Raw genomic sequence first — 229,275 nt, 5'->3', positions numbered from 1 at the left:
CGCAGCGGGACGCCGTGCTCAGAGACGTTCGAGGATGGTGGCGTTCGCCAGACCGCCTGCCTCGCACATGGTTTGCAGGCCGTAGCGGGCGCCGCGCTCCTGCATGGCGTGGACCAGGGTGGTCATCAGGCGGGCGCCGGAGGCGCCGAGCGGATGTCCGATGGCGATGGCGCCGCCATTGACGTTCACCCGGGACAGATCCGCCTCGGTGTCGTGGGCCCATGCCAGCACCACCGGCGAGAACGCCTCGTTGATCTCGACCAGATCGATATCGGAGAGTTGCAAACCGGCGCGCTGCAGTACCTTTCGCGTGGCGGGGATTACCGCGGTCAGCATGAGCAGCGGATCGTCACCGGCCACCGCGAAGCTGCGCAGTCGGGCCAGCGGCTTCAGGCCGAGCTCCTTGGCGCGTTCGCTGGTCATGATCAGCACCGCGGCACTGCCGTCGCTGACCTGGCTCGCGGTCGCCGCGGTGATCTGCCAGCCGATTTCCGGGAAGCGCGCGGCCATGGCCTCGTCGTAGTAGGCGGGGCGCAGTGTGCCGAGGGTCTCCAGGGTGCTGCCGACCCGGATGCCCTCGTCGGTTTCCAGTCCGGCGATCGGTGCGAGCTGATGGGTGAACGAGCCGTTCTTCGTCGCCAGCGCGGCCTTTTCGTGGCTGCCGAGGGCGAATTCGTCGAGCTGGGCGCGGGTCAGCCCCCAGCGCGCCGCGATCAGTTCGGCGCTGATGCCCTGCGGCACCAAACCCTCCGGGTAGCGCTCGGCGAAGCCGACACCGGAGATGTCCTCGGACCCGATCAGGTTGGCGCCCATCGGAATCCGGCCCATCGACTCGACACCCGCCGCGACCACGATGTCGTACGCACCGGCGATCACGCCCTGTGCGGCGAAATGAATGGCCTGCTGGCTGCTGCCGCACTGGCGATCGACCGTGGTCGCGGGAACGGATTCCGGATAGCCCGCGGCCAGCGCGGCGCGCCGGGTCATATTGGCGCCCTGCTCGCCGACCTGGGTGACGATGCCGCCGATCACATCGTCGATGAGCGCCGGATCGATGCCGCTGCGGTCGACGACCGCGCGCAGGCTGTGCGCCAGCAGGTCCACCGCGTTGACGTTATGCAGCGCCCCGTTCGGCTTGCCCTTGCCGATCGGTGTGCGTACCGCTTCGACAATCACCGCGTCTCTCATGGTGGTTCCTTTCGAACCGCGAGCCGGACTCCTTCGTCTGGCTCTATTGGCTTATAGTCAGGTTAACGCCTGGGTATAGTCGACTCAAGCCAGAGATCGCTATGATGTTCGTCATGGCAGCCGTAATGGAAGGACCGTTGGCCGATCTGAGCGCGTGGAAGCCCACGGAATGCTCGATCGCGAAGGCGATGGATATCGTCGGCACCCGCTCGGCGATCCTGATCCTGCGCGAGGCCTACTACGGCACCACGCGCTTCGACGGCTTCGCGGCGCGCGTCGGCATTACCGACGCGGCAGCCTCCGGCCAGCTCCGCAGGCTCACCGAAGCGGGCCTGCTCGCCAAACGGCCGTACCAGGAAGAGGGCAAACGCACCCGACACGAGTACGTGCTCACCGATATGGGCCGTGACCTGCTGCCCGTTGTGCTCGCGCTCATGCAGTGGGGCGACACGTACCTCCAGCCGGGGCCCGCGCCGCTACTGCTGGTCGAGGAGTCGAGCGGCGCGCCGGTTCGTGTTCAGGTCCGCAGTGAAAAGGGACGTGAGATCGACTTGGAAGAACTCGGGGTCAGGCTCAACCCCGACTATGCACGCGCCCGATCAGCGAAGTGATCGCGCGCAGGCCGTTCGAGCGGCCGAGCGGGCGTGGACTCACACCGCTGACCCGCGCCGGTGCCGTGCCGCTGACCGCGTTGGGTGCCGTGCCGCTGACTTGCGTTGGTGCTGTGCCGCCGACCGCAATGGTGCTCTTACAGCTGACTCGCGTTGGTGCCATTCACTGACCGCGTTGGAGCCCCAGCGTCGATCCGCGTTGACGCTGTATCGCTGACCCGCGCTGGTCCCGTACCGCCGGTTGGTGCTGCGCACCCCTGATCCGCTGGCGCTCCAGCGCTGATCGGCCGAGGGCGGCTCAGCCGGTGACAACCGCGTAGTTGATGTCCTCGGTGCCGAGCTTGTTGTAGAGGTGAACCCATAGCAGGACGAGGGGTTCGGTGCTGCGGGCGGTTATGGCGCCGCCGAGGTCGATGATCTGGTCCTCGGTCCAGCCGAAGGATTTCAGTAGGGTGGCGACCTCGGATTTGGCGGATTCGTCATCGCCGCTGAGGAAGACGTTGTGGCGGCCCGGGATTCGAGACGGGTCGACCATGAGTTGATTGTTCATGGTGTTGAGGGTTTTCACCACGCGGGCGTCCGGGAAGGCCTGCTGGATCTGCTCGGCGACGCTGCCCGCCTCGGGGGTCGCCAGCTTCGGCGGGAATCCGGCGGAGAAATCCAGCGCGTTCGACACGTCCACAATGACTTTGCCACTCAGGTTCGCCGCGCCCGCGGCGGTGAGCGCGGCCAGCGAGACGGTGCCGGAGGTCGCATTGATCACCAGTTCGGCATCGGCGGCGGCATCGGCGAAAGTGCCATGGGCGCCACCGGTTTCGCGTGCCCATTCGGTCGCCGCCGCATTATCGGCGGTGCGCGAGCCGAGCGTCACCGCATGTCCGAGTTCGACCAACTTACTCGCCAGCCTGCGCCCGACCTGTCCGGTCCCCAGCACCGCTACCTTCAACGTCCGCTCCTCGCGCCGATTCCCGTTCGAGCGTCGAGTTTACGAATGCGGCGTGGTCTTCGCGTGGCCTTCCGCCGTGGGCGAACGGCCGCCGCCCCGGCGAGAGCGGCGGTGCATGCCGAGCGCCAACACTCCGCAGCGTAGTTCAGGCCAGCCGACGACCGTCGACAGTGGAGAAGAAGTATGTGTGCTCCGCCGTCGCCGTCAACTGCACCCGAACGCCCTTCGCCGGCGGGTTACGCCAATCCGCCCGCGCCACAATGGTTTCGCCAGCGCCGTTCGTCGCGCCTTCGGCGATGGTGCGGCCGTAGATGTACGCGTCGGAGCCCAGCTCCTCCACCACATCGACCTCCATCTGAATGCCCGACTTGTCCAGCGCCGCGCCGATCTCCAGGTGCTCCGGCCGGACGCCGACCACCACCGAACCCTCGGCCGCATCCGCGACCGACCGCGGCACCGGCAGCGCGGCCCCGCCGAGTTCCACCGCGCCGTCGGCGACCGGCAGCGTGAACAGGTTCATCGCGGGCGACCCCATGAATCCGGCGACGAATACATTCGCCGGATTCCGGTACAGATCGCGCGGTGTCGCGCACTGCTGCAGCAGCCCGTCCTTGAGCACCGCGACCCGATCGCCCATGGTCATCGCCTCGACCTGGTCGTGCGTGACGTACACGGTGGTGGTGCCAAGGCGACGCTGCAGCTGCGCGATCTGCGTGCGGGTCTGCACCCGCAGCTTGGCGTCCAGATTCGACAGCGGCTCGTCCATCAGGAATACCTGCGGCTGCCGCACGATCGCCCGGCCCATCGCGACGCGCTGGCGCTGACCACCGGACAGTGCCTTCGGCTTGCGGTCCAGATACGGCTCGAGGTCGAGCAGTTTGGCCGCCTCCAGCACCCGCCGCTCCTTCTCCGCCTTGGCGACCTTGGCGAGTTTGAGCGCGAAGCCCATATTCTCCGCGACGGTCATATGCGGATAGAGCGCGTAGTTCTGGAACACCATCGCGATATCGCGTTCCTTGGGTTCGGCATGCGTGACATCGTTGTCGCCGATCAGAATGCGCCCGTCGTCGACGTCCTCGAGTCCGGCGAGCATTCGCAGCGAGGTCGACTTACCGCAGCCGGACGGACCGACCAGCACGAGGAATTCCCCGTCGGCGATCTCCAGATTCAGCTTGTCGACGGCGGGTTTGGACGAGCCCGGGTACAGCCGGGTCGCGCTATCGAAGGTCACGGTGGCCATGACAGATCACATCCCATCACCGGCAGGAACGTGCCGGACGATCCGAGTAAGGGTTGACCGGCGATACTACTGGATGTGCTCGCTTCGCACACGATGTGCTCGAGTTCGCGCAGGAATTCGGGCTGGATACCGCGTCGACGATGAAATGGTAAGCGCCCGAAGATCGGCGACTTCTTACGGTCGCCGGACGGGGTCAGCCGGTAGCCTCGATCGGGGAACCAGATCGAGCGACGAGGAGCAATCTGATGACCCGACCGGTTCGAATCGGAGTACAGCTACAGCCGCAGCACGCGCCCGACTACGGACTGCTGCGCGACGCGGTGCTGCGGGCGGAGGACGCGGGCGTCGATATCGCCTTCAACTGGGATCACTTCTACCCGCTGACCGGCGATGCCAATGGCGCGCACTTCGAATGCTGGACCATGCTCGGCGCCTGGGCCGAGCAGACCGAACGGATCGAAATCGGCGCGCTGGTCACCGGCGGCGGCTATCGCAATCCCGATCTGCTCGCCGATATGGCGCGCACGGTGGACCACATCAGCGACGGCCGACTCATTCTCGGCATCGGCGCGGGATGGTTCCAGAAGGACTACGACGAATACGGCTATGAATTCGGTACGGCGGGAACCCGGCTGGCGCTGCTGAGGGAGAACATGGCCAGGCTCAGCGCCCGCCTGAAGAAGCTGAATCCGCGCCCGACCCGCGATATCCCGATCCTGATCGGCGGCGGTGGCGAGCGCAAGACGCTGCGGCTGGTCGCGGAATACGCCGATATCTGGCACACCTTCGCCGATCTCGAGGCGATCACGCACAAGAACAAGGTGCTCGCCGACCACTGCGCGGCCGTCGGCGCCGATCAGGCGAGGATCGAGCGCTCGGTGCAGTGGCCAGGTACGGAGCAGGCCGCGACCTTCGTCCAGGCCGGGGTGACCCTGTTCACCGTCGGGGTCAGTGGGCCGAAGTTCGATCTCAGCGAGGTCGAGCGGGCGATCCGGTGGCGTGATGAGGTCAATCCGGAGCCGGTCAGCGGTTTGGCGTAGGCGGCTGGGAACGCCGGTCGATGGTCTGATTCGAATCATCGTGATCCGAATTCCGGGATCGGGCGATGGTGCCGCGTCCGCGCACGCCCCGGCGACTGTGAGCTGGGACGGCGTGCTGCGGTGGCCCGCAAGCGCGCCGGGGTAGCTGTGGATTAGCGCCGATCGGACGCTAGGGTTGGCCGTCATGGCTTGTCTGCCCGCTGTGCGGTCTCGTGCGTTGATCGCCGTGATATTGCTTGCCGTCGGTCTTGCGGCCACGGCCTGCGGTTCCGGCGACGATTCGACCGATCGAAATCAATGCACGCCACCCGGACCGAGTGCCGCATCGGCCGCGCCGACGAATCTGGGCTCGGCCGCCTCGGCGGGTGCGGACAAATACACCACCGCGAGCACCCTGCCACTGTCGGCGATCGATACCAGCAAGCTGCGGCTGATCACGCCCGGCAAACTCACCGTCGGCACGCTTTCGGACGCGCCGCCGAGCATCTGCTTGAATTCGGCGGGCTCGTTCACCGGCTTCGACAATGAGCTGTTGCGCGCGATCGGTGCGAAACTCGGCCTCCAGGTGGAGTTTTCGGGTACCGAATTCGCGCCGTTGCTCTCGCAGGTGTCCGGCGGCCGCTTCGATATCGGCTCGTCGAATATCACCACCACCGCCGAGCGCCGCGAGCGCGTCGGCTTCACCAATGGCTACGACTTCGGCTATTTCTCTCTGGTCGTCCCGAATGGCAGTGCCATCAAGGGCTTTTCGGATCTGGGGCGCGGTACCAGAATCGCCGTCGTGCAGGGCACGGTGCAGGACGACTACGTGGTCAACCAGCTGCATCTGGATCCGGTGAAATTTCCGGACTACGCCACCGCGTACGCGAATCTGAAGTCCGGTCAGGTCGACGCCTGGGTCGCGCCGTCGGCGCAGGCCGAGGGCCAGGTGAAGCCGGGCGACGGCACCTCGATCATCCAGAACACGTTCAGCCTGGACAATTTCGTCGGCTATGCGGTCGCCAAGAACAACCAGCCGCTGATCGACGCGCTCAATAGTGGTCTGGACGCCGTGATCGCCGACGGAACCTACGCCAAGCTCTACACCGACTGGGTGCCGCGGCAGCTGCCGCCCGGGTGGAAGCCCGGCTCGAAAGCCGCACCCGCACCGCAGCTTCCGGATTTCGCCGCCATCGCGGCCGAGAGGAAGCCGACCGACGCGGCGGCGAATGCGCCGAAATCCACACTGACCCAGTTGAAGGAGACCTTCTTCGACTGGTCGCTGTACCGCAAGGCCTTTCCCGACCTGTTCAAGACAGGTCTGCCGAATACCCTGATCTTGGCTGTGGTTTCGGGTGTCCTCGGTACCGTACTCGGCATGCTGCTGGCGGTGGCGGGCATTTCCCGGACCCGCTGGCTGCGCTGGCCCGCCCGCGTCTACACCGACATCTTCCGCGGCCTGCCCGCCGTGGTGATCATCCTGATCATCGGCCTCGGCATCGGCCCGGTGGTCCGAAATATCACCGGCAACAACCCGTATTGGCTCGGCGCCATCGCGCTCGCCCTGCTGGCCTCGGCCTATATCGGTGAAATCTTCCGCTCCGGAATCCAGTCCGTGGAGCCGGGTCAGCTCGAGGCCGCACGCGCCATCGGCTTCGGCTACCGCCAGGCAATGACGTTGGTGGTGATCCCGCAGGGTGTGCGCCGGGTGCTGCCCGCGCTGATGAACCAGTTCATCGCGCTGATCAAGGATTCGTCGCTGATCTACTTCCTCGGCCTGCTCGCCACCCAGCGCGAACTGTTCGCGGTCGGCCGGGATCTCAACGCGCAGACCGGAAATCTCTCGCCGCTGGTCGCCGCGGGCCTGGTCTACCTGCTGCTGACCATTCCGCTCACGCACCTGGTCAACTACATCGACCGCCGCATGCGCACCGGCCGACCCGACCAACCCATCGACCAGGTCGAGGCGGCCACGATCACGGAAGGGCGCGGATAAAGATGAGTGCCTCCCTCACCGGAACCGGTCTGCATCTCACCCTCGGCCACAACCACGTGCTGCGCGGCGTCGAAATCCACGTCGACGCGGGGAAGACCACCACCGTTATCGGGCCATCCGGCTCCGGCAAGTCGACGCTGCTGCGCGTGCTGAACCGCCTGCACGAACCCGATCGGGGCGATGTGCTGCTGGATGGCGAATCGGTGCTCACCGGGGATCCCGATAAGCTGCGCCAGCGCATCGGCATGGTGTTCCAGCACTTCAATCTGTTCCCGCACAAGACGGTCGCCGAGAATGTGGCGCTCGGGCCGCGTAAGTTGCGCGGGCTGTCCAAGGACGCGGCGCGTGCGCTGGCCGTCGAGCAGCTCGAGGTGGTCGGCCTGGCCGAGAAGGCCGATACGCGTCCGGCGAATCTGTCCGGCGGTCAGCAGCAGCGCGTCGCGATTGCCCGCGCGCTGGCCATGCAGCCGGAGATCATGTTCTTCGACGAGGCCACCTCGGCGCTGGATCCGGAATTGGTGAAGGGCATTCTCGCGCTCATGGCCGATCTGGCAACCGAGGGCATGTCGATGATCGTGGTGACCCACGAAATGGGTTTCGCGCGCAGCGTCTCCGACAGTGTGCTGTTCATGGACGCAGGTCAGGTTGTCGAAACCGGCACACCCGACGCGCTGTTCGACAATCCGCAGACCCCACGCCTGCAGCGCTTTCTCTCGCAAGTTCTCTGACGTGCAGCACACTTCTAGTAAACTCGATAGATGCGCACCTGTTAATGGGTCGACGCTTTCGGTGCTACACGTCCAGTGATGGGAACGAGGAGGTCCGATGGCCACAGCGCATAGGGAGCACACCGAACATCAGCACGTCCACGGCCCCGATTGCGGGCATACCAAGGTCGTCCACGGTGACCACGTCGAATACGCCCACGACGGCCACCTGCACCGCGAACACGCAGGCCACTACGACGAATGCGAACCGACCGCTCACGTCGAACACCCAGGTCACGACCACGTCCACGGTCCCAACTGCGGCCACGAAGCCGTACAGCACGGTGACCACGTCGACTACCTGCACGATGGCCATCGCCACGCCGCCCACAACGGCCACTACGACGACCACTGAGTTCGATCGATACACAGCCGAGGATCGGTGTTCGTACGGCTCGCCAGCAGACTCGGGCTCGCGTAGACATGGCGGATGGGTGATTCAGGGCTCCGAGTGCGGCTGCTGACGGCCGACGACTGGTCTGCATTCCGCGGTATTCGGCTGCGTGCCCTGGCCGACGCGCCGCAGGCATTCGCGTCGACGCTGGAGCATGCGCGGGCCAGGACCGAGCAGGATTGGCGGGAGCTGCTGGCCCATCGAGCGCAGTTCCTGGCAAGCGTCGACGGCAGCGATGTCGGGACGGCCGCTGGGCTGGCTGATCCCGAACGGTCAGGGGCGCACCTGATTTCTATGTGGGTTGCCGGGAAGGCGCGGGGCACAGGGGTTTCGGATCGCCTCGTGCGAGCTGTGGTCGACTGGGCGGTCGATGCGGGGCATCGCCAGGTGTGGTTGGAGGTCGCGGCGGGCAACACGGCGGCCGAGCGGCTGTATCTGCGACACGGATTCATGCACACGGGGGTGCACGGGGTGATCGGGCCCGATGATCCACGGCGGGAATTCGAGATGCGGTTGGAGCTGTGATGACACCCCGCCTGAAAACCGGTGCCGCACTGCTTGTTCTGTCGATCTCGTATTACGTCGTCGAGCTGATCGTGGCCGCACGCTGGCCCGCGCCGCATGCCTACAGCTGGTCACACAACATGATCAGCGATCTCGGTGTCCCCGAATGCCTCGGTGAAATGCACCGATACGGCACTGCGCGGGACAGGTTCATCTGCTCGCCGTGGCACGCGCTGATGTCCACGGAATTCGTGGTTCTCGGTATCCTCGTGCTCGCCGCCGCGGTGCTGCTGTCGCCACTGCTGCCGAAAACCGGGCTGGCCAGGTCGATTCCGTATCTCGCCATGATCAACTGCCTCGGCAATGCGTTGGTCGGCGTCTTCCCCGGCAGTGCCAGCGAGGTGCCCGGTGGCAGTCACCTTCGCGCCGTGCTGCATCCCACCGGCGCATACCTGGAACTGTTCTCCGGCATCGCGATCATGGCGATCATCGCCTGGCTGTACCGGTCGCACCGCGGTTACACCGCCTTCACTCTCGCCCTACTGGCCGTGAGCATCTTCGGCATGGTCGCCGCGCTGACCAGCGAGAACTTCGCGCCCGGTGCGGCCGAACGCCTGGCCATCGATCCCTTCGTCGGGTGGCGAATCGGCACCGGTGTCGTGCTGCTCGCGGTGGGTCGCCGTGGCACCGCGCCGACCGCATACGTATAGGGCGGCGAAAAGTACTTATAGATGACTGATTCGGCGCACCCTGCTCTGCCCATAACGTAGTTCCTGTCAGCAGGAACGACAGAGAAACCGCAGATCAGAAGCCTAGGAGGCCATCATGAACGAGCTCGTCGCACAGTACCTGGAAGTCTGGAACACCACCGACGCCGCCGCCCGCAAGGCCGGAATCGAAGCCGTGTTCACCGCCGACGCCACCTACACCGACCCGTTGGCCGCGGTCGCCGGGCACGACCAGCTCGACGCGGCCATCGCCGGAGTCCAGGCCCAGTTCCCGGGTTGGGTGTTCACCCTCGCCGGACCGGTCGACGCCCACCACGACCAGGTGCGATTCACCTGGGAACTCGGCCCCGCGGACGCACCCGCGGTCGTCATCGGCTTCGATGTCGCGGTCGTCGAGGACGGGCGCATCGCCAACGTCTACGGCTTCCTCGACAAGGTTCCCGCCGCCGCCTGACCTGCTCCCCGCCGCTGCCATCGGGTCTACCGGTGGCCGCGGCCCCCGATCATCCGAAATCGTTACCCCAGAAGGAAATACAGCCATGACCACCACCGCCCCCACCTACGTGTCCACCCTGCTCGCCCCCGGCCAGAACCTGCTGCGCGTCGCGCTGCGTCTGGATGCCGTCATCACCGGCGTCAACGGCCTTGCCTACCTGGCGCTTTCGGGCCCACTGGAATCGCTGCTCGGCCTCGACCGGGAGATCGGCATCCCGATCGGCATCTTCTTGACCCTCTACGGCATCGGCGTCGCCCTCGTCGGCATGGCCAAGAGCATCAGTACCAAGGCCGAGGCTGTCGTCGCCGCCGCGAATGCCGCCTGGGTCGTGGTCAGTCTCGCCGCTCTGGTCGAAGGCGTCCTCGAACTGAACCTGGTCGGCTCGATCTGGACCGTCATGCAGGCGGCCACCGTCGGCGGCTTCGCCGCCCTGCAGTACCTCGGCATACGCCAGGCCCGCTGAATCTTGGAACCAACCGACCAACTCCGCGAAACGCGGCATCGGCACCAGCGCCGATGCCGCGTTCGGCGTTTGTGGTCGGTACCGCCCTCTAGAGTCGAGCCCGTGCTCGAGGCAACCACGATACCCACCGAGTTCGGCACCTTCGACGCGTTGACCAGCGGCGCACCCGGTGGCCGCGAAGTCATGCTGCTGCACGGCTTTCCGGAGGCGGCCATCGCATGGGAGTTCCAGCTCACCGCGCTCGGCGGCGGGGGCTGCCATGTCGTGGCACCCGATCAGCGCGGTTATTCGGCCGGCGTGCGGCCCGACAAGGTTGCCGACTATCACTTGCAAGAGTTGATCGGCGATGTCGTCGCCATGGCCGACCAATTGGGCTGGCAGCGTTTCGATCTCGTCGGCCACGACTTGGGCGCGCATGTCGCCTGGGCGGTTGCGGCCGCGTTGCCGGCACGAATCCGCACCCTGACCGCCGTATCGCACCCACACCCCACCGCCTTCCTGCAGGCCATGGCCGAGGACGAGGATCAGGCCCAGCGCGCCCAGCACTTCTCCTACTTCCGCCAGCCCCGCACCCCCGAACGCGCCCTACTCGCCGATGACGCCGCCGCCCTGCGCAAGATCTTCGACTGGAAAATCCCGCAGGAGCGCATCGACGACTACATCCACCGCCTCACCCGCCCCGACGCCCTCACCGGCGCCCTGAACTGGTACCGAGCCCTCCCGCTCGCCGGTCCGACCGCCCCGATCACCGTCCCCACCCTCTACGTCTGGAGCACCGAAGACACCGCCATCGGCTCCACCGCCGCCCTGACCACCGCCAACCAGGTAACCGCCCCCTACCGCTTCGAAATGCTCGAGGACCTCTCCCACTGGATCCCCGAAGAAGCCCCCGAATCCCTGACCCGCCTACTGATGCAACACCTCCTCACTCACCGCTCCTAGGTCCAATTACCGCTACCCGTCCAGCTCGCCGATCGCGCCGAATGTGTAACATGTTGAACATGAGTACACACAGCCTGCGAGACCTTCGGATGCAACTCGGGGCGATTGTGCGCGGGGTCGCCGCGACCGGTGAAGAGGCGATCATTACCGACAGCGGCAGTGAAGTCGCGGTCATCATCTCGATGGCCGATTACGAGCGGCTGCACGAACACGCCGATCTCGTGGACGCACTGCGACTGCGTCAGCTGCGTAGTGAGTCGTACGAGACGATGACGATGTCGGAGATGCTCGATGCTCTGGGTGTGGACCCGGCAACGGTGCTGGCCTCGTGAGAGTCGAATTCCATCCGGATGTTCTGAAACAACTGCAGAAGCTTCCTCGCGAGGTATTCGAGGTCGCATTGCACGCCATTGTCGGGCTGAGTCAGGAACCGCGACCCACCGGCGCGAAAAAGCTTGTCGGAAACCAGGACTGGCGCATTCGTATCGGACAGTACCGCATCGTGTACGGGATCGACGATACCGAGCGGGTGGTGACCGTCTTCACCGTCGCGAAGCGCTCGGACGCCTACCGCTAGCCGCTGGTCACGTTTGGACGGTGGCGAAGGCGGACCAGAGGAGGGGGGAGTGTTCGATGGTGCGTTGGGTGCGCCAGGTGGTGAGGCGGGTGCGTTGCCAGGTGGCGAGGGTGGTTATGGGGTCGGGGTGTTCGTGGGCGGTGTCGATGGCGCAGATGGCGTCTTGTAGGGGGTGGGCTTCGGGGGGCGCTCCGGCCAGGCGTTGGAAGGCGAGGTCGGTGGGGAGGGGCCAGCGGCTGGCGGTGACCAGTTCGGCGCCACCGTTGATCATGGCGGCGACCAGGCCGAGGGCCTCGCTGAAGCGCATATCGCCGCCGCTCTCGCAGGCGATCAGCGCGACCCGGCTGGGGATGGGCCAGAGTTGTGGTCCGGCAGTGGGTTCCGTGGCGAGGGTATGGGTGCCGAGAAGCAGGTCCTTGGCCGAGAGCGGGCGGTGCGCCCGAATGGGGGTGGCGAAGCCGATGGCCTCGGCAGCGCAGGCCAGATGCAGTTCGGAGGCCTCGCTCTGGCCGGATTCGGGGGCTGCCGCGGTCACGTGTCCCACATAGGTGAGGCGGCTGGCGCCGCCGCGCAGCGCCTCGCCCAACCAGCTCCGATCGATATCGGTGCGCCGGAATACTTCGATCGGATCGTCGACCGCGGGCACCAGCCTGCCCTGTGCTCGGTATTCGGCGACACGTTGGGCCAGTGGCGCTTCGGGATCCATCCGCCCGAGCACGGACCCGAGCGCCGAGTCGGCGCGGAAGCCGGGGACGCGCGGGTCGAGGACCGCAACCACCGGCAATTGTCGCGTCGCGGACCAAGTGCGTGCCGTCCGGTCCGGGCCGTGCACAATGCTGGCCGGGGCGAGCAAGCTGATATCGGCGATATCCACCAGGCGCAGATCCGGATCGGGAGCGATGATCTCCCAGGGGATCTGGGCCACTCGGGGCGAGGGCTGCAACCGAATATGCGGGCGTATTCCGCGCACATGCAGGTCGTACAGTTGCGCGCCCAGACCATAGGGCAGCAGTGCGCGGGAAAGCGCCTGCGCGACGAGATATTCCGAGTCATATGACGCGAAAGCGCCCGTGGTCATGGCGCGCTCGAGTCCGCCCGGTTCCGCGGGGTTGGGCAGCGCCGCCGCCAACTGTGCGACGGCCTCGTCGACCGCGGTACCGGGCAGCATACTCGCGCCCTGGTCATAGACGTTTCCGAGCCAGCGCCAGGACATGTACAGATCGCCCGCGTCCGCCATTCGCACGATGACGGTCGGTTGTTCCGGTGCGGTCATGCGGGCAATACCCGGCTGTCGCGCACCCGCTGTCCGTAGCGTCGCTCGGCGGCATCGATATAGGCGGCCAATGCGATATGGCCATCCGGTGCTACGGCCACCCGCGGCGGCGGCGCGACCGGAAGTCCGGCACTGGCCGCGACCTCGGCCAGTGCCGTGCCGAGCTGCGGTGCCGACCCACTCTGCGGTCCGGTCCCGACCTGCACACTCGGCGTCTCCTCGACCGAAACCGCTGGCGGATCGAATAATTCGAGGGGCAACCGGGGCGGCGCACCGGCCGTTGATCTGGCGATATCCAATGTCGTACCCGCGCACTGTGTTTCGATGAGATCCACGATCAGCGGACCATTGCCGGACAGATAGGCGAACCGGAATGCCAGCCGCACCGCCGGATCGGCGATCTGACGGTTCCACTGCTCGCGCTGATTGCCATTGGGCAGCGTGTGCCGCACGGCATCGATGGCCAGCGCCGACGGAACCGCGAGTTCGATCGCCCGCGCCACCAGCGCGCCATCCGGCGTTTCGGCGGCCTCGATGACCGACTCCAGCAGCGCTGCATGCCAGAAATCGATTTGGGCGCAATGCAATCCGAGACCGCGCTCGGCATAGGCGGCGAACGCCTCGGCGATGAGCTCTGCGCCCTCGTCGTAGCGGCCGGTCGCGTAGGCCACCGTGGCCAGGCGCACGCGCACATCGGCGGCATCGAGCACCGCGCCCGATTCGAGGAAGTAGCGCAGGCTGCTGTCGTAGCGCAGCGCCGCCGCGTCGATGTCATCGCGCCTCTCGGCGAGAAAGCCCATGGTCTTCAGGCCGATACCGGCCCGGTAGCCGAGTCCGGCCCGCTCGAAATACTCCTGGCTGGACCGCAGCGGTTGTTCGGCCTCGCCGAACCGGTCCAACCTGACGTACATGACAGCCAGATTCTGTTCCGTCTCGGCGACGGCATTGCGGTCACCCGCCGCGCCGAATGCCGCGAGCGCCTGGCGCATGAAGTCGATGGCCAGTTCGCGCCGTCCGGTCTCGAAATAGATCCCGCCGAGTGTCGAGAGCGGATGTCCGGCCAGATGCGGTGCGAAACGGACCGCGGCGTCCAGTGATTCGGTGGCGAGTTCGATGGCGTAGGCCCAATTCTGGCGATGGAACGCCACGGCGGTCAGTGACAGCAGACAGGCCACGCGCTGCATGCTCTCGTCATTGTGTTCGGTGAGCAGCGCCCGCGCCTGTTCCAGCGCCTGCTGTGCACCGTCGAGATCGCCGACGTGCTGGAGCGCCTGGGAGAGATTGATCAGTGCGGCGGTCCGCTTTTCGATCGCGTCGTCGGGCATCTCCGTGAGCGCCGCGCGGAACATCACGATCGCCGCGGCATGATCGCCGAGTTCATCGCACATGCTCGCGGCATTGACCAGCGCGCTGATCCGCAGGCCGTCCGTGCTGGTCCGAGCTATTTCCTCGAACAGCCGCCTGGCCTCGCCGACATCGCCGCGCTGGTAAGCGGCCGCCCCTTCGGCCAGTCGCGCGCGGCCGTCGTCATCGGACATATCAGAAATCCGAATCCGATGCGGCGGCGGCGATCTCGGCCAACAGTGGCGCGTCGACCGCATCATCGGAACCGGTGGCCCGACGCAACCGCGTCGCCGCGAGTTCGCGGATCCGCCGACGCATTTCCGGGCCGCCCAGCTCCGGATCCGGAATCGCCCCGACGCCGGGCACGTAGACATCCACCGCCGAGACGGAATCCGACGAGGTGGTCGCCGCGCCGGTCCAGAGATCGCCGATCAGGTTCAGCTCGGCCTCCGCGGTACCGACGGGCGTGGTGATGAACGCACGTGGGCGCAGATGTGCCGGTGCCGCCGAACCCAATTGGGGTGCGGCGACGGCGGTAACGCGGACCGTCGTGGTCCCGGAATTCCAGATCGACTCCCAGGACACTGCCCGCTCGGACGCATCGATGAGCCCCGGCGGGCACCGCCGCCAATCCCAGCCACCGGTACCGCGCCCCAGCGACAGTGCTCCGGCGGGACGGTCCGCCCCGCCACCGGCGGCCAGCGCGTAATCCGCTGCGCGAGTGGATACTTCGTCGATTACGGTGATATCCACAGTCTCGTCGTCCGGTGCGGTCTCGTCATCGAGGAGCAGTTCGCACTCCGCGCGCAATGCGGTGATCTCTTGGTCGAGCAGTCGGTCGTCGAGCGGGGTGATGCCGTCGATCGTCGATGCGGGCCACCAGCGTGTGGCCCAATGAGCGAACCCGAGTCGCCAGGCGGCGGTCACGAGTTCGGGCACCGCGGGTTCGGGTGTGAATTCGGCTCCATCGGTGAATCCGGTATCGGCGATGGCCACGGCGATCTGTTCGCCGTACACCGCCCATAGCCAGTCGTGTGCCAGGTCGAGATCGTCGATGACGGCGGCCGGAATCATCTGTCCGGCAAGCAGACTCCAGGACAGATGACCGCCGACCACCTCCAACGCCATGGCATCGATCGCCGCCGCGGCATCGAGTACGGTCGGCGCGCCCTCGGGCACGACGGTCCAGATGCCGTCCGCGGTCCGTCCGATCCGCACGGTCGCGCTCATCAGCTCGCCCTCGATTCCGTCGAATCCGGCTCGGTGACCAGGGAATTCGCACTCAGCGCCTGTTTGACCCGCATCCTGTGGTCCAGCATTACCGAGCGGGCCACGCCATCGAGCAGATCCCACAGCTCGTCCGGCTCGTAGAGGCCGACCTCGCGGACATCGCGGCCGTGCAGCCGGACCCACAGTCGCCGCAGATACGGCCGCCACGGTGTGCGCAGTTCGGCGGCAATGGCGGCCAGCGGGCCATCGAGTAGGTCGATATCGGTGCGCACCGCGAGCCGCCGGGCCTGCAATACATACGCTTCGCGCTGCCAGCGGCCATTGATCAGCCGATGCGCCGCCGTTTCGGCCGCCTCCGCCACGGCCGGGATCGCGCCATTGGTGCTCACACGCGCGGCGATCGGCCGTAACCCGAGTGCGAGCGCGGCTCCGGCCGTCGCCGCGACCCGCAGTGATTCGTCCAAAAGTGCCCATGGCGCACAGCTTCGGGCGATTTCGGTGGTCACCAGTTCCGGAATGGGCGGAAGTTCGGCTCGCTCACTCGACGCCTGCAGCACGGTGAATACGCGCTCATAGATGCTGCGATCGAACGGCAGCCCCAGACTGGCCTTCGAGGCCGAGGCACCGAGCGTGGGTGACTGCGGCAGCGAGTGCGCAGTGAGACCCAGTTGGTGTGCCGTCGGCGCGGATGTGTGGTTCCAGAGCCGAATTCCGCCGTGTGTTCCGGCATGGGTTTCGACCAGTTGATCGAATGTCGGCTGCCCGTCGGCCTGCCCGCCGACGCGGGCCGCCGCGCACGCGTCGAGCAGTGCCGTGAATATTTCGGCATGATCGCCGGTCGGCCCGCCCACCGGACGGCGTCGCCACGCGATATCGATCAACACCGTGAGTTCGGTGATCCGCGCACCCGCGGTGAGGTGCTCCTTGAGCGCCTGCGTGGTGCGTCCCGCCGCGAATTCGTGCACGTCGCGCAGCGTTGCCTCGGCGGTGGCCCGGTCGCGGTGCGGATCCGGCATGCCCGAGGTGGTGGCGAGTTCGAATGACCGCTGGAAGTACAGGTCCTGTGGATTGCCCTCGGTGATCCGCAGCGCCCGCCGGACCTGTTTGAGCAGGGAGAACCAGGCGGCCGTCGCGCGGAGCACATCGGCGGCGGCGTGTATCCGGGTGGCGAGCAGGGTCGCGCCGTCGGCGGTGAGGATCGGGCCCGCACACGTCGGATGCTGAACCGGACGGATCACCAGCGGATCCAGAATGAGTTTCACGGTCCGCCGCAGCGGCCCGCCATGGGGTCCACTGAGCGGTTCGACGCCGTCCAGTCGGCGCCAAACCTCGTCCAGCACCATCGCGCGCGGCCGTCGCATTCGACCAGGTTAACGGAAGTTTGTCCGTTTCAGACTCCGAAAAACCTGGGATCGGTAGGACGCGTTCGATTTCTACCTTTCTCGTATCGGCCCAACACCGGGACCGAACGAAGCAAAGGAACAAGTCATGAACACCAAGTCGGTCCGCATCTCCGCCGCCGCCCTCACCGCCGCTGCCGCCGCTCTCGCCCTGTTCGTCACCGGGTGCAGCGATAACTCCAGCAGCTCGTCGCCCACCTCGGCCAAGCCGGTCACCTCGGCCGCCCCGGCCCCGGCACCGGGCAAGTCCGTCGCCGCGGTCGACGGCAAGGCGCTCGACGGCAAGTTCGAGACCACCTGCGCCAAGCAGGGCGACACCATCGCCCTCGCGCTCAGCGACACCAATAACGCCACCTACGGCACGCTGAGCGTCAGCGCCTCCATCACCGGCACCGATAACGTCCAGGCCGTCGCGGTCGCGGGCAGCAAGGGCGGCAGCAATGGCCTGCCCTACGCCCTGGGCTTCGGCAATGGCATGCCCGGCGGTTCGGCCAAGGTCGTCAAGGACGGCAATACCTACAAGGTCACCGGCGAGGGCGTCGGCGCGCCCGACCTCACCAATCCGACCGCGGGGCCGAAGACCTCGAAATTCGACATCACCTTCGCCTGCTCGACCGTGGTCGGCGGCTGATCCGGACGAACACCCGCGGCCCGCTCACGCCCCCGACTATGGGGTGTGAGCGGGCCAAACGACCCGAACCCGTTCACGCACAAGGGAATACCATGAAGAACATCGCCCGCTCGCTCGCCCTCGCCTTCCTCGCCCTGTCGATCGGCTACTACCTCTGGCACGGCCTCACCTACACCAGCTCGGGCCCCTTCGACGACGGCACCCTGGCCTGGGTCGGACCGCAGATGGCACTGCCGATCATCGCCATCACCATCGTCCCGATGGTCTTCGCCTTCACCGGCGAGGGCATCATGGCGGCCTTCACCGGCACCAACAGCTCGGCCTTCCGCGACGGTCTAGTCGGCATCGGCACCGTCAAGTCCTTCCGGCAGACCGGTCTGACCGTCAATGACCAGCCGCAGATCCGCATCGACTTCAGCGTCGAGGGCGTCGACGGCAAGATCTTCGACTCGTACGCCAAGATGATCGTGCCGCTCACCGAACTCGCCCTGCTGCAACCCGGCGTCGTCCTGCCGGTGCGCTATCTCCCCGATCGCACCGATAAGGTCGAGGTCGACCGTTCCGGCGATATGTCGGCGGCGCAGCACGCCATGAACGAGTCCATGATCCGAAAGGGCTTCACCACCAAGGCCAAACTCGATATCGCCGAGCGCGGTATCACCGCTCAGGCCGTCGTGCAGTCGCTGTCGGTTCCCGGCGAAATTCGCAACGGGCACTCCAAAATCGAGCTCGGGCTCGTCGTAACCCGCCCGGACGGAACGACTTTTACGACCGGTGTGGAGAAATTTCTGCCGCCCGCCAGCGTCGGTCAAGTCCAGGTCGGCCGCATACTCCAGGTGCACTATCTGCCGGAGAACGAACAAGAGGTCGTGATCGCCCTGCAAGTCAATGCCTAGCCCGCGCGGCAAATGTTGCCCTCGTTCATCTGGAACGGGGGCAATGTTCGTTTGTGCACAACCCTAGAAGATCCGATGGCTGAAGAAACTGTGGTGGCAGGTCGGACGCTTGCACATCGCGCCGCCGCCCGCAATGAAGCCGACGCAGGTGGGATGGGTACACCTGTTGCAGCCGCCGTCACCCTCTATGGATAAATCGTCGTGGTCGATCAGCACGAGGCGTGCCTCGTCCATCGCCCCCGCGAGAATCGAATCGAGATAGTCGAGCGCTTCTGGGCTGAGATGGATTTTTCCTGCGGACCGAGTCATCGCACTGCTCCTGACTTGATACCTACTTCCAAGTTATCGATCCTCGGGCCGGAAGCGCAACGAGGCCCGCGTAGCGCTATGTGATCGGTCGGAAATTGAGGGTGACCTAATTGGTCGGACGTTCATCTCAGCGTTTCCTGTGGATTGCCTGAGAGGCTTAGCGTGCGGGCCGTCGGCACTAGTCAGGAGTACATCGTGACCCCCAAGCCCCTCGCCTTGTTCGTGAAGAGGGACGGCCAGCCGAAGCGGTCGGCCATCACCTGCCAGTACAAGTGCGGTAACGCCTGCTTCCACGAGGCACCCAACACCTCGGACAACGAATACTTCGGCGATGTGGTGCGCGCGGCCCTGTCCCGGCGCGGTCTACTCAAAGGCAGCGCGGGGGTGGTGGTCGCGGTCGGCGCGGCCGGTGTGCTCGCGGCCTGCGGTGACGACGATAAGGTCGAGTTGGTGGCGGGCGGCTCGCTGGTCGACGGCGTGCCGGTGGGCACCAACTTCGAGCCGGTCGCGGCGAATTCCGATGACGCGCTGGTCATTCCGAAGGGTTACGAGCACAATGTCGTGATCCGCTGGGGCGACCCGCTTTTCGCGGACGCGCCGAAATTCGACCCGGATAGGCAAACCGCGGCCGCGCAAAGCAAGCAGTTCGGCTTCAACAACGACTTCGCGGCGCTGCTGCCCATCGAAGGCCAGGCGAACACCTATCTGCTGGTGGTGAATCACGAGTACACCACCGAGCCGCAGATGTTCAAGGGCTACGACAAGGCGAACCCGTCACTGGAGCACTACCAGACCGCGCTTGCCGCGCACGGACTCTCGGTGGTCCAGGTCAAGGGTGAATCCGAAACCGGAAAGCTGACACCGGAATTCGGCAAGTACAACCGACGCATCACCGGCACTACCGAGTTCACCGTCACCGGTCCCGCGGCGGGCAGCGCGTTCCTGAAGACGTCCGCCGACCCGACCGGCGCCAAGGTGCTGGGCACCCTGAACAACTGCTCCGGCGGTGTGACCCCCTGGGGCACCGTGCTTTCCGGTGAAGAGAACATCAACCAATACTTCGCGAACGCGGACAAGGTCACCGACGAGGCCGCGAAGGCCGGGCTGAAGCGCTACGGTTTCGCGAATACCTCGGAGCGCAAGTGGGAGATCCACGAGCCCCGCTTCGATCTGGCCAAGGAACCCAACGAGGCCAACCGCTTCGGCTGGGTCGTCGAGGTGAATCCGTGGGATCCCACCGCCGCGCCGATCAAGCACACCGCGCTGGGCCGGTTCAAGCACGAGGCCGCGACCATTCACGTCGCCAAGGACGGCACCGTGGTCGCGTATATGGGCGACGATGAGCGCTTCGACTACATGTACAAATTCGTATCCTCGCGAAAGGTGCAGGCGGGCACCGGCCAGGCGAGCATGCGGCACAATCTGACGATCCTGGACGCGGGCACGCTCTACGTCGCCAAATTCACCGGCGACCACCCGGACAAGATCGACGGCAATGGCACCGTGCCATCGGACAAGGGTTTCACCGGTACCGGCCAATGGATTCCGCTGCTGGTCACCGGCGAAGACGGCAAGGCGACCTCGAAGGTCGACGGCTTCACCGCCGAACAGGTTTCGGTATTCACCCGGTTGGCGGCCGATAAGGTCGGCGCCACCAAGATGGACCGTCCCGAGGACTTCGAGGCGAATCCCAAGTCCGGCAAGGTCTATGTCGCGCTGACCTATAACGAGCAGCGCGGCAAGGAGGGCAAGCCCGGCGTCGACGAGGCGAATCCGCGCAATATCAATAAGTTCGGACAGGTCCTCGAAATCGACGACGACCACGCTGGCACCAAATTCACCTGGAATATCCTGATGCTGTGCGGTGATCCGAAGACCACCGACACCTATTTCGCCGGATTCGACAAGGGCAAGGTCAGCCCGATCGCCGCACCGGACAACCTGGCCTTCGACGACTACGGCAACCTGTGGATCTCCACCGATGCCTCACGCGCCAACGGCGCCAATGACGGCCTGTTCTCGGTGGTGCTCGACGGGCCGAATCGCGGTGAGACCAAACAATTCCTGACCGTCCCGTTCGGCGCGGAGACCTGTGGTCCGACGGTATCGGAGCATCGGGTCACCGTCTGCGTCCAGCACCCGGGCGAGCGCGATGACGCGACCGCCGAAAAGCCCGCCTCGCACTGGCCCGATGGCGGCGATAGTCTGCCCCGGCCCGCCGTCGTTTCGGTGTGGAAGAAGGGTGGCGGCCGGATCGGCACCTAGCCGAGGCCGCGCGGCACACGAAACCGCTACTCGACCTGCAGGGAGTAGCGGTTTCGTGCTGTTCACCTCGGCATATTCGCGTACCGCGCGAAATCGCCTTGGGCGCCGCTGTACACATTGACATCGGTGCCGCCCGCGATACCGGGAATGCTGCCGCCATCGGTCATCTGCCAGAAGGTCCAGGTCGGCCAGCCGCCGGGCACCTCGGGTTGTTCATTGCCGCGGTAGTCGGCGATCCAGAGCGGATACCGGGTGAACTGATTGGTATTCGCCATCGCCGTCTTCCAGAAATTCGGATACGTGTAGACGATCGGCACCCGCCCGGTCAGCGCTTGCACGGTATTCAGATACCGATGTGTCCAGTCGATGAGCCCGGCCGGATTCAGCCCGCCCGTATTCTCCAGATCGAGTACCGGCGGCAGATCCAGCGGCCCGTTCTGTCCGAGCACAACCGTCGCGTACAGCGCCGCCTGCGGCTCGGGCGGCAGATTGGGCCGCGCGTAGTGATACGTCCCGCGCGCGACGCCAGCCGCGCGCATCAGCAAGCTGTCCGGTACGAAATACGGATTGATGTAGCTCAATCCCTCGGTCGCCTTGACCATGGCGAAATCATGTCCCGCCCGTCTCACGGCGAACCAGTCGATGAACCGCCCGTCGACATGCTGCCATGACGACACATCCGGCCCGGTCTGCTCGGCCACTGCCGTTCCGGACGAAGTTGCGGCAAGGATGCTGCCCAAAGTGATCGCGGACAGCGCCGCAGCGCGAGTCGATCTCCAACGAGTGCTATCCATGCCATTCGACGATAGCGACTAGCGCTCTATGTGACCAGTGTTACAAATGTGGCATTTGCGCAGTATTGACCAGATAGCGCTGCTCGACGTCACGTCGGCAGCGCGCGTGCCAAGCCATTGCCGCCGTCCGTGGCCGGGCGAGCGTCCGTCCGCGGACCGTTCCCGGCGTCAGCCGAGCCAGTCCAGCACCGAGGCCGCGGTCCAGGACTGCTGCATGCTGCCGAGCGGTTCGCCGGTGAAGGGTTCGTAGTATTCGGCGAAGCTGCCGTCGCTGGCCTGGCGCAGCCCCTCGGCGCGGAGCATGAAGGAGCGCTCGGCCCAGCCGCGGCGGGCGAAGACCCAGGAGAACAGCCAGCTCATGACCGGCCAGACCGGGCCGCGCCAGTATTCGCGCGGACGGAAGTCCTTGGAGACCGGCGAGGTCGACGGCGGCAGGGCGTAGCGCAGGTCCGGGTGGCCGCAGAAGCGTGGTCCCTCGAACAGGCGCAGCAGACTGCGCTCGGTATCACGGGGCAGGCCGCCGCACAGCAACGGGGCGAACATCGCGAGGGTTTCGGTATTGATCCAGCGCTGCAGGCGCACGTCGAAGTCGCGCGCCGCGCCGGTGCGGGCGTCGGTGGTCGCGACCACGCCGGCGCGGAAGCGCTCCGCCCACGAATACAGGTCGCGGACATCGGCGTGGGGCTGCTTGTACTCCTCGCCGATATTGGCCAGTACCTCACAGGCCAGCGCGAAGATCGCGGTGACGAAGACGTCCTCTACCGCGAAGCTCATGGTCGACGCGAGCACATAGTCGTCGTATCCGGCGCGGCGCATCTGCTCGACCAGCCACAGATAGCGGTCGTATTCGCGATCGCTGGGCCGCTGCGAGGGATCGGAGACGATCAGCACGTCCTCGCGCTGGTACGGCGGCAGGTCGCCGGGGACCACATTCGCATAGGCCCGGTCCCAGCGCGGCGAATTGTCCATCCCGGACTCCCAGCCGTGGTACAGCGTGATCCGGCCGCTCTCCTTGGGGTCGCGGGCATGGGCCAGCCAGCGGTGCCAGCGCACCAGATCCGGCCAGCGCCGGTTCAGGAATTCCTCGGCCACCGCACGGGTGCTGCGGCCGTGGCGGCGGGAATGGTCCAGGATGCGCTGCACTGCGATGGCGTGCACCGGCGGCTGGGTGATGCCGGAGGTGTCCGGACCGTCCGGGGCATTGGCGGCCAGTCTGCGGCACTCCCAGCGGGCCGGGCCAGGGAAGTAGCCGTCCACGCCATTGGCGAAGACGATGTGCGGGATCATCCCGTTCTTCCACTGCGCCGAGAGCAGGGTGTCCAGTTCGATGACCGCGCGCTCGACACTCAGCGGGGCGAGCCCGACCGCGACGAAGGCGGCGTCCCAACTCCACATGTGCGGATACAGTCGGGGCGCGGCACTGGTCATGGTGCCCAGGTCGTTGCCCCGTAGCAGATAGGCGGCGCGCGCCGCGAGCTGTGTTGGGGTGAAACCCGGGTGTGCCATGTCTTTATTCTGCGATGGCACCCGCAGATACGCGCGCTCAGTGACGTCCGTCTCGGGCTGGGTGTCGCGGGCCACCGGCAGATAGTCGGCAGTGGTTTGCGATCGGTTCATCGTCGACTGGTGTGCGGCGGATCTCACTCTGGTATGCCCCGTCCGTGAATCTCTGTGTTCCCGATATGCGTCCATCGCCACCCGCGCTGGTCCTGCTACCGCCCCCGCTGGGTTTCCGAGACGGCCGGATACGGTGAGCCCCATGACCACCGCTGTGACCAGCACACCGAAGCCGACCGCGCTGATCACCGGCGCCAGCCGCGGGCTCGGCGCCGCGATCGCTCGCGAACTCGCACCGACCCACGATCTTTTGCTCGGCGCCCGCTCGACCGAGGCGCTGCGCGCGATATTAGGCGAACTGCCCGGAGCCACCGGATGGCCGGTCGAGTTGACCGACTATTCCGCAGTGGCCGAGGCCGTTTCGCCGATTCAGCGCCTGGATGTGTTGGTACACAATGCCGGTGTGGCCGACCTCGGTTCGATCGCCGAGTCGTCGGTGCGACAGTGGCGAAATACCTTGGAAGCCAACGTAATAGCGGTCGCGGAGTTGACCAGACTGTTGCTGCCCGCCCTGCGTGCGGCCAATGGCCATGTGGTGCTGATCAATTCGGGCGCGGGCTTGCGGGCGAATCCCGGCTGGGCCTCATACGCGGCCAGCAAGTTCGGACTGCGTGCCTTCGGTGACGCGCTGCGGCTGGAGGAGCCGACGCTACGGGTGACCTCGATCCATCCGGGCCGCATCGATACCGATATGCAGCGCGAGATCATCGCGGGCGAGGGCCGCGAATACCGCGCGGAGGAGTTCCTGCGCCCGGAGACCGTCGCGGGTACCGTCCGTGCCGCCATCGACACACCGCGCGACGGCCATCCCACCGAGATCGTGCTGCGACCCTACTGATTCGGCGCACCGTGATTCCGGCCGGTGCGCACCCCGGATAAGACGGCAAGTTGATGTCATTTTGTTGACTTGTTGTTCCGAGGTTCAGCTCGCGGACAGTTTCACTCGGTACAGTGCCGACTGTTACCTGCGCATTACGTCGACGGGGCGGCGGGTGCTGTTCGAGTGAAGTAAAAGGGTTTGGATCGTGGATAGACGTCGGCTGCTGACGCTGCTTGCTACGGGGACCGCGGCGGCATTGACCGGCTGTGTGAAGGCGGAGGGCGAGCCGTTCAACAGTGGTTCGGCGGGCAGCGGGCCCATTCTGCCCGCCCCGGCGCCGCTGCTGCCGCCGCCCCCGATCGGACCGAAGACGCCGATTCCGGCGCAGACGATCACCGCGCTGCCCGGAGCGGGCACCAGCATGGCGCTCACCGTCGACGACGGCGCGAGTCCGGAGGTGGTCGGCGCCTACATCAAGTTCGCCAGGGATACCGGCGCCCGATTCACCTTCTTCGTGACCGCGTACTACGATTCCTGGGCGATTCACCGAGATGCGTTGCGGCCCTTGGTCGATTCCGGTCAGATCCAGCTCGGCAACCACACCTGGGACCACGCCGATCTGACCAAGCAGTCGGCATCGGGCATCTCCTCCCAGCTGGAGCGGGCGAAGTCCTACCTGTGGAACAACTTCGGCGTGGACGGCACGCCGTACTACCGTCCACCCTTCGGCCGCCACAATGCCACGGTCGACAAGGTGGCGGCGGATCTCGGCTACACGGTGCCGACCATGTGGTACGGCTCGCTGTCGGACTCCGGTGTGATCACCGAGGAGTACCTGGTGGAGTGCGCGCGTAAGTATTTCAATCCGCAGACGATCATTATCGGCCATGCGAACGCGCCCGCGGTTACCCATGTCTACGGGCAGCTGGTGGACATCATCAAGGAACGCAATCTGTCCATGGTGACCCTCAACGACGTGCTGCTGCCGCCGCGCTGACCGTTCTCCGGAGCGTCGAAACCGGCGCTCCGGCAGGTCAGAGCCTTGCCCACAGCGCCGCCGCGCTTCGAGACATCTTCGCTCAGAGACACTTTCGCCCGGGCACGATGCCCGGGCGAAGCGTCGATAAGGCTCAGGCGACGATATTGATCAACCGCCCCGGCACCACGATCAGCTTGCGCGGCGCACTGCCACCGAGTGCGGCCGCGATCTTCTCATCGGCCAGCGCCGCCGCCTCGATGGTCGCGTTATCGGCGTCGGCGGGCACCTGAACGCGGCTGCGCACCTTGCCGTTCACCTGGATCGGATACTCCACCGACTCCTCGACCAGCAGCGCCGGATCCGCCACCGGGAACGGACCGTGCGCGAGGGATTGTTCGTGTCCCAGCCGTTCCCACAGTTCCTCGGCGATATGCGGTGCCATCGGGGCCAGCATCAGCACCAGCGGCTCCACCACCGAGCGCGGCGCACCCGTGGGATAGCTCTTGGTCAGATGGTTGGTCAGCTCGATCAGCTTGGCGCCCGCGGTGTTATCGCGCAGCGCGGCGTAATCGTCGTCGACCCCGGCGATCGTCTTGTGCAGCAGGCGCAGTGTCTGCTCCGACGGCTTCTCATCGGTGACCCGCGTCGCGCCGGACTCCTCGTCCACCACCAGTCGCCAGACCCGCTGCAGGAACCGGTGCGCGCCGACGACATCCTTGGTCGCCCACGGCCGTGAGGTGTCGAGCGGCCCCATCGACATCTCGTAGAGGCGGAAGGTATCGGCGCCGTACGTATCGCACATCTCGTCCGGCGAGATGGCGTTCTTCAACGACTTGCCGATCTTGCCGTACTCCTGGAACGCCTCGATCTCGATGCCGGTGGTCGGATCCGGGAAGTAGTGCTTACCGTCGCGCTCGATGATCTCGGCGGCGGGCAGATAGGCACCGCGCGCGTCCTTGTAGGCGTGTGCCTGGATATAGCCCTGGTTGAACAGGCGTCGGTACGGCTCGTAACCGCTCACATCGCCCAGGTCGAACAGCACCTTCTGCCAGAACCGCGCGTACAGCAGGTGCAGCACCGCGTGTTCGACACCGCCGACGTACAGGTCGACACCACCCGGATCGTTCGAGCCGTGCTCCGCGGTGCGCGGGCCGAGCCAGTACTGCTCGTTCTCCTTGGCGCAGAACGCGTCCGGATTGGTCGGGTCGGCGTAGCGCAGCTGGTACCAGGAGCTGCCCGCCCAGTTCGGCATGACATTGGTGTCGCGCCGGTACTGCTTGGGGCCGTCACCCAGATCCAGTTCGACGTGCACCCAGTCGGTCGCCTTGGCCAGCGGCGGCGACGGCTCGGAGTCGGCGTCCTCGGGATCGAAGGTCACCGGCGCGAAGTCGTCCAGTTCCGGAAGTTCGACCGGCAGCATGGATTCCGGCAGCGCGTGCGGTGCGCCGTCCTCGTCGTAGACGATCGGGAACGGCTCGCCCCAGTAGCGCTGCCGGGCGAACAGCCAGTCGCGCAGCTTGTACTGGACGGCGCCCGTACCGTGGCCGTCGGCCTCCAGCCGGGCGATCACCGTCGCCTTGGCCTCCTCGACGGACCGGCCGTTGAGGTAGTCGGAGTTCACCAGCGTGCCGTCGCCGGTGTAGGCCGCGGTCGTAATGTCGCCGCCGGAAATGACTTCCACGATCGGCAGACCGAATACCGAGGCGAATTCCCAGTCGCGCTGATCGTGTCCCGGCACCGCCATGATCGCACCGGTGCCGTATCCGGACAGCACATAGTCCGCGATGAAGACCGGCACCTGGGCGCCGTTCACCGGGTTGGTCGCGTAGGCCCCCAGGAAGACGCCGGACTTCTCCTTGTTCTCCTGACGTTCCAGATCCGATTTGGCCGCGATCGCCTTGCGGTATGCCGCAACGGCTTCCGCGGGATCTCCGGCGTCCTCGAAGGTCCAGCGCGGATCGACGCCGGCGGGCCATTCCGCGGCGGTCAGCCGGTCGACCAGCTCGTGCTCGGGCGCCAGCACCACATAGGTGGAACCGAACAGGGTGTCGGGCCGGGTGGTGAAGACCTCGATGTGCTGACCGTCGGCGGTGAACTTGACCTGCGCGCCACGGGATCGGCCGATCCAGTTGCGCTGCATGGCCTTGACGTTCTCCGGCCAGTCCAGGCGATCCAGATCGTCGACCAGCCGGTCGGAGTAGGCGGTGATGCGCATCATCCACTGCCACAGCCGCTTGCGGAACACCGGGAAGTTGCCGCGCTCGCTGCGGCCGTCGGCGGTGACCTCCTCATTGGACAGCACCGTGCCCAGGCCGGGGCACCAATTGACCACCGAATCGGTCTGGTACACCAGGCGATACGAGTCGAGGACCGCCGCGCGCTGGTCGGCGGGCATATCGTTCCAGGTCCGACCGTTCGGGGTCGGCCGGGCGCCGGAGGCGAACTGCGCCTCCAGTTCGGCGATCGGGCGGGCGCGGTCCAGCTCCTCGTCGTACCAGGCGTTGTAGATGCGCAGGAAGATCCACTGCGTCCACTTGTAGTACTCCGGATCGGTGGTCGCGAACGAGCGCCGACGGTCATGGCCCAGACCCAGCCGGTCCAGCTGGCGTTGCATGGTGGCGATATTCGCCTCGGTGGTCTCGCGCGGATGCGCGCCGGTCTGCACCGCGTACTGTTCGGCGGGCAGGCCGAACGCGTCGTAGCCGAGCGCGTGCAGCACATTGCGTCCGTGCATCCGGTGATAGCGGGCGAAGACATCGGTGGCGATATAGCCGAGCGGATGGCCGACATGCAGACCCGCGCCGGACGGGTACGGGAACATGTCCTGGACGAACAGTTTGTCCGCCGGAGTGGCACCCTCGAGCGGGCCTACCGGGTTCGGCGCGTGGAAGGTTCCGCGCTCATCCCAGGTCCGCTGCCACCGGCGCTCGATGCGGCCGGCGAGGCCAGCGTTGTACCTGTGCTCCGGTACATCGCTTTCGGTTGCACGAGTGTCCGCCACGGTCCTGCCTTCTTGTTCTCGCCGATCCCGTCATAAATGTGTCTATCAGGGTAGAACGTCCGGGCTCGTGCACCGAAAATCGGGCCGGGCTCGACCCCTCGGCGCGGTGCGCTAGCCTTCTTGGGTGTTCGTCGTCGCTCTCACCCTGTTCGTGCTGGCCCTCGTGGCCATCGCAACCGGCGTGCTCGGACTGACCGGCCGTCTTCCCCGCAACCGCTTCGTCGGCGTGCACACCGAAGCGGCACTGCACGACGATGACACCTTCCGCATCGCCAACCGCGTCGCCGCTCCCACCTCCGTGGCCGCGGGCGCACTGCTGTTCGCGGGCGGACTCGTCGCCCTCGCCGCAGGCGGCTTCCCCGCGATAATCGTCGCGGCACTCACCGCCGCCGTCGCCCTGTTCACCCTGGGCGCCGGCGCCAATGCCGCCGCCCGCACGGTCGAGGCCCTCGTCCCGGCCCAGGAGATCGGCGGCTGCGGCTCATCCTGCGGCGCCTGCTCCCTACGCGACACCTGCGCACCAACCAGCTAGGTTGCTCCCGGGTTCGGCCCGATGCGGATCAACAGGATCCGAGCAAACTCGACCTCCGATCCCGAACCACCGATCACCACACACTCACGAAGGCAATCGCCGGGACCCCTGCATGACCGCATTCTCGAGTAGCTCCTGACTGAGCACTGTGCGAGTGCCCAGGCCTCCACGCCCGAGGCACACTCCTGGACCGGCGATCACCATGCACTCACGCAGGAAAATGCCGGGAAGTCCCTGCATGAGCGCATTCTCCAGTAGGTGCTGGGGAGAGGGCGAGTGCTGGGGCGTGCTGACGGCGAGCGAGCCGTCCGCGTTGAGGTGTAGTTCTGGACTGGTGATCACTATGAGCTGATGCAGGGAAGTGCCGGGACTTCCTGTGAGCGCATTCTCGAGCTATTTGTCGGCGCAGCCTGGTGGGGTTATGTGGTGGGAGAGGGGGCTGTTGGTTGGGGTTAGGTAGAGGACGAACAGGGTTACTGGGGTTGGGCCGAGGTTGCGGGCTACGTGGGGGTGGGTGGGGCCGCTGGGTTCGCGGAAGATTCGGCCGGGGCGGTAGGTGACGGGGACGCAGTCAGGGCCGGGGTGGTCGAGGGTGCCCCGGGTGACGAGGACCAAGAGGGTGCCGTCGTGGTAGTGCCAGCCGCTGGTGCCGCCGGGTTCGATGACGGTTTGGCGGGCGATTACGGTGCGGCGGCGGCCCAGGGGGAAGCGGAACAGCACTCGGCTTGCGGTCCGGTATGCCGGTGCCGCGTTCGGTCGAAGTTTCCGATCTCGCCAGCTCACCAGTCCATGGAACCATCGAGATCAGGTGGAAGCCGACCAACCCGGCCGGTCTCCACCTGATCTCGATCCGCTAGCGCAAGGAGCCCAGTGCCTCTAGGACGGCATTGTCCGCTGCTGGGTCTCCGACGGCGATGCGGGCGCTGCCGTCGGGATACGCCTTGGCTGCGATGCCCGCCCGGCGTAGCGCCGTTGCCACGCCCGGCCCGGGCAGGTACAGGAAATTGGCGTAGCTGCGCGGGACCTCGATATGCACGCGCCGCAGTGCGCTGCGCAGGGCCTCGCGCTGGGTGGTGATGCGCAGGATGCGCGCGGCGAGTTCGGGTTCGGCGGCGTAGGACGCGGCGACCGCGGCCACCGCCGCCGAACTCACCCCGAACGGCAGTTGCAGCCTGCGCACCCGCCCGATCAGTTCGGGTCCGCCGAAGGTGTAGCCGATGCGCAGTCCGGCCAGCCCGTACGCCTTCGAAAAGGTACGCAGCACCAGCAGATTCGGATGTCGATCCAGCAGTGCCACGGTGTCGACCCGATCGGTGAGATCGAGAAATTCGGCATACGCCTCATCGAGGATGACCGGCACCCGGCGCGGCACCGAGCACAGGAACGCCTTCAACTCACTGGCCGGGATCACCGTGCCGGTCGGATTGTGCGGACGGCAGACCACCACCAGACCGGTCCGCTTGTCTATGGCCCTTGCCATCGCCCAGAGATCCTGATTGCCCGCCGCATCAAGGGGCACCCGGACGACCTCGAGATCGGCCATCTCCGCCATGATCGGATAACCGTCGAAGGTCGGTGCCCCGTAGACCATTCCGGCCCCGCGCGTGGTCAATGCCTGAATGATCTGCATGGCCACCCCGGTCGCGCCGGACCCGACGACCACCTGATCCGAATGCACGCCGACATGCCCGGCGATGAGCTTGGGCAGCCGCCGCGGCAGGAATTCCGGATAGCGGTTGGCGTGGGCCAGTACACCGTTCACCGCGTGCAGCACCGAAGGCAGTGGCGGAAAAGGGTTTTCGCTCAGGCTCAGATCGAACCGCAGTTGCAGCCGCTGACTCCGGTGTTGCTGCGAGGGCCGCGACTCGTCGGCCAGTCGCACACTCATCCGGCCGCGCCCCAGCGCACCGCCGCGGCTCCGGCGAAGTCACCGGCGTGTGCGAAGGCCGACAGCAGCACGACCGATCCATTGCGCAGCCGACCCGCCCGGTTCTCGGTATCGAGCGTGACCGGAATGCCCGCGGCGAACAGGTTTCCGCACTGGTCGAAGGTGTCGGGATGGCGCTCCGGGGGCAGCTCCAGCGCATCGTGCCAGTTGCGCAGGAACAGCCGGTTCGGCTGATTGGTGACGAAGGTGTCGATATCGCGGCCCTTGACTCCGATCCGCTCGCACACCGCCAAGGCCACCTCGGGCACCAGGCGATTGCCGCGCGCGAACACCTTGGTGATCTTGGATTCGGTGAAGCTGACGCAGCCCTGCCCCTCGCCCGGTTGCCAGTACTTGCGCTCACCGTTGGTCGAGAACTCCATATCCCCGGCGAATTCGGGATAGGTGCGGCATTCGATATCGAGAATCGGCGCGGAATCGTCCTTCACCAGCAGTCCGACACCGCATCCGTCGCCAGGTACCGGGGCCTGGGCGAGCTTGCGGATCTCGGTCTGGGTGAAGACCGGGCCCGCGCAGTTCTGCGATGCCGCGATGAGCGCGGTGCGCGCGTCGGTGGTCTGCAGGATCATCCTGGCCATCGCCATCATGTGCACGAACGCCGCGCAGCCGCCATTGTGCACGTCGTAGACGAATCGGGGCTTCATACCGAGTCGGCGGGCCACCTCGGGACCGCAGCCCATGACCGGATTGTCCGGCAGCTGGGTGTGGGTGATCAGCACATCGATATCGGCGATCGCCTGTGCGCCATGGCGTTCGATCAGTGGCGCGACGGCGCGCTCGACCATATCGACCGCGGTCTCGTCCTCGGCCACGTGGTGACGCGCCTTGGGCGAGCGGAACATGACATTCTTGGCCATCCGATCGGATCGGCTGTACTGCGTGAAGTATTCGGTGCCGACCGGCGCGCCCGGCAGATAGCTCGCCACATCGACCAGGCTGACCGTCGGCAGTCCAGTGGCAGCGGGGTCGGCGGGTCCGTCGTAGTTCGAGATCATGGGTGTGGCCTCACTTCATCCAGTCGGGCTTGATCGGAAGGCCGTGTGCGGCACGGTATTCGCAGATCGCCTTGAGGTTGTCCATCTCGAGCTGGTGCCCGGCGGAGAACATGTCCCAGAAGTCGCCCACCCACACCGGCCGCTTTTCGGGAGCCGTTTCGGGGTAGGGGTTTTCCTCGTAGAACGGGTGACGGCAGTTGACCCACAACACCACCGAACCCGGCTTGTTGAACACCACCTGGGCATCGATCACCCGCAGCAGGTAGATCATCCACAGGTGCTGGCTCTGGTCCCAGGCGCAGTGGTAGTCGACGGTCATGGCCTCGCGGTGCGCGACGGTGCGGGTGAAGATCTTGGTCTCCGGGCCGAGCCGGTCCCAGGCCAGCCACAGCCCAGGTTCCTCGGTTTCGACGAATCCGCGCAGGCTGTAGGTCCATTCCTCCAGGCAGCGGGTATCGGCGAGGTACTCGAACACATCCTGCGGCGGTGCGGCGATATACGCCTGCACCGGACAGTATTCGCCGAAGATCTGGTCGTGCGGATACACCGACCGCAACATGTCCATGATGATGGGGGTGGTGGCGTCCTTATCGGAGTTCTCGATCCGCAGTACTCCGGGGATGACGGCGTCGGGAATATCGCTGAGGGCGGGCAGGGCGCTGATCGTCACTGCATCTTCTCCAATGTCGCGAGGAACGGGATGAACGGTGGAACTTCGTCGGGGTCGACGTCTATCGAAATGAACGACGGCCCTTCGGTTTCGACACATCGCCCCAGTGCGATGGCCAGGTCTTCGGTGGTACGTACGGAGTACGCGGGAAGTTCAGGGAACATCGCGTCGATGCCCGCACCCAGGTGCGCGGGCCGAAAGCGGTTGAAGCTGTAGCGATCCTGGTAGTAGAGCTGTTCGCGGGTGACGCACATGGCGTGGGCGTTGTTGTTGAGCACGATGAACGTGACCGGCAGCTCGTGTTCGATCGCGGTGTGCAATTCCATGCCGTGCATGTAGAACGAGCCGTCACCGGCCACGACAACGGTGCGCCTGGTGCCGGAGGGCCCGCGATGGCGCGCGAATGCCGAACCTATTGCGGCGCCGAAAGCGTAGCCCATTCCGCCCATACCGAGCGCGACCACGAATCGGCCGCCGCGCGGCACCCGCAGGTGGTGCACCACCGCCGCGCCGGTATTGCCCGCATCGGCGAATACGTCTGTGCCCTCCGGCAATAGCGCTTCGATGGTCTCGACCAACGCGCGGTAGCGCACACCGGGACCGGTCGCCTCGGGCACGCTCAGCGGTGTCAACGCGGTATGCGGGTGGTCGTGGCGCGAGATCTCCATATCACCGCTGAATTCATCGGCGAGCGTGGCCAGATCGAGCGCGAGATCGGTGCTGGTGGCGTGGATCGCGGTCACGTACGGCGCGGTAACGCCGATATGCGCGACGGTCCCCTCGGCCAGCAACTCGTCCAACCCGGTGCGCGCGGTGACCGGCATCGGGGTGCCGATGATCAGGCACAGGGCCGCGGAGCGCAGCGCCGCCGAAAGCTCGGCATGCCCCATGCTCCCGGCGACACCGCAGTACGCGGGATCGGCATTGTCATAGGTGTCCTTCGCATCCGGTGCGACGCCGACCGCGGCATCCAATGCCCGTGCCAGCCAGGCGAGTTCGGCACGTGCGTCGTCGCGGGCCACCTGGTCACCCGCGATGATCACGATCTTGCCGACCTTGCGGGCCGCGATCAGCGCCGCGCGCACCCGGGCCAGGCCGCTTTCATCGCGCCGGTACTGCGGCGGTGTCAACCGGAGCGGCGGGATATCGCCGATATCAGTCTGCTGCACATCCTTGGGCAGCAGCAGTACGGCGGGCCCGCCGCGCCGGGCGCCGTCGACCGCCCTGGCCACCATGTCGGGCAGGTCGGCGGCGGTCTCCACACGGGCGCAGAACTGGGTGATCGCGTCGAACATCCGGACCGCGTCGATGGTGCCAGCGAGTCCGCTGGAGTCCTGGAACGCACCGCGCCCTTCCACCGCGGTCGGCGGCTGTCCGACCAGCGCCAGCACCGGCACCCGCGATGCGTACGATTCGGCAAGTCCGGCAACGAGATTCATCGCGCCGCCGCCGGAGGTGGCGGCGACGACGCCGAGCCCGCCGGTCGAGCGGGCATAGCCGTCAGCCATGGTCGCGGCCGAAAACTCGTGTTTGGCAACGATTCCGGTGACGTCGTAGGGCGCGTCGAACAGCGCGTCGTATAGATCCTCGATATTCGCGCCGTCGACTCCGAAGATATGTCGCACGCCTAGGGTCGAAACCGCTCGAACCAGATAATCAACGACCCTGCTCGGCATCGGCACTCCTCTCGTAGCGACCCCGCGGTGCACCGGGCACGGCGTGATCGCACATCGCGTACACGTGAACTACGAGTCGGACTGCGGAGCGGTTCAATGGCTCGCGCAAGATGCACCCCGAAAAATGCCCGTGTGGGCGGCGCTTGCATGTACGTATACATCTACGTATAGTGATGGCATGCCCAACAAGACGATCTATGTTGCCGATGACGATCTACCCCTGTTCCAACGCGCGCAGGAACTGGTCGGCGGCAATCTCTCGGGGGCGGTGACCACCGCGCTGCGGCGGTTCATCGAACTGGAGGAGGGCAGGCTGGAGGGCTACGACGAGGTAGTGCTGCGGGTCGGCCACAACGGCGTGCGTCAGGTCCGCTTCTCCGGCGCCCTGCTCGGCGAACATCGTGACGTGAACGAGGAGCGCATCGAACACGTCCGGGTATATCGCAGTCGGAAGGGCAAATTCGTCATGCACGCCCAGTATTCGAACTGGGACGAATACCCGCAGAACTCCAATTGGATCAAGGATCTGACGAACTGGCGTCGCATGCTCGGCGTCGGCGATCAGGACTGGGGCGACTTCCTCTTCGAGGTCGTCGATTCGCTGGGCGAATTGCAGGGGAAGATTCCGGACAAGCTCTATGAGCGAGTGGCCCAGATCGCCGACCGGCCGCCGGTCGAGGAACTCGACATCTAGCCGAATCCTTCGGCCGGACAACCGAATACCACCATGAATCGCCGCACCGGACTCCGGGAGCGGTGCGGGTAACGCATGCTGTCATTCGCATTATTTTATGAAACTTTCCATGAAAGGAAGACCATGACCAACGGTCATCGCGCCGCCGCCATTTCGGCGCTGGGTCTGCGTAAATCGTTCGGTGAGCAGGTGGTGCTCGATGGCATCGACATCACCGTCCCGGAGGGCACGATCTACTCGCTGCTCGGTCCGAACGGTGCGGGCAAGACCACCACCGTGCAGATCCTCACCACGCTGCTGCGCCCCGATGCGGGCGAGATCCGGGTCGACGGCCATGATCTGGGCACCGAACCCGATGCCGTGCGCGGCGCGATCGGTGTCACCGGCCAGTTCTCCGCGGTCGACGAATTGCTGACCGGTCGCGAAAACCTGGTTCTCATGGGCGATCTGCACCATCTGCCGCGTCGGGAGAGCAAGCGCCTCGCCGCCGAACTGCTCGAGCGCTTCGATCTGGTGGAGGCGGGCGATAAGACCGCGGCCACCTATTCCGGCGGTATGGTCCGGCGGCTGGATCTGGCCATGACGCTGGTCGGCGATCCGCGCATCATCTTCCTCGACGAGCCGACCACCGGCCTGGATCCGCGCAGCAGGCGGGCCATTTGGGAGATGATCCGCACACTGGTCGACGACTACAGCGTGACCGTCTTCCTCACCACCCAGTACCTCGAGGAGGCCGATCAGCTGGCCGACCGGATCGCCGTACTCGATCACGGCCGCATCGTCGCCGAGGGGACGGCCGCCGAATTGAAGCGGCGGGTGCCCGGCGGACATATCCGACTCGAGTTCGCCGATCAGATCGGACTCAGTGCCGCGGCCACGGCATTGGGGCCGCAGGCGCGCGTTGTCGATGACGCGGGCGAGGCGGAGTTCACCCTCGCGGTCCCGAGCGATGGCGGCGTCACATCGCTGCGCGCGGTACTCGACCGGCTCGACTACGAGCAGATCGAGGTCGCCGGCCTTTCGGTGCACACGCCCACCCTCGACGACGTATTCCTCACCCTCACCGGACATCCCACCGCGGAAAAGGAGACCGTGCGATGAGCGCTACGGCCTACGCCCTCGCCGACTCGAAGACGATGTTGCGGCGCAATCTGTTGCATGCGAAGCGGTACCCGAGCATGACCATCAGCATCATCATCATGCCGATCCTGCTGCTGCTCATCTTCAACTTCGTCTTCGGTGGCGCATTGGAGAAGTCGTCCGGCGGTAATTACATCGACTACCTGGCCCCGGGCATGCTGTTGCTGATCCCGGCCTATATGACCGCGGGTGTGGCGGTCTCGGTCTGCACCGATACCACCAAGGGCATTGTGAATCGTTTTCGCACAATGGCGATTTCGCAGCCCTCGTTCCTCGCCGGACATGTGGTGGGCGCATTGATCCAGGCCCTGCTCGGCATCGCCGCGATGGTCGGTGTCGCACTGCTCGTCGGCTTCCGGCCGTCGGCGAATGCGATCGAGTGGATCGCCGCATTCGGACTGCTCGCCATGCTCGTACTCGCGCTCACCTGGCTCGCGGTCGGTATGGGTCTGGTCGCGTCGACTCCGGAGAGCGCGAGCAATATGCCCTTCCCGCTGATCATGCTGCCATTCCTCGGCAGCGGCCTGGTCGGCACCGACACCATGCCGGTCGGCCTGCGTCAGTTCGCCGAATACCAGCCGTTCACGCCGATCACCGAAACCATCCGCGGCCTGCTCATGGGTACCGAGATCGGCAATAGCGCCATCATTTCCGTCGCCTGGTGCATCGGCCTCGGGGTGGTCGGATATTTCTGGTCGACCTCGGTCTTCCGCAAGCAGGGGCAGCGCTGAATCGCGTTGCGCCCGATCACCTTCGATCCCCTCGCCGAGTTCGGCGAGGGGATCGAATCGTGTCAGACCGTGCCGGAGAGCAGCACATCGCCCGTCGACGCCAACCGGATCTGCACCTCCCGGATCTGGTCCGGTGCCTTATCGATGGTCCGGTCGATCGTCAGCTCGGTCCCCGGCCCGGCGGGCCATTCATCGAGTTTGCTCTGACTGCCATCGGTGCCGATGACGTACAGGTTGAGATTCCAGCTGTAGCGCTGCTCGCTCGGCCCATAACTGCACGTCATCACGATCCGCGTCTTGCTGTCGGCGCGAACGACTTTGAAGCTGGCCGTCACCGGATTCGGCTTGACCGGTTGCATACTGCGTTCGGCCACAACCTGTTCGGTGCTCGATGGCTTTTCCGTCGCGGTCATCGAGGTGACCACCGGAATCGCGATGGCCACCGCCGCGGCGGCCGCCGCGATCGCGGCGCCGACGGTAGCCCACCGGCTGCGCCGCCTGCGCCTTTCGGCCACCGCGGCGAGCCGGGGTAGCAGTTGTGCGGGCGGCTCGGGTTCGGCCGCAGGTGCTTCCAGCGGCTCGATCATCGCGAGCGCGGTCTCGGGTTCGACCAGGGCGAGCAGACCGGGGAGTCCGGCGAGATCGGCCACCGCGGCCTGGCAGACCGGGCAGCCGGCCAGATGCTCCTCGTACTCCTGCCGCTCGAGTCGGGTCAGGGAGCCGAGTACATAGGGTGCGTCCCACGTCGAGTAGTCGTCGGCAATATCCGTCATCGGTTCGTCACCCCCATCTCCTGTAGTGCCAGCCGTAGCGCCCGCATGCCGTAGTGCAACCGGGATTTCACCGTGCCCGCCGGGATATCGAGTTCCTCGGCGATCTGGTGCGTGGAAAGACCTCGATAGTAGGCACGCACGATCACCTCGCGGTGATCGGCGCTGAGCCGCCCCAACGCGTCCGCGACCAGCCAGCCGTCCAGGGCCCGATCGGCCTGATCCGGCGCGGCCCGCTCCGGCGGATTGTCGGTGCGGAACTCGCGTCGGCTGCGCGCGCTGCGATGCTCATCCACGGCGAGATTGCGCGCGACGGTGAACAACCACGCCCGCGCCGATGTCGTCGATTGATCGAGCACATTCGGGCGCTGCCAGGCCCGCAACAACGTCTCCTGCACGATGTCCTCGGCCCGACCCGGGTCGCGAACCAAACCGAGCGTGTAGCGCCACAGCGCCGCGGCATGTTCCTGATAGAGCGCCCGCATGAGCTCGGCCTGTTCTTCGGGCATATGTCACCTGCTCCTCCGCTGCCTCGCGCCTTGTGCCGGTTGTGGGGTGTTCGGTTGGCTTCGTAGTCGGCTGGCGGCTGTTGGGGTGATCGGCTGCTGGACGTCCTCGACGAGTTATCCATGTGCTCGCCGGATCAGCTGTCGTGTCGCATGTCGGTATTTCCTCCTCCATGCAGATCACGTAGCTAGTTGCGTTCTAGTTCAATCGGGTGTGTCGCGAGCAGCGACAGGGGAAGCGGCTGGCGGCGCAGGACGTGGGCCCACAGGTCCGGGCGGCCGGTGCTGATCGGATCCGAGGGCAGCGCCGAGAGCACGATCCAATCGTTGTTCTGCAGTTCGCCTTCGAGCTGGCCGAAGGTCCAGCCCGCGTAGCCGGCGAATATGCGCAGACCCTCGATCAGCGGGGTGATCTGTTCCGGATCCGCGTCGAGGTCGACCAGCACCACGCGGCCGTCGATGCGGCGCAGTCCGGAGACACCGGCGATCGAGGCGCCGACCCGTACCGTGCCCAGGCATAGGGCCGCGTCCCGCTTGACCGGGCCGCCGATGAACAGCGTGCGCGGCGGCGCCGCCGCCTCGGTCCAGCGTGGCAGCACGTCGTGCACCGCGGTATCGCTCGGGCGGTTGAGCACCACACCGAGACTGCCCGCCTCGTTGTGCTCGATGATGTAGACGACGGTGCGCCGAAATGTCGGCTCGACCAGGTCGGTCGCCGACACCAGCAGGGTGCCGGCGCGCACCACCTGCTCGCCGTGCCGGGAATCGCGTCGCCTGCGGTCACCCTGTCCGCCGCGAGTCTTCCGATCGTCCGGGTCATCTCCGCGTGCCACCCCGACATCATCGCACCGTCGGGGGCCGTTCGTCGGTCAAGCGGCGTGGCGGATTCCGTTACTGTGTGGCCATGGAACGGCCCGAGGTTCTCCTCGACAATGCGGACACTGTCTACGACTTCTATCGCGAACACCAGCAGAACCGGCTGAAGGCGTGGGGCGCCTACGCCATTCTCGGGCGTCGATACCATCCGAGCGTCGCGTACGCCGAGGGTGCGCGCAAGCTGCTGCACGAGGTGATCGGCCAGCGCAGACCACTGCTCATCGCCATCAACCACCTCTCCGAATCCGATCCGTACACCGTCGCCGCGGCAGCCTGGCGCAGCGAATTGCGCCGGGTGATCGGGCGGGTGCGGGTACTGGCCAAGGATGAGCTGTTCCTCGATGACGACCAGCGTCGCAAGATCGACATGATGGGCGGGATCCCAGTGTTCCGCGGCAAGGACCACGGTCTGCGGGCGGTGAACGCGGCCGGTCAGCGAATGATGGATATCTGTGCCGAACGCATGGCGGATGGCGATGGAATCGCGGTCTTTCCGGAGGGCACCTGCAATGAGATCGATCACACCGAGGTACAGCCGGTGGGCAGCGGAATCGGTCACATCGCGTTCCGGGCGATGAAGTTGGGTGCGCAGCCGGTGCTGGTCAGCATGGCATTGAGCTATGGACCCCGAGCCGATCCGACCGTGCCGGTCACGAAGGAAGAGGCCAAGGCGGCCAGCGTCTATTTCGGGGTTCCGATCACCGAGTTGCCCGCCAAGCCCGCGGAGATCGCCCGGCTGGTGCGCACCGATCTGCAGCAGGCGCTCGACGGGGCCGTCGCCGCGTACTGAACCCCTGCCTACTGGGGCAGGCCGAGCTTCTGGCGCGCCCATTGCGGGACCAGCGCGATGTACTCCGGTCGCGACTCGATGAAGTGATAGACCATCGGGCACATCGGCAGAATGCCGAAACCCTCCCGCCGCGAGGCGTTCAGTGCCGCCTGCACCAGCACCCGGCCATAGCCCTGGCCTTCGTGCTGCGGATAGATCTCGGTGTGGACGAAGGCGCGTTCGGAGGCCGTGTCCTGGTATTCGGTGTATCCGGCGATCGCACTGTCGACATAGATCTCGAAGCGTTCCAGCATGGCGTTGTTACGGACCTCAGTCGACATGGCTCGACGCTACTCGGTATGGGTGGGCGGCGGTGTACCGCAACACTAATCGGCTCCGATCGGTTGCTCGACTTGTCTACCGGTGCCGGGCTGGCAAGAATGCTCTTGGTCGCGCCGAACGCCTCCACCGGGAGTGAGGGGCAGGCCGGGCGGAGGTACGAGACATGATGAGGGCGCTGGGCAGTTCGCGGGTGCTGGGTTTTTCCCGGGTACTGGTCGCGGTGGCCGCCACCACCCTGATCAGCGGATCGATCATCACGGCGGAGGCCGCGGCCACACCCGGTGCCGCCTTCGGCGCCTGCCCGGACTCCTCGGTGACCGAGGGACACGGCGTGCAATGCGCGGTGATCTCCGTCCCGATGAACTACGCCGAACCCGACGGTGCGCGGATCGAACTCACCGTCAGCCGGATCGCCGCCACCGCGCAGCGCCGCGGCGTCATCATCGCCAATCCGGGCGGACCCGGCGCGGACGCGCTGGACTACTGGGCGCGCCGCATCGACTCGCTGCCCGCCGAACTCAACGAGCACTACGACCGGGTCGCGGTGCAGCCGCGCGGACTGCGCTGGGCCACGCCCTTGCGCTGTGATACTCCGGCGGATACCTCGGAATCGGCTGACGGCGAACAGGTTTCGCTCGGCGGCGGTAACCGCGACGATATCAAGAAGGCCTGCGACGCCGCACTGCCCGGCTACCTCGACACCATCACCACCGAGAGCACCGCCCGCGATCTGGACCAGGTGCGCGCCGCGCTCGGCGTCGACCGGATCAGCTATCTCGGCACGTCCTATGGCACCTATCTCGGCGCGGTGTACGCATCGCTGTTCCCGAACCGGGTGGATCGCATGGTGCTGGACTCCAATGTGAATCCCGACTGGGTGTGGACCGAGGAGTTCGCGCAGCAGCAGGTCGCTGGCAAGCAGCGCCTCGATGATCTGTTCGCCTGGATCGCCGAGCACAGCGGCGAATACCGGCTCGGGGATACGGCGTTGCAGGTGTACCAGAATTGGGTGCGGCTGGTCGCGGACCAGGGCGGCGGCTGGTACGCCAATCTGACCCCGCCACCGGCCAGCGTCGCCGATCTGCCCGGCGCGCTGCCCGAACCGCTCGCCGAGATCGCCCGCGACGGCTTCAACGGCAGCGTGGAGCAGGCGGGCAAGGTGCAGAATCTGGTGCGCCTCATGCTCACCGGCGGTGCGTCCGCGCAGGTGCCGCTGGTCGGTGCGACCGCCGTCGCCACCTACACCCGCACGTTCTGGCCGACCTTCGCCAGGGCGATGGCCGATGCCAATATCGACCCGAAGAATGTCCGCCAGCTGCTCGCCATCGAGGGCGCGACCAGCACCGATCCCACCGGTCGGTTCGTCTTCTCCGCCATCACCTGCAATGAGAACGGCGTGCGCGGCAGGCTCGAGCTGATCGGCTCGGCCTTCGCCACCATCGCATCGGGCGGCAATGCCATGGACGCCCGCGCCGATCTGGTCCGCTCCGGAACCGCCTGCGGCAACTGGAAACCGGTGACCAAACCGGTGCCGATCAACGGCAAGGACCTGCGCACCCGCCCGCTGCTGCTGCAGAGCCGCCGCGACGCGCTGACCACCTACGAGGGCGGCCCGGCCATGGCCCGCGCCATCGGCGGCGCGCTGATCACCGTCGAGGGCGGTGACCACGGTGCCTTCGGCCGCGGCAACACCATCGTCGACGAGGCCGTGATGACCTACCTGCGCACCGGCCAGGTCACCATCGACCACGCAGATCAAGCGCCGTTGCGGTAGGCGGTAGAGATCACCCCATCACCCGCGCACTGCGCACTGCCCGACGTGCGCCCATCGGAACCACCCCGGACAATGTGGGGATGACGTCCGCGTTCCGGGTGGTGCTCGCTCCGGATAAGTTCAAGGGCTCGCTGACCGCGCCCGAGGTGGCGGCGGCGCTGGCCGCTGGCATTGCGCGCGCGTGCCCGGAGGCCGAGATCCGGCGGGTGCCGGTCGCGGACGGCGGCGACGGAACCGTCGACGCATTTGTGGCGGCGGGCTGGGAGCGGATCGAGGTCGATGCGCCGGGTCCAACGGGAGTAGCCGATACCGCGGCCTATGCGGTGCAGGGGACCACGGCGGTCATCGAATTGGCCGCAGCGGTCGGACTGACGAAACTACCGGCGGGACAACCCGATCCGCTCGGTGCGCACACCTATGGACTCGGCGTCGTCATCGCACACGCATTGGATCGCGGCGCCACCGATATCGTTCTCGGCCTCGGCGGCAGCGCCTCCACCGACGGCGGTGCGGGCATGCTGCGGGCCCTCGGCGCGCGCATCCTGGACGCCGACGGCAATGAATTGCCCACGGGTGGAGCCGCTTTGGTGCAGGCCGCGCGAGTGGACCGCACCCGATTGCATCCGGGCATTTCGGCTGCGAACTTCACCTTGGCCTGCGATGTCGACAACCCCCTGCTCGGCCCGACCGGCGCGGTCGCGGTGTACGCGCCCCAGAAGGGGGCGACGCCGTCGGATCTGCCCATCCTCGAGGCGGCGCTGACGAACTGGGCGGCCGTCGTCGCACCGGAATTCGCGGCTGTCCCGGGAGCGGGCGCGGCGGGCGGCACCGGCTTCGGCGCCTTGGCGGCGCTCGGCGCGCAGGTGCGCAGTGGCATCGAGGTGGTACTCGAACTTCTCGATTTCCCAGCACTTCTCGACGGTGCCGCCCTCGTCGTCACCGGCGAGGGTTCCCTCGATGCGCAGAGTCTGCACGGCAAGGCCCCGATCGGCGTCTGCGAGGTGGCTGGCAAGGCGGGCGTCGCGGTGGTGGCGGCCGTCGGCCGAACGCGGTTGACGCGCGATGAGATCCGAGCGGCGGGCTTCACCGCCTGCTACGCCCTGGCCGATATGGAGCCGGATCCGGCCCGCTGCATCGCCGACGCGGCACAGTTGCTCGCCCGCGTCGGCGAACGAATAGCGGTGGACAACATCCGAATGTGATCCGCGCGAGCCCTGGATACGGGGGCGGCCGCTAGCCCGCCGCCGCGAGCAGGTTGCCGAGCAGTTCGTCGCGGTGGGCATCGCCCCAGGCCTCGAGCGGGCGCAGGGCCACCGCGAGTTCTGCACCGAGTGGAGTGAGGGAATATTCGACGCGCGGGGGGACTTCGGGGAAGACCTCGCGGTGGACCACACCGCTGGCTTCGAGGTGGCGCAGGTTCTCGGCGAGGACCTTTTCACTGACGCCGGTGAGCAGCTTGCGAATCCGGCCGAAGCGCTGCGGGCCGGCGCCGAGCACCCACATCAGATGCAGCTTCCATTTGCCGCCGACGACATCGATCGCCACCGACATGCCGCACACATCGTGATCTGCGTCACTGCTCATCTCCACCGCACTCCTTCTGAGCTGAATTCGAACCTCGAGGTAAGCAACCACACCTCAACGTTCGGTCTTCCCGACCCTACCTGCGATAACGACCATGGACGTTGGCGCCGACAACCGATCGAACGAGAACCGAAGGGACACACAATGTCCGAACAGACCACCACTGGATCCGTCTCCGTGCTCGGCCTCGGGCCGATGGGCCAGGCCATGGTCCGGGCCTTCCTCGACGCCGGTATCGAGGTGACGGTGTGGAACCGCAGCACCGACAAGGTCGACGCCATGGTCGGACTCGGCGCGAAGCGGGCCGCCACGGTCGCCGAGGCGCTCGACGCCAATGAGGTGACCGTACTCAGCCTCACCCACTATGCCGCCATGTACGACGTGCTCGGCCAGGCGACCGACCACCTGCAGGGCAAGGTGATCGCGAACCTGTCCTCGGATTCTCCGGAAAAGGCCCGCAAGGGTGCGGCCTGGGTGCGCGAGCACGGTGCGGAGTTCATCTCCGGCGGCGTCATGTCGGCGGGGGACAATATCGTCCATCCCGCGTCGTTCATCTTCTACAGCGGTCCCCAGCAGGTCTTCGACGCGCACGCCGAACTGCTGCGTCCGCTGAGCCCACAGGAATACCTCGGTGTGGACGACGGGCTCGCCCAGGTCTTCTACCAGGCCGGACTGATCATCTTCCATCCGTGGATGCTCGCCTTCGACCAGGCGCTCGCGGTGATCGAGAAGTCCGGTCACAGCATCGACCAGTTCCTGCCCTTCGCACTGCGCTCGGCCGCCGCGTACCCGTACTTCATCGAGGACTTCGCGGCCGCGGCGAAGGCGGGCGGCTGGGGCACCCTGGCCAGCCTGAAGATGATGGACGCTGGCGCGCAGCACATTATCGAGGCCAGCGAGGAGGTCGGCGTCGACGCGACACTCTCGCACGCATCGCAGGGGCTGTGGCGGCGTGCCATCGCGGCCAGCGAGCAGGCGGGCAACGTGGTTCCCGTCTACCAGGTATTCACCGGTCGGTGAGCTGGACTGTCGGCGGCACGAGGTGAATCCGCGGCGCACTCCGCCACGCCACGGATCCTCGTCGTCCGCCACCGGTGCCGGTCCATGTGCGGCGGCGACCCCTGCCCGTCAGGGTCGACCGCGGCCATTGGACCGAGGGACGACCAGCCCGGGTCGGACGCGCTAATCCCCTGCGGCGCGGGCTGATTCGACCGGGGAGCCCAGACGAGGGAACGGCGTGGTGGAGAAGATGACCTCCACCGCCACTTCGAAGTATGCCGCGATCCGCAATGCGAGATGCAGGCTCGGACTGTACTCGCCGCGTTCGAGGTAACCGATCGTCTGATAGTGCACGCCGAGCGCCTCGGCCAACTCCCGTCGGGAAATGCCGCGCTCGGCCCGCAACATCGCGATGCGGTTGTAGATGACCTCAGTAGGCACGCTGAATCGCCCTCTCGCGGCGCGCCGCCACGCTCGACCCGGACTCGCGCCGTGCCATCCTACGCAGCACCACCGGGGCCAACAGCAATCCGGCCACCGCCCAGACGCCCAGCACGGCAATGGTTTCCAGATGCCGCCAGGAGTGGCCGAGTTCGACGGCGACCGCATCACCCGGCAGCATTGCCGCGCGCATGCCGATGCCGACCCAGTAGATGGGGAACACCTGCGCAATGCCCTGTAGCCAGCCCGGCATCGAGGTGATCGGGTAGAAGATGCCGGAGATGGCGACAATGCCCATGATCGGCAGCGAGAGGAACCCGATATTGCGGGGATTGCTGAACAGCGATCCGAGCACCGCGCCGGCCGGCATGGTCGCGATCATGCCGAGCGCGACAATGCCGATCAGGCTCAGCCAGGAGCCGACGCTGTCCATTGCCGTGCCGTCGACCAGGAAGAGCCCGGGTATCAATATCACCAGGAACGGGACGACCACCCAACCCGCGGTCGTAACGATCTTGCCGATCAGATAGCCCACCATGCCGTTCGGTGTCGCCTTGGCGCGCAACAGTGTTCCGTCCTCGCGCTCCATGGTGAGCATCTGGGCGATGCCGAACATGCCGTTGAAGGCAACGAGCATGCCGAGGATGCTCGGCAGGGCCAGTGATCCGAGCCCGAGGCCGCTCGCCTGGAATTTCGCATCCCGCATGAAGAACAGCACGATGACCATGGTGACCGGCCAGAACAGCATGCCCCACAGGTCCTGGGGAGTGGTGAGCATTTGGCGCAGCTCGATCAGTCCGCGTCGGGTTCCGGCCCGGGCCGCGGTGTCGATCGGATTCATCGCACGACCTCCTCCAGTGAATGGACCTCGGTTTCGAGCCTGCCGGATTCGTACTGCTGCACGAGCTTCATGTAGGTGTCCTCGAGCGAGGCGCGCCGCACCTCCAGCTCGCCTATCTCCTCGCCGTGCTGCCCGAACAGCTCGTAGACGAATTTGGTCGACTCGGTGGTGGTGTGCACGAATCGCTGTCCATGGTGGGTCCAACGGATTTCGGCCTCGCCCGCGATGCGCCGCGACAGTTCGTCGGCCGAGCCATCGGCGATGATCCGGCCACCGGCCAGGATCATGATGCGGTCGGCGAGCTTCTCGGCCTCGTCGAGATCGTGGGTGGTGAGCAGGATGGTGGTCCGGTCGTCGGCGAGCTGATGGACCAGATCGTGGAATTCCCGTCGGGCCTGTGGATCGAAGCCCGCGGTCGGTTCGTCGAGGAACAGCAGTTCGGGACGGCCGACGATGCCGATCGCGACATCCATGCGGCGACGCTGTCCGCCGGACAGCGATCCGATCTTGCTGTTCGCCTGTTCGGTGAGACCGACGGCGGCAATGAGTTCGTCGGTGTCCCAAGGCCGTTGGATCGTCTCGGTCCGATAGGGCGCGTAATAGGTGCCGAGGTGCGAAAGTAATTCGCGCACACGCCATTTGGCGTGGTCGCGCCACGACTGCAGGACCACGCCGAGCCGGGCCCGCCAGGCCTCGTTACCGTGCGCGGGATCCATGCCGAGCACCTCGACGCGGCCCGCGGAGCGCATGCGGAAGCCCTCCAGAATTTCGATGGTGGTGGTCTTGCCCGCGCCATTCGGTCCGAGCAGTACCAGCACCTCGCCCGGTCGCGCCTGGAACGTCACATTGCGCAGGACGTCGGTCGTGCCGTAGCGCATGCGCAGTTTCTCGACGTCGAGCGCGACGCCGTCACCCAGTGTCATCTCATCCTCCCGTTGTGAGATCGGGATGATTCGTAGCATACCTACTACATACCGCAGCGACAATCTGTTGCCGGCGGTCTTCATTGACATGCAGCCAATCGGATGCCTATCGTTAGATATGCAGCTTGCTGGCTGCATATTTCGAAGAAGGTGGCATGGACGAGGTATTCAAGGCGCTCGCCGACTCGAGCCGCAGAAGGCTGCTCGACAGTCTCAACGCGCGCAACGGGCAAACCCTGCGCGAGCTGTGCGCCGAACTGGATATGGCCCGCCAGTCGGTGAGCAAGCACCTCGCGGTCCTGGAGGCGGCCAATTTGATCACCACCCGCCGCAGTGGCCGCGAAAAACTGCACTACCTCAACGCCGAACCCATCAACGCGATAGCCGACCGCTGGATCACCCGCTACCACCGCGCCCGAGTCCACACCCTCGCCGACCTGAAACGAGTACTGGAGGCAAACCCCATGAGCGACAACGCATTCGTCTACACCACCTACATCAAGACCACCCCCGAAAAGCTCTGGCAAGCACTCACCGACCCCATCTTCACCAACCGCTACTGGGGCGCGAGCTTCGAGACCGATTGGCAGCCCGGTTCGGAAATGGTCTGGCACCAACGGGATTGGACCAGCAAGGACCCCGAACAACTCGTCCTGGAATCGGATCCGTACAGCAAACTGTCCTACACCTGGCACACCTTCGACCCCTCCTTCGCCACGGCCTTCGAAATGAACCCGGACGACGTCGCGTCATGGGCACGCGAACCCCGCTCGAAGGTCACCTTCGAACTCGAACCCGCCGGTACCGAACTCGTGAAGCTGACCGTCATCCACGACGGCTTCCGCTCCGACAGTCAAGTCCTCGAAGGCATCAGCGGCGGCTGGCCCGCCATCCTCTCCAATCTCAAAACCCTCCTCGAAACCGGAAACCCCCTCCCCACTCCCTGACCCCCGGTCTGGACAAGCGATCACCATGCGCCGGTGCAGGCAAACATCGAGAAGACCCCTGCATGAGCGCATTATTCCGGGAAGGGAGAGCAGTGCTCTTGACTTAGGGAAGGGGGCGTGGAACACTGATCTCAATAGAGAGCAGTGCTCACGAAGGAGAGAACAATGGATGCCAGCACTCGGTACATCGGTCCTGCTGGGTTGGATCCGATTATGAATCGGATTGCCAACTGGCTGCCCCGGCTCGGGATCAGTGTTATGGGGTCGCGGTTGTTGGCTGTGCGGGGGCGTAAGAGTGGGGAGTGGCGGACGACGATGGTGAATCTGTTGACCGACGCCGACGGGACTCGGTATCTGGTTGCGCCGCGGGGGCATACGCAGTGGGTGCGGAATTTGCGGGTTGCGGGGAGTGGGGAGTTGCGGTTGGGGCGCAAGGTCGAGGCGTTTACCGCGACCGAGGTGGCGGATGCGGACAAGGTGCCGTTGTTGCGGCTCTACCTGCAGAAGTGGGGTTGGGAGGTGGGGAAGTTCTTCGAAGGGGTTACCAAGGACGCCAGTGATGCCCAGTTGGCCGAGATCGCACCGGGGTTCCCGGTTTTCCGGCTTGCCTAGTGGGTCCGGCCTGACCGCCGCCTAGCGTTTGATCAGGAATTCGATGGCGGCGGCGTAGCCCTGGATGCCCATTCCGGCGACCACCGCGGTGGCGATGGGGGAGATGTAGGAGTGATGCCGAAACTCCTCGCGCGCATGCACATTGCTGATGTGCACCTCGACGATGGGGAGTTCCGGAATCACCAGCGCATCACGCAGCGCCACCGAAGTGTGCGTCAGCCCACCGGGATTGATGACGATGCCGGATTCGATGCCGCGTGCCCGATGGATCCGATCGATCAGCGCTCCTTCGGAATTCGACTGGAACGCATCGATCTCGCGGCCGTACCGGGCGGCGGTCTGCCTGCACAGCTCGACGACATCGTCGAGCGTGGCGGACCCGTAGACCTCCGGTTGGCGGGTGCCGAGCATATTGAGGTTGGGGCCGTTGAGAACCAGGATCGGACCGGGTGTCGACATGGACAAGACCCTAGCCGCAGCGACTGCCAGTAGGTCGCGCGACGAGCCGATCTAGAGCCCCTGCGGACCTTCCGACCGCAGGTCATCTACCTTCCGCATCGCGGTGCGCAACTCCTCGAGCCAGGCCTCGGCATGTTTGCCCGCCAACTTCACCGTCCAGGCCAGCGCATCCGCCCGCGACCGGGCCACACCGGAATCGACGAGTGTGTCGAGCACCTTGCGCTCCGGCTGACGCAACCGGGTCATGACCGGAACGGCCAAGTGCGTGAACATGGTTCGCTCACCATCCACCGAGACGCCCCAGGCGACGCTGCGCCCGTACCGGCGCTGGGCCTCGTCCGCGATCCGCATCCGCGCCGGGCGGGTGGTCTCGCGGAATCGGGCGATGGCGCCCTCCTTTGTCGCGGCCGGCACCGCTTCGGCGGGCGCGTCGGCGTCGGCCTGCTCCGATACCGCCGGCTTCTCCGGCTGCGGGATCGGCAGTTCACCGATCACCACGATTTCGTCGCGGTCGATTTCGATGACGGGCTGTCCGGTGAACCAGTCACTCGGCAACCGTCCGGCGAACCAGTCGGGGGCATCCGCTGGGTCGGGTAGATCGGCCTGCTGCCAGCCGCCCGGTCGTCCGAAACCCCGTCCCCGATGATCGTGCCTCATTTGGGAATCACCTACTTACTGTGCAGTTTGTCTTTCATTGATTACAAGATTACTTCGCAAATGATGTGCATGGTTCCGCTCTGTGCGAACGGTTTCGGGGGAAGGCGGTAGGGGTACGCCCGAGAGAGGGTGTGTGCTGGTCAACGGGCGTCCTTCGCCCCGAAACGCCGACGTACGCCGTTTTCGTCCGACTTTGCGTTCCGGCCGGTACGGTTGCGGCGCCGGGTTCGCAGCGGGACCGGGGAGCGCCTATGATCAGCCCCTCGAAGCAAGGGTTTCGGGCACAATCGGAGATGCTGAGCATGGGTAACGTCCGGGCTGCGGCGGCACGGCGGACAACTAATTTCAGGTACGGTGGTCTTGTTACTGGAGTGACAAGAGTAAAGAGTGGGCGACATGGATGTGTGGGGATCCCGCCGCTATCGCGTCCGGGGCGCAATCGCACTCGCGGGGGCGGCGGCATTGGCTATCACGATCGGATCGTGTGGAACCGACCAGAAACGCAATGAGGCCGAAAGTGTCGTAGACCGCTTCACCGAACTTCTCGACGATCAGAACTATGCCAAGGCGGCGGAGCTGACCTCCTATCCCACGGCTGCTTCAGCAACGCTGAAGCAAATGTTCGCGGGCTTGCAGCCGGGCAAGGTCGACTATCAGAAGACCCAATTCATCGGCCTCGGCCCCGAGGGCGGACTGTTCAGCATGGACGTCGCCTGGAACTTCGGCGAGAACAAGACCTGGAAGTACAGCCTGCAGGGCAATGTGCGGAAGTTGGCGATCGGCTGGCGGATCTCCTGGGATCCCGCCGTCGTCATGCCGCAACTGGACCACAACCGCACGGTTCGCCTCGTGCGCACCACACCCACCCCGCCACCCCGGGTCAGCGATATCGTCGGCGACGCATTGATGACCGAACAGGTCATCAATGTGATCAAGCTCGACCCGGCCAAGACGACCGATCCGGTCGCCTCGACCGATGCACTGGCCAAGGCCATCGCACCGGTCGCGCCGCTGATCACCGGACCGTCGCTGCTGCAGCAACTGTCGAGTTCGCAGGGCAAGCCGATTGTCGCGGTGAATCTACGTGAACCCGATTTCGCGATCCTGGAGCCCGCAATGGCCCGGGTGCCCGGCGTGGTGATGGAGAAGCAGCCGCGGCTCATCTCCGCCGACCGCCGGACCTGGTCGCCGATGCTGGACGCGCTGCGCAAGGTGTGGCAGGACAGTCAGGATCAGCACTCCGGTTGGGGTGTGCAGATTTTCGAACAGGACGGTCGCTTCGTCGGGCAGATCGCCGGTTATCAGGGACCGCCCGGTCCGGATATCGCGGCCACCATGGATCAGCGCCTGCAGCGGGCCGCCGAGGATGCGGTGGTGAGCGTGGGCACGCCCGCCTCGATCGTGGCGATCCAGCCTTCCAGCGGCGCGGTCGTCGCGGTCGCGCAGAACACGCAGGCCAGCGAGCACGGTTCGGTCGCCTTCACCGGGCTGTATCCGGTCGGCACCAATATCGACCTGTTCCGCACGGTCGCCTCGGTCCAGAAGAACAAGGCACCGCAGGACGTTTCGGTGCCGGATGCGGCCGAGGCCGCGCCGAATCTCGGTGTGGGCGTCGATTACAAGGTGCCGGGACTGGATGAGGTCACCGGGCGGGTCGCGGTCGCGGGGCGCAGTGCCGAGCAGGTCCGTCAGGGCGGCGGTACGGATGCGGTGCTGGCCAGCCCCTTCGGCATGGCGATCGCCGCCGCCGCCATCGCGCGCGGACAGGTGCCGGCGCCGATGATCGAGGCCGGCCGGCCGAGCACCACCGACGCCCAGGTCGGCGGCATGTCACCGGAGCTGACCGACCGGCTGCGCGGACTGTTGCGCGAGGGCGCGGGCCGACCGGAATTCGCGCCGCTGCGGCCGTTCCGCGATGTCACGGGATTCGTGGCCACCGCGGGCAATGACGGTTGGCTCATCGCGAATGCGGGAGACCTGGCCTTTGCGATCCACATTAAAGATGCCGACAGCGGTGATGCGACTGCGCGCATGGCGGCCAGGCTGTTCCAGTATTTGGCCACCCCGGAGAAGTAAGTCTCAGTTGATGGCTTTGACGCCTTTGACGGCCGCGCGCCAGCCGAGCAGGAACAGCGCGAGCACACATGCCGCGACAATGATGAAACTGAACGCCGTGCCCTGACCGCTGATCACGCGCAGCACCATGCCGCCGCAGAGCGTGCCGAACCAGACCAGAACTCCGGTCGGCCACAGGGCGGTCCCGTCGAAGTGGCGCGTCCGGCTCGCGACCGCGAGGGCCGCCACCCAGCCGATCGAGAGTCCGACCCCGAACGGCCATACCGTCTTCAGCAGTCCGGTGAGTATCGCCTCATCATGACTGCGCCTGCCGATCGCGCAGAACAGGACCACCAGCAGTGCATCGACCAGCAACGGCACCAGTTTCTTCACGCGGGCCAGCGTAGTAGTGCCCGTTTCGGTCGCTCGGATGCGGCAACCTGCCGGTCGAGCCCGGCTCGGTACTCCCTGAGGTCACAGCGTCCGACGCTGCTCGAATTCCTTCTCGAATTCCGCGTCGTCGGCCTGCGGGGTGCGGAACAGGAAGGCGAAGACGATCCAGCCGATGATCGCGACCAGGATGAAGCTCACCAGGCGGTAGACGAAGGCGGCGGCGACGGCCTGGGAGGCGGGCAGGGTCGCACCCGCGGTGAGACCGTAGATGAGGGTCGCGTCGACGTAGACGATGCCGCCGGGCGCGAACGGGATGGAACCGACGGCCTTGCCCGCGGTGAACGCGATGAGCAGGCCGGCCAACTTCGGATCGGCGCCGACCGCGTAGCAGGCCGCGCCGAGGCAGGCCACATCGGCGAAGCGGTGCACCAGCGCCCAGCCCGCGACCAGGACGCCGTCGCGCTTGCCCAGATCCACCGATTCCAGCTGCGAGAGCATATCGGCGATCTTGCTCATGCCCTGGTCGGCGGGCCTTTTGCGGATTCGATTGAGCAGCGCGAGGCCGCGGCGCAGTACGGCCTCCAGCGCGCCGGGATTCCTCGACAGATGGTTGCCCGCCCACACCAGCGCGATCACACCGGCCACCGACAGAATGAGTTTGAACGGCCCGACCTGGTTGCCGACCAGCAGTGCGCCGCCGACGCCGAGCAGGGCGAGTCCGGCGGTGGCCACCACGCCGGAGATCACCAACTGCCAGGAGGCGACGATCGGATTCGCGCCCCAGCGGCGGGTCTGGCGATAGGTGAACGCGGTGGAAAACACCTGTCCGGCAGGCAGAGTCACCGACATCGCGGTGGCGCCGTAGACGACGGCGACGGATTTGTGCTGGCGGACATCGACGCCGCCCGCGTGCAGCAGTTGTTTCTGAACCCGGCTGAACCCGCTCATCGACAGCGCCGCCATCCAGATACAGGCGGCGACCCAGCCCCAGTGAATTTCGGTGAGCTTATTCCAGGAATCGTGCAATCGTGGCCAGAGGTAGTAGCCCTCGCCGATGAGCAATGCCAGCAATGCCATACCGGCGACCCATTTGACCCACCAGAATCTCCCCCGCTGGCCCGGCTTCGTCGGTCTGTCGGTCGGGTCCTCAGGCGGCGGCGGTGCCGGATCGCCTGCTAGTTCCCCGTTGGCCGTCACGCGGTCAGCCTAACGAACCGATCGTTTCGATGCCTGCATCGACGTGCGGATCCTTCGGCCAGGCCAACCCGGTCTTGCGCCGCCGCCCGCGCAGCTGGACTTCGTCCCCTGTCAGCCAAAAGTCCTGCTCACTTTCATCGGCGAAATACAGCGCGCTGCCGGAGGCGAGTACGCGGCCGGGGCGATCCTTGGCCAGTTCGGTCAGCCGCGATGCCTCGTTCACCGGATCGCCGATCACGGTGTATTCGAATCGGTTTGCGGCGCCGATATTTCCGGCGACCGCCAGACCCGCCGATACCCCGATACCGATATCGAGTCCGGGCACCTCGCGCAGGGCTTCGCGCAGTTCACGCGCGGCAGCCAGGGCGGCGGTCGGTGCGTCCGGCCGGTCCAGCGGAGCACCGAAGATCGCCAGCGCGGCATCGCCCACGAATTTGTTGACGAATCCGTGGTGCCGGTCGATGACGTCGACGACGATGCGGAAGAACTCGTTGAGCAGGCTGACCACCTCGGTCGGCGGGCGCTCCGCCGCGGTCGCGGTGGAGCCGACCATATCGACGAACAGCACGGCCACGAAGCGGGTCTCCCCGCCGAGTTCGGTGCCGTAGTCGAGGGCGCGCTGCGCCACCTCCTCGCCGACATGCTGGCCGAAGAGTTCCTGCAGCTCGCGGCGTTTGGCGGCCTCTTCCATCATGCGGTTGAAGCCGACCTGCAGCAGCCCGATCTCACTGCCGTCGAATACCTCGACCTGCACGTCACGGGCACCCTCCTGCACCCGGTCGATGGCCTGGCTGAGCTGGCGCACCGGATCGGAGATGCTCGATCCGGCCAGCATGGACAGCGCGAGCGCCTGCATGATCACCACACCGCACAGCAGCAGGATGGAGATGGCCAGCGACTGCGCCGAGAACTTCACATCCGACGAGATCTGGGTGACGCACAGCAGCACAATGGCGATGGTGGGGGCGAAGGTGCCCATGCCCCAGGTCATCGCCATTCTGGTGCCGACGCCCGGGGTCAGCGAGCGGTCGAACGAACCCTCGGTCAGTGCCTCGGCGGCGACCGGGCGCAGAATCCGTTCGCCGAGCATGTAGGTGAAGCCGAATACGATCGTCGCGGCCATACATTCGGTGACGATGACCGCGCCCGCCAGTTCCGGCGCGTCCGCGATGATAGTGGCCGCCAGAATGGCGCCGCCGATCAACCACAGCACCAGATGCAGGATCGCCTGTCGCAGCGGCGCGTGCAGTGCGGCCATCTGCTCCTGTCGGCTCGGTGGCCCGCCGCGCATCTGCCAGCGCATGACCGGACGCAGCATCAGCGCGGATGCGGCCAGGCTCAGCAGACCGCCGGTGGTGAAAACCAGACCGGGAATCACCAGGCCAGTGCGTCGCGCACTGGCCGCCTCACCCTCGGGAACCGGGAGTCCATATTGGATGAACGCCCACACCAGGACCGCACCGAAGGCATTGGCCAACAGCATCGATGTCAGGTACAGCGGCCAGCGCGTTCGCATGGTCTGTTTGACCGCTTCCAAAGGCGCTGACACGATGACCAATCTAGCGTTTCGATCATGCGAGCATTTCCGCGGCGGTCCGCGCCCATTAGGCTCGCGGAGGTGACCGACCAGAGGGTAAGTGCTAAGGGGAAAGCCACTGCAGTGCGGTCGGCTGCTGATTCTGTGCACCCGTTCGTCCGGGTTTCCGCGGAGTGGTCGTGGCGGCTACTGGTGATGTTCGCCGCGCTGCTCGCGATCTCGGCGGTGGTGCAGCGGTTGGGGACGGTGGTGATTCCGCTCGCCATCGGGTTGCTGGCCGCCGCACTGCTGGCGCCGCTGGTGGATTGGCTGCAAGGGCTCGGGGTGCCGAGGGCGGTGGGGGTGTTCGTCGCGCTCGTCGGATCGATCGGCGTGGTCGCGGGCATCATGACCTTCGTTGTCGAACAGTTCGTCGAGGGTGTGCCGCAGCTGTCCGACGAAATCACCCACAGCATTCACGAGATTCAGGACTGGCTGATCAATGGTCCGCCGCATCTGAGCAATGAACAGATCCGGAATGCGGGCGACACGATCGTCAAGACGATCCAATCGAACCGGGAGGGACTCACCAGCGGGGCGCTGACCACCGCGACAGTGATCGGGCACGTCCTCACCGGCGCGTTCCTTACGCTGTTCATTCTGATCTTCTTCCTCTACAGCGGCGATCAGATCTGGCACTTCGTCACCCGGATCGTGCCGACACCGCATCGGGAAAAGGTGCGCACCGCAGGGCAACTCGGTTTCGGCACGCTGGTCGGATTCGTCCGCGCCACCGTGGTCGTCGCGCTCGTCGATGCCATCGGCATCGGTGCCGGCCTGGCGATTCTCGGGGTACCGCTGGCGCTGCCGCTGGCCTCGCTGGTGTTCATCAGCGCGTTCATCCCGATCGTCGGTGCTTTCCTGGCCGGGACCATCGCGGTCTTCATCGCGTTGGTGACCAAGGGCTGGGTGACCGCGCTGATCGTGCTCGGCATCATCATCGCGGTGATGCAGCTGGAGAGCCATGTGCTGCAGCCGTTGCTGCTCGGGCGGGCCGTGAGCATCCATCCGCTGGCGGTGGTGCTGGCCATTGCCGCCGGCATCGTGCTCGGCGGGATCGCGGGTGGTTTGCTGGCGGTGCCGTTCGTTGCGGTGATGAACACCGCGATCCGGTCACTGCTGTCCGAGCACCCGGAGGAGACGTTCGAGGACCTGCGCACCGGCGAAGGGCACAGAATGTATTCGGCGGAGCCGGATAAACCGGAACCGGGCCGGTTCGACGTGGAGGCGATATCGGCGCGGGAGGCGGCCAGGGAGCACCCGGGTGGGGACAAGACCGATGACGCGGCCGGACCAGACTGAGGTCCGACCTGCCGAACTGAGCGCGGCCGAAGCGGCGACCGCGCCGCTGTGGCGGGCCGTACAGGCGTTGCGGCTGGTCACACTGCTCTACGCGGTCGGCCAGCAGCTCGCCTCGGTGCAGTACTACCAGCACCAGCAGCTGAGCTGGGTGCTGATCGCGGTGATGGCGGTGTGGTCCGGCGCCTCGGCATTCATGTTGTCGCAGTGGCATTTTCCCGATGTGGCGCGGTTGCGGTGGTGGGTGGTGATCGGCGACCACGTGGTGGTTGTCGCACTCATCGCCTCGACCCGCTTGGTCGCCGATTACAGCTGGTACCACGGGCATCAGACGCTGCCGACCACGCTATGGGTCGCCAATGCCGTGGTCTCGGCGGCGATTCTGCGCGGGCCGCTGGCCGGTGTGCTCTCCGGCCTGCTCATCGCGGCGGTGATCATGACGGTGCGTGAACAATGGGGGCAGGACGTGTGGGCCGATGCGACCGCACCGGTGCTCGTCTCCATCGGTCTTGCGCTCGGACTCGCGGCCAATACCGCGCGGCGCGCCCAAGGCCAGCTGGAACGGGCCGTGCGGCTGACAGCGGCCGCCGCGGAGCGGGAGCGGTTGGCCCGTGAGGTGCACGACGGTGTACTGCAGGTGCTCAGCTACATCAAACGGCGCGGCAACGAGATCGGCGGGCCCACCGAGGAATTGGCACAGCGGGCCGCGGAACAGGAAGTGGCGCTGCGGGTGCTGATTTCCGAACAGGGCAAACACGGGGATATCGGTGGCGCCGATATCGATCTGCGACCGCTGCTCACCGCGCACGCGACGCCATCGGTATTCGTTTCGACACCCGGTGAGCCTGTGCGGGTGGGGCGTTGGACGGCGGGTGAGATCGCGGCGGCGGTGGCGAACGCACTGTCCAATGTCGTGCTGCATGCCGGACCCGAGGCGAAAGCCTATGTGCTGCTGGAGGACACCGGCGACGAGCTGATCATCAGTGTGCGCGATGACGGCGTCGGTATTGCGCCGGGTCGGCTGGCCGAGGCGGAAGCCGAAGGGCGCATGGGTGTTTCGCGTTCCATTGTCGGCCGGATCGAAACGTTGGGCGGGACGGCGGTGCTGCTGACCGAGGAGGCGGGCGGTGTCGGATTCGGCACCGAATGGGAGTTCCGGGTACCACGTACAGGAGGTGCGGTGTGACCGATGCCGATGCGGCCGAGACTATTTCGGTCATGGTGGTCGATGACCATCCCATGTGGCGGGACGGCGTCTCGCGGGATCTGGCCGAGGCCGGATTCGAGGTGGCCGCCACCGCGGACGGGGTCGGATCGGCCACCCGGCGGGCGGCGGCGGTGCGGCCCGCGGTGGTGCTGATGGATATGCAGCTGCCCGATGGGAACGGGGCGCAGGCCACCGCGGAGGTGCTGCGGGTATCGCCGCAGAGTCGGGTGCTCGTGTTGTCGGCCTCGGCCGAGCGCGATGATGTGCTGGACGCGATCAAGGCGGGGGCCTGCGGATATCTGGTGAAGAGCGCGTCGGCCAGCGAGCTGATCGAGGCCGTGCGGGCCACCGCGGCGGGGCAGCCGGTGTTCACACCCGGACTGGCCGGGTTGGTGCTCGGCGAGTACCGGCGAATGGCGACCGCGCCCGCGCAACCGGATGAACCGCATCGGCCCGCACTCACCGAGCGCGAGACCGAGGTCTTGCGGATGGTGGCGAAGGGCTTGTCCGCCAAGCAGATCGCCTCCCGGCTCGGGCTCAGTCACCGGACCGTGGAGAACCATGTGCAGGCGACACTGCGCAAGTTGCAGTTGGCCAATCGCGTCGAGTTGACCCGCTATGCGATCGAGCAGGGGCTCGAATAGCGCGATATCGGCTCGGCGACCGTTAGGAGAGTTCGGCCATTGATTGCGTACTCGCTCCGGCGATTCATGCCGGAAGGGCTCGGGCTACGGACCGTCGGCATCGGATGCCCGTAATGCCCGGACGCGAGATGGGGGCCGGTGGATTCGGGTTGGGTCGGCGCTGGAATCGGGGTTTGCCCTGATGCACCCAGCGCCCGGGGCTCGGTAATCTCGAATTCATGGGCGGCCCCGAATCGGTATCCAATGGCGTCGGCTCCGGTGATGCGGTCGGCGACCGTGAACTGCGCGTCTCCGACGCCGAACGCGAGCACGTCGGCCAACTGCTGCAGCGGGCCGTTGGGCTCGGCATGCTCTCACTCGGGGAGTTCACCGAGCGGATGGATACCGCACTGGCCGCCAAGACGCGCGGTGAGCTCAATGCCGTACTGGTCGATCTGCCCGGTGTCCGGCTCATCGGTCACCCTGCCGCACCGCCGTCGACCTTCGTCAACGCCACGCCCGGCTTCGTGAAGCGGCCGGTATCACCGCCGCCGTCGGTCCCGTCGCATGCCACGCCCGGCAATGTGATCCGCAGCCGCCTGTCCGGCGTCAATCGCCGCGGGCCATGGCAGGTCGCGCCATCGCTGCACCTGAACAACTGGCTGTCCGGCGTCACCCTCGATTTCACCGAGGCGATCATGTCCACGCAGGTCGTCGAAGTGAATGTCGACGACTATCTGAGTTCGCTCACCCTGATCGTCCCCGCCGAGGCCACCGTCGACCTCAATGGCGTCGACCTGATCGGCTCCAGCGTCAACAACAAGGTCCGCACCGGCCCGCCCTTCGGCCCGCTGCACCTGGTCGTCCAGGGCCGGATCCGCTTCGGCTCGGTGACCGCCAAACACACCCTGCGCGCCCAGTGGCGCAAGTTGATGGGCAGCTGATCGTCGGTCTAGTCGTTGACGCCGATGCGGCGGGCGAAGGCGCGCAGCGGGACTCGGCGGTCATGGTCGAGCAGTTCGGAGACGATATGCCTCGGCAGGGTCTGGTATTTGATCCAGTCGGCGCCGCCGACGCGTTCGGCATTGAGTAGTGCGTCGAGGGCGCGCTGGTGCTGGCCGGTGCGAGTCAGGGCGACGGCGGTGTCGGTGAGGTGGCGGGCCCGGGAGGCCTGCGGGAGACCGCAATTCGCGGGCATATCCTTCGCAGCGGCCAGCGCCTCCGGATAGCGTTCGGAGCTGACATTCACATCGACGGTCTGCATGACGACCTGTGAAGGGCCGAAATAGGTTTCGTAGTCGTGCCGATCGGTGCCGATGCGCAGTGCGACCTCACCGGCCGCCTCGACCAGCGACAGCGCTTCGGACACGTCCTGTGCGCGGCCTGCCGCGGTCGCACCCTGCAGTACCAGTGACCCGTAGGCGGACAGATGCGCGAGGGTTTCGTCGCCCTCGGGTTCCAGGCTCGCCGCCGCACGCAGCGCGACCTTGCGCGATTCGTCATAGCGGCCCTGCACCAGCAACTGCCAGGCGACCGAGCCGCGGATGGTGGCCAGCAGCAGCGGGTCGTTGCCTTGTTCGGCGGCGGCCAGTGCCTGCCGGATCGCCAGGAACGCCGGATCGGTCTGGCCGAGGTGCACCAGCGTGCAGCCGGTGACCCAATACATCCGGGCGAGCAGTTCATTCGCGGGGGCGACCGTGCCGTTGCGGGCGGCGTGCACCGTGGCACGCAGCTGGGTGAGCCCCGACGGCAGGATCGAGGTCAGCAGTTCGTAGCGGCCCGTCCAGTAGGCGCCCCACGCGTAATCGACGGCGCGACCGGCCTCGTCGAGGCCGATCGCGTCCTCGTCGGGTAATTCGCCGAGCAGATCGTCGACCGGGGTCAGCGCGCGCCGGATCGCGACGATGCCCGCGTCCGGATTGCCGGAGGGTACGCCGTGCCGCTTGCCCACCAGGTCGGAGATGTCGACATCCAGTGCGCGCGCGAGTTTTTGGAGGCTGGCTATCGATGCGGTCTGGCGGCCACCCTGTTCCAGTTTGCGCACCAGGTCCACGCTGACACCGGCTTGGTCGGCGAGTTGGCGCTGGGTGAGCGCCTTTCCGCGGAAGAGCCGTATCCGCACGCCGATCGAGGAATCGTCCATGTAGCCAAGTCCTTTGTTACATCCTTGTTTCAGCGTACGACGTTAAGTGATTGCGCTCACCCGAAGTGGGACATTACGTACGACTCGTTCACGCTCAGTTGGAATACCGTTGCCTTTCTGCAACTTTGAGAATGCAAAGGGCGGCGGCAATGAACACCATGCCGAATACCACCGTGCGAGCTCTCCGCGCCGATCGCGCGCTCGAGCCGGGTGCACACACCAATAGATTCGCTCGCCGCATCCGGCACGTACGCGAACAGCACGGCCCGCTACGCGCGGGGGGCCGCCCGGTTCGCTGGGGAGGCAAGGGGTAGGCCATGTTCGAGCGCTGTCACTCACCCAATGAAGTCGCGCATTTGCTGCGACATAGGTACGGGTTGCCGGTTCAGCTGCTGGCAGGTCGCCCGATGATCACCACCGGCTCCATCCTCGGCGCCCTGGTGATGCCACCGGACCTGGGCCGTAAGGTCCTCGCCACCCTGGAGCGGAGCTATACCGCCCCCGTGGTCGCCGATCCCGGCGAGCGCACCTGGACCTTCCTCGTCGCACCCCCGGGCCCATCCAGTCCGGTCGAAATCAGCGTGCGCCGCTGCCTGGCCGGACACCATGTGACCGTCATCCCCGGCGGCCGCTACGTCATGCTCCCCACCACCGACTCCCAACTCGGCTGGCACTGGGCAGGCGAACCGGCCCCCGGCGTCCTGCGCATGCCACCCCGCTCAGCGGTGATCAACGCGGTCCACCAGGTCACCACAATGCGGACCCCGACCAGGTAATCCGCGGCGCCCCGGCTGACCCCACCTGCGTCCCCGGTGTGGGTCAGTCGGTGTGTCACGCTGTAGCACCTCGTGCTACCGAAGCGGCAGGCTGAGGTATGTCCGGTCAACCTGAGATCACACAGCGGGACCTGCGGAACAGGTCCAAGGAGATCATGGATGCCGTCGAGCACGGCCAATCGTTCACGGTCACTCGAGACGGGCACCGGATCGGCGAGCTGATTCCGCTCCGGCGGCGTCGGCGCTTTGTCAGCAGAGACGACTTTGCCGCGATGTCGCGCAGCGCCTCCCGCTATTGACCTGGCGGCGTTTCGCGCTGATCAGGATGCCGTGGTCGAGCATGAGATGAGCAGTCCGTATGACCGATGAGGTTCCAGAATTCGGGCTACTGGATACCAACATCCTGATCTTGCGCCGGTATATCGACCCCGCCGAGCTCCCGACGAATATGGCCATCAGTGCCATCACGCTGGCCGAGTTGTCCGCCGGACCGCACGAAGTTCGAAACAACGCCGAGCAGGGTGAGTACGACGAGTACGAGGAGCGCGCGCGTCGGCTGGATGTCCTGCAACGGGCCGAGAGCGAGTTCGACCCGATTCCCTTCGATGTGGAAGCAGCCCGCGTATATGGTCGGGTGTCGGCCGCGGTCGTTGCCGTCGGACGCAAGCCGCGCAGGCGACTTGCTGACTTGATGATCGCCTCGACGGCGATTGCCAGTGAATTACCGCTGTTCACTACCAATCCCAGTCATTTCGTCGGCTTGGAGCGGCTGCTAGCGGTGGTGCCGGTCACGCGACCCGCCGGGTAGCGGTCTGCTGGGCCCTTCGACCGACCCGGCGCTGCAAGTCGGGTAGATATCTGTGGTCCACCGAGGATTTCTACTCATGTCTCGGCGTGGTGCGCGAATCAGCATGGGGGACATGACTACGTCGATCGATCCCGCGCTGATTTCGCGGTTGTCAGGGGAGTTCACCGCGTTGGGGACGCAAATGGGCGTTCTGGGGCGAGACCTGGATCTGCTGCGCTGCCAGATCGTGGCGAGCTCGGTTGCGGCATCTGATGTTTCGAAATATGCGGCGGAGGCACCGACTGCCGTGGATTCGCCGCTCGATTCCGTTCCCGGGGCATCCAGTTCGTCACCGACTGTCCCCGGCGCATCGGCGGCGGTCTCGAGGACCGATGCCGGATCTGGAACTTTGGGGACTGCTGGTAGCCCGGCGGATGTGTCGTCGACGGAATCGTCGGGCGCTTCCCGAACGCAGTCGGCCGAGCCGATGTCCGCACCCGCGGCAGCAGCGCTCTCAGAGTCCGATACTCGGTCCGGAGCCGCAGGAACGGGTGGTTGCCCACAGCAGGTGCCGTCGGGTGCTCCCATAGGGCCGCTGGCCGAACAGGTGCGCAGCGCTACGCCTGCGACGGGTCCTGTCCCCGATGCTCCAGTCGTGCCTACCTCGGGTGAGGTGCCTGGTGCGCCTGCGCTTCGTGCGCCTGCTTCAGCAGCGGGGTCTGCCGCGTACGCGGTGGGGGCGGAGTGGTCCCCATCGGTTCCGGTCACGGGGGTGGGACGAATTCCGGTGCCGCCGGCTGCACCTTCGGGTTGGGGACGGCCTGTGCCCGCATATGGCGGCTATATGCAACCGGCCACTACAGCGGTGTCCGGTTGGGCGGCCGCGACAGCTCCTCCTGGGACGGCGGGAGTTCCGGGTGGGTACGGGCCGACGGGGATGCCGCAGCGTTCGGGGGTGATTCCGCCGGGGATGCGGCCGCCGGGGCGGGGTGGGGCGGGTGCGGTGCGGACGCCGTGGTGGCAGCAGGAGGGGATGATCAGTCGGGTATTGGCGGTGGCCGGGGTGGGGGTGACGTTGATCGGGGTGGTGATGCTGCTGGTGCTCGCGGCGCAGGCCGGATTCTTCGGTCCGGTGCCGAGAGTCGTTGCCGGGGTGGTGTTCTCGGCGGCATTGGTCGGGGCCGGGGTTCGGGTGTTCGGGCGGCCCGGAGGTCGGATCGGCGGAATTTCGTTGGCGGCCACGGGTATTGCGGGGGCATATCTGGATGTGGTTGCGGTTACCGCTATCTACGGGTGGCTGCATCCGGTGGTCGGACTCGGGGTGGCGCTGGCTGTTGCCGCGGGTGGGGTCGGGGTGGCGATGCGCTGGCAGTCGCAGCCGCTCGCGGTGCTGGTGGTCGCGGGCGCGGCGGTGTTGTCGCCGTTCGTGACCTCGGAATTGGTACTGCTCGCCTTCCTGATCGTGCTGCAGTTGACCTGCGTGCCGGTGCAATTGGCACGCGACTGGCCGTTCCTGCACGTGGTGCGCACGGTGCCGGTTGCGTTTGCGACCTCGGTCGCCATTGCGGTGGCCGCGGTCGGTGATCCGACAGCGGGCCGGGTCTACTGGCTGCTCACCGCCGCGGTGGCGATCGCATTGATCGGGCTGGTCGGCGGTGTCCTTATGGTGCGCAAGCGATCCGGGGATATTGTCGCCGCGCTGGCCTTCGCCCTGTCGGCCGTCCCGCTCTTGGCGGCACCCGCGCTGTTCGAGCGGCACTCGGCTGCTGTGGTCGCTGGGATCTATGCGGCGGTGCTTTTGGCCGTTGCGGCATTGTCAATGGTGCCGAAACTGAGCGAGCTGGTGCGGATTCCGAAATCGATCGCACTCGTCGCCGCGATAGCCGGTGCGTTCGCACTGCTCGAAGCCTGCGTCGGGGTTACCAGGGTGTCGACCCTGCCGATCGCGCTGTTCCTGGTCGCGCTGTGCTTCCTGGGGGTGGCGGGTCAGCAACGCTCACGTGTCACGGCCGCCTTCGGTGCGGCCTACACAGTGGTCGGCGCCATGACGTACTTCGTCACCGTGACACCGGAAGCGCTTGCGACACAACGGATCGCGCAGGAGCGCATGGGTATCTCGACCGCATCGGGCGCAGTCCTCGCACTGGCCGTGATCGCCGCGGGCGTCTGGTGCGCCAGGAGACTCCCCGGCATGACCAGGGGTAGCACCGATGAATCGACGCTGTTCGTCGTCGCCAGCATCGCGGGCCTGTATGCCGTGACCGCGGCGACGGTCTCGATCGGCATCGCCACCGGTGCCGCCGACGGTTTCATCGTCGGCCACAGCGCCGCCACCATTATCTGGATGGCCGCAGCCACCGCCGCGCTGCTCTTCGGCCTGCGCAGCCTGTCCGGCTCGGCCGCGGTGGCCAAACTCGCCCTCGGCTCCGGACTCCTCGTCACGGCAGCAGCATTGGCCAAACTGTTCCTGTTCGACCTCGCCACCCTCGACGGCCTCGTCCGAGTGGCCGCCTTCCTGATAGTCGGCGTCCTGCTCCTGCTCGCGGGCACCCGCTACGCCCGAGCCTTCGCCGAAGCCGGTACCCCGAAACGAAATTCAGACGACGCCCCAACCAACTGACAACACACCGCATCCGCGCCTTCTCATGGGCGACCTCTTGGCTACCCAGTCGCTGGATCGTGCATCCCCGCCCGGAATCCGGTCGGCATCACACTCCGCTGCCACAGCTGCGCGGTCCCAACCCAAAGTTGCGCCGCACAGTAGTTCCTGTCGATAGCCGAGGCAATCTCGTGATCCGGTATTGCCGCCACTTGGGCGGCGCGCCGGACTGCTCGAAGCCGACTGGGATGCGCAAACCATCGATATCGCGCCCACCGCAGAGTCTGACGGTTACCACCGACCACATGCGGAGCGGGGTATGGAATTCCAGCCCAACTGCTTCCTGCAGTGGATCGGCCCCGCCGCCCGGCCGAGGTCTGCGCGGCAGCCGAGCGGATCGGTTCCTTCAGCGACTGGATCACGGTATTCCCCGCGCTGGCCCAGCAGGCATGGGGCGTCGGTCGCGTACTTCTGTCGCGCACTACGACTGGGCGGCACTCGATGCCGGTCGACGATCCGCGCCCGAGCCTCTGAATATCGCAGCCCCGGTGTACTTCTCGACGGTCACGCGGAGCCTCTCGACGCGCCGAACGTCGATTCGACGGTCACGCCGAGTCTCTCGACCCGCCGAACGTCGATTACTCGCGACCCCTGCGGCGCAGCAGTTCGTTCACGCTTACGGTGCGGCCATCGCTGCTGTGGTGGCGGCCTTCGTCGGGTTTGCCGATGCCGCGGCGGTTGGAGCGCAATTCGGCCATCCAGTTTTCGATGCTGCTGCGGCTCTGGTCCGGGGCGTCGTCATTCGATTGCGGGGTGGCGGGCTGTTCGGGCGCGGCGTGGTGGGCCGGGTGGTCCGACGACGCCGTTGGCAACGGTGTGGGCTGGGCCGGCGGCGGTGGCGGCATCGGCGCAGGTGTCGGGGGAAACGGATACGTCGGTTCGGACGCCCCCGGAATCCTCGGCAGCGGCCGCGGTCGAATGACCGGATCGGCCACCGGGCGCACGGACGGCGCGGGCTGCACCGAAGGTACGGGAGGCGCAGCCGGATTCGCCCGCGGCCGCGTCGGATCATGCGGCGCGGCGGCCGGCCGGGGCGGCGCCGGCGGATCCGCCGGGATCTTGGTCAGATGCTGCGTCGGCGCCTCGGCCTCGATCTCCTCGATCGTGCGCGGACGGCGCGGGCTGCGGGTTCGGGTCGTGGCGTTATCGGAGAGCGCGGGCATCTGCATCGTCGGCGGATCGGTGATCGGCGTGGTCTTGACCAGGTCGACGACCTCACCGCCACCGGGCCGCTCATCGTCGAGAATCGGCTCGCCGAGTCCGACCTTCTGCTGCACCTTCTTCATCCACGCCGGTGCCCACCAGCAGTCGTCACCGAGCAGCTTCATGGTGGCCGGGACGAGCAGCATGCGCAGGATGGTGGCGTCGATGAACAGCGCCGCGATCATGCCGTAGGCCAGGTACTGCATCATCACCAGATCGGAGAACGCGAACGCGCCGGTGACCACGAGCAGGATGAGCGCCGCGGCGGTGATGATCCGCCCGGTCTGCGCGGTACCGATGCGCACCGCCTCGGTGGTCGATGCCCCCTGGGTGCGCGCCTCGACCATGCGCGACAAGAGGAATACCTCATAGTCGGTCGACAGACCGTAGATGACCGCGATGATCAGCACCAGCACCGGCGACATGATCGGCTGCGGGGTGAAGTTCAGCAGGCTCGCGGCGTGCCCGTCGATGAAGATCCACGTCAGAATGCCGAGCGTGGAACCCAATCCGAGCGCGCTCATCAACGCGGCCTTGATCGGCAGCACCAGTGAGCCGAAGGTCAGGAACATCAGCAGCGTGGTCACGAACAGGACCAGCGCGATCATCCACGGCATCCGATGCAGCAGCGCATCGATGCTGTCCTTCTGGATCGCGGGCTGACCGCCGACATACATCTGCACGTCGTCCGGAATTTCGAGGGAGCGCAGATATTCGATGGTCGGATCCGCGTTCTCCGAATCCGCGAGCGTCGCGCTGGTGCGGAACACTTCCTTGTCCGTGTTGGACTGGGCGGGCACGTCGAAGGTGCCGTTCAAGCCGGGCGCCTGTTTGGCCGCAGCCCACACTTTGCCGACGTTACTGCTGTTGTCGGAGACGAAGACCAGCTGGATCGGATCGGATTTGCGTAGCGGGAAGATCGAGTCGAACTTCGCCTGCGCGAGCCGAGTCGTATTGTCCGGCGGCAGATACCGCTCGTTGATACCGCCGAATGCCAGATTCTTGACCGGAATGATCAACAGCAGCAACAGGATGCAGATCGGGATGGCGATCTTGAGCGGATGCTGCATCACCCAGCGGGTCGACTTGCCCCAGAAGCCGTTCTCGACTTCCTCGGCGGTCTTGGTCTTGCGGAATCGCTTGAGCCCGAGCATATCCACCCGCGACCCCAGAATGCTGAGCATCGCGGGCAGGATGGTGATGGCGGTCAGCGCGGCCAGCGAGACGGTCGCGATGGAGCCGTAGGCAATCGATTTGAGGAAGCCCTGCGGGAACAGCAGCATGCCGCCGAGGCTGGCGATGATCATGGTCGCGGAGAACACGACGGTACGACCCGCGGTCATCACCGAACGGCGCACGGCTGCGCGCGTGTTGTAGCCCTCGGCGAGTTCCTCGCGGAACCGGCTCACGATGAACAGGCCGTAGTCGATGGCCAGACCGAGGCCGATCATCGAAACGACCGGCGAGACAAATGAGTTGACCTCGGTGAACTCGGTGGCGAAGCGCACGATGCCCCAGGCGCCGATCACCGTGAGACCACCGACGATCAGCGGCAGCGCCGCCGCGACCACACCACCGAAGATGAAGAACAGCAGCACCGCGACCGCGGGGATGGCCAGGATCTCCATCCGCTTCTGGTCGGCGGCCATGGTGTCGTTCAGTGTGCCCGCCACCGCCTGCAGACCCGCGACCTGCACATCGACGCCCGGAATGGCGAAGGCGTCCTTCACTTTCCGGAAGTTGCGCACCATATCGGTGTCGTTATCGCCCTTGATGGCGATCGAGGCGAAGGTGTACTTCTTATCCTTCGAACCGAACGTCAACGGTGACGCCGGACCGGTTTCGGTCTGCCAGTAGGCGCCGTTGATCTTGGAGATCTCGTCGGGATGGTTCTTCGGCAGGCTGTTGAGGCTGTCGACAATCTTCTGCCGGAATGTGGGATCGTCGATCGTCTTATCGTTCGGCGCGGTGTACAGCACGATGACATCGCTGTTGTGATCGCGTCCGAACGCCTCATCGGACATCTTCGCCGCTGTGGCCGATTGCGATGTCGGGTCATCCCACCCGCTGGAGCTGAGATGGTCTTCCAGGCCGAGGCCATAGCCGCCAAGTGCCAAGAGTCCGGCCGCGACAATGCCGATGACGGCGAAGCGCAGTCGGTAGACCAGATCGCCCCAGCGTGTGAACACTAAGCGACTCCTTGGGCAGGGCGAGAGGTGAGCAGCGCCGACAGCGGCCGGAACGGCTGCAGCCAGGCACCCTCGTCGGGCAGCGAGTCGAGGCTGACCCTGGGCAGCGGTTCACGGAACACGCCCGGGATGTCCTCGAGGTCGATGAATTCGAGGGTATCGGATGTGACGGCCCAACTCGCATGCTCACGGAAGCCGAGTATCTGAACAGGGATTCCGTTGGCGGCCAATCGTTCGAGTGGTTCACGAAACGCCTGGCCGTCGGCGGAGGCGACCATGATGCCCGCCAGTCCGGCGCCGCGACTGCGTAGCTCGATGTGCGCGAGCATATCCGCGTCGACATCGGAGTCCTCATCGATCTTGGGCTTGGCGAAGACCGCGTAGCCGACATTGCGCAGCGCCTCCACCCACGGCCGCACCACATCCGCGGTGCCCGGCGCGATATTGGTGAAGACGGTGGCTTCCGGCTCGACCCGGGTCACGCTGCCCACCGATAGCTCGGCGGTGCGTGCGAGCAGCCAACGGCCCAGCGCGTCGAAGCGGGGTCGATAGGCGGCGGTCGGACGGCCGCCGAGGATGGCGCCGAGTCCCATATCGAGATTCGGGGCGTCCCAGACCAGCAGCACCCGACGCACATCGGGGCCCGCGGCACCGATCACCTCGGTGCCGGTGCCGTGCATTTCCCCGGCAACATCCACGACGTCACTGATGCTCATGCTTTCGCCTCGCTGGGGCTCGGCTCCGGCATGGCCGTGATGACGGCAGAGCTAATCACTCGCTCGCTGCGCTCGCTCATCATCCGATCTTCCCCCATATGAACTCGTTGATGGCGCTTCCTGCGCGATGTGCCTTGCCCTCGAATTTGGTGACCGGCCTTTCGAAGCCGATCGGCGCGCTGTCGCGATGCTCCGCGCTGTGTCCGCCCGTAGTCTCGTTCAGGCCGATGAGCTGTGGTTCCGCCGCGCCTACCGCGGCGATGAACTCCGCGTAGTCGGCGTGGTCGGTCGCGACGTGCAATACGCCGCCCGGGCGAAGGCGATTCGCGATCAGCGCCACCGTCGACGGCTGCAGCAGCCGTCGCTTGTGGTGCCTTGCCTTCGGCCACGGGTCAGGAAAGAAGACCCGGACACCGGTGAGCGACTGCTCAGCAATCATGTTTTCCAGCACGTCGACGGCATCGCCGCGCAGTAGGCGGATGTTGTCGATGTGCTCGCGCTCGATGCGCTGCACCAGCTGGGCGAGGCCGGGCTGGTAGACCTCGATGCCGATCAGGTTCAAATGGGGTTCGGCCTGTGCCATCGCGGCGGTGGCGGTGCCTGTGCCACAACCGATCTCGATGACCAGCGGGGCCTGGCGGCCGAACCAGGCCGTGGCGTCCAAAGGTTCATCGGCCACATCGCGGCCGATGCGCGGCCAGGTGCGATCCCAGGATTGCTGCTGGGTCGCGGTCAGCGCACCCCGGCGCGAGCGGAAGCTCGTTACTCGGGGGTACAGGCGGGAGCCCGAGCCCTTTCGGGATCCACGGTCCGCCGGAGCCGAAGCTGTGGACGGCGGTCCGGGAACTGACTCGGCAGTGTGGTTCGCGGCGTCGTTCACGCGGTCCATTGTCCAGCATCGGATGATCAGGGCGGCAAGCGGCCGCTGGCGATTGCCTGTAGGTCGCTCGAAAGGCGCCGTCGGCGACCTGCTCGCACGGGCCAGCCAGCTGTTCGCGGCTGGCCCACTCGCCCCGCTCAGGCGGCGCGCACGCGGCGGATTCGCCTCGTCGGCGCGGTCTCCTGGCGCAGCGGTTTGCCCAGTGCCACTTTGAGCGCGGTCCCGATCATCTCCACCAGCCCGCGCACCCCGGCGGGTGAGGCCGCGACCGACCACACCGTGCTGTCGCTTTTTTCGTGCACCGGTTGCCCGGCCAGCCGATCGCTGAGCCAGTCCAGACTGATCGGGGTGGCCAGCGGGAGCAGTGAGAAGTGCTCGCTGAGCCGATCACGCACATAGGTGACCTGTGCGCCGCCCCGCCGATACCGCTCGACCTGGCCGTCGACGCCGTCCATGTGAATGATCTGGTCGTGCACCGGCTGCACGACGAGCAGCGGACAGGTCGGGATGGAGTGGCCGAGCCGCAGATCGGCGAGCATGGCCTGCAGATCGGGTGCGGCGAGCACCTCCTCGAGCGGTCGGGTCAGATGGTGACCGACATCTCTATTGATGAGGCCGAGTATCGCCGCGAACGGTGTCGCCCGTTCGGCGCGTTCGATCAGTCGATGCCCCTCGGCATCGCAGTCGCTGTCGAATACCGCGGCCAGCGCCGGATATAACCGGCGCAGCGCCGCGACCACGATCGCGGGCAATCCGGCGTAGTGCCCGCCGTTCAGCCTGGTGAAGACCTGTCCGGGATCGCCGACCGGCGCACCGAGCACGGCGCCGACGATATCGATTTCCGGTGCGTAGGTCGGCGCCATCTCGACCAGCCAGGAACTGGCCATGCCGCCACCGGAATAGCCCCACACCGCGACCCGGGTGTCGGGCCGCAGACCGAGCGGCCCGAAGCGCAGTGCCGCGCGGATCCCGTCGAGTCCGCGGTAGCCGGGCTCGCGTGGTGCGCCGAAGTTACCGTGCGGACCCTCGTGATCGGCGATGCTCACCGCCCAGCCCCGGCGCAGGGCATTGGCCAGCAGCATCCATTCGAATTGGGTGACCGAGCCGAGCGCATGGGAACCGCGGCGCAATGCGTACGAGGGCGAACATCGCTCGGCGACCGCGTCCATGGCGGTCTGGAAGGCCAGCAGCGGGCGGTCCTCGTCCGGCTCGGCGTCCAGCGGCAACAGCACCGTGGTGATCGCCGCCTCCGGTGCGCCGTGCAGATCGCAGCTGCGGTAGAGCAGCTGCCAAGCCGAGACCTGCTGCGGCACAAGGCCGAACAGTGCGAGTTCGACACGGCGGCTACGCAGGATGGTGCCCGGCGGACGGGACGCGAAGCCCTTCGGCGGCCGCAGGAACGGATCGGCACTGGGTAGCAGCGGTTTGCCGGACGCGTCCGGCTCGCCAGCACCGACGACATCGACGGCCACGGCAACCTCCTCATCAAAACCTGTACGGAACGCGTTCCGCCGGTCGGCAGGCTATTCGATTTGCGGCGCTCCCTGAGGCTTTGCGTGATTATGTAAGTTTTGTTCTTTGGGACCGTCGTTCGTGCCGCTGGCTCGAAAAGTGAAGCCGCACACCGATTGTGGTGACGACCATCAGGTCAGATTAAGTGACCGCGGGTATCTGTGGGAACCCCGAGGTAGGGGGCTTGTCATCGCACTAGACTGCGCGCATGAGCAGACCGACTGTGTTCATTACCGGTGCGGCGGCGGGTATCGGCCGGGCCACGGCCCTACTTTTCGCTGCACAGGGGTACCACGTCGGCGCCTACGACATCGATGAGGTGGGCCTGACCAGGCTCGCCGCCGATATCCACGCCACCGACGGCAGCGTGCGTACCGGGGTGCTGGATGTGACGAACGACACGCACTGGACCGAACGTCTCGCCGAGTTCCATGCCGATGAGCAGCGGCTCGACATCCTCATCAATAACGCGGGCATCCTGCGCGCGGGTCCGTTCGAATCGATCGACCTCGCCACCCACCAGGCGATTGTCGATGTCAATCTCGGCGGGGTGATCGCCGGCACCCATGCGGCGTTCGCCTATCTGCGCGATACGCCGGGTGCGCAGGTGGTGAATCTGTGCTCGGCCTCGGCCATCTACGGTCAGCCGGAACTGGCCAGCTACGGCGCGACCAAATCGGCGGTCAAGAGCCTCACGGAGGCATTGGATCTCGAATGGGAACAGCACGATATCCGGGTGATCGCGGTGTGGCCGCTGTTCGTGTCCACCGCCATGGTGGACGGGGTGGAGACGGCCTCGACCAAATCGCTCGGCGTGCGCCTGACCGCCACGGATGTCGCGAACGGAATCTGGGACGCGACCCGCAAGCGCGGTCGGCTGCCGCGCGTGCACTACGAAATCGGCACGCAGGCAAAGGTACTGGCGACCGCCGCCAAATACGCGCCCAATTGGGCCGTGCGCACCGCGAATAAATACTTCAGCGGCAGCTGATCCTTTCCAGCGATCGGCGACGCGGTCGCCGCGGCGTGCCGACCCGGTCGAGCAGTCGCTGCGTCCGCGCGATACCGCGGCCCTGAGTCTGCAAGAATTGCGCACCGAAAAGGGGGTGCTCAGCTTTGCCGATAGCCACCGAATCCGACGGGCCCCGGATCCGACCGGGGGGACCCGCGCGGGAACTCGACCAACTCGACCAACTGCTCGCCACGCTGCGCTCGGGGGCGGATCCACGGATCGTGGGCCAGGTGGGGGCCGCCATCGCACGATGGCGGCGGCCGCCGCGCATTCAGGTGACCGGCCGCGCGCACGCCGGTCGAACCACCGTGCTGCACGCGCTGGCGCTGATGTCGGCGGTGGAGACCGCGCCGGTGGACGAGCCGGGGGTAGCCGATCCCGATCTCGACGCCGACATCATCGTCTACGTCCTCTCCGGCGCGCCGCAGCCCGCGGACCGGCGGATACTCGCGGAACTGCCGCCCGAGCGCACGGTCGCGGTATTGAACAAGGCCGATGCGATCGGATCCCGGTGGGGCGATGCGGTGGCCGCCGCCGAGCAGTACAGCGGCGGCCTCGGGACCGTCACACTGCCGGTGGTCGCCTCCCTGGCCGTGCGCACCAGGGCCGGTGCGCTGAGCGAGGCCGAGATGGTCACGCTGCGCCGCCTCGCCGAGACCGCGGATCCCGCGCTGACGCTCTCGCCCGATCTGTTCGTCGCGGCCTCGGCCGGTCCCGATGTCGCCGAACGCGAGGAACTGCTACAGCGATGGGACCTCTATGGCATCACCTGTGCGCTGGCCGCGCTGCGCCAGGACCCCGATCTCGGCCCGCACGCGCTGCTGCAGATCATGCACGCGGCCAGCGGTATCGATCCGCTGCACCGCCTGCTGCACCGCCGCTACGACCAGGTCTCCGCGCTGCGCGGCGGCGAATTGCTCGACGAACTGACCCGGCTGGCCGCACGCGCCGTCCCGGTCGACGGCGCGAACACCCGGGACGTGCTGGAGGACTACCTCTTCGGCGATGACGCCCGCTGGCTCGGTCTCTGCGCGGGCCTGGCCTATCCCGAGGTCGCCCATCTCGCCGCCGGATATCGCACGCCGGCACCGGCCGATGCCGACGATGCCCTGGCCCGAGCCGCCCGCTGGCGTGCCGTGGTCTCCAGCGATATGTCGCCCGGCGCCCGCCGCGCCGCCCTGCGCGTCCACAACGGCTACATCCGCCTATGGGAACGGATGAGCAGTGCCGGACTCTGAACAACCGGACGCGGGTGCGCCGGTCGGTGCGCCCGCGGCAGTGACGCCGCCCGATGCGGAGAAGCCGACGCTGACACCGGAGGTCGAGGCGGTCGTCGCGCGGTGGAATCCGCAGGGGACGGCGCTGTTGCGGGCGGTGCGGGGGACGGGGGTGGCGTCAGCGGTCACCTTGATCGGGCCCGATGACGCGAATACCAGCTTGTTGCGCACGGAGTTGGCGCGCTTCGAGCCGCGGATCGCACTGTCGGATCCGGTGCCCGATGCCAGTGCCGCGGTGGAAACCACCTCGCCGTCGGGCACCGCGCCATCGGCGGTCGCGCTCATCCTGTTGGACGCCGGTAGCGCCCTCGGCGCGGACACGCTGCACCTGGTGGATCGCCTGCGGACCGACGGCACCTGGATCCTGCTCGCCATGAACGGCATTCACGCCTATCAGGACTGGCGGGCGGTGCACGCGCACAATCTCGAGCTGCTCGCCGGGCAGGGCATCGACGATCTGGAGGTCGTGCCGGTTTCGGCACGGCTCGCGGTGGCGGGCCGCGCGGCGGGGGACGCGAGTCTGCTCGACCGCTCCGGACTCGGCGCACTGCACGCCGAACTCGTCGCCGCGACGGCGGGCGCCGAATCCGATGACCGCGTCACCGCCGTCACCGCGCGGGTGCTGGCCGATACCCGCAGGCGGGTCGCCGAACAGGTCGCGGTGCTGCGCGCGGGTGCGGCGCCGATCCAGTGGCGCGAGGAGCGCGCGGTCCTGCTCGCCGGGCGCGACGGCGGCCGGGCCACGGCCATGTCCACCTTGCGCAGCCAGCTCCACCTGGCTCGGGTCGATCTGATGACCGATGTCGGGGCCAGGGTGCGGGCACTGCACACCGCCGCCCGCGGCGAACTCGATCGGCTGCGCCGCGCCGAATTCGGTGGCTATCCGGAACGGCTGCAGCAGGCGGTCAACGAGCTGACCACCGCCCTGGACGGCACCATCGACCAGCGGCTCTCGGAACTCTCCTCCCGGCTCGGCGCGGCACCGGAACAAGACCGCGGCATACCACCGCGCTGGCGCGATCCGGCACCCCGCGTCGGCCCGGATCCGGAGCCGAGGCACCGGGGTGTCGAAGATCACCTCATGATCGCGCTCGGCGCGTCCGCCGGAGTCGGCATCGGACGCTTACTGGTCGCCCCGTTCTCGCTGGTGCAGGCGCTGGATTTCGCGACCGTTCCGGTGACGCTGCTGCTCGGAGCCGGTGCGGCGGCCTGGGTGGTGCGTGCCCGCGGTCAGGTGGCCGACCGCGCCCATCTGCGTCAATGGGTCTCCGACGCATTGGTGAACGTGAAGGCCCAGTTGGAGCAGCGCGTGGCCACCGCGCTGGTGGAGTCGGAGACCGCGCTATCTGATCGGGTAATGCGCGCGAGCACCGAGCGAATCGTCGAAATCGACCGTCAGGTGGCCGAATTGGAGGCCAAACTGCGCCGGGCCGCGGCGGAGCAACCCGGACAGCTTGCGGCCTGCGAACGCGACATCACCATCCTCGATCGGTATCGAACATCTTTTGATTAGGTAATTAGTGGGTACTCCTGGGGGAACCCGATTCCGTACTGGTCGTCACATCGCGTTAACCTCTAAAGCAGGAACCTGGGCGTCCGCTCCGTCCTTGTACGCGGTCCAGCCATGGCGCGCTTTCGACTGGTCGTAGCGGGTGCCTTCCCGCCAACGGTGGCGCTCGGTGTGTTCGCGCTGGTCATGGGCCTTACCGTAGCGACTGCTCGCAGGTCGCTCGAAATGGTCAGCCCAGGCGGTGACACCGTGAACCGCCCATCTCAGGAGAGTTTTCATGACCTCAGCGACCATTCCTGGTCTTCGCGATTCCGACGGCAAGCAGCCGACCGAGCACAGCGAACTACTCGCCTGGGTACAGGAAGTCGCAGAACTCACTCAGCCAGAGCGAGTGGTCTGGGCGGACGGTTCCGACGCGGAGTGGGATCGGCTGACCACCCAGCTCGTCGCGGCGGGCACCTTCAAGAAGCTCAACGAGGAGAAGAAGCCGAACTCCTACCTCGCCCTCTCCGATCCCTCCGATGTGGCGCGTGTCGAATCCCGCACCTACATCTGTTCCAAGACCGAGGCCGACGCGGGCCCCACCAACAACTGGGTCGACCCCGCCGAGATGCGCGCCACCATGACCGAGCTGTACCGCGGCTCGATGAAGGGCCGCACCATGTACGTGGTGCCGTTCTGCATGGGCCCGCTCGGTGCCGAGGACCCCAAACTGGGTGTGGAGATCACCGACTCCGAATACGTCGTGGTGTCGATGCGCGTGATGACCCGGATGGGCACCGCCGCGCTGGAGAAGCTCGGCACCGACAAGCCGTTCGTGAAGGCGCTGCACTCCGTCGGCGCGCCGCTGGCCGACGGCCAGGCCGATGTGCCGTGGCCGTGCAACGACACCAAGTACATCACCCACTTCCCCGAGGACCGCGAGATCTGGAGCTACGGCTCCGGCTACGGCGGCAACGCCCTGCTCGGCAAGAAGTGCTACTCGCTGCGCATCGCCTCGGCCATGGCCCATGACGAGGGCTGGCTGGCCGAGCACATGCTGATCCTCAAGCTGATCTCCCCGGAGAACAAGGCGTACTACATCGCCGCGGCCTTCCCGAGCGCCTGCGGTAAGACCAACCTCGCGATGATCCAGCCGACGGTTCCCGGCTGGCGCGCGGAGACCCTCGGCGATGACATCGCCTGGATGCGTTTCGGCAAGGACGGCCGCCTGTACGCGGTGAACCCGGAGTTCGGGTTCTTCGGCGTCGCGCCCGGTACCAACCGCAGCTCCAATCCGAACGCCATCGCGACCGTCGAGGCGGGCAACACCGTCTACACCAATGTCGCGCTCACCGATGACGGCGATATCTGGTGGGAGGGCCTGGAGGGCGAGCACGACCACCTGATCGACTGGAAGGGCAACGACTGGTTCCTGCGGGAGACCGAGACGCTTGCCGCGCACCCGAACTCGCGCTACTGCACGCCGATGTCGCAGTGCCCGATCCTGGCCCCCGAATGGGACGACCCGCAGGGCGTGCCGATTTCGGCGATCCTGTTCGGCGGCCGCCGCAAGACCACGGTTCCGCTGGTGACCGAGTCCTTCGACTGGCAGCACGGCGTTTTTATGGGCGCCACCCTGTCGTCCGAGCAGACCGCCGCGGCCGAGGGCAAGGTCGGCACCGTGCGTCGCGACCCGATGGCCATGCTGCCGTTCATGGGCTACCACGTCGGTGACTACCTGAACCACTGGATCAATGTCGGCAAGAACGCGGATGCGAACAAGCTGCCGAAGATCTTCTACGTCAACTGGTTCCGTCGCGGTGGCGACGGCCGCTTCCTGTGGCCCGGATTCGGCGAGAACTCCCGCGTGCTGGAGTGGATCATCGGCCGGATCGAGGGTTCGGCGCAGGCCGAGCCGACCGCCATCGGCAATGTGCCCACCGCCGCGCAGCTCGACCTCGAGGGTCTGAAGGTCGACCCCGCCGATGTCGACGAGGCGCTGGCCGTCGACGCCGACGAATGGCGCAAGGAGATCCCGCTCATCGAGGAGTGGTTCGAGTTCGTCGGCGATAAGCTGCCCTCCGGAGTGCGCGACGAGTTCGAGGCGCTGAAGGAGCGCCTGGGCTGATAGCGCCCCTGAAACTTATTCGCCCGCACCATTTTCTGAAATGGTGCGGGCGAATTCGTTTATCCAGCAGGTTATTCGGAGTACGGAGCCATCCGGACGAGTTGCAGAAATCCGACACTGTTCAGCAGGGCGGCACGGCCCTTCGGCATCGCCTCGGCCTCGGCTTTGAACGCGGCGACCAGATGCCGCTTGACATCGTGGCGTGGATGCCGCTGTAACAGTTGCGCGACCCAGTCCGGGTCCAGTTCCGGATAGCGCGCCCCCATCACATCCACCGATGCACCCGCCGATACGAATCCGCCGGGATCGCTCAGATCATCGGCGACGCCGGGGGTGATGTGCGCGGCGATCGCGGCCCCGATCGCCTGTGCGCGTTCCGGTTCCGCGCCCTCGCGCACCGCGAACGCCGCTGCCCGTTCGCCACCGGCCACCGCGAAACACCTTCCCGGGGTGGGGCTTTCGAGCTGTAGGTCATGCAGCAGGGAGGCCACATAGACCAATTCGTCGTCGTAGCGAGCGCTGTCGAGTTCGGCGAGCACCCGGCCGAAGAAATAGGTGCGATACGAATGCTCGAGCATATGGATCGACAGCGATTCGCGGGCTTCGGTTTCCGCCGCCTTGGCGAGTTTCGAATCGGGCACCCGCAGTCCCGCGAACTCCAGACGCCCGGTGCCATGTCTTCCGAGCATCCGTTTGAGCTGCGCGCCGCCCAGTTTCGGCAGCGTGCGCGCGACCTCGACCGCCAGTTGCCGGTGCTGCGCGCCGGAGAGCTTCCCTCCGGTCCGCGTCGCCCATTCCCAATCGATGCCAGCAGGCGCACCCACGTCGTTCTCCTTCTCTCGAACGCTGCTCGCTGTTCAGTGAAGCGCCCTGGTCGATCGGCGACGAGTGGCAGATATGCCAGTAACGCTCGGATTTCCGCCAATCCGAGGGGCAGAAGCGCACTTTACCTGGTGCATCCGATTCTCCGGATGGCTGCCAGCCCGAACGGCAGGTTGCCGAGTCGCACCGGGCTCTGCCGGGACGCGGCGGCCGAGATGACTGTTCAGCGGAAGTCGGCCGCGTGGTCTCGTGCCCACTGCGCGAAGGTATGCGCGGGGCGACCGGTGACCTCCTCGATGATGGTCGAGACCTGCGGTGCCGCGGTGCGCCCGGCCTCCCATCCGGCCAGGACGGCATCGACGCCGATCGATGGCATGGTCTTGCCGAGTTCGGCACGCGCCTGTTCGACGGGAATCACCTCGAGGGTGATCTCGCGGCCGATGGCCGTCCCGATGTGCTGGACCTGTTCGCGCAGGGTCAGAGCCTCCGGTCCCCATACCGGGTAGGCGTGGCCTTCGTGCCCCGGTTCGGTCAGTGCGGTCACCGCGAGTGCGGCCAGATCCTTCTCGTGAATGGGTGCCGTGCGGGCGTCGGCATACGGCATCCGGACGATGCCTTCGTCGCGAATCGACCGCTGCCACCACCACAGTGCGTTGGTGGCGAACATGCCCGGCCGGATGAATGTCCAGTCCAGACCGGACTTTTCGATGGCGGACTCGATGACGGCGTGCATCCGGGCAATCGGGTTGTCCGCGGCATCGGCCAGCAGGATGGCCCCGGACGACAGGAATACGACATGCCGCACTCCGGCGGATTCGGCCGCCGCGACGAAACCGTCGATGCCGTCGGGTTTGGCGTAGAGGAATACCCGCTCGGCGCCTTCGAGTGCGGCGGGCAACGTCTCCGGGTGTTCGAGATCGGCCGCGACGACCTCCGCGTCCGGCGGGAAGTCCGCGGCGGCGGGTTCCCTGCTCGTCAGACGGACCTGCTCGCCCCGCGAAATCAGCCCCGCCGCGACGTGGCGGCCGACATTGCCCCTGGCTCCGAAAATGACTGTGATCATGGCGGCAGCGTAGGCCGATGAGCTTACCTCTAGAAAGGACATACCTTAAGGTAAGCTCCGGATATGACGGTACGTTCGCAGGTTCGCCCCGATGCCTGGCCTGACATAAGTGACGCATTTAACAGCGATTGCCCGGCCCGCGAGGTGCTCGACCACATCACGAGCCGCTGGGGAATGCTCATCCTGACCGGCCTCGGCAATGGGCCACTGCGGTTTTCGGAGTTGAACGCCATGATCGGCGGGATCAGCGAGAAGATGCTGTCGCAAACGCTGCGCACGCTGGTGCGGGACGGACTGATCGCACGCACCGTCGAGCCGACCACCCCGCCTCGCGTCAGCTACGAACTGACCGCACTCGGTCAGGGTCTCGCCGAGTCGCTGCAGCAGTTTCTGGGTTGGATCCGGCAGAACACGGTCGAGGTCATGGCCGCCCAGCGCCGCCACGACCGGCAAAAGTGATAGTTTCGCGAATTCGACACTGCCGCAGTCGCTTTCGCGGTTGCCGAGCCGTATCGCCATGAGCGTCCACACCCGCGGTCGAGATCTGTGGCGTAGCGGTACTTCTCGCCGGGTGCGGTGATCTCGGCGAATCGGGAGCCGCCGCCTTCGATCGCGAGTCGGTCCACGCTCAGTAGCAGGACAACAGGCCGATCGTCGAGTGCGTTCGCAGCGTCTCGGGCTCCGCGGTTCGCGGCATAAGAACTGCCTGCGGCAGCGGCTAGCGCACAGGATGTGAGCTGCGTGTTGCCCACCGGCTGCGCGCCTCGGCCGCCAAGGCGTGGCTTGTTCATGGTGGCGAGGGCCGCCTGGCGGGAATAGCAGCAATACTCGGATTCATGCCAGACTGAGGATGTGAAGCAGGTAGTCGCGCTGGCGCTGGACGGGGTAATGACCTACGACCTGGCGTGCGCGGTGCAGGCGTTTCGGCACGGTCCGGGCAAGACCGGTGAGCCGGTGGGGTTCGAGATGCGGACGTGCGGGGTGCGGCCGGGGCCGGTGTGGACGCCGAATGGTTTCGGGCTCGAGGTGGACGACGGACTCGAGGCGCTCGAGAGCGCCGACATCGTGGTGGTGCCGGGGATCGGACTGCCCACTTGGCCGCCGCCCGAGGAGGTGCTGGATGCGCTGCGGGCCGCCGCGGCACGGGGCGCGACAATGGCCAGCATCTGCACCGGCGCATTCATTGTGGCGCGGGCCGGACTGCTCGACGGACGCCCCGCCACCACCCACTGGGCGTATTGCGATGAATTCGCCGAGCTGTTCCCGGCGGTCAAGCTCGACCCCGGCGCGCTATATGTCGACGACGGTGACGTGCTCACCTCGGCGGGTCTGTCCGCGGGGATGGATCTGTGCCTGCACATCGTGCGCCGCGAACTCGGCGCGGGCGCGGCGGCGGAGCTGGCCCGCTGGAATGTGACGCCGCCGCACCGCGAGGGCGGCCAGGCGCAATACATCCCGGATGCCTTGGGCGCCAATGACTTCCCCGGCACGCTTGCCGCCACCATGGCCTGGGCGGCGGCGAATCCGGCACAGGCGCAGGATGTTTCGGCGCTCGCCGGGCATGCGTTGATGAGTGAGCGCACCTTCATTCGCCGCTTCAAGGCCGAGGTCGGCAGCACGCCGCGGCGTTGGCTGGAGGCGCAGCGCACGGTACGCGCTCGGGAATTGCTGGAGACCACCGAATTGCCTGTCGAAGTCGTTGCGGCGCAGTCCGGGTTCGGCAGCGTCACGGCGCTGCGGGTGCATCTGCGCGCGGCCACCGGTACGACGCCCGCCGGATATCGCCGGTCCCTGCGTCGCTAGTCGGGTCGATATCGAGGGTGAGAGCGCAATCGCCGGGCTGCGAGCCGGCAGTGTTCCAGATCGCCGGACCTGGGGCGGCGGGGTGCGCTACCGTTGATTTGCCCGAACAACATTTCGGGGTCGGTGCCGGGGATGCGATGTGTGCCCGGTAGTGGCCTATGCTTTGCGAGTACTCCGTCTCATAACCGACCAGTGCGATTGCTTAACGTTAACTGCGTGACCTGATATCGACTGAACTACTTCCCTTTTCGACTCGTAAACCCGCATCGTCGCGGCCAACGATGAGATCGACGCGCGAGAGGTGGTTGGAGCAATGACCGATCTGGATACCGGCCCATTCGCGATGCCCCAGGTAGCCGAAATCGAGCTGGCGACGGCGAGTACGCCGCTGCGGCGCGCCGCCGGCCGGTTGCAGGCGGTACTGCCGCCCGGCTGGCGCGTCGAAATAGTCGACGCGCCCGGTGCGCGGGGCGTCCACAGTGCACCGGGTAGCGGTCGCCAGCCCGTTCTCCGGGTGGTTATGCCGGATCAGTAGTTACCCGGTCCACCCCAGCGGCATCAGCAGGGACTTCTGTTCGCAGAACGCGTCCAGACCCTCCGGCCCGTTCTCCCGGCCGAGGCCGGAGGTCTTGTATCCGCCGAAGGGGGAGCCGGGATCGAACGCGTACCAGTTGATCGCATAGGTGCCGGTACGCACCCGCGCCGCGATTTCCGCACCGTGCTCGATATCGGTGGTCCAGACCGAACCGGCCAGGCCGTAGACGGAGTCGTTCGCGATGGCCACCGCCTCGTCCTCGGTCTCGTAGGGGATGACCGACAGGACCGGGCCGAAGATCTCTTCCTGTGCGATCGTCGACTTATTGTCGACATCGGCGAAAATGGTCGGCTCGACGAACCAGCCGCGATCCACATCCGCCGGACGTCCGCCGCCGAGTACCAGCCGCGCGCCCTCCTCCTTGCCCTTGGCGATATAGCCCTCGACGCGATCGCGCTGACGTTCGGAGATCAGTGGGCCGAAGGTGGTCGCCGGGTCGGTGGGATCGCCGGTCTTCAGCGTCTTCACGTGTTCGACCAGCGCGTCCAGGATTTCGTCGTAGCGGCTGCGCGGCGCGAGGATGCGGGTCTGCGCGACACAGCCCTGGCCGCTGTTCATCAGGCCGGAGAAGGCGAGCACCGGAATGTTGGCGGCGATATCCATATCGGGCAACAGGATTGCCGCGGACTTGCCACCGAGTTCGAGTGACACGCTCTTGAGCTGACCGGTCGCGATCGCGCCGATCTTGCGGCCGACCTCGGTGCTACCGGTGAAGGTGATCTTGTCGACGCCCGGATGGGAGACGAGGTATTCGGCGGCGTCGGCCTCGGCGGGCAGGATCGACAGCACACCCTCGGGCAGGCCCGCGTCGGTGAAGATATCGGCGATCTTATTGGCGGTCAGCGGGGTCAGCGGCGCGGGCTTGAGCACGATCGTGCACCCGGCGAGCAAGGCGGGCGCGAGCTTATTGGCCGCGAGGAAAAGCGGCACATTCCAGGCGGTAATGGCCGCGACGACACCGCGCGGCTCCCGCGAGACCCGCGAGGTGCCGAACATGCCGGTGCGGGTTTCGTTCCAGGGGAAGGACTTTGCCAGTCCGGCATACGAGTCGAGCGCGGCCACCGCCGGAATCTGGTTGAGCGTCATGGCGATCATCTGCGGTGCGCCCATCTCCGCGGTGAGCGTGGCGAGCAGATCGGCCGAACGCTCCTCGATCAGACGCGCGGCACGCGACAGGACCTGGGCACGTTCTTCGGGCGGGGTGGACGGCCACGGACCGTTGTCGAAGGCGTGCCTGGCGGCGGCGACGGCCGCGTCGACGTCGGCGCGGCCCACCACCGGGACGCTGCCCACCGTCTCGACCGTTGCGGGTGAGATGACCTGGAGGCGCTCGGTGGAGGCTGGCGCGGTCCAGCGGCCGCCGATGAACAAGCTGTCGTAATGCATGAGAACACGTTACAGTTTTGCGGCCCGATTGTCTGTAACCTGTTTCAGTTTTCTGTTCGGACAGCTTTCTGAACAGGGCGAATTCCAACCTGTCGGTTCGCTTTCCAGAGAACGCACTATTGCGTTCTGTTGCTGCAAGGGTCATGCTGTAGCAACAGTTCAGCTCGCTCGATTCGTTACGCAATTGGGGAGTCCGAGTCATGGCGGTGCAAGTAATCGGCCGGTCGCTGATGACCAGTGACCAGACCGAGCATCAGGCTAAAAGCGTCGGCGCGGGCGGGTGGGTGGTCTCCTTCCTGCCGGGCCGTACGCTGACCATCGAGCAGGCAACCGCGGCGATGCAAGCCGCCGAGGCAGTGGCGGTTGTCGGTCTGCTAGCCGATCAAGTCGGACTAACCACCCTGGAGACGGTCGGCCTGGCGATTCAGGAATCGCCTTGGGCCGCAACGGCCAACGCGTGCGGGCGTAGGAGCTGGCGACGGGGCTGGCTGGAAAAGTAGTCGCACCCTACTTGGTTGCCACTACCACCAGATTGCTCACCAGTAACTCTCGCAGTATCGGTACGTGAACCACCCACCAGGCCCACCGCGGATGGTAGCGCGGGAATACGGTGCGCACATCGGCGGAAGTGGTTGCCGCCCAACGCAACCCATCGGCGGCGCCGACCGCGAACAGCGACTTTCCGAAGCGGTTCTTCGGTTCCCGGCCGTTCTTGCGGCGGTACCGGCGCGCGGCGAACTCGCCGCCGAGGTAGTGCCACGGACCGGTTTCGTGACCGCCGAACGGGCCGTGCCACACGGTGTACGACAACACGATCAAACCGCCGGGGCGGGTCACGCGCACCATCTCATCGGCCATGACCCATGGCTGCGGCACATGTTCGGCGACATTCGAGGAGAAGCAGATATCCACGGCGTTGTCGCGAAACGGCAGAGCCATGCCCGAGCCGCGCACCGCGCCGGGCACCGACAGTCCGGCGGCATGCATCTCCGACGGATCGGGTTCGACCGGGATGTAGCGCGCACCGGTCTTGACGAATTCATCCGCGAAGTAGCCGGGGCCGCCACCCACATCGAGGATCGTCGCGCCGTCGAGCCTCCTGCCGGTGATATCGGCATAGAAATCGCCGATCATCGCGGCGCTGTCGGCGGCAATGTCACCGTAGAACACTGCCGGATCGGTCTGCTCGAACCGGAAACTGCCGAGCAGTCGCAGCGACCGGCGCAATGTCGCCCGCCGCGCGAACCGGGACAGGGACGGCCTGGTGCGCCGTGGGGCGTGCGCCGCCACGGCCTCGGCTGGCTCGCTTTCAGCTCTCGGCACGGCGCAGAGTCTCGCACAGAGCCGATGAGCCGCTGCTGTCCCGCCTGCCCCGGGTGGGAATTCCGCATCGTGCGGCGGGTCGATGCGGTGCGAGCTGGCTGGACGGGTGCACGGGTTAGGGTGTACGGCGATATCCGTCGTCCCGGCCGGGACCTGTCGACCGAGAGAAGCTCCACCGTGCGCGAAGTCCTCCTGCTGTGCTGGCGTGACTCCGGGCACCCGCAAGGCGGCGGCAGCGAACGATACCTGGAGCAGGTCGGGGCCCAGCTCGCCGCGCGCGGGGTCAAGGTCACCCTGCGCACCGCCCGCTATCCGGGTGCGCCGAAACGGGAGCGGATCGACGGCATCGAGATCAGCCGGGCGGGCGGGCGATTCTCGGTCTATCCGCGCGCGCTGATCGCGATCGCCCTGGGCCGACTCGGTATCGGGCCGCTGCGCGGGCTGCGCCCGGATGCGGTGATCGACACCCAGAACGGGATCCCCTTCTTCGCTGGCGTCGCGGCCGACGCCCCATCGGTGGTGCTCGTGCATCACGGACATCGGGAGCAGTGGCCGGTCGCCGGACGTTTCGTCGGGCGCATCGGCTGGTGGATCGAATCGCGGCTCTCGCCCCGCGTGCATCGGCACAACCAATACCTGACCGTTTCGCTGCCCTCGGCCGAAGAACTGACCACGCTCGGCGTGGACGGGTCGCGGATCGCGGTGGTCCGCAATGGCGCGGAACCGGTTCCTACCGACGCGCCGACCGGCTGCGCGGAGACCCGCACGGATGATCCGCGCATTGTGGTGCTGTCCCGGCTGGTGCCGCACAAGCAGATCGAAGACGCGCTGAACGTGGTGGCCCGACTCCGGGAGCGGATCCCCGGCCTGCGGCTGGATGTGATCGGTGACGGCTGGTGGGCGGACAATCTGAAGGCCGATGCCCGCGACCTCGGCATCGCCGATGCGGTCACCTTCCACGGCCACGTCGATGAGCGGCGTAAACACGAACTGCTGGCCCGCGCCTGGGTGCATGTGCTGCCCTCGCGCAAAGAGGGCTGGGGTCTCGCGGTGATCGAGGCGGCCCAGCACGGCGTGCCGACCATCGGCTACCGCAGTTCGCGCGGACTCACCGATTCCATTGTCGACGGTGTGACCGGGGTGCTCGTCGACGATGTCGGCCAGCTCGGCGACGCCGTCGGGGAACTGCTCGACGACACCGAGGCGCGTGCCGAGATGGGCGAGAAGGCGCGGGCCCGCGCGCGTGAATTCTCCTGGGAGCAAACGGGCAACGGTGTGTACGAGGTGCTCGCGGCCGCGGCCCGAGGCGAGTACACCTCGGGCCTCACACCGCCGGGACCCTGAGCAGCCGCGGTCCATGATCGCGGCGGTCGGACCGTCGCGGACGACGAATTCGGATCGGATTGCGAGTTCGATGTGCGTGCCAGGGCCGGGCCGTCGCGGATGAGGAATTCGGATCGGCCCGCGAGTTCGATGAGCGTGCCAGCGGCCAGCCGTCGGGAATATCGGCGAATCGGCCCTCGGCACGCGATCTCGGCGATGGTGACGGTGCTCTCGTGCGCGTGTGATCGCCCGCTGCTCCCGTTCGGTGGACAGTGGCGGCGTGTTCCGCTAGGCGGTGGAATTCCGCTGTGCCATTGGCGGATACAGAGTGTCGCAATCCGGGATTGATGCGTGCCAGCGGTTTTCAGGAGGGTGGCCGCAGTAGGGCGGCCAGCAGCAGTCCGCCGACGAGCAGTGCGGCCCAGATGAGGTGGGCGGCATAGGCGATTACCCGCTGGGTGGTGTGCGATTCGGCAGGCCGGTCGGTGGTGCCGGGGACTCGATACAGTGCGAGTCCGGAGTCGGTGTAGACCGTCGTCAATTGGGTGAGTGTTGCTTTCGACTCGTCGAGTGGTCCGGGAGTGGTGCGCTCGACCAGGACCCAGCCGACACCGAGGTCCGCCAGCTGCTGTGCCGAACCCCCGTGCAGCAGTATGGATTCCACTTCCCGGGCTTTGGCTCCTTCACCGGCGACCGTTCGACCGTGCACCGGGAGTTCGCCGGTCTGCAGCACGTCACGAGGCAGCATTCGCGGTGCCGGATCCAATACCGGCGCTCTGCCGCTGTACGGAAATTTCCGGAACATGCCCCCGGGCAGCACCGCGATATCGCCCGGGCCATCGATCCGGTCGGCGACTCGCTGCCAGCTCACTGGATAGTGCACCGGGCGCAGTTGATTGCCCACGCCCCAGGCAAGATCGAACAGCGGCAGTACGAGCAGTGCGATGAACAGCGCTGCGGTCAGCGACATTGCGCTTGTTCGTGAGTTCTGGGCGGGCGGTTCGGTCGACGCGTCTGGGGTGAACCACATGGCAACGGTTCGGCACCCGGCCGCGGCGCACAGCGCGTAGGCGGGCATTGCCAGTGCCACGTACTTCTGTGTGTCACGCAGCAGCCCGGTGCCGGGCACGGTGGTAACGAGCCATTCCATGGCGCTCATGCCCCACGATGTCGCGCCCAAGGTGGGTAGTACGACGGCGACGGCCGCGAGTATCAGCAAGGCGCGGCGAATTCGGATATTCGCGCGATCGGTCGCGGTGGTCTCGCCCCCGAGTTTCGTCGAATGGGCTGTGGCTGATTCGGATCCGACATGGGCGGCGCGGCCGGTCGGGGCTGTGCTGCCGGGTTCGATATCGGTGGGAGATGTGGACCGGGTTCGGGTGTTGTCGCTCGTTGCGGTGTTCGGCTCGGGTTCGGCGGGTGTCGAATGAGTTGTGGCGGTGGCTGATTCGGTATTCGGGGCAGTGGCGGCTGCAGAGTGGGGCGGGATGGTGCCGGTCGTGGACGTCTTCTTGGTCCAGGCGGCGCGGATGCCGGTTGCCACGAGGATCAGGAGTAGGGCGGTGCCGATCAGGGCCAGTGGGGTGGTGCGGGAAATCGGGACCGAGTCGGCGTTCCAGATGCCACCGAGTCCGGCCAGGCTGCCGAGGGTGCCGAGGGCGGGTTCGGCGCGAGCGGCGAAGGCGGCGATTCCGGCCGGGTCGGAGGGTTCGGAGCCGGCGCCGGACAGCGCTGTCGCGGTCAGCCACGGCGCGGATGCGGCCAGCAGGAGGGCGAGTGCGCCGAGGAGGTTTCGACGTCCGATCAGCACGACAGCGGTGCAGCCCGCGAGCAATGCGCCGGTCGGAGTGAGTCCTGCGGCGGCGAAGCATGCGGCCAGTGCGGCCCACGCGGCGGCCGTACTCCTCGTCGTGTCCTTCCTGTTCGCATGGTGGAATCGCGCGCGGCGACCGACCGCAGCTGGTGCGGGAGTGCGATTCCGAGGTGCCGCACCGCCGATTGGGTCGGCGCGGTTTGTGTCGGTCGGCGCGATCGGTTTGTCTGCGTCGGGTTGGTTGAGTGCCGTGTTGCTGGGTGTGGCGTCGGGCGCGTCGGGTTGGTTGAGTGCCGTGTTGCTGGGTGTGGCATCGGGCGCGTTGGGTTTGTCCGCGTCAGGCTGGTTGAGCGCCTCATTGCCGGGCGCGATATTCGGCGCGCTGCGTTGGCGAATTCGGTAGGCGGCCAGCACGGTCCACGGCAGTGCGGCGTAGCCCGTCAGCAGACTCCAGTGGCCTTGCAGCAGACGTTCGGCCACATATGGATTCCACAGGGCGACGGTGACCGCGACCAGTTGCGGTCCGGTCGATACCCGGAGCAATTCGCGGGCCAGCACCGCCGCGCCATATCCCGCCGCCCACAGCGCGACGACCAGGATCGCTTTGACGATCAGTCCGCCGTCGACGATCGGTGACAGCGCGGCGAGCAGCGCGTCCTGCGGCACCGCGCGCGGGGCCGCGGCACCGAGCCCCAGCGCCGAATCCGTCGGATAGGAGCGCGGCGTACTCACCGCATCGCGCAGCAATAGATAGCCCGGCCCGAGCAGTGGACCGGCAATGAGCAGCGACAACACCCCGCTGTACCCGGCCGGCGCGAACCGCACCCACCGTGCGCACCGAGCCGGCCAGTCACTCACGCGTGCACCCTACGTTCCATACCCGAACCCACCCGCCCCCGGGCCATACCCACCCCGGCTCCGGGCCTACGGAAAGTGCGTACCAGCGCGCCGGCCGCCGCTGCGCCGATCGCGGTATTCGGATGCGTCTCCGTGCCTGGATCTCGCACGCGAGAGCCTGTCGGTGGGGGGTGTGAGTGCGGGTGGGTCTGTTGGCGGGGTGTGTGGCCTGGGACTTGCGGGATGCGCCGCTGTTCCGATTGCGGTGTTCGGATGCGTCTCTGTGCCTGGATCTCGTACCCGAGAGCCTGAGGTGGCGGTGTGTGCGGGTGGGTCTGTTGGCGGGGTGTGTGGCCTGGGACTTGCGGGATGCGCCGCTGTTCCGATTGCGGTGTTCGGATGCGTCTCTGTCCTGGATCTCGTACCCGAGAGCCTGAGGTGGCGGTGTGTGCGGGTGGGTCTGTTGGCGGGGTGTGTGGCCTGGGACTTGCGGGATGCGCCGCTGTTCCGATTACCGTGTTCGGATGCGTCTCCGTGCCTGGATCTCGCACGCGAGAGCCTGAGGTGGGGGGTGTGCGCGGGGTGGATCTGTCGGCTGGGGTGTGTGGCCTGGGAGTTGTCGGGATGGGTGTGTGCGGGGCTCGGGGGTGTGGGTGGGACGATTGCGACGTGCCTGCCGTCCGTCGTCTACCTGTTGTGGCGGATCTGACGTTGGTGACGGCTGGGGCGATGACGGCGAATGTGGCGGGGTATCTGCTGCAGATGCTGGCCAGCCGGTGGTTGGGGGTCAGCGGATACAGCGAGTTCGCGAGTCTGCTCGCGGTGCAGTTGCTGTGCGCGGTGCCGGCGCTGGCATTGCAGAATGTGGTCGCCCGGGAATTGGTGCGCGGCGCGAGCGTTTCGGCACTGCGTCGGTTGCAGTGGCGGTGTGCGGTGATCGTCGCGGTGGTCGCCGCGGCGCTGGTCCCGCTGGTGACCGCGGTGCTGAATGTCGGCGTGGTCGCCTGCGCCGCCGCACTCGGCGCGGCCCCCGCCCTTGTGCTGCTCTCCGGCGGACAGGGCATCCTGCAGGGCGGCAGACGCTTTCGCGCATTGGCAATAGTCCTCGGCACGGCCGGTATCGCCCGCGTAACTCCGGCCCTCGTGGTCCTCGCGTTCGGCGGCTCCGCCGCACCCGCCCTCTGGGCCGCAGCACTCGGAATCATCGCCGCCGCCGCCCTCGCCCGCTACACCGCATCCACACCCCCACCCCGCCCTCGCCCCACAGTCGATACGGGAACGGCACCGCCTCCCCACGATGGCTCCGAACCACCGGAATATGGGATCGGTTCCGGCGACGAGCCGACGCATGGGGTTGGCTTTGACAAGCTGAAGCGTGGGGTTGATTCCGGGGAGGTGGCGCGTGGGGTTGGTTCTGGCGAGGTGGCGCGTGGGGTTGGTTCTGGCGAGGTGGCGCGTGGGGTTGGTTCTGGCGAGGCGGCGCATGGGGTTGGCTCTGACGAGCTGAAGCGTGGGGTCGGTTCCGGCGAGGTGATGCGCGGGGCTGGCGCCGGCCGATCGACGCAGGGAGTTGGCCCCGATAGATCGACGCGTGCGATCCGGTCCGAAGGAATGCGTGGCGCCACTCGGTGGGTGGTGCGGTTGTGGGCCTGGGGTGCATCTGCTGCCGCGGATCGGGGCGCCCACGCAGTTGGGGTGGTTCCGGTGTTGCGGGCGGCGCAGGTGCAGGCGGCGTTGATGGCGTTGTCGTCGGCCGATTTGATTGTTGCGCGGGTTGTTTTGGGGGAGGCGGATGCGAGTCGGTATGCGCTGGGGGCGATTGCCGCGAAGATCGCGTTCTGGCTGCCGCAGGCGGTGGGGGTGGTGTTGTATCCGCGGATGGCGCAGCCGACGCATTCGGCGCGGGCGATCCGGGATGCGCTCGCCGTGCTGTCCGGCATCGGGATCGTCGCGGTAGTGGGTGCGGCGGTGGCGGCACCGGTGGCGCCGCTGTTCGCGGGACAGGACTATGCGCCGATCCAGGGCCTGCTGTGGCTGTTCGCACTGCAGGGCGCCATCCTCGCGGTGCTCCAGGGCGCACTGCTCTCGGCGATCGCGGTAGACCGCACCGCCCTCGCCGCACTGACGTGGCTCGGCCTCGCGGTCGAGCTGGTCCTGATGATCTCCTTCGCCCGCTCGGTACCCACCCTGATCACCACCGCCGTCTGCGTCGCGGCCGCCACTACCGTCCTGGTCGCACTCATCGTCCTGCGCACCGCCGACCGCTCCCCATCACCCACCTGACCGCTCGGGTTCGCTTGCGATCAATTGCTCGGGCGCACCGGCCCGCTTACGACCACCCACCCGAGCGCACCGACTCGCGATCACCCGCGGGACCGCATCAGCTCGCCTACGATCACCAGCATGATCACCGCTGTGCACACACTGGTCTATGCGGAGGATCCGGATGCGGCTCGCGCGTTCTTCCGCGACGTTCTCGGTTGGCCGAATGTGGACGCCCACGGTGGGTGGCTGATTTTCGGTACCGGGCCGAGCGAACTCGGGGTGCATCCCGCCGAGGGGCCGCCGCATCACGAGATTTCGCTGATGTGCGATGACATCGAGCAGACCATGGCCGAATTGGCCGGGCGTGGAGCGCGATTCGAGGGCGACGTCGCGGAGCGGAGCTTCGGGCGCTGCATCGATATGAGGATCCCGGGCGCGGGGTCGATGCTGCTGTACCAGCCGTCGCATCCCGTCGCATATTCCTCGGGTCCGTCCGCGACCTGACCGCACGCGAATCGAACCGCCCCGAAACGAACTCGGCTCCCAGGCATAACGCCGGGGAGCCGAGTATCGGAACTGCTGTCAGAGATTCTTCTGGATCCTGATCTGCTGGGTCGGAGCGTCATCCCCGCCCCGGACCGGACCGCCGCGCCGACCGACGCCAGCACCGGCGGATCCACCGCGGATCCCCAGGATCAGACCGCCGACCAGGGCGGCGACACCGAGCACGCCGAGCACGATCGGCATGATCCGGCCGTACAGCGACAGCTTGTCGATGTTCTCCTTGGCCACCGAGAGCTGCGATTCGATGGTGTTCTCATCGAAGACGAGGTGCGATTTCAGCGCGGTGACGTCGGGGTGGTCGGCGCTGCGCGAGTAGTACAGGTGCAGCTGCTCACCGCCCTTGACCACGGTGCCGGTCTGCGGCTCGACCCACAGGTCGCGGGTGTTGGTGTAGAAGCGGGTCATCGTGACCGGCTCGTCACCCTCGAGGCCCCACTTCGCGGCGGGCAGGCTCAGCCGGTTGGTCGGTGCCTGGATCACGTCCCACAGGTTGGTCGCCGGGACCGACATCTGGAAGTGGTAGACCTTCGTGTTGTTGATCTCGGTCTCTTCGATGAACTTGGCGTCGAAGGTCTTGCGCACGTTGAGATCGAAGTACGGGTAGGTCTTCTTCTCGGTGCCGATCGGGAAGCGGTACTGCAGGCCGGTGTGCTGCACCGGGTCGGCGATGCTCTGTAGGTCCTTGTTCACCGTGACGGCAATGGAGCCGTTGGGGTTCTTGGCCACCGGCTCGCCGGACTTGCGGTCGATGGTGACCCGGTCGATGGTCGCGGTCAGCAGGCCGGTGTCGCCCTGCTTATCGATGCGCCGCAGCGTCTGACCGGCCTGGACGGTCATCTCGGTGGCGTCGGAGGGGTCCTCGACGGTGAGGAACCGCTGCGAGACCAGCGGCACATTGGTGTCGATCTTGGCCGCGCCCTCGGGGGCGGTGAGCGACTTGGAGTCCAGGACCAGGCTGTCCTCGCCCGGCTGGTTCGTCGCGATTGTGGTGATCTCGAGATCGAGGGGAGTCTTCGCCAGTCTGCTGACGGTGTAGGTCGGGATCATCACCGCGGCGACGATCAACAACGCACCCAGACCCACGAGCAGGCAGGCCACCGTCCTTCTGGTTCCGGCACTCAGTGCCATGCAAACTCTCCTCGTCATAGAACACGGGTCTGTGCGGCGAGTACTGCGGGCGTGCCGCGGCACTCGTGAGCCCCGACACTAACAGTCCGTTGTCGTACCATGCGGTGCCGAGGCCGGAATCGACCCAGAAATCGCCCGAGTCTAACGCGAAATCTGAAACGTCGGGTTACCAGCTGGTAGGTGTGATTGCTTGCAGGTCGCTCGAACGGACCGGCAGACTGGAGGTCGATGACCGCCACCCTGCCCACGTCGACCACTGCCGCGCCCGCTCGGACGCGCGGTTTCGTGCCCGCCCTGGAAGGTATGCGTGGCATGGCCGCGCTGGGTGTGCTGCTGACCCACGTCGCGTTCCAGACCGGCGCCGCGAATGCGCCGGTGCTGGGGCGGATCTGGGAACGGTTCGATATGGCGGTCGCGGTGTTCTTCGCGCTGTCGGGTTTCCTGCTGTGGCGTCCGCATGCCGCGAAGGCGCGCGGGCTGGGGACCGCGCCCTCGGTCGGCTACTACCTGCGGCACCGAGCGGCGCGCATTCTGCCCGCGTATTGGGTTGTGGTGGCCGCGGTGCTGATCTTGGTGCCGAGTGCGGCCGACACCGCTGGCCTGCGCGTATGGGTTTCGAATCTGGCCTTGACGCAGGTCTTCGTGCCACTGACGCTGACCGATGGACTCACCCAGATGTGGAGCCTGTCCGTCGAGGTGGCGTTCTATCTGGTGCTGCCACTGCTGGCCTTCGCGGTGGTGCGGCTGCGTGGCGACGCCGCCCGCTGGCGCATACCCGCGATCCTCGCGCTCGCGGTGATCAGCCTGAGTTGGAATTTCATTCCGGTACCGACGCCCGACGCCATCCACGCCGATAATTGGCTGCCCGGATATCTGCCGTGGTTCGCGGTGGGCATGTTGCTGGCCGAGCTGATCGACAATAGGGATCAGCTATCACCGCGGCTGCGGTTCCTCGCCAATCAACCGCTGATGTGGACCATCGCACTCATCGCCTTCCTGCTCTCCGCCACCGACCTGGGCGGCCCCGCAGGCCTGACCCGCGCCGAGCCGTGGCAGTACGCGGCCAAGATGGGCTTCGGCGCGATCATCGGATTCGCACTGCTCGCCCCACTGGTACTGCGCCCGCCCGGCGCCCGCCCGCACCGCTGGCTGGAATCCTCGCCCGCCGCCACCATCGGCCGCTGGTCCTACGGCATCTTCCTCTGGCACCTCGCAGTCCTGTCGGTGGTCTTCCCGGTCTTCGGAATCCTCCCGTTCAGCGGCGATTTCACCGAGGTCCTGATCCTGACCATCGCCCTAACCCTCCCGATCGCCGCCGCCAGCTACGCCCTGATAGAAGAACCAGCCCGCCGCTTCACCCGCACCCGCGACCGCACAAAAGAAGCAGCCGCAACCGCATCCACGAGCCACACCCCTGCCGCATAGCTGGTCGGCGCTGGTTAGCGAGCCCCAGCAGCCGCCCTCGATCCGAGAACTCCCCAGTCAACCCCGCCCACCCCAGGCCCTGGTCGTTGTAGCCATCGTGTTCGACGCGTTCGTCGCGACCCATCGGCTCGAGCGCTGGTGCGTCGGCGCGGCGGGCGAGCAGCACGCGTTCCCGTTGTGCGAGTAGGACATCCCGCACATGGCACGCATATTCCAACGGTGACCACACCGCTGGTGCTGGTCGCCGTCGAAGTCGCTGTTCATCCTGACCGAGCAGTGTCGCGTACTCCGCCGCGTGCACCCTGGCCAGCGCCGACACCTCGGGAACCAACGCGGCTTCGTAGTCGAATCCGCACTCCACGCACGCCGTCACACATCCGACGCTAGCAGTGCCGGGAGAGTATTCCGTGTCCGCTAACGGTCTTTGCGCCGTGGCGGGATCGACGGCGATTACGGCCAGTTGGACCCACAACGAGCTGCCCATGTATCCGCCTGCAGCCGCCACGGTCCGGTGGACAGCGCTGCGGAAGCGGTGCCGAGGCCAGCAACGGCAGCATGGACTTTCGACGCGTTAAGGGTCTTCGCGCCGTGCCGGGAGTGCGGCGACGCCGACGGCGATTACGGCCAGTAGTGCGGGTAGTTGGACCCACAGGGAGCCGCCCATGTATCCGCCTGCGGCGCGCCATGGGCCGGTGGAGAGGGCTGCCGCGGCGGTGGCGGTGCCGAGGCCGGCAACGGTGGCAAGGACTTTCGACGTTATCCGTGTGGTGAATCGAGTCGCGGCGAGCACGATTGCGGTGAGCGCGGTGCCGACCGGTCCGGCGATAACCGTCGCGACAGCGCCGATTCCGATCGCGCCGAGGATGCGGTTGCCCCATGTGGTCGGGGGCGGCTCGCTGTCCGCAGTCTGGCCGGCTGTGGCCGCACCGGAGTCAACTGCGTTTGGGGTGGGGGCGGGAACGTTCGCGTGGGGGGCCGCTGCGTTCGCGTTGGGTTGGGCTGCGTCCGGATGGGGGTTGGCTGCATCGGCATCGGAGTCGCCAGTGTTCGAGTTGGGGTCGGGAATGTTCGCGTGGGGGGCCGCTGCGTTCGCGTTGGGTTGGGCTGCGTCCGCATCGGAGTCGACAACGCGCGAATCGGCGCGGCTGGGTGCGCCGGTTGGATTTCGAGTGGCGGCTGCGCTCGTGCGGGAACTCGGGGCCGAGCCGATGGCCGTCGGGGTCCGGCGGGTTCGGGGGATGGCGAGCAGGATCAGCGGGATCAGTAGCAGCAGGCCGCCGAAGATGCTGAGGCGGTACCAGCGGTCGATGGGGAAGGACACGGTGATGGGGCCGGATGGGGTCGATTCCGCGTCCGGTAGCAGCCAGCCCTGTTGCCAGCCGTTGACCACGATCGGTTCGAGTGCACTGCCGTCGGCGGCGGTGGCCCGCCATCCGACATTGGTGCTGAGTGGCAGGGCCAGCAGCTGTTTCGCGTGATCGGATGGCCCGATACCGGCGGGGGCGGAATCGGTGCGGTTCAGGCGAAGTCGGTCGACGAAGAAGAGTGAGGTCGGCGCCACCGTCACATCGGCTCGCCCGGCGGGCACCACGATCTCGTCAGAGTCAGAGTCAGAGGCGAGATCGGGAGGTAGTTCCGAATTCGCGCACACCCGCGCGGAAACCGGTGCACCGGAACGCAATTCACCAGCGGTCGCCGTAACGGTGGTATGTACGAACCGTCCGCCGAGCGCGATCGTCGGCCCCTGTGCGCAGGGGGTGGTGATCAATCGATCCGGTCCGGCGGGCGCGGGATACTCCGGTCCGAGCACCGACACCTCGGCGAGCCCGGGCGGCTGTGTGACGGCGAAACCCAGCGCGGTGCGATCGAGTACCGGCCGCCAACTCTGGATGCTCAGTTCGATGCGATCGGTCACCGTGGGCTGCAATGAGATTCGAGTCGGTTTGCCCGGATCGAGTTCGCGAACCTGGGGGCCATTGCCGAGGTTGATCGCCACCGCGAGCGGTGCGGCGGGCAGTTCACCGAGTGACGGTGTCAGTTCCAGGCCCGTCACCACAGCGGGCTCGGGCAGTTCCAGCTCGAGTGTCGGTTTGCCGCCTGCCAGGTTCCGCACCGAATTCTCCGGCGCCGTCCAACTCGTCCGCGGATCCCCATCGGTTGCCGCGAAGGCCGATCCGCGCAGGTCACCGACATCGGCCTTGCCGCGCGCCACGGGACGCGCGCGGTCGGTGAGCAGCGCCTCCAGTTCGGGACCCTGTCGAGTTCGCACCGTCAACTCCGGCGTGACGGTCATCGGCTCCGGCACCGACAGTGTGCGCTCGAACGCACCGGGCTCCTCCGGCGCAAGCGCGAGTCCCTTACTGCACCGCACCCGGTCCGGTGCATCGAAACAAGCACTGCGACCAGGGAATTCCTGTCCGAGATCCCAGGCATGCACCTGCGCGCCCGCCGGGGTAGGCGGCAGCACGGTCCGATGCCGGATATCGACCCGGACCGGCGCGGTGCGGACGGTGTAATCGTCCAGGGTCAGCTCGCTGATGCCGAATTGTCCGCCCCGCGTGCCGTCTTCGGTACGGATGGCGGTAATGCTGAGCCAGTCGGTCTGCCCTGCGGGCAGGGAAATCGACACCGGCGCACCGGGTTCGGGAATCCGGGCCGAGACACTGCCGTGCGCGGTGCGTACCTCGACCCATTTCACCGGGTCGCCGATGGCCGCCGCGCTGGTGGTCAGTTGCAGCAGTCCGGTGCTGATCGGATGGTCGAGATCGAGCCGAAGCCATTGCCCCAGTGCGTGTTCGGCGCCATTGCTGATCCACGCGGTCGACGGATCGCCGTCGACGACCGCGGCGGTCGAGCTGCCCGGCGCGGATCCGCCCAACTGGGTGGCGTCGGCGGCCGAACTCGACGCGGTGATCGTCGCGCCGGACCATTCCCCGCGGACCAACTCCGCACCGGGGACGGGATAGTCGGGCACCAGATTATGGGTGCGGCGCGCATCGTCCGGTGCGCGCAGCGCCGAATTGTGGTTGTCCACCTTGCCGAAATCGGCCTCCCGCGCCATCGGCGTATCCGTGACGGTCAACGGCCCGGTCGGCAGTCCGGCGGCGGCCGCATCGGATGCGAGCAGCTTCGGCGCGGTATCGCCATCACGATGCAGCCGTTCGAGCACCTCGGGGCCGCCCTGAACCGTTCCAACCGAGGCCAGCGGCACCGTGTAGGCGCCAGGGAACGACGTCGGCGCGCCGGTGCCGCTGTGTATTTCGACGGGCGTGCCCGGTGACCGTGCCTCGACCCGGTATATCTCGACCGCCGGATAGGCGGGCCGCAGATCGCCGTCGGCGACCAGATCATCGGAGATGACGGCCGTCTCGATCGGGTTACCGAATTCGGCGACCTTGTGCAATCCGGGCGAACTGTCGATCGCCTGATGCGCCAGCATCGGCCGGGTCGACCGTGCGGTCTCCGGATCGAGATCATTGCGCAACACCAGGATTCCGATGCCCTGCTCGGTCAGCGTCGCCGCGAGACCGCTCGACGGCCTGCCGTCGGCGATCAACCGCTGCACCGAATCCATCGCGCGGATGGTGCCCGGCGGATTCAGCGGCACCGCGTCGCGGATCGCCCACGGTGTACTCGCCAGCGCCTGCAGCGGCTCATCACGGGTCAGCCCCCACACCTGGCTGCCGAAGGGCGCGCCGGGCACCACCAGGGCCCGGGTGTCGGAGGCATGGTCGGACAACCACTGCGCGGTCTGCTGCCAATACCCGGGCACCTCGTCGTACGCACCGCGCGGCGCCAGTTTCCCGGTCCAGGCCAATGAGGTGGACAGCGCGAGCGCGGTGAGGATCAAAGCGGCGACCGCGACCGACCTATCCCGTTCGGGATGGGCGAAGGCGCCGCGCCACATCGGCATCGGGACCGACGCGGGCAATGGCACCTTGGTCAGCAGCTGGGCCAGGCCGAGCACCAGCGGAATTCGGATCAGCGGCTCCAGCTTGTGCACATTGCGCAGCGGCGCGCCGCCGGAATCCAGGAATACTCGCACCGAATCCGCGAACGGCCCACTCAGCTCACCGACATATCCGGCACAGATCCCGACCAATCCGACCAGCAGGATCAGCGCGAGCCGCCCCCGATACGGCATGGACCGCATCGCCAATCCGGCCATACCCGCCGCCGCGAGCAGTCCGGTGGCCAGCACCGCCGCGGGCTGGGTCACCAGCACCGCGCCCGCGATGCGCTCCGGTGAGACGAACGGTGTCCAACTGTCGGTGCCGCGCAGCACCTCACCCAGGGACGCCCACTGCGTGGTCACCCCCGAGGATTCGATGTAGTCCAGGAACGGCGGGCTGACCTTGCCGAGCACGAGCAACGGCACCGCCCACCAGAACGTGGCCAGCACCAGCAGCGGAATCCAGGCCCGGGTGAATCGCCACCAGCGCCGGTTCGGCCGATACGACGCCCACCACAGCAGTGCGGGCAGGAACGCCGCGACCGTCGCCACCGCATTCACCGCGCCCATGAGTGCCAGCGCCAGCGCACTGCCCGCGGGCGAGGCCGCACCGCCGCGCTTGTGCGTGCGATAGGCGGTGCCCAATGCGGCGGGCGCGAGCAACACCCATGGCGCGAGCACCATCGGCAGCGTCTCCGAGGAGATCGACCCGAGCGTGGTCAGCACCCGCGGTGAGAGCGCGAACGCGGTCGCGGCCACCACCCGGGACCCGCGACTGCCGACGCCGAGCGCTTCACAGAGCCGGACAATGCCCCAGAACCCGGCGAGCAGCAGCAATGCCCACCAGATCCGCTGGGTCACCCAGGCGGGCAGGCCGAGCACATGCCCGGCCGAGAAGAATGCGCCGTGCGGAAAGAAGTATCCGTAGGCCTGGTTCTGCACCTGCCCCATGGGAGCCTGACTGCTCCACAGATGGGCGGCGCGTTCGAGGAAACCGAGCGGATTCTGCGCGAGATCGTATTTGGTGTCGGCGACCGTCAGGCCGGGCGCCTGCAGAAAAGTGAGCAGGAACGCCGCGACCACGGTCCCGACGAACCAGCGCCTGCCGAGCGGGGAACCGTCGAGCCGACGCGCCGTACTACCGCCTCCGCGACGGTCGTCCGAACCGCTGTGGATCAGCGGCTGCCGTACTCAACATTGTTGAGTAGCGAGGAGTTGGAGTCGGAGCGCTCGATATTCGGCCGCGTGTTCTGCTGTACCGCCATCGTGATGACGAACACCGCGACCGCGCCCAGAACGGCGCCAGCGACCGCACTCGCAACACCAGGGACAGCAAACTTCATCGCGGCACTCCAATACATCGATGCAGGCACATTCTGGGCCAACCTAGCAGGACGGCGCCCGATCGCCTACGTTCAGCCCACCTATAGCCGAATCGAATGATCTCAGTCGCTCGGAATCGCGCAGTGCAGACTGCCCAGCAGGGTGCGCAGCTTCGCGGTGGTCTCGTCCAGTTCGGCATGCGGATCCGAGGCGGCCACGATCCCGCCGCCCGCGAAGGCGCGGATCGAGCGACCGTCGGCGGATAGTTCCGCACTTCGGATCGCGACCACCCATTCCCCGTCGCCGTGCGCGTCGCACCAGCCGACCGCGCCACCGTAGAAGCCGCGTTCCTCTTCTATATGGGCGATCGTGTCGAGCGCGAGATCGGTCGGCGTGCCGCAGACCGCGGGGGTGGGGTGCAGCCGGATGGCCAGGTCGAGTGCGGTTGTCGCGGGATCGCGCAGGCGGCCGGTGATCGGGCTGGCCAGATGCCAGACCTCGTGGGTATTGAGCAGTTGCGGGCTGTCCGGGATGGTCAGTTCCGCGCAGACGGGCGCGAGCACCTCCCGGATCCATTCGATGACGAAGGCGTGCTCATCGCGATTTTTGGTGCTGGACAACAACTCTCGCGCCTGCGCGGCATCGGCCTCCGGATCGGCCAGGCGCGGCAGCGTGCCGGCGAGCGGATGTAGCGTGACGGTCGCGCCGTGCCGCGCGACCAACACCTCCGGGGTGGCGCCGACCAGCGTCGCACCGGGGCGACCCGCGGCGGTCAGATCGACCGCGAACACATTCGCGTGTGGATGCCTGGTCAACAGATACCCCGCGACCAGCTCCGGGTCCAGCGCTGTATCGGCTTCGGCCAGTACCGATCTGGCGGCGACGACTTTGCGCAGCGGCTGCACCGGATCCTGCAATTGCTCGACCAGTTTCGTCACCCGCGCGACATGTTCGGCCGGACTGGGTATTTCGGTGATGACCCGAACGGCGGGCAGTTCGGGCAGCGCCGCGGGCCGCCACGGACCGACGGTGCGCTGCGCCTGCTCGGGCACGCTCAGCGCGGCCGGATTCCGCGGATCGAACGGCAATGCCCCGACGATCAGCTCCGCGGCCCCGTCCCGTAGCGCCGCCACTGCCCGCGCCACCTCGTCGAAGGCGACCCGGGTCCCCGAGGCGCGGACCACCCCACCGGGCTGGGCGAGCAAGAATCCGTTCATGATCCCTCGACCCTAACCCCGCAAACCCCGCGCGAAGCTACCCGAGCGACCCAAATCTCAGCGGCGCGGCTCCCTGCCGGGCGGCACCATGAGCACCGGACGGTGACAATGCTTGAGCACGGCGTCGGCAACGCTGCTGTGCATCAGGGCGCGAATGCCGGTGGCGCCGCGGGTGCCCGCCACGATGATGTCGACGTCCAAGTCGTCGGCGGCTTCGACAATGGCGTTCCAGATCGTGGAAGTGCATTCGGCGGTGCGCGCCTCGGCATTGAGCCCGGCGAGTTTGGCGAGGCGGACGCCCTCGGTATTGATATGGCGCGCGTCGACGTAGGCGATGTCCTCGATCTCCTCATCAGGGACCCACTCCGGCTGCATCACACCCGAGAGTCCGGACAGCCGAGCGGCCTGGCGCACCATCGGTTCCCACGCGGTGAGCACCACGGCTCTATTCGCCGACAGGAACCGACCTGCGTATTCGATGGCCCGCTTGGCATTCTCGGAGCCGTCATAGGCAATGAGCATTAGATCGCACGGCACGATGACCTCCTGATGGGAGTCACATGGCTACGCCACAACATTACTCCGGACAAGCGTGCCCCGAGGTGTTGCCGCGCGCGGATAATCTGCGCATATGTTCAATGCGAACGAACTGGTCTTCTTCGGCAGGCATGAGATCGAGCCGCGGACACTGCTGTATTACGAATGGCGGCAGCGGCTCGAATCGGGCTATCTGGTGGCCGAGTTCGAGTTGGATGTGCGCATGCTCGTCACCGCCGAGCATGCCGACCCTGCGGCGTGCTGGACGCTATTCGACCGGCTCGAAACCGCCGAGCGCGATCCCGGTTGGGGCTATGACGAGTCGGATCTGCCCGAACCGACTGCGCCGCAACCATTCGAGTCGGTGGCCTCGGATTTATCCGATGCCGAGTTGTTCGAACGGATTCACGGCGGCTGGCTCGGGCGATGTGTGGGCTGCACGCTCGGTAAACCGCTGGAGAATGGTTTCGTCTGGACGCCCGCGCGAATACGCGGCTATCTCGAACGCGCCCGCGCCTATCCGCTGACCGACTATGTGCCCGCATTATTGCCGCCGTTGACGGAGTATCCGCTGAATCCGAGCTGGCCGGTATCGGTGCAGGGGCGTATCGACGGCGCTCCGCGCGATGACGATATCGATTACACCGTGCTCGGACTGCACCTATTGGAAACGTGTGGAAAGAATTTCACCCGGTCCGATGTCGCGGACGCGTGGCTCGAGCATCTGCCGTTCCTGCAGACCTACACCGCGGAGCGGGTCGCCTATCGCAATCTGATCGACGGCCTCGCCCCGCCGCGAGTGGCTCGGTATCGAAATCCTTATCGCGAGTGGATCGGTGCGATGATTCGCGCCGATATCTTCGGCTATATCAATCCGGGTGATCCGGTTCGCGCTGCCGCACTCGCCGCGCGCGACGCCGGACTCTCGCATGCCGGCAACGGTGTCTACGCGGCGATGTGGGCGGCCGCGCTGGTCGCTGCCGCTTTCACCGCCGACGGCATAGCGTCCGCGCTTTCCCTTGCCCAACAGTGCGTTCCGGAAGGTTCGAGGTTGTCCGCCGCGGTCGCGCAGGTCATCGCGGACCGGGAAGGCGGCATGTCCTGGGAGCAGGCCGTCGCGGCCATCCACCGCCGCCACGACCACTACAACTGGGTGCACGCCATTCCGAACGCCTGCCTCGTCACCGCCGGATTACTCTGGGGCGCAGGCGATTTCACCCGCACGATCGGACTCACCGTGCAAGGCGGTTGCGATACCGACTCCAACGGCGCCACCGCGGGCTCGGTCGCCGGAATCCTCGCCGGGACCGCGATCCCGGCCCACTGGACCGACCCGTTTCACGACCGGCTGCACAGTGCGGTCTTCGGCTACGACGGCAGCCGCATCTCCGACCTGGCCCGCAGGACTCGGCGACTCGCCGCTAGCACTACCTGAGTCGGACCGATCCGAACGCGCCGATTACCGTGGACACATGCGAAAGACGCCTCTCGTCATGCTCGCAATCCTCGCCGCCGTCGCGACCGGCTGCTCCGGCGGCGACTCCAGCTCCGCGCCGTCGCAATCAGCGACCCCCGGCGCCACGACCGGGGCTGCGACGGGCGCCACCACACCCGCCACGACCCCGGTGAAGCGCGGCTGTGATGCCGACTTCCTCGCGAAACTCACGTTGCGCGAGAAGCTGGGGCAGCTCCTGACGGTCGGTGTCACCGGCGCCGACGATGCCACCAATGTGGTGCGCACCTCGCAGGTCGGCGGCATTTTCGTGGGCGGCTGGACCGATAGGTCACTGCTGGGCAATGGGCTGATCGACCAGGTCAAGGCGGTGGCCAAGGTGCCGCTGATGGTGACCATCGATGAGGAGGGCGGCCGCGTCTCCCGGGCCAAGGACCTGATCGGTCCGGCGCCATCGGCGCGGGCGACCGTCCAGACCATGACCGCCGAGCAGTTCCACGACGCCACCGTGACCCGCGGCCGGGCACTGAAGGATCTGGGCGTGACGGTGGACTTCGCACCCGATGTCGATGTGAGCAGCCAGCCCGACGATTCGGTAATCGGTGACCGTTCCTTCTCCGACGACCCCGCGGTGGTCACCGAATACGCCAACGCCTACATCCGCGCCATGAAAGAGGTCGGCGTCGGCACGGTCATGAAGCACTTCCCGGGGCACGGTTCTGGATCGGGCGATTCGCATACCGGCGCCGTGCGCACCCCGGCGCTGGCCGAGCTGCAGAATGTCGACCTGGTTCCGTTCCGCAATCTCGTCGATTCCGGCGCCGCCGTCATGGTCGGCCACCTCGACGTACCCGGCCTGACCACCCCCGATGTGCCCGCCAGCATCAGCCCGCAGGCCATGTCGCTGCTGCGCGACGGCACCGGCTATGGCGCCGCGCCGTTCCAGGGCCCGATCTTCACCGATGACCTCGGCGGTATGGCCGCCATCACCAGCCGGATGAGCATCGAGGATGCCGTCGAGGCCGCGCTGGTCGCCGGTGCGGACAACGCGCTCTGGATCACCACCGATGCGGTGCCTCAGGTGCTGGACCGGTTGGAGCAGGCGGTGTCGAGTGGTCGGCTGAGCACGGCTCGGGTCGACGAGTCGGTGCTGCGGATGGCGCGGTACAAGGGTGCTTTGCAGACCTGCTGAGCTGGTCTTTTGGAGCTCCACTCCAAGCAAGGCGCTGCTGACCCTTTCGGGTGGCCTGCGAGCAGTTGCTGTTGCCCTGTCCGGGTGACCTGCGAGTAGTTGCTGTTGCCCTTTCCGGGTGACCTGCAAGCAGTCGCTGTTGCCCTGTCCGGGTGACCTGCAAGCAGTCGCTGGTGCCTTTCCAGGTGACCTGCAAGCATCGCTGCTGCCTTTCCAGTGGCCAGCAAGTAGCCGCTGCCGCCCCTTTTGAGCGACCGGCAAGCAGTCGCTGCGGCCGTCGTCGTATGTTGTACAGCCGTGTTGTCGGCGGGTGCCCGTAGTATCGCTCTGCTGGACGGTTGAACAGCTGTGTCAGCAAATCCAAGGACATCGCGGTCCGAAGGAAGGAGCTCAGCGTCGCCCAGCGTGGTGAAGTTGCGAACGCGCAATCCGACCCGCCGAACTTACCTTGGAGTAATATAAAAGCTTCACCATGGTAGGAGAGTGAATGGCGGGCGGGACGAAGCGACTTCCTCGCGCGGTTCGTGAGCAGCAGATGCTCGACGCCGCGGTCGAGGTGTTCTCGCGTAAGGGGTTCCACGACACGTCGATGGACGCGATCGCCGCCGAGGCGAAAATCTCCAAGCCGATGTTGTACCTCTACTACGGCTCCAAGGACGAATTGTTCCGTGCCTGCATCCAGCGGGAGGGACTGCGCTTCATCGAATCGGTGGCACCGGCGGGCAACCCCCAGCTGTCCCCACATGAGCAGGTCCGCACGGCCCTCGAGGGTTTCCTCGGCTTCGTCGACCGCAACCGCCACTCCTGGCAGGTCCTCTACCGCCAGGCAATCGGCCAGCAAGCCTTCGCCTCGGAAATCGAGAATGCCCGCGAACGGGTCATCGAACTCACCGCCAAACTCCTCGAATCCAGTGCAAAGCACGCCGAACCCGGCACCAACTTCGACGTGGTCGCGGTAGCCGTAATCGGCGCGGGCGAAGCAATCGCCGACCGAGTAGCCAGCGGCCGCATCGAGGTATCCGAGGCCGTAGACCTCCTCGACGACCTGGCCTGGCGCGGTCTCGCAGGCCGCAAGAAGGCCGAGTAGCACCCGCTGGTGCTGGCGGGGACGGTGCAGACTAGCCGCCGGGGCTCGGTGCGGTAATCGCTGGCCGCGTAGCCAGTGGGCGGATCGAGGTGGCCGGGGCGGTAGACCTCCTCGACGATCTGGCTTGGTGCGGTCTCGCATGCCACAAGGGGGAATGCGACCGGTTGGCCCGAAGCGGGTCCATGGGGCAATGCGTTCACCATCGTGGGCACTGTCCGGCGGCGGCGGATCGACGCCGCGCGCTCGTCGAGTTGTTCACGGGGCCCGTCGTCCGAGGTCTGGCAAATGGCGGTGTGGTGCACAGTATTCGGTGCGGCGTGTTCGGTTGGGCGCAAAGCAGTCTGTCAGCCAGACGCGTGTGTCCTATTGGGGTGCGGGGCTGCTGGTTGCGGGTGGCTCGCGTGGTGGTGGCCGGTCGGGGATGGACAGGTCGGTGCGGGGGTGGCTCGGCTTGCGGCTGTGTTGGTGGGCTGCGAGAGTGCGGGTGGTCAAAGGTATGGACCGGCGGAGTGGTCGGGGAACGGGGCGGAATTGTTCGGGATGTTGCGGCCGTGTTCGCATGGGGCCGAGAAGTATGGGATTGATGCGGCGGAGTGGCGCACTCATATGTGCGGGCTGTGTTTGGGGCTGCGGGATGGGCATGGGCAGTTGGCGCGGGCGGCGACCAATACCGATGCGATTGTGCTGAGTGTGCTGACCGAGGCACAGCTGTCGAGTCCGATGGCGCGGACCACGGCGGGGCCGTGTGCGCTGCGGGGGATGCGCCGGGCCGAGGTGGCGGCGGCGGATTCGCCGGGTGTACTGCTGGCGGCCACGGCGTCACTGTTGTTGGGCTCGGCCAAGATTCGCGATCACGTCGATGACGGTGACAGCTCCGCACTCACCCGCCGTCCGATGACGAAGGTGTCCAGCCGCTGGGCGGACCGCGCACGATCGCAGGCAGCGTTGATCGGGCTGGATGTGGAACCGCTTGTCGTCGCCATCGATTCGCAGGCGCATCTCGAAACTCTGACTCCCACGGTCTCTCTCGACGACCTGACCGCACCGACGCAGATCTGCGCCGCGGAACTGTTCGCCCACACCGCGGTGTTGGCCGATCGTCCGGCGAACATCACCGCATTGCGCGAGGCCGGTAGGCATTTCGGCCGCATCGCGCACCTCGCCGACGCGGTCCAGGACTTCGATGAGGATCAGACGCGCGGTCGCTTCAACCCACTCGCCGCCACCGGCACCACCATGCCGGAGGCCTACGACCTGCTGCGGCAATCCGATTCGCACCTGCGCGAGGCGGTCGCCGAGGCCCAACTGGACCAGATCCCCACCATCCGCTGGATGTTGCTCGACCCACTACACGCATTGGTCCGCCGAGTCGGACGCGGCATCGGTGCCACCGTCCACGCCTGCACCGTGTCCCGCCACACACCCACCGCGCAATACCCGGCCCCACCGCCGGACTTCGAGAAGCGCCCGCCGGTCCGCCGCCCCGGCCTCGGCGAGGCCCTCGCACTGGTCTTGGGTGTCTACTGCACCGGCTACGCCTGCTGTGCCGACCACACCAACCCCTGCAACGGCCAACGCAAGGACGCCTGGATCAAGAACTGCGACTGCGGCGATTGCTGCGATTGCTGTGACTGCGGATGCGACTGCGGCGACTGCTGCTGCGATTGCGGCTGCGACTGCTGATCACTCCCGCCGGAGAGAACACGAATACTGCCCCGCAGCCGTCGCGCATCGAGGCCGATTCCGTCGCAATTCGAGCATCGTGAAACGCGCGGAGCCGCACCCGAAATCGGATGCGGCTCCGCGAGCGATCGAATTCAGCGCAGGGTGGCCGTCAGATGCGGGTAGCCCTTCTGCGGGTGCAGCAATGCCAGATCCCAACCACCTTCGGCCTTGTCGGCGTATACGTTCACCGTGGACGGCAGCAGAATCGGCTTGCCGAATTTGACCGTGTAGGTCGCCTTTTCCGGGATACGCCCCTCGACATTGGCGAGAATATTCGCGGCCGACCACATGCCATGTGCGATCGCCTTCGGGAATCCGAATGCCTTGGCGCCCAGAGCCGAGGTGTGGATCGGATTGTGGTCACCGGAGGCGGCCGCGTACCGGGTGATCGTCTTCTGATCGACCCGGATGGTCCGCATCGGCGGCGGCGGAACCTCTTCCGGCTTCGGCTCTGCCTTCTCACCCGAGAGCGAGGTGCGCTGCTGGTGCAGGAAGGTGGTGACCTGACGCCACACCAGTTCCCGGCCGACGTTCACCTCGGTGATCGCGTCCACGAGCAGCCCCTTCGGGTGCTCACGCAGGTTCTCGATGTGAGTCTTGAAGTCCAGCGGCTCGCTCACCGAGATCTCGCGAGTGCGCTCGATCAGGTTCTGCGCGTGCACCGCACCCACCGCGACGAACGGAAAGTCCCGCGCCACAACCAGTTGCATCGCCAGCGGGAAGCTGAGGATGAACGGGTAGGTCAGCGGCAGCGAATCACTGAACCGCAGCCCGGTTGCCCGGCAGTACGCGGCCAGGTGATCCGGATCCACCCGCACCCCGTCCAGCCGCACGACGCGATCGGGCACGGTCGACTTGCGCGCCGAGATCAGTGGCACCGGTACCGCACCCAGCGCGGCCTTGACGAACAGGCTGCTGTTCTTGGGAGGTTCGGTGAGCGTGATCATTTCCGTCATCATGCTCCGATCAGGCTCTGCCCGCAGACCCGAACCACATTGCCGCTCACCGCATTCGACGCCGGGCTGGCGAAGTAGGCGATGGTCTCGGCAACGTCGACGGTCTGCCCGCCCTGCAGCAGCGAGCTCATCAGACGACCCGCCTCACGGGTGGTCAGCGGAATGGCCGCGGTCATGGCGGTTTCGATGAAGCCGGGCGCGACGGCGTTGATGGTGATGCCCTTCTCGGCCAGCTTCGGCGCCTCGGCATCGACCATGCCGATGACACCGGCCTTGGAGGCGCCGTAGTTGGTCTGGCCGCGGTTGCCCGCGATGCCCGCGATGGAGGAAACGTCGATCACGCGACCGCCCTCCTTCAGCGCGCCACGCGCCACCAGGCCCTCGGTAATGCGGTGCGGTGCGGCGAGATTCACGTTGATGACGGACTTCCAGCGGCCCTCGTCCATATTGGCGAGCAGCTTGTCGCGGGTGATACCGGCGTTGTGCACGATGATGTCGATGCCGCCGAAGCGCTCGGTGGCGAATTCGGCCAACTTCTCCGCGGCGTCCGACGCGGTCACATCGAGTGCGAGCGCGGTGCCGCCGACCTTGTTCGCGGTGGCCGAAAGGGCCTCACCGGCGGCCGGGATATCGGCGACGATCACGGTCGCGCCGTCACGGGCGAATACCTCGGCGATGGTCGCGCCGATGCCGCGCGCGGCACCGGTGACCACGGCGACCTTGCCGTCGAGCGGCTTGTCCCAGGCGGCCGGGGCCACCGCGTCGGCCGAGCCGACCCGGATGACCTGACCGTCGACGAATGCCGACTTGGCCGAAAGCAGGAAGCGCAGTGTGGATTCCAGTCCGGACGCGGTCGCGGACGCCTCCGGGTGCAGGTACACCAGCTGGGCGGTGGCGCCGCGCAGCAGTTCCTTGGCGACGCTGCGGGTGAAGCCCTCGAGCGCGCGCTGGGCGATCTGCTCGTCGACGCTCGCGGTCAGCTCGGGCGTGGTGCCGATGACCACGATGCGACCGGATGCGGCAACGCTGCGCATGGCGGGCTGGAAGAATTCGAACAGCTGCGACAGGTCCTCGATCGAGCCGACGCCGGTCGCGTCGAACACCAGCGCGCCGTACTTCTGCCCGGCGGCGGGCGCGTCGGCGAAGGTGTAGTCCGACAGCAGGGTGCGCACGGGTTCGGCGACCCGACCCTTGCCGCCGAGCAGTACCGGACCGGGCAGCGGCGGCTCACCGGCCTGGTAGCGGCGCAGATTCTCCGGTTGCGGCAACCCGAGCCTGCTCGCCAGGAATTGACCCGGAGCGGAGTGTACGAACGATCCGTAGAGGTTGGGAGCACCCTTGCTCTTGCTGGCTGCCACTGTTTCTCCCTTTTCTGTGTCTCGTGTGTCGTGGTTTCGGCTCGCCGGTGGCTGCGCTACCGAATGGTCTGCTCGCTCACTACATGCCCCGGCGCGAATTTACGCAGACTTCCGGGGGTACGGTGTCGACAATAAACTTACTCCAGAGTAAGTTTAAAGTAAACCAACCGCGACGGGGCGCCGATCTGCGCGGACACTTCCGTGCCGAACGGCCCACCGGGCACCCGACGAGACCTTGGAGACTCGAGTGACAACCAAAGCCCGTTCAGCGAAGAGCACGGCAAAGAAGGCCCCGCGCCCGATCGCCATCGTGGGCGGCAACCGGATTCCGTTCGCCCGCTCCGATAAGGCCTATGCCCACGCCTCGAACCAGGACATGTTCACCGCCGCGCTGGACGGTCTGGTCAGCCGGTTCGGCCTGCAGGGCGAACGCCTCGGCATGGTCGTCGGCGGCGCGGTGCTCAAGCGCGTCGGCGAGCACGGCATGGTCCGCGAGAGCGTGCTCGGCAGCAAGCTGTCCCCGTACACCCCGGCCCACGACCTCCAATTGGCCTGCGGCACCGGCCTGCAGGCGATCGTCACCGTCGGTGACGCGATCGCTGCCGGACGCATCGAAGCCGGTATCGGTGGTGGCACCGACACCACGTCCGATGCCCCCATCGGGGTCAGCGAGGGCATGCGCGAGTGGATGCTCGACGCGAACCGCGCCAAGACCACCAAGGACCGCCTCAAGCTGGTCGGCCAACTGCGCCCCGGCATGCTCGGCATCGAAATCCCGCGCAATGCCGAACCGCGCACCGGCCTGTCCATGGGTGAGCATGCCGCCATTACCGCCAAGGAATTCGGCATTGCGCGCGAGGCCCAGGACGAATTGGCCTACTTGTCGCACAAGAATATGGCCGCCGCCTACGACCGTGGCTTCTTCGACGACCTGATCACCCCGTTCCTCGGCCTGACCCGCGATGACAACCTGCGTCCCGGCTCGACCATCGAGAAGCTGGCCACCCTGAAGCCGGTCTTCGGCGTCAAGGCGGGCGATGCCACCATGACCGCCGGTAACTCCACCCCGCTCACCGACGGCGCCTCCGCGGTCCTGCTGTCCAGCGACGAATGGGCCGCCGAGCACAACCTGCCGGTGCTCGCGCATCTGGTCGACTCCGAGGTCGCCGCCGTCGATTACATCCACGGCCCGGACGGGCTGCTGATGGCGCCGACCTACGCGGTGCCGCGCATGCTGGCCCGAAACGGCCTGACCCTGCAGGACTTCGACTATTACGAGATCCACGAGGCCTTCGCCTCGGTCGTGCTCGCCACCCTGCAGGCGTGGGAGTCGGATCAGTACTGCAAGGAGCGCCTCGGCCTCGACGGCGCGCTCGGTTCGATCGATCGCAGCAAGCTCAATGTCAACGGCTCCTCGCTCGCCGCGGGCCACCCGTTCGCCGCGACCGGCGGCCGCATCGTCGCCTCCGCGGCGAAGATGCTGGCGGAGAAGGGATCCGGCCGCGTACTGATCTCCATCTGTGCCGCTGGCGGCCAGGGCGTCGTCGCGATCCTGGAGCGCTGACCTCGCGCCGAGCGCGAAAACAACTGACCGCGGGTGGTATTCGGTCGTTCCCCTCGACCGACTACCACCCGCAGTCTTTTCAGCGCAATGCGATCAATCGCGCGCCATTGTGGCGCGCTTGTCGACCAGTCCGCGGGTGACCTCGGCGAGCCGGTCCGCGGGAACCTCCACGGCGCCATCGGAATTGATGACGACCACGGTCGGATAGATGCCCCGGGTGAGATCCGGCCCGCCGGTGGCGGTGTCGTCCTCGGCGGCGTCGAAGAGCGATTCGACGGTGATCCGCAGCGCCTCGTCCTCATCGATACCGCGGCTGTAGGTCTTCTTCAGCGAGGACTTCGCGAACAGTGAACCGGAGCCCACCGCGGTGTAGCCGAACCGCTCCTCGCTGCGCCCGCCGACGACATCGTAGGAGAAGATTCGTCCGACCTTCTCCGGATCGGTGGCGCTCAGGTCGTAGCCGACCAGGACCGGGACCACCGCCATATCCTGCAGTGCGGCAGGCAGATTGTCGCGCACCATCTTCGACAGCTTGTTCGCCTTGCCCTCGAATGTCAGCCCGACACCCTCGATCTTCTCGTAGTGTTCGAGTTCGACGGCGAACAGCCGGATCATCTCGATGGCCATGCCCACCGTGCCCGCGAAACCCGCCGCCGAATAGGTGTCGGTGATGAAGACCTTCTCCATATCCCGGCTGGCCAGCAGATTTCCCATGGTGCCGCGCCGATCGCCGGCGAGCAGCACACCGCCGCGGTAGGTGACCGCCACAATCGTGGTGCCGTGTGGCGCGATGTCCTGGCCGTTCACCTTGGCATTGCCGAAATGGCTGCTGGGCAAGAGTTCTGGGGCATACCGGCGCAGGCTCTCGGAGAAGGAAGACGTCGCGAACTCCATATCTTCCACCGTAACGACTTCCCACCGCGGGTGTCAGTGCACCGAACTCCAGGGTGGCGGCGTATGGGACCAGGCCAGGTGCGAGCCGAGTCGGTGTTCGGGTATCGGATCAGTCTGGGTGTGAGTCGAGTCCGTGTTGGGGTGTCGGATCGGGCTTGGTGTGTGCTGAGTCCGCGATGGTCGTCGGACCGGTCCGGGTGTGAGTCGAGTCCGCGATGGTCGTCGGAACGGTCCGGGTGTGAGTCGAGTCCGTGTTCGGGTGTCGGATCAGGGCTTGGTGTGAGCCGACTCCGCCGACGGTCATCGGACTAGTCCGGCTGCGAGCCGAATCTGCGTTCGGCGACAGACAAGGTCCGGCGTGAGCCGCATCGGACTGGCGAAGGCCGGATTCGTGGACAACTTCGGCGAAGTCTTTTCTGTCTGAGACGGATAGTCCGTATGGGGGCGGCTACTTCGAGGGCAGCTCGTTGTGTCCGCCGAAGGCCTTGCGCATGGCCGAGAGCATCTTGTCCGCGTACAGCGCCTCACCGCGCGAGGAGAACCGCGCGAACAGGGCGGCCGAGAGCACCGGTGCGGGGACGCCGGTATCGATCGCGGCGTCGAGGGTCCAGCGTCCCTCGCCGGAGTCCGATACGCGGCCGTCGAAGGACGCGAGGGTCGGATCGGCGTAGAGCTCGCTCGCGGTCAGGTCCAGCAACCAGGAAGCGACCACCGAACCGCGCCGCCACACCTCGGTGACCTCGGGCACGTCGATGTCGTACCGATACCACTCCGGATGTTCGAGCGGGGTCTCCTCGGCCGAGGCCACGGCGTCGTGATCCGCGCCGATATTCGCCTTGTGCAGAATGTTGAGACCCTCGGCGTAGGCGGCCATCGCGCCGTATTCGATGCCGTTGTGCACCATCTTCACAAAATGGCCCGCACCGGCCGGACCGCAGTGCAGATAACCGTGCTCGGCAGGGGAGGGTTCGCCGGTGCGGCCCGGGGTCCGCTCGGCCGCCTCGACCCCCGGTGCGATGGACTTCAGCAGCGGATCCAGATGCGCCACCGGCTCGGCCTCGCCGCCGATCATCAGGCAGAAGCCGCGGGCCAGGCCGAATACGCCGCCCGAGGTGCCGATGTCCACATAGTGGATGCCCTTGGGTTTCAGCGCGGCGGCGCGGGCGATGTCGTCGTGATAGCGGCTGTTGCCGCCGTCGATGATGATGTCGCCGGGTTCGAGCAGGTCAGCGACCTGGTCGATGACCTGGCCGGTCACCGCGGCCGGGATCATCACCCAGACCACCCGCGGCGTCTCCAGCCTGGATATGAAGTCCTTCAGGTCGGTGGTGCCCTGGAAACTGTCGCCGCCCAACTCCTCGGCGAGTGCGACGGTGGTATTCGGTTTGCGTTCGTAGCCGACGGCAGTGTGCCCGTCCTTGACGATCCGGCGCACGATATTGGCGCCCATCCGCCCCAGGCCGATCATTCCCAGCTGCATTCCATCCATCTCCCTCATCGTGTCGGGGCCCTGGTGGTGAGAGTTCTGCTCGATTGTCTCGCGCGGGTGTAACGCGCGCTGCGTTGCACCGATAAACGGGTTGGCTCCGCGTAGTTGCCAGACCCCCGACCCGGCAACTGCGCGGGGCCCTTCCATGTGTGGCGCGGTCCGTTGCACGGGATTTGCTCTTGGACCGTGCTGTGCTGCCGACGTGGGTAGCGACCACTATCGTTGGCGGAGACTCGCACCGTGCGAGCTCCTTTCAATCGAGCGGGGAGGACGGTTCGTGACGGGCGAATCGAGCACTGGGCGACGCGACCGACACGAAAACGGCGAGGTCGGACTGAGACAGCTCCTCGACTCAGCTAGATCCGCTCCCCGTCAGCCCCTACCATCCCGCCCCGATCCCCAGTCATCGGATCCGCAGCAGGCGTCGGGCGTGTACCAGACGGACCCGAGTCAGGGCGGGGATCCGAGCCAGGCGGGAGACCCGAGTCAGGCTGAGGATCCGAATTGGGCGGCAGACCCGCAGGCGGGGGATCCGAATCGGGCAGCCGCACAGCATCAGCCGGCGCGTACGGTCCCGCAGCAGGCACCGGGCTCGCATCCTGCGGCTGCCTCGCATCAATCCTGGTCGCAGTATCAGCCGCAGCCCGAGTCACCCCAGCATCGCCCAGCGCCGCATCGGTCGGCGGAAGCGTACGAGTCAGCACCGGATTACCAGCCCGTGGCCCAACATCATTCGGCCGCGCAGCCCCAGTCAGTGGCCCAAGGTCGCTCGGCGAACGAGTACCGGCCGGTGGACCAACATCATTCAGCGGCTGAGTATCAACCGGTGCCCCAGGATCGGTCGGTGCCCCAACATCATTCGGCGGCCGACCGGCAGTCGGCGGACGCTGATGCGCTTCAGCACGAGTCGCCCCTGTATCGGCCGGTGCCGCATCAGTCAGCGGCGCCATACGATTCGGCGGCCGAGCAGCAGTCCGTGGCGCGACACCAGCCTCCACCCCCACACACGCTTCCGCACCATGCAGCTGGCACGCATGAGGTGGCGGCACAGCATCAGCCAGCGGCGCAACATCACTATCATTCGGCAGCTGAGTATCGCCCGGGGGCCGCGTATCAGTCCCACCCCGGGTCGTTCGGGCACCAGCCGGATCCGCATCCCGAGGCCGGTTCGCACGAGGCGGCGGGACAGCACCAGTCTTCGCCGCAGCGTCAACCGGCGGTCCCATATCAGCCTGATTCGCCCGAGGATCGGACTGTGCCGCACCATTCGGCGGCGCAGTATGGGGCGGCAGCCGAGTATCAATCGACGGCGGAAAATCATTCAGCGGCACAACATCATTCGGCAGCCGAGTATCGCCCGGGGGCCGCGTATCAGTCCCCCCCTGAGTCGTTCGGGCACCAGCCGGATCCGCATCCCGAGGCCGGTCCGCACGAGGTGGCGGGCCAGCAGCAGTCTTTGCCGCAGCGTCAATCGGCGACGGAACATCATTCAGCTGCGCAACATCATTCGGCAGCTGAATACCAATCGGCGGCCGAGTATCAGGCTCACCCCGAGTCGCCTGAGCATCAATCGGAGCGGCACCAGTCGGCGGCGCGGCATCAGCCACCGCCGCCGCGCACGGTTCCGCATCACGAGGTCGGCCAGCATGAGGTGGCTGCTCAGCATCAGTCCCCGCAGCAGCATCAATCGGCGGCGGCATATCAGCAGTCGCCCGAGCAGCAGACTGGGCTGCAGTATTCGGCGGTGCAGTACGAGGCGGCCGCCGAGTATCAATCGGCGGCCGACCATCATTCAGCTGCGCAGCTTCAGGCGGCGGCCGACCATCAGTCGGGGGCCGAGTATCAGCCTCAGTCGACCCCGCATCGGCCTGCGTCGTATCAGTCGATGACCGAGTACGAGTCGGCGGCCGATCAGACAATGGCCCAGCATCATGCGTTGGCCGAACGTCAACCGGCGGCCCCGTATCAGCCTCATTCACCCGAGCAGCAGACCGAGCCGCACCACTCGGCGGCGCGATATGGGGCGGCCGCCGAGTATCAATCGGCTGCGCACCATCATTCGGCAGCTGAGTATCAGTCGGGGGCCGAGCATCGGGCGGGGGACGAAAACCAGCCTCAGCCCGCGGCGGCCCAGCATCGGCCGATGCCGAATCAGCCGGTGGCGGAGTACGGAGCGGCGGCCGATCAGACAGTGGCCCAGCTTCTTTCGTCGAATCAGTCGGTGACGGAGTACGGGGCGCTGGCTGATCAGACAGTGGCCCAGCATCATTCGTTGGCCGAACGGCAGTCGGCGGCGCAGCATCAGATCGAGGTGGGGCAGCGGGCATCGGAGTGGGTTGGTGATTCCATGCCGACTGCGCCGTTGCGGACTGCTCGGCGACCGAAAGTGGGAGCGTCCGAGGGGGACGAGGCTTCGGGGGCGGGTGCGCGTTGGCGGGGGCGGCGGGTGCCGGAGAGGCCGGTGAAGGCGGGTGGGTTGAAATCGCCTCTCGTCAAGCGGATCGGCATCGGCGTTGGTGCATTTGTTGTGCTGGCGGGGCTGGCTTATGTTGCGGACCTGGTGTTTTCGTCGGGACACGTGCCGCGTGGGGTTGTGGTGGCCGGTATTGATATCGGCGGCAAGGACAAGGGGGCGGCGGATGCGGAACTGCACAGCGCGCTCGGTCCGCGCGCTGATCGGGAGCTTCCGCTGCAGATCGGTGATGTGCAGACCAGGCTGACGCCCAAAATCGCTGGTCTGGCGATTGATTGGGATAGCACCTGGGCCAACGTCGGTTCCCAGCCACTCAATCCGATCACCCGGCTGACCTCGCTGTTCACCACGCATACCGTGTCGGTCACGAGCACTGTCGACGACAATGCGCTGGATGCCCAGCTCACCGCGCTGCGCGTGCACGACCGCGCGACGGTCGAGGGCACCATTGCCTTCGATGGCGCGCGCCCGGTCGCGGTGCCGCCGGTGCCGGGCCGCGTCCTCGACGTGCCCGCCGCGCGTACCGCGCTCATCGACAACTGGTATCTCGGTGCGCTGCTCGATCTTCCGGAGACCGCGGCGCCGATCGCCGTGCGCGGGGAGGCGGTCGAGCGGGCCTTGCACGAGGTCGCCGAACCCGCGGTGCGCGCACCGATTGTCTTCGCGGGCAAGAACAATGCGACCGGCAGGCTGGAACCGGAGCAGATCGCGTCCCTGCTGTCCTTCGCGCCCGATGGCCACGGCGGCCTCGCCGCGAGCTTCAAACAGGATGTGGCGCAAGGTGTGCTCGGCCCACAGCTGGCACCGTCGGAAGTCGAGGCCAAGGACGCGACCTTCGCGCTGACCGGGGCGAAACCCACCGTGGTTCCGGCCATTGTCGGCGACAAGATCAATTGGGCGAAGACATTGGAGCAGTTGCCCACTCTGGTGGTCGCGCCACAGGAACGCACAGCGCAGGCCGTCTATGAAAAGGTCGACCCCAAGCTCACTACCGAGGCCGCGAACGCACTCGGCGTCAACGAGATGATGGGGCAGTTCACCACCAGCGGCTTCAGCGGCCCGTCCGGCGTGAACATCCGCGTGGTCGCGCAGAAGGTGAACGGCGCCGTCGTCAAGCCAGGAGAAACCTTCTCGCTCAACGACTTCACCGGCCCCCGCGGCACCGCCGAAGGCTACGTCGAATCCGGCATCATCGACCACGGCCGCCCCAGCACCGCGGTCGGCGGCGGCATCAGCCAATTCGCCACCACCCTCTACAACGCCGCCTATTTCGCGGGCATGGAGGACGCGGGCCACACCGAGCACAGCTACTACATCTCGCGCTATCCCGCGGCACGCGAGGCCACCGTCTTCGACGGCGCCATCGACCTCAAATTCCGCAACACCGGCCAAACCGGCGTCTACATCGAGACGTCGACCACCGACTCCGAGGTCACCGTCCGCCTCTGGGGCACCAAGACCGTCAACGTCGAATCCATCACCGGCGAGAAAACCAAGCCCACCGAACCAACCACCATCAAACTCCCCAAGGGCAAGGACTGCATCGCCACCGAAGGCGCCCCCGGCTTCACCATCTCCGACACCCGAGTCATCACCGACCGCAAAACCGGCCGCGAAATCTCCCGCACCACCCGCACCGTCAAATACGACCCCATCCCAGTCGTCAAGTGCGAGTAATCCTCGCCTAGCCGTCGCATAGCGCGTGACTGCCTCGCATAGCCTGCAATTTGTGCGAGGTAGTCAGTAGATATGCGCCAGGGCAAAGGCACCTTTGCCCGGTTCGGAATCAGCGGGCTGGGGCCGCGTGTGTGGCTGGTCTGGAGGCTGAGAGAATGCCCGGCAGGTGTCCTGTCTTACAAGCGATGTCGAAGTGCGGGTCTCTATCCGCCACCCCGGAGTGCGACGGTGGAATGTCTTTGGGAGGGCGGGGCTTCGTTGCCTACGAGGGGTCGAATTCGCCGTGGTTGATGCCAGCGGTGAAGGCATCCCACTCGTGCGGGGTGAAGATGAGTGCCGGTTCGGTGGGGTTTTTGGAGTCGCGGACGCCGACCTGACCGTTGGCGAGGTGGGCTACCTCCACGCAGTCGCTTCCGCCTGCGCTGCGGCTGCTTTTGAACCACCGGGCCGCAGATAGGTCGATGCTCACGGTGCATACTCCTTCGCTACCCGCCGCAGCAGGTGCTTGCTGTCTGCCACATTCAACGCTACCGGCTGGAGTGCTGTGTGCGCTTCCCGATAGCGGCGCACGCTGTCTGGGCGCTCCAGGTATATATCGCCTGTGTAGCTTTCGACGAAGATAACGGTCGGTTCGAACGGTTGACCCTCTTTGTCGAGCCCGAAGTCCAGAATGGTGAACGGGCCGGTCGAGATGCCGAGAGGAAAGCCAGCGGCGGACGGCAGTACCTGAACGGTGACGTTCGACGGCATGTCCGCCAAGTAGCGCAACTGATCAGCCATGACTCGCGGGCTGCCGACGACCCGGCGCAGAACCGCCTCGTCGAGGATGAGATGTACCGACGCAGGATCGAACCTGCGTCGAATCAAGCTCTGCCGCTTGATCCTTAGCCGGACACGTCGTTCGATCTCGTCGGCGGTTTCGTGCACGAAGTATGCGCGGTCGAGCGCGCGAGCGTAGTCGGCGGTCTGGAACAAACCCGACACCATGTCCGGTCGGTAGATGGCCAACTGCTGTGCGGCTGCTTCCAGCCCGACGTACAGGTTGAAGTACGAGGGAATGAGGTCGCCATATTCGTGCCACCAACTTCGCTCGTTCCCTTGCTGAGCAAGCCCTTTCAGAGCGGGAAGCATCTTCGGCTCGTCGTACAGATGGCACAACGCCTCGATGTCATCGAGCTCGATGCGGTTGGCCTCGCCCGTCTCGAGGCGCTGTAGCGTCCCCGACCCACGCCCGATGGCTCGGGACGCCTGCACGATGGACAGCCCGGTCTGCTGCCGTAGATCCCGCAGATACCGCCCCAACTGACGGCGGGGAAGGTTTCCGGTGACCTTGGCGAAGGGTTCGCCCTTGCTCGGTGTGCCCATGGCTTGCTCCAAAATGTGCGTGGCGCGTAGTCGGGTCGGTGGGTGACGCTTCGTACTCGCGGTGGGTGATCCGCTGGGCAAACGGGAAAACTGTTGTGGATCACCTATATTCGCAGCTCAGAACGGTTCTGCGATGGTGTGCTGATTGTGCACCCGGGACCGGGGTGGCTGCGACGAATCGCCGAAAACTCGGCATCGGATAGCGCGCCCGGTTCCGGCCGCCGAGCAGCGCCGCCAGGTGGCCTCGCCCGCGCCCTGGATCCGAGTGCATCCTGTCCCTTCCAGCCCGAGGTGCGCCGAAATGGTTGCCGCGCATGACCTTCCACCGCTGGATTGCAGCGTTCCGTCCGACGAATCGACCCTCGACGCCGCGCACGAGGAAGCCCTATTGCGCCACCGAACGCAGCGGAAGGCAACTCACCGCGCCGCGCTCACGCATCTATGCGACGGTTCTCTACGCAGTCGTCGCCAGCGCCCGCGAGCAGACGTTCCGTCCGACCCTGGACGCCGCCGAAGTACTCGATTCCATCCTCGGCGGAGCCGAATCAGTCGATCCTGGCGACGTTGTCCCCAACTGATCGAGACCCGCATTGCGAACGCGAACTGACCAGGTGTCGCATCATGAGATACGATCGAGACCAATCGTCAGGTGCGCGTGTATGTTACGCCAAAACCGCGTGAAGATGATCTCAGCTCGATCTGCGAATTGCTGGATAATTACAGTTAGCGACCGATGCACATCGGCTTGGTCACTTCATTCCGTTTGGAATGCTGCACAACAGGATCCGACCCTGTCTGGGCCGGATTCGGCGGTGCCCGACCCGTCGTACCAGGTACGCCGCGGTTACGGCTCGGCGGCTATGTGGCCCGGATGTCGCCACGCTGGTACGGTTTCGGTGAATCGCTCCCATTGGAAGCGTGTTCCGGGGGATATCAATTCGAGTGAACCGCGATCGTTCGGCAAATCAGATCGATCCGCCCACAATCTCAGGGGCTTGTCGCCTCTGCGTGCGGTGATGAAACTTCTTTCGGCTGGTAATAATCGGTTACCGGCTGGATATTTCTCCATGGGTTCAAAGGGAAGTTCTCAATGAGCAAAGTGCGCGTGCTCGGTGTCGCCTTCGCGGCCACCGCGGGCATTCTCCTGGTCGGTTCGGGTATGGCATCGGCTGCCGATCAAGGCATCGTCCTGGAGCCGATCGGAACCATCGCCCCCGGCGAGCCGAACCCGAATGGGACCGGTTCCAGCTCGGCGATTACCGATCTGGTGAAAGTGCTGTCCACCGGCTCGACAGGCGCCAAGACGCAGTAATCGGATGTTGGAAGTGCCTCACCTCGAAATGAGGTGGGGCACTTCGCTTTGCGGACCCACCCGTGCCGCGTCGCGAACCGGTGTGGCCCGAATCCACTCGGCATCCTATAGCGGCGTGCGCATGAGCAGCACGTTGTACTGGTTGTACACCGACAGCAAGAAGTACAGGTCGCTCCCGGTCTGGTACGGGAAGATCATCGGCGCATAAGCACTCGGCAGGGAGGACCCAACGACGAGCACCTGCGGCTCGCCCCACGGCCCCTCCGGCTTCTCTGCACTGCGCATGACCACCGAATTGGTCGAATCCGTTGTGAGCATGACGAATTTGCCGAGATGCTCGTTCCACATGACCGACAGCTCGGCGACCCCGTCGACGATCGGTGCGGCGACCTTGGCGTCCGACTTCCACTCGGTGCCGTCCCAGTACTCGTAACGATCGATATCGGCGATATCGGCTTCCCTTGCGCGCGACACGAATCCGGGATGCTGCCGCCCGGCGGGCGTGCCGTAGCGGTAGACGTAACCGTCGTCCTTCAGGAAGGCGTTCTGCTGAAAGTTCTGATACCCGTCCACATTCGCGCGTCGGGTGGTGGTCAGCGGGGCCCAGCTGCGTCCGCCGTCACCGGAGACGGCGAGGGTGGAGAAGTTGGTTGCCCACTTGCCGTGTTCACCCCAGCTGGCCACCGACATCAGGCTCAGGTACTGCACGCCGCCCACCGAAATGCCCGCTGTCGGGATGAGACTGATCTCGATGCCGGGAATCTTCGGGCTGGGCAGCGGATTGTTGCTCACGACACCGTCGAACGAAATCCCTTGTGACGGATCTTTGGTCGTGCTGCTGAACAGCACCTGGCTGCTCCAAGCCCACACGCTGCCGACGAGCAGATTGGGGAACCCGAGGCCCGCACTGTCGCCGAAGGCGGTGAGCATCCGTCCATTGCCGTCATCCCACATGATGCCGAGGTCGGTGCCGAGCACATTGACGTTCTGGGTGCGATTGGGGCTGTCCATGCCGGTCATCTGGAAGACGGCCTGGGTCACTCCGGGTAAGCGTGGTAGGCCGCGCGGCTGGCCGTTGATGCCGGGGATGGGGTTGATGCCGGGGATCGGGATCACGATATTCGGGTCGGCGACGGCCGGTCCGGCCAGTGCGATCGAGAGTGCGGCGGCGAGGACACCGGCTCTGGTGAGTGCGGACAGCGATCGGTTCATCCGGACGATCCCTTCTAGCGCGCGGTCTGCCCGGCCATTGTGCCCGTTTTCCGGCCCCATGTCCGGACGCGTGTGATGTGGAACCGGACGCCAGCCCGTAGCTACACTGAAGATCATCAGGAGGCGGGGCTAAGGGAGTGGCTGACCTGTCACCGCGGGCGACCATAGGTCGTCCGATACAGCTTCTTCGGCCGCGGGCTCGGTCGCTCGGTTTGTGACGGTTTGCCGCATCGCTCGCGAGGGCACAGCTGTTCCATTACATCCAGCAGGATTGGTGAACGCTAGGCGGTGGCTCATGGGTGATAGTCGCGCAACGCTTCGCAGTTGGTGGCACGATCCGGTGCACTACCGCTGGCTCGTGCGAACGTTGGAATCGCATTTCGCCCTAGGTCCGGTCAAATTCATCATCGGTGCGGGCGGCGCGGTGATGCTGCTGATCAATATGTTGATGTCGCTGTCGCCCGCAGGTCCATCGGGAACGGTCGATCGTGCGATCTTCGCATTCGCGGGGTTCACCGCGGCGGTATGGACGGTGCGCTGGTGGTTGTTTCCGTGGCCGGGTGCGCTCACCTCGTTGGTCCTGTGCACCTGGGCGGATATCGCCATCACCGCGTCGTGTCTGGTGGACCGCAATCGGGTGTACGGAGCGTTGAGCGCGATGCTGCTGGTGGTGACCGGGGCCTACATCACGTTCTTCCACAGCCCGCGGGCGCTGGCCGTGCACGCCGCGTGGTCATTGCTTTCCATCGGCGTCCTCGCCGGTTATGTGGTGACCGATTCCGTGGGTGGCGATGTCGCGCTGGCGGCGGCGATGGTGCTGATCATGATGGCGGCCATCGTCGTGGTGCTGCCCGGACTGCAATTCTGCTACTGGGTGCTGCGCACCGACGTGCTCTCGGATCCGCTGACCATGCTGCTGAATCGACGCGGTCTCGACTACTACCTGTACCGCTCCCGCCATCGGCAGTGTCTATCGGTGATCGCCCTCGATCTGGACCGCTTCAAGGCGGTCAACGACACATTCGGTCATATCGTCGGCGACCAGGTGCTCGCCTCGACGGCTCAACGATTGCGGGCGGTGGTCGAACCCGATGCCATCGTCGCCCGCACCGGCGGCGAGGAATTCGCGGTGGTCGGCGAACTCGATCGCGATGGTGCGCTCGCCACGGCCGAGAGGTTGCGTCGCGCCGTCGAAGCGGCGGCCGGCGTGCCCGTCGCCATCACGGCCAGCATCGGCGTCGCCGTCTGTGAGGGCGGTGCGGACACCGATCGGCCCCAGCTGCTGCTGCGCTGTGCGGATTCCGCGATGTACGAGGCGAAACAGTTGGGCGGCAATGCCGTTGTGCTGGCCGAGCCCCCGATCTACGTTCCGGACACCGCGCCCACCACCCCGCGGCGAGATCTGTCGCGTCGCGGCAAATGACAACGGCGGCCCGGATCGCTCCGGGCCGCCGCTGTTCGTATTCGATTGTGTCCGAACGCTGTCGGATCAGAAGGCCGCTTCGTCCAGCTCCATGATGTCGTTGTCCAGGTTCGACAGGATGGCGCGGGTCGCGGTCAGCTCGGGCAGCACGTTGCGGGCGAAGAACTGCGCGACGCCGACCTTGCCCTTGTAGAACGCCTCATCGGCACCGGTGGCGCCGTTGTCGAGGGCCTTGATGGCGACCTCGGCGCCACGCAGCAGCTGCCAGCCGATCAGCAGGTCGCCGACCGCCATCAGGAAGCGCACCGAGCCGAGACCGACCTTGTACAGCTCCGACGGGTTCTCCTGAGCGCCCATCAGGTGCCCGGTCAGGGTGGCGGCCATGGCCTGCACATCCTCGAGCGCGGTGGCCAGCAGCTTGCGCTCGCCCTTGAGGCGACCGTTGCCGGCCTCGGAGTCGATGAACTTCTGCACCTGACCGGCGACATGGGCCAGTGCGACGCCGCGGTCACGGGCGATCTTGCGGAAGAAGAAGTCCTGGGCCTGGATGGCGGTGGTGCCCTCGTACAGCGAGTCGATCTTCGCGTCGCGGATGTACTGCTCGATCGGGTAGTCCTGCAGGAAGCCCGAGCCACCGAAGGTCTGCAGCGATTCGGTCAGGTACTGGTAGGCCCGCTCGGAACCGACACCCTTGACGATCGGCAGCAGCAGATCGTTGACCCGGAAGGCCACATCCTCATCCGCACCGGAGACCAGCTGCGCGATATCGGCATCCTGGTGCGCGGCGGTGTAGAGGTAGATCGCGCGCAGACCCTCGGCGTAGGCCTTCTGCAGGGCCAGGCTGCGACGCACATCCGGGTGGTGGGTGATGGTGACGCGCGGGGCGGCCTTATCGGTCATCTGGGTCAGGTCCGCACCCTGGACGCGCTGCTTGGCGTAGTCCAGTGCGTTCAGGTAGCCGGTCGACAGGGTCGCGATGGCCTTGGTGCCCACCATCATGCGCGCGTTCTCGATGACGTCGAACATCTGCGCGATGCCGTTGTGCACCTCGCCGACCAGCCAGCCCTTGGCGGGCACGCCATGGCCGCCGAAGGTGACCTCACAGGTGGCCGAGACCTTGATGCCCATCTTGTGCTCGACATTGGTGACGAAGACACCGTTGCGGTCGCCCAGGGTCTGGGTCTCGAAGTCGAAGTGCCACTTCGGCACGTAGAACAGCGACAGGCCCTTGGTGCCGGGGCCGGCGCCCTCGGGGCGGGCCAGCACCAGGTGCATGATGTTCTCGAACAGGTCGTCGGAGTCACCCGAGGTGATGAAGCGCTTGACGCCCTCGATGTGCCAGGAGCCGTCCTCCTGCTCGAGCGCCTTGGTGCGGCCGGCGCCGACGTCGGAGCCGGCATCCGGCTCGGTCAGCACCATGGTGGCGCCCCAGTTGCGGTCGGCGATGGTCTGCGCCCACTTCTTCTGCTCGTCGGTGCCGTTGTTGTAGAAGACCTGCGCGAAACCGGCACCCGCGGCGTACATCTGCGCGGGCGGGTTGGCGCCGAGGATCATCTCGCCGAGCGCCCAGGAGACGGCACTCGGGGCACCCAGGCCGCCCAGTTCCTCGCGGACGGCGACCTTGGCCCAGCCCGCGTCTTCCAGCGCGCGGTAGGACTTCTTGAACGATTCGGGGAGAGTGACCGTGTGGGTCTCGGGATCGAAGGTCGGCGGGTTGCGGTCACCGTCGACGAACGAATCGGCCAGCGGACCCTCGGCCAGGCGACGCACCTCGTTGAGCATCTCCTTGACGGTCTCGGTGTCGAGGTCGCCGTAGGCGTCGCTGTCCAGGATGGTGCTGAGGCCGAGTACCTCGAAGAGGTTGAACTCCAGGTCGCGGACGTTGCTCTTGTAGTGGCCCATGTCAGTACTCACTCTCCGTTGAGTTGGTGCGGTCGGTTGGTTGCCGTTCCCGCCCGTTGTCGTCCACCGAGCCATGCCGGTTTTCCGCATGCTACTCGCGGGTAACTTATGAGCCATATTACCGGTCGGTAATGGGCTCGCAAAGACTCGAGCGGGCAATGTGACGCGGAAAACACCCCACGACGTTGCCGTGTGTCTACGGTTCGCGTAGTAGACGAATTGTTCGGTGGCTGGTGGGTTTTGAGTGACCTGTGTGCGTGGAGTGGCAGGTGTGCGTTCCCTGGCGGCTGTGAGTTCGAGGGGCTGTGCGTCGCCGAACGGGCGAAATACGCACCGGCCCCTCGGAACCTACCCGCCACTCGAAGCGCACCAACCGCGCAGCCGGTTCGGCGTTGCTCGAGCGTGGATGCCTGGGCGTCAGAGGTGCGGGTGTTGCTGGGTGGCCCGTCGGTTGGGGTGCCGGTGGTTTCGGGTTGTCGGTGTGCTCTGAGTGGTGGGTGGGTTTCCTGGTGGCCGGTGTATTCGGTGGAACAGTGTGTGTTCAGCGTGGCGGGTGTGTGCGGGTTGCCGGTGGGTTCCGATGGGCGACGCGGTGCAGGTGGCTGGGGGTTTGGGGGTAGCCGGGGACTACCGTGGGATTGTGCGAATCGAGACGAGCGCCGGGCCCGCGGAGATCGAGCTCGACAAACCGCGCAAGGCGGCGTTTCTGCTGCTGCTCACGCACGGATCCGGTGGTGGCGTGGACGCGAAAGACCTGCTCGCGGTGCGGGACTGCGCTTATGAACTGGGAGGTGCGGTGGCACGGGTGGTGCAGCCGTATCGGGTTGCCGGGCGGCGTGCGCCCGGGTCGGTGGTCAAACAGGACGAGGCCTGGTTGGAAATCGTCGCCGACCTGCGTCGGCGGGTGCGCAAGGTGCCGCTGATCCAGGGCGGCCGCAGCAACGGTGCCCGAGTCGCCTGCCGCACCGCTATCGACGCCGATGCCCGTGGGGTGCTCGCACTGTCGTTTCCGCTGCATCCGCCGGGTAAGCCGGAGAAGACCCGGCGCGAGGAACTGCTCGCCCCGGGCGATATCGATGTCGTCGTGATCAACGGCGCGAACGACCCGTTCGGCATCCCCGACCCCGCCGACGCCGCCGAGGTCCGCGTTATCCCTGGTCAGCCCCACTCCTTCCGCTCCGGATTCGACATCATCGCGGAAACGGTCAAGCCCTGGTTGGAGCGCTGGAGCTAGGCCCTTTTGCGCTATCGGGAGCCGGCCATCTCCGCACCGTCCACGACCACGGCTACCCACGCGACACGATTGTCGACACGACCACGGGAACGCCCGCCGAACTCGCCGTCTGGACCGGAAGTCCATGCCAACGTGCGAGGTGTTGCGGACTGTTCGGATCAGCTCAGTGGGGCGGCAGGTTCGGTGGCTTGTGGGAGTGGGGTGGGTTTGCTGGCGACGACGAGGGCATCGATGGCGTCGCGTTCCTCGGTGGCGCGGTAGACGCGGTCGGCGATGTGGACGCGGATGCGGTCGGTGTCGGGGCCGAGATCGGTGATGATGTCGCTGGGGGTGAAGAGGACCGAAGGATCCTTGGGGCCGCCGAAGCCGTCGGTGAGGTTGGTGCTGTCGTGGCCGAGGACCAGCAGGGTGCCGCCTGGGGCGAGCAGGTCGGGGAGGCGGTGGACGAGCGGGCGACGGTGTTCGGCGGACAGGTGCAGGAAGACCATCAGCACCAGTTCGTATGGTCCGGTGATGCCCGCGGCGTCCAGGTCGGTGACGTCCGCGCACTGCCAGCTGATGCGGTTGCGAACTGAGCGGGACAATCGCGTCGCGATGGTGCGGCCCTTATCGATCCCCACCTGTGAATAGTCCACGGCATGCACCTGCCACCCGTGCGTGGCCAGCCACAAGGCGTTGCGACCTTCACCGCACGCGAGGTCCAGCGCCCGCGGCAGACCGGGCGCTTCGCCCTCGGGCGCCTCCGGCATCAGCGGAGCAACCCGCTCCAGCCCGTACACATGCTCCACCACGGTGCTGTTCGGCGGTGCGCCCCACACCAATTCACTCTGCGCATACCGCGTATCCCAATCGGTCGCGTCCATACCCGCGATTCTATTGACCCCGCACACCCCGCCGGCGCCATCCCATGCGCCGCTGCTGAGCATGCCGCGACTGTCGCGTACTCCGGGCTGCCGCATGCGGCAGCCCGCCGCGCAACCATTGCGCCACCGCTTCGTACTACAGAAGCGCCGCAACACCTGCGGTTCGTAGCCGACAGCCCTAGGCGCTGGCTTCCGGCAGCCAGTGCAGCGGGGAGGTTTCGCGGATGTGGATGAGTACGTCGAATGCGTCGATGAGGGATCGGACCGGGGTGTGGGCGGTGGCGTCCTTGGCGGGGTCGTAGATGCCGCTGATCGTGCGCAGTTTCGCGGGGCGGTGCAGCCACTGCCGAACCGAGTCCGGGGCGGTGTTGTGCAGATCCAGGTAGAAGGCGGGCAGATCCAGTTCGCCCAGGGTGGCGTCGATGAGGTCCGGTAGTGGTTCCGGGGCTTCCGCCATGCCGAGATCTCCGTGGTGGAAGCCGATGGCCACCGATACATATTGTGCGCCGAAGTGTGCGCGCAAATAGCTGCCGGTGCCGCGGAATTCGGAGGTTTCGGCTGGGCCGTCCCCGAGGGGGAGGGCGGCGGTGTGGCCGATACCGTCCCAATAGGCGATCTTCGCGCCGGTGCCACGTTGCCATTCGATGACCCGATCCGCCGCGGGTCGCTCATCGCGCGCGAAACCGCCCTGTCCGGCAACGCTTTTCTCGTGGAAATCGACGATAAGTCGCAAATGTGTCAGTGCTTTGTCGAATTCTGTTGTCGCCGGGAGGTTTTCGAATATCGCGAGGGCGTCACGGGCGTCATCGATGAACGGGCGGCCCGGATGAATTCCTTGATGGCGCTGCACATGTTCATCCACTCGGTGTGCGGTGCGAATCGGAGCGAGGTGAGATTCGATGGCGGCGAAGTGATCCGGCGCTTGCCGGCGCAGGTAGTCCAGCACCACCTCGTAGTCCGATGATTCCGCACGCGGTGGCTCGACGCCGAAGATCCGGACCGGATCGTCGGGATGCTCATGGTTGAACGCGCGAATCCAGGACAGCGTCGCCGCCATTTCGGCCGTCCGGTTCGGCCGCCACGCACCGGCGAGCACTGCTTCTGGATCGCCCGCGCCAGCGCGCACATATGCGTCGAGCCGCTCGCCGGAGCGCGCACTGTCCTGTACCGCGAGCGCCCGGTATCCGTATTCCTCGACCAGCCTTCGGAATACGCGCTCGCGCACTCCGAAGGTCTGCCGGGAGAACCGGGTCGATTCACCGAGGCCCACCACGGTCGCCGATGCGAGTCGATCGGTGAGCGGCGCGAGGTCGCGGCCGGTGCCGTTCGCCTCGGTATCGGAGATCAGCCGCGCATTCGCTCGCAGCCATATCCGCAGATCCGATGCGGCGGTGACTGATTCGCTGGTTGCGGCGGTGCTGCCCATGATTTCTCCCGAAGCTCGACGATCCGACGCGATCAGCTTCATACCTGAAGTGATGTTGAGGTCAAGTCGAACTCGAAAAGTTCAGCGGGGCATGGTCGCCGATACCGCGGGCGTGCCCCGTTGATTCCGGTGAATTCAGAGCGTTGTGCGCATCAGAATCACGTTGTACTGCGAATGCACCGTCGTCAGGAAGTACAGATCACGCCCGGTCTGATAGGGGAAGATCGACGGCGCGTACGCGCTCGGCAGCTCCCGCGTATCGATCAGCACCTCGGGATCGCTCCACGGCCCCTGGGGCGAGGAAGCCCGCCGCATGACCACGGAATTGAACGGATCGGTGGTCAGCGAGATGAACTGACCGAGGTACTCGTTGTACATCACCGACAGCTCGCCGACGCCCCCCATGATGGGCGCCGCCGCATCGACATCGCCTTTCTTGCTCCAGTGCCCGCCGTCCCAGTACTCGTATTCGCCCAGGTTCGCGATATCGCCCTCGCGCACCCGCGCGAGGTACGCCGCCCGATTGCGGCCGGATTGGGTGCCGTACTCGTAGACGTACCCGCCGTTCTTCAGGAATGCGTTCATCTGGAAATTTGCATTGGCGCCCTCATTCGGCCGCCGCGCGTTGGTCAGATCGGCCCAGGTTTCGCCATTGTCACCGGAGGCGGCGAGTCCGGAGAAGTTGGTGGTCCACTGGCCGACATCGTCCCAGGTCCGCACCGACATCATGCTCATGAACTGCACGCCGTTGACCGAAATGCCCGCGGTCGGGATGCGGCTGATCTCCAGGAATGGGATCTTCGGGCTGGGGATCAGGTCGCGCGCCTGGCCGAAGATATCGCGCACGACGGTGTCGAAGTAGATGCCATTGGACGGATCATGGGTGTGGCTGCGCACCAGAATATTGCTGCGCCACGCCCAGGTGCTGCCAGCCAGCAGATTCGGCAGACCGATCCCGGCGGTATCGCCGAACGCGGTCAGCATCTCACCGTCCCCGTTGTCCCACATGATGCCGAGGTCGGTGCCCAGTACGTTATAGCTCTGGGTGTTGTTCGGGCTGGCCAGTCCGGTCATCTGGAATACCGCCCTGGTGCGCCCGCCCAGGTTGGGCAGACCGCTGCTGCCGTTGAGGACCGGGATCGGATTGATCGCGTTTGGGTTTGCCGAGGCAGGGGTAGTCGCTATGAGGAGCACGGCCGATGCTCCTGCCAATGCCGAGAGCAAGGCGGATGCGGACTTGTTCAAAGTCTCTGAGCCCTCCGGTTTCTGGCCGAAGCGGCGCGATGGGCACTACCTACCGTGTGTGTCGCGCCACATTTCGGCGGGCTGGCAAATCGTTCAAGATGCTAACAGCGAAACCGGTGAAATTTGTGGCTTGTGCGATTTGTAGTGAAAGTTGTGAATACTCCGGTATCTAACTTGCCGAAGCTTTGCCACGAGATAAGGCCGCCCGCAGGATCAATGGCAGCTGGGTGGCCCGTTCGATCGCGAAGGTGCGCCGGGCCGATGCGTGCCAGGAGCGATCGAAGAGTTGTTTGGCTCCCGCGACCGCGTGCGGGGAGCGGGTCGCGATGCGATTGGCGAGTTGTTTCGCCGCCGCGACCGGGTCCGCGGTCACCTCGGTGATCAGACCGATGCGCGCGGCATAGGCGGCGTCGACGGTATCGGCGGTCATGGTCAGCAGCAGCGCCTGGTCGACGCCGATGAGGCGGGACAGCGTCGCCGCGCCGGTCATGTCCGGGACCAGGCCGTGCTTGGCCTCCATGACCGAGAACTCGGCGTCGGGGGTCGCGAAGCGGATGTCGGCGGCCAGCGCGAGCTGCAGTCCGCCGCCGAAGCAGCGGCCGTGCACCGCGGCGATCACCGGCACGGGCAGTCGACGCCATGCCCAGCACGCCTCCTGGAAGGTGTTGGTGCCGCGCCAGGGCAGCGGGATGAAGTTGCGCACGACGGTGAGTGGGTCGCTGGTCGCCTTGGCGACATCGAGGCCGCTACTGAAACTCGGGCCGTTGCCGGACAGGATGACCGCGCGGACGTCCTTGCGACCGGCGATGGTGTGCGCGGTGGTGACGAGGTCGCGCAGCATTTCGATGGTGAGGCCGTTGTGCTTGTCCGGCCGGTTCAGCGTGACGTAGGCGCGATCGCCGTCGAATCCAAGCGCGATGTCAGAGCCCATTCTGCAGATCTTACTCGTGAGTCAGTTCGTGTCGAGAGCATTGCCCGCGCACCTGCGCTCTGTTCTAATCGAACGCAAGTTACCGTCAATGCTGACGGTAAAGAGTGGAGGAATGATGCTGCCACCCGGATTGGATCCGCGAACGCCGGTGCTCGTCGGCGTCGGACAGGTCGTGCACCGCGGCGGTGAGCCGGGTCTGCCCGGACCCGTCGAACTCGCCACCGAATCCCTGCGCCGGGCGGGCGCGGACAGCGGCACCGGCGACCGGCTCTTGCGATCGGCCGATCTGATCGCCGCCGCGGCCCCGGTCAGCAGGCCGTATCCGGACCTCGGCGCGCTGGTCGCCGCGGAACTGGGCGCTGCGCCGAAGCGCACCCTGCAATCGGTGCGGTTCGGCGGTGACGCACCGCAACGCCTGGTCAATAACGTCGCGCAGGCCATTGCCGACGGACGCTGCGAGGTCGCGCTGATCACCGGGGCCGAATCGGTCGCGTCCTGGAATGCGGCCACCCGCACCGGCGCCGCACTCGATTGGCCCGAGCAGGCCGAGGAGGTGCGGCCGACCGAGATCATCGGCACCGACCGCGGACCCAATACCGAGATGGAGACCGCGGCGGGACTGTGGGGTCCGGTCTACTTCTACGCGCTGATGGAGACCGCGCTGCGCGGGCGGCTCGGTCTCAGCGAAGTCGCGCATCGGGAGCGGATCGGCGCACTGTGGTCGCGGCTCTCGGCGGTGGCGGCGCGGAATCCGTATGCGTGGCAGCCGAGCGAACAATCCGTCGATGATGTGCTGACGCCGACGCGCGCGAATCGCATGGTGTCGACGCCGTATCCGAAGCTGCTCGTCGCGAACCTATCGGTGGACCAAGGCGCGGGACTCATCCTGTGCAGCGCGGTGGCGGCCGATGCGGCGGGCGTGCCGCGCGACCGCTGGGTCTTTCCGCATGGCGGCGCCACCGCGACCGACGAGTGGTTCGTTTCCGAACGCGCGGATATGTCCACCTCACCCGCCATTGCCGCGGCCGGGCGGGCCGCGCTCTCCGGTGCGGGTATCGGCATCGACGAGGTCGCGCATATCGATCTGTACTCCTGCTTCCCGGTCGCGGTACAGGTCGCGGCCGAGGCGCTCGGTCTGCCGATCGACGATCCGGCGCGGCCGCTGTCGGTCACCGGCGGGCTCACCTTCGCGGGCGGTCCGGGCAATAACTACGCGACGCATTCGATCGCGACACTGGCCGACCGACTGCGCGCCGACCCGTCGGCCTACGGCCTGGCCAGCGCACTCGGCTGGTACATCACCAAACACGGTATCGGCGTCTACTCGGCGCGCCCGCCCGCGCGACTCTTCCGCGCCGTCGAAGCGGAAGTGCCTGCGGCACGGCGTGATACGGATCCGGGGTACAGCGGACCGGTCACCGTTGAGGCGTACACCGTCGCCTATCGCAAGGGCCCCGCGCCGGACCACGCCGATGAACCCGAGGCCGTGGTGATCAGCGCACTGACCCCGGCAGGTGCCCGCATACTGGTCCGGGCGTCCGATGCCGACACCATCGCGGCGTTCACCGATGGCGACCCGATCGGCGCGAGCGCCGATGTGGCCGCCGCCGACAAGCTCACCCTGCTCACCACCGAGAGGACCGTCCAATGAGTACAGCAGCGCAAGGCGATTCCGTCAGCGGTGGGTCCGACCTGGTACTGGTCGAACGGCGCGATGCGATCACCGTGCTGACCGTCAATCGTCCGGACGCCCGCAACGCCATCAACCTCGCCACCGCGCGGGCCATCGAGGCCGCCGTCGACGAATTCGAGGCCGACGCCGATGCACGGGTGCTCGTGCTCACCGGTGCGGGCGGGACCTTCAGTGCCGGAATGGATCTCGTCGCCGCATCGAAGGGCGAGATGCCGATGACCGCCAAGCGCGGCCCGCTCGGCATCGCCGCGAAACCACCTGCCAAGCCGATGATTTCGGCCGTCGAGGGCTTCGCGCTCGCCGGTGGTTTCGAGCTCGCGCTCGCCGGTGATCTCATCGTCGCCGCGAGCAATGCCCAGTTCGGCATTCCGGAGGTGAAGCGCGGCCTGGTCGCCGCGGGCGGCGGTGTGCTGCGGCTGACCCAGCGGCTGCCGCGTCCCATCGCCGCGGAGCTGGCGCTCACCGGCGGGCGCATCGACGCCGAACGGCTCTACCAGCTCGGCCTGATCAACCGGATCACCGAACCCGGTGGTGCGCTGGCGGGTGCGTTGGCCATGGCGGCCGAAATCGTTGCGGCCGCGCCGCTTGCGGTGGCCGCGAGCAAGCGCATCATCGACGAGTCGCCGGATTGGTCGGTCGCCGAGGGCTTCGCCAAGCAGGGCGAAATCGCCTTGCCCGCACTGTTCTCCAAGGATGCCGCCGAGGGTGCGCTGGCCTTCGCACAGAAGCGCGAACCCCAGTGGCAGGGACAGTGACCAATCGAATTCAGCGTCGCAGCGCGACTCCATGAGGGGCGGTGGCCGGGCGACGGGTGGGCGTTCAGCGTCGCCCGGCGACCCCGGTGGCCGGGCGACAGGCGGGGGCGAACGCGTCCGGGAGACCCAGGCGCAGCGCCGCTCGCGCATGCGCACGCGGCTGCTGGACGCGGCGGTGGACAGTCTGGTCGAGGTCGGTTACGCGGGCACCACCACACTCGAGGTGCAGAAGCGGGCCGGGGTGCCGCGCGGCACCCTCCAGCACCACTTCCCGACCAGGGCGGATCTGCTCGCCGGTGCCGTGGAACATCTCGCCGAGCGCCGATTCGCCCAGCTGACAAGGGAATTCGAGGCGATTCCGGCCGAGGCGGACCGGCTCGAAACGGCGGTCGAGCTGACCATGCGCATGTTCACCGGCCCGACATTCTGGGCGGCACTGGAGATGTGGGTCGCCGCGCGCACCGATCCCGAACTGCTCGCGGCATTCCTGCCGCTGGAACATCGGCTGTTCGACCTGATGCACAACAGCATTCGCGACATCTTCCGTCAGGAGTTTCCCGACGACCCGCGGGTACCGACCATTACCGAATTCACCATCGAGATCATGACCGGGCTCGCGCTGCGGGTCCTGCTGACCGGTGACCTCGACCGCAACCGAATCCTGCAGCACCGCTGGCGAAATGCGGTGCGCATCCTGCTCGGCACGGCCGATCCGGCCACCCTGACCGAGCCGCGACCGGTCAGGGATGCGGACTGATCGTGTCGAGCAGAACCTTCGCGCATCCGGCCGGATCATCGAAGAACGGGGTGTGGCCGCTGCCGTGCAGGGTGATGTGGCGGGCGTTCGGGAGCACGGTGCGTGCGCGCGAGCTCTGGGTGACGTAGGTCAGCAGGATGTCGCGGTTGCCCCAGGCGATGGTGACGGGAATATCTGTCAGCGCGCCGATTTCGTGCAGTTTGGCATCGGTGAAGGAGGCGAGGGCGGGTTCGAAGCCGGGTGCGTCGGCGGCGCCGCGCGCGGTGTCGATGGCCACCTGCGTATCGATCGCCCATGGCTTGCCGAAGACCAGGGACAGGAAGGCCGTGCGGCCCGCGGCCGTGCCGAGGACGGCCGACCAGATCGGGCGCAGCGCACGCGCGAGTTGGCGGGACTTGCCAAGTGACTGCTGGCACCACACGCGGCCCGGGGTGCCCCAGAATCCGATCGGGGAGTAGGCGGTGACCGAGCGGGCCAGCCCGCGCGCGCCGAGGTTCAGCGCGATGAGCCCGCCCATAGAATTGCCCGCCAGATGCGGCCGCTCGATGCCCTGTTCGGTGAGGAAGTCGAGCAGCGCCTCGGTGAGGGTGTCGACGGTGGTGTGCGCGATCGGTGCCGAACCGGCGAAGCCGGGCAGATCGACGGCGATGACATCGAAGGATTTGGCGAGGGTGTCGATGATCGGCTCCCACACCTGCCAGCGGCTGCCGACCCCGTGCACCAGCACCAGTGGTTCCCCCGCGCCGACCCGATGGTGGTTCAACGTCGTCATGTTGTGACCGTAACAGCCGTGACCGGTCATCGGACCGAGATTTCCGGCCATGACCTCGACCGGATTTCCGCTGGCAGCCGGCCCAAACGTGGGTACGATAAATGGTATGGCAACGCGTAAGGTCACCCTTTCGCTGGACGAGGCGTCCTGGGCCTTCGCCGAACAGGCGGCGGCCCGCGCGGGGATGTCACCCTCGGCGTGGATATCCAAGGCCGCGCGTCGCGAAGCGGTGCGGACCGGCGTCGGTCCGGTGCGCGATGTGACGGCCCAGGCCGCGGCGGACGAGGCGGAGCTGACCGCCGCCGAGGAGGAGATGCGTGCGCAGGGGTGAACTGTGGATCTATCACCCACACGGTTCGCCGCGGCGCCGTACCGTCGTGCTCATCAGCAGTGATGGCATCAACGAATCACCGCGACAGTGGCTGATCGCCGCCGAGGTCGTCGACGCCGATCCGCAGGACATCCTGGCCGTACCCGTCGAGCGGCACGGATGGGTGCACGCCGGGAATATCGGCCGCATCTATCGCGGCTGGCTGGCCGAGCCCATCGATGAAATGGAATCGGACGCGCTGGAACGGCTGGATACCGCGTTGCGTGCGGCCATGGATCTTTGACCCGCTCGATCCAGCTGTGCGCGAGTGCGCCTCCGGACTGGGAAGACGATCACTCGCCTACCGCCGGGCACCGTACGGCATTATCGTTGCGGCGCCACGCGGTGGCCGTCACATATGCAGACTGAACTGAGAAGAGGAATCAGGTGCGGACCTTCCTTATCGCCGCAGCGCTCGTCGCGCTGCCGGTATTGGCGGCGTGCGGTAACGACAAGGCCGCGGACCAGCCCGCGGTAACCCAGGCCGACCTCGCCAAGTCGCTGCAGGACAAGGGCCTCAAGAGCAAGGCACTGGCCGATTGTGCCGCGAAACTCTATGTGGACCAAGGGATTTCGCAAGAGGGCCTGCGCAAGATGATCAGTGACGAATACGATGCCAAGGCCGCCGACCCGAATAACTACGGCATGAGTCAGTCCGATGCGGACAAGGCCCGTGAGGCCAACTCCAAGATTTTCACCGAATGCCGCGCGAGTTGAGCTGATCACTGCGCGGTGGTGTCGGTCCGTCAGTCTGATGGGCTCCCGTGGCGGCCCGGGGATCTGCCAGCAGCGAGTGCAGGTCGCCGGGCACCGGTCGGTCGCTGGTTGTGTTCGGCTCGTCCGATGGCCACCTCGACTTTCACCGAGCCGAAACCGGCGGCACGTGGTGCGTACTTTTCCTCGATCTCATCCGCGATCGCCTCGGGTACATCGATGAAATGCCATGCGCCCTGGCCATGGTGTTCCCATACCTCCGCCGTGGAAGGAGTATCGCGCGCCGGTCACTCCGCGACTGTAGCGATGGGCACCGACATCGTTGGCGGACCTGGTCAGGCTGGGCAGTGCGCCGAGGGGGTGGGACCGTGAGATCGATGAGGTAGCGGTCGGCGGCGGAGGTGGTGCAGGGGGTGCGGCCTTTCGGCCTCGAGATGTTGCTGTTTCAAATCGTCGGCGGCTGTGTCGATAGTCGTCGCGGTGAAAGGTCGAATCGTTCGGCGAATTCCGACATCTGGTCGTGTTGCTGCGCGGGGTCGGCACCAGCGAAGCCAACGACGATCCGATCCACACCATGCTCGGCGAATTCCTCGACCTGCTCGGGGGACATGTCGGCTGATCCCCAGCGGGTGTACTCGATTTCGGCCGGATCGCGTCCCGCATCGGTGGCGGCCTTGCGGGCCAGTTCGATCTGCCGGTCACGCTCGTGTTCGGTCAGCATGCCGCCGGCGAAATAGCCGCTACCGCGTCGTCCGGCGCGCTGGGCTGCTGCCGCGCTGGAGCCCCCGATGTGGATGGGTAGCGCGGTCGTTTGGTGCGGTTTGGGATAGCTGCACAGATTGTCGAAGGCGAAGAACTCGCCGTGGTGGCTGACGCCGTCCGGGCCGCCCGCCCACAGCAGGCGCAGCACATCGATGGCCTCGTCCGCGCGGCGGCCACGGCTGCGGAAGTCGACGCCCATCGCGTGGGCTTCTCCGGGTAAGGCGCCGAGGCCGACGGTGACGAGCCGCATCCTGCCTCGGGACAGCACGTCGACGGTGGCCAGCCGCTTGGCCAGGACCACCGGATGCCGGTACGGCAGTAGTAACACACCGGTGCCGAGCAGAATCCGATGTGTGGTCGCGGCGACGAAGCTCAGGCAATCCAGCGGATCGAAATACGGCAACGTAGGCGGCAGCTCGCCCGCGCCGTAGTCGGCGCCGGGATACAGCGCGATATGGTCCTGGACATACAGTGCCTCGAACCCGAGGTTTTCCGCGTGCTGGGCGAACGCTACGAGGCGATCGGGATCGGTGCCGTTGAACGCCGTGCCGTAGCTGGTCGCAAACCGCATACGAGAATCCTTCCTGGTACGGATGGGAAGCCGGTCATCGCCGTGCGGGCTCGACCGTAGACAACAGTGCTAGAGGGAGAATTCACACTTCGGGGGCGAGCTGGCCACGGCGCTGATTCGCGCGCTCACGTGTCGCCGCGCAGCGGAGAGCCTGTCGATCGCGTCGTCGATCTCTGCGAGCTTGCGCCGTAGGGACTCGACCGATTCCGGGCATTCGTCGGCGGACCGGTGGCCGTTGCGCAAGCAGGTGACGAACGGACGGGCATCGACCAGGTCGAAACCCAACTCCAGCAATGCCCGGATTTTCCGCACGATCTCGAGCTCGTGCTCGTCGTAGACGCGGTAACCGTTGGCCGAGCGCTGGGGCCGCACGAGTCCGTGCTGCTCGTAGTAGCGCACCGTGCGTGTACTCGTGCCAGCGCGCTCGGCCAGCTCTCCGATCAGCATGTGGCCCTCCTCTCGACACTGCCGCGGCAACCGTAAACCTTGTCGCCGACGTCAAGGCAATACCGCAAACCCACACCCACCCCACTCGGCTCCGCTCTGCCCGAACCCACGCCCTCGGTTGGCCATCGACAACATCCCACCTGCGGCCCGCTCGCCGATGGCCGAGCTGGGCAGCAGCCTATGGCCTCCGCTCAACTCCATGAGGGCGCGGGCACGTGCCTGCCAAATCTCCTCTGCGCGTTCGGGCTGGCTCGCTGCGCGGTGGGCTTCGTCAGCCGACCATGGTGCGGCGTACTGGATCTCGTGCGGGTTGGCGTAGAGCCACAGCAGCAGCGCGACCGCTCGCCCTTCGTCGGTGTAGTGCCGCGAGTATCGGAGGTCGGCCTCGGCGATCGCAGCTGCTCAACTCGGCGACGTGGACGCGCATCTCGGCGGCGGTGAGGCTGTCGCACCATTTCCCAGATGCCAACCGCCCCCGGAGTCTTTGCGGTTGCCGAGCCAGTTGCGGTCGACGCGCACTCCGGTGCGGACGGAGAGCAGCTGCGCCAGCCGCCACGCCTGGCGGGAACGGTTGCCGCTCATCGCTGCCCCCGATGCTCGAATCGGTGGCGTGTCTGGAGGTTTCGGCGATTCCGAAATCGGCTGTTCGAGATGCGTTGCCGCTCTTGGGCAATCGGGCGGCAGCCGATCCGCCGGACAGGACAGAAGCGCGATAGAGGTCCGCACTATTGGCCGCAGTGGCTAGTTGGAAAGGGCTGCCCGATTTGCGCTTCGGTGCTGGTCAGAAGGTGTTTCTGTGTTGAGCCGATGACGGGAATCGAACCCGCGCTGTCTGCTTGGGAAGCAGAAGTTCTACCATTGAACTACATCGGCAGTGCGTTATGCGCGTCCGCGACTCTATCAGACCAGGCACTATGCCGGTCAACTCCCTTGATCCAGAGTCCGGATCGGGCCTGTTCGAGGCCCAGGTCCGGATCTACTCCAGATTTTCAGCTGAGGTCGGCGAAGTCGTCGAGGTGCTTGCGGGCATCGGGGCCTTCGCGAGCAGGTTCGACGTAGTGCCGCCTGGTCGTGACGCTGAACGCCTTTCGACAGAACGGTGCACGACCCTGTCGCGGTAGGTGGCCACTCGTGAAACAAGCTGATCGCCTGAAAGGTGACAACTGGCCTCGTCGAGTCCGAGCGCGATTCCGGACCAGTGCGCGACCTCGCGGTCTATCGGGCGAGGTTGAAGTCCCGGACAGCATTACGTGAGGCGATGCAGGCCAAGAGTGTGCCTGGATGAGCGCGTCGGGTGCGGCGATAGCGCGGAACTCGGCGACCCCCTCCGCACCTGGCACGCGGTCGCCGGACGGACGCTTCGCCCCACCAGGATGGTTCGGCCTGGCCCCCAGGGTTTTTGGATCAGCGGCAAGCTCCCAGGACCGGCAAGGCTCGGCGAGCGCCGGGGCGCATCTCCGTGGAAAATACCGTCCAGTCCACCCTGTTGCGCAAGGAGCGAGTATGCCGCCACAAATTCCGCCCGACGGTGCAGGCGACGGCACACCCACGTTGTACTTCGACCCGGACACCTTCCCGGACACCGTCTCGGGCGTGGCCAGCGCTTGCGATCACATGTCCACGGTGGTGGCGACGAATCCGAAGACGCCCGGCCACTCCCAGGGCGACTTCGGTACCGTCGGGCAGGCGTGGCTGGAGTTCCACCAGGCCTGGGCCGGCGAGGCCGTGTGCGCCATGAAGGCGTTGGGAGCGCTCGTGGGGTTGCTCCCCGCGGCGAGCACCGATTACCAGCACACCGACCACCGCGGCGCAGCGACCATCACCCGCGACCCGATCGGCGACGGGGCGAACACCAACGACCGGTCCGGGCACGATGACAGCATTTCCGGAAATCCGACGACCCCTCCGGGACCCCACCGCCTCGGGCACCGGCCGGACCTATGAGTTCGGACGGGGCCTCAGCCCTAAAGTTGGTGCTGGACCAGCTGGACCAGATATCCGGCGCATACTGCACACCGGCGCATTTGAAAGGGCTGATCAAGGCCGCCCTGCTGGTTCCGGCGCCTGCCGGCAACCGTGGCACGGTCGACAATCAGGCGGCAATCTACAAGGCGGCCATGGGCACTACCCAGACCGCCGCGACGGACCTGATGCATGTGGTCTCGTCGGCGTTGCCCACGGCGTGGCGGGGCGCAGCCGCCGAAACTGCCGCGCAAGCGCTCCGCGCCGTGTCCTTTCAAGGCACGAATATCTTCACCGGGTTCCAGGACGGCCACAACGCGCTGACCACGTGGGCAGGCAAACTGGGTGAAGCCCAGAAGCGCGACGGGGACGGCCGCAAGCAGCTGAACGAAGCCAACGACCTGGTGAAGTCGCTGCCCCCGGCCAACCCCCGCTTCGGGCCATTGCGGCCCCAGGGCTTGATGCAGGCCCTGGGGCAGGCGAAATCAGGCTGTCGCGACATGCTCACCGCCGCAAACCTGGCCCACGGCGCTGCGGACGACGCGATCAAGGCACTGAAGCAGTCCGCCCTGGCGGCACGGGCACGCCAGATCACCGCCCCGGGGGTCGACCCGCTCAGCGCCGTCAGCCTGGCCTACACCGGAGATGGTGCCGGGACCAACGCCGACCCCGGCATTCTGAGTCCGTCCGCGATGGCAAGAGCCTCCCAGCAACTCGCCACCATGTCGCCCGCCGACCGTGCGGCATTCGAGAAGCTCGTGGCCGACGCGCAGTCGCCGGAGGAGGCCGCCTATCTCTGGAAAGCATTGGCCGCGGGCTACAACACCAGCCAGATCGCCGCATTCGACCAGGTCATCCACCCGTTCGGGAACGACCTCCCCTGGTTGACCAAACATCTCAATCCCCAGGTCCACTCTGGCAACACCACTCCGGGATCGGATAATCGAAAGGTGTTGAGCTATGACGGCGTCGACTGGATGCCGGACAAGCCGGGCGCGAACGTGGGTTACAACTTCTACAGTCAGGGCAACTACAACGATTGCGTCGCCGCGTCGACCGTGGTGGCGAAACTGAGCGCCGATCCCGTGCAGATGCTGGGAGTCACGACCGGTCAGGGGCCCGCCGCAGTCGCCGGTGCCCCTGTCGGCGACGACGGCCTCGGCGCTGTGCGCAACCGGTTGCAGAAGCTCTACCTCGACAACTACGAGGTCGGGCAGACCGCCGACGGTGTGGCCCATCCGAACACGACGAATGGCATCGGCGTCAAGGGCCAAGAGGCCCTCGACGGCTCTCTGCTCTCCCCTGCCGCTGGCAGCAGCTACCAGACCCAGTCGCTGGACGACCCGGCGGCCCGTCAGGCCGCCCTGCCCGGCATCCAGGCCGCGGCGAGCGCGGGCAAGCCGGTACCGGTCGACGTATATGGCACAGAAGTAGTCGTGGACCGGTCGATTCCACACCACAGGCCGGAGATTTACTCTCAGACGGCAGCCCACCAGATGGTGATCGTCGGCGCCCACGACGACAAACTGGAGGTCTACAACCCGTGGGGCTACACCCAGTGGGTTACGACACAACAGTTCGTCGATGGGCAAATGGGCGCGCTCACCTCGGCAGACGGCTCCCCCGACGGCGGCATGCCCACTCCCTATGAAGTGCAGGTGCCGCAATGAGCTGGCGCACGGGCCACTCATACGACGAGCTGCGAGGCATCGACGTGGCCGCCGCAATCGTGGCGGGCATGCCCGAACCGGGACCGGCTCGCCGAATCCTCTTCGCCGAGGCCGCCATCGCCGCATCACTGGCGGCCCAGGACCTCGGCGTCGGTCCGCATCCAGTGCGGTTCCTGGCCGGTTGCGTCCGCTCGCTCGGTCTCGACGGCGCGCTGCAGCTCCCCGAGCCGCTCATCGGCGACCAGCCGACCCAGCTGGTGCGGGAATGGATGTCCGCTGCCCACACCGGCCCCGACCCCGACGTCGCCCGCGACGACCTCTTCGCCCGCTGGCTCGAGGCGGTGGCCCTGCTGATCGCGGTGCGTCGGCAGGCGCTACATCCCGGCCAGCCGGGCGACCGGGGCCCTGGTGCACCGGACGAGGGCGGCTAGACAAGCTCCCACCTGGATTCCGGCATCCTTGGTTACGGCGATCTTGGCATTGTCGGTGAAGAAGGTCTGGAACGACTCGGGCGTATCCCATTCGGCGATGACGACGATCTGTTTGCCGTCGGGGACGAACCGATGATGTTGCGCGCCCTGTGCTTTGGCATCGGCCGCGATCTCTCCGAGCAGCGCTTGCTTGCCCCTTGCAGTGATGCGATGGCCTGTGTCACGCCCTACCTGGGCGAATGCCGCGGGGGCACGGCACAGCGGCCGAGCCACGCTCAGGTTTAGACAAATGTCTTGCACAAATGTCTAAATCGCTCTAATGTCATGTGCATGAAGCGAAACGAACTCAGCGTCGACGGCCGCCGGATCTCCTACCTCGATGCGGGCGGCGCCGGTCGTCCGGTGCTGGCTCTGCACGGGCATCTGGAAGAGGGGGCGACCTGGGCCGATCTCGCGGCGGAGCTGGCACCCGACTGGCGGCTCATCGCCCCTGATCAGCGCGGACATGGCGATTCGGAGCGCGCGGGCGAGTACTCGCTCGACGGCTACGTCGCCGATGCCGTCGCGGTACTCGAGCACCTCGACCTCGGTCCGATGCCGGTACTCGGACATTCGGGCCGCGGCATCACGGCCATGCAATTGGCGGCGCGGCATCCGGAGCTGGTCTCGGCGCTGATCGTCGAGGAGATGGGGGCGACGCATGTGAGCACCGGTTCGCTCGACTTCGTGCTGGGCTGGCCGCATGAGATGCCGAGCAGACAAGAATTGCTCGATGCGCTCGGGTTTGCTGCCCCGATGTTCGCAAATGTGTTGCGGCCGAATGCGGATGGCAGCTGGCGGCTGCCGTTCGTGCCGCGGGATATGGTCGATTCCGAAGCCGAGGTGACCGGCGATCATTGGGCCGCGTGGCTCGGCAGCGCTTGCCCTGCCCTATTGATCGCGGGCAGCCGACAGCCGTGCGTCGATCCGGGCCTCGTCGCGGAGATGATCGCCCGGCGGCCGAACTCCACCCTGGTCACGCTCGATACCGATCATTTCGTGCACAAGGGCGACCCGACCGGATTCGCCAAGGCCGTTCGAGAGTTCCTGCGGCAGTACTGAACTACGCGCGGCTCGAACTTGTTCGGGTGGTGTGCGGGGCGGGCGTCTCGACCGGTCACCTTGCGGTGGCTGCGAAGCGTCATCGAGCAGGCGCTACGCTCGTCGGCGTGCTGCTTTCCGATCGTGACATCCGTGCGGAGATCGCCGCTGGGCGTCTCGGCGTCGAGCCGCTGCTGGAAAATCTGATCCAGCCGTCGAGTATCGATGTGCGCTTGGATCGATTCTTCCGTGTATTCGACAACACCCGCTACACACATATCGATCCCGCGCAACGCCAGGACGAGCTGACCAGCCTGGTCGAGCCCACCGACGGTGAGCCGTTTGTGCTGCATCCGGGCGAATTCGTGCTCGGCTCCACGCTCGAGGTGTGCACGCTGCCCAATGATCTGGCCGGGCGGCTGGAGGGCAAGTCGAGCCTCGGCCGGCTCGGTCTGCTCACCCACTCGACAGCGGGGTTCATCGACCCGGGCTTCAGCGGTCACATCACGCTGGAACTGTCGAATGTGGCGAACCTGCCGATCACCCTGTGGCCCGGTATGAAGATCGGCCAGCTGTGCCTGCTGCGCCTGACCAGCCCGGCCGAGCATCCGTACGGCAGCGCCACCGCGGGCTCGAAGTACCAGGGGCAGCGCGGCCCGACCCCCTCCAGGTCCTACCTCAACTTCCCGCTGCCCACCTAGCATCAGGTTCTCGCGGGTCGGAAGTGGCGGCGAGATGCGGCCGGAATCCACAGCAGCGCCAGCACGATCACCGAAAGCGTCCAGCCCGCCAGCAGCGCCGCGTGGGCTCCGCTGGTGTGGAACAAAACCCAGACCACGAACCGGCCGATGAACTGGCCGCCCGGCAGGAACGAGATGGTGACGCGCGCCCAATTCCGCCCGCGCACCACCGGCAGTACCAGTGCCGCATAGACCGGCCCGCTGATCAGGTGGAACACGTGCCGATATGCCAACCGAACGGCGGCCACAACAGCACGATGATGTGATCGATCGCGTGAATGCCGATCCCGAGGGCGGCGATACGCACGGTTATCGGAGTCCCGGACATGTCCGGAACGGCTACGGAGCCGGCGCGGCACGGTATTGGACAAAACGGCCACCGGCGAAGCTGCCACTCGAATGATTCCCGCGTCGGGCTGCCGCAGCGGTGCTGCCTGAAGCGATCGGTCCTCCGGGAGGCAACTGTGGACGAGTCGTCGCGGGGATGCGGGTGCAGTCGCCACCGGGGAGTCGCGGCGGTAGGAGTCCGGCGCGCTATCGCTCACGAATCGGCGCCAGACGAATTGGCAAGGCCGAGTAGGTGCCCGGGTGTTGTTCCGGCGTAGCGCGGGAAGTCTCGGTACAGGTGGGATTGGTCGTAGTATCCGAAATCACTGGTCAGAGTGCCTATTTCGACCGCAGACGAAGTCGTCGGGGCGGCAAACGCACCCGAAAAACGCATCAGTGATCCATAGGTCTTCGGTGGCAGCCCAACATGTTCGGTGAATCGTCTGCGGAAATGCCTTCGACTCCAGCCGGATTCCCACGCAAATCCGCCGCCCTTTCACTGCCCATTGGCCCACGGTAGAACGCTCGAACCGACCCGAAAACACCTGACCGAATCCGCCCCTGTCGACTGCCAGTTGAGGGGCGGACCCGGTAGGTTCGGCGCCGAGCGGCGGCGGGGACCGACGACGCATTCAGTCCCCGCCGCCCGCCCCCACCGCGAGGGCCGTCGTGATGATGACGGATAGCGGTGGGAGCGTGTCGCCGCGACTCGGTGGATTGACCCAGAAGCACCCTTCCCGGGTCCACCGACCGAGCCCGGTCGGCAACATCACGGCACTGCCGATGGCGGGTATGCCCATATCCAGACGGTTCAGCACCTCCAATACCTGCGCGCCCGGCCGACTGTCCGGCTCGGCAAGGAAGCTCCAGCGGATCTGCCGGGCCAGCATGGGGCCCCTCGTCCCCTGCTGTTCCAGTGCGGCCCTTACCTTTTCGGCCCGAGCCGTCGGCAGGTGGACAACGCAGACTCGGCCGGTGATGGGCAGCATCACGAATCCGCCACGTTCGGTTACCGGTAGTCCGAATTCGTGCCGGTAGAAGGCCACCCAATCGTCGACCGTCCTGAGTTTGTCCACATTCACAACCACTCCTTGCCTCCTCCGTCCAAGGGTCCTGTGCGAGACGGCGATTCGGCTATTGCCCACCTGCCCAACTTCTGCTGCCATTCCGCTGCCCCTGATAGCGGAATGCTTTTGGATGTGGCCGCACTCACAAACCGCTCGTACCCTGGGAAGGAGTTCGATCGGAAGGGATGACATCGTGGTCCGGCACTGGTCAGGCAGAGAGGCCCGTGCGCTTCGCGATGCCAGGCGGATGAGTATCCGGGAGTTCGCGGCACATCTGGGAGTGCACGAGCGCCTGGTCTCGAAGTGGGAGGCCGGTGGCGCGCGGGTCCATCCACGGCCGATCAACCAAGCCGCCCTCGATACCTCCCTGGCCAGGTCCGACGATGTTGTGCGGGCACGGTTCGCAGCCATGATCGATCAGCCGGTAGTCGATCGACCGGCCGAGCCCGGATTCGACAGGCGGGCCGACGCATCGGCCCGCGCCAGCTATTCCAGTGACGCGGATCTTTTGGCTCTCATAGACGCCGGTGCGGTGAGAGGTGATGCGTTAGCGGCGATTTCAGAGAGGGATCTGATCATGGCGGCTGCCCACGAGGCGAGCGAGCACGCCGGGAAGGCAGAGAGTACCAATGTGGGTGCCACCACCTTGGAACAGCTCGACGCCGATGTCACGCGCATCGCGAATGATTATGTGCACATCCCACCGGTGCCGATGATGGTGGAGATGCTGCGGGTCCGACGCCGGGTGTACCGGCTGTTGGAAGGACATCAGCGCCCCGCCGACACCAGCCATCTCTACCTGCTGGCGGGCACACTGTCGGGACTACTCGCCAACGCGAGTACCGACCTCGGGTACTTCGATGCCGCGGGCGAGCAGATCAGAGCGGCCTGGGCCTACTCGGAACTGTGCGGTCACAACGGATTGCGCGCTTGGACCCGCGGCATGCACGCGCTCATCGAATACTGGTCGGACCGGCCGCGCCGCGGCGTACTGCTCGCGCAGAGCGGACAGGAGTTCGCCGAATCGGCCACGGCCAAGGTTCGACTATTGAATATCGAGGCCAGAATCTGGTCTCGATTGGGCAGTCATGCCGATGCCGACCGCTGCATTCGGGCCGCGGACGACGCCCGCGAGGCGTCCGAGAGCGACAGCCTGCACGACGAGGTCGGCGGCGTCTTCGGCTTCAATGAGGCGAAGGCCCATTACTACGCGGGCGCGACCTATATCCATCTCGGCCAGGCCGAACCCGCACTGGCCGCGACCCAGCGGACCATCGAGTTGTATGCGAACGGCCCCTCGGAGCAGCGCTCCTACGGCGCCGAGGCGTTGGCCCGGGTGGACAATGCCGCGGCGCATCTGATCAATGGCAGTCTGGACGGCGCGGCCGCCGCCCTGGTTCCGGTGCTCGGGCTCGCCGAGGACAAGCGCATCGCGCAACTCGAAGAACGGCTCATCGGCGTACGGCGGCGGATCGCGGGACCGGCGTTCCGTGATGCGGTGGAGGCACGCTACCTCGATGAACGGATCGAAGAATTCTGCGGATCCACTGCGGCCAAAGGCATCCCACCGGGTAGCTCAACGACCTGAGTGGCGATTGCCGCCGGGCCGCGAACACGCCGCGCCCGCGCGGCCAAAAACACCGTTGCACGGGATGGCACCATAGGACGGGTGAGTCCAAGCCATCTCCCGCATCACCCGCCGCGCACGCTGGAGCAGTCCACCAAGCTGCAGAACGTCCTCTATGAAATTCGTGGACCGGTACACGCGCATGCGGCACGGCTGGAGGCGGAGGGGCATCGCATCCTCAAGCTCAATATCGGCAATCCCGCGCCGTTCGGATTCGAGGCGCCCGATGTGATCATGCGCGACATCATCGCCGCGCTGCCGTACGCCCAGGGCTATTCGGAATCCAAGGGCATCCTCTCGGCCCGGCGCGCCATCGTGACCCGTTACGAACTGGTCCCCGGCTTCCCCGTGCTCGATGTCGACGACGTCTACCTGGGCAATGGTGTCTCCGAGCTGATCACCATCACCATGCAGGCGCTGCTCGACAATGGTGACGAGGTGCTGATCCCGGCGCCCGACTATCCGCTGTGGACCGCCATGACCAGCCTGGCCGGTGGCACCCCCGTGCACTACCTGTGCGACGAGTCCAATGGTTGGCAGCCCGATATTGCCGATATCGAATCCAAGATCACCCCCAAGACCAAGGCGCTGCTGGTCATCAATCCGAACAACCCGACCGGCGCGGTGTACTCCACCGAGGTGCTCCAGCAGCTGGTCGACCTCGCGCGCAAACATCAGCTGCTGCTGCTGGCCGATGAGATCTACGACAAGATCCTCTACGACGACGCCAAGCACATTTCGCTGGCGACGCTCGCGCCCGATCTGCTCTGCCTGACCTTCAACGGACTGTCGAAGGCCTACCGGGTCGCGGGCTACCGCTCCGGGTGGCTGGCGATCACCGGGCCCAAGGAGCATGCGGCCGGTTTCCTCGAGGGTATCGATCTGCTGGCCTCGACCAGGCTTTGCCCGAATGTTCCCGCGCAGCACGCGATTCAGGTGGCGCTCGGTGGACATCAGAGCATCGAGGATCTGATCCTGCCCGGCGGGCGACTGCTGGAGCAGCGCGATGTCGCGTGGGAGCGGTTGAACATCATCCCGGGCGTGTCGTGCGTGAAGCCGAAGGGTGCCCTCTACGCGTTCCCGAAGTTGGATCCGAACGTCTATGAGATCCACGATGATTCGAAGCTGATCCTCGATCTGCTACTGCAGGAGAAGATCTTGATGGTGCAGGGGACCGGATTCAATTGGCCGCATCATGACCATCTGCGGATCGTCACGCTGCCGTGGGCGCGCGACCTCGCGGTCGCGATCGAGCGCTTCGGAAACTTCCTGTCGAGCTATCGGCAATAGGGGAATACCGACCGCTCGGTCGCTAAATGCCCCGGTCTAGCGCGTCTCGAGCAACCGTGCCGCCCTGCTTCAGGGGCCAAAACATACTCTGCGTACGAATAGTTGGGAGTTTTAGTTACTAGCTAGCGCTAAACGAGACTTTTTGTGTACAGTGTCTCTTGGCACTTCGAGTGCCCGGTCAAGTTGTCTACCCCCCCTGGACAACCTGACCTCGGGTTAGGCTGCCTACCCCCCTGGGCGCCAACCTGCGGGCGGCGGAGACATCCCCCTGCTCTCCGCCGCCCCCTCCCGCTTCTTCCATTCGGAAGCTTTACCCCGACGCTGGGTCGTTTGATGTGCGGGCCGCGAAGCCGATCTTGAAAATGAAATCCTTTAAGCTCGCACCCGGGACGACAGACGAAAAGGCAGGAGTCCGGTGAGCCAGCGACCGACAACACCGCGCGTGTCGCGCACTGCGGGGACGAGCGCCGAGGCGGCGTCATGAGTGACCATCACCACCATCACCACGACCATTCGGGTCCCATTGCCATCGGCGCGACCGCCGCCCGCGTTGTAGTCGGGCTGCTCGCCGCGATCGGTGTCGTCGTCGTCATCGCCGCCATCGTCCTGTGGCCGAGCAGCCAGCACGTCGATATCCCGCTGCCGATGCAGAATGCGGGCGGCGGCGCGGTGCAGACCGAGGCCGGAACCGTGGTGCTCCAGGATGTCGGTGCGTGCGGCAGCAATTCGATGGGCAAGGTGTTCATCGATAAACCCGAACAGCCGCGTGCCGCTGGCTACACCTGCCAGCGCAGTCTGATCAGCATCGATTCGGGTCCGCACAAGGGCAATCGCACCCTGTTCGAAATCGCGCCCGGCCCGGGGCAGCCCGATCTGCACGCCGGTGACCACATCCGGATCGTCCGCCAGACCGACCCGAGCGGAATGCCGCTGTATTCGTTCGAGGACTACTCGCGCGGGCTGCCGCTGACGCTGATCGTGCTGGCCTTCGTGGTCGTGGTCATTGTGGTGGCGCGCTGGCGCGGGTTGCGGGCGCTGCTCGGATTGGTGTTCGCCTTCGCGGTGCTGGTGCTGTTCATGCTGCCCGCACTGTTGGACGGCAAGCCCGCGATTCCGGTCGCGCTCGTCGCGGGTGCGCTGATCCTGTATGCCGTGCTCTATCTCGCACACGGTGTGAATCTGCGAACCAGTTCGGCGCTGCTCGGCACCCTGACGTCGATGATCGTGGCGGCGGTGTTGTCCTGGGTGGCCATCAAGATCACGAACCTGACCGGGCTATCCGAAGAACAGAACACCAACGTCGCGACCTACATTCAGCACGTCAGCATTACCGGTCTGCTGCTGGCCGGCTTCATTATCGGCTCGCTCGGTGTGCTCAACGATGTCACCATCACCCAGGCGTCGGCGGCATTCGAACTCGCCGCCATCGACGAGTCCGCCTCGCGCCGTGAAGTTTTCGCCGCCGCCATGCGCGTCGGCCGTGACCATATCGCCAGTACCGTCTACACCCTGGTCCTGGCCTACGCGGGTGGCGCGCTCCCGCTGCTGCTGCTGTTCAGCGTCGCGGGCCGCTCCATCCGCGATGTTCTGACCGGTGACGCGGTCGCCATCGAAATCGCTCGCTCCTCCGTCGGCGGCATCGCGCTGGCTCTGTCGGTTCCGCTGACCACCGCCATTGCCGTCATGCTCGCCCGTCCGTTCGGTCGCAAGCCCGAACCGGTGACCCCCGCCCGCCGCCACTCCAGGCATGCGAAGTCCGAGTCGACGGGACCGGCCCGCCGCTCCGGGGGGTCGTCGCGTTCGTCCGCGGCGTCCACCTCGTCCCGTGCCGCGGTCGCCACCGATACGAGAGATATCGGACGTCAGCGGATCGACGAGTCGGGCACCGGCTCGCACCGGCGGATCTCCTGGGACGAGCAACCGAAACCCCAGGAATACGAACGCAATCGCCGCTACCGCAGCGATCCGCGAGAGTACGAACCCGATTACGACACGGACCCCCGTGGCTATCGCACCCCCGATCCCAGCGGCTACGAAGACCACTGGGGCGACGACAGTTCCGGTCCTCGCAGGTAACCGATCGTCCGCCCTGCCGCACCGGGCTCAGCGCGGCCCGGGCGGCGGGAAGGGGAAGATCTCCGGCGGAATGGTCGGCACCACGATCGGCGGAAGACCTGGCACGACAATGGTATTCGGGCCGGGTGTGGGGGACGGCTCCGTTGTCGACGTCGTCCGGCGCGGCGGCGGTGCGGCCAGCGATTCGCTGGTCTCGGTGGTGCTGCCCGGAGCGACGGCGATCTGCGGGTCGAGGGTGGTGGTGCGCGGCGCGCTGGTCGGGGCGACCGAGGTGGGGTGGTCGCTGCTCTGCGAATCGCGCTCGAGGACCTGCGGGCCGTAGCCGAGTCCGAGTCCGATGGCGGCGACGACGGCCAGTGCGCTGACGGTCAAAACCGCGCCATTGATCTCCCGCTTGCTGCGGCGGCCCTTGGGCGGTGCGGATAGCCAGGCGGGGGAGAGTTCGTCGTCATCGAGCAGCCGACCCGCGACCGGTGCGTGGTGCTGCGGGGTGGCGACGACGGTGCGAATCGGACGGGCCAGCATGGCGGCGCCGCGGGTGACCACGGTCTCCGGGCTGTCGGGGACGATGACCGGTACACCCATCCACCGCTCGAGCACCTTGGCGATCAGCGGAATTCGGGCGCAGCCGCCGATCGCGAGCACACCGTGCACCGGACGGTCGGAGCGCACGATGACATCACGCGCCATGCGTGCCGACGATTCGATCGCCAGCATGATGAGGGCTTCGAAATTCTCCTGGGCGAGCAGCACCAGACCCTGTTCGCTGGGCAGGGCCACCGCGGTATTCGTCGACAGCTGTTCCTTGGCCTCGCGGCACAGCGCGTCCAGGGCGGCCAGTCCCGCCGAATCCGGCGGATGCGCGATCCGGCCGGAGGCGATCTGCTGTTCGCGGATCAGCGAATCGAGGTAGTCGCCGCTGATATCGCTGGTGCGTTCGCTGTGGCGGATCTCGCGGGTCTGGGTGTCGACGACGCTGACCGTCAGTCCGGAGCTGCCGAGGTCGTAGACGACCAGTGAGGAGATGCCGCGAATATCCCCGGTGGACTGGGCGAATTCGAGCGCCGCGACGATTTCGGGCACCAGTTCGTAATTGGTGAGCTGCTGACGTGCCATGGCCGCCCGCAGCGCCCTGGCATGCTGCTCACTGCGGTAGGCGATCGCGGTGGCCGCGATGCCGGGCATGGACTCCAGTGTGACGCCGATCGCCTCGGCCGCCAGCTCCTCCACCTGATGTTCGACAACCGGAATGGTCTGTAGATCAAAGGAATGCGGCGCAACCGGGCCGTGGGGGTTCCCGGCGTGTGGTCGTGCCATACGAACGGCACCGGCCCCCACCGAAACACCCAGAACCGAACTCATCAGCTGCCCATCCCGTTTCACACATCACGACATGCGAGCCTGCGCCGCTCGCCGGTGGATTGGCCCGCCCTCGGGACCATACCGCCGACGTCCGACAGTGCCGAAGGCAGGACCTGGTCGCTCCGGCATCGCCCCCGCGTCGCAGGCAACTCTACGGTGTGCCGAGTCCGGCGTACACCCATCCAGCGGCTCTCCAGGTGGCACGATTGAGACAGTTGCGGCCGTCGATGATCGACCGGTTCCGGACCACCGGATCGAGGTCTTGCGGACGCAATGTGACGAACTCGTCCCACTCGGTCAGCACGAGCACCACATCCGCGCGATCGCAGGCTTCCGTCACCGATGTCGCGTAATTCAAAGTGGGAAAGACCCGTCGCGAGTTCTCCGCTGCCTTCGGGTCGTACACCGTCACCACCGCGCCGTGCAGCTGGATCATTCCGGCCACATTCAGTGCGGGCGAGTCACGGACATCATCGGATTCGGGTTTGAACGCCGCGCCGAGCACCGCGACATTGGCGCCGAGCAGCGATCCGCCGCAGGCCCGGGTGGCCATATCGACCATCTTGGTGCGCCGGCGCATATTGATGTTGTCGACCTCGCGCAGGAATGCCACTGCGTGGTCGGCGCCGAGTTCACCGGAGCGCGCCATGAACGCGCGGATGTCCTTGGGGAGGCAGCCGCCGCCGAAACCCAGGCCGGCATTGAGGAATCGGCGGCCGATGCGCGCGTCGTAGCCGAGTGCGTCGGCCAGCATCGTCACATCCGCACCGGTCGCCTCGCAGACCTCCGAAACCGCGTTGATGAACGAAATCTTGGTCGCGAGAAAGGCATTCGCCGAGACCTTGACCAGTTCGGCGGTGGCCAGATCGGTCAGCAGGAACGGCACCTCGGCCGCGATCAGGTCGGCGTAGATCTCGCGCACCAATTCCTCGACCCAGGCGGCGCTGTCGCGCTCGCCGTCCACGCCGAGTACCAGTCGATCCGGGCGCAGTGTGTCCTTCACCGCGAAGCCCTCACGCAGGAACTCCGGATTCCACGCCACCTCGACCTCGGCGTCGGTGAGCGCCCGCGCCCGCTCGCCCAGTGCGGCCGCGGTCCCGACCGGCACCGTCGACTTCCCGACGATCACCGACGGCCGCTCCAGCAGCGGCGCTAGCGTATCGACCACGGCGTGTACATATTTCAGGTCCGCGGCGTACTCGCCCTTCTTCTGCGGCGTCCCGACCCCGAGGAAATGCACCTGCGCGTGGGCCGCCGCCTCCGCGTACGAGGTGGTGAACCGCAGCCGACCCGCATCGAGGTTGCGCCGCAGCACCTCCTCGAGCCCTGGTTCATAGAACGGCACCACGCCATCGGACAGCTTCGCGACCTTGCCCGGATCGATATCCACGCCGATCACGTCGTGCCCGAGTTCGGCCATGCACGCAGCGTGCGTGGCCCCGAGGTACCCGGTTCCGAAGACTGTGCATCGCATGATCGATTGATAGGACCCGACGATGGCCACCGCTGGTCAGTGAGGCAAGGGTCTCGGCAACAGCAGATGTACAGGTGGCGACGAGAATCGTCGATGGCCCCGCTGACATGCGCGAACTGCTCTGGCGAAGCGCCAGTTACCATCGATCTTGTGCGAGGCCGCCGCAAGAACCGGGCACGCAACGTCTGGTTGGTGCTCGGCGTTGCGTTGGTGGTTCTGATCGCGGGTCTGTGGCCGGTGTACGTCCGACCTCGGGTCGACGCGCCCGCGCAGGCCGATGCGATCCTGGTGCTCGGCGGCGCGCACGACGGGCGCGAAAAGCTGGGGCTGCGGCTGGCCGGCGCGGGTTACGCACCCCGGGTGCTGTTCTCCGATCCGTATGAGGACAGCGCACTGATGAATCGAATCTGCCACAGCCGCTACAGCTTCCAGGTCACCTGCTTCGATCCGTCGCCGCGCACCACCCGCGGCGAGGGGCGTGAACTCGCCCGACTCGCCGCCGCTGAGAACTGGCACCGCGTCATCGTCATCACCTTCACCCCGCATATTTCGCGGGCCCGGTACGTCCTCGGAAAATGCTGGGACGGTGAGCTTCTCATGGTGGACCCGCAACCGCATATCTCGATTCGGCGCTGGGTCTACGACTACGTCTATCAATCCGCCGGTTACCTCAAGGCCTTGTTCGAAGACTGCTAGCGCCGCGTTATCGGGGGTTGCGCGGCTCGTTCGACATGGCTCGGGCATCAAGTGCTGTCGGGTGACTTCAGTTTGATTTCGGAGTGAGACAGTCGTACATTGTGTCTCGTGGGGCGTATGGCCGCACGGATGCGAAGACGCATATCCCTCCGGGAGGGCAGATGGATTACGACTGGTCAGCGGCCGATCTGGCCTTCCGCGACGAGGTTCGCGCATTTCTCGACGAGAAGCTGACACCGGAACTACGGCGGGCCGGGCGCTTGGCGACGAGTGTGTATCCGGACCATGAGGCCAGCATGCGGTGGCAGCACATCCTGCACGAGCGCGGCTGGGCCGCGCCCGCCTGGCCGGTGCGACACGGCGGCTGCGATTGGAGCCTCACCCAGCACTACATCTTCAACCGCGAATCGACGCTCGCCGGTGCGCCGACGCTGTCACCGATGGGGATCCGGATGGTCGCGCCCGCGATCATCGCCTTCGGCACGCCGGAGCAGCAGGACTTCTATCTGCCGCGCATCCTGACCGGGGAAATCTTCTTCTGCCAAGGGTATTCGGAGCCGGAGGCCGGATCGGACCTGGCATCGCTGACCATGGCCGCCGTCGATGACGGCGCGGATTTCGTGTGCACCGGCAGCAAGATCTGGACCACCCATGCGACAGAGGCGAATTGGATCTTCTGCTTGGTGCGGACCTCGCGCGAGGGCAAGAAGCAGCAGGGCATCACCTTCCTGCTGATCGATATGACCACGCCCGGCATCGAGATCCGCCCACTGGTGATGACCTCCGGCGAACAGGTGCAGAACCAGGTCTTCTTCGATAACGTCCGGGTGCCCAAGAGCAATGTGCTCGGTCGCATCGATGACGGTTGGACCGTCGCGAAATATCTGCTGGTCCACGAGCGCGGCGGCGCGGCCTCGCCGATGCTGCAGGTCATGGCCCAGGAGGTGGCGACCGCGGCGGCCGGGCAGACCGGACCCGACGGCAATCCGCTGATCGATGACGCGGCATTCGCGGCAAAATTGGCACAGGCGCGAATTCGCGCCGAGGTGCTCGAAATCCTGGAGTACCGCACGCTTTCGGCGATGGCGCGGGGCAAGAATCCCGGCCCGGCCTCCTCGATGCTGAAAATTCTGGCCACCGAGTTGAGTCAGCAGCTCACCGAATTGGCGCTGGAGGCGGCCGGTCCGCGTGGTCGCGTCTATCAGCCGCATGCCACCGAACCCGGCGGGCCGATCGCCGAATTCACCCCGCCCGCGGATGGCTATCACAGCGGCGAGGACTGGCAGGCGGTCGCACCGCTGCGCTACTTCAACGACCGCGCCGGCTCGATCTACGCGGGCAGCAATGAAATTCAGCGAAATATCCTCGCCAAGGCAGCATTGGGGCTCTGATGGACTTCACCTTCACCGATGAGCAGGAACTTCTCCGCGATGCGGTGGCCGGATTTCTCGGCGCCCGCTACGAATTGGCGAAGAGTCGCAGCGCGGCGAAATCCGATATCGGCTGGCAGCCGGGGGTCTGGCGCGGATTCGCCGAGGAGCTGGGCATTCTCGGGGCCATGCTGCCCGAGCGGGTCGACGGTATGGGCGGCGGTCCGGTCGAGTTGATGATCATCACCGAGGAACTCGGCCGTGCGCTGGTCGTCGAGCCCTTTGTCGACACCGTGGTCGTCGGCGCGGGTCTGCTGAATCGCTGCGGCGGTGAACTCGCCGATTCCGTACTGCGACAGATCGTTTCCGGTGCCGCGCGGATCGCCTTCGCCGCATTGGAGCCGACCTCGGGGCAGACGCTGCACGACATATCGACCACCGCGCGCCGCGATGGTGATTCGTGGCTGATCGACGGCGTCAAGACGGTCGTGACCAGTGCGCCGCTGGCGACCCATCTCCTCATTACCGCGCGCACCGCCGGTGCTCGGCGCGATAAGGACGGCATTTCGCTGTTCCTCACCGAATTCGACGCCGCGAACCCGCCCGCCGGTGTGCAAGTGCATTCCTACCGGACGATCGATGACCGGGTCGGATCCGACATCACCTGCACCGGCTTCCGATTGCCCGCCGCCGCGCTGCTGGGCGACGAGGGCGCGGCGTGGGATGCGATCGATGTCACCGTGGACGAGGCGATCGCGGCGATCGCCTCCGAGGCCGTCGGCTGCATGCGGAAGGTACTGGCGGACACCGTCGAATACACCAAACAGCGCCAGCAGTTCGGCCAGCCGATCGGCAGCTTCCAGGTGCTCCAGCATCGGATGGTCGATATGTACATCGAACTCGAGCAGGCCATCGCCGCGGTGTACCTGGCCGTCTATTCGCTGGGGGCGACCGCGGCGGACCGGGCGCGGGCGGTCTCGGCCGCGAAGGTCACCATCGGCCGGGCCGCGCGATTCATCGGGCAGAACGCGGTGCAATTGCACGGTGCGATGGGTATGACCGAGGAACTGGCGATCGGCCACTACTTCAAGCGCCTGACCGCTATCGAGCACGAATTCGGTTCCAGCGACCAACATCTGGCCCGCTACGCCGCGCTGACGAGGCCATAACCGTGTCCGACGCCGCGGGCTCATCGGTGGCGGTATCGCCGAAGCCGGCGCGCGAGGACGTGATCGACCTCGCGCACCGCTGGTTCCTCGACGGCCGCCGCATCGATATGCGCCAGCTTGCCCGCGAGCTGGGCATCGGCCGTGCCACGCTGTATCGCTGGTGGGGCAGTAGGGAAGTGGTGATCGGCGAGGTGGTGTGGCGGATCATCGAGGAGGCGATCACCCGGGTCGAGGCCCGCGGATACGGTGCGCCTGCCGAACGTTTCGTCCGCAATTTCGGCAGGCTGGCCGATACCGTGCGCACCTTCGAACCGCTGTCCCGATTCGTCGCCGACGATCCGGAGTACGGCCTGCGCGTGCTGACCTCCGGTTACAGCGTCGTCCAGGGCCGGATGATCGACTGGGCCGCGGCACGTTTGGCCGGACTGCCCGATCTCGATCCGCGCATCGAGATCCGCGATCTCGCCTACGCGATTGTGCGTCTCGGCGAGGCCTTCGTCTGGAGCGATGTCATTACCGGCGATCCGCCGCGGTCGGAAAAGGCCACCGCCATGGTCGAGCTGCTCGTCTCGGCCGCATCCGGCAAGCGCTGATTCCGCCGCCCCAACCTTCCAGGAGTCGAATTGTCCTACAACACCATTACCTACCGCGTGACGGACGCGGTCGCGACCATCACCCTGAACCGACCCGACGCCCGCAATGGCTTCACCACCGAAATGGCCGATGAACTGGGCGCCGCCTTCACCGTCGCCGATCGCGACGATGACGTGCGCGCCGTCGTATTCGCCGCGGCGGGAAAGGATTTCTGCGTCGGCATGGATCTCACGGCGGGCGGCTCCGATGAGGATGTCACCGCACCCGGTTGGGTCGAGTGGTCCACCCACGTGGTCCGGCCGATGACCGACCTCGATAAACCGGTGATCGTCGCCATGCAGGGCGCCGCCGTCGGCGTCGGCCTGTCCATGACGCTGGCCGCCGATTTCCGCCTCGCCGCAACGGATTCCCGCTTCGGATTCGTCTTCGCCCGCCGCGGCCTCTTTCCGGAGGGCGGCTCGCTGTGGTTCCTCCCCCGCATTGTCGGCCTGGCGAAGGCCAAGGAATGGATGATCACCGGCCGCGTCTTCGGTGCCGATGAGGCGCTGGCCGCGGGCCTCGTCACCAGTCTGCACGCCCCTGAAGACCTACTTCCCGCCGCGCACGCCCTCGCCACGGAACTGGCCACTCAGGTGGCCCCGGTCTCGATAGCCGCCATCCGGCGCGGTCTGGTCGCCATGTCCGGCGACAAAACCCCCGAGGACGTCTTCACCCTCGACGCCCGCCTCATCTCCTACGCCTTCTCCAGCGCCGACCTGCGCGAAGGCATCATGTCCTTCCTGCAAAAGCGCCCACCCACATTCACCGGCAAGGTCGCCACCGAACTCCCGTCCCTCGACGCCTGGTTGACATAGGACCGGGTTAGGCCACCGCCATGGTCGAACTGCTCGTCTCCGCCGTATGCGGCAGGTATGGCACCCGACGATCACCGGCCGATATCAGAACTAGTTCTGATATCATGAAAACATGAGCGTGACGGCAACCTGGTCGGAGTTCCTACGCGACCCCAACCGGGTCATCGAGGCGATGGAAGAGCACGGAGATGTGGTCCTCGTGCGCCGTTCCGCGCCTCCGGTTCGGCTGTCCGATGCTGCCGCCGCGGCAGCGGAGGAGGCGACGCTCGGGGCGCTTACCCAGTTGCTCGCGATCGCGTTGGACGATGAGACGCTGGAGCGACTGGTCGGTCGACTCACGATCGCTTTCCCGTGGATCGAGCTACTTCCCGCTTCGGAGCGACCTGAGTTCGTTGCGGACTTCCTCAACAACGCCCGCGGTGGTCTCGCTGTTGGCAGGCTTGATCGACTGACGACAACCTTGGCGGCGTGGCGGGACACCGCTGCCGCATATGCGGATCCCAGGATCCGGGTCGACGGCTCGGATCTGCAATATCTGGAAGTGCCTGTGTCGGTGCCACCTCCCGAGGGTGGCGAGTGAGCCGACGACGCGATGCGGTGAGTACAAGTTCACCGATGGCGGGAGACTCTGGTACTTCGTCGAGCCCGGGGAGAAGGGCGGCAAGACGGCCGGGCGGGTCTTGCTCGAACGCTGTTCGACCGGATATCCGAAGGAGACCGAATGACGGCGTTCAGCGCCTGAACAGCGATCGGCCCGGGTGCGCACTGCGCACCCGGGCCGATTGGCTTCCGCTACCCGTCAGTTCTTGCGGCCGGGAGCCTTGGCCCCGGATTTGAAGCCAAGGCCACCGGGCTTGGCGGCCGGGGGCGTGACTTCGGGGGCGCCGTTGCCGGAGGTGCCGTTGGTGGGCTGGTCCGGCTCCGGGGTCGAATCCACGGGGGCCGCAGCGGTTTCCGCGGCGGGTGAGGATTCGACCGGGGTCGACGGTGCGGCCGCGCCGGGAGCCTTCGGGCCGGGGCGCTTGAAGCCGGACTTCATGGCCAGGCCCTTGGCGGGGATGGACGGCTTGGTTTCGGTGGGGGCCGAAACCGGTTCGGCGGCCGGTGCTTGTGCGGCCGGGGCAGGAGCGGCAGTCGCTTCCGCGGGTGCCGGTGCCTTGGCTCCGGGTGCCTTCGCGGCGCCCTTCATCGCCAGGCCCTTACCGCCGGGTGCCTTCGCCGGGCCCTTCATGGCCAGGCCCTTGACCGGGGCCGCGGGCGTGGCCGGTGCCTCGGCGGCCGTGGCCGCTTCGTTCGCGGCAGCGGCGGGGGCCGCCTTGGCGCCGGGGGCTTTCGCGCCACCCTTCATACCGAGACCGCCGGGTGCCTTGGCGGGGCCCTTCATCGCGAGGCCCTTGACCGGTGCGGCCGGAGCCGAAGTCGCCTCCGTGTCCGCGGCCGGTGCCTTGGCTCCGGGTGCCTTCGCGGCTCCCTTCATCCCGAGCCCGCCGCCGGGTGCCTTGACCGCGCCCTTCATGCCGAGACCACCGGGCGCCTTGCCGCCGCCCTTCATCGCGAGGCCGCCACCGGCCGGTGCCGCCTTCGGCTCGGCCGCGGCCTCGGCGACCGGGGTCGGTTCGGGTGCGGCGGCCGGTTCCGGCTCGGGGGCCGTCTTCGGTTCCTGCACCACGGTCAGGTTCTCGGTCAGGGTGGCCGGATCGACGCGGTCGATGGCATCGAGCATGAGCTGGGCGACATCGACGACCTCGACGCCCTGGCCGACCTCGCCGCCGTCCTTGCGTGCGGTGACACCGTCGGTGAGCATGACCCGGCAGAACGGGCAGCCGGTCGCGATCTTGGACGGTTCATTGCCGCCGCCCAGGGTGGACAGGGCTTCGTCGACGCGATCGATATTGATGCGCTTGCCGAGCTGTTCCTCCATCCACATGCGGGCGCCACCGGCGCCACAGCACATGGAGCGCTCGCCGTGGCGCGGCATTTCGACCAGGGTGGACCCGGAGGCCTCCATCAACTCGCGCGGTGCGTTGTAGACCTTGTTGTGGCGGCCCAGGTAGCACGGGTCGTGGTAGGTGACGTTCTGCGATACCGACGCGACCGGGATCAGCTGCTTCTGCCGCACCAGCCGGTTCAGCAGCTGGGTGTGGTGCACCACCTCATAGCTGCCACCGACCTGCGGGTACTCATTGTTCAACGCGTTGAAGCAGTGCGCGCAGGTGACCACGATCTTCTTGCGCGACTGTTCGACGCCTTCGAAAACCGAGTTGAGCAGTTCGATGTTCTGGGCAGCGAGCTGCTGGAACAGGAACTCGTTGCCCGCGCGCCGGGCGGAGTCGCCGGTGCAGGTCTCGTCGGCGCCGAGCACCATGAACTTCACCCCGGCCGTGGCGAGCAGTTCCGCGACCGCCTTGGTGGTGCGCTTGGCGCGATCCTCGTACGCACCCGCACAGCCGACCCAGAACAGGTACTCATAGCCGTCGAAGGAGTCGGCGTCCTGACCGAAGACCGGGATCTGGAAGTCGAGTTCGTTGATCCAGTTCAACCGGTCCTTGGCATTCTGTCCCCAGGGGTTGCCCTTGTTCTCCAGATTCTTGAACAACCCGGCCAGCTCGGAGGGGAACTCCGATTCGATCAGCACCTGGTAGCGGCGCATATCGATGATGTGGTCGACGTGTTCGATATCGACCGGGCACTGCTCGACACATGCACCACAGGTCGTGCACGACCACAGCACTTCCGGATCGATGATGCCGTTGAGATCTTCGCCACCGACCAGCGGACGCTCGGCCTCGGCCTTGGCCGCCGCGGAAATCTTGGCCAGCTTGCGCTCATCGGGCTTGCCGTCGGCATCGACCAGACCGACCTCGTCGCCGCCCATATCCTTGCGGCCACCGGCCAGCAGGTACGGCGCCTTCGCGACGCCGTGGTCTCGCAGCGACATGATCAGCAGCTTGGGCGAGAGCGGCTTACCGGTATTCCAGGCCGGGCACTGCGACTGGCAGCGACCGCATTCGGTGCAGGTGGTGAAGTCCAGCCAGCCCTTCCAGGAGAAGTCCTCGACCCGGCCGGCGCCGAAGGTGTCGACATCCGGGTCGGCGGTCTCCATATCGACCGGCTTGCCCTTGGACATCATCGGCTTGGCGGCGCCGAGTGCGACGCTGCCGTCGTCCTCACGCTTGAAGTAGATGTTGAAGAAGGCCGCGAACCGGTGCCAGGCCACACCCCAGTTGATATTGCGACCGACCAGCAGCAGGAAGGTGCTGCCCGACACCATCTTGATGAACGCGAAGACGGCAACCATCGCCACGCTGGACGGCAGCAGCTTGGCCACCTGCATGGTGAAGAAGTCGGTCCACGCCTCGGAGTGGCCGTAGGTGGCGATCTTGCCCGCCTTGACCATGACCATGCCGATGCCCTCGAGGAAGACGATCGCCTCGATGACATAGGCCGGACCGAATTGCGAACCGCTGAATCGCGACAGCCGCTCCGGCACCCGCGGGTGGTTGAGCTGGCGAATGGCGATCAGCACGAGGATGCCGATCACGGTGCCGATGCCGAGCAGTTCGTCCCACAGGTGGTAGATGCCCCAGCTGCCGAGGATCGGCCAGTGGAATTCGGGATCGAAGGTCTGCCCGTACGCCTCGAAGTACAGGATGAAACCGCCGAGGAAGCCGATCATCACCAGCCAGTGCGCCCAGCCCACCGTGCGGAATTTGTTCATCCGGGTGTGGGCGAGGAATTCGACGATCATCGTCTTGAGCCGAGGGAAGAACGGCCGCCAGCGATCCGGCGCGGGTTGGCCGATCATGATCGCGCGGGTCATCTTGCCGACGCCGCCGACGAATGAAGCCCAACCCAGGAGGCTGAACGCCACACCAATCGTGCCCAGCGTCAGTGTCAGGGCATTCATGTCGCGACCTTTCTTTAGAGGCAACACGAGCGTGGGCGGCGATTCAGCCACCCAGTTGGCTCGTATCCTAACCGCAGGTAAGTTACCCACCGGTAACTTACCTGCCTATCGTACGATCGGCAGTTGGCCAGTGCCCCCTCTTCCTGGGGCTTGACCTGCATTCTGCCTGTGATGGATCTCACGAAGATCCGACAATTCGGATGTGAGTTCGGGCGACAACCACCGTAAACAGTCGGCAATGCCGTTCTGACGCTAAGGACAGGCTTAGTCACGCGGAGATCACAGAATGACCAACGGATCTCGCATCTTCATGTCGGTTGGATTACGCTCACGACGTTCTGTCTGCTGTGCCTGCTCTTCACACTGCTCGGGGAGAATCCGGAGGCCGACCACTCCGGGTTGATGAGCGCTCTCGCGTGTACGGAGGCAGCTCGCAGACAACCTTGATGATGGATTGGATACTGAATGAAACTCCGCAGCACCACCGCGGCTGCCGTTATGGCCATTGGTGCGATGACCATCGGTCTCGGAACCGCGCATGCCGATCCGGCTGCACCGGCTGACCCCGGCGTCACCTATTCCGTCAAGTTGGTGGACAAGACCGTTGTGGCGGCGCTCAAGGGGGGGACCTTCTCGCTGACCGAGGAGCCCGGCGCCACTGTCGACGACCCGAAGACCACGGTCGCGAACGTGCGTGACGGCAAGGGCAACACCCTCGTCTCCTTCCCGCTGAACGTGGACGTCGACGGCAAGCTCGTGCCGGTCAAAGCGGATATGAAGAACGACGGCACCGTGCTCGAGGTCACCCCGGAGAAGCCCGCGGATCTCACGGTGTCGGACAAGCCGGTCGTCGCCAAGCCGGTCGTCGCCAAGGAAGTCGCGTCGCCGATCGAAAACCAGCGCGCGCAGAACGAATTCGCGAGCAACTTCGGCATCGCGACCGCGGTCGGTGGGTTCATCGGCACCGCGATCGGTGCGGTTGTCGGCTGCATCTTCGGGCTTCCGCTGTTCGGCGTCGGCTGCATCGCCGGTCTGCCGATCGGTGCCGGCATCGGCGGCATCCTCGGCACCATCGCCGTCGGTGGTCCGACGCTGGTCGCCGCTGGCATCGACCTGCTCAACACCCTGCAGGCGCCGGACGGCACCACCAAGTGGGCCGAGAAGCCGGTGGCGGCAGCCGCGGCGCCCGCCCCGGCGCAGCAGCCGAACTAGTTCGAACCGAACTCGCAACCGGCCTGTCCTCTCTGGAGGGCAGGCCGGTTGTGCTTTTTCAGGCCTGGCGCTCGCGCAGATCCAGACTGCCGCTGAAGACTTCCTCGCCCTTACCGCGCCCGAACCGCCCGAATGAACGCTCGGCCATTTCGAACGAGCCGTCCTCGCGCACCAGCAATACCGTGCTCGCCCTGGTTCCGTGCAGTGCGCTGGCGATGAATCTGGCCGAGAGCGTGCGCTCGCGGCGCAGCGAGACTCCGGTGCGCGGCAGGAGATCATCGGGCGCCTCGGCGCGATCGGCCAGCACCTCGAAGTAACGGGCCAGATTTCCCGGATCCGATTCGACGACCGTGCGCAGATCGGTGACGCCGCTGCGCACCTTGGGCCACATGGGTTGGGGCGCTCCCAATGCCGCCGCGGAGCCCGGTGCGGCCGATGTTACGAAGGTACCGTTGGACACGCCATGGAAGCCCGGTGTCAGCTCTTGCGGAGGAACCGCGCTGCGGTTGGAGTGCCACCACAGCGATTCGAGGTCCGAGACCATCATGTTGTAGCCGTTGTAGTCATCCGGAGCGGCGGCGACGTCGAGGACGTACTGCTCCGGACCCGGGATATCGTCGCCGGCATCGGTGCCGCGCAGGAAGTCCATCAGCAGCGCCCCGCGTGAACGGGCGTCACCGCGTTCGGCTTTCGGGTTGCGCACATTGGTAACCGTGGCGAATCGATTGCGCCCCTTCGCCTCCCGGGTCAGGCCCAGCCAGGTCCCCGGCGGATCGCCCGCGTGTTTGCCGATCGCCCCCAGATCACGCCCGGCCAGCAGTCCCGGCACCTCGGACCACCATCGCATCGACTCGGTCGGGCGGGAGTAGAACTCATCGCGATTGGCCGCGACGATCAACCGAAATTCCGGATGCACCCGCCAACCGATCAACACCAAACACATGCAGTCCAGGATGCCGGAACAGGGCCGCGCCCCAAAGGGCCTTTCGGGGCGTTAGGGCTGCGCAAGGTCAGTAGATCGCCCACAGTGACAGCAAAAAGGCCGACAGCGTCGCCGCTGCCGGCCTTTTCGAGCCCTTGGCTAGCCGGTACCCACCGGTCGGTTCGGGCTCAGTTGTTGACCTTGAGACCCGGGTTGTCCGAAAGCACCACGCTGACCGGCTGTGCGAACAGCTGCGGTGCATTGCCGGTAAGGGCGCCGATCAGATTCGGGATCTCGCAGATCGGGAAGTCGGCAACCGACGACGCGCTGGAAATGCCGAGCGCCATCCGGCCGGAGACGATCGCGCCGCCGCTGTCACCGGGCAGGGCGCAGATATTGGCGGAGAAGGCCTGGGTCAGCTCCCGTTCGCCGACCTGCACGGTCTGGTCGACGGCGTTGACGATGCCGCAGCTGAAGCCGGTGCGCGCACCGGACTTGCAGACCGGAGCGCCGACCACCGGAACGGCAACGCCCTCGATGGCGACCGGCGCACCCGGCTGGCGCACCAAGTTGTTCGTGAACCGATCCTTGGCCTGGTCGTTGATCCGGATGATCGAGTAGTCCTGCGCGCCCAGCACCGACTTCTGGAAGGTGCCCAGCTGCGCGCCGGGCCGGTCGCCGACCATTTCGAAGACGCCGGAGGCATTCGCCGAACCCGCCGACGCGATGTCGGGGTTGCAGTGGCCCGCGGTGATGTTCACGACATTGCCCGCCCGGTCGGTGCCATTGAAGCCGAACGAGCACCGCAGCGACGTCTTCCCGGCGATCGAGGCATAGGCGTCACCACCGGCCAGCGGGCCGGTCTGCATCGCGCCGGCGACCGGAGTCGTCTGCAGCTGCTCACCGGCGACCGGTGGCGCCATCACGATGACCCGTGACGGATCGATGAAGTTCGGCATCGGCAGACCGGCCTGCTCGACCCGCACCGCGATGCTGTTGTTGACGGTGTCGACGACCACGCCGCGCACCAGCGCGGAAACGGCCTCGGGCTGCCCGTCCAGCCAGCGCTCGAACGCGCTCTTCTCACCACGCAGCGCCGCCTCGCTCTTGGCGACGTTGCGGACCTCGAATCCGGCCGACGTGGCGGCCTTGCGGGCCTCGTCGGCGCCGGAGCCCTGCGCGAGCGCCACCACGGCCTTGCCGCCGTCATCGAGCCACGCGCCACCGAAGACCTGCGGGAACTGGCGCTGCGCTGTGGTGGCGAAGGCCGCGACCTGCTGGGCCAGATCGGCGCGGTGCAGGTACTCCTCGGGGGAGATCTTCAGATCACGCGCGACCGCCGCGATCAGCTCGGCGGGCAGGGCGGGCTGATCGGGTTGCGCGTTCGCTACTGCCGCCGTCGGACCGAACAGCAGAATCGCCGCCGAGGCGGCGATTACTGATTTTCGGACTCGGGTCTGTCGCGCAGCTGATCGGAACTGACCTATACGTGGCAGGAGCATGCCCATACCTTAAGGTGTCCGGCCGGTTATGCCTACTCATGTCGGGATGTTGTGCTGCCCACTGTGGATCCGGCGGACCGCGCCGCGCAGAACCGGTGTCCGGCAACGGGTTACCCGGCGTTCAGCCGGGTCCGCACCGTGATGCCATTGCCGACGCCGCCGCCGGAGGACGCATCGATATCGGCCAGGATCGAGCGGATCGGAATGCCGAGCGTCGCGGTGCCGCCGTACTGCGCGAGCGCGATATTGGCCTCATTGCAGTCGGGTGCGTCGGCGGCGTTGGAACCGCTGGTGATGCCGAGGGCGAGGGTGCCGGAGACGATCGCGCCGCCGCTGTCGCCGCCCAGCGTGCAGGCCGAACTGGCGAAGCCGCGCACCGTCTTGCTCACGCCCTCGGAGGTGTAGAGCTGGGTCTCGACCCGGTCCGCCACCACGAACCCACAGGTGAAGGTGGACGACTGGCCCGATTTGCAGACCGGAGCGCCGGTGACCGGCTCGGCGGTGCCGGTGATGGTCAGGGTGGTGCCATTGGACCCGCGCACCGACGGCTGGTCCATACCCGCGTTGACCGAGCGTTCGTTCAGCTTGATGACGGAGTAGTCGAGCGCGCTCGGGCCGCCCAGGCGCGCCGCGACGAAGTTGCCGAGCTCGATGCTGTTCGGGATGTCACGGATATTGGGCAGGTAGACGGCGGCCTGCTGATCGCTCTTCTCGATATTCGGATCGCAGTGGCCCGCGCTGATATTCAGCGCGTTGCCCGCCGCGTCGACGCTGTTGAAGCCGAACGAGCAGACATCGACGCCGCGCAGCGAGGTGTCCTTCAGCGAGGTCGGCGCGGTGATGTAGGTGTCGCCGCCCATCGGACGGCGCTCGACGGGACCGCCGCTATTGGGCGACAGGATGACCTTGACGTTGGCGATCAGGGTCGGCAGGTTCAGCGCGTGGCCGACCGGCGTATTGGCCACCGACATGATCAGCTGGCTGTTCAGGAAGTCGATCGCGACGGAGTTGATCGACTGGGAGATCTCCTTCGGCAGCGTATTGATCCACTGATTGAGCTGCATCAGTGAGTTCTCCAGGCTGTTCGCCGAGACCGGGGCGAGCCGGGTCTGATAGCCGTCGGCCGCGGCGATCTTGGCGGCATCGACCGAGGTGACCGCGACGACCGGCTTGCCGTCGGTGCCGATCCAGGCGCCCGCGTAGGTATCGGGGCGTTCGCTGCGGAACGAGCGCGCGTAGTCGCTGAGCTGCTGGGCCTTGGCCGAGCGCTCCAGATACTCCGCAGGCGTCATCTTCAGATCGCGGGAGATGGCCTGCACCAGTTCGGGCGGCAGGTTCTCCGCACTCAGCTGCCCTGGTGCTGTCGGTTCTGCCGAAGCGGCGGTGGTGACGAGTAAGGGTGCGATGAATACGGTCGCGGCGAATCCGATCGAGGCCGCCTTGACCGCGGCGCTACGCGCCACCAACTTGCGCATGAAGTCCCTTCGTCGGCACGAGGTGTGCCAGCTACGTCCGTGGGCCATCCGCTTGGCGCACAGTCTTCGTCCAGCAACAGACCTGTTGTTCGCAAATTTTCCGACAACATCGGTCAGCCGATCACTTTAAGGCACAAACCTGTGTCGGGCCCCACTAAATCATCGAGGAGATGGGAAGTCGAACGTGTACTGCGGTTCCCACGGCTGCGGAGTCCAGCCGGGAGCGGTCCACATCGGGAATGGGCGTGTTGTCGTGGTTCGGCTCGGCCGCGTGGTGGTCGGCGATGTCGTCGTGGCGGGCGGCTCGGTGGTGGTGGTCGGCGGCGGCGTCGTGGTCGGCGCCTCGGTGGTCGTCTCCGGCTCGCTGCTGGTGATGACGACGGGCGGTTCGGTGGTGGTGGCCGGCGCGGTCGGGAGGTTGACCGGCGGTTGCGGCGACGGGCTCACCGATACCTGATCGGATTTGGCATCACGCATCGGCGGCACCGGGGTCGCCGGGTCGTGGAAGAGCACCGAGATGCCCAAGCCCCCGAGCACCAAGCCGATGACGGCGGCGACCCCGATCAGCAGTGGGGTGACGCGCGGTGCCTTGGATTTTTCGGCGGCGGCCGCGGCCGCGGGCACCTCGACGGCGGTCGGTGCAAGCGGTTCGCCGACCGGCGCGACGAGCGGTTCGCCGATCGGAATCGCCGCCGAATAGGCCTGCGGCTGGGCATCGGGCGCCGGCACAGCCGGGATGACGTCGGTGACCACGGTCGAATTCTCGGCATTGCTCGGATCCGGCGGTGTCGCGCCGGCGGGTGTCGCCAGCACCGCGGCCAAGGCCGCCCGAGCGGCGTCGTAGGCGTAGGACTGCTCCGGTGCGACGGCGTCGCTGCCGGGTAGGTCACCCTCGCTGACCAGCAATACCGAACGCAGACCGAGGTAGTCGAGGGCTTCGCGCAGCGAGAGCACGTATTGGGACGGCCACTCGGCGGGGTAGGTCGCGTAGAACTCGGCGGCGCCGTTCAAATGTTCGGCGGTGAGATTGATCAGGCAGAACAGTGCCGTCGCGACCAGGTCCTCGGCCCGGTAGGCCTCGCCGTCGTCGACGGAGATACCGGCGGGATCGCCTACCGCGGAGGCGAAACCGGTGATCGAATGCGTATGACCGGCCGGGGCTGGACCGCCGAGGACGGTGTCACCGTCATCGGACATGTGCAGGATCGACTCACGGACTATGAACTGTGGTTCGCCGCTATCGGTCACGATGGCCGCTGTGCAGTTGTCCTCGGCGATGCGCAGGCCCACCCCAGTGGCCATCCTCAAATACCTCGCTTCGGCGTCACAGATCGGCTGGCACCCCGGTCACACCAGCAGCGAGCCGTGTCCCATGGCGCGGAGCATCGACAATAACTCCGAACGGGAACGGGCACCGATCCGGCGTCGGATACGGGCGACATGATGCTCCACGGTCTTCGCCGAAATATACAGACGAGCGCCGATCTCCCGATAGGTCAGACCGAGGAGCACGAGTTCGGCGACCTCGCGTTCGCGGTCGCTGAGGATCGCCGCGTCCGGGACCGGTTCCGGCGGCGGCGTCGGCCCATCGCCGTTGGTCGCGGCGGGTGCGGCCGGGCGGACCGGCTGTTCCTGGGGCCGGGCGTCGGCGCGGACGGTCCTGGCCAGTTTGAGCAGTGCCGTGGCGGTGGCGGAATCGGCGGCCGCGAGTGCGGCTTCGCTCGCCAGCCGGGCGGCGTCCCAGGTCAGGCCGATCTCGCTGAGTCCGGCCACGGCGGCCTGCACCGGGGCCGCGGCGACCTGTCCGCGCAGCACGAGTACCCAGGTGCGGCCCGCGTCGGCGAGGATCGCGGCGTGCCGGTCCCCGGCCTCGGCCGCGGCCTTGAGCAGCCGGGCGTGCGGGAGCAGTTCCTCCGGACTTTCGTGCGCGATCGCGGCCTGCACGCCGTACCAGTGGAAGGCATTGGCCCAGGCGGGCGGTTGGTCCAGCCGGTGCAGCAGTGCCAGGGAGGCATCGACCAGCGGCGCGATCCGGCGTTCATCGCGCAGCCGGATGCCCGCCAGCCACAACTCACCGATCGGCAGCAGCGTGAGCAGGTCGGCATCGACATCGTCGAAGAGCGGATAGGCGGCCTGCCAGGCGCGGGTGAGCGCGGCATGATCACCGCCGCGGCGAGCCAAGCCGACCGCGACGCCGTGTGCGAGCAGGCGGTCGCGGATATCGAGCGAATCCGGTTGCAGCGCGGCGACGGTGGCCGCGGCGGCCTGTTCGTCCCCGCCGAGCATCGCGGCCCATGCGGTGAGCACCTGCAGTTGATGGCAGCGCAGGCCGCTGGTGCCGGCCCGGCGCAGTGCCTCACCGGCGCGGCGCGGTTCACCGGTGCTCAGGCACAGCAGCGTCGCGATGGAGACCGCGGTGCACGGCAGGAACCGATCGCTGCTCGCATCCGCCTGCGCGGCCTGGATGAGTGCGGATACCGCTGCGGCGGTGCCGGTTCGGTGTTCGAGGATGGTGCGGGCGAGCGCGCTGGCGATCAGGCGCGCGTGTGCGGTGGCCTCGGTCGGCGGCCACTGCGTCGAGGATTCGGACAGCTCCGCCGCCGTGGTCACGTCACCGGCGAGGTACTGCACGGTCGCGCCGACCGCCCAATCCGCGCCGACCCGATGCGCGCCGAGCCAGGAATACAGCTGGGCGGCGCGGCCGACCAGACCGCGTCGGGTGAGCACGGCGGCGCAGATCCGCACGGCCGCGGCCAATTCCGCGCCCGAAACACCCGGGCGAGCCAAGAGCGGTTCGGCCAGTCGCATGGCCGTATCGCCGTCGCCGGTATTCGCGGCCGCCTCCGCCCAGCGCAGCGCGATGAGGTCGGGATCGGCGCCGCTGGCCGCCGCGGCGGCGTAGTAGCGGATGGCCTCCCGGCCCGCCTTTTCGGCCGCGGCGCAGAGGAATTCGGCCAGCCGCTGATCGCGGACGCCGGATTCGGCGAGCAGCAGCGCCGTGTGACCGCGCAGCAGGTTCGCATCCAGTCGCGCGTTGAGCAAGCGACGCTGCACCGCCACGAAGCGGCGATCGCCGAGCAGGGTGCGCAGCGGCGTGACGGCGGGCTCGAGCAGCAGATCGGCATCGGTGACCAGGGCACTGGCCCTGGCCCGGTCGATAAGGTCTTGGGCGGCGGGGGAATCCACGCCGAGGACCTCGGTGAGTTCGGTGGAGTCCAGGCCGGTGCCGGTCGTGGCGACCACCAGGGTCTCCAGCAGATCCGGCTCGAGATTGTCCAAAAGGGCACGGGCCCATGCGGCGACGGCATCGTCGACGGCGCTGATCCCGGCATCGAGACGGGCCGAACAGGCGGCGGTCAGCGCGGCGACCACACCGCCACGGCTGCCCGCGGTCTGGCGATGGATGTGCTGGGCGACCGGGCGCGGCACCGCCATGCCGAGTTCGCGGGCGAACGGCGCGATATCGGAGACACCGAGGGCGCGCAGATCGGCCACCCGGCCGCGGCGGGCGACGGTGTCGGCGAGTGTGCGCAGGCGCGGATCGTGCGGACGTGGCTGGGTCGCGACGATGACCGTGTAGCGGCCGGATTCGATGGTCGCGCAGAGAGATTCGAGATCGGCTGCGCTGAGGGTGTGCGCATTGTCGATGACCAGCGCGGGGCGCGGGGCGGTGCCGCGCGGATGGGCGCCGTTGTTGGAGCGAATGCCCGGCCCGGTACTGGGCTTTTCGGCGGTTCGGACCATATGACCGCTGCGGTGGCCGTCGCCGCTGACATGGTCCGCGCTGTTCGCGCGGATGCGGTTGGCGTGCGCATCGGTATCGGTGTGCGGCCGGTTCGGATCGTGGCCGTCCGTTATCGCATGCCCGCCGTCGACCGAGCTGACCCGCGGTGCAAGGTATTCGGTCATCACCGGATCGTCTTGGAACGGAATGCCGTGCGCGCGCAGGCGGGCCCGGATTACCGAAAGCAGGGTGGATTTGCCGGAGCCGGACCGGCCGCGGATGAGATAGACGACCGGTTGCCGGTCGGCGGAGTCCAATTCGCGAAAGATCTCCCGCGCGCAGGGCAGCGTGTCGAAGGCGATGTCACTCATCATCTGCCTCCGGGAATCTTCGGCAGGGCGGATACGACGCCGCCGACGGTGTCGCCCAGGGGTGTGGTGTCGGTCGGCAGGGGCAGGTGCACGGTCGGGACCTGCGGTTGCGGTACGGGCTGCGGTGTCGGCTGTGGCTGCGTTGTCGGCTGTGGCTGTGGCTGCGGTGCCGGTGCCTCCGTCGTCGGTTGTGCGGCGGGTGCCGGCTGACTCTGCGTCGGTTGGCTCTGTGCCGATTGACTCTGGGCGGGCTGGCCATCGGTGGTCTGGACCGGCGCGGACTGACCGTTCGCGGCGGCGGTGTTCGTGGCCGGGGAACTCGGTTGTCCTGCAACAGGTTTCGGCTTATCTGTGGTTCCGGCGGGCGAGTCCTTGGCGGAGGTGGTCGCGGTATCGGAGGTGTTGCCGCTATTGGTCACCGCGACGACCGCTGCGCCCGGCGCGGTCGTCGGGTCGGGGCTCGCGGGTCGGTTCGGCCCCGGCTGCGCGCCGGTTCCGATGGCGACGGTACCGGTGGCGAGTGCGCCGAGTATCAGAGCCGCGCCCGCGATGATGGCGGCGCGCTGGCGGCCGGAGAGCCTGCGGCGGGACCGGTCGCGGCGTTTCGGCAAGGTCTGATTGGGCACCGTCGCGTTGTCGTCGGCGGGGGTGCGGCCGGTCATGCGGGAGCTGGGCGCGGGTGGCTGCACGCGTCGCGGCACCGTCGGAAATTCGGTGGTCTTCGCGATGCCGACGGCCATGGCCGCCCCGGGGGTGCGATCCACCGTCGCCGACAGCAGATCCGCGGCCAGCTCGGCGGCGCCGAGTGCGCTGGTGAACTTCGGCTCCGGCGCCGCGACCACGGGGAGCCCGAATTCGGTCGAGACCAATTCGGCGACCAGTGGGATCGCGCCGCCGCCACCGGTGAGCAGCACCCGGCCGATATCGCCGATATCGAGTCCGGCGCGATGTACCGCGTCGCGAATGAGATCGATCGAGGTCAGCAATGGCCCGCGGAGCAGATCCTCGAGTTCGCCGCGGACCAGTCGGATGTTTTCGGCATGGTGATCGGCCGGGTTCAAACGAACCGGGACGACCGTCGCGGTATTTGTGGAAAGCTCTTCTTTCGCATATCGGCAGCGATCGCGCAATGCCGATAATTCTCGTTCGACGACCGGATCGAACGGATCGAAATCATTTCCGCGCAGGGCATTAGCCAGGACGTAGCGCATGGTCAGCAGATCGAATTCGGCGCCGGCGACATCGGTGGTCCGCAGTGGTGTGCCGAGCACTGCCGCGGCAACGCCGGTACGCACCACCGAGACGGTGAGACCGGATGCGCCGAGGTCGTAGACGACCACCGTGCCGTCACCGAGCGGGCCGTGTGCGGCCTCGAGCCAGCGCGCCGCCGCGGTCGGTTCCGGAACCAAGGTCACCTCGCGCAGGCCCGCGCGATCCAACGCGGCCCGCTGCACATCGACGGTGTGCCGCGACCACCACGCCGGATGGCAGGCGACCGTGGATTGCGCGGCGTCGGCGCCGGTCTCTTCGATCAGACAATCGACCGCGGTGGCCACGAGATCCGCTGCGGAGTGGGCGGTTCCGTCTTCGGCGAGAATATCCACCGGATCGCCGACCCGCGCGAGAAAGCCCTCGAGCACGACGTCATTGGAGTGCCTGCCGGTCGGTCGGGCGCCGTCCCCGAATGCGGGCGCCGCCTCCGGGGTGAGGCGCAACACACTCGGATGGGTTATGACGGTGCCGCCGGAGTGGCCCCTGTCGAAATCGCTGCCGTCCCCCGCAGTCGCCACGGCGACCGAATTCGCCGCTCCGACATTGATGCCGAGCGCCAGACGCTCTGTCATTCGAGAACCCCGTTCGAAAACTGTGTGGCCCGGTAGTCGCTGTTGTAGTTCTGGAAGGGGCGGAGTGGCCCTGCCAACCGCAACACTTCTGTCGGTTGCTGGGCGTCCGCCGTTACTGAGGCGGGGAAGTTGCGGGGAAATTCCCCTAATGGTTCGGGTGCCCCTAACGATGACGTGCGGTGCGCAGTAGGGGTGCGCCCCGTTTCGAAGTAACGCTTGACGTCCCTAGCGTGAAATGCATTCCAACGACCGCGGATCGCGAGGGTCCGCTCATCCAGGGAGATGATTTCGATGACACCGAACGCGATTCTGGAGTTCATCCTCAACCTGCTGCGCGACCATGAGGCAGCGGTGGGTTACTGCGCCAACCCCGGACAGGCACTGGCTGCTGCCGGTTTGCCCGCGGTGACGCCGGAGGACATTGCCGCCGTCGCCCCGATGGTCGCCGAATCGGCCCTGATCGCGGGCGGTTCGCAGCTGTCGGCGATCGTGGCGGCCGGTGGCGCTGGCGCGGCCGACGCGAATGCCGCCGCTGGCGCGAATACCGCCGCGGCGGTCGGTGTCGGCGCGGCCGCCGACGCGGGCGTCGACCTCGGCACCGATATCGATCTCGGCGCCGACCTGGGCGTCGGCACCGGCCTCGACCTGGCCACCGGCCTCAATGGCGCGATCGGCGCCGGCCTGCAGGCCGGCGCCGACCTCGGCGCGGGTGTGGCCACCGGCCTCGGCGGCATTGTCAATGCGGGTGCGGGTCTGACCGCTGGTCTCGGCGGCGTTGTGGATGCTGGTGTACAGGCTGTGACCGGTCTCACGGCTGGACTCGGAGGGGCGCTCGGCGCCGGTGCGCAGGCCGGGGCCGATCTGGCGACCGGGCTGTCGGGCGCGATCGATGCCGGTGCGCAGGTGGGCACCGGCCTGAACGGTGCGCTCGGCGCGGGCCTCAACGGTGCCGTCGGCACCGGTGCGGAGGTGATTTCCGGTTTGGAGACCGGGTTGTCCGGCGGCCTCGGCGCGGGCGGCCAAGTGGGTGCCGACCTCGGTGCCGGGCTGAACGGCGTCATCAACGCAGGTGCCGACCTCGGCGCTGGCCTCAGCGGCGCCATCGGTGCCGGTGCCCAGGCGGGTGCCGACCTCGGCACGAGCTTTTCCACCGGTCTCGGCGGTGTGGTCGATGCCGGCACCCATGCGGCGGCCGGCCTGGAGGCGGGAATCGGCGGCGCGGTCGGTGCGGGCGGTCAGGCCGGTGCGGACCTCGGCGCCGCGCTCGGCGGCGGCCTGTCCACCGGTCTCTCCAGCGCCATCGGCACCACGGCCGACGTGAACACGGACCTGACCACTGGTCTCAGCGGCGCCCTCGGCGGCGCGACACAGATCGGCGGTGATCTCGGCGCTGGCCTGTCCACTGGAATTGGTGGTGCGGTCGACGCCGGTGCCGGTCTTGGCGGTGGTTTGTCGACTGAGCTCGGCGGTGCGGTCGATGCTGGTGCACATGCCGGTAGTGATCTCGGCGCGGGGTTGTCCACCGGAATTGGTGGTGCCGTGGACGCTGGCGCGCAGGCCGGTGCCGGACTTGATGGCGGGCTGTCGACGGGAATCGGTGGTGCGGTTGATGCTGGTGCGCAGGCGGGCGCCGGTCTTGGTGGCGGGCTGTCCACCGGACTCGGCGGAGCCTTCGACGCCGGGACACACGCGGGTGCGGATCTGTCGACCGGAATTGGTGGTGCTGTCGGTGGTGGTGCGCAGGTCGGTAGCGACCTTGGTGCGGGACTGTCCTCGGGGCTGAGTGGCGCGATCGACGCGGGTGGGCAGGCAGCTGGTGGTTTGGAAACCGGGCTGTCCACCGGAATTGGTGGCGCTGTTGATGCTGGTGCTGGACTTGGTGGCGGGCTGTCGAGTGGGCTCGGAGGCGGTGTCGATACTGGTGCCGGGCTGTCCGCGGGAATTGGCGGTGCGGTTGATGCTGGTGCGCAGGCGGCAGGGGGTCTGGAAACCGGGCTGTCGACGGGACTTGGTGGTGCGGTCGGTGGCGGTGCGCACACCGGGGGTGATCTCGGGGCAGGGCTGTCCGCAGGCCTTGGTGGTGCTGTCGACGCTGGTGCGCAGGCGGGGAGCGGTCTGTCCACCGGACTCGGTGGCGGCGCGCAGGCCGGGGGCGGTGTGTCCACGGGTTTGAATGGGGTTGTCGATGCTGGGGCGCAGGCGACCTCGGGGATCGAGAGTGCGTTCGGCGCTGGTGCGCAGGCGGGGTCGGAGCTCGGTGGGGGGCTGGCTACCGGTGTCGGCGGTGTGGTGGATGCCGGTACGGGGCTTGGGGGCGGAGTTTCTTCTGGAGTTTCTTCTGGTGTGTCGTCCGGGGTCGGTGCGGCCGGTCAGGTGACGACCGGGCTGGAGTCGACGTTGGCCACCGGTGCCGCGCTCGGTGCGGGCGCCGATCTCGGTGGCGGATTGTCGACGAGCCTGGGCGGTGGTTTTGACGGCGGCGGACAGGTCGGGTCCGGTCTGGGTGGCGCTGTCGATGCGGGTGCGCATGCGACGACCGGGCTTTCCGGTGCCGCGAACGGCGGGTTGACCACCGGACTCGGTGGCGGTGCCCAGGCGGGTGCCGATCTCGGCGCCGGTTTGTCGTCCGGTTTGAGTGGCGCGCTCAATGGCGGTGCCCAGGCCGGTGCCGATCTCGGCGCGGGTCTGTCGTCCGGTTTGCATGGCGCGTTCGGTGCTGGCGCGCACGCGGGTTCGGAGCTCGGTGCGGGTCTGTCCGGTGGTGTGGGCGGTGCTGTCGATGCCGGGGGCCACGCGGTGACCGGATTGCAGTCGGGTCTGTCCACTGGTGTGGGCGGTGCTGTCGATGCCGGGGGCCACGCGGTGACCGGATTGCAGTCGGGTCTGTCCACCGGGATCGGCGCGGCCACCGGTGTCGGCGGCAGCGTGACGTCCGGTGCGCAGGGTGCGGTCGATGCCGGAACGCATGTGGGCACCGGCCTTTCCACCGGAATCGGCGGTGCCGCCGGTGGCGGTGCGCAGGCCGGGACGGGCTTGGAAACGGGGCTCGGCGGTAGTGCACATGCCGGAACCGGTTTGGCGACCGGGCTCGGCGGCGCCGCGCACGCGGGAACCGGTTTGGAAACCGGACTCGGCGGCGGCATCGACAGCGGCGTGCACGCCGGAACCGGACTTGCCACGGATCTCGGCGGATCGGCGAATGCCGGTCTCGGCGGCGGTCTTTCGTCGGGCGTCGACAGCACGGTGCACTCCGGTGCGGCGGGTTCGGCCGCCGGTGCGGCGCAGGGTGCTGCCAGCGGCGCCGCCGATCTCGGCGGTCACGCCGGTTCCGCGCTGACCGGCGGCGCGTCCTCGACCGTCGGTTCCACCGCGAATACCTGGTCGTCGCTGGATGTTTCGAGTGCCTTCGGTTCCGGGCTCGACAGTTCGGCCGGTTCGCATCTGGACACCTCGGTGACCGGACACAGCGACTCCGGGCTCTTCACCGATTCGCATGCGGGCACCGACCTGAGCGGACACGCGGGCGGCGATCTCGGCGGCGACGCCTTCCTGCACTAAGAAGGTAGCTGCCCCGGCAGATATCCGTACGAAAGAGGTTCGATGGGGACACCCGCAGTGCACGCTCAACCGCCCGCAGTACCGCTGCTGACGGTACTGGGTGAAACCATTGCCGCGGCGCGCGCCGCGGGTCGCGATGATCTGGTCGACCGCCTGGAAATGGCGGCCGACCGGGTCCGTGATCCGCGGCGCCGCATCGTGATCACCGGACAGCTCGGTCAGGGCAAGAGCTGTTTCGTCAATGCGCTGTTGAACCTCGAGATCTGCCCGGTCGGCGACGATGCGACCACCGATGTCCCGACCTTGCTCGCGCACGGTCCGGAACCGCGCGCCGAACTCGTGCTGGCCGGTCCGAGCGGTGCCGAGGAGGCGCGAGTTCCGTTGCCGATGAACGAGATCGGCTCGGTGCACGCACGCGCACCGCAGGCGCACGGCCGTCGCGTGCTGCGCCTCGAGATCCAGCTCCCGAACCCGCTGCTCGCCGACGGCATCGTCCTGGTCGACACCCCCGGCGTCGGCGGACACGCGAGTTCTTATGCGGCAGGCGTTCTCGGCATGGTCGCCACCGCCGACGCGGTGCTGGTGCTCTCCGACGCCTCCACCGAACTCACCGAACCGGAACTCGCCTTCGTCCGGCAGGTCCGCGAACTGTGCCCGACCACCGCACTGCTGCTCACCAAGATCGACCTGTATCCGCATTGGCGCCAGGTGCATCAGGCCGATCTGGACCATCTGGACCGAGCCCGCGTCGATGTCCCGATCATCCCGGTCTCCGCGGTGCTGCGCAGGCACGCGATGCTGCTGCAGGACCAGCAGTTGGGCGTCGAATCCGGCTTCGGCGTGCTGTATCAGTTCCTGCGCGATCAGGTGGTGGCCCGCGATCAGGCCGCGACCCGGCTCGCGGTGGCCCACGATATCCAGTCCGCCGCAGAGCATTTGGCGCTCGCGCTGGGCAGTGAACTGGTCGCGCTGCGCGATCCGCGCCAGGGCGCGATGGCGGTGCGCGAGCTGCAGTTGGCCAAGACCACCGCCGAGGATCTGCACCGGCGCACCTCGGCCTGGCAGCTGACCCTGTCCGACGGCATAACCGATCTGGCCGGCGATATCGATCACGATCTGCGCGAACGCCTGCGCGAGATCGCCAGAACCGGTGAGGAGTGGATCGATAAGCACGATCCGGGCCGACATTGGGACCGGATCGCCGAATGGCTCACCGGCGATATCGACGCCGCGCTCGGCGACAATCTGCTCTGGACCCACACCCGGGCGATCGAACTGGCCGAGCGGGTCGCCGAGCACTTCACCGAACTCGGCGCGGTCGACCTGCCCGATGTCAGCTCTGGACTGCACAGCGCGGACAGCCGCACCGGCACCGGCACCCTTGCCGATCTGGAGCCCGATATCAGCTTCGGCAGCAAGATCCTGGTCGGCATGCGCGGCTCCTACGGTGGTGTGCTGATGGTCGGGCTCGCCACCACCTTCGCCGGGCTCGCGATGCTCAATCCGATCTCCATCGGCGCCGGTGTGCTGGTGGGCGGCAAGGCATTCCGCGATGACAAGCAGGCCAGACTGGCCCGGCGGCGCAACGAGGCCAAGGTCGCCATCCGGCGTTTCGTCGATGATGTCGCCTTCCAAGCGTCGAAAGAGTCCAAGGACCGCATGCACCGCATCCATCGGTCGCTGCGCGATCACTACACCGGCATCGCCGAACGCGCCCTGCGTTCGATCGACGATTCGCTGCGGGCCGCGCAGGAGGCGGCGAATATGGAGACGGCTCGGCGCACCGAGCGTTGCGCGGTGCTCGACCGGCAGCTGCACATGGTCGCCGAGCTGCGGCGCTATGCGGATGCCATGTAACCGGCCATCGCCGCGCCCGGTGCAGGGGCCGCCGGTACGGTAGCTCCGTGAGAAGAGACGTGACCCGGCATGATGCCCGGCAGGCGCCCGGCATCGTCGCCGAGGCGCATCAGCTGGTCGCCGCGGCCAGGCAGGCATTTCCGCGCGAGCCGCGCCCGCGCGCACTGCTGGCCGACTGTGCCCGTCGCCTGGATCAACCGCTGCGGGTGGCGCTGGCCGGTTCGTTGAAGGCGGGTAAGTCGACCCTGCTCAACTCCCTGGTCGGACAGGACATCGCCCCGACCGATGCGACCGAGTGCACGCGTGTGGTCACCTGGTACCGCAATGGCTCGACCCCGAGCGTCACGGCCTACGCACCGGATGGGGCGACGGCGAATGTGGTGGTGCGCCGCGGCAGCGGCACCCACGGACTGACCTTCGATCTGGAACGACTGAACTGGAATGCGCCCGGCCCGCGTCCGGTCGACCATCTCGAGGTCGAGTGGCCCGCCGCCGCGCTGGCGAATACCACCATCATCGACACCCCGGGCACGTCATCGCTGTCGCGGGAGGTGTCCATGCGCACCGCCCGACTGCTCACACCGGGCGATGCGGACGACGACCGGGCAGGGGCGAGTGTTTCGGTCCCCGGCGCGGACGCCGTCGTGTATCTGCTGCGTCGGCTGGACGACGCCGACATTCGGTTCCTCGAACAGGTCGGTGCCGGAGCCGCCGGGGCACAGGGTATTTCGGGACCGCTCGGGGTGATCGGGGTGGTCTCGCGCGCCGATGAGATCGGGGCGGGGCGAATCGACGCACTGCATTCCGCCCGCGACGTCGCCGTGCGTTTCGCGGGGGAGCTGGAGCGAACCGGACTGTGCCAGGCCGTCATTCCCGTTGCCGGTCTGCTCGCCTTTGCCGCGGCGACCCTGCGTCAGCAGGAATTCACCGCGTTCGAGACATTGGCCCGGGTTCCGGTGGACGAGCTGAGCGCCGCGCTGCTTTCGGCGGATCGCTTCGCGCGTCCCGATATCGCGCTCCCGGTCCCGCCGGAACTACGCGCCCAGCTCGCCGAGCGCTTCGGCCTGTTCGGAATTCGCATGGCGGTGACGTTGATTCGGCTCGGTGTGCGCGATTCCGCCACGCTGGCAGCGGAATTGACCAGTCGCAGCGGGGTGGACGAGCTGCGCTCGGTGCTCGATGTGCAGTTCGGCCAGCGCACCGACCAACTCAAGGCGCATTCGGCGCTGACCGCCCTGGCGCGCGTGCTCACCGTGTACCCGGGCACTCAGGCCGACCAACTGCTGCCGCGGGTCCGCACCCTGCTCGCCGATGTCCACGGCTTCGCTGAACTCCGCCTGCTCGGCCGCCTGCGCACCGACGAATTGGCGCTGCCCGCAGCGGATCTCGCCGAACTGCACCGCCTGATCGGCGGCTCCGGCGTGGCCACCCACCTGCGACTGGGCCTGCCCTTCGGCACCGACCCCGCCCTCCAGCGTGCCCAGGCGCTGGCCGCGGTTCGCAAATGGCGCGCCCGCGCCCGGCACCCGCTGGCCGACCAGTTCACCACCACGGCCTGCCTGACCGCCGCGCGCAGTGCCGAGGGGACGCTCAGCCTGCTGCCGGAATGATCCGGTGTGCGCGATCCGGTGCCCAGGGGATCGCCGCCCGCGCCGGGGCGATATGCGACGAACCCGCGCGACCGGTCGCCGGATCATGCGGATCGAAGCCGGCCGCACGCCGCCGCAGGATGCGGAATTCGTCACCGCGGCCGGGCAATCGGAGGGCGGGCGTCGCATCGTGTTTCGTCCGCACACCCGCCGTACGCCGTGGGCAGTCGTGATCAAGGGTGCGCACCGGATGCGCGACCTAGCTGGTGATCCGGCGCAGCGCGTCGGCGAGTTCCCTGCCCGACGGTGCGTGGTCCGGATCGATCAGCACCTGTGCGGCCAGGCCGGTCAGTAGCGCCTGGTAGAAGGAGCCGATGGCGTAGCCGCCCTCGGTATCGGATTCATCGATGCCCTCGAAGAGGCGGGCGAGGCCGTGGCGGGCCTCATCGAGGCCGCTCGCCAGTTGTTCGCGGGTCGTCTCGTCCAGTCCGGATTGGGCGAGGATGTCGAAGGTGGCCGACCAGAGGCCGCGGTGGGCGGCAATGGAGTCGAGCACCGCGGTCCAGTTCGCTTCGAAGCGTTGCAGGGCAGTGGCATTCGGCTCGGCCACGGTGCTCAAACTGCGTTCGAGTTCGTCGCCCCACTCCCGATTCGCCTCCGCCAGTGCGGCATTCATCAATGCCTCTTTGGAGCCGAAGTGGTACCCGATGGCGGCCATGCTGACCCCACCCGCGGCATTCGAGATATCGCGCACGGTGGTGCGCGTATAGCCCTTGTCGAACAGACACCGGCGTGCGCCTGCCAGCAGATCCTCACGATTTCCCATGTTCAGCATGGTAGCGCAAGTGCCTTAGGCATTTGTCTTGCGCAATCGCCTAAGACAAATGTACAGTTGCCGGCATGAGCAGCACGCAGAGCCTGAAGAACCGCACCGTCCTCATCTCCGGGGCGAGCATCGCCGGACCGGCACTCGCCTTTTGGTTGCACCGCTACGGATTCACCCCGACGATCGTCGAGCGCGCACCGCAATTGCGTGCGGGAGGTCAGGCCATCGACGTACTCGGCACCGCGACCGAGGTCGTGCGGCGGATGGGTCTGCTGGAGCGGGTGCACGAGATGAGCACCGGCAAGCGCGGCACCTCCTACGTCGACGCGGCGGGCACGGTGAAGGCGAATATCAGCAGCGAGGTCTTCAATGGCGTCGGGGCCAACGGCGACACCGAGATTCAGCGCGGCGACCTGTCCCAGGTGCTCTACGAGGCGACCAGGGACAACGTCGAATATCTCTTCGGCGACTCGATAGCCGAACTCGCCCAGGATGATTCGGGTGTGCACGTGACGTTCGTCAATGCCGAACCTCGCACCTTCGACCTGGTCATCGGCGCCGACGGCGTGCATTCCAACACTCGCAGGCTGGTCTTCGGTCCCGAATCGGACTTCATCCGGCATATGGGCTACTACATCTCGATCTACACGACTCCGAACCTGCTCGAACTCGACCGCTGGGAGCTGGACTACAACACCCCGGGCACCATCGCGGGCAGCTACAGCGCGCGCAACAACACCGAAGCCAAAGCGGTCTTCGCATTCGACTCCGAACAGCTCGACTACGACTACCGCGATGTCGCGCAGCAGAAGAAGATCCTGGCCGACCGGTTCGCGGGCCAGGGCTGGGAGGTGCCGAGGCTGCTCGCGCATCTCGACGCCGCCGAGGATTTCTATTTCGACGCCATGGCGCAGATCCATATGGACGACTGGTCGAAGGGGCGCGTGGCACTGGTCGGGGATGCGGGTTACTGTGCGTCACCGCTGTCCGGTCAGGGTGCGGACCTGTCGCTGGTCGGCGCATACATTCTGGCCGGTGAACTCGCCGCGGCGGGCGGCGACCACACCGTCGCCTTCGCCCGCTATCGCGCGGAGATGCGACCCATGGTCGAGGCCTGCCAGACCTTCGCCGAGGGGGTCGGCAAATGGTATGCGCCGCCGAGCAATTCGATGATCCGCATGCGCAATCTGAATGTCCGGCTGCTGCCGTACCTGCCGTGGCGCGGTCTCATCGGCGGAGCCCCGCAGAAGGTCGCCCGCACGGTCGCCGCCAAGGAATACGCGGGCATCTGAGTGATGCACCTCACAGCGAAGAACGGGGGCAGTCCGGTCACAGCCGAGGCGAATCCGGTGTCGAAACGGGGTGAAGCAGTTCATCGGAAAGGAACGAACTCACCATGACCACCACCGTCACCCTGAACCCGCAGATCCTCGGCCAGGCCGAGAACGCCCATCGGGCGATGCTCGAGCAGATCCTGCGCGGCACCACAATGACGTACCACCAGTGGGTCGGACTCACCCTCGCCGCGGTCGCGGGCGGCGAAATCCCGATCGACCAGCTCGTATCCCGGCTGACCGGTGCGCTGAAGACCGATGCAGCCACCGCGCGGAACGCGCTGGCCGAATTGGCCGCCGCCGAATTGATCGAGCAGAGCGGCACCATCCGGGTCACCGACCTCGGAAAATCCCGCTTCGGCAGCGTCCGAGCCGATATTGATGGTGCGATGGCGCGGGCCTACGCCGATATCTCCGCCGACGATCTGGCGACCGCCGGGCGCGTGCTCGCTCGGGTGACCACTCAGCTCAACGCGGTATTGGAAACTGCGTGACAACTGGCCTGTGTCGATCTGCCACCCGCGGGTACGCCTGAGTTACCGAGGCAGGGAGAACACAATGACGCAGCGGGATGTGGTGAACGCACTGATGGATCGGGCGGGGACGGGCTATGCGGCCGAGGCCGGAATCGCCTTGGCCGATAAACCCGCCCCGCTGTTCCAACTGCTCATGCTCGCCGAATTGCTCAGCACCAGGATCTCCGCCGATATCGCGGTCGCGGCGGCCAAGGAACTGGTGGGCACCGGGTACCGCACCCCGCAGCGGGTCGCCGATGCCGACTGGCAGGAACTGGTCGATGTGCTCGGCCGCGCCCACTACAAGCGCTATGACGAAAGTACGGCGTCGCGCTTGGGTGCCAATGCGTCTCGCATCCTGGACCGCTACGACGGCGATCTGCGCAAGCTGGCCGATGAAGCCGAACATGATCCGGCCCGGGCCGCCCAACTGCTGCAGCAGTTCCAGGGCATCGGCCCCACCGGCAGCGATATCTTCCTGCGTGAGGTGCAGGACGTGTGGAGCTGGGTCCGGCCGCATTTCGACGAACGCGCACTGCGCGGCGCCGAACGCGTCCAACTACCCACCGATCCGGACCGCCTGGCCGATCTGGCCCCGGCAAACCACACGGCCGAGCTCGCCGCGGCGTTGGTCCGCGTCACCCTGGACAACGAAATCGCCGAACAGGTCCTCGCCGCGACCTGAGGCTCAGGTGATCCGCACCTGCACCCGCATCCCGGCCGCGGAGACCATATTGACCAGTGCGTCCAGGCTGAACAGCTGCGACTTACCGCAGTGCAGATCGGAGATCCGGGCGGCGCTCACTCCGAGCTGCTCGGCGGCGGCTTCCCGGCTCCAGCCGCGGGTGGCGATCCAGTCGGTCAGTTCGAATATCAGCTGCGACCGCAGCCGCAGGTTCTCGTAATCGCGCGGGGTGTCATCGATCGCATCCCACACGATGTCGAAGATCTTCTCGGCCATGCTGTGCCCACCTTCTCGAGCTGTTCGAGCAGTGACGGTGTACAAGTGGAGAGACCGTGCCCATCGTCGCAGCCGGTGATGCCGCACGCAGGGAACTCCGCCGAACACGCCGTAATTCCGGACCGAGCGCAGGAAGGTCGTGAGGTGATGCCGGACCGTGACGAGCAACAATTCGCCCAGGTGAGGCTGGCCGCAGGAGCGCTGTTCGTGCGCGCTGAGGACGTACTGCTCGTATATTCGGCCGAAAGGTGCCACTGGGAGATTCCGGGCGGGATTGTCGCGCCCGGCGAATCACCCGCTGCGGCCTGTCGTCGTGAGGTCCGGGAAGAACTGGGCCTCGACCGTCCGCCCCAGCGGCTGCTGGTGCACGACTGGGCACCGAATGTCGATGACGACAAGATCATCTACATCTTCGACTGCGGTGAGCTCGGCGACGCGTCGGCGGTCGAGTTGTCGGGTGAACTGGAACGTTGGCAGTGGGCGCGCGTCGACACCATCGACACCTTCGCCCGCCCCAGCCTGGCCCGCCGCATCTGGCAGGCCTTTCGCGCTCGCATGGAGGGCCACGCCGTCTATCTCGAACACGGCCAACCCACGCTCGTCCATCCGGGCACCGAGGTGGCGGCTCCCTCGTGGCTGGACCGGCAGGCCGACCGCGACCGCCATCTCGGCTGACCCGTCCGGTCAGGGTGTGGTGGCGCTACTGGCCGGATCGATGAGGATTTTCGCGTGCTCCTCCGGATTCGCCAGGGCGGTGAATGCATTATCGATGCCGTCCAGCCCGACGGTGCCGGTGATCAGCGGAGCCGGGTCGACTTTGCCGTCGGCGAGCATATGCAGCGTGTCACGGAATTCACCCGGGTCGTAGCCGAGGACGAAGCGGACTTCGATCTCCTTATTGATGGCCATCGCGGGTTGGAAGCGGTCGGTCTCCATACAGACGCCGACGACGACCACGCGCGACAGCGGCGGCGCGGCCGTGATGATCTGGTCGATAATGCCCGGCACGCCGACACATTCGAAGATGACCGGACCCGCCGGGGCGGCATTGAGCGTGTGCGCCAAGCGGAAGACGTACCACCACGGCAGATTCGGGATGCGGCGCAGCCGTTCCATGGTGTCGAAACCGAGGCTGAGGATATCGGTGACACCGTTGATCCGGCCGCGTTTCGGCGCTGCGTCCCATGGGGATTCGGCCGCGGGATCGACCACGATATCGGCGCCGCAGCCGAGGGCGAGTGCCCGGCGGCGCGGGGAGAAGTCACTGGCGACGACGGTGCGCACACCAGCCGCCTTCAACATGCTGATGACCGCCAATCCGATGGGGCCGCAGCCGATGACGAACGCGGTCTGCCCCTTGCCGACTCGTCCCTTGCGCACCGCGTGCCAGGCGACGGCCATCGGCTCGGTGAGGGCGGCGTGCTCGGCCGAAAGTCCATTGGGGATCGGCATCGTCATGGACTCCTGGACCACCACCTGCTCGGCGTAGGCGCCGGGCGCCGCCGTGGAGAGGCCGGTCAGCTGCGGTGCGCCGTCGTGGCGCACGATCGGCAGCGCCACCACGGGTGTGCCCGGCCGCCACCGCTTGCGACAGCCCGGTCCGTAATCGACTATCTCGCCGCTGAATTCGTGCCCGAGCACCACACTCTGATCCGAACGCATGAACTGGTCGTATCCGGTGCGCCCGGCCAGCTCCGCCATCTCGTCGGCATGGGTGCGGGCATGTAGATCGGAACCACAGATCCCGCAGTGCGACACATTGATCAGCACCTGCCCGCGGCCGGGCACCGGTGTCGGAAGTTCCTCCACCGCGAACTTGGTATTGGTGACGACGGCGGCCCTCATAAGCGAACTCCTCGGATCGGCTGCAGCCTCCCCTTGCCGCCACTCTACTGCCGCACTCGTCGGACACAACCGAAATCGCGTGACTGGATCAGACAGTCGCGTATTCGAGGGCTCGCGGGCTCGAATCCGAACCCGCCTACGTCGATCGATGCCCTGGCGGACTCAGGTGATCCATGGGTGGCAACTCGGAGCCGGATGTGGAAGGGGCAGCTGATACGAGCATATGACGGCGGTTCCCGCGTGAATGCGGGAACCGCCTTCTGCGTATCACTGACGCTCGAGCGTCGGGATCACCACATCGTTCAGGTATTCCTCGATGCCGCGTCTGCCGCGGCGGGCTTCGTGCACGGTGACTTGCTGTGCCGCCGCCTTTTGCTTCAGTGCCGCACGCGAATCCGATTCCACGCCACCGCCGATGATCAGATCGGTGATCCCGCCGGTATCGAGCACGCGCAGTGCTTCGACGTCGGCGATGGTGCCCACGGCGGCAAAACCATTGGCCTGCAACACTTCGGTGGCGGTGTCGACGACGTTCTGTGAGCGGCCGATCGCTAGTACTTTCATCGGATGGCCGTTGCGCGCAGACCCCAGGCTTCAGCCGTTGGGAGGAGGCTGGCCGGATTCGCGTCCGACAATGCCGGTGCCGAAAACGACGCTGATGCAGATGGTTTCATCGGCTACAACCTAACTTGTTACTGTGTGAGGCATGGGGGAGACGGTGGTGAAGCGGGCGTACAAGTACCGCTTCTATCCGACCGAGCAGCAGGAGCGGGAGCTTGTGCGCACGTTCGGATGTGTCCGCTTGGTCTATAACAAGGCGTTGGAAGCCAGGACTGCCGCGTGGTACAGCGAGCAACGCCGCGTCAACTACAACGAAACCTCCGCGATGCTCACTGCGTGGAAGAAAACTGATGACCTGAAGTTCTTGGGTGAGGTGTCGTCGGTGCCGTTGCAGCAGGCGCTGCGGCACCTGCAGCGCGCGTTCGCCAGCTTCTTCGACAAGCGAGTGCGCTATCCGCGTCTCAAGTCGAGGAAGAACTCTCGCTCGTCGGCGGAGTACACGCGGTCGGCATTCACATATCGTGACGGGCAACTCACCCTCGCGAAGATGGCCGATCCACTGAATATCGTGTGGTCTCGGCCGTTGCCGGAAGGTGCGGAACCGTCCACGGTCACCGTGTCTCGTGACAGCGCGGGCCGCTGGTTCGTGTCCGTGCTCACCGAGACCGCGGTAATGCATCACCCGCGCACCGATAGCGTCGTCGGTGTCGATGTCGGGATCACCTCGCTGCTGGCGTTGTCGACAGGTGAGAAGATCACCAATCCCGAACATCAGCGGCGAGAGCACGCGCGGTTGGTAAAAGCTCAACGCGCCCTTGCCCGCAAGACCAAGGGATCGTTGAATCGGGAGAAGGCTCGCCGGAAGGTGGCACGTATCCACGCCCGTGTCACCGACCGCCGCAGAGACCACCTGCACAAACTCAGTACTCAGCTCGTTCGTGAGAACCAAACGATCGTGATCGAGGACCTGAACGTGGCCGGGATGCTGCGCAATCACAGTCTGGCCCGCGCCATCTCCGATGCCTCGTCGGAGTTGCGTTCCATGCTGGAATACAAAGCCGCTTGGTACGGGCGTGAGGTGATCGCTGTGGACAGATGGTTCCCGTCGAGCAAAATCTGCTCGGTGTGTGGGTCGCTGAACGATGCTATGGCGTTGCATGTGCGGGAATGGGTGTGCCGGTGCGGGGTGACCCACGACCGCGACATCAATGCCGCGAGAAATATTTTGGCCGCCGGGCTGGCGGTTGCTGCCTGTGGAGGCGGTGTAAGACCAACCCGACAGTCGTCGGCGCGGCAGTCGCCCGTGAACCAGGAAACCCGACCTGTGAAGGTCGGAAGCCCCCGCCTTTAGGTGTGGGGAGGAAGTCAACTCAGACTCCTGTCGGTACCAGTTCCAAAGGATCATCGATTTCGTGGTGCTCGAGCCGCGCATCCTTGGGCAGCCCGAGAAAGCCGAGACACATGAGGGCCAGGAGGCCGATCCCGTACCACAGCGTGTAGCGGAAAGTGTTGGCGAAATTGATCGCATTGGCCCGTTCGCCCGCATCGGTGAGTACCTGTGCCACGGCGTAACTGCCCGGATCGGAGCTCTGACAGCTGGCCGGGACTGCCGTCGGATCGACCTGGGCGGATCGATCACGCACGCACGCAAGGAAATTCGCGACGATCTGATCCTGCGCCGGTTCCGGCACGCCGATCGTGGTCAGCTCACTGCGCACCTGCGGTGCGACCACCTCGACGCCGCGCGCCGAATCATGGTCCAGCTGACCGAAGAACACCACGCCGACCAGTGCGACACCGAGTGCGGTGCCGAGCTGCTGCCCGGTATTGACGGTATTGAGCAGTCCGGACGCCGCCCCCGCCTCGCGCGCTGGCACCTGACCGAGCAGTAGGTCGATGGTCGGTGCGACCACCATCCCGAATCCGGCGCCGGTGATGATCAGCGGAATCACCATCTGCCACGAGGCGATCGACGGACCGTAGTGTGCGGCCATCCACCCGTAGAGCCCGAATCCGGCGGCATTGACCACACCACCGGCGACCAGCACTGTGCGGCCGAAGCGCGGCGCGAGCACACTCACCGAGACCCCGGCCCCGATGCCGGCGCCGACCGCGAAGAAGACGGCGGTAAGTCCGGCCCGCATTGCCGACCAGCCGAGACCCGCCTGCATGAACAGCGTCCACACCAGGAAGAACCCGCCGAGACCGATCCAGAACAGCAACCAGCTCGCGAGGCCGACCGTGAACGGCCGGGACCGGAACAGCTCCAGGTCGATCAGCGGGGATCCAACGGTCCGCGCGCGCCGCCGCTCGAAGGCGACGAATACACCGAAGACCGCCGCCGCGGCCGCCATCATCACGAAAGTCCATGTGGGCCAGCCCAATCGGCGACCTTCGGTGAGCGGATAGGCCAGCAGCAGGACCGCGGAGATCGCCAGCGCCATGCCGACCAGATCGAGGCGCAGCGCGGCCGTGGAACGCGAATCCCGCATGACGATGCTCGCCGCGATCAATGCCGCGATCCCGACGGGCACATTGACCAGGAAGATCGGCCGCCAGGCCAGATCGAACAGATCCCATTGCACCAGCAGTCCGCCCAGTGACAGACCGACCGCGGAGGCCGAACCGCCGACGCCGCTGTAGATGGCGATCGCCTTGGCGCGCTCGTCCTTCGGAAAGGTGGCCCGGATGATCGCGAGGATCTGCGGCACCATCAGCGCGGCCATCGCGCCCTGGATGAATCGGGAGGTGATCAGCATGGTCGGATCCGTGCTGAAGCCGCACGCGGCCGAGGCCACCGTGAAACCGGTCATGCCGATCAGGAAGATGCGTTTGCGGCCGTAGATGTCACCGAGTCGGCCGCCGGTGATCAGCGCCGCGGCGAAGGCCAGGACATAGGCCGCGATGATCCATTCGACCTGCGAGTACTGCGCGTCCAGATCGGTCTGAATGCTCGGCACCGCGACATTGACGATGGTGACGTCGAGCAGGTCCATGAATCCCGCGGCCAGCACGACCGCGAAGGCGATCCAGCGGCGCGGGTCGAGATGTGGTGGGGCGGCTGCGTGCGGGGCGATGTCGGTATCCACGGGAGCTCTCTTCGGTCGGTGGGATGTGGCGACTCTTCAAACTATGCACCTGAAGTGATTATCAATCAAGTGTGCAATCATTAAAAGTGCGTTGATTGCGGTATGCTGGGTTGGTGACCGAAGACGATCCGACCTTCGTGCCGCTGTCCGAGCATCCGGCCTTCCTGTTCGGACAGCTGGGCTTTCATGTCGGCTACCGGTTCACTGATCTGCTCGCGCCGCTCGGTATCAGCCCGCGCCACTACGGCACGCTGCGGATATTGCTCGCGAACGACGGCCAATCGCAGCAACAGCTGTGCGAGGCACAGCGGATCCATCGCAATGTGATGGTCGGACTCGTCGATGAACTGGAGAAGCGTGGACTCGTCGAGCGCCGCAAACATCCGACCGACCGGCGGGCGCACGCGGTGTATCTGCTGCCCGCCGCACACGAGCTGCTCGCGCAGGCCGAGGGGATCGTCGCCGGATTGGATGCGGATGTGACGGCGTCGCTCGATCCCGAGGAGCGTGCGACGCTGGTGAAACTCCTACAGCGCACCGCGATGGGGAATGGCCTGATCCCGGATGTTCATCCCGGCCTGTCCAGACCGGATAGTTGCTGAGCTACGGCGTCAGATAAGTACACCGGGATTGAGGATTCCGGCCGGATCCAGCGCGGATTTGGCCGCCCGCAACGCATTCGCGAACGGGTCGGGCCGCTGGCGGTCGTACCACGGTCGGTGGTCCCGGCCCACCGCGTGATGGTGGGTAATGGTCCCGCCCGCGGCCGAGAGTGCCTCGGAGACGGCGGCTTTGATGTCGTCCCACTGCGCGAGCGTGCTGCCCCAGCGCCCTGCGGCATAGATGCCGAAATATGGTGCCGGTCCGTCCGGATACACATGGGTGAAGCGGCAGGTCACCACGCCGGTGGCGCCGACCGACCGGATGGCCGCGTTGGCGGCCTCGGTCACCGCTGCCTTCAGATTGTCGAATTTATCCCAGGTACAGGCGGTTTCGAAGGTTTCGGTGATCATCGATCGGGCCGCGAGGGCATCGCGCTGGTAGGGCATCCGCAGGAATGACGATCGCCAGGTATCGGCCGCGCCCGAACCCGGTTGGCGCGCGGTCGATTCGGTGTAGCGCGCGGGTTCGGGCAGGGTGCCGCCGTGCTCGGCGACCAACTCCAGCGCGCGTTCCATCCAGATGCGCGTCGGGTGATCGGCGGATTCGAATCCGAGTACCAGTACGCCGCCGCTGGTGGCGGCACCGGCATTGAGGAACGCCTCGGCCGGATCGAGCAGTCGGCAATTGCTCGGGTGCAGACCTGACTGTGCGATGGCCCTGGTGGCGGCCACCGCCTTCGCGTAATCGTCGAAGTGCGCGGAAGCCGTTGCGCGCCAACGCGGACGGTTCTGCAGGCGCATCCACGCCTCGGTGATGATGCCGAGTATCCCCTCGGATCCGAGGAACATCCGGTCCGGCGACGGCCCCGCCCCGGATCCGGGCAGCCGCCTCGATTCGCTGATGCCCGTCGGTGTCACCACCCGCATCGACTCGACCAGGTCATCGATATGGGTGTACAGCGTCGCGAAATGCCCACCGGCCCTGGTGGCCAGCCAGCCGCCGAGGGTCGAGAATTCGAACGACTGCGGAAAGTGCCGCAGCGTCAGATCCGCGCCGCGCAGCTGATCCTCCAATGCCGGACCGAAGACTCCGGCTTGTATTCGCGCGGCCCGGCTGGTCCGATCGATCTCCGATACGCGATCCAGCGCACCGAGGTCCAGGCTGATCGCCCCCTCGAATTCGCCTGCCGTCCAGCTGGAATCGCGGTGTGCCCCGGCCGAATCGGTCGACGACCGATAGGACAATCGCGGCTCTACCCCGCCGACCACCGACGTCCCGCCGCCGAACGGGATCACCGCGACATTCGCCCCGGCCGCCCAGTCGAGAACGTCGACGATATCGTCTTCGCCGCGCGGGCGAACGACCAGATCCGGCGCATCGCGCACGGCGCCGAGCAGATTGCGCACCACATCGCGAAATGCCTGACCGTGCGCGTGCGCCGCCCGATCGGCCGGGTCCGTCGACACCAGTGCGGCGAGCGAATCCGGTGCGGTCACCCGCGGTTCGGGCAGTCCGAGTGATTCGACCGATGGCGGCTCGTGTGGAGTCAGATCCGCCCCGGGCAGCACCGCCGCGACCCGCGCTGTCAGCGCGTCCAACTCCGCACCGACGACCGCGTCCTCGACATTGCCCCAACCCCACCACGACCGTGTCTTCATCGCCACGACCACTCCTCCCGACGGTCCGATCGGCCGCACCGCCGCCCGCCATCCTCGTGGAGCACCGACCGCCGGGCAAGCACACGCGATCTTGATCAGGGTTGGTCACAACTGGTGCACGTTCCTGTTCCGCGCCGATCCGGCTGGTGAGAATGGCGGATAGTGCCCCGCCGCGTGGTCCGGGAATAGATCGCGCAGGGCCTCGGTTGAGCTGTTCGACAATGTTGAGTGGGTCCGGCTCAAGTTTGAGTTGACTCCCGGCGGTGATCGGGTGCAGGATTGAGCCGACCACGCTCAGCGTTGCTGGGACCGTGCTCCGTGAGGTGCTCGGTGCGAGGTCTCGCGGCAGCCGATGACGGATGTCGCAGGGCGGGCAGATCGCCCGAAACCCGCGATTACCCAGCACCGACACAAGTAGTTACGTCAACTAGGAGGAACAACCATGGCTCGTGCGGTCGGAATCGACCTCGGGACCACGAACTCGGTCGTCGCCGTTCTCGAAGGCGGCGAGCCGGTCGTCGTCGCGAACTCTGAAGGATCGCGCACTACCCCCTCGATCGTCGCGTTCGCCAAGAACGGAGAGGTTCTGGTCGGCCAGCCCGCCAAGAACCAGGCGGTCACCAACGTCGACCGCACCATCCGCTCGGTCAAGCGGCACATCGGCACCGACTGGTCGGTGGACATCGACGACAAGAAGTACACCGCACAGGAGATCAGCGCACGCGTGCTGATGAAGCTCAAGCGCGACGCCGAGGCCTACCTGGGCGAAGAGATCACCGACGCGGTCATCACCGTGCCCGCGTACTTCGAGGACTCGCAGCGTCAGGCCACCAAGGAGGCCGGTCAGATCGCCGGTCTGAACGTGCTGCGCATCGTCAACGAGCCCACTGCGGCCGCGCTCGCGTACGGCCTGGACAAGGGCGATAAGGAACAGACCATCCTGGTCTTCGACCTCGGTGGCGGCACCTTCGACGTCTCGCTGCTGGAAATCGGCGAGGGCGTCGTCGAGGTCCGCGCCACCTCCGGCGACAACCACCTCGGTGGTGACGACTGGGACGAGCGCGTCGTGACCTGGCTGGTCGACAAGTTCAAGGCCAGCGCGGGCATCGACCTGACCAAGGACAAGATGGCCATGCAGCGCCTGCGTGAGGCGGCTGAGAAGGCCAAGATCGAGCTGAGCTCCTCGCAGAGCACCTCGATCAATCTGCCCTACATCACCGTCGACGCGGACAAGAACCCGCTGTTCCTCGACGAGCAGCTGACCCGCGCCGAATTCCAGAAGATCACCTCGGACCTGCTCGACCGCACCCGCGCGCCGTTCCAGTCCGTGATCAAGGACGCGGGCATCAACGTGGCCGATATCGATCACGTCGTGCTCGTCGGTGGTTCGACCCGTATGCCCGCGGTCAGCGATCTGGTCCGCGAGCTGACCGGCGGCAAGGAGCCCAACAAGGGCGTGAACCCGGACGAGGTCGTCGCCGTCGGCGCCGCCCTGCAGGCCGGTGTGCTCAAGGGCGAGGTCAAGGACGTCCTGCTGCTCGATGTCACCCCGCTGTCGCTGGGCATCGAGACCAAGGGTGGCGTGATGACCAAGCTCATCGAGCGCAACACCACCATCCCGACCAAGCGTTCGGAGACCTTCACCACCGCCGACGACAACCAGCCGTCGGTGCAGATCCAGGTGTTCCAGGGTGAGCGCGAGATCGCCTCGCACAACAAGCTGCTCGGCTCCTTCGAGCTGACCGGCATCCCGCCGGCCCCGCGCGGCGTGCCGCAGATCGAGGTCACCTTCGACATCGACGCCAACGGCATCGTGCACGTGACCGCGAAGGACAAGGGCACCGGCAAGGAGAACACGATCAAGATCCAGGACGGCTCCGGCCTGTCCAAGGAGGAGATCGACCGGATGGTCAAGGACGCCGAGGCGCACGCCGCCGAGGACAAGGCCCGCCGCGAGGAGGCCGAGACCCGCAACCAGGCCGAGTCGCTGGTGCACCAGACCGAGAAGTTCATCAAGGAGAACGAGGACAAGGTCCCCGCGGACGTCAAGACCAAGGTCGAGGCGGCCATCGCCGAGGCGAACGAGGCGCTCAAGGGCACCGATATCGCGGCCGTGAAGTCCGCGGTGGAGAAGCTCGCGACCGAGTCGCAGGCGCTGGGCCAGGCGATCTACGAGGCGTCGGCGGCCGAGTCCGCTGCCTCCGGCAACGGCGCCAGCGCCGCGGCTGGTGACGATCAGGTTGTGGACGCCGAAGTTGTGGACGAGCCGGTCGACACGGAGAAGAAGTGAGCGAGGGAAACTCCGAACAGGAGCCGATCACCTTCGTCGACAATCGCAAGGTTGATCCCGAGACAGGTGAGATTCGGGAACCGGCGGCGGCAGAGCCCGCCGCCGGGCCCGGCCCGGAAGCCGGGAACGGCACCGAACCCCTCCTCGGTAACGATGAGGGTGCCGACGTCCTGGCCGAGACCATCACCAAGGAGCTGGCCGAGCGTACTGCCGATCTGCAGCGGCTGACCGCCGAATACGCCAACTACCGGCGGCGGGTCGAGCGGGACCGGCAGGCGACCATCGATGCGGCCAAGGCCGCCGTGGTCTCCGAATTGCTCGGCGTACTCGATGATCTCGATCGTGCGCGCGCCCACGGCGACCTCGAAACCGGGCCGCTCAAGGCGGTCGCGGACAAGCTCGCCGACGCGCTGCACAAGCAGGGTCTGCAGGAATTCGGTACGGAGGGTGAGCCCTTCGACCCGACCCTGCACGAGGCCGTGCAGCACGAGGGCGACGGACACGATCCGGTGATCGGTGTAGTTATGCGCAAGGGCTATCGGTTCGGCGATCGGGTGCTTCGGCACGCGCTCGTCGGGGTAACCGATGGCGTGGCCGATCTGGTCGAAGAAGAGGCATCCGATGATGCCAATGCGAACAACCAATAAGAATCCGAGAGGAGGAGATGCCCGGTGAGTCAACGGGAGTGGATCGAAAAGGACTTCTACAAGGAGCTGGGTGTCTCCTCCAGCGCCTCGCAGGACGAGATCAAGAAGGCGTATCGCAAGCTCGCTCGTGACTTGCATCCGGATGCCAACCCCGGCGATACCAAGGCCGAGGAGCGGTTCAAAACCGTCAGCGAGGCCCATGCCGTGCTGTCGGATCCGGCCAAGCGCAAGGAATACGACGACACCCGAAAGCTGTTCGCCGGTGGCGGATACGGACGTGGTGGCTTCACTCCCGGTACGGGCGGCGGCTTCTCGCAGGACTTCAATATCGGTGACATCTTCGGCCAGGCGAATGCGGGCGACGGTGGTCTCGGAGACCTGCTGGGTGGGCTGTTCAACCGGGGCGGCACGCGCACCTCGAGCCGCCCGCGCCGCGGCGCTGATGTGGAGACCGAGACGACCCTCGGGTTCCGTGAGGCCGCACAGGGCGTCACCGTTCCGCTGCGGATGACCAGTCCGTCGGCGTGTACCACCTGTCACGGCAGCGGCGCCAAGCCGGGGACCAGTCCGCGAGTCTGTCCCGTCTGCAATGGCAACGGCGTGATCAGCCGCAACCAAGGTGCGTTCGGCTTCAGCGAGCCGTGCGACGAATGCCGTGGTACCGGCTCGATCATCGATGACCCGTGCGTCGACTGCCGCGGCAGCGGCATCCAGAATCGGACCCGCACCATCACGGTGCGGATTCCGCCCGGTGTCAGTGACGGGCAGAAGATCCGGCTGGCCGGACAGGGTGAGGCCGGGCTGCGTGGTGCGCCCTCGGGTGACCTCTATGTGACCGTACACGTCAGCCAGGACAAGGTCTTCGGCCGCAATGGCGACGACCTGACCCTGGTGCTGCCGGTCAGTTACAGTGAATTGGTGCTGGGCACAACGGTTTCCGTGCCCACGCTGGAAGGGCGCGTCGGCGTCAAGGTGCCGCCCGGCACCGCGGACGGCCGCATCCTGCGGGTGCGCGGCCGTGGCGTGCCCAAGCGCGGCCCCGCCGGCGGGGCGGGCGATCTGCTCGTCACCGTCAAGGTGGCCGTGCCACAGAAGCTGGACGACAATGCCACCGAGGCGCTCAAGCGGTTCGCGGAGGCGGAGAAGGCCAGCGGGTTCGATCCGCGTGCGGGATGGGCAGGTGCGTGATGTCCGATAATCCGAAGCAGGCATCCAGTGGGTCGTCACGGGCCGAGTTCTTCATGATCTCGGTCGCGGCCCAGCTGGCGGGTATGCACGCGCAGACGCTGCGCACGTATGACCGCTTGGGACTGGTGACGCCGCAACGGACTTCGGGTGGCGGTCGGCGTTATTCGGCACGGGACGTCGAGCTGCTGCGCGAGGTGCAGCGGCTGTCCCAGGACGAGGGCGTCAACCTGGCGGGCATCAAGCGCATCATCGAACTCACCAATCAGGTCGAGGAACTGCAGCAGCGGGTCGCCGAAATGTCGGCCGAGCTGGATCGGCTGCGCGCGGGGTATCGCCCCGATCTCGCGCCGCCGCAACGCAGTACCGCACTGGTGGTGTGGAAGCCGCGCAATCGGCGCTGAAAAGCGCTACGGCGATAGCAAAGGCCCCGGGATTCGGTGCACAACCGAGCCCGGGGCCTTTGTCGTTTTCGCCGATGGGTAAATGCGTTATGCGGTAACGCGGCACCCATTGCCGCAGTGAATAACTGCTGGCAGTACTCGGGCAAACTCCCGACTCCGGATTTCGGTATCCGGCAGGTTGTTCGCGGGCTGCGCGGCGTCGACCCACGGTCGGTAGGGTTGCCGATGATGTGCCGAGCTGCGAAGTTTGCTGTGGGCGGTGTTTCAGCAAACTATGCGCCGGATCGCCCACGCGATTCCGTTGGTCACCAGCCCGGCTGGTGCGCCGCGTTTGCCCGAGCCGGTAAGCGATTGCGGCGCGCCGATTGCCGAGGGATCGCTCTCGGAGCCGCAATGGGATGAATCTTGCACAACGGATCTTGCGAAACCGCTGGATATGTGACGGATTTCGCCGCCCTGTTCGTTCTTTCGGTTTGTTTTCAAGGGTTTTCGTGGTGCTGACCGCCGTTTCAGCGAAATTACACGCATGATGTTTACTCGACTGATTCCGTAGCTGGCAAACCTCGCCTACACTCGTTCGCATTGGCTGCTGTCGAGTGTCCCGCAGCACCTCACTTGTCGGCCACGGATTGTGTTCGAGCGCAAAAAGGGGTTGTGACACAAATGGATTCGCGGACGGTCGCTTTGATCAGAACAACGTTCAAGGCGGTTGCTGCGGAGGAGGGCGGCCCGGCCAAGCTGGCCAGTTCGTTCTACGCGACCCTTTTCACCAACTACCCCGCCGCCAGGGACTTTTTTCCGGCAGCCATGGATTCGCAGCGTGACCGATTGGTCAAGGCCATCTCCTACGCGCTGGATCGGCTCGAGGAGCCGGACAAACTATTGCCATTCCTCGCCCAACTCGGACGCGATCACCGCAAATACGGTGTACAAGCCGCGCACTACACCGCCGTGGCCACCTCGTTGAAGTCCGCGATGCGGATCTTCGCGGGCACCGAGATGTGGACCGACGAGGTCGACCGGGCCTGGGACGAGGGCCTAAAGATCATCGGCGACACCATGATCGGCGCGGCCGAACAGGAATCGACGCCATCGGTCTGGACCGGAACCGTCGTCGAGCACCGTGAGGTGCTGCGCAATCTCGCCGTCGTCCGGCTGCAATTGGATCAGCCGATGCAGTATGCCGCTGGCCAGTACATCAGCGTGCAGATCCCGGCCCGGCCGCGCATGTGGCGCTATATGTCACCGGCGGTGCCCGCGAATGCGAACGGGGAGATCGAATTCCATATCCGCGGGGTGCTGGGCGGCTGGGTCAGTCCGGCCATCGTCGGCCACACCGCCGTCGGTGACCAGTGGTTACTCGGTTCACCCCTGGGCGGACTCGGCATCCCGCGCAATGTGAAACGCAAAATGCTGATGATCGGCTGCGGTACCGGCATCGCACCCCTGCGCGCCCAGCTCATGGCGATGGCACAGCGGCGCATCAATCCGCGGGTGCACCTGTTCGTCGGTGGACACCATCCCTGTGATCTCTATGATCTGGAGATCCTGAGCCAACTGGCCACCGCCAACAAGTGGCTCACCGTCATCCCGGTCACCGAGAGCGATGAAAACCCGTGGTGGTACCTGGATTCCGGCGAGCGCGAACGCATCTGGCCTGGTCTGGAGGCCCGGGTGACCGGCCAGATCGGCAAGGTCGTCGCCAGTTACGGTTCCTGGGCCGACCGGGATGTACAGATCGTCGGCTCGCCCTCGATGGTGCAGACCACCAAGTTCCGCTTGATGGCCGCCGGTACCCAAACCAAGAACATCCGCCACGACCCGCTGTTCTGAATTCTTGGCCGCGCCTGCGGCGCGCCGCGAACGTCGCTCGTAAGACTCGCTCCGTGGTGGTCGGGTCTACTTCTTACAGTCCCTCGAATTGTATTGCGGCAGCTGGAGTTCCGGTTTCGACAAGACGATCCAGGGTTACTCGGACCATATTCGGTGAGCCACAGACCAGCACCTGATGGTTTTCGAACGCGCCGTGGGAGGCGACCACATCCGCGAGTGTGCCGAAGAGCATGTCATCGAGCGGGAATCCGATATCCACTCGCGAATGCTCGTACCATTCGTCGACCCGCCCCGGGTCCTCCGGGCTCTCGACGACGGGAATCACGGTGAGCCAGGGCAATTCGTTCGCCAGCAGGAACAGCATGTCGTCGGCGTAGAGATCGCGCGGGGAGCGGCCGCCGGTGAACAGATAGGTGGGCGGCGGATCCTCGTGTCGGGCGAGTTCGAGGATCTGTGCGCGCATCGGGGCCAGACCGGTGCCGCCCGCGATCATCACCACCTCGTCGCCGTACGGGTCGACATGGAAAGTGCCCAGGGGGGCCCCGATTTGCCATTCGTCGCCGGGTTTGGTGTCGGTGACGATGCTGCCGCTGCACCAGCCGCCGGGCACCGTGCGCACATGGAATTCCAACTTGCCGTCCAGCGACGGCGGCAGCGCGGGGGAGAATCTGCGGCGCATGCCGGGGTGCTGCGGCACCCGGACCTCAACGGATTGCCCCGCGAGGAACGGGACGTACTCGCCGATCAAGCGGATCACCGCGAGATCGTGGCGCAGCCGATGGTGACCGACCACCGTCGCCTTCCACTCGGGCGCGGAACCATTGCCGAGCGGGCTCGGATCTATTGTCATTGCTTCTCTCACACGGGATCTGAGCTGATTGCCCACTCTGGGGTGCCGACCGCCATGAGGGCGCGGCGGGTATCGGCGATCATGCGGGCCGACCCGGCGATCTGGATCTGGCGGTCGGCCCAGGAACCGAAGCTGGCCACCACCGCGCCCAGATTTCCGATCAGGCGGCGGTGCATGCCGTACGGCTCTTCCTGCGGCGGATGCGGATACCACCACGGGTTGGTCTTCTGTTCGCACACCGGGACCACGGTCAGCCAGGGATTGCTCTGCGAGAGCTGCCACATGTTCTCGACGTCGTACAGATCGCAGGGGTAGCGCCCGCCGATGAAGAAATGCACGCGCGGGTTGATACCGCGCTGGCCCATCTCGATCAGCTGTGCGCGCAATGGGGCGATGCCGGTGCCCGCGCCGATCAGCAGCACATCGCGACCGCTGTCGCGATCGATGTGCAGGCCGCCGAGCGGACCCGCGACCATCCACCGGTCGCCGACCCGGGTCTCATTGACAATGGCCGGGCTCACCCAGCCGCCGCGGATCTTGCGAACATGGAATTCGATCTCACCGTAGGGATTGGCGGGAATGGCGGGCGATAGGTAACGCCACATCTTCGGCCGCTGCGGCAGCGAGATCGGCACATACTGCCCGGCCTGATACGGGATCGGACTATCGGATTGCAACCGCACGATGGCCAGATCCTCGAGCACCCGGCGATGGCCGACGACGGTCGCATCCCAATACGGCTGCGACTTGTCGGAGTTGGCGCCGATGGCCATGGAGGCCGAGATCAGGATGGTGATATCGCGCCAGCCCTCCTCGAGCGCGCGATTCCACATCGGCCCGTTGAACACGCGAAACGCCGCCAGCAGTGCCCGTCCGGCGATATCGTAGTGCGAGGCGATGACACCGAATTTGCGATGATCGCGCGCCAACTGCTCCAGGAACTTCTGGGCTCGTCCCCAGTCCTCGAGATTGTCGAGTACGTAATGGATGGCGGTCACCAGGCGCTTGGCCTGCATCTCCATCGCGGGCGGGAACAACTCCCGCAACTGTGGCTTCTCTGCGAACAGATGACCATAAAAAGCACTGATCAACCGCTCGGGTCCGTTCGGCGATTCGATCACCGAGCGGAAGTTGGCGCGGACCAGCGCTGCCGAACGCGCATCCACGAGGTGGAGCTTCCTTTCCCTCTATGTGCTGCCCAGGGACATGTCCGTAACCGGCGGTCCTCCGCCGTCAAGTATCCCTGAAAATCCCGTGGTCGGGTGGGTATGGCCGATCACGCCCGCGCCAACGGTAATCCGTGGGCAAATCGGGTCTGCTGTGGGCCTGACATGCAGGATAAGCGAAGAGCCTGGCAGGCGGGTTACCGCTGGGTCAACTCGCCACTTGGCGTGCACCGCCGGGGCGACCGATTCGGCATAGCGGCGGACCTGTTCGACGGGATCGCCCGCGGTCGGCCAGCAGATGAACGCATCGATACGCTGGTCGTTTGCGGACAGATCGTCGACCAGCGCCCGGGCGGACCCTCGAGAAAGCCGTGGTCGGTGCCGTCATCGATGGTGGTGCCGGAAAGGTTGTAGACCCGGCGGATGGCGCGCGGTGAGCTGCGGGCGGCTATCGGCCTCCGGAATCAGGAAGGGGCCGAATTCGGTGGACGGGATGGCTCCTCGCGGGTGCTAACGACGACATTTCGACGTTTCAGATGGCTAGTACGGTTTTGCCGCGCGCACCCGCGGCGCCGATGACCGCGGCGGCCTGGGACAGCGGGACGGTGACGTCGATCGGCACCACCACATCGCCCTCCGCGACGCGATCGAGCAGGCGCCGCAATTCCGGTGCGCGGCCGGAGGATTCGATATTGCCGCCCTTGATCCCGCGGTCGCGCAGCGCCTGCTCGTCGGCGGCCCAGATGGTGGAGTAGACCGTGCCGCCGTCGCGCACCAGCGCGGTCAGCTCGGCCAGCGCCTCGGGCGGGCTGACCAGGTCGAAGAGCACGTCGACCCCGTCGGGATGCGCGGCCGCGATCTGCTCGGCGATCGGGCCCCGGGTGTAGTCGACGGTCTCGGCCGCGCCCAGCCGGGTCATCTGGTCGGCGGCCGCGCCGCGGGCGGTCGCGATGACGTGCGCACCCGCCATATTCGCCAACTGCACAAGGAAGGAGCCGACACCGCCGGTCGCGCCGATGATCAAAACCGTCTGATCCGGCTCGATCTTGGTGGCGTCCACGATGTCCTGCGCGGTGACACCCGCGGTCGGCAGGGCCGCTGCCGCCACGGTCGGGACCGCTTCCGGGATCCGGACCAGCGTGGCGTTCTCGGGCAGGACCGAATACTCCGCGAAGCTGCCGTGGCCGACGGGCGGGACCAGGAATTTGCCGACGACACGGTCGCCGACGGCGAATCCGGTGACGCCGGGGCCGACCGAGGACACCGTGCCAGCGCCGTCTACGCCGAGGATCATCGGGAAATCGTGCGGCAGCTTGCCGTCCAGAATGCCATTGGCCATCTTCTGGTCGAAGGGGTTGACGCCTGCCGCCTCCAACTGCACCCGCACCGCGCCCGCGCTCGGTTCGGGCACCGGCAACTCGGCCAATTCGGGTGTTGCTCCGAAGCTTCGTACCACGATCGCGCGCATCCATCCTCCTCGAGTCGGGCTGGATTGTCGTGCATAAACCAACGGCAAAGGCCATCGTAGGCATCCCTATGCCATAGACCCGGTGATTGATGCCATTCGGCAGTGTCGCGGCGTAGCGTTCACTACGAGTCTGTTCAGGTGTCGGGCGAATCTGCGCGGTTCGTTCAAAAAACTAAAGTTGAGCGGAACAGACTCAACCTTTCGGACGTTGAACGGTGCGAAGCGGTGCGAGCCGCGCGGTGGAACCGCGTGGATTCAGGCGAGCTCGATACCGCACATCGACTAGTAGGAAGGTGACTTGTGGACTCGTTCAATCCCACCACCAAGACCCAGGCGGCCCTGACCGCCGCCCTGCAGGCCGCCTCGGCCGCGGGCAATCCGGAGATTCGTCCGGCGCACTTGCTGGTGGCGTTGCTGGATCAAACCGATGGCATCGCCGCCCCCTTGCTCAAGGCCGTAGCGGTGGATCCGGCGGCGATACGACGCGAGGCGCAGGACATTGTCGACCGGCTGCCGCGCGCGACCGGTGCGACCACGACACCGCAGCTCGGCCGGGAGGCACTGGCCGCGATCACCGCCGCCCAGCACCTGGCCACCGAACTCGGCGACGAATACGTCTCGACCGAACACGTCCTGGTCGGCCTGGCCGAGGGCGATTCGGATGTGACCATGCTGCTGAAGAAGTACGGCGCGACACCCGACGCGCTGCGCGAGGCGTTCACCGCGGTGCGCGGCAGCGCACGGGTGACCAGTCCGGATCCGGAGGGCAGCTACCAAGCGCTGGAGAAGTATTCGACCGACCTCACCGCGGCGGCCCGCTCCGGCAAACTCGACCCCGTCATCGGCCGGGATACCGAAATCCGCCGTGTCGTACAGGTTTTGAGCCGTCGCACCAAGAACAATCCGGTGCTCATCGGCGAGCCGGGCGTCGGTAAAACCGCCATCGTCGAGGGTTTGGCCCAGCGCATCGTGGCCGGTGACGTGCCGGAGTCGTTGCGCGGCAAGTCCGTCGTCTCGCTCGACCTCGGTGCGATGGTGGCGGGCGCGAAGTATCGCGGTGAATTCGAGGAGCGGCTCAAGGCCGTACTCGAGGAGATCAAAAGCAGTGCGGGGCAGATCATTACCTTCATCGATGAGCTGCACACCATTGTCGGCGCCGGCGCGACCGGCGAATCCGCCATGGACGCCGGCAATATGATCAAGCCGATGCTCGCCCGCGGTGAACTGCGCCTGGTCGGCGCCACCACACTGGACGAGTACCGCAAGTTCATCGAGAAGGACGCCGCCCTGGAGCGCCGCTTCCAGCAGGTGCTGGTCGGCGAACCGTCGGTGGAGGACACCATCGGCATCCTGCGCGGCATCAAGGAGCGCTACGAGGTGCACCACGGTGTGCGCATCACCGACTCCGCGCTGGTGGCCGCGGCCACCCTCAGCGACCGCTACATCACCTCCCGGTTCCTACCGGATAAGGCGATCGACCTGGTCGACGAGTCGGCGTCGCGGCTGCGCATGGAAATCGATTCGCGACCGGTGGAAATCGATGAGGTCGAGCGCGCGGTGCGCCGCCTCGAGATCGAAGAGGTCGCACTGGAGAAGGAGACCGACGCGGCCTCCAAACAGCGCCTGGACAAGTTGCGTCAGGAACTCGCCGACGACCGCGAGAAGCTCAACCAGCTGATGACCCGCTGGCAGAACGAGAAGAGCGCGATCGATCAGGTCCGAGTCCTCAAGGAGCAGTTGGAATCGCTGCGCGGTGAGTCCGAGCGCGCCGAACGCGATGGTGATCTCGGCAAGGCCGCCGAACTGCGGTACGGGCGGATTCCGGCACTGGAGAAGCAGCTCGCCGAGGCCGAAAAGGCCTCTGCGACAGCCGGTGACGGCGAGGTGATGCTCAAGGAGGAGGTCGGCCCCGACGACATCGCCGAGGTGGTCTCGTCCTGGACCGGCATCCCGGTCGGCCGCATGATGGAGGGCGAAACCCAGAAGCTGCTGCGGATGGAGCAGGAGTTGGGCAAGCGCGTCGTCGGCCAGACCGAGGCGGTGCAGGCGGTCTCCGATGCGGTGCGCCGCGCCCGTGCCGGAGTCGCGGATCCGAACCGGCCGACGGGTTCGTTCATGTTCGTCGGTCCGACCGGTGTCGGTAAGACCGAGCTGGCAAAGGCGTTGGCGGACTTCCTGTTCGACGACGAACGCGCCATGGTCCGCATCGATATGAGCGAGTACAGCGAAAAGCACGCCGTTGCTCGGCTGGTCGGCGCCCCGCCCGGCTACGTCGGTTACGACCAGGGCGGTCAGCTGACCGAGGCGGTGCGGCGCAGGCCGTACACCGTGGTGCTGTTCGACGAGATCGAGAAGGCGCATCCGGATGTCTTCGACATTCTGCTCGCCGTACTCGACGAGGGCCGTCTGACCGACGGCCAGGGCCGCACGGTGGACTTCCGCAACACCATCCTCATCCTCACCTCGAATCTGGGTGCGGGTGGCGATCGGGAGGTCGTCATGTCCGCGGTCCGCGCGGCCTTCAAACCGGAATTCCTGAACCGCCTCGACGATGTGGTCATGTTCCACGCCCTCGACGAGGAGCAGCTGGAATCCATCGTCGACATCCAGCTCGACCAGCTGCAGAAGCGGCTGTCGCAGCGCAGGCTGAAGCTGGACGTCAGCGATTCGGCCCGGTTCTGGCTGGCGGTGCGCGGCTACGACCCGGTCTACGGCGCCCGCCCGCTGCGCCGCCTGATCCAGCAGTCCATCGGCGACACCCTCGCCAAGGAACTGCTCGCCGGTGAGATCACCGACGGCGACACCGTCGCGGTCAACGTCACCCCGAACGGCGAGGGCCTGATAGTCGGCCGCGGCTGACCCACCGCCCGCCCACCCCTGCGGCCCGGCTCGCGATCAACCGCGACCGGGCCGCTGTCGTAACCGCGGCAGAGCCGGTACAGAGCCGGTTATGTGTGCGACGTCGGTGGCTGTCTTGAACCCGCGCGAAGGTTGGGTCATCGACTCAGCAGAGCCGTCGAAGCACCTGCACCGCAGCGCGGCCCACGATCAATCCGCAGCTGGGCCGCTTCCGTAACCACCACGGAGCGAGTCTTACGTGCGACCGTTCGCGGCCCGTCTCGCGTCCGAGCCGTCGAAGCGCATGCGACGAAGGCGCGAGTCTCGACGGCTCGGACGCGAGACAATAGGGGGCCGCGAACACGCCGCGCCGCAGGCGCGGCAAATCGACACAGCCTACCCTGGAGGCCATGACGAATCCCAACGATCCTTGGGCACAGCGACCGGAGGATGCGCCGACGGAACATATCGGTCCGCCGGGGAAGTCGGGGTTCGGGCAGCCGTCGCGGACGACGGAGCACCCCGAGGCGTACGGACAGGGCGGTGCGACGTCGGTTTACCCGTCCACGGAACAATTCGATCCGTGGGCGCCGCCGCCCGCCAACGCCACCAAGGAATTCCCGCCGTACGAGAGCCAGCCGCAGTGGGGCGCGTACGGCGAACCCTGGGCCGGCGGGCAGGATCCGACCCAGGTCGGTGGGTATGCCCAACCGGGCGCGCAGTACCCGCCGGGTCCACCGGGCGCGCCACTGCCGCCCGACCAGCAGCCGCCGCGTAAGCGCAATACCGCCCTGTGGATTGCCCTCGGTCTCGGCGTGGTCCTGTTGATCGGCGCGGTCGCTGTGGTCGCCGGTGTGGTGCTCGGCGGTAAGGATTCCTCGTCGAGCACCGCCGCGAGCACCTCGGCGTTGCCGACCGCGGGCCGCCCGACCGGTACGGCCCCATCGGGTCGGCCGACGCCGACCCAGGTCATCCCGAGTATTCCGGGGCTGGGCGGCATCGATAACCTCGGCGCGACCATGGGCACCATTTCCGCCAACTCCGGCGGCCAGCTGACTCTGGACACCCTCGGCGGCTCCAAGGTCACGGTGCGCACCACCGATAAGACCCAGGTGATCTCGCTGAAAGGCGGCAAGGCGGCCGATCTGCCGGTCGGTGACATGGTCATGGTGCAGGGCGATAAGGCCGCCGACGGCTCGATCGACGCGAAGATCATCATCAGCACCGCATTGCCGGGAGGAACGCGGTGAGACGGCAACGGGGGAAGAATATGGGTGACCCGAGCAACTCCGGGCAACCAGTGACACACAATCGCTCGATCGGCGAATGCCTCGCGTTCGCTCGGCCCGGCGCGGGGCTTATGGCGGACTTCGTCCGACTGCGCATATTAGGGTAGGCGACGATGACGGCAATGTGGTTCGGGTTGGCGGCGATCGCGCTCGTTGGTGCGATCGTGCTGCTCTATTTCGATCGGGTCCAGCGACGGCGGACCGGTCATGCGCGCCAGGTCTGGGCGAAGGCCCAGGGCTATACGTATGTGTCGGTGGAACCGGCGCTCGCATCGACCTGGCGCCGCGGTGCGCTGGCCAAGCTCGGCTATCTGTCCGCGGTGGATGTGGTGTCCGGAATCCGCAAGGGCGAGAAGTTCGTCCTCTTCGATCTCGAGGATGCGGCGACCCTGGTCGCGGTGCGCAGGCAGATCGGCTCGGATATCGATGTGGATATGCGGCTCAAGACCGCCTCGCCACCCAAGGACGCCGATCTGGAGCTACTCGGCGCGATCGGCGACCGGGTGGTGTTCGCGACCAATCCGGAGATCGCCAGGCATGCCGTCGACCAGCGCATGGTCGCCTTCATCGAATCGCTGGCCGATACCGTGCAGATGCTGTGGAGTGAGGGCAATTGGACCCTCGGCATGCTGAATGTCGGTACGGCGGCCAAGGATTGGGAGACCGCCATCGACGCGGTGCTGCGGCTATCGGGTCTGTTGCATGTGCTGCCGCCGGTCAGTGATGTGCGCGGGGTGGATTCGGGTGGTCACGATCCCGGTCGGCCGCATCCGCGCAAATCGCGCTCGGCCGCTTCGGACCAGGCCGATCCTGCGACGGGTGCGACCCGGGGCGCCGCCAAGGCGCCGCGCAAGGGCGACCGCGACGATCCGGAGTACGCCGACTCCGATTCGTCGTACGACGAATCGTCTTATGACGACAGCGATTTCGATCGGCCGACGTATCAGGAGTCGCAGTACTCCGACTACGACGACTACGACGACGAACCGGCCGCCGCGGCTCCCGAACCGCCGCGCCGTCCGAGCCTCGCCGTCGTCCCCGACTCCCGCTCGCGGGCCCGCGATGAACGCTGGGCGGCGGAGTCGGAGGACAACTGGGCGCCGGATGACCGTCCGGCCGCACGCAAACCCGCCCAGCCCGAGTCCATCCGGCCCGAGTCGGACGAGGACGATTGGCCATCCGCCGAGCACGCACCGGAACAGCCCGGCGGTCCGTTCCACCCTGGATTCCGTCCGTATCAGGGACCCGTGCCGCAGTGATGACCGTAGCGATTGCTTGCAGGTCGCTCGAAAAGATCAGCCGTGGGGTCCCTTCGACCTGGATTGTGCAATGAACTCAGCATCGCGTAGCGATTCGATCGGGGGCGGTGGTCGGGTGACGGGCGGGAGTGATAGCCCCGCGCGCCTGCCCGGCGCCATCCGTCCCGTCGCACTGATCACCGGACCGACCTCCGGCATCGGATACGGATTCGCCGAGCGGCTAGCCGCCCTCGGCTACGACATGGTTCTCGTCGCCCGCGACAAGGAGCGGCTGAACGCGCTGGCCGCGGAGCTGGAACGCAAATTCGCCACCCGCTCGGAGGTGCTGGTCGCCGATCTGGCCGAGGCCGCCGATCGGGAGCGGGTGGCGGCGCGCGCCGCCGACGGCATCGAATTCCTGGTCAACAATGCGGGATTCGGGCAGTCGGGGGAGTTCTGGACCCAGTCGCCCGCGGCGGTACAGGCTCAGCTGGACGTCAATGTCACGTCGGTGGTGCAGCTGACCAGGGCCGCGCTACCCGCGATGATCGCGGCCGCCAAGGGTTCGGTCGTCAATGTCGCCAGCGTCGCCGGTCTGATCCCGGGGCGGGGCTCGACCTATTCGGCATCCAAGGCCTACGTCGTATCCTTCACGGAAGGGTTGGCGGGTGGACTGGCCGGAACCGGTGTCCGAGTACAGGCCCTGTGCCCCGGATTCGTGCACACGGAATTCCATGAGCGGGCCGGCATCGAGATGTCGTCGCTGCCCAAGCAGCTGTGGCTGAGCGTCGACCAGGTGGTCGCCGGTTCGCTGCGTGATCTGGAGAAGAACCGGGTGCTCAGCGTGCCCGGAGTGCAGTACAAAGTGCTCACCACCGTCGCCGGAATGATCCCGCGGACCCTGGCGGCCCGACTGAATCGCGGCATGTTCAACGCACGCGGAAGGACTTGATACAGATGATCGACCAGGCAAGCAATGCGGCCGTCGCGACCGACGACCGCGACAGATTGGCCGCGCTGGTGCGTGAACTCGCCGTCGTACACGGCCGGGTCACCCTGTCCTCGGGCAAGGAGGCCGACTACTACGTCGACCTGCGCCGCGCCACCCTGCACCACGGCGCGGGACCGCTGATCGGCAAGCTGCTGCGCGAACTCGTGGCGGATTGGGATTTCGAGGCCGTCGGCGGTCTCACCATGGGCGCGGATCCGGTCGCGCTCGCGGTCATGCACGCGCCGGGTCGCCCGATCGATGCCTTCGTCGTGCGCAAGGCCGCCAAGACCCACGGCATGCAGCGCCAGATCGAGGGCCCGGATATCGTCGGCAAGCGGGTGCTCGTCGTCGAGGACACCACGACCACCGGCAACTCGCCGTTGACCGCCGTGCGCGCGCTGCGCGAGGCGGGCGCCACCGTGGTCGGCGTCGCGACCGTGGTGGACCGGGAGACAGGTGCCGACCAGGTGATCGCGGCCGAGGGACTGGAGTACCGGTCCATCCTCGGATTGAAGGATCTCGCACTGGGCTAAGCTGCGAATGCGGACCCGGGGTCGCTATCGCTGGTGGTCGAAGCTTGCGATCAGCTGAAACGTCGGTGGCGGTACGACCCGATAAGGGGACGCATACGCCGAACGCAGTGAGGCGTTCGGAGACAGTGAAGGGTCGTGTGAGTTACCTGTGGTGAGCATTGCAGTCAATAAGAGCCGTGCGAATGTCGCGATGCTCGGTATCGGTGCTTACCGTCCGAAACGCCTGGTCAGTAATGAAGAGGTGTGCGAGGTACTCGACTCGACGCCGGAGTGGATCTACGAGCGCACCGGCGTGCGCAACCGCCGGTGGATCAGCGGTGACGAGACGCTGCAGTCGATCGCGGCGGCCGCCGGTGAGCGCGCGATCGTCAATAGCGGTATCGACCGGTCCAAGATCGGCGCGCTCATCCTGGCCACCTCGAGCTGGCTGACGCTGACCCCGCACGGCGCCCCGAAGGTCGCCAATGACCTGGGAATGAACGGTATCGCCGCCTTCGACCTGACCTCCGGTTGCGGTGGTTTCGGCTACGGCCTCGGTGTCGCCGCGGATCTGATCCGGGCGGGCTCGGCCGATTACGTGCTGCTCATCGGCGCCGAGACGATGACCGTCGGACTCGATCCGACCGATCGCGGCACCGCGATGATCTTCGGTGACGGCGCGGGCGCGGTGGTGGTCGGCCCGAGCGAGGAGAACGGCATCTCTCCGACGGTCTGGGGCAGCGACGGCGAGAACGCCTCGGCGATCGCGCAGGATGTCGACTTCCTCGAGTACATGGAGAAGGCGCAGGCGCTGCAGGGCACCGATCCGGCCATCGAGCCCATCGGCCGGATGTCGCTGCGGATGGAGGGCCCGCGGGTATTCCGTTGGGCGGCCGTCACATTGCCGCGCGCGCTGGCCTCTGCGCTGGAGGTTTCCGGGGTGTCCAAGGAGGACATCGAGGTATTCATTCCGCATCAGGCCAATGCCCGCATCAACGAGCTGATGAAGAAGAACCTCGGGCTGTCCGATGACATCCCGGTGGCCAATGACATCGAGAACACCGGCAATACCTCCGCCGCGTCCATTCCGCTGGCGATGGAGGAGATGTTGGTGACCGGTAAGGCCAAGGGCGGCCAGACGGCGCTGCTGCTCGGCTTCGGAGCTGGCCTGAGCTATGCGGGCCAAGTCGTCACCCTGCCACCCGCCCCGAAAGAGCCGAGCTTCTGATCATGCGTCCCTTTCGCGCCGGTTTTCTGGCGGCGGCGGCGGTGACCGTGTACGGCGCGGTCACCGGCCGCGACACACTGCAGTGGATCGCCAAACCGCTGATGATGCCGCTATTGGCGGCCGATGTGGCAACCGATCGGGCGGTGCTCGACCCGGTCGACCGGACGGTTCTGCTGGGCGCGCTCGGCGCCGCGACCATCGGCGACGTGCTGCTGATCGAGCCCGATAACGATCGTCGTTTGATCACCGGAGCCACGTCGTTCGCGGTGATGCAGACTGGGTATTCGGCGCTCTGGTGGCGGCGCGGCGGACGGCCGCGTCCGGAGATCGCGCTGCCACGGGTGGCGGCCTGGCTCGGGGCCGCGGCGCTGATGCGGGCCAAGGCGCCGACCGTGGCGGTCCCGCTGACGGCCTATGGTGCGACTCTGGGCAGCGCGGCGGTGCTCGCCTCCGATCCTGGTTTGGCTCCGGAGGCGAAAAACGTTGCCGGGCTCAATATTCCGGGTGTGGATCCGCGCAGTCGACTCGGCCTCGGCGCACTGTTGTTCACCGTCTCGGACGGGTTGATCGTGCTGCGCAGGCTCTTCGCGCGGGGTGCGCGTTCGCGGCGGATCACCGAAGGCGTCATTCTGTCGACCTATGCGGCCGCGCAATACCTGCTCGCCGATCCACGCGCCCATGCGAAGGCCGACCGCTGAGCGTTTCGAGTGTGCGCGAAAGTTATTGTCCCAGAACGAGAATGATCCGATCGCGATTGGCCGGATCGACCCTGATCGAAATCGTCTCGCCGACCACGAGCCGTGGTTTGTCGGCGGGGGTGACATCGAAAACAATAGTGCCGTGGTAACTTTCGGATCCCGGCACCACGAGCTCTAGATCGAATTCGGTCAACTCGGTGTGATGATCGGTGCGCTGGAGCGTGTGCGCGCCCTCGATGGTTGCCCATCCCTCCAGCCCGTGCCGCCACAGCTGCCGATCCGCGCGCGAGGGTCGGGCGGCCAGCAGCATTCCGATACCGCAGCACGAACCGAACAGGCCGACCAGCGCGATGATCTGATAGGGCGCGGTGCCCGGTGGCGTATGCGGTAGCACCCAGCCGAGCCACAATCCGAGCAGCACCAAGTACCCGGCGGTCACCCCGAGCACTGTGCGGAGAATGCGTGCGTGGTCCATACCAGCCTCCACCCCGACTGCCCTGCATCTCCAGAATAGGTCCGCCCGGTCCGGCGTGAATGCGCCTTGACCAGAGCTGTGACCGGCTTGTATCCACTGCACTGTCAGCGCGGTGATCGATCGGTGTCCGCCGACCTGACGGCGGTCCGCCCGCGTCGCCATCGGCGGCTCGGTCGACACCCGTCGACGCCGCCGTGCTGCTCTCGGCGGCGTCGGTGGGCCGACTCAGCCCTTCAACCGCAGGACCGCGAGCACCCGGCGGTGATGGGTATCCGAGGGCGGCAGATCGAGTTTGGTGAAGATATTGCCGATGTGCTTCTCGACGGCGCGTTCGGTGACCGTGAGTGCGGACGCGATCGCGTTATTGGACAGGCCCTGTGCCATGAGTTCGAGTACCTCGCGCTCGCGCGGGGTGAGCCGGGCGAGCGAATCCTGTTGGCGCGAAGCACCCATCAGCTGACTCACCACCTCCGGGTCGAGTGCGGTGCCGCCGGTCGCGACCCGGTCGAGTGCGTCGACGAAGTCGCGTACGTCGGCCACCCGGTCCTTGAGCAGATAGCCGACGCCGCTCGCGCCACCGGCGAGAAGTTCGGTGGCATAGCGGGTCTCGATCCATTGCGAGAACACCAGTACGCCGGTGAGCGGATATTTGCGGCGCAGTTCGATCGCGGCGAGCAGCCCCTCGTCGGTGAAGGTCGGCGGCATCCGGACATCGACGACGGCGACGTCGGGGTTGTGGGTGCCGACCACATCGCTCAGGGTGGTGGCGTCGCCGACCATGGCGACCACCTCGTGGCCGCGCTCGGTCAGCAGCCCGGCCAGACCGTCGCGCAGGATGGCGCTGTCCTCGGCGATGACCACCCGCAACGGTGTGCTCATCGCGGTCCGGCCATCGGCAGCAGGATGGTCACCACGGTCGGGCCGCCGGTCGGACTCTGCACGGTGAGCGTGCCGTCCACCGCGCGGGCCCGCGCTGCCAGCCCCGAGAGTCCGCTGCCCGCGGCATATTCCCCGTCCATCGGCTGCAGCACACCTCCGATTCCGTTGTCGCGCACCGAGACCGCGATGGTACGCGCATCGGTCGGCAGCACCGATACCCATGCGCTGGTGGCATTCGCGTGTTTGACCACATTGGTGAGCAGTTCGGCGACCGAGAAGTAGGCGATCGCCTCGATCGCCGGATTCGGCCGCTGCGGCAGGTGCACCCGCAGCTGCACCGGAACCGCACAGCGCGACGCCAGCGTCTCCAGCGCGGGTTCCAGGCCCAATTCGAGTGCGGGCGGATGGATTCCGCGCACCAGTTCGCGCAATTCGGTCAATCCCTCCTTGGCGTTGGCGTGCGCGTCGGCGATCAGATCGCGGGCATCGTTGCCCGCGGCCAGCCGCTCCTCGGCCCGGCCGAGTGCCATCGCGATGGTGACCAACCGCGCCTGCGTACCGTCGTGCAGATCCCGTTCCACCCGGCGCAGGGTTGCCGCCGAATCCTCCACCGCCGCACGCCTGCTCGCCTGCAACTCGACCAGCTGTCGGTCCCGCGCGGTCGCGGAAAGCAACGCGACGGTGAGCAGTCCGTGGATCCAGCAGACCGCGCGCAGCAGCCACGGCAGGGCGAGGCAGCCGATGATGCCGACCGCCGACATCAGCAAAACCCTTGGCCAGGTTTCGATGTAGAAGGAACCGAACTGGGCGAGTGAATGGTGTTCGACGCCGTTGTCATCGACGTTTATCGGATCGAAGAGCACCCATGGAATGGGCGACAGGGCCGTGAATACGGTGACGACGACCGTGATGAGCACGAAATAGCCGCCGACCACACCGAGTACGGCCTGTGCGAACAGGAACAGGATGGCCCGCCAGCTCGCGCGATCGGTGAACGCGCTCTTCAGGAATCCGAGGAAGCCCGGTTGCGAGACGTAGGGCGGCGGCCCGTCCACCGGTGTATCGAGCAGATCCCGGGCCAGCGCGCGATAGACCTTCCCCCAGATGCGTCCGCCGAGAACCACCAGTGCCAGCACCGGGATACCGATGAGGACGATCGAGGCGTACAGCCCGCCGCCGAAGCCGACGAACAGATAGCCGATGGCGAGTACGCCGATCACGAAAACCGTGAAGATATAGGCGAGTTGCTTCCCGGTGCGAGCCTGCAACGGTGCCCGCAGTACCGCGCGCAGCACATCGCGCGCGTCGGTACCGGACTTGCTGGTCGGCGCGTCGAGCACGAGGGTTTGTGTCTCGGTCATGGGCTCCATGGTTGTCGCGATCGCGGCGGCGTTCGATGGAGCTGACCGCCGAATCCGAGGTGTAGCCAGCTACACCACCAACTACCATCCTGCGCATGAACTACCCGCCGCCACCGCCGTACGGTTCGCCGTACGGCTACCCAGCCTATGGGCCACAGGATCACCCGCAGGCAATCACGATCATGATTCTGGGGATTCTCGGCCTGCTGCTGTGCCAGTTTCTGGGACCGGTCGCGTGGGTGATGGGTAAGAAGGCACTCAACGAGATCGATGCCTCCGGCGGCGCGATCGGCGGTCGCAGCAGCGTGATGGCCGGATATGTCTGTGGCATCATCTCCTCGATGCTGCTGATCCTGACCATTCTGTTCATCATCGGCATGGTGATCCTGGCCGCCGTCGGCGTCCTGGGCAGCTCGTCCTCGACCTACTAGCCGCGCCCGGGGAATTAGCATCGTCGGCGTGAACCACCCGCCGGATACGACCGAACAGCCAGGACCCACCGAATGGGGAGAGCATCCGCACGGGGTCGGGCCATGGGTCGAGGAGCACGACGGGGCGCCGCCGAGCGATCCCCGCTATGACCCCGAGCTACTGGCGGGCGGCGACCGCCGCAATGTCGTGGACGCCTACCGCTACTGGTCGCGCGATGCGATCATCGCCGATATCGACCGGCGCAGGCACCCGTTCCACGTGGCCATCGAGAACTTCGGGCACGACGCCAATATCGGCACCGTGGTACGCACCGCCAACGCCTTCGCCGCGGCGGCCGTGCACATTGTCGGCAGGCGGCGCTGGAATCGGCGCGGCGCCATGGTGACCGATCGCTATCAGCACATCGAACATCACACCGATATCGGCGAGCTCATCGCCTTCGCCGAGCGGGAGCGGCTGACCGTGGTCGCCGTGGACAACGTGCCCGGCGCCGTCCCGCTGGAAACCGTCGAATTGCCACAACGCTGCCTGCTGCTGTTCGGACAGGAGGGGCCCGGCGTCACCGAACATGCGAAGGGTGCGGCCGCACTGACGGTTTCGATCGCGCAGTTCGGTTCGACCCGCAGTATCAATGCCGGAGTCGCTGCCGGTATCGCCATGCACGCGTGGATCCGGCAACATGCCGATTTGACGTCGGCTTGGTAACGAAAAGATCCCTATGAACCGGGTCGAAGCTGGCACCATTGACCCATGACCTCGCGGAGCCCGGAGACCGGGCGCGACGCTGCACCCCCGTCCGCGCTGTGGTCGCAACGGTCGGATATGGCCGAAGCCGCGATCGTCTCCAGGCACCTGCGTGCCCTATGGGGTTGTCCCGGAACCGAATTGGGTGTGGTCGGTTGGCCCGCGACCCGCCGCGAGCGCGTCTTCGCCTCCTGGCACTACTGGTGGCAGGCGCATCTGATCGACTGCGCGGTCGATGCCGCCAACCGGGTGCCGACTCCGCAGCGCCGCAAGCGCATCGCCGCCATCGCGCGTGCGCACCGGATCCGCAATATCACCGGCTGGACCAATAACTACTACGACGATATGGCTTGGCTGGCTATCGCTTTGGAGCGCGCCGAGCGAACCCAGGGCATCACCGAGGTGCGCGGCGGTCTGGTCGCGCTCGAGAAGGAGCTGTACGGGGCATGGGATCCGGCGCGCGGCGGCGGCGTGCCGTGGCGCATCGGCTCGGACTACTTCAACGCACCCGCCAACGGACCGACCGCGATCGCGTTGCTGCGCCTGGGCCGCCACGCCCGCGCGCAGGAGATGGCGGACTGGATCGATGCGACGCTGCGCGATAAGGAATCCGACCTGATCCTCGACGGCATCCATCTGCCCTCCGGTGAGGTCGAGAGCCCGACTTTTACCTACTGCCAGGGTGTGGTGCTGGGCCTGGAGGCCGAACTCGCGGTGCACACCGGCGAGCCGCGCCATACCGAGCGGGTGCACCGGCTGCTCGCCGCGGTCGAGGAGTACATGACCACCGACGGGGTGATCAACGGTGGCGGTGGCGGCGACGGCGGTCTGTTCAACGGCATCCTGGCCCGCTATCTGGCGGTGGTCGCGCTGATGCTGCCCGGCGACGATCAGCAACAGGTGGCCGATCGGCGCGCCGCTGCGGCGATCGTTCGCGCCAGCGCCACGGCGGCCTGGGCCAACCGGCTCGATGTCGAGGGGGAACCGCTGTTCGGGCACGACTGGAACAAGCCAGCACAGCTACCCGGCGGCCGGTCCGGCGCCGGATATCTCACCGCGGGCGGCTCGGTGACCTCGTCACGGGTGCCCGAACGCGATATGTCGGTACAGCTGTCGGGCTGGCTGCTGATGGAGGCGGCGTTCCAGGTCAGCGCCGCCGGACTATAGGAATCAGCACTCCGACTCGACCACGCCGGTCGGCGCGGCTTCGAGATCGAAATCCTCGGCGGGCTTGGCGATCTCCTGCCGGTAATGCCGGATGCCCAGCGCCGTTCCGATGATCAGCCCGACCACCAGCGTCCCGATGACGCCGGGCATCAGCCACGGCACGCGCTCCAGGAAACTGCCCGCGTAGTAGCCGATGAGCAGCAGCACCGGCGCCCAGATGATGGCACCGACCGTGCTGGCCACGGTGTATTTGCGGTGGTCCATCCGCGCCGCGCCCGCGACCATCGGGCACAGCGTGCGCACCCACGGGATCCAGCGCGAAATGAGCACCGCGAGGAAACCGTGCCGCTGCAGCAATTCGGTGACCCGCTGCAGATTGCGGGTGTTGATATAGCGGCCGTTCTTCCTGGCCACCAGGTGATGGCCGGTGCGGTGGCCGATGACATAACCCACCTGGTTGCCCGCGATGGCAGCGATCATCGCGCCCACCGACAGCGCCCAGACATGGGCCTCGCCGGTCGCGTTGGAGGCCATCACGATGCCCGCGGTGATCAGCATCGAGTCACCGGGTAGGAACAGCCCGATGATCAACGCGCATTCGAGGAAGACGAAGGTGAGCACCACCGTCCACACGAGCGCGGGGCCCGCCGAGGTCAGCGGATCGAAACTGCCCACTGCTAGGGGCAACTGCGCGGTGGACACCGGCTCAGTGGGTCGGCTCGTTCGTCGAGGCGGTCAGCGCGGCGTCTTGCTGACCGGCCTCGTCCGCACCGCGGTTCAGGATCTTCTTCGCCACGGTGATGATGCCGGGCAGGATCGAGATCAGGACGATGAGCAGGAAGATCGGCTCGATGTTCTTGCGAATGAATTCGATATTGCCGAGGAAGTAGCCCAGTACAGTGACACCGCCGCCCCACAGGATCGCGCCGACGATATCGAAGGTGACGAACTTGCGGTAATCCATTTTGGACACACCCGCGAGCACCGGCATGAACGTGCGCACGATCGGCACGAAGCGGGCCAGGATGATCGTCTTCGGACCGTGCTTTTCGAAGAAGGCGTGCGTCTCGGTGACGTAATGCTTCTTGAACAACCGGGTGTCTTCCTTGTGGAACAGCGCGGGCCCGATCGCCCTGCCGATCCAATAGGCGCACTGGTCGCCGGCGAAGGCGGTCACCATGACGGCGGGCAAAAGCACCCAGATCGATACCGGCGGATTGTCCGTCGCCGAGAGCAGGCCGCCGGTGAACAGTAGCGAGTCACCGGGCAGGATCGGGAAGAGCAGACCGGTCTCGATGAAGACGATCACCAGGATCGCCGGGAGCACCGCGTTCTTCAGCCACGTCTCCGTAAGCAGGTGCATCGGGTCCAGCAACTGGGTCAATGCGACGTTGCTCGTCACCGATTCTGTCGCTGCCAGCAGAATCACGCGGCCTCCTGTCCCGGGTACGGCTGGCTGCATTGCTTGCCACCGCATCGGAAGCTGCCAGCGCAATTACGCGGCCAACAGTACCGGGTCCAACTGAGAAACCTCTCGCTGTGCGAAAAGTTCGCCTCGTCGGACCGGCCGGTTCGTATGGTCCCGCCGCCGCGCAGGAAGGTCCCCTGACATCGTGCGAAAGCGCGCTGCCCTACTCTGAGGGCTGACAGAATTGTCTTTTTCCGCACAACACGGAGGTCTTCACAGTGCCCATCGCGACTCCGGAGGTCTACGCCGAGATGCTCGGTCGGGCCAAAGCGAACTCCTTTGCCTTCCCGGCCATCAACTGCACCTCCTCGGAAACCGTCAATGCGGCTATCAAGGGCTTCGCCGACGCGGGCAGCGATGGCATCATCCAGTTCTCCACCGGTGGCGCCGAGTTCGGCTCGGGCCAGGGTGTGAAGGACATGGTCGTCGGTGCGGTCGCGCTCGCCGAGTTCGCGCACGTGGTCGCCGCGCGCTACGACGTGACCATCGCACTGCACACCGACCACTGCCCGAAGGACAAGCTGGACACCTTCGTGCGTCCGCTCATCGCCATCTCCCAGGAGCGGGTGAACGCGGGCCGCAACCCGCTGTTCCAGTCGCATATGTGGGACGGCTCCGCGATCCCGATCGGCGAGAACCTCGAGATCGCCAAGGAACTGCTCAAGGCGACCCACGCGGCGAACATCATCCTCGAGGTCGAGATCGGCGTCGTCGGCGGTGAAGAGGACGGTGTCGAGGCCGAGATCAACGAGAAGCTCTACACCTCCTCCGAGGACTTCGAGCGGACGATCGACGCGCTCGGCGCTGGCGAGAACGGCAAGTACCTGCTCGCCGCGACCTTCGGCAATGTGCACGGCGTGTACAAGCCCGGCAATGTGGTGCTCAAGCCCGAGGTGCTGGCCGAGGGCCAGCGCGTCGCGGCGGCCAAGCTCGGCCTGGCGGCCGACGCGCAGCCGTTCGATTTCGTCTTCCACGGCGGTTCGGGCTCGCTGAAGTCGGAGATCGAGGATTCGCTGCGTTTCGGCGTGGTGAAGATGAACGTCGACACCGACACCCAGTACGCGTTCACCCGGCCGGTCGCCGGGCATATGTTCACCAACTACGACGGTGTGCTCAAGATCGATGGTGAGGTCGGTAACAAGAAGACCTACGATCCGCGCAGCTACCTCAAGAAGGCCGAGTCCGCCATGGCGGCACGTGTCGTCGAGGCGTGCAATGATCTGAAGTCCGCGGGTCGCTCGATCAGCGCCTGACCCTTTTACCCTTCGGGGGGCATTGAGCACATGAGTCTGGATGTGCGCGTGCTCGGGCCCGTACGACTGCTGGTCGGTGGTGAACCGGTAGCGGTCGGCGGGCCCAAGCCGCGAGCCTTGCTCGCCGCGCTGACCGTCAATCGACGGCGCGCGGTGGCTTCGGCTGCGCTGGCAGATATGGTGTGGAACGAGGATCCGCCCGATTCCTACGCCGCCAGCCTGCAGGTATTCGTCTCGAATATCCGTAAGGCGCTGCGTAATTCCGGTGTGGACCCGGCCATGGTGCTGCGCACCGAATCATCCGGCTATCGGCTCGAAATCCCGGAGGATGCCTGCGATCTCGGACGCTTCGAGGCGGCCAGGGATGCGGGCGCGCGCGCCGCCGAGGTCGGCGATCACGTGGGTGCGGCGCAGCTGTTCGGGAATGCGTTGCGTGAGTGGAGCGGTCGGGCACTGGCCGATCTGGCCGGATTGCAGTTCGCCGACGGTTTCGCCACCGCGATGGACGAGGAGCGGCTGCAGGCCGCCTCGGCCCGCATCGATGCCGAAATCGCCTGTGGGCGTGCCGCATCGGTGATCGGCGAACTGGTCGCGATGACCAATGAGCATCCGCTGCGCGAGCCGCTATGGGGTCAGCTGATCACCGCGCTGTATCTGTCCGGTCGGCAGGCCGACGCGCTGGACGCGTGCCGCCGGGTGCGCACGGTGCTCGCGGAGGAACTCGGCATCGATCCGGGGCCGGTGCTGGTCGATCTGGAGCAGCGGGTGCTGCGCCAGGAGCCGCTGAGCACAATGGAACTCAAGCGCACCGAGCGGCTTGCCGCGGCGATGACCGAGACCGTCACCGAGATGCCGCGTGCGGTCCGCAGCGGACAGCTGCGCATGCCGGACGGCCGGGTCATGGCAATCGCGCAGGGCGGCATGCGAATCGGCCGGATGACCGATAACGATCTGGTCCTCGACGATCCGAAGGCCAGTCGCTATCACGCGCACATCATGCCGAGCCGGGCCGGACTGCTGATCAAGGATCTGCATTCGGCCAATGGCGTGTACGTCAACGACGGCGCGATCGACAGCGGTGCGCTGCTCGCCGACGGTGACATCATCCGCATCGGCGCGACGGTGCTGGTGTTCCAAGCGGTTCAGTAGCGAGCTGGGTCTGCTCGGTCGCAGGCTCGTGCGGTCTGCCCTCAGTCGCAGGCGATACCGTCGCCGTCCGGATCGAGGTACGGCGCGTAACCGGGCTGGCCACGGTAGAGCGGAAGCTTTCCTTCGGCGCGCACCTGATCGCAATCGGTGTAATACCTCGGCGACTCCTCCTTCGACGTCTCCGGCGGCGGCACATTCGACCCCTTCGGACCCGGTCGATAGCTCGGCACCGGAAGCGAACTATCGGGCCCGGCAACGAATTCGACGGTGGCCGAATCGGCGGCGGCGATCGGCGATGCGATCGCGAGGCCGCCGATCACCAGACAGGCGGCACCGAGCGCGGGCACAGCGTGGCGACAGATCAGTGAAGCTTTCACATGCTCCATCCTGCTCCGCTTTGCGCCCCGATGTCAGTGCCCTTTATTCGCAGGCGATTCCATCGTTGTCGCGGTCCAGGTGGGATGCATATCCCGGGTCGCCGCGATGCGGCGGAGCCTTTGCCGCTCGGCGGGACCGATGAGAACCACCGGAGGCCCTTTGCTCCCCCGGTGGACGGCCACTCACCCCGACTCGAGTTGTCGTGCCGTGGACGGTAGCAGGGTGGTTGCGCTCCGGCATCGAGAATGGAGTAGAAGTTTCCGGTTAATTTCTCGCTGTTGGCGGTGGATGGTGACTCGGTCGGTAAGTCGGACGGAGCAGAGGGGAGACGAAAGGTAGGGTCGGGCGCGCTGGTGCACGGCATCGCGCAGGGCTTCGATGCGGCGCGGTGGCCGGGAGACGGGTGTCCATTTTGCGCGAGATATCGAGGGGTTGCGGATGACTCGGCGGTGGGTGGCGGTGCTCGGTGCGGTCGCGTGCACGGCCGGGGCGCTGACGTACGCGGGTCGACCCGCCGGTGCCACGCCGGAGGAGATCGGCCCGGTGCCCGGTCCATGTGTGAGCGATCCGCCCGCGAAGCATGAGGGTCTGGTGCCCAAGACGGTCGAGGTGCCGGTCCCGTATCCGGTGATCACCGTGCTGCCGCCGGATCGGCCCGAGCCAGCGCCGACGCGGACCGAGATGCAGTTGCCGTCGAATCCGTGCATCAACCCGTGCCCGGATCTGACTGATGCGCCGACACCGCCGCCGAGCCTGGCCAGCCGACTCGGCATTCCGGAAATTCTCTTGAGTCCCAAGCCCTTCCACTTCGCGATCCCCGGACCGGCGCCGGATCCGGGTGCGATGCCGCCGCCCCCGCCGCCGGTGGATCCGCCGACCGAACCCGCCCCGCTGTCCGCGACCCGGTCGACGCCGCGCATCAGTTCGGTCACCGAGGTGGCCAAGCAGACCGGCGCGAATTCGGTGAATCGCACCGATAAGCGTTGGCAGGTGGACGGCACCGACCTCGGGATCATGTGGGAGAGCGCGCCGGGCGAGATCGCCACCGCCTTCGGTGACACCATCGGGCGCGGTTTCCACCCACCCGGCGGAATGGGAATGGATTGGCGCAGTAACGTGCTGGCCTTCAGCACCGACCGCGATCTGTCCGACGGCATGACCTACGACCGGATGGTGACCGACGACCGCTGCCACGCGGCGGAAGTGCTCTCCAGCCGCAAACTCGACAATGTCGAGGTCACCACGATTCCGACCTCCGGATTCGCGCTCGGCGAGCGGCAGTACCTGAGCTATATGTCGATTCGCACCTGGAACAGCTTTCCCGGCACGTTCTTCACCAATTACGGTGGCATCGCCTATTCCGATGACCACGGCCAGACCTGGACCAAGGATCCCTACGCGCGCTGGGACAACATCTTCGGACTCGCGAATTTCCAAGTGAGCGCGATGGTTCCGCAGGGCGATTACGTATACATGTTCGGCACGCCCAATACTCGGCTCGCGGCGGTCGGCCTCGCCCGGGTGCCGAAGGATCAGCTGCTCAACACCACGGCCTATCAGTACTGGCGCGACGGAAACTGGACTCCGGTGGGCGGATTCGGCTCCGCGAGCCCGATCGTCGACGGACCGGTCGGTGAGCTGTCGGTGCGCTTCGACGCCGCCCGAAATGTTTGGCAGATGAGCTATCTCGATACCGCGATGGCGGCTCTGGTCGTCCGCGAATCGAATTCACCGCAGGGGGTGTGGTCCGATGCCGCACCGACGGTGCGGGTGACCGACTACCCGGAGCTGTACGGCGGATTCATCCACCCCTGGTCCTCGGGTTCGGATCTGTACTTCACTATGTCGACCTGGAGCGACTACAACGTGTATCTCATGCACGCGACCATCGAATGAGGTCGCGCCGCTAGGCGAATCGGACCTCGGCGATGGCCCGGCCGAACAGCTTGCGGCCCTCCGAGGTGCCCGCGAGCACGATGGTGGCGGTGCGTCTTCGCGGATCGAGCGATTTGATCTTCCCGCTGAAGTCGACGGTGCTCGGCGCCTCGGACGTCACCGGGACGAATCCGGAGAACCGCACGCTGAACTTCTCGATGGCCGTCGGATCGCCGAGCCAGGAGGTCAAATAGCCACCCGCCAGACTCATGGTCAGCATTCCGTGCGCCACCACCGTCGGGAGTCCGGCCAGTTGGGCCGCACGCTCGCTGAAGTGAATCGGGTTGGGATCGCCGGAAACTCCCGCATAGTTGGCCAGATCGCCGCGCGTCACCTGCGCGGTTCCGGCCGGGAGCTGATCGCCGACGGATAGTTGGTCGAAGTCGGGGATGGTGTGCACGAATTCGCTCGGCACCGCGGGTGCTCCGGGGGCCGGGGCGTCCGCGGCCAAGGCGACCAGTGGCCCGCTGTCGGGGACGGTGATATCACCGACCGTCACCGGGCGCGAGTGCATCATGATGTTCTCGACGGCGTCGGCGATATTCGGGTCGACCTCGACACCGCGGCGCGCCACGATGGTGGTCGAACCCGACTGCACGATCTCGCCGTACTGGTTGGTCAGCGAGAACGTCACCAGGATGAAGTCGTTATCGCCGAACTGCCGGATCGATTCGATCACGACCTCGGTGCTGAGCCGATCGCCCGCCACGATCGGCCGGGTCAGCTCGAAGACCTGGTCGGTCTGCAGGATCTGGGACAGGTCGTAATCGGCCAGCACCGTTTCCAGCAGCGCCCGGGTCGCACTGATGCCGATGACCGAGGCGAATGTCGGGGGCGCGACGATCGTGTCGTAGCCGAACTCGCGCGCATCGTGTTCGAAATGATGCGCGCCGTGCTGGCTCTGCGTTGCGCGGGCGAACTCGCGGACCTTCTCCCGGCCGACCGCATAGTGCTCGCGCACCCGGAACCGGCGTCCCGCCATTGTGTCTGTCTGCACAACTACATCGTTTTCCGGCTGTGCGATTGTCTGCTCCCTGACCATGATCCGGGCCATGCTACTGGCGAATCGGTCCATTGACCAGGTAAGTGTGATGTTCACTACCGGTTAGAGGGCTTGCCTTTTGGTTATGGCGGCGACCGTCTAGGGCGTCCCCGCGGTCGGCGGATCGCAGACCTTCCAGCCGTCGTCGGTCCGCTCCAGATCGAAGGTTCTGGCCGATCGCTTCGACGGATCCGCATCGGTGTAGACGGTGGCCTGTGCGATCGCGGTCTTATCGGTGATCCGGATCGCATCGACGCTCGCCACCACCGGAATGTTCTTGCGATCCAGCGATAGCCGGTGCACGCCCGCGAACTGGTCCTCCGGAATGCCCTGATAGAAGTCGTGCAGCTGTCCGCAGGTGGACTTGCGCAGCGCCGCGAGATCGCCGGACTTCAATGCCTCGGTGTAATCGGTGATGCTGGCGCGCACCTTGGCCTCCGGGGAGTTGTCGCCCCGATTCCCGATCAGTACGACCGCCAGCGTGATCACCGCGATGACGGCGACCGCGGCCGCCCCGAGCACCACGAACAACCGGCGCTTCGACCCGGCCGGTGCTTCGGCAGCGGCGGCATCGGCCGGTTGGGCGGGCGGCGTGATCCGCTGTGGTTGCGCCATCGGCCGTGGCTGCGGCGGCCGCGGCTGGACCGGCTGCGCGGGCCGGGTCAGTTGGGTATCCGCCGGTGACGGCGCCGACGCGACCTGACGCTGGCGAGCCGGCGGGCGCGGGGGCGACGGCGCGGTGTCCTCGACCCCGGGTCCCTGCGGGGGTCCTTGCGCTCCCGCCTGCTTCGGCCCGGCCGCCGGCCGCGGCGTACTCGGCGGCTTGGCGACCGGCCCGGGTCGCGCCGCGGATGGTACGACCCGATCGGTGGTACCGGGCTTCGCATCGGTCCGCATCCGCTGCGTCGCGTCTTTATCGACGGGCCGCTGAATCGGCAGTGCCATGGTCTTCTCGGCATCCAGCCTCGAAACCACCGGCATGGCGACGGTCTTGTCATCGGCCCCGGCCAGATCCGGCTCGTCGCCGCCCGCCTCCTCCGGGGGTGTCGAAGCGGTGGCCGCATCCTTGGTACCCGCCGACGGCTTCACCAGTTCGATCCGCGGCATCACTGTGGTCGCCGCATCCGCTCCCGCGTCATCGACCTGATCCGCACTCGCATCGGCGGATGCCGTGGATCCGCTATTCGAATCACGCCGAATCACAACGGTCTCCGCAGGTCCTGCGGATGGTGTAGCAGCGGATGGGGCTGCGCCGGATTGCGTGGCAGCGCGGCCGGACGATCCGGTGGCGCTGGCGGCAGCCGCGGCGGCACCGCTGGCTGGTTTGGCCGTATCACCGGCCGGGGTGGTGCGGCCCGACGATGCGCCAGCTGAGGTTGCGCCGCTGGCCGGAGCAGGCGTGGCGCCGGACGGAGTGGCGGTCCGGCTCGACGCTGCGGCATCGCCAGCCGGTGCGGCGGTGCTGCCGGACGGCCCCGCCGGGCCTCCCGACTCGGCACCCACCGGAGCACCGGGTTTCGTCGCCGCGGTCGCGGTGGGTTCGTTGGGTGCGGATTTGGCGGCGGCCGGGACGGATCCCTTACCTGCATCGGCCGGTCGACCAGCTGCGGAACCGCCCGTGGCAGCGGATGTCGCTGCCGCGCGTGCGGATCGGACCGCAGGACCGCCCTGCTTGATCGCAGCAGTCGGTGCGTCGGGTCCGGCGCCAGCCTTGGTCGGTCCGTCGGTGGCGCCGCCAGCTGTTGGCGTCGATTTGCCGGAGGGAGCCGCGCCGGTCGGTGCGTTGGTGGGGCTGCCGGTCGCTGGTGTCGGCTTGCCGGTGGGAGGCGCGGCAGGTGCGGTGTTGCTCGCGGCGGGGGGTGTGCCCGGTCGGGCCGCAATGTTGGTCGGTCCGTTGGTGGGGGTGCCAGCTGTTGGTGTCGGCGTGCCGGATGCTGCGGCGGTCGGTGCGTTGCCGGGTGCGCCAGCTGTTGGTGTCGGCTTGTTGGAGGGCGCTGCGGCGGATGCGGCTGTGCTTGCGGGTGCGCCAGCTGTTGGTGTGGGCCTGCCCGAGGGAGCCGCGGTGCCCGCTGTGCCGGGGCGGGCGGCATCGGTGGTCGGTGCGTTGGTAGGGCTGCCGGTCGCTGGTGTCGGCTTGCCGGAGGGGTTCGCGGCGGCTGAGGCGGTGCTCGCGGCGGTAGCTGCCGCAGCCGATTCTTCGGCGGTCGCTTCGGCCTCGGTGACGCCGCGCGGGATCGCGACGGTCTTCGCTTCGGAAGTCGGCTTCGCAGCGGGGGAACCACTCGGAGTGCTACCAGTGGACGGTTTCGTCGCGCTCGGGGCGGGGCGGCCCGGGCCGCCAGCGGATCGGCCTGCCGCTGAAGGCTTGGTGGTGCCGCCACCAGCGGATGTGGGCGGCTGTGCACCGGCGGATCCGGCCGGTTGGCCGGGTGCGGCGGCGGCAGGTGGCGTCGGTCGGGGGGCCGCGGCTTCGGCTGGCTTGCCGAGCGCCGCGATATCACCTGTTGAGGCATCAGGAACGCGCGTCGGCGCGGTACCGGCTGGTTGCTTCGGAGCCGGTGGTGTCGCGATCGGCCGGGTCGGCGCGGCGGCCGCGCGTTCCTCGGTGGCTGCGCCAGATGCCCCAGACGTGCCGGGTTCCGACGATGGCTTCGAACCGGATGGCGTCGAGCCCGACGATGGCGTTGATCCCTGCGACGGTGTCGAACCGGATGAGGCTGTCGATCCCGGCGATGGCTTCGAACCGGACGACGGCGTCGGACTCGACGATGACTTCGAACCGGGCGGGGCCGGAATCGGGCGGGTCGGCGCGGCGGCCGCGCGTTGGTCTGCGGAAGCACCGGGCTGGGACGCGCCGGTCGCCGCGGACGGGTTGGGGTTCGATGCGGGTGTCCGGTCCGCGGGCGCGCCGGGGCGCGCGTTATCGGCCGCTCCGGCGGATCGGCCGGTATCTCGTGCCGGGCTCTTCTCGTCGTTCGGGTCGGACACCTACTACCCCTCGGTCGGGCGGAACAGTTGAACTCGACGGCCAGCCTAATCAGCTATTCGTCCAACTGTGAGGATTCCCCCGCGCCGCGGTCCGGGCGGTCGGTGCACAATGAACCGCATGACCTCGTTCGGTGACTTGCTCGGACCGCAACCGGTACTCCTGCCCGAAGACTCCGAAGCAGAGGAGGCGCTGCTCGGGAAGGCTGATCCGGTGCAGGTCGCGGCCGCGCATCCGGCCGCCTCGATCGCATGGGCCCATCTCGCCGAGGCCGCGTTGGCGCGCGGTGGGGCCGAGGGCGATGCGCAGGTGGTCAACCACGACATCGTCGCCGCATACGCGTTCGCGCGCACCGGCTACCACCGCGGCCTCGATCTCTTGCGGCGCAATGGCTGGAAGGGGTTCGGCCCGGTGCCCTGGAGCCATGAGCCCAATCGCGGTTTCCTGCGCAGCGTCGCCGCGCTCGCGCGCGCGGCCAGAGCGGTCGGCGAGACCGAGGAGTACGCGCGCTGCCTAGATCTGTTGGAGGACTGCGACCCACGCGCAGCTGCGGAGCTCGGGCTCGACTGAGACGACGTGAAAGCAGCATCGCGTAGCGATTCGATGGGGGGTGGCGGTCGGGCGACGGGTGGGCTCGACCCGAATTCGCCCGTTGGTGTTGCCCGCGCCAGCAGTATGGAGAAGCTGCGCAGCTCATGGGCGCGGTTGCGGCTGTCCGCGCTGCCGATTTTGCAGTGCGCGGTCGGTGCGGCGCTGGCCTGGTTCATCGCGCACAAGATAGTCGGGCATACCCAGCCTTTCTTCGCACCGACCGCGGCCGTGGTCTCGATCGGCATTTCATTCGGTGCGCGGCTGCGCAGGTCGGTGGAGTTGGTGGTCGGCGTCGCGGTCGGCATCGGCATCGGCGACCTGTTCATCACGCGTGCGGGCACCGGCGTCTGGCAGATCGCCCTCGTGGTCGCGGTGGCCATGGCGCTCGCGGTATTCCTGGACGGTGGATCGATCATCACCATGCAGGCCGCCGGTTCGGCCGTGCTGGTGGCCACCCTGCTGCCGCCCTCGGCGGGCGGCGGCTTCTCGCGCATGATCGACGCGCTGGTCGGCGGATTGGTCGGTGTGGTCGTGGTCGCCGCGATACCGCTGCATCCGGTGCGCCGGGCCCGCGAGCAGGCCGCGGAAGTGCTTGCGGTGATGGGTAAATCGCTGCACGAGTGCGCCGACGGACTGCTCGAACAGGCCCCGGAGAAGATCCGCCTCGCCCTGACCGCCTCCCGCAAGACCCAGCCGCAGATCGACGGCCTGCGCTCCACCCTGGAGGGCGGTCGCGAGATCAGCCGGATCTCTCCGCTCTACTGGAATTCGCGCGCGCGCCTCGACCGCATCCGCGCCACCGCCGATCCGCTCGATAACGCCGTCCGCAACACCAGGGTGCTGCTGCGCCGTTCGCTGACGCTGGTCCAGGACGACGAAATCCTCGATCCCCGACTCATCGAGGAACTCGAGCGCCTGGCCCAGGCCGTCGATGTGGTGCGCCGAATGATGCTCGCCGATCCCGGCCAGCAGCCGGATCAGGCCGAGGCCGCCAGGGTGCTGCGCGGCGTCGCCAAGGCCGCGCGGCCGGAACTCGTTGACGGCGCGGGACTTTCGGCGCATGTGGTCTTCGCGCAAATGCGTTCCATGCTGGTCGATCTGATGCAGGTCTGCGGTATGCGGCGTATCTCCGCAATGGCGCTGCTGCCCCCGACCGTCCCGAATCCGCATGTGCCGCCCGAGCAATAGCCCGACTACTCAGCGGACTTCAGCCATTTTCCATTGTGCGGACCGCCTGCGCGGTCCCAGACGCGCGAAACGGCGATCATCGCGTAGTCCGCTACTCGTGTTCGCGCATCGCCGCGGTCATAGCCTCTAGAGGTAACCGCGGTAACGAGGGGTAGCGCGGTTCGGCGGCTTCGCACGATGGCGAAACGCCCTACCGGCCATATGGTGTGGTGGCCGGGCGGGTAGGGGCGCAGCGTGGTCGAGCGAAGAGGTCGCCCGGTCCGGGAGGTCGGACCGGGCGACCGGTACCCGCGATTCAGTCCACCGGGGACAGGCGTTCCGGACTGCCGCGCAAGGTGAAGCGGCGGCGATCGAAATCCCACAGCCGATAGATCGGCCATTGCACGGTGTGCCCCAGCCAGGCGAAGCCGGCGTAGACCCGGGTCGCCGGCAGGAGGGGATAGCCCCGATTCGTGATGGCGTTCAGTCCGCGCAACTGATAGGTCCAGAATTCACGGGGATTGGTCCGGCGCCGCCGGGCCGAGATCCGCACCCGCTGTTCCGGGAGCTGCTGAATGCGCAGCCCTTTTATCGACAGGCACAGCGCCAGATCCAGATCCTCGTGGATATCGGTCCGAATGGTGGTGTCGCCCTTGACTTCATCCCATGCGGTGCGGCGGATGGCCATATTCGCGCCGTGCATATTGCCGACCGGGCCGCCGAACATGCCCAGCTTCAGCTTCGCCCAGACACCGATGTTCAGGAAGAACGGGACCGGCGAGTCGTGGTAGGTGAAGATACCGGTCGTCGCGGCGACATCCGGATGTGCGGTGGCATAGTCGCGGATGGCCGCACCCCAGTGCGGTTCGACGAAGGTGTCGGCGTCGATGCGGGCAAGGAAATCACCGCGCGCCTTCGCCAGTCCGGTATTGCGTGCGGGGATCAGGCCCCGCGTCTCCTCGTAGACGAGTTCGACCTTCGGATGTGCGGCCGCGTATTCGCGCACGATCGTGTCGGTGCCGTCGGTGCTGCCGTTGTCGACGACGATGATTTCGCTGATGGCTTCCTGGTCGACGAGTCGGTCCAGGCACCGCAGTATGAGCGCGGCTTCGTCGAGAACAGGGATGACCACCGACAGGGTGATGGGGGATGGCGTGCCAGTCATGGCATAACTCCAAGAGGGTCGAGCACAGCTGGAGATGACGACCGCCTGGTTTTGCGGGCGGTCGGAGGCAGGACAGCGCTGTCTACCGCGGGAATGGCGGCGAGTCGGAGAGTGTCGTCGCCGTGGTGTTCGTCAGGCGAGAGTTGAATGCGCCGCTCGTCGCGATCGACCGGTGAGTTCCTTCTCGCAACCTAACCGCTCAAACTTCTTGAGCGGGTGTCGAGGACGATAGTTGGCACGGATGAACAGCGAGATCCCAACGCTGGGAATAGATCGGACCGACCGGTTCGAAAGTGGCTACGTCCAGAACCGGGTCAGCCAGCTGCCGAACCGCGACCAATCCGCGTCGACCCCGGACAGCTCGTACAGCGAGTAGACGGCGTCGAAGAACACCTTGTTGATCGACGGCGTGAACAGCAGCGCGAACAAGATCAGCATGCCGAAGGGCTTGAATTGATCGAGCGCACGCCGGGTCTGATAGCTCAGCGACGGCTCGATCACGCCGTACCCGTCCAACCCGGGCACCGGCAGAATGTTCAAAAGCGTTGCGGTGATTTGCAGAAACGCCAGAAAGCTCAGGCCGTACCAGAACGCGCGATGCGAAGTGTCGCTGCCGAAGTACCGCACGACCACCAACAGCAGCACCGCGCACACCGCGTTCACCGCGGGACCCGCACCGCTGATGATGCGCTGCATGCGCGGGCTGACGTTATGCGTGTGCACGTACACCGCGCCGCCCGGCAATCCGATACCGCCGAGCGCGATGAACACCATCGGCAACACGATCGACAGCAGCGGATGGCTGTATTTCAGCGGATTCAGCGTGAGATACCCCCGCAATTCCACCTCGCGATCGCCCGCCCGCCAGGCCATGAACGCATGCGCGAACTCGTGCAGACACAGTGTGACGATCCAGCCGAAGACGACGAGCAGAAATACCCCGAACTTCGCCCGCGTGGACTGCACGTCGGCACCCCAGGCCAGCACCCCGCCCGCCACGGAGATCGCGATCACCAGCAGGAACACCGGGCTCGGCCGGACGGCCCCGAGTCCGGAGCGGCTCTTCGGGAATGGAATCGTCATCGAACCAGTAGCCAGTTTTCGTGATGCCGATAGAACGACGAGCGCGGCAGAATCCGCTCATTGGCAATGCCGTCGCGGGTCACCACCGCTCCCGGTGTGCCCAGTTGCGCGGCCCGGCCCGCCAGCCAGCGACGTCTGCGCAGGCCCTTGGGTACGGTGGCCCGCACACCGGGCAGTTCGAGCGTCGGGGAGACGAGCATCGCGTTGACCTTGCCGGAGAACAATTGGGCGTCGTCCACATAGGCTTCACCCTCGAGTTTCTCGCCGCCGGGGCCGGTGATCACGGCCCGTCCGACCAGCACCGTGCCGGTGTCGTCACGGATCAGCGGGACTTCGGCTGCGCGGCCCTCCACCGCCCGCTTGGCGGCGGCATTGCCGGTCCCGGTTTGGTAGACGCGCGAGCCGTAGGTCTTGTCGACGGGCACGTAGCCGATCTCCAGATGGAGTCGTTCGGTGCGCATCAGATGGGTCAGCACCGAGGCCAGGGCGGCGTCGTCGCCGAGCACGATCAGCCGGGGCAGGCTGTCGGCGGCGAGGATGGGCAGTAGCTCATCGATGACGCTGTTGTTCGGGATGGCGGTCGTCCGCGAGATCTGCAGTGACGCGAGGGCGATGGGTACCGGTGCGCCGTCGCAACGGAGAACGTGGGTACTCAAACTGCGGTACACCCTCCTCGGTTCGGCCGACATCCCGTCGGCCACCCTCGCCACTTTCCCGGTCGGACCCCTGCTCGTCCGCCAGTGCCACGCAACCATAGTCCTGCCCGACTGCGGCCACACGGTTGTCGAGCCTACGGTGCGATCCGGTTCGATGCCGCCTCGAACGCTTTGGGTAGACTGTGCTTCCGGCCACCGCCTCAGTACGGCAGGTAGCTGCAGCACAGGTGGTTACCCACCCGGTCGGCCGCGCCGACCGCCATCTCCCGGGTGTTGCGCGTCGAACCGTAGGAGACACGACCATGCCGGCAATCGTCCTGATCGGCGCCCAGTGGGGCGACGAGGGTAAGGGCAAAGCAACCGATCTGCTCGGTGGCAGGTTGCAATGGGTGGTTCGCTACCAAGGCGGCAATAACGCCGGTCACACCGTCGTACTGCCCAATGGCGATAAGTTCGCGCTGCATCTGATCCCGTCCGGCATCCTCACCCCGGGCGTGACGAATGTCATCGGCAATGGTGTCGTGGTCGATCCCGGCGTTCTGCTCGCGGAGCTGGCCGGACTGGAGGAGCGTGGCGTCGACACCTCGGGCCTGCTGCTCTCGGCCGACGCGCACCTGATCATGCCGTACCACGTGGCCATCGATAAGGTCACCGAACGCTTCCTCGGCAATAAGAAGATCGGCACCACCGGCCGCGGTATCGGTCCGTGCTACCAGGACAAGGTCGCCCGGGTGGGCGTGCGCGTCGCCGATGTGCTCGACGAGAAGATCCTGACCCAGAAGGTCGAAGCGGCCCTGGAGTTCAAGAACCAGGTGCTGGTGAAGATCTACAACCGCCGCGCGCTCGATCCGCAGCAGGTGGTCGACGAGGTGCTCGCGCAGGCGGACAGCTTCAAGCACCGCATCGCCGACACCCGGCTGGAGCTGAATCTGGCGCTGGAGCGCGGCGAAACCGTGCTGCTGGAGGGCTCGCAGGGCACTCTGCTCGATGTGGACCACGGCACGTATCCGTATGTGACATCGTCCAATCCGACCTCGGGCGGTGCGGCGGTCGGCGCTGGCATCGGACCCAACAAGATCAACACGGTGCTCGGCATCCTGAAGTGCTACACCACCCGCGTCGGATCGGGTCCGTTCCCGACCGAACTGTTCGACAACTTCGGTGAATACCTGGCCAAGCAGGGCGGCGAGGTCGGTGTGACCACCGGCCGGGCCCGCCGGTGCGGCTGGTTCGATGCGGTCATCGCGCGCTACGCGACCCGGGTCAACGGCGTCACCGATTACTTCCTCACCAAACTGGACGTGCTGTCGAGTCTGGAGCGGGTGCCGATCTGTGTCGCATACGAAATCGATGGCAAGCGGGTCGAGCAGATGCCGACCACGCAGACCGAATTCCACCACGCCAAGCCGATTTACGAGGAGATGCCCGGCTGGTGGGAGGACATCTCGCAGGTGCAGACCTTCGAGGAACTGCCCGCCAACGCGCAGGCCTATGTGCTGCGCCTGGAGGAGCTGTCCGGCGCCCGGATTTCCTGCATCGGCGTCGGACCCGGTCGTGACCAGACGATTGTCCGCCACGACGTACTCGGCTAGGGCCGCGACAGCGGAATCGGTGCGCCCGTTCATCGTTCGTTGTCGTCGATCATGATCCGTGACGAACTAAAGTAAGAGCTATGGCTCGGAACTGGCCGATGATCGAGCGCGAGACCGAGTTCGAAGCGATCCGCGCAGCACTCACCGGTACCGAATATGTCGGTGCTGTACTGACCGGAGACGCCGGTGTCGGAAAGACGACACTGGCCAGACAGGCGACGGCCGCCGTGGGCGGCAATATCCGGTGGGTTGCCGGCACGGAATCGGCCCGCAGCATCCCGCTGGGCGTATTCGCCCATATGGTCGGCGTTTACACCGCACACGATCCGGTGACGTTCATGTCCGCCGCGCGCGAGGCACTGCTCGCCGACGGGCACGCGATCATCGGCGTCGATGACGCGCACCTGCTCGACCAGCTCTCGGCGACACTATTGCTGCAGTTGGCGATTGACAAGGCCGCGCATATCGTCGCGACCGTGCGCAGCGGGGTGCAGGTACCCGATGCGGTCACCTCGCTGTGGAAAGACGGCCACCT

At 66.6% G+C, this 229,275-nt stretch carries 207 protein-coding genes, 1 tRNA gene and 2 pseudogenes (1 of these 210 cut by a window edge); 113 read left to right on the top strand and 97 right to left on the bottom strand.

The window, feature by feature from the left end; genetic code table 11:
• Positions 1-18 precede the first annotated feature (18 nt).
• The gene (locus tag ACQP2D_RS42525; protein ID WP_433681524.1) at positions 19-1,188 is read right to left on the bottom strand and encodes a thiolase family protein; all 1,170 of its coding nucleotides are present in this window, start codon (positions 1,186-1,188) and stop codon (positions 19-21) included.
• Between the two features lie 101 nt (positions 1,189-1,289).
• On the opposite strand from ACQP2D_RS42525, the gene ACQP2D_RS42520 reads away from it, so the two are divergent.
• Positions 1,290-1,799 carry a winged helix-turn-helix transcriptional regulator gene (locus tag ACQP2D_RS42520; protein ID WP_433681523.1) on the top strand — a complete coding sequence of 170 codons (510 nt, stop codon included), beginning with the start codon at positions 1,290-1,292 and terminating at the stop codon, positions 1,797-1,799.
• A 298-nt stretch (positions 1,800-2,097) separates the two neighbouring features.
• On the opposite strand, the gene ACQP2D_RS42515 is transcribed toward ACQP2D_RS42520, so the two are convergent.
• Both ACQP2D_RS42515 and ACQP2D_RS42510 read right to left on the bottom strand, forming a co-directional pair.
• Positions 2,098-2,745: an NADPH-dependent F420 reductase gene (locus tag ACQP2D_RS42515; protein ID WP_433681522.1), complete on the bottom strand. Its 648-nt coding sequence runs from the start codon at positions 2,743-2,745 to the stop codon at positions 2,098-2,100.
• 145 nt (positions 2,746-2,890) lie between these two features.
• A complete protein-coding gene (locus ACQP2D_RS42510; RefSeq protein ID WP_433681521.1) occupies positions 2,891-3,985 on the bottom strand; it encodes an ABC transporter ATP-binding protein in 1,095 nt (364 codons plus the stop codon).
• A gap of 245 nt (positions 3,986-4,230) precedes the next feature.
• Between ACQP2D_RS42510 and ACQP2D_RS42505 the strand changes: the two genes are divergently transcribed.
• The 11 genes from ACQP2D_RS42505 (at position 4,231) to ACQP2D_RS42455 (ending at position 11,871) form a co-directional block, all read left to right on the top strand.
• On the top strand, positions 4,231-5,025 hold the full coding sequence (locus ACQP2D_RS42505; RefSeq protein WP_433681520.1) for an LLM class F420-dependent oxidoreductase: 795 nt from the start codon (positions 4,231-4,233) through the stop codon (positions 5,023-5,025).
• Positions 5,026-5,209: 184 nt separating this feature from the next.
• Positions 5,210-7,000, top strand: coding sequence for an ABC transporter substrate-binding protein/permease (locus tag ACQP2D_RS42500; RefSeq protein ID WP_433681519.1), 1,791 nt, complete (start codon positions 5,210-5,212; stop codon positions 6,998-7,000).
• Positions 7,001-7,002: 2 nt separating this feature from the next.
• Positions 7,003-7,728 carry an amino acid ABC transporter ATP-binding protein gene (locus tag ACQP2D_RS42495; protein WP_433681518.1) on the top strand — a complete coding sequence of 242 codons (726 nt, stop codon included), beginning with the start codon at positions 7,003-7,005 and terminating at the stop codon, positions 7,726-7,728.
• 97 nt (positions 7,729-7,825) lie between these two features.
• Positions 7,826-8,122: a hypothetical protein gene (locus tag ACQP2D_RS42490; protein WP_433681517.1), complete on the top strand. Its 297-nt coding sequence runs from the start codon at positions 7,826-7,828 to the stop codon at positions 8,120-8,122.
• Positions 8,123-8,197: 75 nt separating this feature from the next.
• Positions 8,198-8,686: an N-acetyltransferase family protein gene (locus ACQP2D_RS42485; RefSeq protein WP_433681516.1), complete on the top strand. Its 489-nt coding sequence runs from the start codon at positions 8,198-8,200 to the stop codon at positions 8,684-8,686.
• Entirely contained in the window at positions 8,686-9,375 is a 690-nt protein-coding gene (locus ACQP2D_RS42480) for a hypothetical protein (RefSeq protein ID WP_433681515.1), read from the top strand. Before ACQP2D_RS42485 ends, ACQP2D_RS42480 begins: the two co-directional genes overlap by 1 nt.
• A 115-nt stretch (positions 9,376-9,490) precedes the next feature.
• Positions 9,491-9,847: a nuclear transport factor 2 family protein gene (locus ACQP2D_RS42475; RefSeq protein ID WP_040697384.1), complete on the top strand. Its 357-nt coding sequence runs from the start codon at positions 9,491-9,493 to the stop codon at positions 9,845-9,847.
• An 85-nt stretch (positions 9,848-9,932) separates the two neighbouring features.
• Positions 9,933-10,352 (top strand): hypothetical protein, encoded by a 420-nt coding sequence (locus tag ACQP2D_RS42470; protein ID WP_433681514.1) that lies wholly within the window; start codon positions 9,933-9,935, stop codon positions 10,350-10,352.
• Positions 10,353-10,454: 102 nt separating this feature from the next.
• Complete coding sequence (locus ACQP2D_RS42465) at positions 10,455-11,294, top strand: alpha/beta fold hydrolase (RefSeq protein WP_433681513.1); 840 nt, start codon at positions 10,455-10,457, stop codon at positions 11,292-11,294.
• A 59-nt stretch (positions 11,295-11,353) separates the two neighbouring features.
• Positions 11,354-11,626, top strand: a complete 273-nt coding sequence (locus ACQP2D_RS42460; RefSeq protein ID WP_433681512.1) for a type II toxin-antitoxin system Phd/YefM family antitoxin — start codon at positions 11,354-11,356, stop codon at positions 11,624-11,626.
• On the top strand, positions 11,623-11,871 hold the full coding sequence (locus ACQP2D_RS42455) for a type II toxin-antitoxin system RelE family toxin (protein WP_433681511.1): 249 nt from the start codon (positions 11,623-11,625) through the stop codon (positions 11,869-11,871). The genes ACQP2D_RS42460 and ACQP2D_RS42455 overlap by 4 nt, the downstream gene beginning before the upstream one ends.
• A 7-nt stretch (positions 11,872-11,878) precedes the next feature.
• Here the strand turns inward: ACQP2D_RS42455 and ACQP2D_RS42450 are convergent, their stop codons facing one another.
• From ACQP2D_RS42450 to ACQP2D_RS42435, 4 genes are read right to left on the bottom strand one after another with little or no spacing between them, the layout of a single operon-like run.
• Positions 11,879-13,144, bottom strand: coding sequence for a CHAT domain-containing protein (locus ACQP2D_RS42450; RefSeq protein ID WP_433681510.1), 1,266 nt, complete (start codon positions 13,142-13,144; stop codon positions 11,879-11,881).
• On the bottom strand, positions 13,141-14,682 hold the full coding sequence (locus ACQP2D_RS42445) for a tetratricopeptide repeat protein (protein WP_433681509.1): 1,542 nt from the start codon (positions 14,680-14,682) through the stop codon (positions 13,141-13,143). Before ACQP2D_RS42445 ends, ACQP2D_RS42450 begins: the two co-directional genes overlap by 4 nt.
• A gap of 1 nt (position 14,683) precedes the next feature.
• Positions 14,684-15,718, bottom strand: coding sequence for a hypothetical protein (locus tag ACQP2D_RS42440; protein WP_433681508.1), 1,035 nt, complete (start codon positions 15,716-15,718; stop codon positions 14,684-14,686).
• A complete protein-coding gene (locus ACQP2D_RS42435) occupies positions 15,718-17,061 on the bottom strand; it encodes a hypothetical protein (protein ID WP_433685940.1) in 1,344 nt (447 codons plus the stop codon). Before ACQP2D_RS42435 ends, ACQP2D_RS42440 begins: the two co-directional genes overlap by 1 nt.
• 145 nt (positions 17,062-17,206) lie before the next feature.
• Here ACQP2D_RS42435 and ACQP2D_RS42430 point away from each other — a divergent pair, with 145 nt between their 5' ends.
• Together ACQP2D_RS42430 and ACQP2D_RS42425 are read left to right on the top strand one after the other, a co-directional pair.
• On the top strand, positions 17,207-17,749 hold the full coding sequence (locus ACQP2D_RS42430) for a lipoprotein LpqH (protein WP_433681507.1): 543 nt from the start codon (positions 17,207-17,209) through the stop codon (positions 17,747-17,749).
• Between the two features lie 92 nt (positions 17,750-17,841).
• Positions 17,842-18,645 carry a hypothetical protein gene (locus ACQP2D_RS42425; RefSeq protein WP_433681506.1) on the top strand — a complete coding sequence of 268 codons (804 nt, stop codon included), beginning with the start codon at positions 17,842-17,844 and terminating at the stop codon, positions 18,643-18,645.
• Positions 18,646-18,708: 63 nt separating this feature from the next.
• On the opposite strand, the gene ACQP2D_RS42420 is transcribed toward ACQP2D_RS42425, so the two are convergent.
• Positions 18,709-18,954 carry a hypothetical protein gene (locus ACQP2D_RS42420; RefSeq protein WP_433681505.1) on the bottom strand — a complete coding sequence of 82 codons (246 nt, stop codon included), beginning with the start codon at positions 18,952-18,954 and terminating at the stop codon, positions 18,709-18,711.
• A gap of 195 nt (positions 18,955-19,149) precedes the next feature.
• On the opposite strand from ACQP2D_RS42420, the gene ACQP2D_RS42415 reads away from it, so the two are divergent.
• Positions 19,150-21,219 carry a PhoX family protein gene (locus ACQP2D_RS42415; protein WP_433681504.1) on the top strand — a complete coding sequence of 690 codons (2,070 nt, stop codon included), beginning with the start codon at positions 19,150-19,152 and terminating at the stop codon, positions 21,217-21,219.
• A 62-nt stretch (positions 21,220-21,281) separates the two neighbouring features.
• Here ACQP2D_RS42415 and ACQP2D_RS42410 read toward each other — a convergent pair whose 3' ends face one another.
• Both ACQP2D_RS42410 and ggh read right to left on the bottom strand, forming a co-directional pair.
• Entirely contained in the window at positions 21,282-22,013 is a 732-nt protein-coding gene (locus tag ACQP2D_RS42410) for a glycoside hydrolase family 25 protein (protein WP_433681503.1), read from the bottom strand.
• 168 nt (positions 22,014-22,181) lie between these two features.
• Positions 22,182-23,519: a glucosylglycerate hydrolase gene (gene ggh, locus ACQP2D_RS42405; RefSeq protein ID WP_433685939.1), complete on the bottom strand. Its 1,338-nt coding sequence runs from the start codon at positions 23,517-23,519 to the stop codon at positions 22,182-22,184.
• Positions 23,520-23,772: 253 nt separating this feature from the next.
• Between ggh and ACQP2D_RS42400 the strand changes: the two genes are divergently transcribed.
• Entirely contained in the window at positions 23,773-24,468 is a 696-nt protein-coding gene (locus ACQP2D_RS42400; protein WP_433681502.1) for an SDR family oxidoreductase, read from the top strand.
• A gap of 187 nt (positions 24,469-24,655) precedes the next feature.
• Positions 24,656-25,447, top strand: coding sequence for a polysaccharide deacetylase family protein (locus ACQP2D_RS42395; protein WP_433681501.1), 792 nt, complete (start codon positions 24,656-24,658; stop codon positions 25,445-25,447).
• A gap of 133 nt (positions 25,448-25,580) precedes the next feature.
• Here ACQP2D_RS42395 and leuS read toward each other — a convergent pair whose 3' ends face one another.
• Positions 25,581-28,430, bottom strand: coding sequence for a leucine--tRNA ligase (gene leuS / locus ACQP2D_RS42390; RefSeq protein ID WP_433681500.1), 2,850 nt, complete (start codon positions 28,428-28,430; stop codon positions 25,581-25,583).
• A 124-nt stretch (positions 28,431-28,554) separates the two neighbouring features.
• Here leuS and ACQP2D_RS42385 point away from each other — a divergent pair, with 124 nt between their 5' ends.
• Complete coding sequence (locus ACQP2D_RS42385; protein WP_433681499.1) at positions 28,555-28,962, top strand: SdpI family protein; 408 nt, start codon at positions 28,555-28,557, stop codon at positions 28,960-28,962.
• A gap of 393 nt (positions 28,963-29,355) precedes the next feature.
• Here the strand turns inward: ACQP2D_RS42385 and ACQP2D_RS42380 are convergent, their stop codons facing one another.
• The 5 genes from ACQP2D_RS42380 to ACQP2D_RS42360 form a co-directional block, all read right to left on the bottom strand.
• Positions 29,356-29,745 (bottom strand): cupin domain-containing protein, encoded by a 390-nt coding sequence (locus ACQP2D_RS42380; protein WP_433681498.1) that lies wholly within the window; start codon positions 29,743-29,745, stop codon positions 29,356-29,358.
• Between the two features lie 70 nt (positions 29,746-29,815).
• The gene (locus ACQP2D_RS42375) at positions 29,816-30,850 is read right to left on the bottom strand and encodes an aminotransferase class I/II-fold pyridoxal phosphate-dependent enzyme (RefSeq protein ID WP_433681497.1); all 1,035 of its coding nucleotides are present in this window, start codon (positions 30,848-30,850) and stop codon (positions 29,816-29,818) included.
• Positions 30,847-31,905, bottom strand: coding sequence for a 3-oxoacyl-ACP synthase III family protein (locus ACQP2D_RS42370; protein WP_433681496.1), 1,059 nt, complete (start codon positions 31,903-31,905; stop codon positions 30,847-30,849). The genes ACQP2D_RS42375 and ACQP2D_RS42370 overlap by 4 nt, the downstream gene beginning before the upstream one ends.
• Positions 31,906-31,915: 10 nt before the next feature.
• Positions 31,916-32,575: an SRPBCC family protein gene (locus ACQP2D_RS42365; protein WP_433681495.1), complete on the bottom strand. Its 660-nt coding sequence runs from the start codon at positions 32,573-32,575 to the stop codon at positions 31,916-31,918.
• Entirely contained in the window at positions 32,572-34,251 is a 1,680-nt protein-coding gene (locus tag ACQP2D_RS42360) for a thiamine pyrophosphate-binding protein (RefSeq protein WP_433681494.1), read from the bottom strand. The genes ACQP2D_RS42365 and ACQP2D_RS42360 overlap by 4 nt, the downstream gene beginning before the upstream one ends.
• A gap of 178 nt (positions 34,252-34,429) precedes the next feature.
• On the opposite strand from ACQP2D_RS42360, the gene ACQP2D_RS42355 reads away from it, so the two are divergent.
• From ACQP2D_RS42355 to ACQP2D_RS42345, 3 genes are all read left to right on the top strand, one after another.
• Positions 34,430-34,945, top strand: coding sequence for an EXLDI protein (locus ACQP2D_RS42355; protein WP_433681493.1), 516 nt, complete (start codon positions 34,430-34,432; stop codon positions 34,943-34,945).
• 123 nt (positions 34,946-35,068) lie between these two features.
• Positions 35,069-36,046, top strand: a complete 978-nt coding sequence (locus tag ACQP2D_RS42350) for an ATP-binding cassette domain-containing protein (protein ID WP_433681492.1) — start codon at positions 35,069-35,071, stop codon at positions 36,044-36,046.
• On the top strand, positions 36,043-36,816 hold the full coding sequence (locus ACQP2D_RS42345; RefSeq protein ID WP_433681491.1) for an ABC transporter permease: 774 nt from the start codon (positions 36,043-36,045) through the stop codon (positions 36,814-36,816). Before ACQP2D_RS42350 ends, ACQP2D_RS42345 begins: the two co-directional genes overlap by 4 nt.
• 62 nt (positions 36,817-36,878) lie before the next feature.
• Here ACQP2D_RS42345 and ACQP2D_RS42340 read toward each other — a convergent pair whose 3' ends face one another.
• The 3 genes from ACQP2D_RS42340 to ACQP2D_RS42330 form a co-directional block, all read right to left on the bottom strand.
• Entirely contained in the window at positions 36,879-37,589 is a 711-nt protein-coding gene (locus ACQP2D_RS42340) for an anti-sigma factor family protein (RefSeq protein ID WP_433681490.1), read from the bottom strand.
• Complete coding sequence (locus ACQP2D_RS42335) at positions 37,586-38,095, bottom strand: sigma-70 family RNA polymerase sigma factor (RefSeq protein WP_354960887.1); 510 nt, start codon at positions 38,093-38,095, stop codon at positions 37,586-37,588. Before ACQP2D_RS42335 ends, ACQP2D_RS42340 begins: the two co-directional genes overlap by 4 nt.
• 185 nt (positions 38,096-38,280) lie before the next feature.
• On the bottom strand, positions 38,281-38,925 hold the full coding sequence (locus tag ACQP2D_RS42330) for a YqgE/AlgH family protein (protein WP_433681489.1): 645 nt from the start codon (positions 38,923-38,925) through the stop codon (positions 38,281-38,283).
• Between the two features lie 71 nt (positions 38,926-38,996).
• Between ACQP2D_RS42330 and ACQP2D_RS42325 the strand changes: the two genes are divergently transcribed.
• On the top strand, positions 38,997-39,758 hold the full coding sequence (locus ACQP2D_RS42325; protein WP_433681488.1) for a lysophospholipid acyltransferase family protein: 762 nt from the start codon (positions 38,997-38,999) through the stop codon (positions 39,756-39,758).
• Positions 39,759-39,766: 8 nt separating this feature from the next.
• Here the strand turns inward: ACQP2D_RS42325 and ACQP2D_RS42320 are convergent, their stop codons facing one another.
• A complete protein-coding gene (locus ACQP2D_RS42320; protein ID WP_433681487.1) occupies positions 39,767-40,078 on the bottom strand; it encodes a GNAT family N-acetyltransferase in 312 nt (103 codons plus the stop codon).
• Between the two features lie 164 nt (positions 40,079-40,242).
• Here ACQP2D_RS42320 and ACQP2D_RS42315 point away from each other — a divergent pair, with 164 nt between their 5' ends.
• Together ACQP2D_RS42315 and ACQP2D_RS42310 are read left to right on the top strand one after the other, a co-directional pair.
• A complete protein-coding gene (locus ACQP2D_RS42315; protein ID WP_433681486.1) occupies positions 40,243-41,853 on the top strand; it encodes an alpha/beta hydrolase in 1,611 nt (536 codons plus the stop codon).
• A gap of 80 nt (positions 41,854-41,933) precedes the next feature.
• Complete coding sequence (locus ACQP2D_RS42310; protein WP_433681485.1) at positions 41,934-43,055, top strand: glycerate kinase; 1,122 nt, start codon at positions 41,934-41,936, stop codon at positions 43,053-43,055.
• A 31-nt stretch (positions 43,056-43,086) separates the two neighbouring features.
• On the opposite strand, the gene ACQP2D_RS42305 is transcribed toward ACQP2D_RS42310, so the two are convergent.
• A complete protein-coding gene (locus tag ACQP2D_RS42305; RefSeq protein WP_433681484.1) occupies positions 43,087-43,437 on the bottom strand; it encodes a winged helix-turn-helix transcriptional regulator in 351 nt (116 codons plus the stop codon).
• 144 nt (positions 43,438-43,581) lie between these two features.
• Here ACQP2D_RS42305 and ACQP2D_RS42300 point away from each other — a divergent pair, with 144 nt between their 5' ends.
• Positions 43,582-44,457, top strand: a complete 876-nt coding sequence (locus tag ACQP2D_RS42300) for an NAD(P)-dependent oxidoreductase (protein WP_433681483.1) — start codon at positions 43,582-43,584, stop codon at positions 44,455-44,457.
• A 162-nt stretch (positions 44,458-44,619) separates the two neighbouring features.
• Here ACQP2D_RS42300 and ACQP2D_RS42295 read toward each other — a convergent pair whose 3' ends face one another.
• The 3 genes from ACQP2D_RS42295 to ACQP2D_RS42285 are packed head-to-tail and all read right to left on the bottom strand — an operon-like array spanning position 44,620 to position 46,641.
• Positions 44,620-44,877: a helix-turn-helix transcriptional regulator gene (locus ACQP2D_RS42295; RefSeq protein ID WP_433681482.1), complete on the bottom strand. Its 258-nt coding sequence runs from the start codon at positions 44,875-44,877 to the stop codon at positions 44,620-44,622.
• Positions 44,867-45,718, bottom strand: a complete 852-nt coding sequence (locus ACQP2D_RS42290) for an ABC transporter permease (protein ID WP_433681481.1) — start codon at positions 45,716-45,718, stop codon at positions 44,867-44,869. Before ACQP2D_RS42290 ends, ACQP2D_RS42295 begins: the two co-directional genes overlap by 11 nt.
• Complete coding sequence (locus ACQP2D_RS42285) at positions 45,715-46,641, bottom strand: ABC transporter ATP-binding protein (RefSeq protein WP_433681480.1); 927 nt, start codon at positions 46,639-46,641, stop codon at positions 45,715-45,717. The genes ACQP2D_RS42290 and ACQP2D_RS42285 overlap by 4 nt, the downstream gene beginning before the upstream one ends.
• A 155-nt stretch (positions 46,642-46,796) precedes the next feature.
• Here ACQP2D_RS42285 and ACQP2D_RS42280 point away from each other — a divergent pair, with 155 nt between their 5' ends.
• A complete protein-coding gene (locus ACQP2D_RS42280) occupies positions 46,797-47,588 on the top strand; it encodes an ArsR/SmtB family transcription factor (protein WP_433681479.1) in 792 nt (263 codons plus the stop codon).
• Positions 47,589-47,753: 165 nt separating this feature from the next.
• Positions 47,754-48,200 carry a nitroreductase/quinone reductase family protein gene (locus tag ACQP2D_RS42275; protein ID WP_433681478.1) on the top strand — a complete coding sequence of 149 codons (447 nt, stop codon included), beginning with the start codon at positions 47,754-47,756 and terminating at the stop codon, positions 48,198-48,200.
• A 21-nt stretch (positions 48,201-48,221) separates the two neighbouring features.
• On the opposite strand, the gene aroQ is transcribed toward ACQP2D_RS42275, so the two are convergent.
• Entirely contained in the window at positions 48,222-48,659 is a 438-nt protein-coding gene (aroQ, locus tag ACQP2D_RS42270; protein WP_433681477.1) for a type II 3-dehydroquinate dehydratase, read from the bottom strand.
• 51 nt (positions 48,660-48,710) lie between these two features.
• Complete coding sequence (locus tag ACQP2D_RS42265) at positions 48,711-49,316, bottom strand: hypothetical protein (protein WP_433681476.1); 606 nt, start codon at positions 49,314-49,316, stop codon at positions 48,711-48,713.
• A 396-nt stretch (positions 49,317-49,712) separates the two neighbouring features.
• Between ACQP2D_RS42265 and ACQP2D_RS42260 the strand changes: the two genes are divergently transcribed.
• On the top strand, positions 49,713-51,392 hold the full coding sequence (locus tag ACQP2D_RS42260) for an NTF2-like N-terminal transpeptidase domain-containing protein (RefSeq protein WP_433681475.1): 1,680 nt from the start codon (positions 49,713-49,715) through the stop codon (positions 51,390-51,392).
• Positions 51,393-51,395: 3 nt separating this feature from the next.
• Here ACQP2D_RS42260 and ACQP2D_RS42255 read toward each other — a convergent pair whose 3' ends face one another.
• The 3 genes from ACQP2D_RS42255 to ACQP2D_RS42245 form a co-directional block, all read right to left on the bottom strand.
• Positions 51,396-51,764, bottom strand: a complete 369-nt coding sequence (locus ACQP2D_RS42255) for a DUF3054 domain-containing protein (RefSeq protein WP_433681474.1) — start codon at positions 51,762-51,764, stop codon at positions 51,396-51,398.
• Between the two features lie 81 nt (positions 51,765-51,845).
• Positions 51,846-52,961, bottom strand: a complete 1,116-nt coding sequence (locus ACQP2D_RS42250; protein WP_433681473.1) for a lysylphosphatidylglycerol synthase transmembrane domain-containing protein — start codon at positions 52,959-52,961, stop codon at positions 51,846-51,848.
• 4 nt (positions 52,962-52,965) lie between these two features.
• On the bottom strand, positions 52,966-54,477 hold the full coding sequence (locus ACQP2D_RS42245) for an adenylate/guanylate cyclase domain-containing protein (RefSeq protein WP_433685938.1): 1,512 nt from the start codon (positions 54,475-54,477) through the stop codon (positions 52,966-52,968).
• Positions 54,478-54,642: 165 nt separating this feature from the next.
• Between ACQP2D_RS42245 and ACQP2D_RS42240 the strand changes: the two genes are divergently transcribed.
• The 4 genes from ACQP2D_RS42240 (at position 54,643) to ACQP2D_RS42225 (ending at position 58,610) form a co-directional block, all read left to right on the top strand.
• Positions 54,643-55,839 carry an AI-2E family transporter gene (locus ACQP2D_RS42240; protein ID WP_433681472.1) on the top strand — a complete coding sequence of 399 codons (1,197 nt, stop codon included), beginning with the start codon at positions 54,643-54,645 and terminating at the stop codon, positions 55,837-55,839.
• Complete coding sequence (gene macS, locus ACQP2D_RS42235; protein ID WP_433681471.1) at positions 55,817-57,022, top strand: MacS family sensor histidine kinase; 1,206 nt, start codon at positions 55,817-55,819, stop codon at positions 57,020-57,022. The genes ACQP2D_RS42240 and macS overlap by 23 nt, the downstream gene beginning before the upstream one ends.
• A 32-nt stretch (positions 57,023-57,054) precedes the next feature.
• Positions 57,055-57,687, top strand: coding sequence for a response regulator (locus tag ACQP2D_RS42230; protein ID WP_433685937.1), 633 nt, complete (start codon positions 57,055-57,057; stop codon positions 57,685-57,687).
• A gap of 218 nt (positions 57,688-57,905) precedes the next feature.
• Positions 57,906-58,610, top strand: a complete 705-nt coding sequence (locus ACQP2D_RS42225) for a DUF1707 SHOCT-like domain-containing protein (RefSeq protein ID WP_433681470.1) — start codon at positions 57,906-57,908, stop codon at positions 58,608-58,610.
• 8 nt (positions 58,611-58,618) lie between these two features.
• Here the strand turns inward: ACQP2D_RS42225 and ACQP2D_RS42220 are convergent, their stop codons facing one another.
• Complete coding sequence (locus tag ACQP2D_RS42220; RefSeq protein WP_433681469.1) at positions 58,619-59,809, bottom strand: helix-turn-helix domain-containing protein; 1,191 nt, start codon at positions 59,807-59,809, stop codon at positions 58,619-58,621.
• Between the two features lie 407 nt (positions 59,810-60,216).
• Between ACQP2D_RS42220 and ACQP2D_RS42215 the strand changes: the two genes are divergently transcribed.
• From ACQP2D_RS42215 to ACQP2D_RS42195, 5 genes are all read left to right on the top strand, one after another.
• A complete protein-coding gene (locus ACQP2D_RS42215) occupies positions 60,217-60,585 on the top strand; it encodes a hypothetical protein (protein WP_433681468.1) in 369 nt (122 codons plus the stop codon).
• Positions 60,586-60,740: 155 nt separating this feature from the next.
• Complete coding sequence (locus tag ACQP2D_RS42210) at positions 60,741-60,884, top strand: hypothetical protein (RefSeq protein ID WP_433681467.1); 144 nt, start codon at positions 60,741-60,743, stop codon at positions 60,882-60,884.
• 59 nt (positions 60,885-60,943) lie between these two features.
• A complete protein-coding gene (locus ACQP2D_RS42205; protein ID WP_433681466.1) occupies positions 60,944-61,393 on the top strand; it encodes a type II toxin-antitoxin system VapC family toxin in 450 nt (149 codons plus the stop codon).
• A gap of 934 nt (positions 61,394-62,327) precedes the next feature.
• Complete coding sequence (locus ACQP2D_RS42200) at positions 62,328-63,992, top strand: DUF2339 domain-containing protein (protein WP_433681465.1); 1,665 nt, start codon at positions 62,328-62,330, stop codon at positions 63,990-63,992.
• 327 nt (positions 63,993-64,319) lie between these two features.
• Positions 64,320-64,505 carry a hypothetical protein gene (locus ACQP2D_RS42195; RefSeq protein WP_433681464.1) on the top strand — a complete coding sequence of 62 codons (186 nt, stop codon included), beginning with the start codon at positions 64,320-64,322 and terminating at the stop codon, positions 64,503-64,505.
• A 104-nt stretch (positions 64,506-64,609) separates the two neighbouring features.
• Here the strand turns inward: ACQP2D_RS42195 and ACQP2D_RS42190 are convergent, their stop codons facing one another.
• From ACQP2D_RS42190 to ACQP2D_RS42175, 4 genes are all read right to left on the bottom strand, one after another.
• Complete coding sequence (locus ACQP2D_RS42190; RefSeq protein ID WP_433681463.1) at positions 64,610-67,423, bottom strand: MMPL family transporter; 2,814 nt, start codon at positions 67,421-67,423, stop codon at positions 64,610-64,612.
• On the bottom strand, positions 67,423-68,103 hold the full coding sequence (locus tag ACQP2D_RS42185) for an NYN domain-containing protein (RefSeq protein WP_433685936.1): 681 nt from the start codon (positions 68,101-68,103) through the stop codon (positions 67,423-67,425). Before ACQP2D_RS42185 ends, ACQP2D_RS42190 begins: the two co-directional genes overlap by 1 nt.
• A 115-nt stretch (positions 68,104-68,218) precedes the next feature.
• Entirely contained in the window at positions 68,219-69,028 is an 810-nt protein-coding gene (trmB, locus tag ACQP2D_RS42180; RefSeq protein ID WP_433681462.1) for a tRNA (guanosine(46)-N7)-methyltransferase TrmB, read from the bottom strand.
• 128 nt (positions 69,029-69,156) lie between these two features.
• A complete protein-coding gene (locus ACQP2D_RS42175; protein ID WP_433681461.1) occupies positions 69,157-70,491 on the bottom strand; it encodes a lipase family protein in 1,335 nt (444 codons plus the stop codon).
• Between the two features lie 248 nt (positions 70,492-70,739).
• On the opposite strand from ACQP2D_RS42175, the gene ACQP2D_RS42170 reads away from it, so the two are divergent.
• The 4 genes from ACQP2D_RS42170 to ACQP2D_RS42155 all read left to right on the top strand — a co-directional run bounded on the left by ACQP2D_RS42170 (position 70,740) and on the right by ACQP2D_RS42155 (position 76,440).
• On the top strand, positions 70,740-71,522 hold the full coding sequence (locus ACQP2D_RS42170) for an SDR family oxidoreductase (RefSeq protein ID WP_433681460.1): 783 nt from the start codon (positions 70,740-70,742) through the stop codon (positions 71,520-71,522).
• Between the two features lie 125 nt (positions 71,523-71,647).
• Positions 71,648-72,781: a hypothetical protein gene (locus ACQP2D_RS42165; RefSeq protein WP_433681459.1), complete on the top strand. Its 1,134-nt coding sequence runs from the start codon at positions 71,648-71,650 to the stop codon at positions 72,779-72,781.
• Complete coding sequence (locus ACQP2D_RS42160) at positions 72,768-74,333, top strand: hypothetical protein (RefSeq protein ID WP_433681458.1); 1,566 nt, start codon at positions 72,768-72,770, stop codon at positions 74,331-74,333. The genes ACQP2D_RS42165 and ACQP2D_RS42160 overlap by 14 nt, the downstream gene beginning before the upstream one ends.
• Before the next feature lie 274 nt (positions 74,334-74,607).
• The gene (locus ACQP2D_RS42155; protein ID WP_433681457.1) at positions 74,608-76,440 is read left to right on the top strand and encodes a phosphoenolpyruvate carboxykinase (GTP); all 1,833 of its coding nucleotides are present in this window, start codon (positions 74,608-74,610) and stop codon (positions 76,438-76,440) included.
• A gap of 71 nt (positions 76,441-76,511) precedes the next feature.
• On the opposite strand, the gene ACQP2D_RS42150 is transcribed toward ACQP2D_RS42155, so the two are convergent.
• Positions 76,512-77,264 carry a phosphohydrolase gene (locus ACQP2D_RS42150; RefSeq protein ID WP_433681456.1) on the bottom strand — a complete coding sequence of 251 codons (753 nt, stop codon included), beginning with the start codon at positions 77,262-77,264 and terminating at the stop codon, positions 76,512-76,514.
• Between the two features lie 221 nt (positions 77,265-77,485).
• The gene (locus ACQP2D_RS42145; protein ID WP_433681455.1) at positions 77,486-78,325 is read right to left on the bottom strand and encodes an NAD(P)H-binding protein; all 840 of its coding nucleotides are present in this window, start codon (positions 78,323-78,325) and stop codon (positions 77,486-77,488) included.
• A 63-nt stretch (positions 78,326-78,388) separates the two neighbouring features.
• Between ACQP2D_RS42145 and ACQP2D_RS42140 the strand changes: the two genes are divergently transcribed.
• The 3 genes from ACQP2D_RS42140 (at position 78,389) to ACQP2D_RS42130 (ending at position 80,663) form a co-directional block, all read left to right on the top strand.
• Entirely contained in the window at positions 78,389-78,784 is a 396-nt protein-coding gene (locus tag ACQP2D_RS42140; protein WP_433681454.1) for a winged helix-turn-helix transcriptional regulator, read from the top strand.
• Positions 78,785-79,177: 393 nt separating this feature from the next.
• Complete coding sequence (locus tag ACQP2D_RS42135; protein WP_433681453.1) at positions 79,178-80,128, top strand: GlxA family transcriptional regulator; 951 nt, start codon at positions 79,178-79,180, stop codon at positions 80,126-80,128.
• Positions 80,129-80,441: 313 nt separating this feature from the next.
• Complete coding sequence (locus ACQP2D_RS42130; RefSeq protein WP_433681452.1) at positions 80,442-80,663, top strand: hypothetical protein; 222 nt, start codon at positions 80,442-80,444, stop codon at positions 80,661-80,663.
• Here the strand turns inward: ACQP2D_RS42130 and ACQP2D_RS42125 are convergent, their stop codons facing one another.
• Positions 80,664-82,109, bottom strand: a complete 1,446-nt coding sequence (locus ACQP2D_RS42125) for an aldehyde dehydrogenase (protein ID WP_433681451.1) — start codon at positions 82,107-82,109, stop codon at positions 80,664-80,666. It lies immediately after the preceding gene.
• Positions 82,110-82,309: 200 nt separating this feature from the next.
• Between ACQP2D_RS42125 and ACQP2D_RS42120 the strand changes: the two genes are divergently transcribed.
• Positions 82,310-82,609, top strand: coding sequence for a hypothetical protein (locus tag ACQP2D_RS42120; RefSeq protein WP_354956578.1), 300 nt, complete (start codon positions 82,310-82,312; stop codon positions 82,607-82,609).
• A gap of 7 nt (positions 82,610-82,616) precedes the next feature.
• On the opposite strand, the gene ACQP2D_RS42115 is transcribed toward ACQP2D_RS42120, so the two are convergent.
• Positions 82,617-83,399 (bottom strand): methyltransferase domain-containing protein, encoded by a 783-nt coding sequence (locus ACQP2D_RS42115; RefSeq protein WP_433685935.1) that lies wholly within the window; start codon positions 83,397-83,399, stop codon positions 82,617-82,619.
• Positions 83,400-83,609: 210 nt separating this feature from the next.
• Here ACQP2D_RS42115 and ACQP2D_RS42110 point away from each other — a divergent pair, with 210 nt between their 5' ends.
• A complete protein-coding gene (locus tag ACQP2D_RS42110) occupies positions 83,610-84,776 on the top strand; it encodes a glycosyltransferase family 4 protein (RefSeq protein ID WP_433681450.1) in 1,167 nt (388 codons plus the stop codon).
• A 343-nt stretch (positions 84,777-85,119) separates the two neighbouring features.
• Here ACQP2D_RS42110 and ACQP2D_RS42105 read toward each other — a convergent pair whose 3' ends face one another.
• On the bottom strand, positions 85,120-87,426 hold the full coding sequence (locus tag ACQP2D_RS42105) for a hypothetical protein (protein WP_433681449.1): 2,307 nt from the start codon (positions 87,424-87,426) through the stop codon (positions 85,120-85,122).
• Positions 87,427-88,074: 648 nt separating this feature from the next.
• On the opposite strand from ACQP2D_RS42105, the gene ACQP2D_RS42100 reads away from it, so the two are divergent.
• Together ACQP2D_RS42100 and ACQP2D_RS42095 are read left to right on the top strand one after the other, a co-directional pair.
• On the top strand, positions 88,075-89,688 hold the full coding sequence (locus ACQP2D_RS42100; RefSeq protein WP_433681448.1) for a polysaccharide biosynthesis protein: 1,614 nt from the start codon (positions 88,075-88,077) through the stop codon (positions 89,686-89,688).
• A 120-nt stretch (positions 89,689-89,808) separates the two neighbouring features.
• On the top strand, positions 89,809-90,174 hold the full coding sequence (locus ACQP2D_RS42095; protein ID WP_433681447.1) for a VOC family protein: 366 nt from the start codon (positions 89,809-89,811) through the stop codon (positions 90,172-90,174).
• Between the two features lie 78 nt (positions 90,175-90,252).
• Here the strand turns inward: ACQP2D_RS42095 and ACQP2D_RS42090 are convergent, their stop codons facing one another.
• Positions 90,253-91,362, bottom strand: a complete 1,110-nt coding sequence (locus tag ACQP2D_RS42090; protein ID WP_433681446.1) for a DUF3068 domain-containing protein — start codon at positions 91,360-91,362, stop codon at positions 90,253-90,255.
• A gap of 228 nt (positions 91,363-91,590) precedes the next feature.
• On the opposite strand from ACQP2D_RS42090, the gene ACQP2D_RS42085 reads away from it, so the two are divergent.
• Positions 91,591-92,787: an acyltransferase family protein gene (locus ACQP2D_RS42085; RefSeq protein WP_433681445.1), complete on the top strand. Its 1,197-nt coding sequence runs from the start codon at positions 91,591-91,593 to the stop codon at positions 92,785-92,787.
• 571 nt (positions 92,788-93,358) lie between these two features.
• Here ACQP2D_RS42085 and ACQP2D_RS42080 read toward each other — a convergent pair.
• The 4 genes from ACQP2D_RS42080 to ACQP2D_RS42065 all read right to left on the bottom strand — a co-directional run bounded on the left by ACQP2D_RS42080 (position 93,359) and on the right by ACQP2D_RS42065 (position 99,816).
• Positions 93,359-97,822 carry an alpha-(1->3)-arabinofuranosyltransferase gene (locus ACQP2D_RS42080; protein WP_433681444.1) on the bottom strand — a complete coding sequence of 1,488 codons (4,464 nt, stop codon included), beginning with the start codon at positions 97,820-97,822 and terminating at the stop codon, positions 93,359-93,361.
• Between the two features lie 92 nt (positions 97,823-97,914).
• The gene (locus ACQP2D_RS42075) at positions 97,915-98,082 is read right to left on the bottom strand and encodes a DUF2613 domain-containing protein (protein ID WP_354956594.1); all 168 of its coding nucleotides are present in this window, start codon (positions 98,080-98,082) and stop codon (positions 97,915-97,917) included.
• Positions 98,083-98,184: 102 nt separating this feature from the next.
• Entirely contained in the window at positions 98,185-99,279 is a 1,095-nt protein-coding gene (locus tag ACQP2D_RS42070; RefSeq protein WP_433681443.1) for an isochorismate synthase, read from the bottom strand.
• A gap of 57 nt (positions 99,280-99,336) precedes the next feature.
• Positions 99,337-99,816, bottom strand: coding sequence for a universal stress protein (locus ACQP2D_RS42065; RefSeq protein ID WP_433681442.1), 480 nt, complete (start codon positions 99,814-99,816; stop codon positions 99,337-99,339).
• Positions 99,817-99,910: 94 nt separating this feature from the next.
• On the opposite strand from ACQP2D_RS42065, the gene ACQP2D_RS42060 reads away from it, so the two are divergent.
• The 4 genes from ACQP2D_RS42060 to ACQP2D_RS42045 all read left to right on the top strand — a co-directional run bounded on the left by ACQP2D_RS42060 (position 99,911) and on the right by ACQP2D_RS42045 (position 105,231).
• A complete protein-coding gene (locus ACQP2D_RS42060; RefSeq protein WP_433681441.1) occupies positions 99,911-101,251 on the top strand; it encodes an ADP-ribosylglycohydrolase family protein in 1,341 nt (446 codons plus the stop codon).
• 37 nt (positions 101,252-101,288) lie between these two features.
• On the top strand, positions 101,289-102,461 hold the full coding sequence (locus ACQP2D_RS42055; RefSeq protein WP_433681440.1) for a glycoside hydrolase family 3 N-terminal domain-containing protein: 1,173 nt from the start codon (positions 101,289-101,291) through the stop codon (positions 102,459-102,461).
• 487 nt (positions 102,462-102,948) lie between these two features.
• A complete protein-coding gene (locus ACQP2D_RS42050) occupies positions 102,949-103,548 on the top strand; it encodes a TetR/AcrR family transcriptional regulator (protein ID WP_433681439.1) in 600 nt (199 codons plus the stop codon).
• 540 nt (positions 103,549-104,088) lie between these two features.
• Positions 104,089-105,231: a DUF5685 family protein gene (locus ACQP2D_RS42045; protein WP_433681438.1), complete on the top strand. Its 1,143-nt coding sequence runs from the start codon at positions 104,089-104,091 to the stop codon at positions 105,229-105,231.
• Between the two features lie 134 nt (positions 105,232-105,365).
• Here ACQP2D_RS42045 and ACQP2D_RS42040 read toward each other — a convergent pair whose 3' ends face one another.
• Positions 105,366-106,232, bottom strand: a complete 867-nt coding sequence (locus ACQP2D_RS42040) for a MaoC/PaaZ C-terminal domain-containing protein (protein ID WP_433681437.1) — start codon at positions 106,230-106,232, stop codon at positions 105,366-105,368.
• Positions 106,229-107,587, bottom strand: coding sequence for a 3-oxoacyl-ACP reductase (locus ACQP2D_RS42035; protein ID WP_433681436.1), 1,359 nt, complete (start codon positions 107,585-107,587; stop codon positions 106,229-106,231). Before ACQP2D_RS42035 ends, ACQP2D_RS42040 begins: the two co-directional genes overlap by 4 nt.
• A 247-nt stretch (positions 107,588-107,834) precedes the next feature.
• On the opposite strand from ACQP2D_RS42035, the gene ACQP2D_RS42030 reads away from it, so the two are divergent.
• Positions 107,835-109,151, top strand: coding sequence for an acetyl-CoA C-acetyltransferase (locus tag ACQP2D_RS42030; protein WP_433681435.1), 1,317 nt, complete (start codon positions 107,835-107,837; stop codon positions 109,149-109,151).
• 93 nt (positions 109,152-109,244) lie between these two features.
• Here ACQP2D_RS42030 and prcB read toward each other — a convergent pair whose 3' ends face one another.
• The 3 genes from prcB to ACQP2D_RS42015 all read right to left on the bottom strand — a co-directional run bounded on the left by prcB (position 109,245) and on the right by ACQP2D_RS42015 (position 113,326).
• Complete coding sequence (gene prcB, locus ACQP2D_RS42025; protein WP_433681434.1) at positions 109,245-110,045, bottom strand: proteasome subunit beta; 801 nt, start codon at positions 110,043-110,045, stop codon at positions 109,245-109,247.
• A 448-nt stretch (positions 110,046-110,493) separates the two neighbouring features.
• Positions 110,494-111,525, bottom strand: a complete 1,032-nt coding sequence (gnd, locus tag ACQP2D_RS42020) for a phosphogluconate dehydrogenase (NAD(+)-dependent, decarboxylating) (RefSeq protein ID WP_433685934.1) — start codon at positions 111,523-111,525, stop codon at positions 110,494-110,496.
• 1,498 nt (positions 111,526-113,023) lie between these two features.
• Entirely contained in the window at positions 113,024-113,326 is a 303-nt protein-coding gene (locus ACQP2D_RS42015; protein WP_433681433.1) for a hypothetical protein, read from the bottom strand.
• Between the two features lie 93 nt (positions 113,327-113,419).
• Between ACQP2D_RS42015 and ACQP2D_RS42010 the strand changes: the two genes are divergently transcribed.
• On the top strand, positions 113,420-115,684 hold the full coding sequence (locus tag ACQP2D_RS42010) for a VanW family protein (protein ID WP_433681432.1): 2,265 nt from the start codon (positions 113,420-113,422) through the stop codon (positions 115,682-115,684).
• A gap of 262 nt (positions 115,685-115,946) precedes the next feature.
• Here ACQP2D_RS42010 and ACQP2D_RS42005 read toward each other — a convergent pair whose 3' ends face one another.
• Together ACQP2D_RS42005 and ACQP2D_RS42000 are read right to left on the bottom strand one after the other, a co-directional pair.
• The gene (locus ACQP2D_RS42005; protein ID WP_433681431.1) at positions 115,947-116,153 is read right to left on the bottom strand and encodes a DUF397 domain-containing protein; all 207 of its coding nucleotides are present in this window, start codon (positions 116,151-116,153) and stop codon (positions 115,947-115,949) included.
• Positions 116,150-117,049, bottom strand: a complete 900-nt coding sequence (locus ACQP2D_RS42000; protein WP_433681430.1) for a helix-turn-helix domain-containing protein — start codon at positions 117,047-117,049, stop codon at positions 116,150-116,152. The genes ACQP2D_RS42005 and ACQP2D_RS42000 overlap by 4 nt, the downstream gene beginning before the upstream one ends.
• A 314-nt stretch (positions 117,050-117,363) precedes the next feature.
• Between ACQP2D_RS42000 and ACQP2D_RS41995 the strand changes: the two genes are divergently transcribed.
• Positions 117,364-117,627: a hypothetical protein gene (locus ACQP2D_RS41995; RefSeq protein WP_433681429.1), complete on the top strand. Its 264-nt coding sequence runs from the start codon at positions 117,364-117,366 to the stop codon at positions 117,625-117,627.
• Positions 117,628-118,139: 512 nt separating this feature from the next.
• Entirely contained in the window at positions 118,140-118,361 is a 222-nt protein-coding gene (locus ACQP2D_RS41990) for a hypothetical protein (protein WP_433681428.1), read from the top strand.
• A gap of 105 nt (positions 118,362-118,466) precedes the next feature.
• On the opposite strand, the gene ACQP2D_RS41985 is transcribed toward ACQP2D_RS41990, so the two are convergent.
• Positions 118,467-119,573: a DUF4185 domain-containing protein gene (locus tag ACQP2D_RS41985; RefSeq protein ID WP_433681427.1), complete on the bottom strand. Its 1,107-nt coding sequence runs from the start codon at positions 119,571-119,573 to the stop codon at positions 118,467-118,469.
• A 295-nt stretch (positions 119,574-119,868) separates the two neighbouring features.
• On the opposite strand from ACQP2D_RS41985, the gene ACQP2D_RS41980 reads away from it, so the two are divergent.
• Positions 119,869-120,996: a GGDEF domain-containing protein gene (locus tag ACQP2D_RS41980; protein WP_433681426.1), complete on the top strand. Its 1,128-nt coding sequence runs from the start codon at positions 119,869-119,871 to the stop codon at positions 120,994-120,996.
• 66 nt (positions 120,997-121,062) lie between these two features.
• Here the strand turns inward: ACQP2D_RS41980 and ACQP2D_RS41975 are convergent, their stop codons facing one another.
• The gene (locus tag ACQP2D_RS41975) at positions 121,063-122,898 is read right to left on the bottom strand and encodes an acyl-CoA dehydrogenase (protein ID WP_433685933.1); all 1,836 of its coding nucleotides are present in this window, start codon (positions 122,896-122,898) and stop codon (positions 121,063-121,065) included.
• 640 nt (positions 122,899-123,538) lie between these two features.
• On the opposite strand from ACQP2D_RS41975, the gene ACQP2D_RS41970 reads away from it, so the two are divergent.
• Positions 123,539-124,132 carry an alpha/beta hydrolase family protein gene (locus tag ACQP2D_RS41970; RefSeq protein ID WP_433681425.1) on the top strand — a complete coding sequence of 198 codons (594 nt, stop codon included), beginning with the start codon at positions 123,539-123,541 and terminating at the stop codon, positions 124,130-124,132.
• Positions 124,133-124,290: 158 nt separating this feature from the next.
• Here ACQP2D_RS41970 and ACQP2D_RS41965 read toward each other — a convergent pair whose 3' ends face one another.
• The 4 genes from ACQP2D_RS41965 to ACQP2D_RS41950 form a co-directional block, all read right to left on the bottom strand.
• Positions 124,291-124,995, bottom strand: coding sequence for a class I SAM-dependent methyltransferase (locus ACQP2D_RS41965; RefSeq protein ID WP_433681424.1), 705 nt, complete (start codon positions 124,993-124,995; stop codon positions 124,291-124,293).
• 178 nt (positions 124,996-125,173) lie between these two features.
• On the bottom strand, positions 125,174-126,421 hold the full coding sequence (locus ACQP2D_RS41960; protein WP_433681423.1) for an erythromycin esterase family protein: 1,248 nt from the start codon (positions 126,419-126,421) through the stop codon (positions 125,174-125,176).
• A 135-nt stretch (positions 126,422-126,556) separates the two neighbouring features.
• On the bottom strand, positions 126,557-127,666 hold the full coding sequence (locus ACQP2D_RS41955) for a DUF4185 domain-containing protein (RefSeq protein WP_433681422.1): 1,110 nt from the start codon (positions 127,664-127,666) through the stop codon (positions 126,557-126,559).
• A gap of 169 nt (positions 127,667-127,835) precedes the next feature.
• Positions 127,836-128,585 (bottom strand): crotonase/enoyl-CoA hydratase family protein, encoded by a 750-nt coding sequence (locus ACQP2D_RS41950; protein ID WP_433685932.1) that lies wholly within the window; start codon positions 128,583-128,585, stop codon positions 127,836-127,838.
• 124 nt (positions 128,586-128,709) lie between these two features.
• Here ACQP2D_RS41950 and ACQP2D_RS41945 point away from each other — a divergent pair, with 124 nt between their 5' ends.
• Genes ACQP2D_RS41945 through ACQP2D_RS41935 form a run of 3 tightly spaced genes read left to right on the top strand, consistent with a single transcriptional unit; the run spans position 128,710 to position 131,802 of the window.
• A complete protein-coding gene (locus ACQP2D_RS41945) occupies positions 128,710-130,248 on the top strand; it encodes an acetyl-CoA acetyltransferase (protein WP_433681421.1) in 1,539 nt (512 codons plus the stop codon).
• Positions 130,245-131,045 (top strand): crotonase/enoyl-CoA hydratase family protein, encoded by an 801-nt coding sequence (locus ACQP2D_RS41940; protein WP_433681420.1) that lies wholly within the window; start codon positions 130,245-130,247, stop codon positions 131,043-131,045. Before ACQP2D_RS41945 ends, ACQP2D_RS41940 begins: the two co-directional genes overlap by 4 nt.
• Before the next feature lie 31 nt (positions 131,046-131,076).
• Positions 131,077-131,802, top strand: a complete 726-nt coding sequence (locus ACQP2D_RS41935; protein ID WP_433681419.1) for a TetR/AcrR family transcriptional regulator — start codon at positions 131,077-131,079, stop codon at positions 131,800-131,802.
• On the opposite strand, the gene ACQP2D_RS41930 is transcribed toward ACQP2D_RS41935, so the two are convergent.
• Entirely contained in the window at positions 131,786-132,574 is a 789-nt protein-coding gene (locus ACQP2D_RS41930; RefSeq protein ID WP_433681418.1) for an alpha/beta fold hydrolase, read from the bottom strand. The two genes, ACQP2D_RS41935 and ACQP2D_RS41930, sit on opposite strands and share 17 nt — an antisense overlap.
• A 106-nt stretch (positions 132,575-132,680) precedes the next feature.
• Here ACQP2D_RS41930 and ACQP2D_RS41925 point away from each other — a divergent pair, with 106 nt between their 5' ends.
• From ACQP2D_RS41925 to ACQP2D_RS41915, 3 genes are all read left to right on the top strand, one after another.
• Positions 132,681-132,905 (top strand): hypothetical protein, encoded by a 225-nt coding sequence (locus tag ACQP2D_RS41925; protein WP_354954856.1) that lies wholly within the window; start codon positions 132,681-132,683, stop codon positions 132,903-132,905.
• Positions 132,892-133,188: a hypothetical protein gene (locus tag ACQP2D_RS41920; protein WP_433681417.1), complete on the top strand. Its 297-nt coding sequence runs from the start codon at positions 132,892-132,894 to the stop codon at positions 133,186-133,188. The genes ACQP2D_RS41925 and ACQP2D_RS41920 overlap by 14 nt, the downstream gene beginning before the upstream one ends.
• Before the next feature lie 143 nt (positions 133,189-133,331).
• Positions 133,332-133,661, top strand: a complete 330-nt coding sequence (locus ACQP2D_RS41915; RefSeq protein ID WP_433681416.1) for a hypothetical protein — start codon at positions 133,332-133,334, stop codon at positions 133,659-133,661.
• A 29-nt stretch (positions 133,662-133,690) separates the two neighbouring features.
• On the opposite strand, the gene ACQP2D_RS41910 is transcribed toward ACQP2D_RS41915, so the two are convergent.
• From ACQP2D_RS41910 to ACQP2D_RS41895, 4 genes are all read right to left on the bottom strand, one after another.
• Positions 133,691-133,879 carry a hypothetical protein gene (locus tag ACQP2D_RS41910; RefSeq protein ID WP_433685931.1) on the bottom strand — a complete coding sequence of 63 codons (189 nt, stop codon included), beginning with the start codon at positions 133,877-133,879 and terminating at the stop codon, positions 133,691-133,693.
• A gap of 224 nt (positions 133,880-134,103) precedes the next feature.
• The gene (locus tag ACQP2D_RS41905; protein ID WP_433681415.1) at positions 134,104-134,991 is read right to left on the bottom strand and encodes a TIGR03619 family F420-dependent LLM class oxidoreductase; all 888 of its coding nucleotides are present in this window, start codon (positions 134,989-134,991) and stop codon (positions 134,104-134,106) included.
• 69 nt (positions 134,992-135,060) lie between these two features.
• A complete protein-coding gene (locus ACQP2D_RS41900; protein ID WP_433681414.1) occupies positions 135,061-135,438 on the bottom strand; it encodes a MerR family transcriptional regulator in 378 nt (125 codons plus the stop codon).
• A gap of 802 nt (positions 135,439-136,240) precedes the next feature.
• A tRNA-Gly gene (locus ACQP2D_RS41895) sits at positions 136,241-136,311 on the bottom strand.
• A gap of 630 nt (positions 136,312-136,941) precedes the next feature.
• On the opposite strand from ACQP2D_RS41895, the gene ACQP2D_RS41890 reads away from it, so the two are divergent.
• Genes ACQP2D_RS41890 through ACQP2D_RS41880 form a run of 3 tightly spaced genes read left to right on the top strand, consistent with a single transcriptional unit; the run spans position 136,942 to position 139,501 of the window.
• A complete protein-coding gene (locus ACQP2D_RS41890) occupies positions 136,942-137,382 on the top strand; it encodes a hypothetical protein (protein WP_433681413.1) in 441 nt (146 codons plus the stop codon).
• Between the two features lie 29 nt (positions 137,383-137,411).
• Positions 137,412-139,070 carry a hypothetical protein gene (locus ACQP2D_RS41885; RefSeq protein WP_433681412.1) on the top strand — a complete coding sequence of 553 codons (1,659 nt, stop codon included), beginning with the start codon at positions 137,412-137,414 and terminating at the stop codon, positions 139,068-139,070.
• Positions 139,067-139,501: a hypothetical protein gene (locus tag ACQP2D_RS41880; protein WP_433681411.1), complete on the top strand. Its 435-nt coding sequence runs from the start codon at positions 139,067-139,069 to the stop codon at positions 139,499-139,501. Before ACQP2D_RS41885 ends, ACQP2D_RS41880 begins: the two co-directional genes overlap by 4 nt.
• Here ACQP2D_RS41880 and ACQP2D_RS41875 read toward each other — a convergent pair.
• Entirely contained in the window at positions 139,445-139,774 is a 330-nt protein-coding gene (locus tag ACQP2D_RS41875; protein ID WP_433681410.1) for a hypothetical protein, read from the bottom strand. The genes ACQP2D_RS41880 and ACQP2D_RS41875 overlap by 57 nt on opposite strands.
• Before the next feature lie 57 nt (positions 139,775-139,831).
• Between ACQP2D_RS41875 and ACQP2D_RS41870 the strand changes: the two genes are divergently transcribed.
• Both ACQP2D_RS41870 and dcd read left to right on the top strand, forming a co-directional pair.
• The gene (locus ACQP2D_RS41870) at positions 139,832-140,602 is read left to right on the top strand and encodes an alpha/beta fold hydrolase (protein ID WP_433681409.1); all 771 of its coding nucleotides are present in this window, start codon (positions 139,832-139,834) and stop codon (positions 140,600-140,602) included.
• A gap of 107 nt (positions 140,603-140,709) precedes the next feature.
• Positions 140,710-141,282 (top strand): dCTP deaminase, encoded by a 573-nt coding sequence (dcd, locus tag ACQP2D_RS41865; protein WP_433681408.1) that lies wholly within the window; start codon positions 140,710-140,712, stop codon positions 141,280-141,282.
• 2 nt (positions 141,283-141,284) lie between these two features.
• On the opposite strand, the gene ACQP2D_RS41860 is transcribed toward dcd, so the two are convergent.
• The 3 genes and pseudogenes from ACQP2D_RS41860 to ACQP2D_RS41850 all read right to left on the bottom strand — a co-directional run bounded on the left by ACQP2D_RS41860 (position 141,285) and on the right by ACQP2D_RS41850 (position 142,730).
• A complete protein-coding gene (locus ACQP2D_RS41860; RefSeq protein ID WP_433681407.1) occupies positions 141,285-141,569 on the bottom strand; it encodes a hypothetical protein in 285 nt (94 codons plus the stop codon).
• Between the two features lie 293 nt (positions 141,570-141,862).
• A pseudogene (locus ACQP2D_RS41855) lies at positions 141,863-142,108 on the bottom strand (helix-turn-helix domain-containing protein); the annotation flags it as partial.
• A 172-nt stretch (positions 142,109-142,280) separates the two neighbouring features.
• Entirely contained in the window at positions 142,281-142,730 is a 450-nt protein-coding gene (locus ACQP2D_RS41850; RefSeq protein WP_433681406.1) for a hypothetical protein, read from the bottom strand.
• 232 nt (positions 142,731-142,962) lie between these two features.
• Between ACQP2D_RS41850 and ACQP2D_RS41845 the strand changes: the two genes are divergently transcribed.
• The 3 genes and pseudogenes from ACQP2D_RS41845 to ACQP2D_RS41835 all read left to right on the top strand — a co-directional run.
• Positions 142,963-144,303, top strand: a complete 1,341-nt coding sequence (locus ACQP2D_RS41845) for a helix-turn-helix domain-containing protein (RefSeq protein ID WP_433681405.1) — start codon at positions 142,963-142,965, stop codon at positions 144,301-144,303.
• Between the two features lie 72 nt (positions 144,304-144,375).
• On the top strand, positions 144,376-145,632 hold the full coding sequence (locus tag ACQP2D_RS41840) for a pyridoxal phosphate-dependent aminotransferase (protein ID WP_433685930.1): 1,257 nt from the start codon (positions 144,376-144,378) through the stop codon (positions 145,630-145,632).
• Positions 145,633-146,112: 480 nt separating this feature from the next.
• Positions 146,113-147,381, top strand: a pseudogene (locus tag ACQP2D_RS41835) (YibE/F family protein); the annotation flags it as partial.
• 354 nt (positions 147,382-147,735) lie between these two features.
• Here ACQP2D_RS41835 and ACQP2D_RS41830 read toward each other — a convergent pair.
• Positions 147,736-149,025 carry an Hsp70 family protein gene (locus tag ACQP2D_RS41830; RefSeq protein ID WP_433681404.1) on the bottom strand — a complete coding sequence of 430 codons (1,290 nt, stop codon included), beginning with the start codon at positions 149,023-149,025 and terminating at the stop codon, positions 147,736-147,738.
• 196 nt (positions 149,026-149,221) lie between these two features.
• Complete coding sequence (locus ACQP2D_RS41825) at positions 149,222-150,544, bottom strand: UDP-glucose dehydrogenase family protein (RefSeq protein WP_433681403.1); 1,323 nt, start codon at positions 150,542-150,544, stop codon at positions 149,222-149,224.
• A 150-nt stretch (positions 150,545-150,694) separates the two neighbouring features.
• Between ACQP2D_RS41825 and ACQP2D_RS41820 the strand changes: the two genes are divergently transcribed.
• The 7 genes from ACQP2D_RS41820 to ACQP2D_RS41790 all read left to right on the top strand — a co-directional run bounded on the left by ACQP2D_RS41820 (position 150,695) and on the right by ACQP2D_RS41790 (position 155,952).
• Positions 150,695-151,240 (top strand): YdcF family protein, encoded by a 546-nt coding sequence (locus tag ACQP2D_RS41820; protein WP_433681402.1) that lies wholly within the window; start codon positions 150,695-150,697, stop codon positions 151,238-151,240.
• Between the two features lie 161 nt (positions 151,241-151,401).
• The gene (locus ACQP2D_RS41815; protein ID WP_433681401.1) at positions 151,402-152,631 is read left to right on the top strand and encodes an acyl-CoA dehydrogenase family protein; all 1,230 of its coding nucleotides are present in this window, start codon (positions 151,402-151,404) and stop codon (positions 152,629-152,631) included.
• Positions 152,631-153,779: an acyl-CoA dehydrogenase family protein gene (locus ACQP2D_RS41810; protein WP_433681400.1), complete on the top strand. Its 1,149-nt coding sequence runs from the start codon at positions 152,631-152,633 to the stop codon at positions 153,777-153,779. The genes ACQP2D_RS41815 and ACQP2D_RS41810 overlap by 1 nt, the downstream gene beginning before the upstream one ends.
• A gap of 2 nt (positions 153,780-153,781) precedes the next feature.
• Complete coding sequence (locus tag ACQP2D_RS41805; protein ID WP_433681399.1) at positions 153,782-154,372, top strand: QsdR family transcriptional regulator; 591 nt, start codon at positions 153,782-153,784, stop codon at positions 154,370-154,372.
• A 30-nt stretch (positions 154,373-154,402) separates the two neighbouring features.
• A complete protein-coding gene (locus ACQP2D_RS41800) occupies positions 154,403-155,227 on the top strand; it encodes an enoyl-CoA hydratase-related protein (RefSeq protein WP_433681398.1) in 825 nt (274 codons plus the stop codon).
• A 112-nt stretch (positions 155,228-155,339) separates the two neighbouring features.
• Entirely contained in the window at positions 155,340-155,807 is a 468-nt protein-coding gene (locus tag ACQP2D_RS41795) for a hypothetical protein (RefSeq protein ID WP_433681397.1), read from the top strand.
• Positions 155,797-155,952: a hypothetical protein gene (locus tag ACQP2D_RS41790; protein ID WP_433681396.1), complete on the top strand. Its 156-nt coding sequence runs from the start codon at positions 155,797-155,799 to the stop codon at positions 155,950-155,952. Before ACQP2D_RS41795 ends, ACQP2D_RS41790 begins: the two co-directional genes overlap by 11 nt.
• Positions 155,953-156,026: 74 nt before the next feature.
• On the opposite strand, the gene ACQP2D_RS41785 is transcribed toward ACQP2D_RS41790, so the two are convergent.
• A complete protein-coding gene (locus ACQP2D_RS41785; protein ID WP_433681395.1) occupies positions 156,027-159,134 on the bottom strand; it encodes a heterodisulfide reductase-related iron-sulfur binding cluster in 3,108 nt (1,035 codons plus the stop codon).
• 465 nt (positions 159,135-159,599) lie between these two features.
• Between ACQP2D_RS41785 and ACQP2D_RS41780 the strand changes: the two genes are divergently transcribed.
• Complete coding sequence (locus tag ACQP2D_RS41780) at positions 159,600-160,346, top strand: hypothetical protein (protein WP_433681394.1); 747 nt, start codon at positions 159,600-159,602, stop codon at positions 160,344-160,346.
• Between the two features lie 58 nt (positions 160,347-160,404).
• Here the strand turns inward: ACQP2D_RS41780 and ACQP2D_RS41775 are convergent, their stop codons facing one another.
• From ACQP2D_RS41775 to ACQP2D_RS41750, 6 genes are all read right to left on the bottom strand, one after another.
• Positions 160,405-161,289 carry an NRDE family protein gene (locus tag ACQP2D_RS41775; protein WP_433681393.1) on the bottom strand — a complete coding sequence of 295 codons (885 nt, stop codon included), beginning with the start codon at positions 161,287-161,289 and terminating at the stop codon, positions 160,405-160,407.
• A 167-nt stretch (positions 161,290-161,456) separates the two neighbouring features.
• On the bottom strand, positions 161,457-162,770 hold the full coding sequence (locus ACQP2D_RS41770; protein ID WP_433681392.1) for a S1 family peptidase: 1,314 nt from the start codon (positions 162,768-162,770) through the stop codon (positions 161,457-161,459).
• A gap of 110 nt (positions 162,771-162,880) precedes the next feature.
• Entirely contained in the window at positions 162,881-164,245 is a 1,365-nt protein-coding gene (locus ACQP2D_RS41765; RefSeq protein ID WP_433681391.1) for a S1 family peptidase, read from the bottom strand.
• Positions 164,246-164,404: 159 nt separating this feature from the next.
• Positions 164,405-165,547: a hypothetical protein gene (locus ACQP2D_RS41760; RefSeq protein ID WP_433681390.1), complete on the bottom strand. Its 1,143-nt coding sequence runs from the start codon at positions 165,545-165,547 to the stop codon at positions 164,405-164,407.
• A 45-nt stretch (positions 165,548-165,592) separates the two neighbouring features.
• Positions 165,593-168,340 carry a LuxR C-terminal-related transcriptional regulator gene (locus tag ACQP2D_RS41755; protein ID WP_433681389.1) on the bottom strand — a complete coding sequence of 916 codons (2,748 nt, stop codon included), beginning with the start codon at positions 168,338-168,340 and terminating at the stop codon, positions 165,593-165,595.
• The gene (locus tag ACQP2D_RS41750; protein ID WP_433681388.1) at positions 168,340-170,184 is read right to left on the bottom strand and encodes an Hsp70 family protein; all 1,845 of its coding nucleotides are present in this window, start codon (positions 170,182-170,184) and stop codon (positions 168,340-168,342) included. The genes ACQP2D_RS41755 and ACQP2D_RS41750 overlap by 1 nt, the downstream gene beginning before the upstream one ends.
• Before the next feature lie 291 nt (positions 170,185-170,475).
• On the opposite strand from ACQP2D_RS41750, the gene ACQP2D_RS41745 reads away from it, so the two are divergent.
• The 3 genes from ACQP2D_RS41745 to ACQP2D_RS41735 are packed head-to-tail and all read left to right on the top strand — an operon-like array spanning position 170,476 to position 177,209.
• A complete protein-coding gene (locus tag ACQP2D_RS41745; protein WP_433681387.1) occupies positions 170,476-173,742 on the top strand; it encodes an IniB N-terminal domain-containing protein in 3,267 nt (1,088 codons plus the stop codon).
• Between the two features lie 42 nt (positions 173,743-173,784).
• Positions 173,785-175,599, top strand: coding sequence for a dynamin family protein (locus tag ACQP2D_RS41740; protein ID WP_433681386.1), 1,815 nt, complete (start codon positions 173,785-173,787; stop codon positions 175,597-175,599).
• Between the two features lie 47 nt (positions 175,600-175,646).
• Complete coding sequence (locus tag ACQP2D_RS41735) at positions 175,647-177,209, top strand: dynamin family protein (protein ID WP_433681385.1); 1,563 nt, start codon at positions 175,647-175,649, stop codon at positions 177,207-177,209.
• Here ACQP2D_RS41735 and ACQP2D_RS41730 read toward each other — a convergent pair.
• Positions 177,190-177,435 carry a hypothetical protein gene (locus ACQP2D_RS41730; protein ID WP_433681384.1) on the bottom strand — a complete coding sequence of 82 codons (246 nt, stop codon included), beginning with the start codon at positions 177,433-177,435 and terminating at the stop codon, positions 177,190-177,192. The genes ACQP2D_RS41735 and ACQP2D_RS41730 overlap by 20 nt on opposite strands.
• 12 nt (positions 177,436-177,447) lie before the next feature.
• Entirely contained in the window at positions 177,448-178,014 is a 567-nt protein-coding gene (locus ACQP2D_RS41725) for a TetR/AcrR family transcriptional regulator (RefSeq protein WP_433681383.1), read from the bottom strand.
• A gap of 74 nt (positions 178,015-178,088) precedes the next feature.
• Between ACQP2D_RS41725 and ACQP2D_RS41720 the strand changes: the two genes are divergently transcribed.
• From ACQP2D_RS41720 to ACQP2D_RS41710, 3 genes are all read left to right on the top strand, one after another.
• Entirely contained in the window at positions 178,089-179,306 is a 1,218-nt protein-coding gene (locus ACQP2D_RS41720; RefSeq protein ID WP_433681382.1) for an FAD-dependent monooxygenase, read from the top strand.
• Positions 179,307-179,410: 104 nt separating this feature from the next.
• Positions 179,411-179,842, top strand: a complete 432-nt coding sequence (locus ACQP2D_RS41715) for a hypothetical protein (protein WP_433681381.1) — start codon at positions 179,411-179,413, stop codon at positions 179,840-179,842.
• Positions 179,843-179,906: 64 nt separating this feature from the next.
• Entirely contained in the window at positions 179,907-180,548 is a 642-nt protein-coding gene (locus ACQP2D_RS41710) for an endonuclease (RefSeq protein WP_433681380.1), read from the top strand.
• Between the two features lie 3 nt (positions 180,549-180,551).
• Here the strand turns inward: ACQP2D_RS41710 and ACQP2D_RS41705 are convergent, their stop codons facing one another.
• Complete coding sequence (locus tag ACQP2D_RS41705) at positions 180,552-180,824, bottom strand: helix-turn-helix domain-containing protein (RefSeq protein WP_433681379.1); 273 nt, start codon at positions 180,822-180,824, stop codon at positions 180,552-180,554.
• A 78-nt stretch (positions 180,825-180,902) separates the two neighbouring features.
• Between ACQP2D_RS41705 and ACQP2D_RS41700 the strand changes: the two genes are divergently transcribed.
• Positions 180,903-181,499 carry an NUDIX domain-containing protein gene (locus tag ACQP2D_RS41700; RefSeq protein WP_433685929.1) on the top strand — a complete coding sequence of 199 codons (597 nt, stop codon included), beginning with the start codon at positions 180,903-180,905 and terminating at the stop codon, positions 181,497-181,499.
• Between the two features lie 9 nt (positions 181,500-181,508).
• Here the strand turns inward: ACQP2D_RS41700 and ACQP2D_RS41695 are convergent, their stop codons facing one another.
• Complete coding sequence (locus ACQP2D_RS41695; RefSeq protein WP_433681378.1) at positions 181,509-182,669, bottom strand: zinc-binding dehydrogenase; 1,161 nt, start codon at positions 182,667-182,669, stop codon at positions 181,509-181,511.
• A gap of 267 nt (positions 182,670-182,936) precedes the next feature.
• The gene (locus ACQP2D_RS41690) at positions 182,937-183,233 is read right to left on the bottom strand and encodes a hypothetical protein (RefSeq protein WP_433681377.1); all 297 of its coding nucleotides are present in this window, start codon (positions 183,231-183,233) and stop codon (positions 182,937-182,939) included.
• Between the two features lie 142 nt (positions 183,234-183,375).
• On the opposite strand from ACQP2D_RS41690, the gene ACQP2D_RS41685 reads away from it, so the two are divergent.
• Complete coding sequence (locus ACQP2D_RS41685) at positions 183,376-184,581, top strand: RNA-guided endonuclease InsQ/TnpB family protein (RefSeq protein WP_433681376.1); 1,206 nt, start codon at positions 183,376-183,378, stop codon at positions 184,579-184,581.
• A 19-nt stretch (positions 184,582-184,600) separates the two neighbouring features.
• Here ACQP2D_RS41685 and ACQP2D_RS41680 read toward each other — a convergent pair whose 3' ends face one another.
• The gene (locus ACQP2D_RS41680; protein WP_433681375.1) at positions 184,601-186,319 is read right to left on the bottom strand and encodes an MFS transporter; all 1,719 of its coding nucleotides are present in this window, start codon (positions 186,317-186,319) and stop codon (positions 184,601-184,603) included.
• A 113-nt stretch (positions 186,320-186,432) separates the two neighbouring features.
• On the opposite strand from ACQP2D_RS41680, the gene ACQP2D_RS41675 reads away from it, so the two are divergent.
• Entirely contained in the window at positions 186,433-186,921 is a 489-nt protein-coding gene (locus ACQP2D_RS41675) for a MarR family winged helix-turn-helix transcriptional regulator (RefSeq protein ID WP_433681374.1), read from the top strand.
• A 9-nt stretch (positions 186,922-186,930) separates the two neighbouring features.
• Here the strand turns inward: ACQP2D_RS41675 and ACQP2D_RS41670 are convergent, their stop codons facing one another.
• Positions 186,931-188,580: an FAD-binding oxidoreductase gene (locus ACQP2D_RS41670; protein WP_433685928.1), complete on the bottom strand. Its 1,650-nt coding sequence runs from the start codon at positions 188,578-188,580 to the stop codon at positions 186,931-186,933.
• Between the two features lie 442 nt (positions 188,581-189,022).
• Between ACQP2D_RS41670 and dnaK the strand changes: the two genes are divergently transcribed.
• The 5 genes from dnaK (at position 189,023) to ACQP2D_RS41645 (ending at position 194,939) form a co-directional block, all read left to right on the top strand.
• Positions 189,023-190,870, top strand: a complete 1,848-nt coding sequence (dnaK, locus tag ACQP2D_RS41665) for a molecular chaperone DnaK (RefSeq protein WP_433681373.1) — start codon at positions 189,023-189,025, stop codon at positions 190,868-190,870.
• Positions 190,867-191,517 (top strand): nucleotide exchange factor GrpE, encoded by a 651-nt coding sequence (grpE, locus tag ACQP2D_RS41660; RefSeq protein WP_433681372.1) that lies wholly within the window; start codon positions 190,867-190,869, stop codon positions 191,515-191,517. The genes dnaK and grpE overlap by 4 nt, the downstream gene beginning before the upstream one ends.
• 24 nt (positions 191,518-191,541) lie before the next feature.
• Complete coding sequence (dnaJ, locus tag ACQP2D_RS41655; RefSeq protein WP_433681371.1) at positions 191,542-192,705, top strand: molecular chaperone DnaJ; 1,164 nt, start codon at positions 191,542-191,544, stop codon at positions 192,703-192,705.
• Positions 192,705-193,106, top strand: coding sequence for a heat shock protein transcriptional repressor HspR (locus tag ACQP2D_RS41650; RefSeq protein ID WP_433681370.1), 402 nt, complete (start codon positions 192,705-192,707; stop codon positions 193,104-193,106). Before dnaJ ends, ACQP2D_RS41650 begins: the two co-directional genes overlap by 1 nt.
• Positions 193,107-193,769: 663 nt before the next feature.
• Positions 193,770-194,939 (top strand): globin domain-containing protein, encoded by a 1,170-nt coding sequence (locus ACQP2D_RS41645; protein ID WP_433681369.1) that lies wholly within the window; start codon positions 193,770-193,772, stop codon positions 194,937-194,939.
• Between the two features lie 73 nt (positions 194,940-195,012).
• Here the strand turns inward: ACQP2D_RS41645 and ACQP2D_RS41640 are convergent, their stop codons facing one another.
• From ACQP2D_RS41640 to ACQP2D_RS41630, 3 genes are all read right to left on the bottom strand, one after another.
• A complete protein-coding gene (locus ACQP2D_RS41640; RefSeq protein WP_433681368.1) occupies positions 195,013-195,789 on the bottom strand; it encodes an FAD-binding oxidoreductase in 777 nt (258 codons plus the stop codon).
• Between the two features lie 8 nt (positions 195,790-195,797).
• Positions 195,798-196,955, bottom strand: coding sequence for an FAD-binding oxidoreductase (locus tag ACQP2D_RS41635; RefSeq protein WP_433681367.1), 1,158 nt, complete (start codon positions 196,953-196,955; stop codon positions 195,798-195,800).
• Between the two features lie 532 nt (positions 196,956-197,487).
• Positions 197,488-198,423 (bottom strand): NADP-dependent oxidoreductase, encoded by a 936-nt coding sequence (locus ACQP2D_RS41630; protein ID WP_433681366.1) that lies wholly within the window; start codon positions 198,421-198,423, stop codon positions 197,488-197,490.
• A gap of 300 nt (positions 198,424-198,723) precedes the next feature.
• Here ACQP2D_RS41630 and clpB point away from each other — a divergent pair, with 300 nt between their 5' ends.
• From clpB to ACQP2D_RS41595, 7 genes are all read left to right on the top strand, one after another.
• On the top strand, positions 198,724-201,282 hold the full coding sequence (clpB, locus tag ACQP2D_RS41625; protein WP_433681365.1) for an ATP-dependent chaperone ClpB: 2,559 nt from the start codon (positions 198,724-198,726) through the stop codon (positions 201,280-201,282).
• Between the two features lie 389 nt (positions 201,283-201,671).
• Positions 201,672-202,511 (top strand): DUF5666 domain-containing protein, encoded by an 840-nt coding sequence (locus ACQP2D_RS41620; protein WP_433681364.1) that lies wholly within the window; start codon positions 201,672-201,674, stop codon positions 202,509-202,511.
• 152 nt (positions 202,512-202,663) lie between these two features.
• The gene (locus ACQP2D_RS41615; RefSeq protein WP_433681363.1) at positions 202,664-203,809 is read left to right on the top strand and encodes a hypothetical protein; all 1,146 of its coding nucleotides are present in this window, start codon (positions 202,664-202,666) and stop codon (positions 203,807-203,809) included.
• A gap of 115 nt (positions 203,810-203,924) precedes the next feature.
• Positions 203,925-204,740, top strand: coding sequence for an SDR family NAD(P)-dependent oxidoreductase (locus ACQP2D_RS41610; protein WP_433681362.1), 816 nt, complete (start codon positions 203,925-203,927; stop codon positions 204,738-204,740).
• Positions 204,741-204,745: 5 nt separating this feature from the next.
• Positions 204,746-205,312, top strand: coding sequence for an orotate phosphoribosyltransferase (gene pyrE / locus ACQP2D_RS41605; protein WP_433681361.1), 567 nt, complete (start codon positions 204,746-204,748; stop codon positions 205,310-205,312).
• Between the two features lie 148 nt (positions 205,313-205,460).
• Positions 205,461-206,519: a beta-ketoacyl-ACP synthase 3 gene (locus ACQP2D_RS41600; RefSeq protein ID WP_433681360.1), complete on the top strand. Its 1,059-nt coding sequence runs from the start codon at positions 205,461-205,463 to the stop codon at positions 206,517-206,519.
• 2 nt (positions 206,520-206,521) lie between these two features.
• A complete protein-coding gene (locus ACQP2D_RS41595; RefSeq protein WP_433681359.1) occupies positions 206,522-207,217 on the top strand; it encodes a lysoplasmalogenase in 696 nt (231 codons plus the stop codon).
• A 22-nt stretch (positions 207,218-207,239) separates the two neighbouring features.
• On the opposite strand, the gene ACQP2D_RS41590 is transcribed toward ACQP2D_RS41595, so the two are convergent.
• The 3 genes from ACQP2D_RS41590 to ACQP2D_RS41580 form a co-directional block, all read right to left on the bottom strand.
• Positions 207,240-207,692: a hypothetical protein gene (locus tag ACQP2D_RS41590; RefSeq protein ID WP_433681358.1), complete on the bottom strand. Its 453-nt coding sequence runs from the start codon at positions 207,690-207,692 to the stop codon at positions 207,240-207,242.
• A gap of 225 nt (positions 207,693-207,917) precedes the next feature.
• Positions 207,918-208,571 (bottom strand): LuxR C-terminal-related transcriptional regulator, encoded by a 654-nt coding sequence (locus ACQP2D_RS41585; RefSeq protein ID WP_433681357.1) that lies wholly within the window; start codon positions 208,569-208,571, stop codon positions 207,918-207,920.
• On the bottom strand, positions 208,568-209,932 hold the full coding sequence (locus ACQP2D_RS41580; RefSeq protein WP_433681356.1) for a sensor histidine kinase: 1,365 nt from the start codon (positions 209,930-209,932) through the stop codon (positions 208,568-208,570). Before ACQP2D_RS41580 ends, ACQP2D_RS41585 begins: the two co-directional genes overlap by 4 nt.
• A 95-nt stretch (positions 209,933-210,027) precedes the next feature.
• On the opposite strand from ACQP2D_RS41580, the gene ACQP2D_RS41575 reads away from it, so the two are divergent.
• The 3 genes from ACQP2D_RS41575 to ACQP2D_RS41565 are packed head-to-tail and all read left to right on the top strand — an operon-like array spanning position 210,028 to position 212,275.
• Positions 210,028-210,363 carry a DUF4190 domain-containing protein gene (locus tag ACQP2D_RS41575; protein ID WP_433681355.1) on the top strand — a complete coding sequence of 112 codons (336 nt, stop codon included), beginning with the start codon at positions 210,028-210,030 and terminating at the stop codon, positions 210,361-210,363.
• A gap of 28 nt (positions 210,364-210,391) precedes the next feature.
• Positions 210,392-211,069 (top strand): TrmH family RNA methyltransferase, encoded by a 678-nt coding sequence (locus ACQP2D_RS41570; protein WP_433681354.1) that lies wholly within the window; start codon positions 210,392-210,394, stop codon positions 211,067-211,069.
• Between the two features lie 45 nt (positions 211,070-211,114).
• Entirely contained in the window at positions 211,115-212,275 is a 1,161-nt protein-coding gene (locus ACQP2D_RS41565) for a glycoside hydrolase family 76 protein (RefSeq protein ID WP_433681353.1), read from the top strand.
• Positions 212,276-212,278: 3 nt separating this feature from the next.
• Here the strand turns inward: ACQP2D_RS41565 and ACQP2D_RS41560 are convergent, their stop codons facing one another.
• Together ACQP2D_RS41560 and ACQP2D_RS41555 are read right to left on the bottom strand one after the other, a co-directional pair.
• Positions 212,279-212,962, bottom strand: a complete 684-nt coding sequence (locus ACQP2D_RS41560; protein WP_433685927.1) for a DedA family protein — start codon at positions 212,960-212,962, stop codon at positions 212,279-212,281.
• Between the two features lie 19 nt (positions 212,963-212,981).
• Entirely contained in the window at positions 212,982-213,638 is a 657-nt protein-coding gene (locus ACQP2D_RS41555) for a DedA family protein (protein WP_433685926.1), read from the bottom strand.
• Between the two features lie 323 nt (positions 213,639-213,961).
• Here ACQP2D_RS41555 and fbaA point away from each other — a divergent pair, with 323 nt between their 5' ends.
• The gene (gene fbaA, locus ACQP2D_RS41550) at positions 213,962-214,996 is read left to right on the top strand and encodes a class II fructose-bisphosphate aldolase (protein WP_433681352.1); all 1,035 of its coding nucleotides are present in this window, start codon (positions 213,962-213,964) and stop codon (positions 214,994-214,996) included.
• A gap of 30 nt (positions 214,997-215,026) precedes the next feature.
• On the top strand, positions 215,027-216,145 hold the full coding sequence (locus ACQP2D_RS41545; RefSeq protein WP_433681351.1) for a BTAD domain-containing putative transcriptional regulator: 1,119 nt from the start codon (positions 215,027-215,029) through the stop codon (positions 216,143-216,145).
• Between the two features lie 41 nt (positions 216,146-216,186).
• On the opposite strand, the gene ACQP2D_RS41540 is transcribed toward ACQP2D_RS41545, so the two are convergent.
• Complete coding sequence (locus tag ACQP2D_RS41540; protein WP_433681350.1) at positions 216,187-216,522, bottom strand: excalibur calcium-binding domain-containing protein; 336 nt, start codon at positions 216,520-216,522, stop codon at positions 216,187-216,189.
• Between the two features lie 43 nt (positions 216,523-216,565).
• Positions 216,566-216,763 (bottom strand): excalibur calcium-binding domain-containing protein, encoded by a 198-nt coding sequence (locus ACQP2D_RS41535; protein WP_433681349.1) that lies wholly within the window; start codon positions 216,761-216,763, stop codon positions 216,566-216,568.
• A gap of 198 nt (positions 216,764-216,961) precedes the next feature.
• Here ACQP2D_RS41535 and ACQP2D_RS41530 point away from each other — a divergent pair, with 198 nt between their 5' ends.
• Positions 216,962-218,419 (top strand): DUF4185 domain-containing protein, encoded by a 1,458-nt coding sequence (locus ACQP2D_RS41530; protein ID WP_433681348.1) that lies wholly within the window; start codon positions 216,962-216,964, stop codon positions 218,417-218,419.
• A 10-nt stretch (positions 218,420-218,429) separates the two neighbouring features.
• On the opposite strand, the gene ACQP2D_RS41525 is transcribed toward ACQP2D_RS41530, so the two are convergent.
• Both ACQP2D_RS41525 and ACQP2D_RS41520 read right to left on the bottom strand, forming a co-directional pair.
• Complete coding sequence (locus ACQP2D_RS41525; protein WP_433681347.1) at positions 218,430-219,455, bottom strand: fused (3R)-hydroxyacyl-ACP dehydratase subunits HadA/HadB; 1,026 nt, start codon at positions 219,453-219,455, stop codon at positions 218,430-218,432.
• Positions 219,456-219,599: 144 nt separating this feature from the next.
• Positions 219,600-220,703, bottom strand: coding sequence for an Rv0361 family membrane protein (locus ACQP2D_RS41520; protein ID WP_433681346.1), 1,104 nt, complete (start codon positions 220,701-220,703; stop codon positions 219,600-219,602).
• Positions 220,704-220,761: 58 nt separating this feature from the next.
• On the opposite strand from ACQP2D_RS41520, the gene ACQP2D_RS41515 reads away from it, so the two are divergent.
• The 3 genes from ACQP2D_RS41515 to ACQP2D_RS41505 all read left to right on the top strand — a co-directional run bounded on the left by ACQP2D_RS41515 (position 220,762) and on the right by ACQP2D_RS41505 (position 224,265).
• Positions 220,762-222,519 carry a hypothetical protein gene (locus tag ACQP2D_RS41515; protein WP_433681345.1) on the top strand — a complete coding sequence of 586 codons (1,758 nt, stop codon included), beginning with the start codon at positions 220,762-220,764 and terminating at the stop codon, positions 222,517-222,519.
• Between the two features lie 87 nt (positions 222,520-222,606).
• On the top strand, positions 222,607-223,056 hold the full coding sequence (locus ACQP2D_RS41510; protein ID WP_433681344.1) for a DUF3151 domain-containing protein: 450 nt from the start codon (positions 222,607-222,609) through the stop codon (positions 223,054-223,056).
• Positions 223,057-223,161: 105 nt separating this feature from the next.
• Complete coding sequence (locus ACQP2D_RS41505) at positions 223,162-224,265, top strand: FUSC family protein (protein WP_433685925.1); 1,104 nt, start codon at positions 223,162-223,164, stop codon at positions 224,263-224,265.
• A gap of 295 nt (positions 224,266-224,560) precedes the next feature.
• Here ACQP2D_RS41505 and ACQP2D_RS41500 read toward each other — a convergent pair whose 3' ends face one another.
• The 3 genes from ACQP2D_RS41500 to ACQP2D_RS41490 all read right to left on the bottom strand — a co-directional run bounded on the left by ACQP2D_RS41500 (position 224,561) and on the right by ACQP2D_RS41490 (position 227,148).
• A complete protein-coding gene (locus tag ACQP2D_RS41500; RefSeq protein WP_433681343.1) occupies positions 224,561-225,409 on the bottom strand; it encodes a glycosyltransferase family 2 protein in 849 nt (282 codons plus the stop codon).
• A gap of 297 nt (positions 225,410-225,706) precedes the next feature.
• The gene (locus ACQP2D_RS41495) at positions 225,707-226,492 is read right to left on the bottom strand and encodes a site-2 protease family protein (RefSeq protein ID WP_433681342.1); all 786 of its coding nucleotides are present in this window, start codon (positions 226,490-226,492) and stop codon (positions 225,707-225,709) included.
• A complete protein-coding gene (locus tag ACQP2D_RS41490; RefSeq protein ID WP_433681341.1) occupies positions 226,489-227,148 on the bottom strand; it encodes a hypothetical protein in 660 nt (219 codons plus the stop codon). Before ACQP2D_RS41490 ends, ACQP2D_RS41495 begins: the two co-directional genes overlap by 4 nt.
• A 302-nt stretch (positions 227,149-227,450) precedes the next feature.
• Between ACQP2D_RS41490 and ACQP2D_RS41485 the strand changes: the two genes are divergently transcribed.
• Positions 227,451-228,740 (top strand): adenylosuccinate synthase, encoded by a 1,290-nt coding sequence (locus tag ACQP2D_RS41485; RefSeq protein WP_433681340.1) that lies wholly within the window; start codon positions 227,451-227,453, stop codon positions 228,738-228,740.
• Positions 228,741-228,820: 80 nt separating this feature from the next.
• Positions 228,821-229,275, top strand: the start of a protein-coding gene (locus ACQP2D_RS41480; protein ID WP_433681339.1) for a LuxR C-terminal-related transcriptional regulator. The gene runs 2,155 nt beyond the window's last position; 455 of the gene's 2,610 nt are visible here — the first part of the coding sequence; the start codon lies at positions 228,821-228,823; its stop codon lies beyond the right edge, outside the window.

The sequence above is a fragment of the Nocardia sp. CA-119907 genome, from assembly GCF_050955995.1.
GTDB lineage: Bacteria > Actinomycetota > Actinomycetes > Mycobacteriales > Mycobacteriaceae > Nocardia.
Note: the sequence above shows the minus strand (reverse complement) of the source record. Positions and strands in the feature narration are given on the sequence as shown.

Excerpts from the sequence above, each read along its gene's own strand:
- ACQP2D_RS42525 (WP_433681524.1), bottom strand. The coding sequence starts at position 1,188 with ATGAGAGACGCGGTGATTGTCGAAGCGGTACGCACACCGATCGGCAAG.
- ACQP2D_RS42520 (WP_433681523.1), top strand. The coding sequence starts at position 1,290 with ATGATGTTCGTCATGGCAGCCGTAATGGAAGGACCGTTGGCCGATCTG.
- ACQP2D_RS42510 (WP_433681521.1), bottom strand. The coding sequence starts at position 3,985 with ATGGCCACCGTGACCTTCGATAGCGCGACCCGGCTGTACCCGGGCTCG.
- ACQP2D_RS42505 (WP_433681520.1), top strand. The coding sequence starts at position 4,231 with ATGACCCGACCGGTTCGAATCGGAGTACAGCTACAGCCGCAGCACGCG.
- ACQP2D_RS42500 (WP_433681519.1), top strand. The coding sequence starts at position 5,210 with ATGGCTTGTCTGCCCGCTGTGCGGTCTCGTGCGTTGATCGCCGTGATA.
- ACQP2D_RS42495 (WP_433681518.1), top strand. The coding sequence starts at position 7,003 with ATGAGTGCCTCCCTCACCGGAACCGGTCTGCATCTCACCCTCGGCCAC.
- ACQP2D_RS42490 (WP_433681517.1), top strand. The coding sequence starts at position 7,826 with ATGGCCACAGCGCATAGGGAGCACACCGAACATCAGCACGTCCACGGC.
- ACQP2D_RS42485 (WP_433681516.1), top strand. The coding sequence starts at position 8,198 with ATGGGTGATTCAGGGCTCCGAGTGCGGCTGCTGACGGCCGACGACTGG.
- ACQP2D_RS42480 (WP_433681515.1), top strand. The coding sequence starts at position 8,686 with ATGACACCCCGCCTGAAAACCGGTGCCGCACTGCTTGTTCTGTCGATC.
- ACQP2D_RS42475 (WP_040697384.1), top strand. The coding sequence starts at position 9,491 with ATGAACGAGCTCGTCGCACAGTACCTGGAAGTCTGGAACACCACCGAC.
- ACQP2D_RS42470 (WP_433681514.1), top strand. The coding sequence starts at position 9,933 with ATGACCACCACCGCCCCCACCTACGTGTCCACCCTGCTCGCCCCCGGC.
- ACQP2D_RS42460 (WP_433681512.1), top strand. The coding sequence starts at position 11,354 with ATGAGTACACACAGCCTGCGAGACCTTCGGATGCAACTCGGGGCGATT.
- ACQP2D_RS42450 (WP_433681510.1), bottom strand. The coding sequence starts at position 13,144 with ATGACCGCACCGGAACAACCGACCGTCATCGTGCGAATGGCGGACGCG.
- ACQP2D_RS42445 (WP_433681509.1), bottom strand. The coding sequence starts at position 14,682 with ATGTCCGATGACGACGGCCGCGCGCGACTGGCCGAAGGGGCGGCCGCT.
- ACQP2D_RS42440 (WP_433681508.1), bottom strand. The coding sequence starts at position 15,718 with ATGAGCGCGACCGTGCGGATCGGACGGACCGCGGACGGCATCTGGACC.
- ACQP2D_RS42435 (WP_433685940.1), bottom strand. The coding sequence starts at position 17,061 with ATGGTGCTGGACGAGGTTTGGCGCCGACTGGACGGCGTCGAACCGCTC.
- ACQP2D_RS42430 (WP_433681507.1), top strand. The coding sequence starts at position 17,207 with ATGAACACCAAGTCGGTCCGCATCTCCGCCGCCGCCCTCACCGCCGCT.
- ACQP2D_RS42425 (WP_433681506.1), top strand. The coding sequence starts at position 17,842 with ATGAAGAACATCGCCCGCTCGCTCGCCCTCGCCTTCCTCGCCCTGTCG.
- ACQP2D_RS42420 (WP_433681505.1), bottom strand. The coding sequence starts at position 18,954 with ATGACTCGGTCCGCAGGAAAAATCCATCTCAGCCCAGAAGCGCTCGAC.
- ACQP2D_RS42410 (WP_433681503.1), bottom strand. The coding sequence starts at position 22,013 with ATGGATAGCACTCGTTGGAGATCGACTCGCGCTGCGGCGCTGTCCGCG.
- ggh (WP_433685939.1), bottom strand. The coding sequence starts at position 23,519 with ATGGCACACCCGGGTTTCACCCCAACACAGCTCGCGGCGCGCGCCGCC.
- ACQP2D_RS42400 (WP_433681502.1), top strand. The coding sequence starts at position 23,773 with ATGACCACCGCTGTGACCAGCACACCGAAGCCGACCGCGCTGATCACC.
- ACQP2D_RS42375 (WP_433681497.1), bottom strand. The coding sequence starts at position 30,850 with ATGAGTGTGCGACTGGCCGACGAGTCGCGGCCCTCGCAGCAACACCGG.
- ACQP2D_RS42370 (WP_433681496.1), bottom strand. The coding sequence starts at position 31,905 with ATGATCTCGAACTACGACGGACCCGCCGACCCCGCTGCCACTGGACTG.
- ACQP2D_RS42360 (WP_433681494.1), bottom strand. The coding sequence starts at position 34,251 with ATGCCGAGCAGGGTCGTTGATTATCTGGTTCGAGCGGTTTCGACCCTA.
- ACQP2D_RS42355 (WP_433681493.1), top strand. The coding sequence starts at position 34,430 with ATGCCCAACAAGACGATCTATGTTGCCGATGACGATCTACCCCTGTTC.
- ACQP2D_RS42350 (WP_433681492.1), top strand. The coding sequence starts at position 35,069 with ATGACCAACGGTCATCGCGCCGCCGCCATTTCGGCGCTGGGTCTGCGT.
- ACQP2D_RS42345 (WP_433681491.1), top strand. The coding sequence starts at position 36,043 with ATGAGCGCTACGGCCTACGCCCTCGCCGACTCGAAGACGATGTTGCGG.
- ACQP2D_RS42340 (WP_433681490.1), bottom strand. The coding sequence starts at position 37,589 with ATGACGGATATTGCCGACGACTACTCGACGTGGGACGCACCCTATGTA.
- ACQP2D_RS42335 (WP_354960887.1), bottom strand. The coding sequence starts at position 38,095 with ATGCCCGAAGAACAGGCCGAGCTCATGCGGGCGCTCTATCAGGAACAT.
- ACQP2D_RS42325 (WP_433681488.1), top strand. The coding sequence starts at position 38,997 with ATGGAACGGCCCGAGGTTCTCCTCGACAATGCGGACACTGTCTACGAC.
- ACQP2D_RS42320 (WP_433681487.1), bottom strand. The coding sequence starts at position 40,078 with ATGTCGACTGAGGTCCGTAACAACGCCATGCTGGAACGCTTCGAGATC.
- ACQP2D_RS42315 (WP_433681486.1), top strand. The coding sequence starts at position 40,243 with ATGATGAGGGCGCTGGGCAGTTCGCGGGTGCTGGGTTTTTCCCGGGTA.
- ACQP2D_RS42310 (WP_433681485.1), top strand. The coding sequence starts at position 41,934 with ATGACGTCCGCGTTCCGGGTGGTGCTCGCTCCGGATAAGTTCAAGGGC.
- ACQP2D_RS42305 (WP_433681484.1), bottom strand. The coding sequence starts at position 43,437 with ATGAGCAGTGACGCAGATCACGATGTGTGCGGCATGTCGGTGGCGATC.
- ACQP2D_RS42300 (WP_433681483.1), top strand. The coding sequence starts at position 43,582 with ATGTCCGAACAGACCACCACTGGATCCGTCTCCGTGCTCGGCCTCGGG.
- ACQP2D_RS42290 (WP_433681481.1), bottom strand. The coding sequence starts at position 45,718 with ATGAATCCGATCGACACCGCGGCCCGGGCCGGAACCCGACGCGGACTG.
- ACQP2D_RS42285 (WP_433681480.1), bottom strand. The coding sequence starts at position 46,641 with ATGACACTGGGTGACGGCGTCGCGCTCGACGTCGAGAAACTGCGCATG.
- ACQP2D_RS42280 (WP_433681479.1), top strand. The coding sequence starts at position 46,797 with ATGGACGAGGTATTCAAGGCGCTCGCCGACTCGAGCCGCAGAAGGCTG.
- ACQP2D_RS42275 (WP_433681478.1), top strand. The coding sequence starts at position 47,754 with ATGGATGCCAGCACTCGGTACATCGGTCCTGCTGGGTTGGATCCGATT.
- aroQ (WP_433681477.1), bottom strand. The coding sequence starts at position 48,659 with ATGTCGACACCCGGTCCGATCCTGGTTCTCAACGGCCCCAACCTCAAT.
- ACQP2D_RS42265 (WP_433681476.1), bottom strand. The coding sequence starts at position 49,316 with ATGAGGCACGATCATCGGGGACGGGGTTTCGGACGACCGGGCGGCTGG.
- ACQP2D_RS42260 (WP_433681475.1), top strand. The coding sequence starts at position 49,713 with ATGGATGTGTGGGGATCCCGCCGCTATCGCGTCCGGGGCGCAATCGCA.
- ACQP2D_RS42245 (WP_433685938.1), bottom strand. The coding sequence starts at position 54,477 with ATGCGAACGCGCTGGCCGCTGTACCTGACATCGATGCTGTTGGCCAAT.
- macS (WP_433681471.1), top strand. The coding sequence starts at position 55,817 with ATGACGCGGCCGGACCAGACTGAGGTCCGACCTGCCGAACTGAGCGCG.
- ACQP2D_RS42230 (WP_433685937.1), top strand. The coding sequence starts at position 57,055 with ATGGTGGTCGATGACCATCCCATGTGGCGGGACGGCGTCTCGCGGGAT.
- ACQP2D_RS42225 (WP_433681470.1), top strand. The coding sequence starts at position 57,906 with ATGGGCGGCCCCGAATCGGTATCCAATGGCGTCGGCTCCGGTGATGCG.
- ACQP2D_RS42220 (WP_433681469.1), bottom strand. The coding sequence starts at position 59,809 with ATGGACGATTCCTCGATCGGCGTGCGGATACGGCTCTTCCGCGGAAAG.
- ACQP2D_RS42215 (WP_433681468.1), top strand. The coding sequence starts at position 60,217 with ATGATCACCACCGGCTCCATCCTCGGCGCCCTGGTGATGCCACCGGAC.
- ACQP2D_RS42210 (WP_433681467.1), top strand. The coding sequence starts at position 60,741 with ATGGATGCCGTCGAGCACGGCCAATCGTTCACGGTCACTCGAGACGGG.
- ACQP2D_RS42205 (WP_433681466.1), top strand. The coding sequence starts at position 60,944 with ATGACCGATGAGGTTCCAGAATTCGGGCTACTGGATACCAACATCCTG.
- ACQP2D_RS42185 (WP_433685936.1), bottom strand. The coding sequence starts at position 68,103 with ATGCACGGCACCGGCACCGAGGTGATCGGTGCCGCGGGCCCCGATGTG.
- trmB (WP_433681462.1), bottom strand. The coding sequence starts at position 69,028 with ATGGACCGCGTGAACGACGCCGCGAACCACACTGCCGAGTCAGTTCCC.
- ACQP2D_RS42170 (WP_433681460.1), top strand. The coding sequence starts at position 70,740 with ATGAGCAGACCGACTGTGTTCATTACCGGTGCGGCGGCGGGTATCGGC.
- ACQP2D_RS42155 (WP_433681457.1), top strand. The coding sequence starts at position 74,608 with ATGACCTCAGCGACCATTCCTGGTCTTCGCGATTCCGACGGCAAGCAG.
- ACQP2D_RS42145 (WP_433681455.1), bottom strand. The coding sequence starts at position 78,325 with ATGATCACAGTCATTTTCGGAGCCAGGGGCAATGTCGGCCGCCACGTC.
- ACQP2D_RS42140 (WP_433681454.1), top strand. The coding sequence starts at position 78,389 with ATGACGGTACGTTCGCAGGTTCGCCCCGATGCCTGGCCTGACATAAGT.
- ACQP2D_RS42130 (WP_433681452.1), top strand. The coding sequence starts at position 80,442 with ATGACCGATCTGGATACCGGCCCATTCGCGATGCCCCAGGTAGCCGAA.
- ACQP2D_RS42125 (WP_433681451.1), bottom strand. The coding sequence starts at position 82,109 with ATGCATTACGACAGCTTGTTCATCGGCGGCCGCTGGACCGCGCCAGCC.
- ACQP2D_RS42120 (WP_354956578.1), top strand. The coding sequence starts at position 82,310 with ATGGCGGTGCAAGTAATCGGCCGGTCGCTGATGACCAGTGACCAGACC.
- ACQP2D_RS42095 (WP_433681447.1), top strand. The coding sequence starts at position 89,809 with ATGATCACCGCTGTGCACACACTGGTCTATGCGGAGGATCCGGATGCG.
- ACQP2D_RS42090 (WP_433681446.1), bottom strand. The coding sequence starts at position 91,362 with ATGGCACTGAGTGCCGGAACCAGAAGGACGGTGGCCTGCCTGCTCGTG.
- ACQP2D_RS42085 (WP_433681445.1), top strand. The coding sequence starts at position 91,591 with ATGACCGCCACCCTGCCCACGTCGACCACTGCCGCGCCCGCTCGGACG.
- ACQP2D_RS42075 (WP_354956594.1), bottom strand. The coding sequence starts at position 98,082 with ATGAAGTTTGCTGTCCCTGGTGTTGCGAGTGCGGTCGCTGGCGCCGTT.
- ACQP2D_RS42070 (WP_433681443.1), bottom strand. The coding sequence starts at position 99,279 with ATGAACGGATTCTTGCTCGCCCAGCCCGGTGGGGTGGTCCGCGCCTCG.
- ACQP2D_RS42060 (WP_433681441.1), top strand. The coding sequence starts at position 99,911 with ATGTTCAATGCGAACGAACTGGTCTTCTTCGGCAGGCATGAGATCGAG.
- ACQP2D_RS42055 (WP_433681440.1), top strand. The coding sequence starts at position 101,289 with ATGCGAAAGACGCCTCTCGTCATGCTCGCAATCCTCGCCGCCGTCGCG.
- ACQP2D_RS42050 (WP_433681439.1), top strand. The coding sequence starts at position 102,949 with ATGGCGGGCGGGACGAAGCGACTTCCTCGCGCGGTTCGTGAGCAGCAG.
- ACQP2D_RS42045 (WP_433681438.1), top strand. The coding sequence starts at position 104,089 with ATGTTGCGGCCGTGTTCGCATGGGGCCGAGAAGTATGGGATTGATGCG.
- ACQP2D_RS42040 (WP_433681437.1), bottom strand. The coding sequence starts at position 106,232 with ATGATGACGGAAATGATCACGCTCACCGAACCTCCCAAGAACAGCAGC.
- prcB (WP_433681434.1), bottom strand. The coding sequence starts at position 110,045 with ATGGAGTTCGCGACGTCTTCCTTCTCCGAGAGCCTGCGCCGGTATGCC.
- gnd (WP_433685934.1), bottom strand. The coding sequence starts at position 111,525 with ATGCAGCTGGGAATGATCGGCCTGGGGCGGATGGGCGCCAATATCGTG.
- ACQP2D_RS42015 (WP_433681433.1), bottom strand. The coding sequence starts at position 113,326 with ATGATGGTCGGCCGCCGATTGATACTCGGCGGCCGCCTCGTACTGCAC.
- ACQP2D_RS42010 (WP_433681432.1), top strand. The coding sequence starts at position 113,420 with ATGACCGAGTACGAGTCGGCGGCCGATCAGACAATGGCCCAGCATCAT.
- ACQP2D_RS42000 (WP_433681430.1), bottom strand. The coding sequence starts at position 117,049 with ATGGGCACACCGAGCAAGGGCGAACCCTTCGCCAAGGTCACCGGAAAC.
- ACQP2D_RS41995 (WP_433681429.1), top strand. The coding sequence starts at position 117,364 with ATGACCTTCCACCGCTGGATTGCAGCGTTCCGTCCGACGAATCGACCC.
- ACQP2D_RS41990 (WP_433681428.1), top strand. The coding sequence starts at position 118,140 with ATGAGCAAAGTGCGCGTGCTCGGTGTCGCCTTCGCGGCCACCGCGGGC.
- ACQP2D_RS41985 (WP_433681427.1), bottom strand. The coding sequence starts at position 119,573 with ATGAACCGATCGCTGTCCGCACTCACCAGAGCCGGTGTCCTCGCCGCC.
- ACQP2D_RS41980 (WP_433681426.1), top strand. The coding sequence starts at position 119,869 with ATGGGTGATAGTCGCGCAACGCTTCGCAGTTGGTGGCACGATCCGGTG.
- ACQP2D_RS41975 (WP_433685933.1), bottom strand. The coding sequence starts at position 122,898 with ATGGGCCACTACAAGAGCAACGTCCGCGACCTGGAGTTCAACCTCTTC.
- ACQP2D_RS41965 (WP_433681424.1), bottom strand. The coding sequence starts at position 124,995 with ATGGACGCGACCGATTGGGATACGCGGTATGCGCAGAGTGAATTGGTG.
- ACQP2D_RS41960 (WP_433681423.1), bottom strand. The coding sequence starts at position 126,421 with ATGGGCAGCACCGCCGCAACCAGCGAATCAGTCACCGCCGCATCGGAT.
- ACQP2D_RS41945 (WP_433681421.1), top strand. The coding sequence starts at position 128,710 with ATGATGCTGCCACCCGGATTGGATCCGCGAACGCCGGTGCTCGTCGGC.
- ACQP2D_RS41940 (WP_433681420.1), top strand. The coding sequence starts at position 130,245 with ATGAGTACAGCAGCGCAAGGCGATTCCGTCAGCGGTGGGTCCGACCTG.
- ACQP2D_RS41935 (WP_433681419.1), top strand. The coding sequence starts at position 131,077 with ATGAGGGGCGGTGGCCGGGCGACGGGTGGGCGTTCAGCGTCGCCCGGC.
- ACQP2D_RS41930 (WP_433681418.1), bottom strand. The coding sequence starts at position 132,574 with ATGACGACGTTGAACCACCATCGGGTCGGCGCGGGGGAACCACTGGTG.
- ACQP2D_RS41925 (WP_354954856.1), top strand. The coding sequence starts at position 132,681 with ATGGCAACGCGTAAGGTCACCCTTTCGCTGGACGAGGCGTCCTGGGCC.
- ACQP2D_RS41905 (WP_433681415.1), bottom strand. The coding sequence starts at position 134,991 with ATGCGGTTTGCGACCAGCTACGGCACGGCGTTCAACGGCACCGATCCC.
- ACQP2D_RS41900 (WP_433681414.1), bottom strand. The coding sequence starts at position 135,438 with ATGCTGATCGGAGAGCTGGCCGAGCGCGCTGGCACGAGTACACGCACG.
- ACQP2D_RS41890 (WP_433681413.1), top strand. The coding sequence starts at position 136,942 with ATGCCGCCACAAATTCCGCCCGACGGTGCAGGCGACGGCACACCCACG.
- ACQP2D_RS41880 (WP_433681411.1), top strand. The coding sequence starts at position 139,067 with ATGAGCTGGCGCACGGGCCACTCATACGACGAGCTGCGAGGCATCGAC.
- ACQP2D_RS41870 (WP_433681409.1), top strand. The coding sequence starts at position 139,832 with ATGAAGCGAAACGAACTCAGCGTCGACGGCCGCCGGATCTCCTACCTC.
- ACQP2D_RS41845 (WP_433681405.1), top strand. The coding sequence starts at position 142,963 with ATGAGTATCCGGGAGTTCGCGGCACATCTGGGAGTGCACGAGCGCCTG.
- ACQP2D_RS41830 (WP_433681404.1), bottom strand. The coding sequence starts at position 149,025 with ATGGCACGACCACACGCCGGGAACCCCCACGGCCCGGTTGCGCCGCAT.
- ACQP2D_RS41825 (WP_433681403.1), bottom strand. The coding sequence starts at position 150,544 with ATGCGATGCACAGTCTTCGGAACCGGGTACCTCGGGGCCACGCACGCT.
- ACQP2D_RS41815 (WP_433681401.1), top strand. The coding sequence starts at position 151,402 with ATGGATTACGACTGGTCAGCGGCCGATCTGGCCTTCCGCGACGAGGTT.
- ACQP2D_RS41810 (WP_433681400.1), top strand. The coding sequence starts at position 152,631 with ATGGACTTCACCTTCACCGATGAGCAGGAACTTCTCCGCGATGCGGTG.
- ACQP2D_RS41795 (WP_433681397.1), top strand. The coding sequence starts at position 155,340 with ATGAGCGTGACGGCAACCTGGTCGGAGTTCCTACGCGACCCCAACCGG.
- ACQP2D_RS41785 (WP_433681395.1), bottom strand. The coding sequence starts at position 159,134 with ATGAATGCCCTGACACTGACGCTGGGCACGATTGGTGTGGCGTTCAGC.
- ACQP2D_RS41780 (WP_433681394.1), top strand. The coding sequence starts at position 159,600 with ATGAAACTCCGCAGCACCACCGCGGCTGCCGTTATGGCCATTGGTGCG.
- ACQP2D_RS41775 (WP_433681393.1), bottom strand. The coding sequence starts at position 161,289 with ATGTGTTTGGTGTTGATCGGTTGGCGGGTGCATCCGGAATTTCGGTTG.
- ACQP2D_RS41770 (WP_433681392.1), bottom strand. The coding sequence starts at position 162,770 with ATGCTCCTGCCACGTATAGGTCAGTTCCGATCAGCTGCGCGACAGACC.
- ACQP2D_RS41765 (WP_433681391.1), bottom strand. The coding sequence starts at position 164,245 with ATGCGCAAGTTGGTGGCGCGTAGCGCCGCGGTCAAGGCGGCCTCGATC.
- ACQP2D_RS41760 (WP_433681390.1), bottom strand. The coding sequence starts at position 165,547 with ATGGCCACTGGGGTGGGCCTGCGCATCGCCGAGGACAACTGCACAGCG.
- ACQP2D_RS41755 (WP_433681389.1), bottom strand. The coding sequence starts at position 168,340 with ATGAGTGACATCGCCTTCGACACGCTGCCCTGCGCGCGGGAGATCTTT.
- ACQP2D_RS41750 (WP_433681388.1), bottom strand. The coding sequence starts at position 170,184 with ATGACAGAGCGTCTGGCGCTCGGCATCAATGTCGGAGCGGCGAATTCG.
- ACQP2D_RS41745 (WP_433681387.1), top strand. The coding sequence starts at position 170,476 with ATGACACCGAACGCGATTCTGGAGTTCATCCTCAACCTGCTGCGCGAC.
- ACQP2D_RS41740 (WP_433681386.1), top strand. The coding sequence starts at position 173,785 with ATGGGGACACCCGCAGTGCACGCTCAACCGCCCGCAGTACCGCTGCTG.
- ACQP2D_RS41725 (WP_433681383.1), bottom strand. The coding sequence starts at position 178,014 with ATGGGAAATCGTGAGGATCTGCTGGCAGGCGCACGCCGGTGTCTGTTC.
- ACQP2D_RS41720 (WP_433681382.1), top strand. The coding sequence starts at position 178,089 with ATGAGCAGCACGCAGAGCCTGAAGAACCGCACCGTCCTCATCTCCGGG.
- ACQP2D_RS41715 (WP_433681381.1), top strand. The coding sequence starts at position 179,411 with ATGACCACCACCGTCACCCTGAACCCGCAGATCCTCGGCCAGGCCGAG.
- ACQP2D_RS41710 (WP_433681380.1), top strand. The coding sequence starts at position 179,907 with ATGACGCAGCGGGATGTGGTGAACGCACTGATGGATCGGGCGGGGACG.
- ACQP2D_RS41705 (WP_433681379.1), bottom strand. The coding sequence starts at position 180,824 with ATGGCCGAGAAGATCTTCGACATCGTGTGGGATGCGATCGATGACACC.
- ACQP2D_RS41700 (WP_433685929.1), top strand. The coding sequence starts at position 180,903 with ATGCCGCACGCAGGGAACTCCGCCGAACACGCCGTAATTCCGGACCGA.
- ACQP2D_RS41695 (WP_433681378.1), bottom strand. The coding sequence starts at position 182,669 with ATGAGGGCCGCCGTCGTCACCAATACCAAGTTCGCGGTGGAGGAACTT.
- ACQP2D_RS41690 (WP_433681377.1), bottom strand. The coding sequence starts at position 183,233 with ATGAAAGTACTAGCGATCGGCCGCTCACAGAACGTCGTCGACACCGCC.
- ACQP2D_RS41685 (WP_433681376.1), top strand. The coding sequence starts at position 183,376 with ATGGGGGAGACGGTGGTGAAGCGGGCGTACAAGTACCGCTTCTATCCG.
- ACQP2D_RS41670 (WP_433685928.1), bottom strand. The coding sequence starts at position 188,580 with ATGAAGACACGGTCGTGGTGGGGTTGGGGCAATGTCGAGGACGCGGTC.
- dnaK (WP_433681373.1), top strand. The coding sequence starts at position 189,023 with ATGGCTCGTGCGGTCGGAATCGACCTCGGGACCACGAACTCGGTCGTC.
- ACQP2D_RS41650 (WP_433681370.1), top strand. The coding sequence starts at position 192,705 with ATGTCCGATAATCCGAAGCAGGCATCCAGTGGGTCGTCACGGGCCGAG.
- ACQP2D_RS41645 (WP_433681369.1), top strand. The coding sequence starts at position 193,770 with ATGGATTCGCGGACGGTCGCTTTGATCAGAACAACGTTCAAGGCGGTT.
- ACQP2D_RS41640 (WP_433681368.1), bottom strand. The coding sequence starts at position 195,789 with ATGACAATAGATCCGAGCCCGCTCGGCAATGGTTCCGCGCCCGAGTGG.
- ACQP2D_RS41630 (WP_433681366.1), bottom strand. The coding sequence starts at position 198,423 with ATGCGCGCGATCGTGGTACGAAGCTTCGGAGCAACACCCGAATTGGCC.
- ACQP2D_RS41620 (WP_433681364.1), top strand. The coding sequence starts at position 201,672 with ATGACGAATCCCAACGATCCTTGGGCACAGCGACCGGAGGATGCGCCG.
- ACQP2D_RS41615 (WP_433681363.1), top strand. The coding sequence starts at position 202,664 with ATGACGGCAATGTGGTTCGGGTTGGCGGCGATCGCGCTCGTTGGTGCG.
- pyrE (WP_433681361.1), top strand. The coding sequence starts at position 204,746 with ATGATCGACCAGGCAAGCAATGCGGCCGTCGCGACCGACGACCGCGAC.
- ACQP2D_RS41595 (WP_433681359.1), top strand. The coding sequence starts at position 206,522 with ATGCGTCCCTTTCGCGCCGGTTTTCTGGCGGCGGCGGCGGTGACCGTG.
- ACQP2D_RS41590 (WP_433681358.1), bottom strand. The coding sequence starts at position 207,692 with ATGGACCACGCACGCATTCTCCGCACAGTGCTCGGGGTGACCGCCGGG.
- ACQP2D_RS41585 (WP_433681357.1), bottom strand. The coding sequence starts at position 208,571 with ATGAGCACACCGTTGCGGGTGGTCATCGCCGAGGACAGCGCCATCCTG.
- ACQP2D_RS41580 (WP_433681356.1), bottom strand. The coding sequence starts at position 209,932 with ATGACCGAGACACAAACCCTCGTGCTCGACGCGCCGACCAGCAAGTCC.
- ACQP2D_RS41575 (WP_433681355.1), top strand. The coding sequence starts at position 210,028 with ATGAACTACCCGCCGCCACCGCCGTACGGTTCGCCGTACGGCTACCCA.
- ACQP2D_RS41565 (WP_433681353.1), top strand. The coding sequence starts at position 211,115 with ATGACCTCGCGGAGCCCGGAGACCGGGCGCGACGCTGCACCCCCGTCC.
- ACQP2D_RS41555 (WP_433685926.1), bottom strand. The coding sequence starts at position 213,638 with ATGCACCTGCTTACGGAGACGTGGCTGAAGAACGCGGTGCTCCCGGCG.
- ACQP2D_RS41545 (WP_433681351.1), top strand. The coding sequence starts at position 215,027 with ATGAGTCTGGATGTGCGCGTGCTCGGGCCCGTACGACTGCTGGTCGGT.
- ACQP2D_RS41535 (WP_433681349.1), bottom strand. The coding sequence starts at position 216,763 with ATGCCGGAGCGCAACCACCCTGCTACCGTCCACGGCACGACAACTCGA.
- ACQP2D_RS41530 (WP_433681348.1), top strand. The coding sequence starts at position 216,962 with ATGACTCGGCGGTGGGTGGCGGTGCTCGGTGCGGTCGCGTGCACGGCC.
- ACQP2D_RS41510 (WP_433681344.1), top strand. The coding sequence starts at position 222,607 with ATGACCTCGTTCGGTGACTTGCTCGGACCGCAACCGGTACTCCTGCCC.
- ACQP2D_RS41505 (WP_433685925.1), top strand. The coding sequence starts at position 223,162 with ATGGAGAAGCTGCGCAGCTCATGGGCGCGGTTGCGGCTGTCCGCGCTG.
- ACQP2D_RS41500 (WP_433681343.1), bottom strand. The coding sequence starts at position 225,409 with ATGACTGGCACGCCATCCCCCATCACCCTGTCGGTGGTCATCCCTGTT.
- ACQP2D_RS41495 (WP_433681342.1), bottom strand. The coding sequence starts at position 226,492 with ATGACGATTCCATTCCCGAAGAGCCGCTCCGGACTCGGGGCCGTCCGG.
- ACQP2D_RS41485 (WP_433681340.1), top strand. The coding sequence starts at position 227,451 with ATGCCGGCAATCGTCCTGATCGGCGCCCAGTGGGGCGACGAGGGTAAG.